The 176,085-nt window shown below is 69.1% G+C and carries 165 protein-coding genes, 1 tRNA gene and 2 pseudogenes; 77 read left to right on the top strand and 91 right to left on the bottom strand.

Annotated elements, in window-relative coordinates; genetic code table 11:
- Positions 1 to 128: 128 nt before the first annotated feature.
- The 6 genes from QMG73_RS04600 to QMG73_RS04575 all read right to left on the bottom strand — a co-directional run bounded on the left by QMG73_RS04600 (position 129) and on the right by QMG73_RS04575 (position 12,957).
- Positions 129 to 3,455: an NACHT domain-containing protein gene (locus QMG73_RS04600; RefSeq protein ID WP_281892635.1), complete on the bottom strand. Its 3,327-nt coding sequence runs from the start codon at positions 3,453 to 3,455 to the stop codon at positions 129 to 131.
- A 576-nt stretch (positions 3,456 to 4,031) separates the two neighbouring features.
- Positions 4,032 to 5,513, bottom strand: a complete 1,482-nt coding sequence (locus tag QMG73_RS04595; protein WP_281892634.1) for a DNA phosphorothioation-associated putative methyltransferase — start codon at positions 5,511 to 5,513, stop codon at positions 4,032 to 4,034.
- 698 nt (positions 5,514 to 6,211) lie between these two features.
- A complete protein-coding gene (locus QMG73_RS04590) occupies positions 6,212 to 7,051 on the bottom strand; it encodes a phosphoadenosine phosphosulfate reductase family protein (protein WP_281892633.1) in 840 nt (279 codons plus the stop codon).
- Complete coding sequence (locus QMG73_RS04585) at positions 7,048 to 10,635, bottom strand: P-loop NTPase family protein (protein ID WP_281892632.1); 3,588 nt, start codon at positions 10,633 to 10,635, stop codon at positions 7,048 to 7,050. Before QMG73_RS04585 ends, QMG73_RS04590 begins: the two co-directional genes overlap by 4 nt.
- Positions 10,632 to 11,744 carry a DUF4007 family protein gene (locus QMG73_RS04580; protein ID WP_281892630.1) on the bottom strand — a complete coding sequence of 371 codons (1,113 nt, stop codon included), beginning with the start codon at positions 11,742 to 11,744 and terminating at the stop codon, positions 10,632 to 10,634. The genes QMG73_RS04585 and QMG73_RS04580 overlap by 4 nt, the downstream gene beginning before the upstream one ends.
- On the bottom strand, positions 11,737 to 12,957 hold the full coding sequence (locus QMG73_RS04575; RefSeq protein WP_281892628.1) for a cysteine desulfurase family protein: 1,221 nt from the start codon (positions 12,955 to 12,957) through the stop codon (positions 11,737 to 11,739). Before QMG73_RS04575 ends, QMG73_RS04580 begins: the two co-directional genes overlap by 8 nt.
- 445 nt (positions 12,958 to 13,402) lie before the next feature.
- On the opposite strand from QMG73_RS04575, the gene QMG73_RS04570 reads away from it, so the two are divergent.
- Genes QMG73_RS04570 through QMG73_RS04560 form a run of 3 tightly spaced genes read left to right on the top strand, consistent with a single transcriptional unit; the run spans position 13,403 to position 17,834 of the window.
- Complete coding sequence (locus QMG73_RS04570; RefSeq protein WP_281892626.1) at positions 13,403 to 14,965, top strand: DEAD/DEAH box helicase; 1,563 nt, start codon at positions 13,403 to 13,405, stop codon at positions 14,963 to 14,965.
- Positions 14,959 to 16,944 carry an ATP-binding protein gene (locus tag QMG73_RS04565; protein WP_281892625.1) on the top strand — a complete coding sequence of 662 codons (1,986 nt, stop codon included), beginning with the start codon at positions 14,959 to 14,961 and terminating at the stop codon, positions 16,942 to 16,944. The genes QMG73_RS04570 and QMG73_RS04565 overlap by 7 nt, the downstream gene beginning before the upstream one ends.
- On the top strand, positions 16,941 to 17,834 hold the full coding sequence (locus QMG73_RS04560; RefSeq protein WP_281892623.1) for a phospholipase D-like domain-containing protein: 894 nt from the start codon (positions 16,941 to 16,943) through the stop codon (positions 17,832 to 17,834). The genes QMG73_RS04565 and QMG73_RS04560 overlap by 4 nt, the downstream gene beginning before the upstream one ends.
- 803 nt (positions 17,835 to 18,637) lie before the next feature.
- Here the strand turns inward: QMG73_RS04560 and QMG73_RS04555 are convergent.
- The 3 genes from QMG73_RS04555 to QMG73_RS04545 all read right to left on the bottom strand — a co-directional run bounded on the left by QMG73_RS04555 (position 18,638) and on the right by QMG73_RS04545 (position 23,199).
- Entirely contained in the window at positions 18,638 to 19,300 is a 663-nt protein-coding gene (locus tag QMG73_RS04555) for a response regulator transcription factor (RefSeq protein ID WP_281892622.1), read from the bottom strand.
- 147 nt (positions 19,301 to 19,447) lie between these two features.
- The gene (locus QMG73_RS04550) at positions 19,448 to 21,280 is read right to left on the bottom strand and encodes a histidine kinase (RefSeq protein ID WP_281892621.1); all 1,833 of its coding nucleotides are present in this window, start codon (positions 21,278 to 21,280) and stop codon (positions 19,448 to 19,450) included.
- The gene (locus tag QMG73_RS04545; protein ID WP_281892619.1) at positions 21,277 to 23,199 is read right to left on the bottom strand and encodes a sensor histidine kinase; all 1,923 of its coding nucleotides are present in this window, start codon (positions 23,197 to 23,199) and stop codon (positions 21,277 to 21,279) included. Before QMG73_RS04545 ends, QMG73_RS04550 begins: the two co-directional genes overlap by 4 nt.
- Positions 23,200 to 23,529: 330 nt before the next feature.
- On the opposite strand from QMG73_RS04545, the gene QMG73_RS04540 reads away from it, so the two are divergent.
- Entirely contained in the window at positions 23,530 to 23,901 is a 372-nt protein-coding gene (locus QMG73_RS04540) for a hypothetical protein (RefSeq protein ID WP_281892618.1), read from the top strand.
- A gap of 197 nt (positions 23,902 to 24,098) precedes the next feature.
- Here QMG73_RS04540 and QMG73_RS04535 read toward each other — a convergent pair whose 3' ends face one another.
- A complete protein-coding gene (locus tag QMG73_RS04535) occupies positions 24,099 to 24,656 on the bottom strand; it encodes a reverse transcriptase family protein (RefSeq protein ID WP_281892616.1) in 558 nt (185 codons plus the stop codon).
- An 898-nt stretch (positions 24,657 to 25,554) separates the two neighbouring features.
- On the opposite strand from QMG73_RS04535, the gene QMG73_RS04530 reads away from it, so the two are divergent.
- The 5 genes from QMG73_RS04530 to QMG73_RS04510 are packed head-to-tail and all read left to right on the top strand — an operon-like array spanning position 25,555 to position 31,270.
- A complete protein-coding gene (locus tag QMG73_RS04530; RefSeq protein ID WP_281892615.1) occupies positions 25,555 to 26,781 on the top strand; it encodes a hypothetical protein in 1,227 nt (408 codons plus the stop codon).
- Positions 26,782 to 28,077: an HD domain-containing protein gene (locus QMG73_RS04525; protein ID WP_281892614.1), complete on the top strand. Its 1,296-nt coding sequence runs from the start codon at positions 26,782 to 26,784 to the stop codon at positions 28,075 to 28,077.
- A 10-nt stretch (positions 28,078 to 28,087) separates the two neighbouring features.
- A complete protein-coding gene (locus QMG73_RS04520; RefSeq protein WP_281892613.1) occupies positions 28,088 to 29,176 on the top strand; it encodes a DNA methyltransferase in 1,089 nt (362 codons plus the stop codon).
- Positions 29,177 to 30,262 carry a thiamine-phosphate kinase gene (gene thiL, locus QMG73_RS04515; RefSeq protein WP_281892612.1) on the top strand — a complete coding sequence of 362 codons (1,086 nt, stop codon included), beginning with the start codon at positions 29,177 to 29,179 and terminating at the stop codon, positions 30,260 to 30,262. It begins immediately after the preceding gene.
- A gap of 9 nt (positions 30,263 to 30,271) precedes the next feature.
- A complete protein-coding gene (locus tag QMG73_RS04510; protein WP_281892651.1) occupies positions 30,272 to 31,270 on the top strand; it encodes a pyruvate kinase in 999 nt (332 codons plus the stop codon).
- A gap of 1,083 nt (positions 31,271 to 32,353) precedes the next feature.
- Here QMG73_RS04510 and QMG73_RS04505 read toward each other — a convergent pair.
- The 3 genes from QMG73_RS04505 to QMG73_RS04495 all read right to left on the bottom strand — a co-directional run bounded on the left by QMG73_RS04505 (position 32,354) and on the right by QMG73_RS04495 (position 34,977).
- Positions 32,354 to 32,866 (bottom strand): tyrosine-type recombinase/integrase, encoded by a 513-nt coding sequence (locus QMG73_RS04505; protein WP_281892649.1) that lies wholly within the window; start codon positions 32,864 to 32,866, stop codon positions 32,354 to 32,356.
- Entirely contained in the window at positions 32,866 to 33,678 is an 813-nt protein-coding gene (locus tag QMG73_RS04500) for a hypothetical protein (RefSeq protein ID WP_281892610.1), read from the bottom strand. The genes QMG73_RS04505 and QMG73_RS04500 overlap by 1 nt, the downstream gene beginning before the upstream one ends.
- A gap of 774 nt (positions 33,679 to 34,452) precedes the next feature.
- Positions 34,453 to 34,977: a DEAD/DEAH box helicase gene (locus QMG73_RS04495; protein WP_281892609.1), complete on the bottom strand. Its 525-nt coding sequence runs from the start codon at positions 34,975 to 34,977 to the stop codon at positions 34,453 to 34,455.
- Between the two features lie 385 nt (positions 34,978 to 35,362).
- Between QMG73_RS04495 and QMG73_RS04490 the strand changes: the two genes are divergently transcribed.
- On the top strand, positions 35,363 to 36,454 hold the full coding sequence (locus tag QMG73_RS04490) for a hypothetical protein (RefSeq protein WP_281892608.1): 1,092 nt from the start codon (positions 35,363 to 35,365) through the stop codon (positions 36,452 to 36,454).
- Between the two features lie 49 nt (positions 36,455 to 36,503).
- Here QMG73_RS04490 and QMG73_RS04485 read toward each other — a convergent pair whose 3' ends face one another.
- Positions 36,504 to 39,191, bottom strand: coding sequence for a proprotein convertase P-domain-containing protein (locus tag QMG73_RS04485; RefSeq protein WP_407676747.1), 2,688 nt, complete (start codon positions 39,189 to 39,191; stop codon positions 36,504 to 36,506).
- A 234-nt stretch (positions 39,192 to 39,425) separates the two neighbouring features.
- On the opposite strand from QMG73_RS04485, the gene QMG73_RS04480 reads away from it, so the two are divergent.
- From QMG73_RS04480 to QMG73_RS04470, 3 genes are all read left to right on the top strand, one after another.
- Positions 39,426 to 40,109: a lytic polysaccharide monooxygenase auxiliary activity family 9 protein gene (locus tag QMG73_RS04480; RefSeq protein WP_281892607.1), complete on the top strand. Its 684-nt coding sequence runs from the start codon at positions 39,426 to 39,428 to the stop codon at positions 40,107 to 40,109.
- A gap of 91 nt (positions 40,110 to 40,200) precedes the next feature.
- Positions 40,201 to 40,779 (top strand): hypothetical protein, encoded by a 579-nt coding sequence (locus QMG73_RS04475; protein WP_281892605.1) that lies wholly within the window; start codon positions 40,201 to 40,203, stop codon positions 40,777 to 40,779.
- A 202-nt stretch (positions 40,780 to 40,981) separates the two neighbouring features.
- Complete coding sequence (locus QMG73_RS04470) at positions 40,982 to 41,644, top strand: DUF4097 family beta strand repeat-containing protein (RefSeq protein WP_281892604.1); 663 nt, start codon at positions 40,982 to 40,984, stop codon at positions 41,642 to 41,644.
- Between the two features lie 68 nt (positions 41,645 to 41,712).
- Here the strand turns inward: QMG73_RS04470 and QMG73_RS04465 are convergent, their stop codons facing one another.
- From QMG73_RS04465 to QMG73_RS04455, 3 genes are all read right to left on the bottom strand, one after another.
- A complete protein-coding gene (locus QMG73_RS04465) occupies positions 41,713 to 42,909 on the bottom strand; it encodes an ABC transporter permease (protein ID WP_281892603.1) in 1,197 nt (398 codons plus the stop codon).
- Positions 42,906 to 43,880, bottom strand: a complete 975-nt coding sequence (locus tag QMG73_RS04460; RefSeq protein WP_281892647.1) for an efflux RND transporter periplasmic adaptor subunit — start codon at positions 43,878 to 43,880, stop codon at positions 42,906 to 42,908. The genes QMG73_RS04465 and QMG73_RS04460 overlap by 4 nt, the downstream gene beginning before the upstream one ends.
- Positions 43,881 to 43,981: 101 nt before the next feature.
- On the bottom strand, positions 43,982 to 44,560 hold the full coding sequence (locus tag QMG73_RS04455) for a hypothetical protein (protein WP_281892602.1): 579 nt from the start codon (positions 44,558 to 44,560) through the stop codon (positions 43,982 to 43,984).
- Between the two features lie 126 nt (positions 44,561 to 44,686).
- Here QMG73_RS04455 and QMG73_RS04450 point away from each other — a divergent pair, with 126 nt between their 5' ends.
- Both QMG73_RS04450 and QMG73_RS04445 read left to right on the top strand, forming a co-directional pair.
- Entirely contained in the window at positions 44,687 to 45,343 is a 657-nt protein-coding gene (locus QMG73_RS04450) for a response regulator transcription factor (protein ID WP_281892600.1), read from the top strand.
- Positions 45,344 to 45,357: 14 nt separating this feature from the next.
- Positions 45,358 to 46,515, top strand: a complete 1,158-nt coding sequence (locus QMG73_RS04445) for a sensor histidine kinase (protein WP_281892599.1) — start codon at positions 45,358 to 45,360, stop codon at positions 46,513 to 46,515.
- Here QMG73_RS04445 and QMG73_RS04440 read toward each other — a convergent pair.
- Positions 46,484 to 46,909, bottom strand: a complete 426-nt coding sequence (locus QMG73_RS04440) for a hypothetical protein (RefSeq protein ID WP_281892598.1) — start codon at positions 46,907 to 46,909, stop codon at positions 46,484 to 46,486. The two genes, QMG73_RS04445 and QMG73_RS04440, sit on opposite strands and share 32 nt — an antisense overlap.
- 27 nt (positions 46,910 to 46,936) lie before the next feature.
- The gene (locus QMG73_RS04435; protein WP_281892597.1) at positions 46,937 to 48,358 is read right to left on the bottom strand and encodes a glycoside hydrolase family 15 protein; all 1,422 of its coding nucleotides are present in this window, start codon (positions 48,356 to 48,358) and stop codon (positions 46,937 to 46,939) included.
- Between the two features lie 102 nt (positions 48,359 to 48,460).
- Here QMG73_RS04435 and QMG73_RS04430 point away from each other — a divergent pair, with 102 nt between their 5' ends.
- The 4 genes from QMG73_RS04430 to QMG73_RS04415 all read left to right on the top strand — a co-directional run bounded on the left by QMG73_RS04430 (position 48,461) and on the right by QMG73_RS04415 (position 52,361).
- Complete coding sequence (locus tag QMG73_RS04430) at positions 48,461 to 50,125, top strand: discoidin domain-containing protein (RefSeq protein WP_281892596.1); 1,665 nt, start codon at positions 48,461 to 48,463, stop codon at positions 50,123 to 50,125.
- 33 nt (positions 50,126 to 50,158) lie between these two features.
- The gene (locus tag QMG73_RS04425) at positions 50,159 to 50,548 is read left to right on the top strand and encodes a VOC family protein (protein WP_281892594.1); all 390 of its coding nucleotides are present in this window, start codon (positions 50,159 to 50,161) and stop codon (positions 50,546 to 50,548) included.
- A gap of 68 nt (positions 50,549 to 50,616) precedes the next feature.
- Positions 50,617 to 51,681: an endonuclease/exonuclease/phosphatase family protein gene (locus QMG73_RS04420; protein WP_281892592.1), complete on the top strand. Its 1,065-nt coding sequence runs from the start codon at positions 50,617 to 50,619 to the stop codon at positions 51,679 to 51,681.
- A 53-nt stretch (positions 51,682 to 51,734) separates the two neighbouring features.
- Entirely contained in the window at positions 51,735 to 52,361 is a 627-nt protein-coding gene (locus QMG73_RS04415) for an NADPH-dependent F420 reductase (RefSeq protein ID WP_281892591.1), read from the top strand.
- Here the strand turns inward: QMG73_RS04415 and QMG73_RS04410 are convergent.
- The 9 genes from QMG73_RS04410 to QMG73_RS04370 form a co-directional block, all read right to left on the bottom strand.
- The gene (locus tag QMG73_RS04410; RefSeq protein WP_281892590.1) at positions 52,351 to 53,349 is read right to left on the bottom strand and encodes a glutathione S-transferase family protein; all 999 of its coding nucleotides are present in this window, start codon (positions 53,347 to 53,349) and stop codon (positions 52,351 to 52,353) included. The two genes, QMG73_RS04415 and QMG73_RS04410, sit on opposite strands and share 11 nt — an antisense overlap.
- 21 nt (positions 53,350 to 53,370) lie before the next feature.
- Positions 53,371 to 53,862, bottom strand: a complete 492-nt coding sequence (locus QMG73_RS04405; RefSeq protein WP_281892589.1) for a GbsR/MarR family transcriptional regulator — start codon at positions 53,860 to 53,862, stop codon at positions 53,371 to 53,373.
- Between the two features lie 48 nt (positions 53,863 to 53,910).
- Positions 53,911 to 54,378: a hypothetical protein gene (locus QMG73_RS04400; RefSeq protein WP_281892588.1), complete on the bottom strand. Its 468-nt coding sequence runs from the start codon at positions 54,376 to 54,378 to the stop codon at positions 53,911 to 53,913.
- Between the two features lie 77 nt (positions 54,379 to 54,455).
- Positions 54,456 to 54,532 (bottom strand) — tRNA-Ala (locus QMG73_RS04395).
- A 156-nt stretch (positions 54,533 to 54,688) separates the two neighbouring features.
- Positions 54,689 to 55,495 (bottom strand): divisome protein SepX/GlpR, encoded by an 807-nt coding sequence (sepX, locus tag QMG73_RS04390; RefSeq protein ID WP_281892646.1) that lies wholly within the window; start codon positions 55,493 to 55,495, stop codon positions 54,689 to 54,691.
- A 112-nt stretch (positions 55,496 to 55,607) separates the two neighbouring features.
- A complete protein-coding gene (locus QMG73_RS04385) occupies positions 55,608 to 56,234 on the bottom strand; it encodes a GNAT family N-acetyltransferase (protein WP_281892587.1) in 627 nt (208 codons plus the stop codon).
- Positions 56,231 to 57,511 carry a molybdopterin molybdotransferase MoeA gene (locus tag QMG73_RS04380; RefSeq protein ID WP_265250830.1) on the bottom strand — a complete coding sequence of 427 codons (1,281 nt, stop codon included), beginning with the start codon at positions 57,509 to 57,511 and terminating at the stop codon, positions 56,231 to 56,233. Before QMG73_RS04380 ends, QMG73_RS04385 begins: the two co-directional genes overlap by 4 nt.
- Positions 57,508 to 58,440, bottom strand: coding sequence for a UTP--glucose-1-phosphate uridylyltransferase (locus tag QMG73_RS04375; protein WP_281892586.1), 933 nt, complete (start codon positions 58,438 to 58,440; stop codon positions 57,508 to 57,510). Before QMG73_RS04375 ends, QMG73_RS04380 begins: the two co-directional genes overlap by 4 nt.
- Positions 58,441 to 58,449: 9 nt before the next feature.
- On the bottom strand, positions 58,450 to 60,498 hold the full coding sequence (locus tag QMG73_RS04370) for a diguanylate cyclase (RefSeq protein ID WP_281892585.1): 2,049 nt from the start codon (positions 60,496 to 60,498) through the stop codon (positions 58,450 to 58,452).
- Between the two features lie 93 nt (positions 60,499 to 60,591).
- Between QMG73_RS04370 and QMG73_RS04365 the strand changes: the two genes are divergently transcribed.
- The 3 genes from QMG73_RS04365 (at position 60,592) to QMG73_RS04355 (ending at position 62,491) form a co-directional block, all read left to right on the top strand.
- Positions 60,592 to 61,152, top strand: a complete 561-nt coding sequence (locus QMG73_RS04365; RefSeq protein WP_281892584.1) for a 5-formyltetrahydrofolate cyclo-ligase — start codon at positions 60,592 to 60,594, stop codon at positions 61,150 to 61,152.
- Positions 61,153 to 61,225: 73 nt separating this feature from the next.
- Positions 61,226 to 61,558: an FmdB family zinc ribbon protein gene (locus tag QMG73_RS04360; protein WP_281892583.1), complete on the top strand. Its 333-nt coding sequence runs from the start codon at positions 61,226 to 61,228 to the stop codon at positions 61,556 to 61,558.
- 357 nt (positions 61,559 to 61,915) lie between these two features.
- Positions 61,916 to 62,491: a hypothetical protein gene (locus tag QMG73_RS04355; RefSeq protein WP_281892582.1), complete on the top strand. Its 576-nt coding sequence runs from the start codon at positions 61,916 to 61,918 to the stop codon at positions 62,489 to 62,491.
- Between the two features lie 465 nt (positions 62,492 to 62,956).
- On the opposite strand, the gene QMG73_RS04350 is transcribed toward QMG73_RS04355, so the two are convergent.
- On the bottom strand, positions 62,957 to 63,130 hold the full coding sequence (locus QMG73_RS04350; protein ID WP_281892581.1) for a hypothetical protein: 174 nt from the start codon (positions 63,128 to 63,130) through the stop codon (positions 62,957 to 62,959).
- 67 nt (positions 63,131 to 63,197) lie between these two features.
- Between QMG73_RS04350 and QMG73_RS04345 the strand changes: the two genes are divergently transcribed.
- Positions 63,198 to 63,587: a translation initiation factor 2 gene (locus tag QMG73_RS04345; protein WP_281892579.1), complete on the top strand. Its 390-nt coding sequence runs from the start codon at positions 63,198 to 63,200 to the stop codon at positions 63,585 to 63,587.
- Between the two features lie 21 nt (positions 63,588 to 63,608).
- Here QMG73_RS04345 and QMG73_RS04340 read toward each other — a convergent pair whose 3' ends face one another.
- Positions 63,609 to 64,082 (bottom strand): DUF2231 domain-containing protein, encoded by a 474-nt coding sequence (locus tag QMG73_RS04340; protein ID WP_281892578.1) that lies wholly within the window; start codon positions 64,080 to 64,082, stop codon positions 63,609 to 63,611.
- Positions 64,083 to 64,243: 161 nt separating this feature from the next.
- Between QMG73_RS04340 and QMG73_RS04335 the strand changes: the two genes are divergently transcribed.
- Together QMG73_RS04335 and QMG73_RS04330 are read left to right on the top strand one after the other, a co-directional pair.
- Positions 64,244 to 64,669, top strand: a complete 426-nt coding sequence (locus QMG73_RS04335) for a Fur family transcriptional regulator (protein ID WP_281892577.1) — start codon at positions 64,244 to 64,246, stop codon at positions 64,667 to 64,669.
- Positions 64,669 to 65,487 (top strand): oxygenase MpaB family protein, encoded by an 819-nt coding sequence (locus QMG73_RS04330; RefSeq protein WP_281892576.1) that lies wholly within the window; start codon positions 64,669 to 64,671, stop codon positions 65,485 to 65,487. The genes QMG73_RS04335 and QMG73_RS04330 overlap by 1 nt, the downstream gene beginning before the upstream one ends.
- Here QMG73_RS04330 and QMG73_RS04325 read toward each other — a convergent pair.
- From QMG73_RS04325 to QMG73_RS04275, 11 genes are all read right to left on the bottom strand, one after another.
- A complete protein-coding gene (locus QMG73_RS04325; protein ID WP_281892575.1) occupies positions 65,459 to 66,289 on the bottom strand; it encodes a RecB family exonuclease in 831 nt (276 codons plus the stop codon). The genes QMG73_RS04330 and QMG73_RS04325 overlap by 29 nt on opposite strands.
- 78 nt (positions 66,290 to 66,367) lie before the next feature.
- The gene (locus QMG73_RS04320) at positions 66,368 to 66,979 is read right to left on the bottom strand and encodes a MarC family protein (RefSeq protein ID WP_281892574.1); all 612 of its coding nucleotides are present in this window, start codon (positions 66,977 to 66,979) and stop codon (positions 66,368 to 66,370) included.
- A gap of 9 nt (positions 66,980 to 66,988) precedes the next feature.
- Positions 66,989 to 67,837: a PHP domain-containing protein gene (locus QMG73_RS04315; RefSeq protein WP_281892573.1), complete on the bottom strand. Its 849-nt coding sequence runs from the start codon at positions 67,835 to 67,837 to the stop codon at positions 66,989 to 66,991.
- A 141-nt stretch (positions 67,838 to 67,978) separates the two neighbouring features.
- Positions 67,979 to 69,289, bottom strand: coding sequence for a hypothetical protein (locus QMG73_RS04310; RefSeq protein WP_281892572.1), 1,311 nt, complete (start codon positions 69,287 to 69,289; stop codon positions 67,979 to 67,981).
- 2 nt (positions 69,290 to 69,291) lie between these two features.
- Entirely contained in the window at positions 69,292 to 69,924 is a 633-nt protein-coding gene (locus QMG73_RS04305; protein ID WP_281892571.1) for a SigE family RNA polymerase sigma factor, read from the bottom strand.
- A gap of 83 nt (positions 69,925 to 70,007) precedes the next feature.
- The gene (locus tag QMG73_RS04300; protein WP_281892570.1) at positions 70,008 to 70,859 is read right to left on the bottom strand and encodes a PH domain-containing protein; all 852 of its coding nucleotides are present in this window, start codon (positions 70,857 to 70,859) and stop codon (positions 70,008 to 70,010) included.
- 6 nt (positions 70,860 to 70,865) lie between these two features.
- Positions 70,866 to 71,024 carry a hypothetical protein gene (locus QMG73_RS04295; protein WP_281892568.1) on the bottom strand — a complete coding sequence of 53 codons (159 nt, stop codon included), beginning with the start codon at positions 71,022 to 71,024 and terminating at the stop codon, positions 70,866 to 70,868.
- A 112-nt stretch (positions 71,025 to 71,136) separates the two neighbouring features.
- On the bottom strand, positions 71,137 to 71,832 hold the full coding sequence (locus QMG73_RS04290) for a DUF6758 family protein (protein WP_309299431.1): 696 nt from the start codon (positions 71,830 to 71,832) through the stop codon (positions 71,137 to 71,139).
- A gap of 84 nt (positions 71,833 to 71,916) precedes the next feature.
- The gene (locus tag QMG73_RS04285; protein ID WP_281892567.1) at positions 71,917 to 72,543 is read right to left on the bottom strand and encodes a TrmH family RNA methyltransferase; all 627 of its coding nucleotides are present in this window, start codon (positions 72,541 to 72,543) and stop codon (positions 71,917 to 71,919) included.
- 24 nt (positions 72,544 to 72,567) lie between these two features.
- A complete protein-coding gene (locus tag QMG73_RS04280; protein ID WP_281892566.1) occupies positions 72,568 to 73,074 on the bottom strand; it encodes a hypothetical protein in 507 nt (168 codons plus the stop codon).
- Between the two features lie 28 nt (positions 73,075 to 73,102).
- The gene (locus QMG73_RS04275) at positions 73,103 to 73,621 is read right to left on the bottom strand and encodes a MaoC family dehydratase (protein WP_281892565.1); all 519 of its coding nucleotides are present in this window, start codon (positions 73,619 to 73,621) and stop codon (positions 73,103 to 73,105) included.
- A gap of 403 nt (positions 73,622 to 74,024) precedes the next feature.
- Between QMG73_RS04275 and QMG73_RS04270 the strand changes: the two genes are divergently transcribed.
- On the top strand, positions 74,025 to 75,164 hold the full coding sequence (locus QMG73_RS04270; RefSeq protein ID WP_281892564.1) for an ABC transporter substrate-binding protein: 1,140 nt from the start codon (positions 74,025 to 74,027) through the stop codon (positions 75,162 to 75,164).
- Between the two features lie 601 nt (positions 75,165 to 75,765).
- Positions 75,766 to 76,128 (top strand): thioredoxin, encoded by a 363-nt coding sequence (gene trxA / locus QMG73_RS04265; protein ID WP_281892563.1) that lies wholly within the window; start codon positions 75,766 to 75,768, stop codon positions 76,126 to 76,128.
- Positions 76,129 to 76,183: 55 nt separating this feature from the next.
- Here the strand turns inward: trxA and QMG73_RS04260 are convergent, their stop codons facing one another.
- A complete protein-coding gene (locus tag QMG73_RS04260) occupies positions 76,184 to 76,987 on the bottom strand; it encodes a sugar phosphate isomerase/epimerase family protein (RefSeq protein ID WP_281892562.1) in 804 nt (267 codons plus the stop codon).
- Positions 76,984 to 78,129, bottom strand: coding sequence for a Gfo/Idh/MocA family protein (locus QMG73_RS04255; RefSeq protein WP_281892561.1), 1,146 nt, complete (start codon positions 78,127 to 78,129; stop codon positions 76,984 to 76,986). Before QMG73_RS04255 ends, QMG73_RS04260 begins: the two co-directional genes overlap by 4 nt.
- 193 nt (positions 78,130 to 78,322) lie before the next feature.
- Here QMG73_RS04255 and QMG73_RS04250 point away from each other — a divergent pair, with 193 nt between their 5' ends.
- The 6 genes from QMG73_RS04250 (at position 78,323) to QMG73_RS04225 (ending at position 84,002) form a co-directional block, all read left to right on the top strand.
- Positions 78,323 to 79,342 (top strand): LacI family DNA-binding transcriptional regulator, encoded by a 1,020-nt coding sequence (locus QMG73_RS04250; protein WP_281892560.1) that lies wholly within the window; start codon positions 78,323 to 78,325, stop codon positions 79,340 to 79,342.
- Positions 79,269 to 81,371 carry an intein-containing Rv2578c family radical SAM protein gene (locus QMG73_RS04245; protein WP_309299429.1) on the top strand — a complete coding sequence of 701 codons (2,103 nt, stop codon included), beginning with the start codon at positions 79,269 to 79,271 and terminating at the stop codon, positions 81,369 to 81,371. Before QMG73_RS04250 ends, QMG73_RS04245 begins: the two co-directional genes overlap by 74 nt.
- 19 nt (positions 81,372 to 81,390) lie before the next feature.
- On the top strand, positions 81,391 to 81,804 hold the full coding sequence (locus QMG73_RS04240) for a CoA-binding protein (protein ID WP_281892559.1): 414 nt from the start codon (positions 81,391 to 81,393) through the stop codon (positions 81,802 to 81,804).
- Between the two features lie 63 nt (positions 81,805 to 81,867).
- Positions 81,868 to 82,635: a hypothetical protein gene (locus tag QMG73_RS04235; protein WP_281892558.1), complete on the top strand. Its 768-nt coding sequence runs from the start codon at positions 81,868 to 81,870 to the stop codon at positions 82,633 to 82,635.
- On the top strand, positions 82,635 to 83,345 hold the full coding sequence (locus QMG73_RS04230; protein WP_281892557.1) for a hypothetical protein: 711 nt from the start codon (positions 82,635 to 82,637) through the stop codon (positions 83,343 to 83,345). Before QMG73_RS04235 ends, QMG73_RS04230 begins: the two co-directional genes overlap by 1 nt.
- A 165-nt stretch (positions 83,346 to 83,510) precedes the next feature.
- Positions 83,511 to 84,002: an excalibur calcium-binding domain-containing protein gene (locus tag QMG73_RS04225; RefSeq protein WP_281892555.1), complete on the top strand. Its 492-nt coding sequence runs from the start codon at positions 83,511 to 83,513 to the stop codon at positions 84,000 to 84,002.
- Here the strand turns inward: QMG73_RS04225 and QMG73_RS04220 are convergent.
- Positions 83,999 to 85,198, bottom strand: a complete 1,200-nt coding sequence (locus tag QMG73_RS04220) for an acyl-CoA dehydrogenase family protein (RefSeq protein ID WP_281892554.1) — start codon at positions 85,196 to 85,198, stop codon at positions 83,999 to 84,001. The two genes, QMG73_RS04225 and QMG73_RS04220, sit on opposite strands and share 4 nt — an antisense overlap.
- A gap of 107 nt (positions 85,199 to 85,305) precedes the next feature.
- On the opposite strand from QMG73_RS04220, the gene QMG73_RS04215 reads away from it, so the two are divergent.
- Positions 85,306 to 85,827: a DUF4190 domain-containing protein gene (locus tag QMG73_RS04215; protein WP_281892553.1), complete on the top strand. Its 522-nt coding sequence runs from the start codon at positions 85,306 to 85,308 to the stop codon at positions 85,825 to 85,827.
- A 32-nt stretch (positions 85,828 to 85,859) separates the two neighbouring features.
- Here QMG73_RS04215 and QMG73_RS04210 read toward each other — a convergent pair whose 3' ends face one another.
- The gene (locus QMG73_RS04210) at positions 85,860 to 86,654 is read right to left on the bottom strand and encodes an SDR family NAD(P)-dependent oxidoreductase (protein WP_407676746.1); all 795 of its coding nucleotides are present in this window, start codon (positions 86,652 to 86,654) and stop codon (positions 85,860 to 85,862) included.
- Here QMG73_RS04210 and QMG73_RS04205 point away from each other — a divergent pair.
- The 3 genes from QMG73_RS04205 to QMG73_RS04195 are packed head-to-tail and all read left to right on the top strand — an operon-like array spanning position 86,653 to position 87,547.
- Positions 86,653 to 86,787, top strand: a complete 135-nt coding sequence (locus QMG73_RS04205) for a hypothetical protein (RefSeq protein ID WP_281892552.1) — start codon at positions 86,653 to 86,655, stop codon at positions 86,785 to 86,787. The two genes, QMG73_RS04210 and QMG73_RS04205, sit on opposite strands and share 2 nt — an antisense overlap.
- Positions 86,784 to 87,197 (top strand): DUF4190 domain-containing protein, encoded by a 414-nt coding sequence (locus QMG73_RS04200; protein WP_281892551.1) that lies wholly within the window; start codon positions 86,784 to 86,786, stop codon positions 87,195 to 87,197. Before QMG73_RS04205 ends, QMG73_RS04200 begins: the two co-directional genes overlap by 4 nt.
- A 2-nt stretch (positions 87,198 to 87,199) precedes the next feature.
- Positions 87,200 to 87,547 carry a DUF4190 domain-containing protein gene (locus QMG73_RS04195; protein ID WP_281892550.1) on the top strand — a complete coding sequence of 116 codons (348 nt, stop codon included), beginning with the start codon at positions 87,200 to 87,202 and terminating at the stop codon, positions 87,545 to 87,547.
- 597 nt (positions 87,548 to 88,144) lie between these two features.
- Here the strand turns inward: QMG73_RS04195 and QMG73_RS04190 are convergent.
- Together QMG73_RS04190 and QMG73_RS04185 are read right to left on the bottom strand one after the other, a co-directional pair.
- The gene (locus tag QMG73_RS04190) at positions 88,145 to 89,098 is read right to left on the bottom strand and encodes an HpcH/HpaI aldolase/citrate lyase family protein (RefSeq protein WP_281892549.1); all 954 of its coding nucleotides are present in this window, start codon (positions 89,096 to 89,098) and stop codon (positions 88,145 to 88,147) included.
- A gap of 590 nt (positions 89,099 to 89,688) precedes the next feature.
- Entirely contained in the window at positions 89,689 to 90,606 is a 918-nt protein-coding gene (locus QMG73_RS04185) for a DMT family transporter (protein ID WP_281892643.1), read from the bottom strand.
- A gap of 132 nt (positions 90,607 to 90,738) precedes the next feature.
- Between QMG73_RS04185 and QMG73_RS04180 the strand changes: the two genes are divergently transcribed.
- From QMG73_RS04180 to QMG73_RS04160, 5 genes are all read left to right on the top strand, one after another.
- Positions 90,739 to 91,443 carry an HAD family hydrolase gene (locus QMG73_RS04180; protein WP_281892548.1) on the top strand — a complete coding sequence of 235 codons (705 nt, stop codon included), beginning with the start codon at positions 90,739 to 90,741 and terminating at the stop codon, positions 91,441 to 91,443.
- A gap of 21 nt (positions 91,444 to 91,464) precedes the next feature.
- A complete protein-coding gene (locus tag QMG73_RS04175) occupies positions 91,465 to 91,959 on the top strand; it encodes a hypothetical protein (RefSeq protein ID WP_281892547.1) in 495 nt (164 codons plus the stop codon).
- 28 nt (positions 91,960 to 91,987) lie between these two features.
- Positions 91,988 to 93,238 carry a magnesium transporter MgtE N-terminal domain-containing protein gene (locus QMG73_RS04170; protein ID WP_281892545.1) on the top strand — a complete coding sequence of 417 codons (1,251 nt, stop codon included), beginning with the start codon at positions 91,988 to 91,990 and terminating at the stop codon, positions 93,236 to 93,238.
- Complete coding sequence (locus tag QMG73_RS04165) at positions 93,231 to 93,803, top strand: DUF1003 domain-containing protein (RefSeq protein WP_281892544.1); 573 nt, start codon at positions 93,231 to 93,233, stop codon at positions 93,801 to 93,803. The genes QMG73_RS04170 and QMG73_RS04165 overlap by 8 nt, the downstream gene beginning before the upstream one ends.
- 200 nt (positions 93,804 to 94,003) lie before the next feature.
- Positions 94,004 to 95,152 carry an Mrp/NBP35 family ATP-binding protein gene (locus QMG73_RS04160; protein WP_281892543.1) on the top strand — a complete coding sequence of 383 codons (1,149 nt, stop codon included), beginning with the start codon at positions 94,004 to 94,006 and terminating at the stop codon, positions 95,150 to 95,152.
- Between the two features lie 43 nt (positions 95,153 to 95,195).
- Here the strand turns inward: QMG73_RS04160 and QMG73_RS04155 are convergent, their stop codons facing one another.
- On the bottom strand, positions 95,196 to 95,621 hold the full coding sequence (locus QMG73_RS04155) for a Sec-independent protein translocase family protein (protein WP_281892541.1): 426 nt from the start codon (positions 95,619 to 95,621) through the stop codon (positions 95,196 to 95,198).
- A gap of 38 nt (positions 95,622 to 95,659) precedes the next feature.
- Positions 95,660 to 96,952 carry a S1C family serine protease gene (locus QMG73_RS04150; protein ID WP_281892540.1) on the bottom strand — a complete coding sequence of 431 codons (1,293 nt, stop codon included), beginning with the start codon at positions 96,950 to 96,952 and terminating at the stop codon, positions 95,660 to 95,662.
- A 183-nt stretch (positions 96,953 to 97,135) separates the two neighbouring features.
- Between QMG73_RS04150 and QMG73_RS04145 the strand changes: the two genes are divergently transcribed.
- Positions 97,136 to 97,759 carry an O-methyltransferase gene (locus tag QMG73_RS04145; protein WP_281892539.1) on the top strand — a complete coding sequence of 208 codons (624 nt, stop codon included), beginning with the start codon at positions 97,136 to 97,138 and terminating at the stop codon, positions 97,757 to 97,759.
- A 10-nt stretch (positions 97,760 to 97,769) separates the two neighbouring features.
- Here QMG73_RS04145 and QMG73_RS04140 read toward each other — a convergent pair whose 3' ends face one another.
- Positions 97,770 to 99,215: a leucyl aminopeptidase family protein gene (locus QMG73_RS04140; RefSeq protein WP_407676745.1), complete on the bottom strand. Its 1,446-nt coding sequence runs from the start codon at positions 99,213 to 99,215 to the stop codon at positions 97,770 to 97,772.
- 82 nt (positions 99,216 to 99,297) lie between these two features.
- Complete coding sequence (locus QMG73_RS04135) at positions 99,298 to 99,465, bottom strand: DUF3117 domain-containing protein (protein ID WP_007455245.1); 168 nt, start codon at positions 99,463 to 99,465, stop codon at positions 99,298 to 99,300.
- A gap of 192 nt (positions 99,466 to 99,657) precedes the next feature.
- On the opposite strand from QMG73_RS04135, the gene QMG73_RS04130 reads away from it, so the two are divergent.
- Together QMG73_RS04130 and QMG73_RS04125 are read left to right on the top strand one after the other, a co-directional pair.
- Positions 99,658 to 100,455 (top strand): PaaX family transcriptional regulator, encoded by a 798-nt coding sequence (locus tag QMG73_RS04130; RefSeq protein ID WP_281892538.1) that lies wholly within the window; start codon positions 99,658 to 99,660, stop codon positions 100,453 to 100,455.
- Between the two features lie 4 nt (positions 100,456 to 100,459).
- On the top strand, positions 100,460 to 101,251 hold the full coding sequence (locus QMG73_RS04125) for an enoyl-CoA hydratase-related protein (protein WP_281892537.1): 792 nt from the start codon (positions 100,460 to 100,462) through the stop codon (positions 101,249 to 101,251).
- Positions 101,252 to 101,255: 4 nt separating this feature from the next.
- On the opposite strand, the gene QMG73_RS04120 is transcribed toward QMG73_RS04125, so the two are convergent.
- From QMG73_RS04120 to QMG73_RS04105, 4 genes are all read right to left on the bottom strand, one after another.
- A complete protein-coding gene (locus QMG73_RS04120) occupies positions 101,256 to 101,840 on the bottom strand; it encodes a hypothetical protein (protein ID WP_281892536.1) in 585 nt (194 codons plus the stop codon).
- A 13-nt stretch (positions 101,841 to 101,853) separates the two neighbouring features.
- The gene (locus QMG73_RS04115) at positions 101,854 to 102,426 is read right to left on the bottom strand and encodes a DNA-3-methyladenine glycosylase I (RefSeq protein ID WP_281892535.1); all 573 of its coding nucleotides are present in this window, start codon (positions 102,424 to 102,426) and stop codon (positions 101,854 to 101,856) included.
- Entirely contained in the window at positions 102,426 to 102,920 is a 495-nt protein-coding gene (locus QMG73_RS04110) for an SRPBCC family protein (protein ID WP_281892534.1), read from the bottom strand. Before QMG73_RS04110 ends, QMG73_RS04115 begins: the two co-directional genes overlap by 1 nt.
- 121 nt (positions 102,921 to 103,041) lie before the next feature.
- The gene (locus QMG73_RS04105) at positions 103,042 to 103,701 is read right to left on the bottom strand and encodes a DivIVA domain-containing protein (RefSeq protein WP_281892532.1); all 660 of its coding nucleotides are present in this window, start codon (positions 103,699 to 103,701) and stop codon (positions 103,042 to 103,044) included.
- A gap of 282 nt (positions 103,702 to 103,983) precedes the next feature.
- On the opposite strand from QMG73_RS04105, the gene folP reads away from it, so the two are divergent.
- Positions 103,984 to 104,796 (top strand): dihydropteroate synthase, encoded by an 813-nt coding sequence (gene folP, locus QMG73_RS04100; RefSeq protein WP_281892641.1) that lies wholly within the window; start codon positions 103,984 to 103,986, stop codon positions 104,794 to 104,796.
- A gap of 9 nt (positions 104,797 to 104,805) precedes the next feature.
- Here folP and ndhC read toward each other — a convergent pair whose 3' ends face one another.
- The gene (gene ndhC, locus QMG73_RS04095; RefSeq protein WP_265249816.1) at positions 104,806 to 105,183 is read right to left on the bottom strand and encodes an NADH-quinone oxidoreductase subunit A; all 378 of its coding nucleotides are present in this window, start codon (positions 105,181 to 105,183) and stop codon (positions 104,806 to 104,808) included.
- 144 nt (positions 105,184 to 105,327) lie between these two features.
- Between ndhC and QMG73_RS04090 the strand changes: the two genes are divergently transcribed.
- Both QMG73_RS04090 and QMG73_RS04085 read left to right on the top strand, forming a co-directional pair.
- Entirely contained in the window at positions 105,328 to 107,175 is a 1,848-nt protein-coding gene (locus QMG73_RS04090; protein ID WP_281892531.1) for a 2-oxoacid:acceptor oxidoreductase subunit alpha, read from the top strand.
- A complete protein-coding gene (locus tag QMG73_RS04085) occupies positions 107,168 to 108,202 on the top strand; it encodes a 2-oxoacid:ferredoxin oxidoreductase subunit beta (protein ID WP_281892529.1) in 1,035 nt (344 codons plus the stop codon). The genes QMG73_RS04090 and QMG73_RS04085 overlap by 8 nt, the downstream gene beginning before the upstream one ends.
- 10 nt (positions 108,203 to 108,212) lie before the next feature.
- Here the strand turns inward: QMG73_RS04085 and QMG73_RS04080 are convergent, their stop codons facing one another.
- The gene (locus QMG73_RS04080; protein ID WP_265249814.1) at positions 108,213 to 108,452 is read right to left on the bottom strand and encodes a hypothetical protein; all 240 of its coding nucleotides are present in this window, start codon (positions 108,450 to 108,452) and stop codon (positions 108,213 to 108,215) included.
- A 137-nt stretch (positions 108,453 to 108,589) separates the two neighbouring features.
- Between QMG73_RS04080 and QMG73_RS04075 the strand changes: the two genes are divergently transcribed.
- Positions 108,590 to 110,188 carry a glycoside hydrolase family 10 protein gene (locus tag QMG73_RS04075; protein WP_281892527.1) on the top strand — a complete coding sequence of 533 codons (1,599 nt, stop codon included), beginning with the start codon at positions 108,590 to 108,592 and terminating at the stop codon, positions 110,186 to 110,188.
- A 158-nt stretch (positions 110,189 to 110,346) separates the two neighbouring features.
- Positions 110,347 to 110,847 carry a phospholipase gene (locus QMG73_RS04070; RefSeq protein WP_281892525.1) on the top strand — a complete coding sequence of 167 codons (501 nt, stop codon included), beginning with the start codon at positions 110,347 to 110,349 and terminating at the stop codon, positions 110,845 to 110,847.
- A 16-nt stretch (positions 110,848 to 110,863) separates the two neighbouring features.
- Here the strand turns inward: QMG73_RS04070 and QMG73_RS04065 are convergent, their stop codons facing one another.
- Both QMG73_RS04065 and QMG73_RS04060 read right to left on the bottom strand, forming a co-directional pair.
- Positions 110,864 to 113,608 (bottom strand): adenylate/guanylate cyclase domain-containing protein, encoded by a 2,745-nt coding sequence (locus QMG73_RS04065; protein ID WP_281892524.1) that lies wholly within the window; start codon positions 113,606 to 113,608, stop codon positions 110,864 to 110,866.
- 227 nt (positions 113,609 to 113,835) lie between these two features.
- Positions 113,836 to 114,060 (bottom strand): FmdB family zinc ribbon protein, encoded by a 225-nt coding sequence (locus tag QMG73_RS04060; RefSeq protein ID WP_281892523.1) that lies wholly within the window; start codon positions 114,058 to 114,060, stop codon positions 113,836 to 113,838.
- 63 nt (positions 114,061 to 114,123) lie between these two features.
- Here QMG73_RS04060 and QMG73_RS04055 point away from each other — a divergent pair, with 63 nt between their 5' ends.
- From QMG73_RS04055 to QMG73_RS04035, 5 genes and pseudogenes are all read left to right on the top strand, one after another.
- A complete protein-coding gene (locus tag QMG73_RS04055) occupies positions 114,124 to 115,257 on the top strand; it encodes a lytic transglycosylase domain-containing protein (RefSeq protein WP_407676744.1) in 1,134 nt (377 codons plus the stop codon).
- Between the two features lie 72 nt (positions 115,258 to 115,329).
- Positions 115,330 to 116,349: a GNAT family N-acetyltransferase gene (locus tag QMG73_RS04050; RefSeq protein ID WP_281892640.1), complete on the top strand. Its 1,020-nt coding sequence runs from the start codon at positions 115,330 to 115,332 to the stop codon at positions 116,347 to 116,349.
- Between the two features lie 63 nt (positions 116,350 to 116,412).
- Positions 116,413 to 119,277, top strand: a pseudogene (locus QMG73_RS04045) (lamin tail domain-containing protein); the annotation flags it as partial.
- A gap of 69 nt (positions 119,278 to 119,346) precedes the next feature.
- Positions 119,347 to 119,862, top strand: a complete 516-nt coding sequence (locus QMG73_RS04040) for an RNA polymerase sigma factor (protein WP_281892521.1) — start codon at positions 119,347 to 119,349, stop codon at positions 119,860 to 119,862.
- Between the two features lie 26 nt (positions 119,863 to 119,888).
- Positions 119,889 to 120,944 carry a hypothetical protein gene (locus QMG73_RS04035; RefSeq protein ID WP_281892520.1) on the top strand — a complete coding sequence of 352 codons (1,056 nt, stop codon included), beginning with the start codon at positions 119,889 to 119,891 and terminating at the stop codon, positions 120,942 to 120,944.
- A gap of 49 nt (positions 120,945 to 120,993) precedes the next feature.
- Here the strand turns inward: QMG73_RS04035 and hemB are convergent, their stop codons facing one another.
- From hemB to QMG73_RS04010, 5 genes are read right to left on the bottom strand one after another with little or no spacing between them, the layout of a single operon-like run.
- Positions 120,994 to 121,977: a porphobilinogen synthase gene (hemB, locus tag QMG73_RS04030; RefSeq protein ID WP_281892519.1), complete on the bottom strand. Its 984-nt coding sequence runs from the start codon at positions 121,975 to 121,977 to the stop codon at positions 120,994 to 120,996.
- Entirely contained in the window at positions 121,977 to 123,557 is a 1,581-nt protein-coding gene (locus tag QMG73_RS04025; RefSeq protein WP_281892518.1) for a bifunctional uroporphyrinogen-III C-methyltransferase/uroporphyrinogen-III synthase, read from the bottom strand. The genes hemB and QMG73_RS04025 overlap by 1 nt, the downstream gene beginning before the upstream one ends.
- Complete coding sequence (gene hemC, locus QMG73_RS04020) at positions 123,541 to 124,470, bottom strand: hydroxymethylbilane synthase (RefSeq protein WP_281892516.1); 930 nt, start codon at positions 124,468 to 124,470, stop codon at positions 123,541 to 123,543. The genes QMG73_RS04025 and hemC overlap by 17 nt, the downstream gene beginning before the upstream one ends.
- Entirely contained in the window at positions 124,467 to 125,822 is a 1,356-nt protein-coding gene (locus tag QMG73_RS04015; RefSeq protein ID WP_281892515.1) for a glutamyl-tRNA reductase, read from the bottom strand. The genes hemC and QMG73_RS04015 overlap by 4 nt, the downstream gene beginning before the upstream one ends.
- The gene (locus tag QMG73_RS04010) at positions 125,819 to 126,577 is read right to left on the bottom strand and encodes a redox-sensing transcriptional repressor Rex (protein ID WP_281892513.1); all 759 of its coding nucleotides are present in this window, start codon (positions 126,575 to 126,577) and stop codon (positions 125,819 to 125,821) included. The genes QMG73_RS04015 and QMG73_RS04010 overlap by 4 nt, the downstream gene beginning before the upstream one ends.
- A 192-nt stretch (positions 126,578 to 126,769) precedes the next feature.
- Between QMG73_RS04010 and QMG73_RS04005 the strand changes: the two genes are divergently transcribed.
- Both QMG73_RS04005 and QMG73_RS04000 read left to right on the top strand, forming a co-directional pair.
- Complete coding sequence (locus QMG73_RS04005; RefSeq protein WP_281892512.1) at positions 126,770 to 128,077, top strand: sensor histidine kinase; 1,308 nt, start codon at positions 126,770 to 126,772, stop codon at positions 128,075 to 128,077.
- Between the two features lie 8 nt (positions 128,078 to 128,085).
- Positions 128,086 to 128,730, top strand: a complete 645-nt coding sequence (locus QMG73_RS04000) for a response regulator transcription factor (RefSeq protein WP_281892639.1) — start codon at positions 128,086 to 128,088, stop codon at positions 128,728 to 128,730.
- Here QMG73_RS04000 and QMG73_RS03995 read toward each other — a convergent pair.
- The 3 genes from QMG73_RS03995 to QMG73_RS03985 are packed head-to-tail and all read right to left on the bottom strand — an operon-like array spanning position 128,719 to position 131,169.
- Positions 128,719 to 129,360, bottom strand: a complete 642-nt coding sequence (locus QMG73_RS03995) for an HAD family hydrolase (RefSeq protein ID WP_281892511.1) — start codon at positions 129,358 to 129,360, stop codon at positions 128,719 to 128,721. The two genes, QMG73_RS04000 and QMG73_RS03995, sit on opposite strands and share 12 nt — an antisense overlap.
- A complete protein-coding gene (locus tag QMG73_RS03990; RefSeq protein WP_281892510.1) occupies positions 129,357 to 129,626 on the bottom strand; it encodes a glutaredoxin family protein in 270 nt (89 codons plus the stop codon). Before QMG73_RS03990 ends, QMG73_RS03995 begins: the two co-directional genes overlap by 4 nt.
- Positions 129,613 to 131,169 carry an AMP-binding protein gene (locus QMG73_RS03985; RefSeq protein WP_281892509.1) on the bottom strand — a complete coding sequence of 519 codons (1,557 nt, stop codon included), beginning with the start codon at positions 131,167 to 131,169 and terminating at the stop codon, positions 129,613 to 129,615. The genes QMG73_RS03990 and QMG73_RS03985 overlap by 14 nt, the downstream gene beginning before the upstream one ends.
- 479 nt (positions 131,170 to 131,648) lie before the next feature.
- On the opposite strand from QMG73_RS03985, the gene QMG73_RS03980 reads away from it, so the two are divergent.
- The 4 genes from QMG73_RS03980 (at position 131,649) to QMG73_RS03965 (ending at position 135,915) form a co-directional block, all read left to right on the top strand.
- On the top strand, positions 131,649 to 132,503 hold the full coding sequence (locus QMG73_RS03980; RefSeq protein ID WP_281892638.1) for an ECF subfamily RNA polymerase sigma factor, BldN family: 855 nt from the start codon (positions 131,649 to 131,651) through the stop codon (positions 132,501 to 132,503).
- Positions 132,504 to 132,711: 208 nt separating this feature from the next.
- Positions 132,712 to 133,779, top strand: coding sequence for a DUF5667 domain-containing protein (locus QMG73_RS03975; RefSeq protein WP_281892508.1), 1,068 nt, complete (start codon positions 132,712 to 132,714; stop codon positions 133,777 to 133,779).
- Positions 133,780 to 133,891: 112 nt separating this feature from the next.
- A complete protein-coding gene (locus tag QMG73_RS03970; RefSeq protein WP_281892507.1) occupies positions 133,892 to 134,785 on the top strand; it encodes an HAD family hydrolase in 894 nt (297 codons plus the stop codon).
- Positions 134,786 to 134,853: 68 nt separating this feature from the next.
- The gene (locus QMG73_RS03965; protein WP_281892506.1) at positions 134,854 to 135,915 is read left to right on the top strand and encodes a hypothetical protein; all 1,062 of its coding nucleotides are present in this window, start codon (positions 134,854 to 134,856) and stop codon (positions 135,913 to 135,915) included.
- Positions 135,916 to 135,920: 5 nt separating this feature from the next.
- Here QMG73_RS03965 and QMG73_RS03960 read toward each other — a convergent pair whose 3' ends face one another.
- The 9 genes and pseudogenes from QMG73_RS03960 to QMG73_RS03920 form a co-directional block, all read right to left on the bottom strand.
- A complete protein-coding gene (locus QMG73_RS03960) occupies positions 135,921 to 136,733 on the bottom strand; it encodes a lysophospholipid acyltransferase family protein (protein WP_281892637.1) in 813 nt (270 codons plus the stop codon).
- Between the two features lie 137 nt (positions 136,734 to 136,870).
- The gene (locus QMG73_RS03955; RefSeq protein ID WP_281892505.1) at positions 136,871 to 137,926 is read right to left on the bottom strand and encodes an NAD-dependent epimerase/dehydratase family protein; all 1,056 of its coding nucleotides are present in this window, start codon (positions 137,924 to 137,926) and stop codon (positions 136,871 to 136,873) included.
- 47 nt (positions 137,927 to 137,973) lie between these two features.
- Complete coding sequence (locus QMG73_RS03950; RefSeq protein ID WP_007465623.1) at positions 137,974 to 138,075, bottom strand: 30S ribosomal protein bS22; 102 nt, start codon at positions 138,073 to 138,075, stop codon at positions 137,974 to 137,976.
- A 65-nt stretch (positions 138,076 to 138,140) separates the two neighbouring features.
- Positions 138,141 to 138,353 (bottom strand): helix-turn-helix domain-containing protein, encoded by a 213-nt coding sequence (locus tag QMG73_RS03945; RefSeq protein WP_265249796.1) that lies wholly within the window; start codon positions 138,351 to 138,353, stop codon positions 138,141 to 138,143.
- A 200-nt stretch (positions 138,354 to 138,553) separates the two neighbouring features.
- Positions 138,554 to 139,738: an ABC transporter permease gene (locus QMG73_RS03940; RefSeq protein ID WP_281892504.1), complete on the bottom strand. Its 1,185-nt coding sequence runs from the start codon at positions 139,736 to 139,738 to the stop codon at positions 138,554 to 138,556.
- Positions 139,738 to 140,400, bottom strand: a pseudogene (locus QMG73_RS03935) (ABC transporter ATP-binding protein); the annotation flags it as partial. The gene QMG73_RS03940 and the pseudogene QMG73_RS03935, both read right to left, overlap by 1 nt.
- On the bottom strand, positions 140,397 to 141,743 hold the full coding sequence (locus tag QMG73_RS03930; RefSeq protein WP_281892636.1) for an efflux RND transporter periplasmic adaptor subunit: 1,347 nt from the start codon (positions 141,741 to 141,743) through the stop codon (positions 140,397 to 140,399). The pseudogene QMG73_RS03935 and the gene QMG73_RS03930, both read right to left, overlap by 4 nt.
- Positions 141,744 to 141,762: 19 nt before the next feature.
- Positions 141,763 to 143,046 carry a hypothetical protein gene (locus QMG73_RS03925; RefSeq protein WP_281892503.1) on the bottom strand — a complete coding sequence of 428 codons (1,284 nt, stop codon included), beginning with the start codon at positions 143,044 to 143,046 and terminating at the stop codon, positions 141,763 to 141,765.
- Positions 143,047 to 143,091: 45 nt separating this feature from the next.
- Entirely contained in the window at positions 143,092 to 144,012 is a 921-nt protein-coding gene (locus tag QMG73_RS03920) for a proline dehydrogenase family protein (RefSeq protein ID WP_281892502.1), read from the bottom strand.
- A 131-nt stretch (positions 144,013 to 144,143) separates the two neighbouring features.
- Between QMG73_RS03920 and QMG73_RS03915 the strand changes: the two genes are divergently transcribed.
- Positions 144,144 to 144,683 carry a CGNR zinc finger domain-containing protein gene (locus tag QMG73_RS03915; protein ID WP_281892500.1) on the top strand — a complete coding sequence of 180 codons (540 nt, stop codon included), beginning with the start codon at positions 144,144 to 144,146 and terminating at the stop codon, positions 144,681 to 144,683.
- A 3-nt stretch (positions 144,684 to 144,686) separates the two neighbouring features.
- On the opposite strand, the gene QMG73_RS03910 is transcribed toward QMG73_RS03915, so the two are convergent.
- A complete protein-coding gene (locus QMG73_RS03910; RefSeq protein WP_281892499.1) occupies positions 144,687 to 145,493 on the bottom strand; it encodes a sugar phosphate isomerase/epimerase family protein in 807 nt (268 codons plus the stop codon).
- Between the two features lie 46 nt (positions 145,494 to 145,539).
- Positions 145,540 to 146,484, bottom strand: a complete 945-nt coding sequence (locus tag QMG73_RS03905) for a Ppx/GppA phosphatase family protein (RefSeq protein ID WP_281892498.1) — start codon at positions 146,482 to 146,484, stop codon at positions 145,540 to 145,542.
- 39 nt (positions 146,485 to 146,523) lie between these two features.
- Between QMG73_RS03905 and QMG73_RS03900 the strand changes: the two genes are divergently transcribed.
- A complete protein-coding gene (locus QMG73_RS03900) occupies positions 146,524 to 147,342 on the top strand; it encodes a hypothetical protein (protein WP_281892497.1) in 819 nt (272 codons plus the stop codon).
- Here the strand turns inward: QMG73_RS03900 and QMG73_RS03895 are convergent.
- Both QMG73_RS03895 and QMG73_RS03890 read right to left on the bottom strand, forming a co-directional pair.
- Positions 147,339 to 148,022 (bottom strand): response regulator transcription factor, encoded by a 684-nt coding sequence (locus QMG73_RS03895; RefSeq protein WP_281892496.1) that lies wholly within the window; start codon positions 148,020 to 148,022, stop codon positions 147,339 to 147,341. The genes QMG73_RS03900 and QMG73_RS03895 overlap by 4 nt on opposite strands.
- Before the next feature lie 42 nt (positions 148,023 to 148,064).
- Positions 148,065 to 149,360, bottom strand: a complete 1,296-nt coding sequence (locus QMG73_RS03890; protein ID WP_281892495.1) for a sensor histidine kinase — start codon at positions 149,358 to 149,360, stop codon at positions 148,065 to 148,067.
- A 134-nt stretch (positions 149,361 to 149,494) separates the two neighbouring features.
- Between QMG73_RS03890 and phoU the strand changes: the two genes are divergently transcribed.
- Entirely contained in the window at positions 149,495 to 150,142 is a 648-nt protein-coding gene (gene phoU / locus QMG73_RS03885) for a phosphate signaling complex protein PhoU (protein WP_281892494.1), read from the top strand.
- 7 nt (positions 150,143 to 150,149) lie between these two features.
- Here the strand turns inward: phoU and QMG73_RS03880 are convergent, their stop codons facing one another.
- Positions 150,150 to 150,899: a phosphoglyceromutase gene (locus QMG73_RS03880; protein ID WP_281892493.1), complete on the bottom strand. Its 750-nt coding sequence runs from the start codon at positions 150,897 to 150,899 to the stop codon at positions 150,150 to 150,152.
- 117 nt (positions 150,900 to 151,016) lie between these two features.
- On the opposite strand from QMG73_RS03880, the gene QMG73_RS03875 reads away from it, so the two are divergent.
- Positions 151,017 to 152,264: an MDR family MFS transporter gene (locus QMG73_RS03875; protein WP_281892492.1), complete on the top strand. Its 1,248-nt coding sequence runs from the start codon at positions 151,017 to 151,019 to the stop codon at positions 152,262 to 152,264.
- Positions 152,265 to 152,279: 15 nt separating this feature from the next.
- On the opposite strand, the gene QMG73_RS03870 is transcribed toward QMG73_RS03875, so the two are convergent.
- The 3 genes from QMG73_RS03870 to mshA form a co-directional block, all read right to left on the bottom strand.
- Positions 152,280 to 153,419, bottom strand: a complete 1,140-nt coding sequence (locus QMG73_RS03870) for a CaiB/BaiF CoA transferase family protein (protein WP_407676743.1) — start codon at positions 153,417 to 153,419, stop codon at positions 152,280 to 152,282.
- A 340-nt stretch (positions 153,420 to 153,759) separates the two neighbouring features.
- Entirely contained in the window at positions 153,760 to 154,293 is a 534-nt protein-coding gene (locus tag QMG73_RS03865) for a type III secretion system chaperone family protein (RefSeq protein ID WP_281892489.1), read from the bottom strand.
- The gene (gene mshA, locus QMG73_RS03860) at positions 154,290 to 155,645 is read right to left on the bottom strand and encodes a D-inositol-3-phosphate glycosyltransferase (RefSeq protein WP_281892488.1); all 1,356 of its coding nucleotides are present in this window, start codon (positions 155,643 to 155,645) and stop codon (positions 154,290 to 154,292) included. Before mshA ends, QMG73_RS03865 begins: the two co-directional genes overlap by 4 nt.
- A gap of 188 nt (positions 155,646 to 155,833) precedes the next feature.
- Between mshA and QMG73_RS03855 the strand changes: the two genes are divergently transcribed.
- Both QMG73_RS03855 and QMG73_RS03850 read left to right on the top strand, forming a co-directional pair.
- Complete coding sequence (locus QMG73_RS03855; RefSeq protein WP_281892487.1) at positions 155,834 to 156,598, top strand: SDR family oxidoreductase; 765 nt, start codon at positions 155,834 to 155,836, stop codon at positions 156,596 to 156,598.
- Positions 156,598 to 157,383 (top strand): class I SAM-dependent methyltransferase, encoded by a 786-nt coding sequence (locus QMG73_RS03850; protein ID WP_281892486.1) that lies wholly within the window; start codon positions 156,598 to 156,600, stop codon positions 157,381 to 157,383. Before QMG73_RS03855 ends, QMG73_RS03850 begins: the two co-directional genes overlap by 1 nt.
- A gap of 3 nt (positions 157,384 to 157,386) precedes the next feature.
- Here the strand turns inward: QMG73_RS03850 and QMG73_RS46295 are convergent, their stop codons facing one another.
- Positions 157,387 to 157,503 (bottom strand): LPXTG cell wall anchor domain-containing protein, encoded by a 117-nt coding sequence (locus QMG73_RS46295; RefSeq protein WP_407676742.1) that lies wholly within the window; start codon positions 157,501 to 157,503, stop codon positions 157,387 to 157,389.
- A gap of 61 nt (positions 157,504 to 157,564) precedes the next feature.
- On the opposite strand from QMG73_RS46295, the gene QMG73_RS46290 reads away from it, so the two are divergent.
- A complete protein-coding gene (locus QMG73_RS46290) occupies positions 157,565 to 157,759 on the top strand; it encodes a hypothetical protein (RefSeq protein WP_407676741.1) in 195 nt (64 codons plus the stop codon).
- Positions 157,760 to 158,009: 250 nt separating this feature from the next.
- Positions 158,010 to 158,450 carry a CAP domain-containing protein gene (locus tag QMG73_RS03840; RefSeq protein ID WP_281892484.1) on the top strand — a complete coding sequence of 147 codons (441 nt, stop codon included), beginning with the start codon at positions 158,010 to 158,012 and terminating at the stop codon, positions 158,448 to 158,450.
- Between the two features lie 6 nt (positions 158,451 to 158,456).
- On the opposite strand, the gene QMG73_RS03835 is transcribed toward QMG73_RS03840, so the two are convergent.
- On the bottom strand, positions 158,457 to 159,545 hold the full coding sequence (locus QMG73_RS03835) for a UDP-N-acetylmuramate dehydrogenase (RefSeq protein WP_281892483.1): 1,089 nt from the start codon (positions 159,543 to 159,545) through the stop codon (positions 158,457 to 158,459).
- Between the two features lie 83 nt (positions 159,546 to 159,628).
- Between QMG73_RS03835 and QMG73_RS03830 the strand changes: the two genes are divergently transcribed.
- The 4 genes from QMG73_RS03830 to QMG73_RS03815 all read left to right on the top strand — a co-directional run bounded on the left by QMG73_RS03830 (position 159,629) and on the right by QMG73_RS03815 (position 164,581).
- Positions 159,629 to 160,396 carry a maleylpyruvate isomerase family mycothiol-dependent enzyme gene (locus tag QMG73_RS03830; protein WP_281892482.1) on the top strand — a complete coding sequence of 256 codons (768 nt, stop codon included), beginning with the start codon at positions 159,629 to 159,631 and terminating at the stop codon, positions 160,394 to 160,396.
- A gap of 16 nt (positions 160,397 to 160,412) precedes the next feature.
- A complete protein-coding gene (locus QMG73_RS03825; RefSeq protein ID WP_281892481.1) occupies positions 160,413 to 161,768 on the top strand; it encodes a GH1 family beta-glucosidase in 1,356 nt (451 codons plus the stop codon).
- Positions 161,765 to 162,781, top strand: a complete 1,017-nt coding sequence (locus QMG73_RS03820) for a LacI family DNA-binding transcriptional regulator (protein WP_281892480.1) — start codon at positions 161,765 to 161,767, stop codon at positions 162,779 to 162,781. Before QMG73_RS03825 ends, QMG73_RS03820 begins: the two co-directional genes overlap by 4 nt.
- Before the next feature lie 99 nt (positions 162,782 to 162,880).
- The gene (locus tag QMG73_RS03815; RefSeq protein ID WP_281892479.1) at positions 162,881 to 164,581 is read left to right on the top strand and encodes a cellulose-binding domain-containing protein; all 1,701 of its coding nucleotides are present in this window, start codon (positions 162,881 to 162,883) and stop codon (positions 164,579 to 164,581) included.
- Positions 164,582 to 164,647: 66 nt separating this feature from the next.
- Here QMG73_RS03815 and QMG73_RS03810 read toward each other — a convergent pair whose 3' ends face one another.
- Positions 164,648 to 166,000, bottom strand: a complete 1,353-nt coding sequence (locus QMG73_RS03810; RefSeq protein WP_281892478.1) for a DUF2786 domain-containing protein — start codon at positions 165,998 to 166,000, stop codon at positions 164,648 to 164,650.
- 110 nt (positions 166,001 to 166,110) lie between these two features.
- Positions 166,111 to 166,569, bottom strand: coding sequence for a hypothetical protein (locus QMG73_RS03805; protein ID WP_281892476.1), 459 nt, complete (start codon positions 166,567 to 166,569; stop codon positions 166,111 to 166,113).
- A gap of 224 nt (positions 166,570 to 166,793) precedes the next feature.
- On the opposite strand from QMG73_RS03805, the gene QMG73_RS03800 reads away from it, so the two are divergent.
- Complete coding sequence (locus QMG73_RS03800; protein WP_281892474.1) at positions 166,794 to 168,029, top strand: S8 family peptidase; 1,236 nt, start codon at positions 166,794 to 166,796, stop codon at positions 168,027 to 168,029.
- Positions 168,030 to 168,127: 98 nt separating this feature from the next.
- Positions 168,128 to 168,352: a hypothetical protein gene (locus QMG73_RS03795; protein WP_281892473.1), complete on the top strand. Its 225-nt coding sequence runs from the start codon at positions 168,128 to 168,130 to the stop codon at positions 168,350 to 168,352.
- Positions 168,353 to 168,418: 66 nt separating this feature from the next.
- Here QMG73_RS03795 and QMG73_RS03790 read toward each other — a convergent pair whose 3' ends face one another.
- Complete coding sequence (locus tag QMG73_RS03790; protein WP_281892472.1) at positions 168,419 to 168,721, bottom strand: WYL domain-containing protein; 303 nt, start codon at positions 168,719 to 168,721, stop codon at positions 168,419 to 168,421.
- Positions 168,685 to 170,643, bottom strand: coding sequence for a helicase-associated domain-containing protein (locus QMG73_RS03785; RefSeq protein ID WP_281892471.1), 1,959 nt, complete (start codon positions 170,641 to 170,643; stop codon positions 168,685 to 168,687). Before QMG73_RS03785 ends, QMG73_RS03790 begins: the two co-directional genes overlap by 37 nt.
- Positions 170,644 to 170,975: 332 nt before the next feature.
- Between QMG73_RS03785 and QMG73_RS03780 the strand changes: the two genes are divergently transcribed.
- Complete coding sequence (locus QMG73_RS03780; protein WP_281892470.1) at positions 170,976 to 171,278, top strand: trypco2 family protein; 303 nt, start codon at positions 170,976 to 170,978, stop codon at positions 171,276 to 171,278.
- A 12-nt stretch (positions 171,279 to 171,290) separates the two neighbouring features.
- Positions 171,291 to 175,421, top strand: a complete 4,131-nt coding sequence (locus tag QMG73_RS03775; protein WP_281892469.1) for a tetratricopeptide repeat-containing serine protease family protein — start codon at positions 171,291 to 171,293, stop codon at positions 175,419 to 175,421.
- On the opposite strand, the gene QMG73_RS03770 is transcribed toward QMG73_RS03775, so the two are convergent.
- Complete coding sequence (locus QMG73_RS03770; protein WP_281892468.1) at positions 175,418 to 175,591, bottom strand: hypothetical protein; 174 nt, start codon at positions 175,589 to 175,591, stop codon at positions 175,418 to 175,420. The genes QMG73_RS03775 and QMG73_RS03770 overlap by 4 nt on opposite strands.
- Between the last annotated feature and the right edge of the window lie 494 nt (positions 175,592 to 176,085).

Below are 176,085 nucleotides of genomic sequence, written 5' to 3'. Positions count from 1 at the left end.
GGACGCCTCACCGACTTTCCCGAAGTCCTACGCACCGTCACCGGACTGGAGATCTACCGAACCTGGGGATAACCACGTTCTGAATAACGCTCCGAGACTACGACCCTCACGTCATGAGGCCAACGCCCTCAAGGCCGACGTCGACTAACAGTCGCTCGTCGGGCCGCTGTCCGTGCCCGTTGGCGGGCGCGCCGGGTGGCGCGGACCAGACGCTCGGTCAGCTCAGGCCACGCTGGCCAGCCGTCGACATGATGATCTTCGATAAAGAAGCCGAGTTCCGCCAGCCGTATCCACGCCTGCGCGACCGGCAAAGAGTCCTGTTCGGAGGGCCACGAGAGCAGGGCAAGCAGTACGTAGGAAACCTGCTCGTCGTCCGACGTGCCTTCGGACGGGGGTTGGTCCAGAACTGTCAGGCCGCAGCGGGCGGCGGCTGCCTTTACCTCCTCGTTTATCTCAAGGGTCGGGGAATTCCTGATTAGCGTTAGCACGCTGACAACCAAAGACGAATCTGCGCCGGGATCCGTGGCAAGGCGGTCGAGCAGAAATTGGACGTAACGAGTCTGCTCGTCGACAGACGCTAGCATTGCCGCAATCCCAATGCACCGCAGGTACGCCCTGCGTCGTTCCTCGTTAGTCGCCGTGTGGAGCGGAAGTAGCCAGGCGTTCAACAGTGCATGCGCGGCCGAGACGTATCCTTCATCACCCGACTCGACGTATGTGTTCACCGTTGTGCCGAGGTGACTGAGCAGCGGCGCCAACGCATGCAGAGCAACGTCATCAAGATTCCCGCATTGCAGGTATCCCTTACGGTTCAGTACGTCCGGGCTGTGCTGCGCATACACATCGATCCGGTCCCGCGCATCCCGCAGGTCGTACGTCCACGCCGGGTCGATTGGGGGCGGCTTGATGTCGCCGGTGGCTAGTTCAAGCCGCACGTCGCGCTGGCTGCCGTCCCATACTCGGTGGAGCCCTAGCACATGCCCGATCCCGGACCAGTCCTCACTGCCAAGTTGTGAGCGCCAGAGCAGTGCCTCACGGTGCCATGCGCCCACCCGATCGGTATGAGGACCGAACAGTTCGGCACCGGTTAGCGACTCTGCTATGCAGACGGCCAGCAGCACAAGGTTGACGCTGTACACCGCATGCCGAGTAGTGACGGGCAAGCGGCGGGGCTCGTACCCAGCATGGGCACGCAGTGGCCGAGGCTGGTGGGCGGCGCGAAACAACCGAACGGCTAGGTCGACCATTTTGCCTCGCTCGGCGAGCGGTAGACCCTCAGCATGTTCCGCAATAAAGGCCAGAATTGGTGCGCTGTTTGACAGCGGCGCGAACGAGAGCAGCGCGTGAAGCCTGTCGTCATCGGCTGCCGCAGGGCTCAGTGCGAACGTCGATGCGGCCTCCCGAGCCGCGATCTCCCGTAGCGCCAGCCATGCCAGCCGGGCCACTAGAAACTCACCGAACGTCGCGTGAAGGAACTCATATGTCCGTAGCTCAACGTCGTCTCGGAACGCCTGCGAGCGGTGGACGAAGAAGAATCGGCCTAGCATGGTCTCCGCCGCGCCTAGCGGCGCGCGCAGACCGGGACGGTCCGGTGTCGGCGTCGAGCCGAAGAAGGCTGTGAAGTCGCCCTCCAGATCCGCCTCAGTGATCCACTGAGTGCCCCGATTGAACATTGCCAGGCCTACGACCGATAGCCTGTGCAGTTCTTCCTCAACCGCCTGGTCCAGATCCTGCTCGTCCAGCCCAGGCCGATGCTTGGTTACCTCCCGCGCGGCAAAGTTTCGGAGCAGCCGCGTGTACAACTCGCCACGCCCTATCTCGCCCGCGATCCGCTGCAACGCGTTGCCGTCCGCGTCGTACAGGGCGAGCATCATCAGCAGCAGCGGCTGCCTGGCCAGATCCCGGTGGCGCAGCACTGCAGCCGCGGGCAGCGGGGCGAGCCCGAGAGAGGCGAAGCCTTGCGCGTTGGCGGCGTTCCAGGTAGCCAGCCACGCCGCAACACGATCATCATCGAATGGCTCCAGGCGCAGCGCGACCGTGTCCTCAGGTGACCGAGCCCTATCTGCGACGCTAGTGCGACTGGTTACTACGACCGCCAACGGTCGACCCTGAACAGCTTCCCTGCGCTGAAATTGAGCGATCTTCATTAGGTAGTCGGTCTGGCTAACCCCGGTCGCCTGGAGTAGCTCGTCGAACCCGTCCAGCAGCACAACCGGCAGGGCATCCACGGCGGAGCGGACCAAAGCAGGCCACTCCAGCCGCTCGCCAGTAGCCGCCCGGACCGCGTGCTCGATTTGATCCTGGAGGTCCGCGTCCGCCGGTACCTCGCGCAGGACGACCCGGATCGGGAGGAAGTCGGCCTCCGGTAGTTGGGCGGCCAACACCGTGGTGAGCACCGACTTTCCCGATCCCGGCTGGCCGAGCGCTAGGAGCGGTGCGACCATCGCCTGTGGCGAGGTCAGGTACCCGGTAATGAACTCCTCAAGATCGGCCCGGATCGGCTGCTCGGCCCACCACTGCTCGTCGCTCGGCCGGACGCCGGTTCCGACCTCTGCGACCCGGAACAGAGGCTCCACGTAAGCCTGTGCCAGCGTTGGGATCCGCAGCCCGGGCGGAGCGTCGGTGGACTCAACGATGGGGCGACCCAACGCAGACCGGTAGGCTGTGGCCAATCCCGCCCGTCGCTCGTCGGGAACCCGGCCGGTTGAGATGTCGGTAAGCAAGCGATGTACCCCCGCCAGTGCCTCTCCGACGTCCCGCACCTCCGCCCGCGTGGCTGCCTGACCCCGGCGTGCCGACCACAGCGCCACCTCGGGGAAATCGACAGCAAGCCGGTCGGACAGTTCGACGTATCGCTCGATTGCCCGCTCGCTCAGACCATCGAACACTGCCACAGTCCGCTGCTGGGCGGTCTCGGTCAGCCGGTCGCCGATTGTCAGGCCCCGAATGAACGAGATCACAGCCGCCGACAGGTCCCCGTAGTAGGCCACCAGTCGCTGACGGAACCGCTCGTCGGACTCATAGGGCCGCGGCAACGGCACTGGGTAGGCCAGGCCAGCCGCAGCTACGTCTCCAGCAGCGTCGCGATCCGCGGCTGACGCGAGTGCCTGCTGCTCTCTACGGGTCAGTTCGAGGTCTGCGAAGCGGAACGGCAAGTCCGTCGCAGCCAACTCTTCGAAGTACGCGGTCACTACCAGCACGGACAGCGCAGCCTCGATTCGCTGCGTTCGGCCGTACCGGGACAGGCCCGCATGCCGCTCTGTGAACGCGCGCACCAGCTCGTGGCCGAGCCGGACGAACTCGGCCTTTGCGTCGAACCAGCCGAGCACCGCAGGGAAAGCCGGCACCGCCGCCAGCATTAGCCCTCCGGTGATCTGGTCGAGCGCAGTAACGACGGAGCTGTTCTGCCCACCGAGCAGTCGCGCGGCGTCGGTGTAGCTCAGCGTCTTGGCCATGCGCGGCCTCCTCAAGAGTTTGGTTCGGGTGCCGACCACCGTCGTGCACCGTCACTGAACGGACGCTGCCGCCGCACATGCCCCCACACATCCATCATGCCGACCGCGATAACGGTAGTTAACTATCACGCGGCCCATGTGGACTCGGCACACATGAAGGCGCGGTCCCAGCGGCTCAGCCGAGTAGCTCACGTCGGCGCACTCGGCTGATCACAACGCCAATTGGTTAACGCCGGCGCCAGGAGCCGCTATCCCAGCCGGCTCCGCTACGAACCGCACGACACGTTCATGACAGGCATGTCCGACCCGACGAATCCCAGCTCGGGGCTGCAACGGACACCTCCAGTCATGGCGTCAATGGCATGAGCAAATTCCTCAGCGTCGCCGAGGCCTAGCCAGCGAGCACGTGTCGTGTGCGGTCAGCTGCCGCGAGGACTGCGGGGCACCTCGCCACCGTCATCGAGGATCAGGTTGGGGCCCTCGCCGTCGGGCCACAGCGGCAGCTGCTCGATGCAGGCTAGCGGACAAGCTCGGAGGCCGGGACGACCGCCCCTGTCACGCGACACCACCCAATTGTCAGCCTGGTACGGGCGGCTTACGTACGAGCCTGTGGCCTTGTACCTGGTAGTCGCAGCTGTCGAGCCGCGTTCGCCAGCCTTCCCGAGTGCCAATGGAGCTGCTTGCGTCAAGTAAGCCTGCTCGCTCTTCCTGCCGGGTCAGACGGGCGAACTTCTCTCGCTGCGGGTAGTCGTCGGGGACGAAGGTTTCCTTGCGATGCAGTACGGGCGGGTTGGTTGACTCGCGGAAGTCCGTGTACTTGACGTCGAGGCGACGCAGGTCGACGCGTAGCGACGTGGCGAGCACGGGATGCGGATCCCGGTCGAAGGTCGGATATGAAAGGTAGGAAACCTTTGGAGCGGTGCGCGACAACTTGATGATGTTGGAGTCGGGGACGTTGCCAGTCAGCACTCGGGCGCATCCTTCGTAAACGCGCAGGATCGGGCTTAGCTGTTGCGATGCGGCCTGGTGGATGTAGAGCGCTTCGGGCGTCAATTTGCCGATTATGGATTTGGCGCAAGCGGCGTTCACCGCGCTCTGGTCTGCGACGCTGTGCAGCAGCAGGTCGGCGCGATCACACGCCGCGCTGTAGGAGCCGAGCAGGGTCTTGATGTCGAGTGCGACGTCTCGGGGCAGCTGTGAGGCTCTTGGCCGCTTGGTGAAGGCAGAAAGGGCCAGATAGACGAGGAGGTCCTGTCGGGCACGGTCGCGGGCGACCTCTAGATCCCTGTCCCAGTCCTCTGCGCCAACAATCTGGCGAAGGATAGCGGCTGCTCGCTTGATCGAGAGCGATGCGGCAGCAAGCCGATCGGCGCTGCCGTTGAGTTCCCACAGGTCGGGCAGTCGACCTCGATCGGTAACGAAGCCGTGGATCTCCTCCATGATCTCGCGGTGCGCGTCGTAGAGGACTTGGCGCAGCTTCGGCCTCCGCAGAGGTGCCGAGCGGCGCCGGGTGCGGGAGGCAAGTAGTGACTGCGCATAGATCTCGTCGCGGAACACGTAGAAGATGCCGGGGGCTGCAGCGATGCACTCCGTGTGGAGTTCATTTTTGATCCAAGCCTGGAGTTCTTCTTGTGTGAAGAACTTTTGGAATGTTCCGCGAGTAGTCAGGATGCCGTCGCCATGCCGTTTTCCCGCCACGGTGCGCGCTTCCCAGTCTGGCCGGGCCGCTACGATCAGAACTTTTCGCGCGAGTTGCCAAGCGGTACGCAGCGTGTGCGCCCTCTCCGCCGGGTTCTCGATGACATTTACGACGTAGCCGAGGTTGATGACGTCGGCGGGGCGAATCTGCGCGGCGGGGCGGTGTGAGGGGTCCCAGCCGTCGGCTTCGTAGCCGAGGGCACGTAGTCGCACTACGTCGAGGCCCCGGCCGCATCCGTAGTCGAAGAGGCTGGAGTTCGTCGTGATGACGCCGTCCGCGAGTGCCCGCGCGATGGGTTTGCTTAAGTCAGGCCGGGCAATCGCGGTGCGGTGTCGGGGGATCTCCTGCTCGGTGTCCATACGTCATCGACCTGCCGCGAAAGTGTCCGGCCGATGCCAGGGGGTACGGCTGAGCCGGCCTGTGGCGCATCCTGGCTGCCGGCTGCGCGGTGCCACCTGAGTGCTGTCCATGGCTGGGATTGTGCATCCTCGTCGCCGGGATCCGAAGCCTACGCGCGGAGTGCGACGAATGCTATGCACCCAATCGGCTCTAAAATGCAATCGCCAGCCTCAATTGTCCAGGAATTTATCGCCATTTCTACGTTGACGACGCTCGTTCGACTTGACTGTCCGGGTTGACGCACGGGTCACTGTCCAGCGGTAGAACTAGCCCCTGGAGAATAGATGTCCTTGAGAGCACATTTACTTGGCAATGGGGAATTGTCACTCGTACTCCGAACGTCGCTCGGAGATGATTTGCGCTTCGGCGCGACCTTGATCGGTCCCGCCGGGGTTCATCGGTCGACAGGAACCTTCCGTGAGCCTGAGGCATTGGTCGAGTTGTCGAGGGATGTCGTCCTGGTCCTGTCTGAGGCAGACGAGCCGGCTGCTGGCGTGAGCGTGATTGCGTTGATCGTGCATACGGCGAGTCGGCACGCCGCCGCAATCGGTGTCTTCGCGAGTGCGGCAGCGTGCCGGTCATGGTGGTATCAGCCGTTCAATAGACTGCTGCGGGATCCGGATGTGCTGTTGGTGCTGGCGCAGATATGCCCGGACAGTTAGAGGTGGCAGACGGCGCAGCCTGCCTCGTCGCTGTCCTCGTCGAGGGCATCGGTGAGGACTTCGATCAGGGGCAGATTAGGCCGGGGTTTGTCCGCCGCGCGGGCAAGCGCGGCGACATGTCGCTCTTCGATGGCTTCGCGCCGGTCGAGAAGTTCGCGCAGAGATTCGCCTTGTGACCAGGTGTACTGGCGGCCTTGCATGGCGGTCGCCTGGTAGTTGACCTTATCTTCGTAGTCGACGGCACGTTCGAATAGTTCGGGGTGACGATCGGCGAGGCCGACCCATTCGTGCTTGCGTTGAAAGAAGCAGAAGTAGCACCCAGACCGGGTGCGCCATTCGTAGTAGGCCGGCAGGCCGATACCCGATTCGTCGAGGATGCGGTTGACGCCATCGCGGTCGATGCCGTCTTCCCGGAAGGGAAACACGGCCTTGATGTTGGGCTTGGTGCTGACGTAGCCGAGGCGGTTCTCGTCGGAGCGGATGGCGACGTAGGAGATGGCGGGGCTGTCACCGAGCCATTCCTCGAGCGGCTTGATCTTGAGGTTCTTGGTGCACCACCGCATGGATGCGCTCGGCAGCGTGCCCTGGTAGACCTGCAGCCAGTGGTCGAAGTCGCGGGTGGCGTTGAGCCGGACGATCTGCTTGCCGAGGGCGGCTTCGAGGCGGTTGAGATAGTCGTACGTCTCGGGCAGTTCGGCGCCGGTGTCACAGAAGAAGTACTCCATCTGCGGCACCTTGCCGCGCATGTAGATCGCGAGGGCGGAAGAGTCCTTGCCTCCGGAGATGCCGAGGACGTGGCGGGTCTCGTTGGAAGTACGTTGCCGTGGTGCGGTCATCGGATGGGCTTCCTTCGCGTGCGTGATGCGCCGTCGTTGCCAGTGTCCCTCTCGGCCATGACATTCTCGGCGAGTAGAACAAGCAGGGCCCGTTCACCATTCTCGCCGATCCTCTTACGGGCCAGGGCGATCAGTTCCGGCAGCAACGCCTGGGCGTTTGTGCGCTCGTCGTCGGAGAGGTGGACGACGGTGTGGAGCTCCTGGCCGTCGGGGTGGGTGAGCGTGATCGTCTGGGAGACGAAGGTGGAGCCGGCGGGTTGTGGGCTGCTCGGCTGGTGCAGGTTGGCCAGCCGCTCGATGGAGCGGGCGACGGCGCGGACCTCTACGGCGAACATGGTGATGTCACCGTCGCGCCAGTCGGACAGGCCGCGGCCGACGACCCGGACGACGAACGGGTCGAGCCACTCGTCGTCGGTTAGCGCCGTGTCCTGGGCCAGCGTGATGACGCCGCGCAGCTTCGCTTCCACCAGGGTCACATCGGCGAGCGGCTGCGTATAGGCGGCGAGGCGCTCGCGTACTTTGCTGAGGTTCGTGGGCATGTGGAACGCGGCAGCGATGGTTTTGACGACCTGGTCACGTAGGCGGGCGTCGGCGCGGCTGATCTCGGTGAGGGCCTTGCTCAAGGATGCGGCGTACCGCCGTGCGGTCTGCTCGTCAGTGGGCCCATCGGCTGGGATCGGCTTGAGTCCGAGTGCGGAGGGAAGGTCGGTGAACAGCAGGGTGTCGGGTTCGCGGGCGGTCTTGAGTGCCTGGCGTACTGCTTGGGCTTGCTTAGGGATCTGCTGGGTGCGGTCGGCGTACGAGGACAGCGTTCGAGCGCGGTCGAGCAGCTCGCGGGTAATCGCCAGGGGCGCCACGTTGCGGGCGTTCGCCGGGGGCGCTGCGGGCATCCGTGCGCCGATCTCCTGCGCGATCTCGTCGACCGCAAGCTTGCGGGGGCCGGTCTGTACACCCATGGCCTTAATCGCGAACCGTTCCGGCGCTTTGAGCATCCGCTCGGCGAGTGCGTCGGTGAGCCTCGTCTGGTAGGTCCCTTCCTCGAAGAGCGCGAGGTCCTGCCTGCCGATGATGAGCGCGGTCAGCACGATGATCGGGATGACGCCGGGGCGCATCCCAAACGGTGGTGCTTCCAGCAGGTTGTAGACGGCATCGAGGCGCAGCGGCTGCTCGGTGGCGGCGTACAGCTGTTGTCGCATCGCCGTCCAGGCGGGGTACAGCGAATTCTTCTTGGTCGGCGTGGGTGGCTCGGGTTCGCAGAAGCCGAACGTCAGCTGCCCAGCCTCGTCGGGCCGTGCCGTGGTGGGGCGGTGTAGGCGCAGGTACTCCAGTACGCCGCCGTACATGGCGCGTTCCGGCCCGTAGCCCTCGATGCCAAGGTACGGAAGGCCCGGCGAATTGATCATGGCGGTGATGAGTTCCCGCCGGGCTTTGGCTGCCTGGCTGGTCAGTTTGTGCCGGCCGAGCATCTCGTTACGGATGTGCGGCGCGTCGGGGAACACGCTGTCGCACGCCTTGGAGACGAGTTCGGCGAGGCTGCGGCCCCTGATTCGTTCGCAGGAAGCAGACCAGGTCGCGGCTCCGGTGGTTGCCGGCACGAGGTACCACTTGGGAGCCATCTGGCTCGGCAGGAAAGCTTCTGCGACGCGGGTAGCGAGTTCGGCACTGGCCTGCGCGATACGTTCCTTCACCTCGGCGCTGGCAACGCCGTCGAGCTCAACGTGGGCCGGGAGCTCGTTCAGGGCGTGAAGGTAGCGGGCAGTGTTGAGAACCTTGTCGGCGTGTTCGGTGGTGCCGGCGACGACAGGGCGTTCCGTCCGGACCGCGGGGATGGTGTCCCGCGCGCCGAAGTGGAACAGCAGCATGCCGTCCTCGGCGTTGTCGGCCGACGGCCCTTCGACGTTGGGCGTCTCCGCGTCGGTGGCTTTCGTAATGAAATAGCGCAACATGCCGGTGCGCTGGCTGTGCTTGCCGGCCACCACCGCGGGAGGCAGGTAGTCAGAGATGAGTTTGACGGCGGCGTGGTCGTCGCAGCTGCTGATCAGCTGCTCGATATGTGCGGTGAGGTCGACATCGCTGCCTTGCCAGACCCGGTATTCATCGCTGAACTGCCGGTACACCAGGAAGCCGCGTTCGACGAGGCTGGTGACCTGGTCGGCGAGACGTTGCCGGGTGGCGGTGTCGTTGAGCGCGGTGGGGTCGGTCAGCGCGAACAGGATGGTGTCCATGCTGGCTCGCAGAGCGCCGGAGGCGTCTACGAGGTTGAGCATGCCGACGGTCTTGAGGATAACCTGATCGTGTTCGGGAAGGCCGTGTGCCTCCGCGATGCGGTTGTCGATCTCCATCCATCGGCTGGCGTTGGCCGAGGCCAGGACGGTGGTGCGGCCGGCGGTAAAGAAGAAGTCGAAGGCGTCCGCGATGCGGATGGTGGAGGCCGTGGTCGGCTTGTCGGTGGCGAAGCTGGCCAGGAATCGGCGTGCGGTGTGCGGTTCGTCGTTGGCGATGAAACCCGTCATACTGCGGTCGTGTTGCCCGATCTGGGCGGCCAGCAGCGGCGCGACGACGGTGGTCAGCGGGTGCAGAGGGTAAACCTGTGCGAAGAATTCCTGGTCCGCAGCGAGGATGCCTTCGAGGCCGCGGTCGGTCCAGGCGCGGGCCGAGGCGGCAGCGTGTTCGGTGATGAGCTTGCGACCCTTGGCGGTGACGCCGCTGTGGTCGATGGTTCGGCGGACCAGCTCGACGGTGTCGCCAAGGTGGACCGTCATGAGGATGTCCTCGAACCGGCCCTGGATCTTGGCCCATTCGCGGGTGAGCAGCGTATTCGAGCGGGACGCGTAGTCACCAAAGGACAGGTGCTGCATCGTGATCAGGTAGAGCCGCACGCCGCGCGCGCCGGCGCCGAGTTCCGCGAGTTCCTGCAGCAGGAAGACGTCGCTGCTGGCGTCGCTGAAGTCGCCGTGTGCGGCGAGGTGTTCCAGGGACTTGCCAAACTCGTCGATAACTAGCAGGACTGGGGCCTGTTCACACAGTGTCCGCACCGCGCTCAGAAGCTGCTGGTGGCCGAACCCGGTGGAGGTGAGGGACGCGAGCGTGTGTCGCACCGGAGCCGGCATGGCGTCGTCGGACCACGTGCGGGAGGCGCCTTCGAGCAGTGCGCGGGCGACGCTGGCGAGCAGGGGTTCGCGTCGTGCGGTGGTGACGCAGGTGATGAACCCATCCGGTGCGATCTGATCACGAGCGGCAATTAGCCGTCGGGCAAGGATGGGGCTGGCCTCGGTAAGCAACTTCTCGGCTTCGGAACGGCGGCCGCCGGCGTGGCCGAGCAGCGATGTCGTGACGAGCGCCAGCGTGGATTTGCCTGATCCGTAGGGGCCGGTGAGTGACCAGGCGCGGGTGCGTCCCTGGTCTTCCAGTGCGGCGGTGACTCTGTCCAGCACATCCTGTGCGCGGATACCGACGTGTAGGGGGCCGAGGTGCTCGGCGCGGACGTCGCGTTCAATATTCGTTGATCGCAGCCGGCTGCTGACGATGCTGATCCCGGTGGGCGCCTGCGGACTGGCGGTCGGCGAGGTGCCGGGTGCGGTCATAGCAGCGCTCCTGCGAGTTGGTCGATTGTTGGCTGGTCGAGCAGATCGGTACGGCCACGGCGGCGCATCTCGCGCAGCATGCCGGGCGGCTGCATGCGGTACCACGTCTCCCGGTCGGGGAAGCCGTCGCGGGCGCGGACCCCACCGTAGTAGTTGTCCAGCACGTCCCACGCGAGATCCTTGGGGTGGGCGTTGAAGCCCAGGCTGCGCTGCCCGATGCCCTCGATCAGCTCAAGCTGGGGGTGCGCCCCGGCGGTGTCCTGCAGAGCGTTGACGATCTCTGGTTCCCTGAGACGGAATGCCTTTCCTGGCCCGCCGGGCTCGTTCGCCAGGCGGGCTACGGCTATCGAGCCGCCCTGCTGGGCCCCGCTGCGCGCCGCGTAGTCCAGGCAGGCGTAGGTGACGAGGGCGGGCGGCAGCGACGTACGGGCGTTGCTGGTGAACTTCCAGGAATCGACGGAATTCGCGCGTCCGAAGGTTATCGGTTCCAGCAGGCCGAGTTCTCGAAACGTGGAGTCCAGCATGTCCTCGAATCCCATCCGGGAGCCCTTGGCGGGTTGTTCGTCCCGGCGGCCGTACATCTTTGTAAGGCAGTCGGCATCCTTGGCCACGGATGCTTCGACGGGGGGTTCCCAGCCGGCCAGCCGGACGTGCCGCAAGGTGGTCTCGGTCAGATCGGCCGTCTTGAACCGGGAGGTGGACTGGGCGTGGAAGGCGACCCACCAGGTCGGGGTGTAGCAAGGCTTCGCCAGCAGCCACCAGTGCAGCAGCCACAGGCTCGCGGTGTCCTCCAGGTAGGGGTCGGCGCCGTTCTCATCGAGTAGCCAGTGCGCCTCCCAAGTCGGTGACGCGACGTTTGCCCGCGAAGTCGGGTCCTTGGGGTACTCCACGGTCAGCTTGAACGCGTAGGACCAGAACCGAATGGCGTTGACCATGTTCTTGCCAACACCCAGCGTCACGGTCGCGTTGTCGCGCAGGAACACGTCGTTGCCGATGTCCGGGTTGGTCAGCGCGGTGTAGGCCTTGAGGAGCCACCCAAACCGGGGGTGGAAGGTCTCGTGGCGGGAGAACGACGGCTCAGCGACGTCCTTGAGCTTGGTTTCAAGCATCGTGTCTCCGCGTTCCTTCCTGTCCCCCGGAGTGGGCGGGGGCAGTCGTGGTGGTGTTCGGGTGCAGGGCGGCGCGAACTAGGTGCGTGGCGTAGGTCACGCAGCGAACGGCACGGTCAATGTCATCGGCGGTGGTGGCGTGGCCGAGAGAAAACCGGATCGTGCAGTCGGCCTCGTCACGGCTCAGACCCATGGCGAGCAGGACGTGGCTCGGTTCCAGCGCCCCCGACGAGCAGGCGCTGCCTTCGGATGCGGCGAGGCCGGGCATGGCGGCCAGGAGCGCGTCGGCCGGCAGACCGTCGAAGGTGAGGCTCGAAACGCCGGGCAGACGTTGGTCGGGGTGACCGTTGCGACGCGTGCCGGGCACCGCGGTCATCACCTCGGTCTCGAACCGGTCGCGCAGTACCTTGATCCGGGCCGCTTCCTGTTCGAGGTCACGTCGGGCGGCTTGCGCTGCGGCGCCGAGACCGGCGATCCCTGGCACGTTGAGCGTCCCCGGCCGGCGTCCGCGTTCATGACCGCCACCGTAGGCCAGTGGCCGGATGGCCGGCACCGTGCCTCGCCGCGCGAACAGCGCTCCCACCCCTTGCGGAGCACCGAACTTGTGGCCGGACAGCGACAGCAGGTCGAGCCGCAGCTTGCTGAGATCGATCGGGAGCCGACCCACGAGTTGCGTCGCGTCCGAGTGCACCAGCGCTCCGGCTTCGTGCGCGAGTCGCACCACGAGATCGAGATTGTTGAGGACTCCAGTCTCATTGTTCGCCGCCATGACCGAAACCAGGACGGGTGAGGCTGCGAGAGCTTCCTCTAGCTCGTCGAGTCGCAGGGTGCCGTCGCGGTGCACCCCGATCGTGTACACCTTGCCGGCGACGCTGTTGGCTACCGCGGCTGCCGCTTCGCTCACCGCCGGATGTTCCACTGCGCTGACCACCAGGCTTCGCCCGTGCGTCGCGGCCGACCGGATGGCAAGGTTGTTTGCTTCCGTCGCCCCCGACGTGAAGATCAACTCGTTCGGCAAGCAGCCCAACAAGGCCGCCACTCGCTCGCGCGCCTGATCGACCGTGGACGCGGCGTCCCTGCCCGCGGTGTGGACGCTCGATGCGTTTCCGACAGCGGCGAGCGACGCGGTGGTCGCGGCCACCGCTTCAGGACGCACGGGGGCCGTGGCGTTGTAATCGAGGTAGATGAAAGGATCGGTACATTTTTGCCCCATCCTTCTCCCTCCGTCGTCGGCCCATCCTATAGCTGGTGGCTCGTTTCGGAGCCGCGACGCAAGCCACCAGCCGTGATCTAGGGCCGTAACGTTACCGTACGGGTGTTCTGGTGTGATGCCCCGATGACCGATTTGAGCCGCCTCGTCGCGTCGGGGTTCAACGACGTCCGGAGCGGCTGAGGAACGGCACGGAATGCCCGGCGCCCCGATGGGTCGCGGTCCCGTTCGGTGCGCCGTCGCGATAGAGTGAGTGCTTGGGTCGATGTCGTTGGCATCCGTTCCATGACCACGTGACCAGCGAACTCAACGCGATGCGCGCGGAGGATGCCACCTAGATGATCTACACCGCCGTGCCGTCGACAGGTGCCCGGCGCCGCGGACCTGTCGCTCTCGGCCGCCGCTCGCCCGCCGGCGTTGCCCTGATTGATGGTGCGGGACCGCGGCGATGACGTACACAATCTTCGACTTGCTACGCGCTTCCGACCGGACCGCGAGCTTCATCGACGATCGTGTACAGCGTGCGATTGGGCGTCTCGTCGACAGTGGGCTCGTCCGGCAGGCGCCCATCAACGCGGTGGTGGCAGCGGCGTGCCTAGGTGATCCAAGCAGCGCTGTCCGCCGCCTCGCTGAGGCTGGCGTGCTTCCCGGCGAGCTTCCGGATGAACAACGCCGCGACCTGGCCGCCCGATTCTCGCTGGCCCCCGATCAGCTGGACAGCAAGGCGATTGCGGCGAACGCGGGCGCCGTTGCGGTATTTCTCGGGCTTCCCGAAGTCCGCAGCGACAGCACGGCGCAGGCGCCGGCCGGCGCGACGCCGGCGTACGGGCTGTTTCCGCATCAACGCCGTGCCGTGGTCCGGACTCGCGAGCTTCTGCGGCTGGGCCGTACCCGGCTGTTGCTGCACATGCCGACCGGGTCCGGCAAGACCCGCACCACGATGAGCATGGTCTGCGACTATCTGCGCGAGAACGAGGGCCGCGTCGTGCTCTGGTTCGCTTCCACCCGGGAGCTGCTGGACCAAGCGGCGCGCGAGTTCCACAAGGCATGGTCGCTGCTGGGTGATCGACCCGTGCCGATCGTCTCGGCCTGGGGTGGTCAGGACGCCGACTTCACCAACATCACTGACGGTCTCATCGTGGCCAGTCTGCAGACCGTTCACGCGCGTCGCAGCGACCCCGGCTTCATTCCGGGCCTCGGCCGCCGTGTCGGGCTCATCGTGTTCGACGAAGCGCATCAAGCGGTCGCCCGCACCTACCGGCATGTGGTGGAGCAGCTTTCCGCCGCCGGGCAGCCGGTCACTCCCATCATCGGTCTCAGCGCGACCCCGGGGCGAACGTTCCTCGGAGGACGGTCGGACGAAAATCTTGCCGAGTTCTTCGAGCACACGAAGGTGGAACTCGATACCGCTGCCGAAGGCGCGGACAACCCGGTCGCCTACTTGATCCGTCAGGGTTACCTCGCCGAACCCGAGTTCCGGCTCCTCGGAGACCTGCCGGAGGACGACGACTCGGACGGTAGCGACGACGAACCGGACGACATCGGCCTCAACCAGGATGACTACATGCAGGAGGTGCTCGGCGCCACCCTGCAGCTGGTCGGGGAGTCGCACCGCCGGATCATCGTGTTCGCCGCCTCGGTGGAACTGGCGCATGCGCTGGCGGCGGCACTGCGGTCGGTCGGTGTCCTCGCGGATGCGGTGGACGGTACGACGGTGCCCGAATTTCGGGACACCGCGATCCGGATGTACAAGAGCCCGGCGCCGATTCCTCGCGTGCTGGTCAACTACGGCGTGCTGACCACAGGTTTCGACGCCCCGCAGACCAGCGCCGTCGTGATCGCACGTCCGACGCGGTCCCTCGTGCTGTACAGCCAGATGGTCGGCCGGGGTATCCGCGGCCCCAAAGCCGGCGGCAACAGGAAAGCCGTCGTCGTCACCGTGGTCGACCCCGCCGTCCCCGCCTTCGGTTCCATCGCCGCCGCCTTCACCCACTGGGAGGACTTGTGGTAACACCCGACACCCATCAAGAAGCTCCGCTCCTCTCCGGTGAGCAGACCGTCAAGTCCATACGGGACACCGGCTACAAGGGCACCGACTACGCCCTCGCGGAACTAATCGACAACTCTTTCCAGTGGGGTCAGGCACGCACCGTCCTGTTGGTCATTGTGCAGCGCCTGGTGCAGGGCAAGCTGCGTGCCACCAAACGCGCCGACGAGATCTGGGTCATCGACGACGGCACCGGAATGACGGATCAAGCCGTCAATCTCGCCCTGTCGTTCGGCGGGTCCGGCAAGTACGACGACCGATCGGGCATCGGCCGCTTCGGCATGGGTCTGCCGCAGGCCAGCGTCTCGCAGTGCGAGAAGACTGATGTCTGGACCTGGCAGAAGTCACAGCCCGAGAACGCCTCGCACACATATCTCGACCTGAAGAAACTCTCGCGCTCCGGCAAGGGATCCACACTCACCGTCCCGTGGCCTACCCATCCCGGCGAGTCCGGCTACGAGGCCATGCCCGACTGGGTCCTCGACGTGTTCAAACAGCATGCCACTGCGGACACCTCGATGGGGCAGCCGCTCTACGGTGGCACCGCGATCCGCTGGTCCGCGCTCGACAGGGTCCGCTGGACCACGGCCGGCACCATCCTCAAGCACGCGGAATACCTGCTCGGACGGGTCTACCGCAACTTCTTGACCGCCGACTCCGAACGCCGGCAAATCAAAATCGCAATTGTCGACGCCGACATGATCGGCGGGCTCATCGAGTTCCACGACGTCCGCCCCAACGACCCGCTGTACCTGCTGCCGGCAGACCAGACCACGCTCGAGTTCTGGGAACAGGCCGGGCCGGACGGTGAGGAGGAGAAGTACATTCCTGTCACTGACAGTGCGCCCTTCACCGAACACCACAACTCTCGTGAGTTCGAGATCGCGCGTCCGGACGGCAAAGGCAACTCCACGGTGTACGCGCGCCTGTCTCTGGCCCGGCCCGAGGCACGGCCGGGCAGAAACCCCGGTAAGGGCACCCACCAGGGCCGCCACGCCCGCGACAACGCCGGGATCTCGGTCGTGCGCGCCGGCCGCGAACTCGTCCTGGAACAGACCCTGAACGAGGAAGCCACCGACCGGTGGTGGGGTGTGGAGCTCTCGTTCAGCCCTGATCTCGACGAGATCTTCGGCGTGACGAACAACAAGCAGGACGTTCCCAACCTCACCCAGGCGCTGCAACTCGCGCGCACCTACGATCTGCCGAAGCAAGAAGCCCTACAGGAGGCTCTCTTCGACGAAGAGCACCCGATCGCCGAGCTGTACGGGATGGCCCACCAACTGTTGCTGCTCGTGCGTGCCCTACGGCAAGAAGGCCGGGAAGGCCGTGACGCGGCATCGCGAGGCCGCTCGGCACCGCCGAACATCGCCGGCGTCGCCTCCAACATCAAGAAGACGCGCTCTACCGTCATCCCCACGCCCGGAGAGAAGAAGTTCGCGGATGACCCGGACCCGGAGAAGGCCGCCGGCGCCATCGAGAACAAGCTCAAGGCGGACGACGTCCCCGACCAAACCCGCAAGATCATCATTGAGAACTACAAGCGTGGCGTGACCGTTCAGATCGTGACGCAGCCCGAGAAGCACGTACCCGCGTTCTTCCGGCCCGACGAGGCCATGAACCTGGAGCTGCTGTGCCTGAACAACGCCCACCCCGCCTACCAGGCCATCATCGATCCGCTGCGGGCCTCCGGCGAGGACATCGCTGCGATGAGCGAGGAGGAAGCCAAGCGGCTGCTCACCAAGAGCGCTGACGCCATCACCTGGCTCCTGCTGGCCTACGCCCGATGCGAGAACGAGTACCAAGGTCACCCGCTCGCGGGTACCTGGAAGCAGATCCGCGACCAGTGGGGTCAGCGCCTAGCCGAAACGGTGCAAGACGCTGCATTCAAGGCTGCCGAACTCTTCGGCGACAACGCCGAAGACGACCACGAGGGCGGTGCATGACGCCATCGAACGTCGATCCTCGGCGCTGCGGACTCCGGGTCCTCGAACTCGTTGCTGCGGCCACCGAGCTGACGATCGTCTCGCCGTTCATCACCACAGCCGGCATCAGACCGATCCTCACGGCGCTGCCGCAGAACGCCGAACTCAAGGTGTACACCCGGTGGCGACCGGACGAGGTCGTCGCCGGGGTCAGCGACCCGCACATCTTCGACCTGGTGGGCGCACGCGGTGGAACCGTCTCGCTGCATCCGGTCATGCACGCCAAGGCCTACATGACCGGCTCATCCGCCTTGGTGGGCTCCGCCAATGTCACCGGGAATGGCCTCGGATGGGACCATCCCGGCGCCGTCGAAATCCTGGTCGGAACCTCACCGAGCGACCCAGCCCTGGTCGCGCTGATATCCGTGCTGCGGGCAACATCGTCGACCGCCACGGAAGCCGATCGCGACGCTGTTCTGGCCGCCGCCGCTGCACTCCCCACAGCACCACTGCAGGCCGCTGCCGAACCGATGGACCGAACAGATTGGCTGCCCTCTTACCGGATGCCGGAGGTGCTCTGGCTCGTCTACTCTGGGCAACGCGAAAAGGACCTCACCGACTACCTGCGGCCCGAACTGCAAGCACTGGGGATTCCCAGCGGCATCGAAAACGAATCGGCGTTCAACGCCTACGTTGGAGCGATCCTGCGGCAAGGCTTCACCGGTCGCATCGCGCAGGAGTGCAGCAACCTGACCACCGTCAAAGCGGTCCAACGCCTGACCGAACTGTGCGCGGCCAGAGGTACCGTCGTCGAGGACCCAGGGCTGCTGTGGGAGACCCTGGCGGCATGGATCGCACGATTCATGCCGGGCTTTCAGCGGATTCCCGGTGGAACGCGGCTGATCCGCTAACTAGCGCCACAGACCGATCGGCCGTCCGGTATCCGGGTCCAGAACCCGCACCGGCTGTGGGAACTCCGGTTGCGCGGACGGCTGCGACGACTGCTGCGGAATCGCCGCGCATCGGCCGAGAGCGGAATGCAGCAACTCGGCCGCTCCGGTCATCCCGGCTGCCTCTGCGGCAGCGAGAAGCGCTCGTGCAACCCTGCTCGCCTCCGCCTCGACGATTCCGCCGACCCGGCCCGTTCCATTCGAATACGTCTCATCGAGGCGAGCACGCAGTTGGGTCAACTCGGCGGCCAGACAAGCGTCGAACTCCGCCGACGACGCCTCATCGTCACATCTCGGTTCCTGGACAACGGCTAGCAGACGAGCTACCGAGTCCGGCAAGAGGTTTCGACGGACGCGTTCAAGATTCTCTGCACGCTGCTCCTCGAAACGCCTGCTAGTCACGCCACCCCTCTATCCTGCTCCGCGTCAACACCACTCGTGGTCCCAAGCGTCGAGGCGGCGAGGCCGGTTGAACGCCGTTGGAGAACGAGAGCCGAGTGACGTCCCTCAGCGTAGCGGAAACCACACTCGACATGAGGACGCCGAAAATGCCAGATGGGCCTCCGAAGGGCCGCCGCGTGACTCGCCGTCGGCAACCCGGCAGCGACATGGGCCTACGAGGTTGCGTGATCGCGCCCCAGCCTGGCCCCGCGCCACCAGGAACACAAAGCTCGGCCTAGCGTTGATCAGCAGTGCCGCGGGCTGAGCCTGGGTTTGTTTGTGCCGTTATCTGATGCACTACCACGGCGACGCAGCCGGGACGGTCATGAAGGGTTGCCGAGGCCAGCGTCACGCGCTTTGGCGACGGCCGCGGCACGGTCTCGCACCTGGAGTTTGGTCCGGATGGCGGAGACGTGGTTACGGACGGTCTTCTCGGAGAGGAACAATCGGCGGGCGATGTCCTGGTTGCGGGATCCTGCGGCTAGGAGGTCGAGGACTTCGCGTTCTCGGACGGTAAGTTCGGGAAACGCCTGGGCTACGTACTCCCGTTGGGTACGGGTGAAGAAGTCAGCGATCCGACGAGCCACGGCGGGGCCATAGACGGCTTCACCCCGGGCGACGGCCACGATGGCGCGGACGATGTCGGCGCGGTCGGCTCCTTTGAGTAGGTAGCCGCGGGCGCCGGCGCGCATCGCGTCCAACAGGGACTCGTCGTCCTCGTGCATGGTGACTACCAGGACGCCGAGCTGGGGATAACGGGCGAGGAGCTGTTTGGTGGCTGCTGCTCCGCTCATGCCTGGCATGGTTAGGTCGGTCAGGACGACGTCCGGGCGGGTTTGGTCAACGACGGCGAGTAGTTCCTGCCCGTCGGCCGCCTCCCCGACGATCTCCACTTCTGCGGCGCTAGCGAGCGCTGCTGTCAACCCGTACCGGAACATGGGGTGGTCATCGGCGAGGACGACGCGGACCGGCGGTGTGTCGGTCATGGCTGCTCCAACGGCAAGGTCGCGGTGATGATGGTGCCGGCGATGCCGGTGTTGATGGTTAGTCGTCCGCCGAGAGTCTCGGCCCGGTGACGCATGGAGGTGAGCGCGACGCCTGGTCAGTCGCTGTTCGCGCCGCACTCGCCGTCATCAGCAACGGTGAGGTGTAGTGCTTGATTGTCGGTGGTGATGCTGACGTCGGCATTCCGGACGTGAGCATGCCGAGCGGCGTTGGTAAATGCTTCGGTCACGATGCGGTAGGTGGCATTCTCGACGCCCGGTGGTAGACGGCGAGGGCTGCCGGCTGTCACGGTAATGTTCATCGGGCCTGAGAGCGACGCGGCTTTTCTGCTGACGGGCGTCGGCCAGGCTGAGCTGGTCGAGGGCGGCAGGACGTAGGTCGTCGATGATTCGGCGGATGTCGTGCACGGCGGTAACGGCTTCGGCGCGGAGTCGTTGCAGCAGGGCAGCGCAGGCGGTCATGTTGTCAGCGTCGACGGTATCGGTGAGAGCTTGCAGACCGAGCCCGACACCGGACTGGGACGGTCCGAGTCCGTCGTGGAGGTCGCGGCGAAGCCGGTCGCGTTCGGCTTGGGTGGCGGACACGACTCGGCCGCCTTCGGCCTTCAGCTCGTCGGTGAGGTTGAGCGCCAGCACCACCACAGCCACCTGTGCGGTCAGTGCGGCATGCAGGTGGCGTTCCGACACGCTGAGCGACCGCGGTGGACGGTACCGAGTCGCTAGCCGCAATGCGCCGAGGTCACGCCCGCCGGCACGCAGCGTCCCGATCGTGTGGTTCGTCGGCTGGCCTCCGACGATGCAGACGACGTGGCCGTCCAAGGCGACAACCGCAGCGCCGACGGCACCGACCGACTCGGCGACGCTCTCGAGCGCGGTGTGTAGCTCGGTTTGTGCTGTGTCGGCGACCCGGCCGCCGAGGTGACTGACTGCCTGAACGGGGTCGGCCCGAGGACCGTCGACGAATCGGTCCACCACCTGTTGCAGCTGGTCACGCGCCGGCGTGAGGCCGACCGCGACGACTGCGGCGGCCACCACACCAGGAATCGGAGGGCCGCCTAGCGCCTGGGCGGTCAGAGCGCTGACCAGTAGGTAGACGCCGACCACAGTCGTGGACAGCGCTCCGTACACGAGGCCACGCCGAAGGACTATCGCAATACCCAGGAGTCTGTATCGCAGCACCCCTACCGCGATCGCTACCGGAATCAAGGACCCGATGATCGTTAGCACTACGGGCGGCCAGTCGGGCAGCAGTGCGCCGATCAGGAATGCTCCGACTACGCATGCCAGTAACGTGAGCTGGTCGCGGTGCAGCGAACGCGCTCGCAGGAAACGCACGACCGTGCCGACCCAGATGGCCACTATGGAGACCACCACCAACGGCAGGCAGACGCCCATGATCAACAGATGCCGTACGGGGTCGGGGAGGACCACTGGGACTGACGCTGGCCCGCCGCTGCCGAGTCCGCCCTCAGGATCGAAGGACGCAACGACGGTGAGCAGCAGAATCCCGGCTGCTGCCCCGCCGACGGGCCACCGCAGCCACCGCGCAGGCAGCCGTCCGGCTGGGTAGAAGGCGATCAGCAGAGTCGGCAAGAGGAGCCAGTCCGGTATGGAAAGCCCTCCGCCGGCAGTCAACGCCCACCGTGCCGTCGGCCATGAGGGATCGGCGATCACCAGGCCGTACCACCCGTAGACCATGAGCCCGACGAACAAGGCGTTACATGTACCGCCCGTGAGGAGTAGCCAGCCTATGATGTTCCGCGGACGGTACGTAACCAGGACAGCACCGGGCACGGTCCACAGCACACCGGCGATGATCTGACCCACCAGCTGATCGCCGTCGCTGGAGGAAACCAGGTCGCCATGTCGCGAGGCAACCCACACGACAAGCCCTGCTAGCACCGTACAAATCAACACCACAGCCCAGGCGGCAGCGATGCGGACTCGCGAATCGCGGCTCATGATGGCTCCAGCGGCAGGGTGGCAGTGACTGTGGTCCCACCACCGGCTCCAGTCTCGACGTGGAAGCGCCCGCCGACGCCCTCAGCGCGGGTGCGCATGGACGCCAGGCCGATGCCGTCGGGCGCCTCGCCGAGGCCGAGTCCGTCGTCGGTGATGGTGACGGTGAGGCTGTGGTCGGCGGTGGTCAGGTCGATCCAGGCGTGGTGCGCCTTGGCGTGCCGGGCAGCGTTGGTCAGCGCCTCTTGAGCGATGCGGTACGCGGCAGTCTCCACCTGCGGCGGCAGTACCGGCAAGGCCGCTGCCGTGACCTCCACCGGTAGCGACGCTGTCACGGTCGCGGCGTGGCGGCGCACTGCTGCCACCAACCCCATCTCGTCCAGGGTGGCCGGGCGTAGCTCGTCGAGTATCCGGCGTACCTCTCCAACCGCGGTGCTGACCTCCGAGCGGAGGCGGTCCAGCAGATGGAGGGCCGCGCTGGTGTCGCGGGCGCGCGTCGCGTCGTCGAGGGCCTGCAACCCGAGCCCGACACCCGACAACGATGGTCCCAAGCCGTCGTGCAGATCCCGGCGCAACCGATCACGCTCCACCGTCGTCGCCGCCACGACACGGTCTCGTTCCACCTCCAGTGCCTCGGTCAAGTCCAGTGCGCGCACCACAACCGCGACGGATGGCGCCAAAGCGGCGAGCAGGTGGCGGTCGGCGTCGCTGTAGCTGTCACGCGGCCCACGGGCCGCTACCCGCAGCACGCCGATATGGCTGCCGCCAACCCGCAGTGGCAGCGACTCGCCGTTGCGCACCCCGGCCCCAACAGTGCCAAGTTCCCGTCCATCGGGTGCGAGCACGTTCACACCGGAGGCGTGCACGGCCCACTTCACGCTGGTTAGGACAGCGGTCAGTAGGTTTGGCTCGTCTGTTTCGGCAAGGCAATCACCGAGGTGGCTGACCGCACGCAGCGGATCGCGTCGTTCCCCGTGGAGCCGCCGATCCACTGCCCGCTGCAGCCGGTCCCTCGCCGGGGTCAGACCAATGGCTACCACCGCAGCCGCCAGGACGGCCGGCAGCGTTGTGGTGCCGTCCAGAGCCGCGCCACCCAACCCTGTCATCAGCAGGTATATGCCGACCACCGCGGCAGTCAGCGTCCCGTAGACGACCGAGCGGCTGACCAGTATGTCAATGTCGTATAGCCGGTACTTGAGGACCGCGATCCCAACCGCACCGGCGAATACAACCACTACGAGGCTGTCAAGGACCGAGTGAACGGGTGTCGGCAGGAAGGCGGGTCCGACTACCAGTTCGACTCCAAAGAGAAGTGCGGCAGCGGTCACCCACTTCAACTGTTGCCGCTCATCGCCGTCCGCTCGGCGAAGACGGATTACCAGAGATGCCGTACATGCGAACAAGAGCACGAAATACGGGGGCGCCGCGTAGCGCACGAAGTCAGGCGGGATCGCGCTGACGCCGACGGGATTCACGATGTCAGGGAAGTACTCCAAGGGGCCGCTGCGGAACGGTGCGAGCAGTAGGATCATCACACCGGTCGTCCCGGCTGCCCAGGCGAGCAGGCGCCATCGCCGTGACGGCAGCCGACCGTTGGGGAACAGCAGAAAGACAAACGGCATCAGCGGGAAGGCGACCGCGTAGTTCCAGCAGGCGACCCAGCCGACTACCAGCCCGCCCGGCACCGACCCTGGCGAATACGTGAGGGCGTACCCGGCGTAAATGCGCATGAACTCGTTCAGGCTCCACGCCAGCCCGATACCCAACAACAACCAGCCGAGTGGGTTGGCAGACCGGCGAGCGGCAAGTACGACGCCGACCGTCGGAAGCACAAGCGATCCAGGCGTCAGGATCAGCGGCTGCAACCAGTCGTCCATTCCCTCGGCGTCCGGCACCGATCGGGTGAGAACCAGCAACGCCATCGACCCGGCGATTGAGGCAACCGCCAGGCTCCATTGAGCCCAGGCGATCCGGGAAGCGGTGCGGCCTCTCATGGACCACCCCTATCGCGAGCATCGCCCCAGGAGCGGTATAGGGCGGCCCGGACGCGTCGAGCGAGGGCGACCGCCTCTGAGTGCCCATTCAGTCTGAACTCCGCGACGTCCCGGTTACAACCTGCAATGTCCCGAAGTTTCCCGGCAACGTGCCCGGACTACTCAGGACCACAGCATCACGCGGACCAATAACCGGGTGGCGCACGCTCCACGTAGACGCCTCACCTGAGGCGACGGGACACACAGGAAGGCATCACAATGACCAAGAACATCGTCCTCCGTGCCGCCGCGACCACCGCACTCGCTGCCGGCTTCGTCGCCGCGCTCGCCGGGACCGCACACGCCAGCCCGGACTCCTCGACCACCGCCAACCTCAGCGGCACGACAGTCTTGGCGCCGGGCGGCCAGCAGCTCCACTCCACCTGGTTCTGGGGGAGCACCCAGCTGTGCGCGACCAACCTGGGCAACGGCAGCGGCGAACTCACCGTGCAGTCATCGAGCCCCGCCGCCGGCCCGGAATACCTCTATATCGGCGGCGGTAGCACCCTGTGCATCTACCGCTGGTGGTGGGGAGTGCCCGTGTGGACCATCAACGGCGGCTACACCACCCTGGCCGTCTCCACCTCCTGATCGACACGGCTGGGGTGCCCTGAGGGGCACCCCAGCCACCGGCCTCACCGTTCGTAGCACGCCACGGAAGCGGCCGGAGTCCGTTACGAGGCAAGCGATCCCGCTCGCACGAAACGAGGCTGCCCGGCTCTGGTGGTCTACGCCGATGACATGGTCGCCCTGTGCCGCAGCCGGCAGCCGGCAGCAGGCCGAACAGGTCAAGGCGCGCATGGCCGCGTGGCTGGCCCCTCGGGTCTTTGCCGCTGAGCCTCGCGGAGCTGGTCCTGCTGGGAGACGATCGCCTCGGCCACCTGCCTAGCCTGGTGATTCACGGTGATCGTCAGGTTCGGCTTTTGGTCGGCGTGTAGATATGCGGAAGTGCCTCTGCTGCAAGGGAAACTTGTGATTGCGATATCTACAGGAATCGACAACGGCCGCTGTTCATTGGTGCCCGGCTTCGGGATGAACACCCGACGCGCCGGCAACGGCCGCCACCTGCCGTCCCGCAGTTCGCTGGCCAACTCGTCCAGCAGCCGGGCCACCCCGTACTGCTCAACCTCCGCCAAAGTGGTCATGTCGATGCCCGGCGCGCCGTTGTTACGGCGCACCGCGACCCGCGCCCGCCACAAGACGTCTCTGCGGAAGACCTTGTCTCGCAACGCGTGGAACCGACGTCCGGGATCGGCCTTGGCCGCCCGGTAGAGCGCATGCTGCAGGGCACGGACCGGATCCAGGATCGATCCACCAGCGGCGGGAATAGCCAAAACGGCACTCACCGGGCCCCTCCACAACCTCACACGCGTCGACGAAGTAGCGGCCCTTCCCTCACCGACGGTTCTGTTGTCCGCTCGGCTCGATCGGTACTACGGCCGCGTACGACACCCACCCGGCAGGCCATCCACTTCCCGAGGTCATCGGTTATAGGACGCCACGCTCCGGCAACACCCAACTCCGCAGGTCACTGGGCCGGGAAGGGTCTCCCCAGTTCCCGCCGTCACTATCTGAACGTTCCGCACCCTCATACGCCGGGGAGTTCCTCACGGCTGCAATCCAGGAGCTACACCGCTTCCATGGCCTTCACCCCGATCCGGAAGGGCTCGGCTCCCCCCTGTGCCACCCCTCACGGGCGGCTGAGTAACGACGCCGCAGGTTTCGCATTAACGCTACGGACCGCTCAGTCGCTCCCCCTTACAGGGCCTTCGACACTGGGCTTCGACCCCGCCCGTTTCCAGACGAAGCCGCCAGTCTGCCACCGGGCCTCCTGGCAGCTACCCGGACCGGACTTCCACCGGCAAGCGACGACGAGCTTACGAACGACGATCAACCACCTACATGGTCAACCTCCACTCTGCTGGGCGCACCGAATGGCTCAGTGCGCATGCCGCAGCGCTCACCCTCCCTCGACCTCTGCCTGGCGTACCCAATCTGGGCCGGCGGTCATGTGGGGGCTTGATCACCGTTCGACGAGGCGACCGACCGTAACGTCGTGGGCTGGACCTGTGGACAGGCGCGCAGCGTACGACATGCTGCAAAGAGAAATCGATGTCAGTACAAACGTTGTACACTGTGCGGGTACTTGCTGGGACCCGCACCCCATCAAGATCGATAGTGACGAAGAACCCCAATCGCCCGTCCCAATTATGCTCTAGCCGAATTTCGATCCGGAGCGAAAAGTTGGCTGTTACGATCAAGGGCCTCGACCGACTGGCGAAGCGAGCGATCGAGGCGGAGACCGTCCTTGTCCGTCGCGTCCAGCGAAGCGCCATTCACAATGGTGACATAGTCGCATGGGGCCAATTTTTAGACGATCCGCGAAGAGTGCGTCAGTTTGGCATCTATGGCACCTCAGCCGCGGTCAGGATATTGGCAGGGGCGGGCCACACCGAGAACAGTCCGCTGATAAGCAGGGCGTTGCGCGCCTTGCCAGAAGTGGAGCCGCGGGATACGACCGAAGACCTCTATGACGCAACCGATCTGTCCATCACATTCAAGGTAGCCAGCCTTGTTGAAGCAGCGCAGCCACAGAGGGAGCGGTTCGAAAAGGTCGAGCCGATCGAGACGCGCCTTATCAGCCAAGTAATAGACAACCGCGGCTGGGGCAACTACTCCGACCATACCGATCAAGACGACGCGCCCCGGCTCCTCCCGACGGCACATGCAATGTTGGCACTTCGGCGCAGCCGAAGCTTTCGCGCCTCACCGATGTGCGAGAAAATTCTCGCCTGGTTTTGTCAAGAGGCGATTAGAGGTCACCCGCTCCCCGTCCACGAGGCGGCGCTCGCTCTCCAAGTACTTATTGAGTACGAGGGTGAGGGCACCCACGTTGATGTTTACAGGACGGCACGTCAAGATCTACTGAGTCAGCTGACGAAGTGGGCTACCACCAATCGCGGACAAATGCTTACAGAAACCACCGCAAATCACTATTGGTCCGTTAATGACGGAATTCAGCATAACCAGTACGTATTCTACGTAACTGATATCCTCGGCGCCCTCACACTGCTACGAGCCGGCAATCCGGCTCCGGCCAGACGTCGAGTACTCGGTATCGTCGACAAGCTGAGCAAGATGATCATCACCAACGACGGCTTTCGCTCTACTACGAGTCGAAGAGTGTCGTCGGTCGACCAACTCTGGGCCTGGCTGCTACTCCAGGAGTTCGGTCGTAGGCACCAGGCGAGGCCCAAGATCCTCCTTCCACCGGCTGCGTACTACATCAGCGCCACGCCTGTGCGAAGAGTCGTGGCTACTCTCTCGATGGTGACTGCTGGTGCGGTCGGTACGCTCGTGACGTTCGGGCCGGAGGTGCACGTCGCGCTCCGGGTCATGGGCGGCGTCATAGCAGCGGTGATCCTGGGGCTGTTGGCGTCGCTGCTGGTGGTGTGGCTAAGGGGCGACTAGATGTTCGTGGCAGATCCATTGTTTGGACCCATCACGACGCCGTCACGCCTCGATCAGATCTTGCGAACCCCCGAGGTGCAACGCCTGCGCGAGATCCGCCTGATCAACACCACGACCCCCAGCTTGAGCGGGTTGAGCGACACCCGCCGCTTCACCCACACCGTTGGCGTGCTGCATCTAGCGCTCGGAGTGGCAAAGCGCCTCCACGCGCGTTGGCCGGCGAAGCAGCTCGAAACGCTGCTTCTGGCGGCCATCCTCCATGACGTCGGCACGCCCGCATACGGTCACCTGTTCGAGTACCTACTCAAAGTCCAGTTTGGGTTCGCTCACGAAGCAATGCTGAAGAGCATCATCGCAGGTGATTACCACAGGACCGGGCTCTTCCACCAAATCTACTTCGGTGCCCCCCTTCGACTTCGTGAGTGCATCGAACGACTCGACGTGGATCCGGACGAGGTCGTGAGCTTCGTGCTTGGCCAGTCGCCATTGGGACGTTTGGTCGCAGGCACTCTTGATCTAGACAATGTCGACAACGTTCACCGCATGGCCGCCGGCCTCGGACTGCCCTACGATCGTGCAGGGATCGATAATCTGGCTCGGGCAATCGACGTGCACCCCGAGACCGGCACATTGACCCTTCCCCATGCCGCGCTACCGTTAGTCGAGCATTGGGTCAAGCTGCGCCGGAAGTGTTACGAGGTGCTGGCCTTCGACGAACAGGCCCTAGCCAGTCAGGCTATGCTTACCGAGTGTCTCACGGTGGCACTACAAAGTGGCCTTCTAACCGAGGCCGAATGGTTCCTTACCGATGAGCAGCTGTTGCGAAGACTGCTCGATCTCGATGTGGAAGCTCCACGGCCGATGCGGGAAACCGTTCTCCGATTCGCCACCGGTGACTACTTTTCAACCATCTTTATCGGCTGGTACAGGGATCTGGCTACGTCGGTCGATCTTCGGCATACGGACCACCGCGCCGTCCTTCGTAATCGACTTGAGGAGGCGCTCGGGATTCCCGTGTTCCCTTACGTCTTCCACGACAGAGGAACCTTCGTGAAACAACTGAAGCTGAACACCGTGGGTACGGACGGTGCCCTTTCTCCGGCAACGGTCGGAGAAAACTCTCAGTCAACAATCGTTGGCCTGTTTACCAGTCGACGTATTGATCGGCCGGCCAGGTCAGTCGTTACCGGAGCGAAAGAGGTCCTTGCCGAGTTCGGCCTGACGAGTGATGCTCTTCACCCATTACCCGACAAGCGGGACGTATATGAGATCCCAGGTGCCCTCAAGCTTATCTGAATTGTCGCAGGTGGACTTCGAGCTTCTGCAGACGAGTGAAACGAGAAAATTTGGCGCCCACTGGTACCCGACAGCCAGTGGTCCTTCAGTTGCGGGCGTGCTCATAAGTTGCTTGAGCAACACCGATGATTCGGTGCTAGATCCATTTTGTGGTACAGGCACCGTGCTGATCGAGGCGCGTCGTCAGAATCGCCGACCCCTAGGCGGTGACCTCAACCCTGTCGCTGGCCTTGTAACTCGCGCCCGCCTTGCCTCGCTTGACCCGGACCTGTGGAAAACGTATAGAACAGCACTGGGAACCCGCATTGTCGAAATAGAACTCGGCGCGATAGCGACGGACGGCGATCTTGAAGCGTTGGTGCCCGCATACTCGCAGAATTGCGGCTGGTATCACAAATCTACACTCCGCGAGCTGGCAGTTGTCTGGCAGGCGATTCGCACTATCGATCATAAGTACCAGCATGTTGCAGAAATGGCCTTTTCCGGTATTCTACGCGGCGTCAGCAGCAGTCGAGGTTCCGCTGACCGCATCGCAGACAACGTCAGGCCGAACACGCTGTTCTACCGCCCCGTGATTAGCCGGTTCTTGTCAAATCTTGCCGCTTACCTGGAGCCATACAATCGCGCAGACACACCTGCTTGCGTGGACGACTCTCCGATCTGGGTCGGGACTTCCGAACGACACCTCACCAATTTGGCGACCGCTTCTGTCGATCTCTTTGTAACCCAATTGCCCGAGCTCGGCGTGGCCGATTACCTTCGATCACAGAGATTAACGGCGATGTGGTTCGGTTGGGATATCGCAGACTACGAAACGGATGAACTCGGCGCGCGCTTCAAGCGGCGCCGTCGAGGAGCCGCAGCTGAGTACCTCGACCCGTTGGAACGCTTGTTCAGTCAAGTTGCTCGCGTAGTCAAAGACGACGGTTGGGGCGCGATCATTCTGGGCCAGCGAACGGATCGAATCGGTCTCAGGCAAAAGATCTGCGATGCGTTAGAGACAGGTGGCTTTACTGTATGCGCGACTCTGGATGGTGCGCGGACGAGGCGAGCCGAAAGACCGGGTAGGCAAACCATCGTAATTGTCCGGAGGCAGTAGATGCGATTGGCGGCGACGCTGGGCGACCTCGGCGAACAGAAGATAATAGAGTTGATCTTGCGGCCCCGCTACACGACCGCCGAGTTTCGTTTTGGCGATGACTGCGCCTCCGTTCGGGTGCCCAATGGAGCGGCATGGCTGGTAACGACGACTGACCCGTGTCCAGAACCGGTGGCTGCCCTTATAGGATATCTCGACCCGTACTTCCGAGGCTGGCTCCTGGCGACCATCAACCTTAGTGATCTCGCCGCAGCGGGCGCGGAGCCTTTGGGCCTGTTGACGTCGCTGGTGCTTCCGGCGGACACAGCAGTCGACAGCTTCAGCAGGCTACTCGACGGCATCGACGATTGCTGCGCGACCGCTGGTACAAGGGTGATCGGCGGTAATATTAAAGAAGGACAGAAGTGGGAATTGACGGCGACCGCAATCGGCACGTGCGATACCTCGCCGTTGTCGCGCTCCGGCGCGGAACCTGGCGACGCCGTCCTCGTTATCGGAGACATGGGGTCCTTCTGGGCAGGCTACTTCGCCAAGACCCGTGGTCTAGTCCTACCGTCCGAGCATGATGACTTCGTCATGGCGAACGTACTTCGACCGCAGCCGAAGGTTGCGGTCGGCCTGGCAATGCGCCGAGCGAACCTTGTCAGTGCCTGCATCGACAATTCAGATGGCTTGTACACGTCGTTGTCCTCGCTAGCCAGAGCAAATGGGATGGGCGTCCGTGTGGACCTCTCCAGTATTTCGGTTCCTCCGCCTGTGGCAGCGGTCGCCGAACTGTTAGACGTCTCCCCCGAGCGATTCGCTCTCGGCTGGGGAGACTGGCAGCTTATCTGCACGACACGTTCTTCCAATGTCGAGGCGGTACGCGCCACATGCAACGAAATAGGGGTACCCGTAACGACGATCGGGGAGATGGTCTCGGGCGACTCCGTGCAAGTTACCCATCTCGGGAGAGCCGGGCAACTGATTACCCTTGACTCACAACGATTCACACCGGACTCGTGGTTCACGACAGGCCTAGACGCATACGCCGATCGGCTGTTGACGGGCACAATCGTTAATAGTCCCAAGACTCCGAAGGAGTAAGCCGTGGCGATGCTCTGGTATACACCCGGACCCGAATCCATCGGTTACGAGGAAGAAATCATCAAGGCGGGCGCCACCGGCGTTCGACTAACGTTCTCCTATTCCACAACCAGCTACCAAGCCGAGCGTGCACTCTTACATCGAAAGATTGCGCGAGACTGCGGTCGAGATTTCGCCGTAGTGGCCGACATCGCCGGAGAAAAATATCGACTCGGCCGATTTGTTGGGGTGCCAAGCATTCGGGTGGCTGCTGGCGAAGAATTTCGACTAATAACTGGAGAGGTAAGCGATCCGAAGGCCGACCGAACTCTCACCGTGACCACCCCAACCTTCTTTTCAGGGCTCGAATCAGGCGACCTAATAACTGTCGGTGATGGCAACACGGTCCTCGAGGTCAGCCTGGTATCGGCCGGGGCGGCTAGCGTCGTTGTCACGGTGAACGGTACCGTCAATCAGTCGCGAGGTCTGACGGTTCAAGGCGACCACTTCCGCCCGCGCTGCCTGACTGACAAAGATCTCTCCGACCTTCGATTCGTTGCCAAGAGCGACTTGTTTGACAATGTAGCCCTGTCTTTCGTGGCGGACGCTTCCGATTTGCGTCGCGCACGAGAGATCCTTTCGTCCAGCGCATTGCCAGTTGAACTAACAGCCAAGATCGAGACCTCGGCCGGTGTGGAAAACGCAGCCGAGATCTCCAAGGAGGCCGACATGGTGATGGCCGCCCGCGGTGACCTTGCGCTGGCCGTACCGTGGGTCGAATTGCCCGCGGCCGTCACCCGTATTGAAACCGCCGCTAACGAAACCGGCACTCCGTGGATTTTGGCAACGCAACTGGTTGAAGGACTGGAGCGATTTATCATTCCTACTCGTGCGGAGATTTGCGACCTGGCGAATTGGGCGCATCGCGGATGCGCCGGTGTGCTTCTGTCCTATGAGACCGCATTCGGGGCTAGGCCAATTGACGCCGTTGCCACGGTACGGTCTTTGCTGGATCGGTGGTCGGTTTGACGTTGCTTACGCCTTTCACCTACCGGTAGAGTGGTTACTTCATCAGAGCTGTCCTAACATAGCTGGCGGATCGGTGGGGGGCAACGTCGTGACGAATGCAGAGTGCGATTTCTGCCTCCGCCTGGCCGAGGACATGAGAGACCGTCCGTGGTACGACTTCTATGTTATCGACCGGTCCGACTGGTTCACCATAATTGTGGCACTGGGAGCACTAGTTCCGGGCCACCTAATCATCGTCAGCAACCAACATGTCGAACGTATGGCGGACTTGCCGCAATGGCGGATACTGGATCTAGAGGCTCTCCTCTTGAGATGGGCTAGGACGCTTACAGAGCAATGGGGCAGCCCATGCTTTATATTCGAGCATGGCGGTCGCACATCGGCGGCCGGTAAAGGTGGTTGCATCTCCCATGCGCATGTGCAGATTCTGCCACTGTCCTCGCACTCTATAGGAGATATAGGCCCATACCGCGAAGAAACCAAGCTCAATAGCGCCCTTGAAGGTGTCGATAGCCACGACTATTTGGTGATATCGCGAAACGATCACTGGCATGTTACAACGGAGTACGGCATTTCCGGCCAATTCTTGAGGCGCCAAATTTCCGCCGCACTTGGCTTTCCTGCCGAATGGGACTACCTTGTCTTCCCGCGGCTCGAAGTGATGCGAGAGACAATCAACCGGCTAAAGGGACGTCCTACGCCTCCGAAGAATTCGGCGGGGTCCTGAGGTGCCGTTAGTGCCTGTTAAGGAACCCGTCGCTCGTCCGAGTCGTGCCGCCGGACGCTTTGTCAGGCGCGACTGGGCACGGAATGTCCATGAGGCGAGTGGTTGATGGATCGTGGACGGTTCTCAGGTGGTCGGACGCCATCGACCCTGAACGGAATCATGCCAGGAATCTGGAAAATGGTCCTGAGAGCTCTGCGGGCGGACTACAGGGGGTAACGACCGGGTTGGTCCGGTGACCTGGCCAACGGCGAGTTCACGGTGGACGGACCGGTGCGAACGTCGGGGGACGACCGCAGCGGCGGCCTCGGCCGCTGCCCGCGCGAGTTGTGGTAGCACGCTCATGTAGGTGTCCGCGGTCAGGGCCAAGGTCGAGTGGCCCAGGGTGGCCTGGATGACCTTGAGGTCGCGCCGGCGGCCAGGGCGAGGGTGGCGGCGCCGTGCTGAAGGTCGTGTAGCCGCACCGGCGGCAGGCTGGCGTCGTCGATGAGGCGGCGGAACCGGCGGCTGACCGTGTCCGGGTGCCAGGGCTGCCCGTCGGGGCGGACGAAGAACAGTCCGCTGTCGTCGGTGGCCGGCCTGTGGGCGCGGTAGGCGCGCAGCGCGGCGACGGTGCCGCTGTCAAGGGCGATGACGCGGTGGCCGGCGTCGCTCTTCGGCGGCTTGCGCTGGACGCTACGGCCGGCGGTGGTGAGCTGCTGGGTGATGGTTATCTCCGCGTGGTCGAGGTGGGTGTCGGCGTCGCCCAAGCCGACGGCCTCGCCGCGGCGCAGCCCGCGGTGGGCGACCAGATGGAACAGCGGATACAGGGCTGGGTCGTACCGGGCGGCGTGGTCCAGGAAGGCGCCGGTCTGTGCGGGGGTCCAGACCATCACCGGTCCCGGCACCTCGCCGGTGTCCCGCCAGCGGTCCACCCGTGGGTCGGTCCACACCAGCGGCCGGCCCGCCGGGCCGGCCGCAGTCGGACCAGGGTGGCGGGGTTGGTGGGGATCAGGCCATCGGCGACCGCGTCGTTCAGAGCGACGCGAAGCACCGCCGGGATCCGCTGGCAGGTGGCCGGGCCGGTGACCTGCCGGCCTTTGACCGACGCCCGCGTCACCGGGCTGGTGGACCGGCGGGCGGCCCGGATCCGCTCGTTCGCGGCCTCGATGGCGGTGAACATGTGACGGATGTCGTCGGGGCGCAGGCGGTTCAGGGCGAACCCGCCGAGGCGCGGGACCAGGTGGGCGTGGATGTGGCCGGCGTAGGTGCGGCGGGTGTTCGCGTCCACCGGCCGGTGCCCGAGCCACCGGTCCAGGTAGACGCCGAGCGTGGTGGTGCCGGCCAGCGCACGGCGGCCCTTCAGCCGGGTGCGGACCGCGTCCACCGGCGGCAGCGGCCGGCCGCGGCGGGTGGCCAGGATCAGCCCGGTGACGTCGGCGGTCGCGGTCGGGTCGCCGGCGGCCAGGGCGAGCAGGGCCCGGGCGTGGTCGCGGGCGGCAAGCGCGGCGCGGTGGCTGGGGTAGCCGCCGCGGCGGATCTGCCGGCGGCAGCCGGCCTCGCCGGGCGGCAACTCGAGCAGGTAGTGCCAGCTGCCGTGCCCGGGGTTCCAGGTCCCGTTGGGCCGGCGCAGCCGTGGGCACGCGCTGGCGGCGGGGCAGCCGGAGCGTTTGAAGAAGTACTGCGAGCCTGAGCTGGAACGCATCGCTTACCTCCGTGCGGACGCCGGGCCGGTACCGCGGCGGCGGCCGCGGTCCCGGGGTCCGGTTGGGCCGATCGTCGCACTCCGGCCGGGCCGACGCGGCGGCATCCGGGGAATCATCGACGGCGCCGCGGTCGCCGACCGGCGGGCACATTCCGAACACGCCGGGCCGACCAACCGGCCGGGGTGGGGCCGCCTGATGGGGGCCGGCGACGGTGCGTGTGGCCGCCCTGCCCGCTACGCGGATCCGGCGGCAGGGGTCCGCTCCGGTCATCACGCGGGGCCGCCGTCCATGGCACCGAGCCGGTGGGCGCAGCGGTCGAAAACGCCGTGGGGAGCGGTGTTGCGTGGCGATCCAACGCATCAAATCGATGTTCGTCGACCTGTTGATGATCTTGGCCGACGGCTTGCCGGCACCGGAGCCCAGCACGCCTGCACCAGCGCCGATATTCCCGGACGAATCCAACGGAAATCGCAGGTCGGGGCCGCCCCACCAGGGTCGGGTCAGCGGTTTAGGAACCCGTTGCTCTATCCCGTGAGCTACGAGGGCGCGGTTTGCCAGGCGTTGCCGACGGGCACCGCGGGAGCACCGATAATCGCCAACCACCCCAACGCCAACCGGCGGAGCACGCACCGATCACACCACCACCGACGACCGGTGCCGATCTCCATTGCGGCCGCATCGAGCTCACAACCTCACGTCGCGGACCGCAACCCTACCTCCCACCTACACCGCCATGACGCCGGCACGCACGGTGCGGCCCCGACGACTGCGCTCTACGCCCTGGTGAAGCCGAGCGCCCGGTAGCCCGGCATGCGTCGTTTCAGCGACGAGGCGAGGATCGGGGTGGCTTCGTCGTGGTAGTCGTGGACTTCAGCAACGTCTTTGCCGGGCGCGGCACGGATCACACGCCCGGCACATTGGATGAGCAGCCCGTCGAAGGAGACCGGAGCAGCGAGAAACAGTGTGTCGAGCACTGGCGCATCGAAGCCCTCGCCGATGAAGGGCGTCGTTCCGATGACCACTACACCTTCGCCAGCTTTGGCATCGGCAAGGCGGTTCACAGCCGCTCGTCGTTCACCCGTAGGCATGCCACCTTGCATGACGAGGGCGTCGTACCCGCGCGAACCCAGCAGAGACGCAAGGACGCTGACGTGGGCGACCCGTCGGGTCAGCACGAGGCAGTTGCGCCCGCGCCTTAGCGCGGCCACGAGGTCATCGACGATCAGGGCGTTGCGTGCCTCGTCCTCGACGAGAGCGCGGTGCACAGCGGCGAGCGCGCCGGGATCAGACAGGTCCACATTGTCGTAGCGATGTAGAGTGCCAGCTTTTCCTGGACTGGCGACGACAATGCGACCGCCCCTGGCGGAGTGGTGGCCGCGGCGAGTTGTTCCGGCGGCGGGGTGGTGTCTTGACCACGGAGCTCAAGCAGTCGCGACAGTCGGATGTTCTCCGTCCGCAAGCGCTCCAACTCATGACGAAGACGAGCAACATCGTCGTCAGATACCGCATCACCGGTCCCCACGGGCGAATCGTCGCATAGCCTGCCCCTGGCTATGCTCGCGAGCTGAGCCGCATATGACTCGACGCGTTGGTCGAGGCAGCACCGTCTATTGAGGATCGTCTGTGAGTGAGTACCAATACTACGAGTTCCTGGCTATCGACTCGGCGCTTGACTCCGCTCAGATGCAGGAGCTGCGGAGGTTGTCTTCCAGGGCGCACATCACCCCGACCAGCTTCGTCAACACTTACGAGTGGGGTGACTTCCGTGGCAATCCGCGCCGGTTGATGGAGCAGTATTTCGACGCGTTCCTCTACCTCGCGAACTGGGGAACCCGCCGGCTCATGCTCCGACTCCCAGAGCGGCTGCTCGATCTTCCCACCGTCCAGCGGTACTGCCCCACCGACATCGCCGCCACCGCCTGGGCCAAGAACGGCCACGTCATCATCGAACTCACCGACGAAAGCGACGACGACGTCTGGGACGACGAGGATGGCCACGGCATACTCGCCTCGATCATCAGCGCACGCGCCGACCTCGCCGCCGGCGACCTGCGCCTGCTCTATCTTGCCTGGCTGCACACGGTCAGCACCGGCGAACTCGACGACGAGGTCGAGCCGCCCGTCCCGGCGGGCCTAGCCGCGCTCAACGCACCGCTGCGCAGCCTGGTCGACTTCATCCACATCGATCAGGACCTGCTCGCAGTGGCAGCACAGGCTAGCCCGCGCCAGAGGCAGGTCAAGCCGACCCGGGCGCAGCTAGCCTCTTGGATCCAGAACCTGCCTATCAAAGACAAGGACACCGCGATCCTGCGGGTCATGCGCGGCGAGGACGCGCATCTTCGTGCGGAACTGCTACGCCGCTACGACGGCGAAGCCGCACCCAACCCACAGGCGGGAAGCGGCCGCACGGTGGCCGAACTGCTCGACGCGGCACAGGCCCGGCGCGAACACCGTGAACACCATGAAGCGCAGGAACGCGAGCGGGTCCGCGTCCGCGCCGAACGTGACGCCGCCGCCGAGCGCGACCGCCGACTCGACGCACTCGCCGCCGAAGGCGAAAACGCCTGGGTACGGGTAATCCAGCTGATCGAAACCAAAAAGACCAGCGAGTACGACGCCGCCGTCAGCCTGCTCCGCGAACTACACGAACTCGCTTGGCGTGAAGGCGAACCCGACACCTTCGACAAACGCCTCCACGACCTCCGCCAGCGGTACGCCAACCGCCCCGCCCTGCTCCACCGCATCAGCCAAGCCGGACTTCCCGCGGGGAAATAGCGCGCCGGCTGGTCCCGCCCTGGTTGGAGCGGGACCAGCCGTCAGGCGGTTACAGGGCCAGTGTCCAGGAGTTGATGCGTCCCGCGTCTGGTGCCTCCGCGTCCCGTGCTTGCAGTTTCCAGGTGCCGTCGCGCGCTTCCGACGAAAGGTTCACCGTGTAGGTCTTGTCGATGTTGTCTTGCCCGCTGCCGCTTCGGTTGTGGAGCACATAGGTGCTTCCGTCCGGCGCGACCAGCGTCACCACGAGGTCACCGACGTACGGGTGAACAATGTGGACCTCCACGGTCGAGGTGGTGGAGGCGTAGCCCGGGCAGCCGGAGACAGCGATGGTGGAGGTGACGGTCGACAGGTCGGGAATCGTCACGTCGGTGCCGTTGGTGCGCACGCAGTCCGCCGGGCCGTCGGTGGCGGTGCTGTGGCCGTTGCCCAGGTTCAGTTTCCACGTGTCGATGTAACCGGTGAACCCGAAGCCGATGTCCTCCACGCGCAGCTTCCAGATGCCGGTGCGCGGTTCCGCGGACAGGTCCAGCGTGTAGGTCTCGTGAATGTCGTGCATGGCGCCGCCGGTCTTGTCGCGCAACACATAGGGGCTGCCGTCCGGTGCCACCAGTGTCACCACCAGGTCACCGCTGTAGGCGTGGACGATGTCCACCTTGACCTGCGAGGTTTTCGAGGCGTAGCCCGAGCAGCCGCCCGATACCGCGACACTCGAATTTACCGTCGTCACGTCGGAGATCGGTACGTCGGCGTTGTTGGTGCCGGTGCAGTCTGGCGTGCCACCGCTCACGTTCAACGCCCAGCTGTCGATGGCGCCTGTGTAGGCCGCGTAAAGGTCCTGCACCCTCAGCTTCCACGTGCCTTCGGCGACCTCCGAGGACAGGTTCACCACGTACGTCTGGTGAATGCCGGAGCCGAGTTCGCGGTTGTGCAGCACGTAGGTGCTGCCGTCCGGCGCTACGAGCGTTACGACGAGGTCGGTGATCGCCGCGTGGAGGATGTGGACCTCCACCGTCGCCTGTGCGGAGCCCATGCCCGGGCAGCCGGAGATCGCGAGAGCGGAGTCTACTGTGGACGCGTCTGGAATCGCCACGTCGCCGCCGACGACACCGGAGCAGCCCGGTACTGGTGAGGGGCTCACCGTCCAGGAATAGAAGGCGCGCCCGGTCCTGGTGGGCGACGAGGCGTCTGTCACCGTCACGGTCACGCTGTATGTCCCAGCGGCCGTCGGGCTACCCGAAACCGAACCCGTCGAGGAGTCGATCTGCAGACCCGGGGGCAGGTTCGTAGCCGACCACGAGTAGGGCTGGGTGCCGCCGGAGGCGGTGTGATTGACGGGCGAGATCGGGGTGCCGAACGCGCTGGTCTGGCTGCCGGGGTTGCTGACGGTCAGGCCGGGCATGACCGTCCACAGGTACGCGGTGCGTCCCGTCCTGGCCGGCGTGCTGTTCGTCGCTGTCACGGACACGCTGTAGGTCCCGGCGGCCGTCGGCGTACCGGAAATGACACCCGTCGAAGAGTTGACCGACAGGCCCGGGGGCAAGCCGGAAGCCGACCAGGAGTAGGGCTCGGTCCCGCCGGAGGCGGTGTGGCTCACCGGCGAAATCGCCGTGCCGACCGCGCTGGTCTGGTTGCCAGGGTTGCTGACGGCCAGGGCGACGGACCACGAGTAGAACGTGATCCCCGTCTTGGCTGGCGACGAACTGTCTGTCGCCGTCACGGTCACGCGATGGGTCCCGGCCGCCGTGGGTGTACCGGTGATGGAACCGGTCGACGAGTTGATCGACAGACCGGCGGGCAGCCCCTTCGCAGACCACGAGTACGGCGCTGTGCCACCGGAGGCGCTGTGGCTCACCGGCAAAATCGCCGTGCCGACCGCGCTGTTCTGGCCGCCGGGGTAACTGACCGCCACTCCGCCGCCGGTCTGGCATCCGCCCAACGAGGTCGCCGCGGCGCAGATGTCGTTGGCGAAGAAGCTCACCTCGGTGTAGACGCCGGGTTTCTGGGGCTGGGCACAACCCACGCCCCAGCTGGTGATCCCGACCTGAACCCACTCGTTGTTGGCGTCCCGCTTGACCATCGGACCGCCGGAGTCACCCTGGCACGTGTCCACCCCGCCACTGGTCCAGTTACCGGCGCAGATCTCCTGGTTGGGGATCAGCTTCGCGTAGCCGCCGGCGGTGGCGCATTGCGTGTCGCTGATGAAGGGCACAGCCGCCTTCAGCTGGTACTGCTGCTGCGGCCCGTTCTCATACGTCGCGCCCCAGCCCGCGACGGTGAATGTTCCGTTGTGCAGCGAGGTATCGGTGGCGAGTTTGAGCAGCGGGCTGTCGATCGGCCGGGAGATGCGGATCAGTGCCCAGTCCTTGCCCTGGCCGCTGTAGCCGTCCGCCATGTGGATGTAGTCGGAGGTGCGGGTGATGCGGTTGGCTTGGTCCTGCAGGTCGGTGACGCCCCAGGTCACCGTGACCGACGTGTTGGGTCCGGTGCCCAAATCGCTCACGCAGTGCGCCGCAGTCAGGATGAGCGTGGGGGTATACATCGCGCCCCCGCAGCCCATGGACAGACGCACCATCCACGGGAACTCGCCCTCTTGCGCCGGTCCACCGCCGACGACTTGAGGCCCGATATCACTGGCAGGCTCTGCGGCGTGAGCCGGCGTGGCGACGGTGCCGCCTAGCGCCAGGCTTGCGAGAGCGGCGATCCCGATCCGGGATGCTGCTCGCAGTGCTCGTCTCATGTATCCCCTCCCATTGCCGGCTGACGATGGTGCCCGCCCGTCGCGCGGATGTCAAAATCTGCCAGCCTTTGCGCGAGTTCAGTAGACTTCCTTCACCCATCGCGCAGCCGCACCCCACGGCAAAGCACATGACGCGGGCATTAATAGACGTTCTTGATATTTAAGTCCATAGATGTAACACTCACTGGAAGCGCTCCCAGACTGATCTTTACCCCCGCAGAACGGAGGAGCTCAGTGCGTTCACACAAGCCCGATCTATCCAACGGGCGATCCCGGTCAGCCATCCGCAAGACCGTTCAAGCGCTCGTCCTGCTGGTCGCCCTGATGGTCGGCACGTTGCCCTGGACCGGCGCCGCCCAGGCCCACGGCACCATCATCAACCCGATGACTCGTGCCTACCAGTGCTGGAAGACCTGGGGAAGCCAACACATGAACCCCGCCATGCAAACACAGGACCCCATGTGCTGGCAGGCGTTCCAGGCCAACCCCGACACCATGTGGAACTGGATGAGCGCGCTGCGCGACGGCCTCGGTGGAGCCTTCCAGGCTCGGACCCCCGACGGGCAGCTGTGTAGCAACGGCCTTGCCCGGAACAACAGCCTGAACCAGGTGGGCGCGTGGAAGACGACCGCGACGCTCAGCCGAAACTTCACGGTCCAGCTGTACGACCAGGCCAGTCACGGCGCCGACTACTTCCGGGTCTACGTCAGCAAGAACGGGTTCAACCCCACCACACAGCGCCTCGGCTGGGGAAACCTCGACTTCATCACGCAGACGGGCCGCTACGCGCCGGCGCAGAACATCTCGTTCAACGTCTCGACCTCCGGATACACCGGACAGCACATCCTCTTCATCATTTGGCAGGCCTCGCACCTTGACCAGGCCTACATGTGGTGCAGCGATGTGAACTTCGCCTGATTGGCAAGACCGGCAGCCGGGGCACCACTCCGGCCCAGGACGTTGGCTGACGTCCTGGGCCGGAAATCCCGCCAGAACGAGGTGAGAAGCGATGACGATTACCCGGGAAAGGCTCGCGGGGTGGCACCGAAACCGCTTCGTGTGGGTGGCGGTGATCCTGCTGGCGGTATCGGCCAGCGCGGTCGTACTGACCAACTCGGCCGACTCGTCGGCGGAGCCGGCGGATCTGCAAACCCAGATCATGACCCGGATGCGCGCCACGCTCGAACAGGCAGATCCGGCACAGCACAACCACGGCCACAACCTCCAGCAGGCGGCCACCGAGGCGAAGCCGCCGGTGGTCTGCGGGGTCCACGTCTACGGCTACGAGCCGGCCGAGGTTACCGTGCTCGCCGACGTGCAGACGGTCTACGGCTTCCACTTCTGCGGGGTCGCCGAGAAGCAGCGCCCTTGGGACGTCGCGGTCAAGCTGGCCGGCCCGGTGATCATGAATATGTCCACCGACCCTCCCGGCATCCAGGTGGTCGAAGCCACCGCCGACGTCAAGTTCATTGACCGGCTGCGGCAGATGTTCCCGGCCAAGTACGCGGAACTGGCGCAAAAGGAGGCGCTAGCCGACTCGGAGATGGCCGATCTGCGCCGCCGGTACGACGCCGCGGCCGGGCTCTGACCGACCAGGCTTAGCGTTTCACCCTCAGCCATTGCAACAGTTGAGCTCGCCTTCGTTGCGTTAGATAGTCATCCGTTGCAACGATTTTAGGCCTTCTACCTGCTAAAACAGGAGTACAGCGCAACGAGCTTGTTGCCGAGACTTGGAAAGCAACGTAGCGTTTCCGGTGTCAGAAACAACGACTCAGACACTGGAGAACACGATGCAGAAGTTCGACACCCCGGCCCCCATCTCCGCCGTCCTGAACATCCCGGCCGGGCGCATCCAGCTCATCGCCGCCAACCGGACCGACACCACCGTCGACGTCCGGCCCACCGACGCCACCAAGAGCCGCGACGTGAAAGTCGCCGAACAGACCACGGTCGAATACGCCGACGGCGTCCTGCGGGTCCACACCGAGGCCAAGAACCAGCTCTTCGGCCCCTCCGGCTCCATCGAGGTCACGATCCAGCTGCCCGCCGACTCCCGCGTCGAGGCCAAGACCGCCAGCACCGAGCTGCGCGGCGTCGGCCGCCTCGGTGACGTCAGCTACGAAGGCGCCTACCGCCACATCAAGCTCGACGAAGCCGCCAACGTCCACCTCACCGCCATCGACGGCGACGTCGAGGTCGGTCGCCTCAACGGCCCCGCCCAGATCAGCACCGCGCGAGGCGACATCCGCATCGCCGAGGCCACCCGCGGCACCGTCGTACTCGACACGCAGTCCGGCGACATCACCGTCGGCGCCGCCGCCGGTACCTCGGCCACCCTGGACGCCGGCACCGGCTACGGCCGCGTCAGCAACGCCCTCAAGAACGACGGCGCCGCTGAACTCGACATCCGCGCCACCACCTCGCACGGCGACATCACCGCCCGCAGCCTCTGACCAGAATCACCGCCACCCCCGAGAAAAAACCAGGCCACGCCGAGCTCAGTGAGCTCGGCGTGGCCGGTTTACGGTGTCGCCAGGGCCTCCGTCGGGGCCAGCCTTGCCGCTCGGATGGCCGGATACAACCCGGCGAACCCTCCAATCACGAGCGTGGCTCCGAGCCCGCCGGCCGTCGCCCAGGCCGGCACAACGGCCATCCACGACCGGGTGGCTGCGTACACGGTGGTCACCGCAATGCCCAGGATCGCGCCGCCGAGACCCCCGAGCGCCGACAGCAGCAGGGACTCCGCCAGAAACTGCAGCCGTATCTGGCCGCGCGTCGCGCCGAGCGACCGCCGCAGTCCGATCTCGGCGCGGCGTTCCAGTACCGAAATCACCATCGTGTTCGCGACGCCGACACCTCCGACGAGCAGCGCGACCGCCCCGAGTCCCAACAGCAAGCCGGTGAAGGCGCGGTCGGTGGCACGCTGGGCCACGAGCGCGTCGGACGGGCGGGACACCTTGACCTCGTTGGGCGCCTTCGGATTCGCGGTGGCGGCCAGCACGCCTCGTACCGCCTCCACCGCAGCCTCGACGGATCGCGTGTAGACGGTGGTCGGGTACCCGTCGAAGTCCAGATAGGACTCGGCGGCCGGCCATCCGATGAGGACAGCCGAGTCCAGTTCGGACGCCAGCGGTACCTGATCCAGGATGCCCACGACGGTGAACCACCGGCCGCCGGCGTAGATCTGCACGTCCTGCCCGGCGGCGGTGATGCCGAGCCGCCGCGCGGCGGCCGCGCCGAGGACGGCCGCCGGGTAGCGGGCGGTGGCGGCGTTGAGCCACGCGCCGTCGGCGACGGTGGCACCCACGGTTTCGGGCAGGTCAAGGTTGGCCGCCAGTAAGGACATGCCGCCGGTCTGGCCATCGGGTATGTGGTCGGTCCGGTACACCTTGGCGTTGGGCACCTTGCCGGTGGCGGCTACCTGGGTCACGGGGCCGATTCGGGAGATCATCGCGACCGACTCGGTGGGCAGGTTGGCGGTCTCGCCGCGAAACGTGTCGCCCGGCGCGACGGTGAGCAGGTTCGTGCCGAGGGCGGCGAGTTGGCGGTCGAGGTCGGCCCGGCTGGACGACGAGATGCCGACCACGGCGATCATCGCCGCGATGCCGATGGCGATTCCCAGAGCGGACAGGAACGCCCGCAACGGTCGGGTGCGAAGGCCGGCACCGCCGACCCGGAACACATCACGCAGACTCAGCCGCGCCGGAGTCAGCGTCACGACGGCATCCCCACGGTCATGCCTTCGGTAAGGCCGGTGCCGGTCACCTCGACCTGGCCGTTCGCGAACAGGCCGGTCTCGACCGCCACGATCCGGGTACCGCCACCCTCGACGACCTGTACCCCGTACCCGCCCTCGGCCAGGGCGAGCAGCGCGGCGACCGGCACGGTCAGCACGTTTTCGCGCTGCGAGGCGGTGAACGCCACATCGAGCGTGGCTTCGTCCAACGAGGCCGCCGACGACGCCGGGAGGGTGATGGTGACTTCGAGCTTGGTCTCGTCGGGGTTCATACCCTCCCCCGGCGACACCACGGTTTGCGAGCTGACGATTTTGCCTGCCACGGCCTTACCGTCGGGCAGCGTCACCGTGACCGCGCCGCCCTTCTTCACGAGGCGCTGGTCGGACGGGTCCAGCTCGACGGTGACCAGGCGGGCCGTCCCGGTGTATCCGAGCACGTCGGCGCCCGGCTGGAGCGGATCGCCCACCGTGGCCTGGTGGGAGTCGACGCGCACCTGGCCGGCGGCGTAGACCACCCGGCCCAGCTCGACGGTGCCGGTCTCCGGCAGGCCGAGATCCTCCTGCCATTCCCGGACCGCCGACGCGGTGGAAGACGAGTACGCGCCATCCACTGTGAACCCGTTGTAGCCGAGCGCCCGCAGGTTCCGCTCGAACTGCTCGACGTCGGCGCCCTCGGCACCGGGCGACAGTGTCCGGTACGCCGGCAGCGACCCGTAGAGCAGCAGCACCGGCTCGTTGTCGACGTGGTACAGCGGCTGCCCGCGCTTGACGGTGGCCCCGGTGGCGGGCAGCCACGTGAGCGTCCCGCTGAGTCGCCCGGGCACCGTGGTCGCCGTGCCGTACCCGAGCGTGCCGCTCTCGGTCTGCCTGTCGACGAGCGTCTGCCGGCTCACCTGTGCGGTGGCCGGTGGGAGATCGCTCCGCGGCTCGCCGCTCGCCTCCTCGCGCACCAACCCGAACCCGTTGGCAGCGACCGCCGCACCGCCGACCGCCAGCACGACCGCGGTCACGGCGACGACCCGACCAGTCCGGCGGCGCCGGCGCGTCGCGCCGCTCACCCGTCTCTCCGGTTCGTCGTGCCGCCGCTGTCTCCGTTCGGCCCCTTCGGCTGGTACTGGCGGCACTTCTCCTGGGCGGCCATCATCTTCGGGTTGTCCGGGCCCATGTCCGAGCTGCTGCCCGAGATCTTGAGGCCCTCGTCGGTCGGATCCGGAAAGTCCGGGATCCCGTTCTCCCGCATGCACTGGGCGAACTTGCGCAGTTGCTCGACCATCTCCGGGTCCATCTTCTGCGGCTCGCCGCCGTTGGGCAGGTACTGCTTGCACTTGGCCTCGGCGGCCTTGAGCTTCGTCTGGTCGACTCCATCGGGCAACGCGATGGCGACCCCGCCGCCGTCCTGGAACTCCGGGTCGGGGAAGTTCGGTACGCCGTTCTCGCGCATGCACCGGGCGTGCTTCAGCATCTGCTCCTTCTCGTCGGCACTGCCGCGCGCGGGCGCGCTGCCGCTGGGGCTCGGTGTCGCGCCGCCCGCGGTCGCGATCTTGTCGTTGGCGTTCGGGTCCTTCCCGCAGGCGGCCGTCGCCGTGGCGAGCGCCAACAGCAGGCCGAGCGCGAACGCTCTGCTGATACGCATGTCGCTTCCCCTCCAGCCGGCCGGTCGGTCGCCGGCCATTACCGCGACTAAACCGAGCGGAGGGTTTCCTGGCCGTCAGCGAACCGTTGACGCCCACGTGACGTCACGGTCGGTCACCATTGGGGTATGCGCATCCTGGTGGTGGAAGACGAGGTGCTGCTCGCGGAGGCCGTAGCCGAGTGGTTGCGGGGCGACGCGCACGCCGTGGACGTGGTGTTCGACGGTGGTGCCGCCCTGGAGCGGGTTGGCGTCAACGACTACGACGTCGTGGTCCTCGACCGCGATCTGCCGGTGGTGCACGGCGACCGGGTGTGCCGCGAGATCGTCGACACCGGCTCGGCGGCCCGGGTGCTGATGCTGACGGCGGCGGCCGAGATCGACGACCGGGTCGCTGGGCTGTCGCTGGGCGCCGACGACTACCTGCCGAAGCCGTTCGCCTTCAAGGAACTGGCCGCCCGGGTCGTGGCGCTCGGGCGGCGCTCGCGGCCCGCCGCCCCGCCCGTTCTCGACCGCGCCGGCATCCGCCTCGACCTGCACCGCCGCGAGGTGTACCGGGACGGGCGGTACGTGCCGCTGTCGCGCAAGGAGTTCGCGGTGCTGGCCGAGCTGCTGCGGGCCGACGGCGCGGCCGTCTCGGCCGAACAGCTGCTGGAGAAGGCGTGGGACGAGCACGCCGACCCGTTCACGCACGCCGTGCGGATGACGATTCTCAAGCTACGCCGCAAGCTTGGCAACCCGCCGATCGTGCTCACCGAACCCGGAGTGGGGTACCGAATTCCATGAAAAGCCGGATCCCCATGAAGCGACTGACGATTCGCGCCCGCCTCACGCTGGTCTTCGGCGGGCTCTTCCTCCTGTCCGGCCTGCTGCTGCTCGCCGTGACGTACGTGCTGGTCTCCTATCAGCTCCGGCGCGGTGGCCTGTCGGGCACGATCACCGCGGCCAGCGAGGCGGTGCCGCCACCGAAGGACGGAAGCGAGAGAGGACCGATGGTTGGCCAGAAGATGGTCACCGATGTCGCGGACGACGCACTGTGGACACTGCTGACTCAGGGCGGCATCGCGCTCGCGGTCATCAGCGCGGCATCGATAGCGCTCGGGTGGCTCATCGCTGGCCGGATGTTGCAGCCGCTCCAGCGGGTCACCGAGACCGCGCGCCGGATCGCCAACGCACCGGCTGCCGACCGGGGGCTGCACGAGCGGATCGCCCTGGACGGCCCGCGAGACGAGGTGAAGGAGCTGGCCGACACGTTCGATGTGATGCTGGAACGGCTGGACCACTCGTTCGACGGGCAACGGCGGTTCATCGCGAACGCCTCGCACGAGCTGCGCACGCCGCTCACCCTCAACCGGGCCCTGCTGGAGGTGGCCGTACACCGCCGCGCCGCCTCCACCGATACCCGCCAGCTCGGCGAGACCCTGCTGGAGATCAACAGCCGGCACGAACGACTGATCGACGGGTTGTTGCTGCTCTCCCGCTCGGAGCAGGAGCCGGCGGAGCGGTCGTTCGTCGACCTGGCCGACGTTGCCGAGCACGTCGCTTCGCAGCTGCCACCCGGCAGGGTGACCGTGCGCACCGAGACCGCGGAGGCGCCCACGATCGGCAACCCGGTACTGCTGGAGAGGCTGGTGCAGAACCTCGTCGAAAACGGCGTCAAGCACAACCTCGACAGCGGCGGATGGGTGGGCGTGCGCACGAGTACCGCACCGGACGGTACGGCCGAGCTCGTCGTGACCAACACCGGCCCGCAGGTTCCCCGATACGAGATACCGGCCATCTTCGAGCCGTTCCGCCGCCTGAACGGAGAACGCATGGCCACCAGCGGCGCCGGGCTCGGACTGTCCATTGTGCAGGCGGTCGCCCGCGCGCACGGCGGCGACGTACGCGCCGAACCGCGCGAGGGCGGCGGCTTGACCGTGACCGTCACCCTGCCAGCGCCGCCTCAGGAGACGTGAGCGGCGTCGCCGAGAACGTCGGCGTGCCCGGCTCAAAGCCCCGCGACCCAGACGGCGGCTGGTCGTCCCACACCTGCTCGGGCAGCATGTATCCCGGTCCGGCGGTACGCGCCATCGCGGTGAGCTGCCGCCGGGCGCCCGCCAGGTCGCCGGCCGCGATCTGGTACTCGCCGTGCTCGCCAGAAAGCAGTGGCCACGCCCGGCCGAGCGTGATCCGGGAGTCGTCCGGCAGGCCGAACTCCCACGGGCTCCCGTCCCGCTTCTCCCCGTACCCGTCGAACGAGGCGCGGTGCCAGTAGAAGCCGCGCGCGGTGGGCACACCGAGCTGGGCGTCGACCACGCCGAGGGTGTTGACCACGGCGGGATCGTCGGCCGGAAGTACACCGAGCCGCACCAGGTCGAGGTAGCTCGGGTCGACGACTCACCGCTGATCCACGTTGGACGGTCCACTGTCGCCGATCGTGTACGCGGTGCCGGCGTTCGGGTTGCCGTCCTTGGTGAGCCGCAGGAAGTACGGATCCGGGGAGTACGGGCCGGTGGTGGTGACGGTCCACTCCTTGACCCGTGCCTGCCACTGGTCCGCTGTGGACAGATAGCGGTCGGCCGAGACACTGTCGCCGTTGGCCCGGGCGATGTGCGCGGCGCACACGATACCCGCGATCTCGCTCGCGATCGTGGCTGGTGAGTACCCGGACTGGTTCTCCCAACGCTCCTGCGGCGTGACGGGGCCCGCACCGAGCAGGAAGTCCGCCGCCCGCTTGACGTGCGACCAGGTCGTCTGGTCGGCGCGGCCGAGCTGGTACGCCAGGACGATCGGGAAAGCCACCTCGTCGAGCTGGAGCCCGTCCCAGACCGGGGTGCCGTCGACGCGCGAGTTCTGCGGGAACGAGCCGTCCGGCTTCTGCTGGACGGTGAAGAGGTAGTCGAGCGCCCGGTTCGCGCCGGCCTTGTCGCCGGCCGCGATGAGCGCGGTGGCGATCTGGTACAGGTCGCGCGACCAGACCAGATGGTACGGGCCGGACGGGTCGTCGCGGCCCCAGATCCAGGGCATCGACGGCGAAGCGACGTATGCGCCGCGGTGCGTCTTGTCTTCGCTGGCCGCCAGCACCATCACCGAGACCCGATAGAGCTGGCGCTGGTGGTCGCCCGCGAGAGACACGGGTGGCGCGGTCAAACCATCGAGATAGCGGTGCCAACTGTCCGCGTACCCCTTGAAGATGGCGGGAAAGCCGGCCGTGAGCGAGCCGCGGGCGGTGCGCAGCGCGGACCCGGCTTCTGGTCCGAAGCCGAGCGCGAGCGTGGTTCTGCCCTGGCTCGTGAAGCGCAATCGCGCTGTCTGCACCAGGTTTCCGGCCGCGGTCGTGCGGTATCTGTGGTCGAGCCGGCCGTCGCGCAGGTCGGTCCAGCCGTCGCTGGTGCCGCGAAAGCCGTTGGAGGTGGCGTCGAACGCTGGCGATCCCACCAATGCGCTCGCCGCGCTCGCGTCGCTCGCGACCAGCGCGTCGCCGATGGTCCTTCCGGCGTCGTCGTTGCGGGAGTTGGACAGTGCGGGGTCGTAGATCGCGTATACGTCGTGGTGCCGGCGATCGAGCGCGGCGAAACGCACATCGGCAAGCACGGTCGCGCGGCTCGGATCGGTGGTGTATGTGGCGGTGAGCCGCCATCGGCCGGCGCGGTCGGTGAAGGTCTGCCGGTAGCTGAGGCTGCGGCCGTCGACGAGGTCGGTGCGCACGTGCGCGTCGTTGGCGGGCATCGCGCGGCGGCCGTCGGCGACCACGAAACGCACCAAGCGGGCGCTCGGCGTGCCCAGGTCCGGGTAGAAGATCTCGCCGAGCGCGCGCATATCCGTCTATTCCCGGGGTTGAAACGGATCAAACAAACGTGCCACGATGCGATTGCTGTCGATGTGACGTCTTTGGATGTCCGTTGCCCAGGGGGCAGAAGCATGAAGCGCATCGGATCGCTCGCACTTGTCGTCCTTACCTCGACCTCGATCGCGGCGGCCCCGGCGGCTCCGGCGGCCGCCGCGCCGGCACCATCCGTCGAGCCGGTGCTCATCACGAGCGTCGACACCAGCGCGGGCGGCACGGGAGCACGCCTGCTGCTCGGCGACGTCACCGGCGACGGCCGCCTCGACGTCGTCACCATGCAGCCGACCTACTCCGCGGACGACCGGTTCATCGGGCGCCAGGTGCAGGCGCTGACCGCGTACGACTTCGGCACCGGCGGGCAGCTCTGGCAGATCGGCACACCCGATCCCCGGGTCACCAACAACGGCACCGACATCCCGGCCGAGATCTACGACCTCGACGGCGACGGCGACAACGAGGTGCTGGCCGTCATGGAGGGCGAGTTCCGGGTGTTCGATGGGCTGACCGGCGCATTGGTCCGGGCGTTTCCGGTGCCGGGGCCGAACGCGTGGGACACGTTCGTCATCGCCAACTTCCGCGGGCTCGACCGTCCGCGCGACATCGTCTTCAAGGACCGGTACGACCAGGTCTGGGCGGTCGACGACCAGGGCAATCTACTGTGGACCCACACCGGCACGGTCGGCCACCGGCCGTACCCGCACGACTTCGACGACGACGGCCGGCAGGAGTTGCTGGCCGGATACGACTTCGTGACGCCCGACGGCGAGCTGGTGTGGACCGCCGACATGGCCGACCATCCCGATTCCATCGGTGTCGGCGACATCGACGGCGACGGGCGCGAAGACGTGGTATTCGGCGGTGCCGGCCTGGGTGGCGACAGCACCAACGCGTACCGGTCGGACGGCGCCGTGCTGTGGAAGAACCTCGACGCGGTCGAGGCGCAGCAGGTGGGGCTCGGCGACTTCCGCCCAGATCTGCCGGGCCTGGAGCTGGCCGGGCTGGACCGCGTCGACCGCACCGCCACGACCGGCAAGGACTCGCTGTACCTCGTGTCGTCGACCGGCGAGACGCTGTGGAAGGAGCAGCGCACGACGCTCGGCTGCTGGGGCACCGTGCTGGAGCCACTGCACAACTGGGACGGCACGTATCGCGACCTGCTGCTCGGCTGGAACCGTGGCTGCGGTGAGGTGGCCGGCATCTGGGACGGCACCGGCCAGCGGATCGCCACATTTCCGGTCGACGGGCGCATGGTGCGCGGCGACGTCTGCGGCGACGACCGCGTCGAGGTCGTCGACTACGTGATGGGCAGCCGGGCCCACCTGTACGCCAACGGGCCGTGTGACCTGGCGGCGAAGGTGACCGGTCGACCGCTGCCACAGGCCAAGAAGCTCTACAACTACACCCGGTACACGGCTGAGGAGATCCCGCTCGACCACGCGGACGGGCGGCGGTGGGCACCGGTACGCGGGGCGCGGCAGCCCGCCTGGCGGGTCGACCTGGGGCGGTTGCGCGAGCTGACCGGCGTCGAACTCGACTTCGCCACCCGCCACGCCGTCTCGTACCGCGTGGAGGCTTCGGCCGACGGCCGCCACTGGACTCCCGTTGCCACGGATGCGACCGACCGCACTGGCGCCGGCAGGGTCGAGTTCACGGCCTTGGGCCGCCATGTCCGGGTGACCGTCGACAGGTGCGCCGGACCGGCCCGACTGACCAGTGGAGTGGTGCTCGGCACACGTTAAGGACACTTACTTTATACAGTGTATAATGAAGGCGTGAAGATCACCTCCTCCGCGGTGTCGCTCAACGTCGAGGACGTCGCCGCGTCCAGCAGTTTCCTCATCAACCACTTCGGATTTAGCGAGGCGATGGCCGCCGACGGGTTCGCGTCACTCACGCGGGACGACGCGGGGATGAACGTCATCTTCCTGCGCCGCGGGCTGCCGACCCTGCCGGACGACCAGCGCGACGACCACGCCAAAGGGCTGATCCTCGCCTTCGAGGTCGACGATCTCGAAGGCGAGCTGGCCCGGCTTCAGGCCGAAGGTGTCACCATCACGATGCCGCTGACCGCCGAGGAGTGGGGTGAGCGCGCCTTCCAGGTACGCGACCCGAACGGTGTGATCGTCCAATTGGTGGACTGGAACGGTCCGACCTCCCGGTGATACGTCGCTGATTTGACACCAGTCGCGCCCACCACCCTTTACCGTGATCGGAAAGGGGGGTGGGCGCGATGGCCATTAGAATCGCGACGTTCAACGCAAATAATCTCTTCTCCCGCTGGTCATTCCAGACGGAGCTGCCACGTACCGTCGATCAGAAGAAGCTCACCACGCTGAAAGCGACCAACGGCGCCGCCGAAACCGTCGCCGACCACGCGGCGACCACCGACGAGCCGGCCTCGGCACCCGACGTCGTCGAGGTGACCCTGCCCGACGGCACCGAGCTGTCCGGCGTACTGCGCACGTTCCGCGGCAAGCTCGTGCGCGGCAAGGACCCGAAGGCCCGCGACTGGATCGCCCGTCGCATCCGCGCCCTCGACGCCGACGTCCTGTGCCTGCAGGAGGTGGAGGATCAGAACGCGCTCGACGTCTTCCACCGCGACGCCCTGGTCCCGCTGGGCATCCGGTACCCGTTCCGCATGGTCGTCGAAGGCAACGACCCGCGCCGCATCGACGTGGCGATCTGCTCCAAGCTGCCGATCACACGCGTCAGCTCATGGCGGTTCTGGCCCGACCCGACGGGCGACGCGGTGTTCGGCCGTGACCTGCTGCAGGCCGAGATCACGGCGCCGGACGGAAAGCCGCTGCGTGTCTTCGTCAACCACCTGAAGAGCAACTTCATCGCCGACGAGTTCCGGCTCACGCCGGCGCAGGTCGAGAAGGAGCGGGGCGAGATCGCGGAACGCCGCACTCTCCAGGCCAAGGCGATCCGCACCATCCTGCGCCGCCAACGCCTGGAGACCCGCATCGTGCTCACCGGCGACATGAACGACGCCCCCGACGCGCCGACCTTGTCACCGCTGGCCGACCTCGGCCTCACCGAACAGATCAGCGGCGGCACCACCATGGCCGGCCCCAACCGCAAGGGCGTACTGGTCGACGACGCGTTCGGCAACCTCAGCGATCACATGTGGACCAACCGGCACCGGGCCAAGGGGCAGGTGAGCTTCAACCTGTACGACCAGATCTGGACCAGCCCCGATCTGACCGTGGCGGCAGCACACGTGATGCGCCGCACGCTGATCGGCGGAGACGGGTCCGACCACGATCCCGCCTGCGTCGACGTGGAGTTGTAGTCACAAGCCTCACATCCGGTATTCCACGCCCCGCGTGGGTAGTTGTACCGGCTATGAAGATCGGAATTATTGGCTCCGGCCACATCGGCGGCACGCTCACCCGCCGCTTCCAGGACCTCGGACACGACGTCACGATCGCCAACTCGCGCGGCCCCGAGACGCTCGGCGACATCGTGCGGGAAACCGGGGCGACCGCCGGCACCGTCGAGGAAGCCGCCGCGGCGGGCGAGGTCGTGGTGATCGCGGTACCGGTACGGGCCGTGCCGGACCTGCCCTCCGCGGCGTTCCGCGACAAGGTGGTCGTCGACGCGAACAACTACTATCCGCAGCGCGACGGCGACATCGAACAGCTCGACGACAAGTCGCTGACCTCCAGCCGCTGGACGGCCGAGAGCCTGCCCGGCGCCAAGGTCGTCAAGGTGTTCAACAACATCCAGTCCGGCCATCTGCTCTCGTACGGCCGCCCGGCGGGCGACGCGGAACGCATCGCGCTGCCGGTGGCCGGCGACGACAAGGCCGCGAAGCAGACCGTGATGGCGCTCGTCGACGAACTCGGCTTCGACCCGGTCGACGCGGGCACGCTCGACGAGAGCTGGCGACAGCAGCCCGGCACTCCCGTGTACGGCACCAACCTCGACGCGGCCGGCGTACGCGAAGGGATCGCGTCGGCTAAGCCGTAGCGGGCACCGTTTCTTCTGGGCTGGGCGGACCCGGTGGGCTCCCGTTGCCAAAGGGCCGCCCGCCCAGTGCCTCCCGACCGTGCGGGGTCAACCAGCCGGACAGGTCGGGACCGGCCGGCACGATGCCAGTCGGGTTGATGTCGCGGTGCACCACGTAGTAGTGCCGCTTGATGTGGTCGAAGTCGACGGTGTCCCCGAATCCGGGCGTCTGAAAGAGATCCCGCGCGTACGCCCACAGCACCGGCATCTCGGTCAGCTTCTGCCGGTTGCACTTGAAGTGGCCGTGGTAGACCGGGTCGAAGCGCACGAGCGTCGTGAAGAGCCGCACGTCGGCTTCGGTGATCGTGTCGCCGACGAGGTACCGCTGGCTTTCCAGCCGGTCAGAAAGCCAGTCGAGCCGGGTGAAGAGCCGCCGGTACGCCTTCTCGTACGCCTCCTGGCTGCCGGCGAACCCGCTCCGGTACACGCCGTTGTTGACGTCGGCGAAGACCACGCGGTTGACGTCGTCGATCTCCGCCCGCAGTTCTTCCGGATACAGGTCCGGGGCGCCGGGCCGGTGGTACTCCCGCCACTCGGTCGACAGGTCGAGGGTGATCTGGGCGTAGTCGTTCGTCACCACCTGGCCGGTACGCGTGTCGACCATCGCCGGCACCGTGATGCCACGCTCGTAATCCGGGTACCGCGCGAAGTACGCCTCCTGGAGCCGTTCGATCCCGAGCACCGGGTCGCGGTGGCCGGGGTCCAGGTCGAAGGTCCAGCTCCGGGAGTCGTGGGTCGGTCCGGCGATGCCCATCGACAGCACGTGCTCCAACCCCAGCAACCGGCGTACGACCACCGCACGACTCGCCCACGGGCACGCTCGGCTGACAATGAGGCGGTACCGGCCCGGCTCGACCGGATAGCCGTCCCGCCCGTCCGCGGTGATCCTCGTCGCGATGTACCGCTGGTCGCGGGTGAACTCGCCGCTGCTGACATATTGGGCCGTCATGCGGCAATGGTTCCCCGTCGGTCAGGCCCGGACACCACGCTGGCGCTGTTCTTCCCATCTCTCCAGGAGTTGGGCCATCTCGTCCTGCATAAAGTGGAAGAAGTCGCGCATCTCACCGACGCGACGCCCCGGGACGCTGGTCTCGTCGCCGACGACCTTCACGCCTTCGGAGACGACGTCCGCGATCTTCTGGTAGGCGCCGCTCTTGACCATGCTGGCCACGTACCAGGTGTCGTCGGGCATCCGGTAGATGTCGCGGCGGGACCCCGGCACCGGCTCGCGCACGATCAGGCCGATCTGCGCCAGGTAGCGCACGGCGCCGGAGATGGCGGCCGCGCTCACGCCGAGCCGATCACCGATCTCGCCAGCGGTGAGGCCGGGCTCGTCGGCTGCCATCAGGGTGCCGAGCACGCGGGCGGGCATGCGAGGAAAGCCGAGGTCGGCGAAGGTCATGGCGAAGTGCTCGACGAAGCGGCGAACGGCTTCCTCGTCGCGGCCACCTTCGGTTCGCATGCTTTCCATCCTTCACCAGGTTGTGAAGATCACGATACCCGCCGTCAGCTATCGAGTGGGTATCCAGTTGGGCCACCACGGTGGCTGGTTGAAGGGGCAACGGTCAGCCGCGGTACCGGGCACGCCGGTGTACTCGGCGTAAGACTCGATGCCGTTGAAGAAGGCGAAGTCGACGACGAACAGCACGCCAGCAAGCACGCTCACGAAGATCGCGACGGCGATCGCCTGTCGCCCGATCGTCCACGGCCGGGTAAGCACCAGCGCCGTCGCGGCGAGGAAGGGCAGCGCCCCTCCGTAGAAGGCGACCCGAGTTATCCAGACCATCAGAGCCGCGAACCGTGGCCCCGCGTCCTGGTAGATGTCCTCGGTGCCGAGGCAGTACACCCGGCTCTCGTAGATGTGAACCTGTTGGAGCCAGCCGAGAGCCAGGCCACCGACGAAGGCCACCAACAGCACGATCGTGATCAGATTGGCGCGACTGCGACCTGTCGCCGCAGCGCCCGTCTCGGTTGGCACGCGAACATCATCGGCCAACACCGGCGATCACGGCCACCAGAAGCGTCCAAGGAGCGATAGCTCCGGATTGAGAGCACTGGTGGAGCTGAGGGGATTTGAACCCCTGACCCCCTCGATGCGAACGAGGTGCGCTACCGGTCTGCGCCACAGCCCCGCCGCTGGGCTGCGCCCAGCGAACCGCGCCAAGGCTAACAGGTCGGCGGCCCGGTCCGCGAATCAGATCCCGGCGCGGCGGGATGACACCCACCCCGCCGTGATCAGGGCGTCCCTCAAGTCGCCCTAACGACTTGAGGGACGCCCTGATCACGGGTTAGGCGGAGTGGGCGGCGCCGGGGCGGCCGGCCTCGTAGGCGCGGCCTCGTAGGCCGCCCGCCCGGCGGTACGACACTGAGGCGGCCGGCAGCGAGCTGTCGACGCCCATCGCGGCCCGGCGTACCGCCTCGCGCTGTGCCGCCAGGCGGCGCTGCTGCTCCCGCCGCGCCGCGGCCCGCCGAGCCTGCTCGCGCCGCACTTCGGCCTGGCGTGCGGCCAGCCAGGCGGCTTCGCGGGCCTCCAGGCGCCGGCGGCGGCGCTCCTGGATGGCTCGGTTGCGCAGGTGTACCACGTACACGCCGAGCAGGGTCGCGCTGACCGAGACGCTGATCCAGAATCCGGGGCCGACCACGATCACGCCGACGAGCTCGACCAGGTTGAGCAACAGTAGGGCGGCGAGCACTCGCCGGCGGCGGTACACGGCCGGGGTGTGGCGGCGGACCGGTGGACGGCGGCGCGGGCGGCGTCCTTCGCGGGGCACCGACCGGAGCCGGGACGGACGCCGGCCGGGAACACCCGAGACCGGGGCGCCAGACACGGGAGCATCCGACACAGGGGCGCCCGAGACGGGGGCGCCGGAGACCGGTGCGCTCGCCCGGAGGGTGACGACGAGGGAACGGCCGGCGCGGATGGGCCGTGGGCCGGGCACGGTGCGGCGTCGACGGCGGCGCTCCAGCACCCGAGCCGTCGACTGCGCCCGCTCCGCCACCAGCCGCTCGGTAGCGTCGTACCGGCGGACGAGTGCCGGAGCGAGTGCGAGCAAACCGGCGGCGGCGAGGACGGCGAGGAGCACCGAGGTCGGCACCCTCACCCCTCCCGTCACACCGCTGTCCCAGTTAACTGAGGTTACGAGTGGTTCAGTGAGAAAATTGCGCGCCGCGCCGTCCCGGACCGATAAAGATCATCGAATGACGAGGTCAGGACGTTGCGCGTACCCGATGCCAGCGTGCCAGGAGGCCGCCGTCGGCCGCGACATCTTCGGATGTCAACGCGTATCCGATGTGATCGCGCCAGCCGCCGTCGATGTGCATGTATCGCGGATGATAGGCCTCTTCGCGGAATCCGAGCTTTTCCACCACACGACGGGATGGCTTGTTTTCCGGCCGGATGTTGACCTCGACGCGGTGCAGCCCGCCGGGGCCGAACGCATGGTCGACGGCCAGCGCCATCGCGGTCGGGATGACGCCCTTGCCCGCGACGCGGGAGTCGACCCAGTACCCGACGAACGCCGAGCAGAACGCCCTCCGCACGATCGTGCCGAGGTTGATGTGCCCGACAAGCCGGCCGTCGAGGCACACCGCGAACGGCATGCTCTCGCCGCGCCGGGCGGAGCGCTGCTGGTCGCGGAAGACGTACCGGAACGCGCTCGGCGAGTTGACCTCGGCCCACGGCCCGGGCGGCGACGACTCCCACGGTGCGAGCCACGCCTCGTTGGCGCGGCGCACCTCGGCCCAGCCGGCGGCGTCGGAACGCCGGTACGGCCGCAGCAGCACCGGCCCGTCGCTGAGGGCCACGGGCCACCCGGGCGCGGACCAGAAGCTCATCGGCGCCGGTCCAGCAGGAGCACGTCGACTGTGGACCCGGCCGCCGCGCTGGTGACCCGCTCACCGAGCACCAGCAGGCCGTTCGCCTCGGCGAGGCCGGACATCGTGTATGGCCCGCCAGGCAGCGGCTGGACCGTGTAGCCACCGCCACGACGCTCGGCGACGTGGGCGGGCCGGAACTCGCGCAGTCCCGCGGGAGACGACACGGTCTCCAGCAGGTGCGCCCGGACGCTGGGCCGGAACACCGGGTCGGCCCCGGCGAGCAACTGGATGGCGGGTCGGGCGAGCATCTCGAAGCCGATCAGCGCGGCGGCTGGGTTACCAGGCAGACACACGATCGGCACCTCCTCACCACCGACCGTACCGAATCCCAGCGTCGTACCGGGATACAGCGCCACCTCGTGGAACATGACGGCACCGTCGCGCCTGGACAGGATGCGCCGGACCATGTCGCCGGGACCGGTGCCGGTGCCGCCGGTGGTGACGATGAGGTCGGCGCGCAGCGTCTGATCCTCGAGGAGCCCCCGCAGCCCCTCGGGGTCGTCGTCGCAGATGCCCACCCGGTACGCGAGCGCGCCCGCCTCGACCGCGGCGGCCGTGAGGGCGTGCGAGTTGGCGTCGACCACCTGACCCGGCTGGCTGGCCCGGCCCACGTCGACCAGCTCGTCGCCGGTCGCCACGACCACGACGCGCGGGCTGGAGCGCACGACGACGTGACCGACACCGGTCGCCGCGAACACCGCGACCAGCGCGGGCGAGACGGTGGTGCCGGCGCGCGCCAGTACCGTGCCGGCGGCCAGCTCCTCGCCGGCGCGACGCAGACCGTATCCGCGCTTGGGCGCCCGGAAGATCTCGACCGCGGCCATGCCCTGGTCGGTCCACTCCACCGGCACCACGACGTCAGCGGCGGCGGGCAGTGGTGCCCCGGCCGCCACCGAGAAGCAGGTGCCGGGGTTGATGCGTACCGGGCGCCAGCTCGCGGCACCCAGGTCACCGACCACGTTGAGGCGGACCGCGCCGCCCCGGCCGCCGTCAAGTGAGGCCGAGGCGGCGGCCACGTCTTCCCAGCGCGCCGCGTACCCGTCGACGGCCGCGTGGTCGAACGCCGGGTACGCGTGCGCGGCGATAACGTCCTGCGCGAGGACGTTGCCGTACGCCTGGGTGATGTCGAGGTCGAGCGGGGGCAGCGCTCGCAACCTGCGCAGCACGCTGCCCAGGTAGTCGGCGAGTGGCGTCAGCTCGTTTGCGGCCGCCTCGGCATCGGCCGTTGATGTCATGTAAAAGTCCCCACAAAGTCAGTCAGCCACTCGCGAAACGCGGGGCCCAGATCGTCGCGCTTGGAGGCGATCTCCACCACCGCCTGCAGGTAGCCGAGCGGCATCCCGGTGTCGTAGCGCGTCCCCCGGTACACGATGCCGTGCACCGGCGTGCCCTCGTCGAGCAGCAGCGCCATCGCGTCGGTCAGCTGGATCTCGTTTCCGCTGCCGGGCTTGGTGCGCTTGATCGCGTCGAAGATGTGCCCCGGCAGCACGTACCGCCCGAGGACGGCCAGGTTGCTCGGCGCGTCGGCCGGCGCGGGCTTTTCGACCAGCCCGGTGACCCGGACGACCTCGCCGATCTCGCTGAGCCCCTCTTCGGCGGGCGCGACGGACGCGATGCCGTATCGCTTGGTCTCTTCGGGCTGGACCTCCATGAAGGCAAGCACGATGCCACCGGTGCGAGCCTGCAGATCGAGCATCGCCGGCAGCAGCGGCTCGGCCAGGTCGACGAACTCGTCGCCGAGCAGTACGGCGAACGGCGCGTCGCCGACGTGGGACTCGGCGCACCCCACGGCGTGACCGAGGCCGAGGGGCTCGCCCTGGCGGCAGGTGTAGATCTCGGCGAGTTCGTTGGGCTGGCGCACGGCGGCGAGCCGTTCGGCGTCGCCCTTCTCTTCGAGGCGCGACTCCAGATAGGGCTGCCGGTCGAAGTGGTCGACCATCGACGTCTTGCCCCTGCCGGTGATCAGCAGGACATCACCGATTCCCGCGGCGGCGGCCTCCTCCACGATGAACTGGAGGACCGGCCGGTCGACGACCGGCAGCAGTTCTTTGGGCACGGCCTTGGTGGCGGGGAGGAACCGGGTCGCCAGGCCGGCGGCGGGAATAACGGCCTTGACCGCACGCCGTCCTGCGGGGATGACTGGGGTGGCTGCGTGCTCCGACATGCGCCGAGACTATCGGCCACGGCCCTGTCGCGGCGGTTGAGTCCCAGGTGACGCGCCGCCGGCTCGGGGAAGATCGTCATCGGGTGGGGCCGCTCCGGCCGGTACCGGGATCTCCAGGATAGGCGCCCGCTTACCGCCGGTCGCCGCCCGGTAACCGTCGCGACCTGCGGCCTTTGCGGCGTAGAGGGCGTCGTCCGCCGCGTCCAGCACCTGGGCGCCGGTGACGCCGTGGTCGGGATAGACCGCGATACCGATGGAGACGGTGACGTCGATGGATGCCTCGGGACCGATGGGCATCGGAGTGTCCCGGACGGAGGCGCCCAGCCGTTCGGCGACGATCGCGCCGCCGCGGGCGTCGGTCTCGGGGAGCAGCACCACGAACTCCTCACCACCCTGCCGAAACGCCAGGTCCACCTCGCGCACCTCGGACCGCACCCGCCGCGCGAACTCGGCCAGCACCGCGTCGCCGGCCGCGTGCCCGTACGTGTCGTTGACCTCCTTGAAGCGGTCGAGGTCGAGGGCGAGCACGGTCAGCATCCGCCCGAACCGGCTGGCCCGTTCCACCTCGCGCCGGATCGACTCTTTCAGATACCGGTAATTCCAGAGTCCGGTCAGCGGGTCGGTCAGCGAGAGCCGCTGCGCCTCCTCGTGCACCCGGACGTTCTCGACGGCGACGGCCGCCTGCCCGGCGAACGTGCGCAGCGTCACAAGGTCCGCGTCGTCGAACTCGTCGGAACCGAGCCGGTCGTAGAGGGCCAGCACGCCGAGCGCGGGCGGTTCCACGTCGCCGACGGGCGCCGGCCGGGCGAACGGGACCGCTATGTAGGTGCGGCAGCGCGGCTCGTGTTCGGCGAGCGGCGGCCCGTCCCGGTCGACCCGGCCGCGCCGCGGTTCCCCAGTGGCGGCGACCGTGCCGAGCAGGCCGCTGCCGGGCAGCACCCGCAGCTCGGCCCAGTCGTCGTCGAGGCCTTCGGCACACTGCGCGGCCAGTACGCCGGTGGCCTGGTCGAGCAGCAGCACCACACCCGAGTGCGCGCCGGTGGCGGCCTGCGCGGTCTGGAGCAGTACCCGCAGGATCCGCTGCAGGTCGTGGGTGCTCGACATGGTGTCGCCGAGCACCGCCAGGTGCCCGCGCAACTGGTCCCTGCTGGCGGTGAGCGCCTGCACGTACGCCTGCGTCTCGCGGGTCATCCGGTTGAACGTCGCCGCCAGCCGCCCCACCTCGTCGTGCGCCCGCACGGGCACCCGGGCGGCCAGATCACCACCCGCCACCCGGTCGGCGGCGGCGGCAAGCTCGGCGAGCGGCCGGGTCGTCGTGCGGGCCAGCCACCAGGCGGCGAGCACGGCGACCAGGCCGGCGAGGATCACGGCGGCGACCAGCACCGCGTACAGCCCCTGCGGTTCGCTGCGCGGAACGGAGAGGACGAGCGGCAGCGGCTGCCCCGGGGCTCCGTCGAGCCGCCGGATATACCGGTCGCCAGCGGTGCCGGTCGAGGCGTCTCCGCGTACACGATCAGCAGCCTGAAGCACGGCGGCGCGCGCGTCGGGCGACTCGGTGGTGTGGGCACTCCCGCCGCGCAGTGTGATCGCCGCGCCGGAGGCGCCGGCGAGCCGCACGATGAACGCCGCGTCCACCGTCTCCGCTACCTCGACCGCACCCACCGCGGCGCCGGTCGTGTCGCGGATCTCCACGCGGGCGCTGACCGCCTGGTAGCCGGGCGTGGCGTCGGCGCAGCGCGCCCAGGGCTGTCCGGGCGCGCCCGGCGTGGTGAACGCGTCGAAGCGAACGGCTGCCGCGAGGCCGCGCGCGACGACCTGGTTGGCGACCGCGACGCGCTGCTCGGGCGCGGCGAGGGCGACCGCGTCGGCCGCCGCGTGCAGCCGCTGGCACAGGGCGCCCATCGAGGTACGCACGGCGGTGGCGGCGAGGTCGAGACGCTCGACCGATCGGTCCCGGCTCGTCGCCGCGAAGGTGGCGCCCACGAAGAACGCCCCCAGCAGCACCGGACCGAGCACCACCGCGAGGAACGCCGTGGTCAACCGGCCGCGCAGCGTCATCTCGCCTCCTCAATGGGATGCTGACACAGCAGTGCGTCAGTGGGCCGTTTGTGGCGGGAGTGTGGCGTGTCGGATTTTTCATCAAAAGCAGCCATGCGCACCGCGCTGCTCGCGCGCCGCCGGGCCCTGCCCGCCTCGTCGCTGGCCGAAGCCGCGGCGTCCGTGCTGGCTGAATTGACTTTTCTTGTACGCGGACACGCGCCGGCCGTCGTTGCCGGATACGTGCCGATCGGGGCGGAACCGGGCGGACCCGGGCTCCCCGACGCGCTCGCCGGCGCCCTCGGGCCGGGCGGGCGACTGCTGCTGCCGGTGCTCCTGCCAGACCTGGATCTGGATTGGGCCGACTACGCCGGACACGCCTCACTGACGCCCGGCACGCGCGGGCTGCGCGAGCCGAGCGGCCGCCGGCACGGCGTCGAGGCGGTGGCGTCAGCGGGGCTGGTCGTGGTGCCGGCGGTCGCCGTCGACCGGCGCGGCGTGCGGCTCGGCCGGGGCGGCGGCTCGTACGACCGGGCGCTCGCCCGGGCCACCGGGCTGACCGTGGCACTCTTGCACGACGGCGAGTTGGTCGACGAGGTCCCCGCCGAGGCACACGACCAGCGGGTGCGGGCAGTGATCACTCCGGGTGACGGATTGGTGATGTTGGCCGCCTGAACTGGACGCTGGCCGGGGTCATGCCGCACTATTAGCACTCGGATAGGTGGAGTGCCAGGGTTCAGGAGGAGCCGTGCCCACGTACCAGTACGCCTGCACCGCATGCGGACACCAGCTTGAGGCGGTGCAGTCCTTCGCCGACGAGCCGTTGACCGAGTGCCCGGCGTGCGAGGGTCGACTGCGCAAGCTGTTCGGCTCCGTCGGAGTGGTGTTCAAGGGCTCGGGCTTCTACCGCACCGACTCCCGCTCCGCTGAGAAGTCGAAGTCGTCGAGTTCCTCGTCGTCGACGACGCCGTCCTCTTCGTCGTCGAGCTCGACTTCGTCCGACTCGTCAAGCTCGTCCTCGACGACTTCGTCGTCTCCGTCCTCGGCCTCAAAGCCCTCCGCACCCGCTCCCGCGGCCTAGCGCTCCGCGCTCTTCCGCTGCGCGCGGCCCGCGCTCTGCGCGCAGCGCGCCCTCTCCGCCGCGCGTGGCTCGCGCTCCGCGCGCAGCGCACTCTCTCCGCCGCGCGGGCCGCGCTCCGCGCGCAGCGCACTCTCTCCGCCGATCAAGGGCGAATGCACGTGGTTTGATCTCTTTTCCGCGTGTATTTGCCCTTGATCCATTCGGATCTCCTTGATCGGCGCGCTCCGCGCCGGCGTTTGCGCCGCTACCGCGGGCGCGGCCGCCGATCCGGACCTGGGTTATCCACAGGCACGCGAGTTATCCACAGGCTGGCACTCGGCGAGTGCCGGACCGTCGGAAGCGTCCTAGCCTGCCGGCATGCGGGAGCCCAGACTCGACCCGGTCCGGCGACCACGACTGCCTCGCGCCCGCACGACCCTGCGCCTGATGCTCGTCGCGGCGCTGCTCCTGACCGCGGCCGCCGCGCTGTACGCCGGCGAACCCGCCTGTCCCTCACCCACGTCCGTCGAGCGGACGCCCGGCACGCCCGCACCGGCCAGCGGCGACCGTCCTTCGACGGACCGGACGCCGGAGGCGCGCAACTCTGGCGGATCGACGCCGGCCCATTCGGGATCGCACCAGCAGGGCTCGGAACGCTCGGGGCCGGAGCGTCCCACGCCTGGTGCGTTGGACGCGCGGCTCGCGGCGCCGCCAGGCACGGTCGGCGTACCGGTAAGGCTCGCCGACCCCGCGGCGCTCGCGCTCGTTCGCCCAGGTGATCGCGTCGATCTGCTGGTCGCCGGGCGTCAGCCCGGCGTGCATGCGACGGACGCGCTGGTGCTCGCTGTCGCTCTCGACGAGGGCGCGCTGCTTCTCGCCCTTGGCCCGGCTCAAGCGCGCAAAACCGCGACCGCGCCACCGACCACCGCCTTCACCATCATCGTCCGCGCCTAGACCACCCGTTCCCGCGCGGTCGCCGGCGGGCGTTGCAGCATGTTCGGGGAACTTGCTGCCTCAACACGGCCCGGATGCCGCGTTTTCCCTGATATCGCGGCATCCGATGCCCGCTCGGGACCGCACGCGTGAGAGCGCCCGGCGGAGTGCGGTCGGCGCGCCTCCCGCGCCCGGCCCCGCATCCACGTCGCGGGGCGCGCGTCGCGCGTCGCGCGTCGATCAAGGAGATTCGCATGGATCAAGGGCAAATACACGCGGAAAAGAGATCCAACCACGTGCATTCGCCCTTGATCGGCGGAGAGAGCGCGCTGCGCGCGGAGCGCGAGCCGCGCGGAGCGGCGCGGAGAGCGCGCGGCGCGCGGAGAACGGGCTGCGCGGAGCGGCGCGGAGAGAGTGCGCTGCGCGAGAGCACGGCCCGCGCGGAGGGGCGGAAAGACCCGCGCGGCGCGGGCGGTGGGGGGTGGGCTAGGACCAGTGTGGGGGGCGGTCTTCGATGAGGCGGTCGTCGTTTGAGTACGAGCGTTCGCCCCAGCCGCGGTCGGTGTCGTCCCGGGTCTGGTCTGGCAGTACCGGCAGGCCGTCGTCTTCAAGGTCGACGACACGATCGGAGTCGTCGCGCGTGTATTCCACCCCGTTCACGCCCTGAAGCGTACCCAGTGGAGGTGAACGGCAAAGGTCCCGCAGGCCGTTGGTAGCGTCATTCGCCGTGACGACGAGCGATGGCGACCCCGGGGCCGGCGGCGACTCGACCGCTCACCCGCCTTCCCAGCCGCAGCGCCAGCCGGCCCCCGACCCGGATGCGTTCTGGCGGCGGCCCGAAGGCGGCGAGCCCACCCCGCCGAAATCGGCAGAACCGGGGAAGACGGCTCAGCAGCCCAGCTACCCGGGTCCCCCGGCCAGCCCCACGCCGCCGAAGGGGTGGCGGCCCCCCATGGTGGTGCAGCCGCCTTCCCCTCGTCAGTTGCCAGCGCAGGACGCCAACGGCATCGAGGCTGAGGAGCGGAGCGCCCGCACGGTGACGTACGGGGTCGGGATGATCGCCGGAGCCGTGCTCCTCATCGTGATCTGCCTGCTCTGCTCCCGCGCTCTCTTCTAGCCGTCAGCCAAAGAGCCGCTATCAGACACCGCTCCAGACCGCGTTGGCTCCCGTGTCGCCGGTTTTGTAGACGTAGTACCCGGTGAAGCCCGCCAGCACGATGACGGCCGCGCTCAGTACCCAGGCCAGCCATGACGGCGCCCGACGGGCCCGGCTGCTGGTCGCGAAAACCAGCAACAGCGCGGCGGCCCCCAAGCCCAGGCTGAACCAGAGTGTCAGGTCGCCGTACCCCTGGTGGTCGTCGACCTGCGCCAGGATCTCCTGGCTGTAGTTGGCGGCGACCAGCCGCTCCTCCAGGTTCTGGCCCGACTCCCGTGCCACGTACGCGGCCAGTGGGGCGCCCACCGCGAGCAGCACGACGGCCCAGCCGATCCGCGCTCTCACCTTCGGCACCAGGGCGTACACCACGCCAGCTACGGCCAGTAGTGGAATGAACACCACCGCCGCGTGTACCAGCAGCGGGTGGGCCGGAAGTCCAGATATCTCCTCGAACATCGAGGCCTCCTCTTCTCGCGCGAGATCGTCCCGCCAGCCTACGGGTTTGGTTGAACTCGCAACTTGCCCTTGTCACAGAGAGCTACGCCGATAGAGCCCACAGGGTTCAGCGGGGTTCCCTACACCTTGCTGGTGACGTATTCGCGTGCTGTTATTGCAGGGTGCACGGCGAAGACCTGTTGAGGTCGCGTGGCCTACGGGTGACCCGACCTCGTCTTGCTGTGCTCGAAGTTCTTTCGGCCGGCGGCCACCTCGAAGTCGATGAGATCGCCCAGCAGGTGCGCACGCGGCTCGATTCGGTGTCGACTCAGGCGGTCTACGACGTGCTCGGCGCGCTTTCCCGTGCCGGGCTGGCGCGGCGCCTGGAGCCGGCGGGTAGTCCCGCGCGATACGAGCGGCGTGCCGGTGACAACCATCACCACGTGGTTTGCCGTGGTTGTGGCGAGGTGGCCGACGTTGACTGTGTCGTCGGCGAGGCGCCCTGCCTCGATCCCAACGTCGCGCACGGGTTCGAGATCGACGAGGCAGAGGTGACGTTCTGGGGGCTGTGCCCCAACTGCCGGGCTCGCCGCGCGACAGACGACTGATGACCGACCTCGGCCTGTTTGGTCCGGACTCGGTGACGTGGCGCGTGCACTCCGAGCCCATCCTGTTCCTTGCCGGGCTGCGCTCGCTGTACCTGCAGGCCCTGCATCCGCGTGCCGTCGCCGCGGTGGTGCAGAACTCGGACTACAAGACCGACCCGTGGGGCCGGTTGGTGCGCACGTCGACATACGTGGCGACCACGATCTTCGGCAGCACCGAGCAGGCGGAGGCCGCGGGCAGGCGCGTACGGGCCATCCACGCCCGGCTGCGCGGCACCGACCCGCGCACCGGCGCGGAGTTCCGCGTCGACGATCCCGACCTGCTGCGCTGGGTGCACGTGGCGGAGGTCGAGTCGTTCGTCACGACCGCGCGGCGGGCGGGCGTGCGGTTGAGCGCCGGCGACGTCGACCGGTACTACGACGAGCAGCGGCGGGTCGCGGCGCTCGTCGGGCTCGACCCGTCGAGCGTGCCGGGCAGCGCTGCCGAGGTCGAGGAGTACTACCGGCAGATCCAGCCGGACCTGCGCATGACCAAGGAGGCAGCGGAGACGTTTTTCTTCCTGAGCGCGCCTCCGCTGCCCTGGCGGCTCGGCCTGACGCCGGTGCGGCTCGTCTACCTCGGCGTCGCGGCTACCGCGTTTGCCCTGCTGCCGGCCTGGGCGCGGCGCAAGTATGGCGCGTTCGGGCTGCGCACCGCCGATCTGCCCGCCGACCTGTCGACGCGCGGCATCCGCTTGGTGCTCAACGCCCTGCCCCGGAAGTACTTCTACAGCCCGGTGCACCAGGAAGCGCTCAAGCGCGCTGCTCAGACGGTGTCGTGACCTGGGTCAGACCGTCCCACGGGTCCTTGACCGCCGCGCTGGCACCGGCGGGACACGTCTTGCGGTAGTCGCACCAGGAGCAGATCGGGCCGGGCTGGGTCGGGAACGCCTCGTCGGGGCTGGCGCCGCCGGCCACCGCCTTTTCGGCGGCCACGATGTCGCGCGCGGTGTCTTCGGCACGGGTGAGCTGGCGGGCCAGCGACTCCGCCGTGTGGTCGTGGGCGGCCACGGTGCCGCTGGGCAGGTGGTGCAGCTCGACCCGGCGGCAGGGGCGGCGGAACACCCGCTCGGCCGCGTACGCGTACAGAGCGAGCGCCTGCGAACCGCGCGCGTCGTCGCTGTCGAGCCCCGTGCGCCCGGTCTTGTAGTCGACGATCGCGAGCTCGGCGCCGCGCGCGTCAATGCGGTCGGCGCGCCCGTTGAAGGCCAGCACGGCCGTCTTGACCGCGACCACCCGCTCGACGCCGACCGGCTCGTTGCCCGGGTCCAACGTCTCTACATAGGACTCGAGCCACTCCAGCGCCCGGCGGTAGGCGGAACGCTCCTGCTCGTCGTCGCGGTAGCCCTCGCGGACCCACGTGCTCTTGAGAAGCGACGGCAGTGCCTCGGGCTGGCGGCGGTCATGCGGCAACGCGAACCAGTTGCGCAGTGCGGTGTGGACACTCGCGCCGAGGGAGTTGTGCGCCCACGGCGGGCCTTTGGGCGGTGCGGGCCGGTCGACGTAGGTGTAGCGGTATCTGCGGGGACAGTCCAGGTAGCTGCCGAGCTTGCTGGGCGTGCACACGAAAAGCCGCTCCGGCATACCCTCGAAGCTCAGCTGCCCACTAACACCCAACTGCTCGCCCTTCACGCCGACATCTTCTCACCCGCCTACGACAGATCACCGCGCTGCGTAGTCAGCGACGAACGCGGCGACCGCGTCCGCGATCAACTGCACGGCGATCGCCGCCAGCAGGAGTCCGGCGATCCTGGTCAGTACCTCGATGCCGCCCGGCCGCAGGATCTTCACGATGACGCCGGAGAAGCGCAGCGTGAGCCATACGGCCACCATGACCGCGACGATGCCGACGGCGATCGCCATGTACTCGGCCACGCCGTCGGCCTGCTGCACGAAGAGCATGGTCGCCACGATGGCGCCCGGCCCGGCGAGGAGCGGCGTACCCAGCGGCACCAGTGCGATGTTCGACGTGACCTGCTGGTTGGGGTCGTCCTGCTTGCCGGTGAGCAGTTCCAGGGAGATCAGGATCAGCAGCAGGCCACCGGCGCCCTGCAGCGCGGGCAGGTCCACGTGCAGGTAGTCGAGCAGTGTCTGGCCGGCGACCGCGAACACCACGATCACGCCGAGCGCCAGCGCGACGGCCTGGGTGCCCGCGCGGATGCGATCGCGCGCCGGCAACGTACCGGTCAGCGCGAGGAAGATCGGCACCATGCCCGGCGGGTCGGTGATGACCAGCAGCGTGACGAACACCTCGCCGAACAGCTTGAGATCCACGTGATCACGCTAGTGGAGCAGCGGCACTCCGGTGGCTTCCGCGACGATCCGCTCGTACGCGTCGGGGGCGGTGGTGTGAGCGCCCAGCCGCACGGACTTGTGCGTGCCGTGGAAGTCGGACGACCCGGTCACCACCAGGCCCAACTCCCCGGCCAGCCGCCGTACGTGTGCCCGCTCGTCCGGCGAGTGGTCGTCGTGGTCGGCCTCCAGCCCGAACAGGCCGGCCGCCGCCAACTCGACGATCAACGAGTCGGGCACGATCGTGCCGCGCCGGGTCGCCCGGGGGTGCGCGAAGACGGGTACGCCGCCGGCGCCGCGGACCAGCCGCACCGCCGTGAACACGTCGGTGTCCTCTTTGGGCAGCCGGTACCGCTCCCCCAGCCACTCCGGCGCGAACGCCGCGCTCGTGGTGCCGACCAGCCCGGCCCGGATCAGCGCCTGCGCGATGTGCGGCCGGCCCACGGTGCCGCCGCGGGCGTACCCGAGCACCTCGTCCCATGTGATGCCCACACCGTCGGCTCGCAACAGGTCGACGATCTGCTCGCCGCGCTGTTCACGCGCGCGGCGTACCCGGGCAAGCTCGGCGACCAGCGCCGGCTCGGTCGGGTCGAAGAGGTACGCGAGCAGGTGCAGCGGGATCGACGGGGTCACGCCGTACCAGCGGCAGGAAAGCTCGGCTCCACGTACGAGCGCCAGCCCGGCGGGGCGGGCCGCCGCTGCGGGCTCCCAACCGGCCGTGGTGTCGTGGTCGGTGATCGCCAAGGCGTCCAGCCCGGCATCGCCGCCAGCCGTCACCAGCTCCGCGGGGGTCAGGGTGCCGTCGCTGGCCGTGGAGTGCGTGTGCAGGTCGATGCGCATCGCGCCCGAGCTTAGTGAGCGCGCCGCCGTCCGCAGACCGCACCAAGCGTCGGGAGCGCAGCGACCAGAGCGACTGCGGTCTACAGGACGGCCACAAGGCACGCGAACGCCCCGAGCGAAGCGAGGGCATCAGACGCAGCGCTACACGAGCTGCTTGCTCGCCACCACGACGCGGTCGCCGGCCTTCATGCTCGGCACGGCCAGGTGCTCCACGCCCTTGGCCTGGTCGACGGCCAGCTCGTCGGCCTCCACCCGTACCAGGCCGTCGTGGTCGGCGCGGACGACCGTGTTGGCGTCGGTCCAGACCGGCCTGCCGGTCAGCAGTGGCCCGGCATAGCGCGTGGCGGTGGCCGTGCGCTGCTTGAACGCGCCGCTGAGATCGACCAGCGCCGCGAGGTTGGCGGTCTCCGCGTCGGCGACCAACCAGCGTCCGTCGGGCGAGACGCTGCCGGAACCGTCGCGCTTGAGACGCGTCGCACAAGCGGTTTTGAGTACTGTCAGCGCGTTGCGCGCGTCGAGCAGCGCCAGACACGCCCGGTTGTTCTGTCCCTGCGTCACCTGGCCGACCACCGTATGACCGTCTGGCAGTGGACCGTAGATGCCGACGGTCGTGCCGTTCCAGGTCGGTTTGAAGGCTTCGCCGCCGTCGGGCCACCACACCGCGTACTCGTCGTCGCCGCCGTCGCGGGTGCGCGCCATCAGCACGGCTCGGCCGAGGAAGCTGACCGGCTGCCCCTGGGTCAGCGCCGCGGACTGCTGTGCGCCGGACACCTGGCCACGGATGACGGACGCCGAGAAGAGCCGGGCGCCATCGAGCCACGCCACGCGGAGACCGTCGCTGGCCAGTACCACCGCCTCGACCGGCGGCAGCAGCTCGCGGGCGCTCCCGTCGGGGTTGACCCACCACAGGGCGGACCGGCCCGTCTCCTGCGCGGCGACGATCAGCCAGCCACTGTCGGCGCGGTGTGCCTGTGTGACCGTGCCCAGCGCGGCCAGGTCGACCACCTTGCCGGACGCCGTCTGGAGATGGGTGTTCAAGACCACGTCGACCGGCATTACGTCGCCCACGGCGAGATCTTGGCGGCGCAGGTCGTCAGAGCCGTCCGGGGGGTCGAGCTGCGTTGGCGTGGGATCGCCGCTGCGCAGGATCGACGGATACGGGTCGCCGACCCAGACCGGACCGGCGTTCCGCTCGGGGGCCGGACGGAGCTGGACGACGCCCATGGCTGCGGCGACCGTGGCGACCGCGACGAGTGCCGTACCGGCGATGGAGCGACGGCGGTTGATCCGCTTGGCTCGACGGATCGCGGTGCCCGCAGGGTCGGCATGCCGGACCGGGGCCACGTCGGCGCTGGCGCTGGCGAGCGACTCTCGCAGCGCGCGTTCCAGGTCGTCCGGCGTCACGCCCAATGGACGCGCTGGGCCTGGCTGGAGGTTGTCGGGCTGCTGCATGATCACCGACGCTTCACACCAACGGTCGGAATGGCGGGCTCCGGTGCCGGTACCCGAGGCATCGCCGGCAGGACCGGGACGGGCCGTGCGGGACGGACGGGTTGGGGCGCCGGTGGCGGCGCCAGCGCCGGCTCCGCGCCGACGCCCTCGGCCGCGAGACGTTGTCGCAGCGTGTTCAGTGCCCGAGAGGTCTGGCTCTTGACCGTACCCGGGGAGATGTTGAGCAGGGCGGCGGTCTGCGCCTCGGACAGGTCTTCGTAGAACCTGAGCACCAGCACCGCACGCTGCCGGGCGGGCAGCTCCTTGACGTGCCGCCACAGCGCGTCGCGCTCCAGGTGCTCGCTGATCTGGTCTGGAGCGGCGACCTCGGGCAGCGTCTCGGTGGGGCGTTCGCCGTGCCAGCGCCGCCGCCACCAGCTGGTCGCCGTGTTGACCAGGACGCGCCGGGCGTACGGCTCGACGGCTTCGATCTCGCCGAGCCGCTTCCACGCCAGGTAGGTCTTGGTCAACGCGGTCTGGAGCAGGTCTTCGGCCGTGGCCCAGTCACCGGCCAGGAGGTAGGCGGTGCGCAGGAGGGCAGCGGAGCGCGCCGCGACGAACTCGCGGAACTCCTCCTCCATGTCGTACCTGGCCACCGATAAAGCCTCCCCCGGGACCCGTGTGCCACCGAAAAGGCTTTCACAACGCGCCCGGGAGGGCCATGGGCCTGATGGACCGTTTAAGCTCCGTCGTCAGCCTTGGCGTCTTCGGCGTCCTTGCCCAGCCGTGCCTCGACCGCCTGCGGCTCGTACATCTCTTCGACCACGCGCAGGTAGAGCTCGTTGGGATTGGGCAGATGCTTGATCTCGCGTAGTGCCTGGTCTTGACCGGCGGATTCCAGGACAAACGTGCCGTAGTTGAGCGCCCGCCCCAAGGGTGACTGCTCGTACTTCATGTCTGTGACCCGGAGCAACGGCATCATGCCGACCTTGCGGGTGATGATCCCGTTGACCACCATGACCCGCTTGTTGGTCAGGATGAAACGGTCGAAATACCAGTCACCGACCTGCCAGGCGACCCAACCCATGATCGCAAGCCAGACGATCACCGCGACCGTGGTGAGCCCGCTGACCTGCTGCCGCGCCAGGAAGCCGGACAGGTATCCGAGCGCGAAGGTCGCAGCGGTGCCGATCAGCAGCGGCGTGGTCAGGTGGATCCAGTGCCGCTTCCACTCGCCGCGGTAGCGCTCCGTGGGGAAGAGGTATCGGGCGACCAGCGTGCTGGGCTCGTCTTCGAGCGGCAGGACGCGTCGAGGCCCAATGGGCATGCCGGCCGCGTCGGTGCGCAGGCCGGCAAGGTCCTCTTCGGAGATATCGGGCGGCACGTATGCGGTCTCGTCGCGGCCGTAGCCAGCGCTTTCCGCGTACGCCGGACCGTCACCGAACGCTGGACCATCCCCGAAAGCGGGGCCGTCGCCGAAGCCAGGCCCTTCGTCGGGTCGAGGGGTACGCGGGATCGGTTCGGTGTCGCGCTGCCACTCCGACCGATCCGGCTCGTCAGGGTCTGGCGGTTCGCCAGATGGTCTACCCATTGGCGGCTACGCGATGAGGTCCGTGAAGAACTCGCCAAAGCCCGTCGCCACGTCAGCGACCGTGCTTCCCAGAGACTGGAAGACGTCGGCCGCGGAGCTGGGGTTATACGCGATGAAGAAGATCAGAAAGGCGATGCCGCCCCAGGTGAGCACCTTCTTGACCATTGCGGGCCGTCCCTCCGCACTGCGCCGAGCCGTTGTCTCGGCACCACTTAGCGTATCAGTGATGCGTCTCTACGTGTGCCTGTCAATCGCTGCGTTCCAAGTAGGAACGCGGTCATGCTCTGCCGTGCAGGTACGGCGATGGAGCGCCATACACGAGTTCGGGCGGCAGCCACTCGGACAGGTCGTGCAGCACGACATGTTCCGCGAGGAGGTAACCCGCACTTGCCGGCCAGGTTATCGCATAGAGCCACATTCCCCGGGCTTCTCCGGCATACGCGCTCCGATCCGTTGGAGACTTCACCGACCACAGTGGAGTTGGGTGGCCACCGACCTTGATCTTCGCGTGCGCCCCGCCGAGCTCACCGGCGTGCCCGGCCGTGTCGCTGATCGCGTCGGCGATCAGCGCGCCGGGGTCTGGCCCGGGGATGCCGCCGAACCGGTTGCCGAGCCCGACACCGGGCTCCTCGGCCACCAGCACGACATCTGCCGGCCCACCGCGCAGCGGCGCCGGCCCGCTGCAGGCCACGGCGGTCGCGCGGACGCCGGTGCGGTCGTCACCCGCCCACGCCACCCCCGTCATGGTCCAGCCGGGCGGCAGCGGCCACGGGCACCACACGGGCACCGGGGGACGGCCCTGGGCGGTCTGGGCGTGCGCGATGGTCGCCAGGGCGCTGGCCACGATCTCGGGGCCGACGTGCTCGGCCACGTGTAACGGCGGCACAGGTCCACAGTCGTCACAGCGCCACTCGCTGTGCATGAGGTCGGGCGGTCGCACCGGACCGCCGCACCGCGGGCAACTCACCGCCATACCCACACCCAATACGGTGCTTTGCGTGGCGCCCTCCGTCAAGCCAACCGGCTTTTTCGGTCAACCCGGACGTGCGTGATCACCTCACGTGTTCGGGGCCGCGGCATGGTCGCGTATCCAGGCGTGCATGGCGATGCCACTGGCTACGCCGGCGTTGATCGACCTCGTCGAGCCGTACTGAGCGATCGAGAAGAGCGCGTCGCACGCCGCCCGGGCGGCGTCGGACAGGCCGGGGCCCTCCTGCCCGAACAGCAGCACGCACCGCTTCGGCAGCGTGACGCTCTCCAGTGGATGCGAGCCGGGCAGGTTGTCGATGCCGACCACCGGCAGCCCGCCGGCCCGTGCCCACGCCACGAACTCCTCGATCGTTTCGTGGTGCCGCACGTGCTGGTAGCGGTCGGTGACCATGGCGCCGCGCCTGTTCCAGCGGCGGCGGCCGACGATGTGTACCTCGGCGGCCAGGAACGCGTTGGCGTTGCGCACCACCGTGCCGATGTTCAGGTCGTGCTGCCAGTTCTCGATGGCCACGTGGAAGCCGTGCCGGCGCCCGTCCAGATCGGCCACCACCGCTTCGCGCCGCCAGTACCGGTACCGGTCGACGACGTTGCGCCGGTCACCGTTGGCGAGCAGCTCAGGGTCGTACCGAGGGTCGGTCGGCCACTCGCCCGGCCAGGGCCCGACCCCAACCTCATCGACGTACTCAGCGGTCACGCCGCCGAGCCTATGGTGCTGCCGTCAGGCCAGGTCGAGGGCGGTCGCCAGGTCGTTGAGGAAGCCTCGTTCCGCCGGGCTGACCTGGTCACCGCCGAAGCCGAGAACGCCACCGGAGCGGGCGGCGCCGCAGACGCGTACGGCCACGGACTGGACCCACTGGCGGTAGGCGGCCGAGTCGGCGGGGTCGGCTCGCGCGGCGAGCACCTCGGTGGCGCGCCGGCACGCGGCCAGGACCTCAGCGACACCGGCCCGGCGATCGGTGAACTCCTCGGCGACCGGACCATCGCCACCGGACTCGGCGTAGATGGCGGCGGCGACCGCGCGCACGAGGTCGCTGTCGAATGCCCGGCCGGCGGCGATGGCCTCCAGCCCGGCGAGTCCTTCGGCGACGGTGCGGCGTGGGCTGTCTGGCTCGGCGGAGGTGGCCGCTACGACCACGCGCGCGGGCAGCTTCGTGAGCAGCCGCCACTCCGCGGCCGGGTACCCGGGGGCGATCAAGCTGCCTCCCGCGGTGGGGTCAGTCGCCATGACGCCAGCATATGCCCCCTTTAGGACACTAAGGGCGCTTTTCCGGGAAGCTCGGCCGCTCCGGATCCACACCCGCCGGCAACGCCGACTCGGCGTACTCCTTCTTCGGCACCATGACCCGCCGCCGGAACACGCAGACCATCGTGCCGTCCTGCTTGTAGCCCCGGGTCTCCACCGAAACCACGCCACGGTCGGGCTTGGAGTTGGACTCGCGCTTGTCGAGCACGGTCGTCTCGCCGTAGATCGTGTCGCCGTGAAACGTCGGCGCCACGTGCCGCAGCGACTCGACTTCCAGGTTGGCGATGGCCTTGCCGCTGACGTCCGGCACGGACATGCCCAGCAACAGCGAGTAGATGTAGTTGCCGACCACGACATTGCGCTTGAACCCGGTGGACGTCTCGGCGTAGTGGGCGTCCATGTGCAGTGGGTGGTGGTTCATCGTGAGCAGGCAGAAGAGGTGATCGTCGTACTCCGTGACGGTCTTGCCCGGCCAGTGCCGGTAGACGGCGCCGACCTCGAACTCCTCGTAGTACCGACCGAACTGCATCCAGGCTCCCTCGGAAGCTACCAACGGGTGTCGTAGGCGGCATCTGGTCAAGTCAGCATGCCTTACCGAAGGTTAAGCCAGCACCAGCGGCGGGATCTCAGAGATCGAAGCCCCGTACAGCGCGGCTATCACGATAGAGCTGGCCACCCGCCCACCCACCCGACCGATCGATTGCTGGTGAACACGCCCTGAAGGCAAGTGTCGCGAATCATATTGAGCTCTCAATCTCTGACTAATCAGTTATTGTCTCCTAACAGCATTCGGAGGCGATGTGACGCGATTTGCACGTCTTGTCGACATCTTGTGGGCCTGTCGGGCGTAGCCGCCGCCCGCGGCTTGACCGGCTTCGTGCCGTCACCGCCGCCCCCTGAACAGCACCACCCCAACCACAACGAGGAGCATGATGAGCGGATCCATCAGCAGGCGCCGGGCTCTGGCCACCGGAGGCGCCGCACTCGGCGCAGCCGTGCTGGCGCCGTCCCTTACGGGCGCGGCCGGCGCGGCCGCTGCGCCGCGCCGAGGCCCGCGCGAGGAGACCAGGACGCTGGACGAGCTGTACCGGGACGCCGTAGCCGAGGGCGGCAAGCTGGTCATCTACGCCGGCGGCGACGTCACGACGCAGGCGGACGGGGTGCGCGCCGGGTTCCGGGCCCAGTTCCCCGAGATCGACCTGACCGTCGTGATCGACTACAGCAAGTTCCACGACGTCCGGATCGACAACCAGTTGGCCACCAACACGCTGATTCCCGACCTGGTGCAACTGCAGACGTTGCAGGACTTCACCCGATGGAAGAGCGAGGGCCGGCTGCTGCCCTACAAGCCGGCCGGATTCAGCAAGATCCACCCTGCTTTCAAGGACGAGGACGGTGCCTGGGTCGCGATCATGGTGGTCGCGTTCAGCTACATGTACAACACCGCCCTGGTCGGTGACCACGCCCCGAAGACGCCGTACGAGGCCGTGGACCCGCGGTGGAAGGGGCAGATCGCCTCGACCTATCCACACGACGATGACGCCGCGTTGTACCTCTACTCGTTGTACGCGCGGACCTACGGGTGGGACTGGATCGCCCGGCTCGCCGCCCAGGGCGTCCAGTCCAACCGGGGGAGCCACACCGCACGCCTGGCGCTGAACAGCGGACAGAAGGCCGTCGGCCTAGGTGGATCCGGCTCGTTGATCGCGCCAGCCACCGACCTGGTCCGGTGGTCGGTCGCGGACGGTCATCCGTTCATGAGCTGGGGCCAGCGTGCCGCGATCCTGGCCGGCGCGAAACATCCCACGGCCGCGAAGCTCTACCTGAACTGGCAACTCTCGGTCGCGCGCCAGCAGGCAGCCGCCAACGGGTGGTCGGTTCGCACCGATGTCACCCCGGCCGGTGGTCTGCGGCCGATCTGGGAGTATTCGAACGGCAACCTTGACGGATTCCCGAAATTCATGGCTGACCGCGCGGCGGTCGAACGCTGGAAGCAGACCTTCGCCCTCTACTTCGGCGAGGTCAAGGGCGACCCCAGCCCCGGCTGGCTCGGCCTGCACCCCGACCGGTAGAGCTGATCCGGCCAGGCGGGCGGCCCGTACCGCCCGCCTGGCCGGCCGCGAACGCCTCGGCCCCGTAGTTGTTCCCGTCTCTCCTCGGTTCTCGCGGCCACGAACCGTGCAAGGACATTCCCATAGTCCTGGCGATCGGCACGAACCCGCGAACCCCCGGACCTCTCACGGGATGCACGTTGCAGATTAAGGGGGGTGCGTTGCACCTGACCCCGGACGCAATGAGCGGCGGGGCCCTCCCCGGCACCCGCCGCCCACGCTTTGTTGCAAGCGATTTTGCCTGGGAAACCAGTTAAGAAAAAGACTCAGAGCGGAGACGCAGGTCACAGTTACACATTTGTTACATTACTTTCCGTAGGAGTTGATCCTGCTGTGACGGACCGTCACCGCTTTTAAACGGCCTGACAGATGGCGACACCTTCCGATGACAGCGCTTTCCCCGATCATGACGATGGAATCGCTCCCATCACCGCAGGTAACGGGGCATCCATTGCAGTTGGTCACTGCCAGAAACACCGTGTGTCACATCACCGCGGGGAATTCCGACCGGCGCCGGTAGGTTGACCCAGACGTAAGCCAATCCCGGTGATCGGAGTGATCCATGGCGACCGTTGAGCTGACGACGGCGAACTTTGACGAGGTGACCGGCAAGGACGGCATCGTGCTGGTCGACTTCTGGGCGAGCTGGTGCGGTCCCTGTGTCCGGTTCGCGCCCGTCTATGACCGCTCTTCGGCCAAGCACGGCGAGATCGTGTTCGGCAAGGTCGACACCGAGGCGCAGCCCGAGCTGGCAGCGAAGTTCGACATCCGCTCGATCCCGACCATCATGGCGATCCGCGACGGCGTGATCGTCTTCTCGCAGGCGGGTGCCCTGCCCGAGTCGGCCCTCGAGTCGCTGATCGAGCAGGTCGAGGCGCTCGACATGGAAGACGTCCGCAAGCAGCTCGCCGCGCACAACCACTGACCTTCAGACAAACGTCCCCGGCACGCCAAGCGCGCCGGGGACGTGCGTGTCTGGGCTAGGCGACGTGGGCGTCGTAGGCCGCCACGGTGGCGGCCAGGATCTCCGCACCGGGTCGCGCCCACAGGTCGGCGTGGAAGACCTCGACCTCTACCGGCCCCGTGTACCCCGCTGCGTCCACCGCCTCGCGGAACCGGCGCAGCTCGACGCAGCCCTCACCGGGTAGGCCCCGGCCGAGCAGTACGCCCTCGGGCAGCGGGGTGATCCAGTCGGCGGCCTGGAAGCAGGCGATGCGCCCTTCCAGGCCGGCGCGCTCGATCTGAGCCCACACCTGGTCGTCCCACCACACGTGGTACGTGTCGACGACCGCGCCGACCGCCACGGGCGGAAACGGGGCGGCGATGTCGAGCGCCTGACCGAGGCTCGACACCACGCACCGGTCCGACGCGAACATCGGGTGCAGCGGCTCGATGGCGAGCTGCACGCCGGCCTCGAGCGCGTGCGGCACCAGCTCGCCGATCGCGTCGCCGACGTGGGCACGCGCGCCGTCGATGTCACGGCTGCCGGCCGGCAGGCCGCCGGAGACCAGTACCAGGACGGGCGCGCCAAGGGCGGCGGCCTCGTCGATGGCGCGGCGGTTCTCGTCGTACCAATCGTCGCGGTTGAAGAAACCACCGCGGCACAGCGAGGTGACCGCGAGCCCGGCGTCTTCGACGAGCATGGCGGTCTTCTCCAGGCCGTACTCGGTGACCTGCTCGCGCCACAGCCCGACCTGGCCCACCCCGGCCGCGACGCAGCCGGCGACCAGATCCGCCATCGGCCAGTAATTGGCCGTGGCCTGGTTGAACGAAAACCGACTCATAGTGCGGGTACCTCGATGCGGCGGCCCTCGCGCGCCGATTGGAGACCAAGCTCGGCGAGCTGCACGCCGCGCGCCCCGGCCCAGAGGTCCCAGGTGTACGGCTCGTCCTCGACCACGTGCCGCAGGAACAGCTCCCACTGCGACTTGAAGCCGTTGTCGAACTCCTCGTTGTCCGGAACGACCTGCCACTGCGAGCGGAAGTCTTCGGTGGCGGGCAGGTCGGGGTTCCAGACCGGCTTGGGGGTGGTGGCACGGTGCTGGATGCGGCAGTTGCGCAGCCCGGCGACCGCGCTGCCCTCGGTGCCGTCGACCTGGAACTCCACGAGCTCGTCGCGGTACACCCGGACCGCCCACGAGGAGTTGATCTGGGCGACGACACCACCCTCGATCTCGAAGATGCCGTACGCCGCGTCGTCAGCGGTCGCCTCGTAGGCGTCGCCATTTTCGTCCCAGCGGGTCGGGACGTGCGTGGTCACGTGCGCGGTGACCGCGTTGACCCGGCCGAAGATCTGCTCCAGCACGTAGTGCCAGTGCGGGAACATGTCGACCACGATGCCGCCGCCGTCGGCCGCGCGGTAGTTCCACGACGGGCGCTGGGCGGGCTGCCAGTCGCCCTCGAAGACCCAGTATCCGAACTCGCCCCGGATCGACAGGATGCGGCCGAAGAAGCCGCCCTTGACCAGCCGGTCGAGCTTGCGCAGGCCGGGCAGGAAGAGCTTGTCCTGCACGACGCCGTGCTTGAGGCCGGCGCCGTCGGCCAGGCGGGCGAGGTCGACGGCCGCCGCGAGGTCTTCGGCGATCGGCTTCTCGGTGTAGATGTGCTTACCCGCGTCGATCGCCATCCGAAGCGCCTTCTCGCGCTGCGAGGTCACCTGGGCGTCGAAGTAGATCTGGATGTCGGGGCGGGCCAGCGTCGCCGTGAGGTCGGTGGACCAGTCGGTCAGGCCGTGGCGCTCGGCGATCTCGCGCAGCTTGGCCTCGCTGCGGCCGACAAGCACCAGCTCGGGCCACAGCCGGCTGCCGTCGCGCAGCGGCAGGCCGCCCTCTTCCCGTATCGCGAGCAGCGACCGAACCAGGTGCTGCCGATAGCCCATCCGGCCGGTCACGCCGCCGAGCGCGATTCCGATCGTCCTGCGGTCCATGCCGCGGCCTCCTCAGGCTGTTACGTAGGTAAGCGCTTTCCTAGGCACCGTACTGGCAGTTTGACTGCCCCGGCAAGGGCTTTCCTTCATGTGGACCGCCACACGGTATCCTCATCGACAGCCGGCCCTCTGAGGCGGGCGTTCGCGGCCGGGGGCGCGGTCGCATCCACGATGCCCGGAAAGGACGGGGCGGATGGCCACGCTCGCCGATGTCGCGCGGCGTGCCGGTGTATCGCCGGCCACAGCCTCCAGGATCATCAACGGCAGTTCCAAACCGGTCACCGACGCCCTGCGCGAGCGGGTGCTGGCGGCGGTCGAGGAGCTGCAGTACGTGCCGAACGCGCACGCCCAACTGCTAGCCCGCTCCCACCGCAGCGCCATAGGCGTCATTGTCCACGACGTCTCCGACCCGTACTTCGCGGAGATCACCAGAGGACTCCAGCGGGTGGCGACCGACAACGGGCGGCTGGTCATCATCTGCAACAGCTACCGCGACCCGATCAAGGAGCTGGAGTACGTCGAGCTGCTCCGCGCCCACCAGGTGGCCGCCATCGTGCTAGCCGGTTCCGGGTACCACGACGAGGAGTTCACCAAGGCGCTCGACACCAAGCTGCACGTGTACGAGCGCACGGGCGGCCGGGTCGCGGTGATCGGCCGCCACGAACACGCTGGTGACGCCGTGGTGCCCGACAACGAGATGGGCGGCTACCTGATCGCCTCGGAGCTGTACGCCCTCGGCCACGACCGGATCGGCGTGATCGCCGGGCCGAAGCTGCTCACCACGACGACCGACCGGTTGGCCGGGATGCGCCGGGCGGCTCGCGAGCACGGCCACAAGCTGCCGGCGCGCCGGATCGAGTACGCCGACTTCGACCGGGGCAGCGGTGCGGCAGCCGCGGCGGCACTGCTCGACGCCGAGCCAGACCTGACCGCGATCGCGGCTCTCAACGACTCGATGGCGATCGGCGCGCTGGCCCTGCTGCGCTCCCGGGGCATCACCGTGCCCGACCAGATGTCCGTGGTCGGGTTCGACGACATGCCGGTGGCCAGAGACGTGACGCCGGCGCTGACGACGGTACGGCTGCCGCTGGCAGACATGGGCGAGCGCGCGATGACGCTCGCGCTCGACGAGCATCGCGATGGGCAGGGTCCGCGCATCGAAGAGGTCGGTGCGGAGCTCGTGCGGCGCGCCAGCGCTGGACCACCGCGCTAGATGCTTGCATTCTCTTCGTACGCATGTTCGAATGAAGGACATGCGCTGGGACAACCTGTCGGCTCCCCCCGACGAAGTAGTCCCTGACGGGCCGGCGCCGGCGGCTCCACCCCTGCCGCTGGCGCTGCCCGGCGCGGTGGCGCGCACGTTCGACACCCCTGGCTTCCGCGGTATGACGTTCTACGAGGTGCGGGCCAAGTCGATCATCAATCGGGTGCCCGGCACGTCCCGGGTCGGGTTCGACTGGACCATCAATCCCTACCGCGGGTGCAGCCACGCGTGCTCCTACTGCCTCGCTGGCGACACGCCGATCCTCATGGCCAACGGCCACACCAAGCCGCTCGCCGACCTGGTCGTCGGCGACGAGATCTACGGCACGGTCCGCGGGCGGACCGACCGCCGATACGCGGTGACCACCGTGTTCGACCACTGGTCCACGACCAAGCCGGCATACCGGATCACCCTCGGCGACGGCACGCAGCTCGTCGCGAGCGGCGACCACCGGTTTCTCAGCGAGCGCGGCTGGCGGCAGGCCAAGCGGCTGGCCGGCGGCCGGCTGGTGGGCACCGGCGGAGCGGCCGAGGCGCCGAAAGACTCGCCGGAGTACCGCCGGGGCTACCTGTGCGGCATCATCCGCGGCGACGGCAAGCTCGGCACCTTCACGTATTCCTACGGCACGGTGCACCGGTTCCGGCTCGCGCTCGCCGATCTGGAGGCGCTCGACCGGTCCCGGGCATACCTGGCGGGCTTCGGCGTGGCGACGACGGCGTTCGAGTTCTCGGTGGCGACCACCGCGCGCCGGGTCATCCGCGCGCTGCGGGCCACCAGCCGGGCCGACGTCACCGCGATCACCGATCTGATCGCCTGGCCGGAGTGGCCCACCGACGAGTGGCGCAAGGGCTTCCTGGCGGGCGTCTTCGACGCGGTGGGCAGCTGCTCCGGCGGCATCCTGCGGCTGCGCACGGCCGACGGGCAGATCCTGCGCCGGGCCACCTCGGCGCTCGCCCGCTTCGGCTTCGACGTGGAGCTGGGCGCGCAGATGCGGCTCACCGACATGGTGCGCTTCTTCCACCTGGTAGACCCGGCCATCACCCGCAAGCGGTCGATCGCGGGTCTCCCGGTCACGACGGCGCCGGGGCTCGATGTCGTATCGGTCGAGCCGCTCGGGATCGAGATGCCGCTGTACGACATCACTACGGGCACCGGTGACTTCGTGGCGGCCGGCGTGGTGAGCCACAACTGCTTCGCCCGCAACACCCACACGTACCTCGATCTCGACGCCGGCCAGGACTTCGACAGCAAGGTGGTCGTGAAGGTCAACGCGGGTGAGCTGGTGCGGCGCGAGCTGGCGGCGCCCAAGTGGCGGGGCGAGCACATCGCGATGGGCACCAACGTCGACTGCTACCAGCGCGCCGAAGGGCGATACCAGTTGATGCCGCGGATCCTGGCGGCGCTGCGCGACTTCGCCAACCCGTTCTCGATCCTCACCAAGGGCACGCTGATCCTGCGCGATCTGGAGCTGCTGCGGCAGGCCGCGTCGGTGACCGAGGTGGGCCTGGCGATGTCGGTCGGCTTCCTCGACGAGGCGACGTGGCGGTCGGTCGAGCGGGGCACGCCCAGCCCGCGCCGCCGGCTCGACGCGGTGCGCACCCTCACCGACGCGGGCTTCCGGGTATCGGTACTGATGGCGCCGATCCTGCCGGGGCTCACCGACACCGAGGAGTCGATCGACGCCACCGTGGCGGCCATCGCGGCGGCGGGCGCGGCGAGTGTGACTCCCATCCCACTGCACCTGCGGCCGGGCGCCCGGGAGTGGTATGCGGGCTGGCTCACCAGGGAGCATCCGGCATTGGCACCGCTGTACCGGAAGCTCTACCAGCGCGGCTCATATCTGCCGAAGGAGTACCAGCGGGAGCTGACCGCAAGAGTGCGGATGGCGGCGCGCCGGCACGGCCTTCACAAGCCCAGCGAGCCTCGCCAAGTAGCGGCACCATCACAGCCAGTCATCGAACAATTGACATTGCTGTAAGTGAGCTACCGTCGAGTACGTGCGTAGTGCTCAGCAGATTCTGGCGGACTCGGCGGTCATCGCCGTGGTCGGCGCCTCCCGCGACCCCGACAAGCCCGCACACACGGTGCCGCTACAAATGCAGCGGCACGGCTGGCGGATCATCCCGGTCAACCCGCACGCCGACGAGCTGTTCGGCGAGAAGGTGTACCGGTCGCTGGCCGACATTCCGGAGCCGGTCGATCTCGTCAACGTCTTCCGCCCGGCCGACGACGCCGTCGACGTCGTACGCGAAGCCGTGGCGATCGGCGCACCGGCGGTGTGGCTGCAGCTCGACATCGTCTCGGCGGAGGCCCGGCGGATCGCCACCGAGGCGGGGCTCGAGTATGTCGAAGACCGTTGCCTGGCCGTGGAAAGGGCGGTTGGCCAGCTCACCCGCCTTCCTACCACGTAGTTCCACTATGGACGCCGTACCCCGGGGCTCGCGTACCCGTACGCCTTTTCCTAATCTGCTGATGTGACCCGCGTCAGGGACGACCTCCAGCCCCGCCTCGCGCAGGTGCAGGCCGTGGCATTGCTGTGTGGCCTGGCCGGGTTCGTGCTGCGCGTGGCCGTGGAGTTCTGGATCGAGCCGCTGTCGTGGCGACTCAGCTTCCTGCCGGCGTTCGCGGTGTACGCGGCCGCGGCCGCCACCGCCCTCGCGCTGCCACTTCTGGGGTTCACGCGGCTGTGCCCGCGGCCTCGACCGACGCCGCGCGAGTTCGTGTACGGCGCTGAGCGGTCGCGGCCAGCCTTCGTGGCCGCCACCTCGCCGTGGACCGTCGGCCCGTTCGTGATCATGTTGATGTTCCTGGCCGGCAACGGTCTGGCAACCGAGCGTGCGCCGGACGGCACGGTGTCGATCTCCGGCTGGTTCCGCACCGTCGTGACGGTTGGCGCCATCTTCGCCATCGCGGCGTGGGCGTTGTGGCGCGGACCGCGCGTGGAGTTGCGCCCCGGCGGGCTCCTCGTGCGCACCCTGCGCACCCACAACGTGCGGTGGGAGGCGCTGCTCGCCAGCGGCCCACCGGCACCCGTGGAGAAGCCCCGACAGATCTCGCTCCTGGTGCGGCGGCAGCCACCCGAGTACGGGGCGTACGTGGTGCGCATCCTGCACCGCTGGCTCGCGGTCGACGCCGGCTTCCTCGCGGGCGCGATCCGGTACTACGTCGACCATCCCGAAGACCGAGCCGACATCGGCACGCCCGCCGAGTTCGATCGGCTCTACGACGCCCTGGACGCGTAATGGTCATTTCCGAGGCCAGTAGCGAGCGACTGCGTCTCCGGCGGTTGGCGCTCGCCGTGGGCGCGGGTGCGGGCGTACTGTGCGCGGCGGGCGCCGCTTGGTGGCTCGGCTGGTGGCACGGCGAGTACGAGGACTTGAACGGCCTGGTCCCGGTCGCCGGGTTCACCATTGCGGTGAAGGACTGGGTCCAACGGAATCGCGCCCGGCGGGGAGACCTCGTCTGGCGGCCAGCCATCGTGCTGCCCGGCGGCGTCGGTCCCGGTTACGTGGCTCGGTGGTCGTGGCAGGCACTCGCGATGGAGTGTGCCGCGTCCGGTGCCCTCATCGCTTTCCTGGCACCGAGCGGGGCGTGGCTCGCCTCCGATGGCTTGAGAATGACCATCGGCGGGATCATGACCGCGCTCGGCGCCTACGGCGCGGTGGACCGCGCGCGGGCCCTCTTCCGGCGGGTGCGGCACCCGGTGCACACGGCGATCACCGCGGCGGGAGTGACCGTGAAGGACACCACGGTGCCGTGGGACGGGATCAAGTACGGGAAGCCGGGCAAGGACGGTGTCTCGCTGTACCGGCCGGGTGCCGGGAAGGTTCTCGCCGGCGGGCCGCAGTGCGAGGTGCCCGACGAGCGGCTCAATCAGGTGATTGAGCACTTCAGGACCAGTCCGCACCGCCGATCGGCCCTCGACGGACCCGCCGCGTTGTCGGGTTTCTGACAGGCGGGTCACCACAGTCCGCGTTCTGAATCGGACTCCCCGTGTAAAACTGCCCCGGTGAGCCAACCGCCACTTGATGAATCGTGGCAAGAGCCGCAAGCGATCAGGTACGGACGGACCAACCAGGCCAAATCTCACTATCGGCCGAGGCAGACCCCCGGCCGGGTGACGCCCAGCCGATCGCAAGCCACGTCGCGACCCACCGCACCGGTACGCAGTGCGGTCAACCACCGTCGCGTCTGGTTCTTCACGATCGCGCTGCTGCTGGCGCTCGCGTTCGGCGCGGCACTGTTCAAGGCGGTAATGGCTGGCCCGCCGCCGACGGCCCACGGGCCCGCACGCCCGCTACCGACGACGACCGCGCCCTCGACACCTGCGCCTTCGGAGCCGTGGTCACTCCCGGACCCGTCGCCGGAGCCGATGCGAGACGGCGGGGCGGCCGCGGACGTGGAGAAGACGGAGGCGCCGCACACCCGAAAGCCGCGACCGGCTCCGACGACTCCGAAGGCCACACCGAGCACGGTTGCGGTGCACTACAAGAACTGCGGGCAGGCGCGGAAGGCCGGCGCCGCGCCGATACAGCGTGAAGATCCTGGGTACTCGACCACACTGGACAACGACGGCAACGGCGTAGCCTGCGAGAACGGCAAAGACTAGCTGCGGTACTCCTTCAGGAGGCCGCGGGAGATGATGGTCTTCTGGATCTCGCTCGTGCCCTCGCCGATCAGCAGGAACGGCGCCTCGCGCATGAGCCGCTCGATCTCGTACTCCTTGGAGTACCCGTAGCCGCCGTGGATGCGGAACGACTCCTGCACGACCTCGGCGCAGTACTCGGACGCGAGCAGTTTCGCCATGCCCGCCTCGACATCGTTGCGGGCGCCGGAGTCCTTGAGCCGCGCGGCGTTCACCATCAGCGCGTGCGCCGCCTCGATCTTCGTACCCATCTCGGCGAGCTTGAACGCGATCGCCTGGTGCTTGGCGAGCGGCGCGCCGAAGGTCTGCCGTTGTTGGGCGTACGCGACGGCCAGCTCGAACGCTCGGATCGAGATGCCGCACGCGCGGGCGGCCACGTTGACGCGGCCTACCTCGATGCCGTCCATCATCTGGTAGAAGCCGCGCCCGACGCCGGTTTCGGCACCGCCGAGGGCCGCGGACGCGGGCACCCGTACACCATCGAGGATCATCTCGGTGGTCTCGACGCCCTTGTACCCCATCTTTTCGATCTTGCCTGGGATGGTGAGGCCCGGCGCCGTCTCGCCGAAGCCCGGCTCCTTCTCCAGAAGGAACGTCGTCATGTTGCCGTACACCGATTCGGCGCCCGTCTCGGTCTTTACGAGGGTGGCGACCACGGACGAGTACGCGCCGTTGGTCAGCCACATCTTCTGTCCATTGAGGACGAAGTCGTCACCGTCGCGCTCGGCGCGGGAACGGATGGCCGCCACGTCTGACCCGCAGCCCGGTTCCGACATGGAGAACGCGCCCCGCACCTCGCCGGCCGCCATCCGCGGCAGGAGGCTCGCCTTCTGCTCCGGCGAGCCGTGCTGGGACACCAGATACGCCACGATGAAATGGGTGTTGACGATGCCGGAGATCGACATCCAGCCGCGCGACAGCTCCTCGACGACCAGCGCGTACGTCAGCAGCGACTCGCCGAGCCCGCCGTACTCCTCGGCGATCGTCAGGCCGAAAAGGCCCATCTCGCGCATGCCGTCGACGATGTCCGCCGGGTACTCGTCCGCGTGCTCCAGGTGCTGCGCGTGCGGGATGATTTCCTTGTCGGCGAACTCGCGGACGGTTTCCAGGATCGCGCGCTGTTCGTCGGTCAGACCCGGGGTCTGGGCAAGGCGGGCCATGTCAACCTCCCGTACCCGCAGGTAACTAAACGTTCGCTCAGTATCGTCTCACGGTCCGACTCCTCACAACGTGTGTGAAAAGGTTCACCGGGCCGAGTACCGTCCCGGTGGACAAGGAGGAAGTGCAGATGACGTACCCGCCGCCTAGCGGTCAGCCGGACCCGTACCAGCAGCAGCCATACGGGCAACAGCCGAGCGATCCGAACGCGCAGCAGCCCTACCCATACTCCGACCCCTACGGCGCTCAGCCGGGCTCACCGGCCGCGCCATACGGCGGGCAGCCGGGCTCGCCCGCACAGCCGTCCAGTGGCCAGCCGTACAGTGGTCAGCCCTACGGAGGCCAGCAGTACGGTCAGCCGCAGTACCCGGCGGGTGGCTACGCCCAGACGCCGGGCACCAACATCATGGCGATCCTGTCGCTGGTCTTCGCCTTCGTCTTCGCGCCGGCCGCCATCGTGCTCGGCCACATCGCGAAGAAGCAGATCAAGGAGCGCGGCGAGCAGGGCAGTGGCCTGGCCACCGCCGGCCTCGTGCTCGGCTACATCTTCACCGGTCTGACGGTGCTTGCCTGCTGCGGTGGCGTCATCCTCGCCATCGCCTCTGACGGCTCAAGCAGCAGCACCTACTGACGCGGCCCGCGAGGCGCAGAGCTCCGGGCGCACTACCGGAACTGCGCCTCGCGCACGCTGTTGCCGCCGTCGACCACGAGCATCTGCCCAGTGATGTACGACGCGGCGGGCGAGCAGAGGAACGTGATCGCCGCGGCGACCTCGTCTGGCGTGCCGGGGCGCCCGATCGGCGTACCCAGACCCTGTTTGAGCTCGGCCACCGTGGAAGCCGCGGTGTAGATCGTGCCCGGCGCCACCGAGTTGACCGTCACGCCGTCGGCGACCATCTCCATGGCCAGCGCCCGGGTAAGACCCACGACTCCGGCTTTCGCCGCGGCGTAGGCGGCCTCGGTCGGCAGCGCGTTGACCGGACCAGCGGTCGCGGCGAGGTTGACGATGCGGCCCCAGCCGCGCTCGGCCATCCCGCCGATGAAGGCGCGGCTGCACAGGAACGCCGTGGTCAGGTTGCGGTCGATCTCCGCACGCCACTCGTCGAACGAGAGCTGCGCCACCGGCCGCAGGACCTCCGGGCTGGCCCGGCTCGCGAGGCCGGCGTTGTTGACCAGTACCTCGACGTCGCCGAGTTGCTCAGCTACGGCGTCGGCGAGCGCGCCGACCTCGGACTCGTCAGTCAGATCCGCGACGAAACCGGTGGCGCCCAGCTCGCTGGCGCGTTCGTGGATGCGGCGGGTGGTGGAGACGATCGCCACCCGGGCGCCCAGGCTGGTGAGCCGCCGCGCGGTGGCGTATCCAATCCCGTCCGGACTACCGGCACCCGTGACCAGCGCGACCCGCCCGTCCAGTCGCAGAGTGACCATGTCGGGTTCGGTGGCGCTCATCATGTCCATGACCGCGATCCTGCCCGGTCCGGGCAATCCGAGCAACGATGCGATTCCGGGCGCGCCCAATACGGGGATCACCGAGCTGGCCTGGTACCGCTACCCTGTCGGGCACCTGCCAACGACGGAGAGCGTGAGATGAGCTACCCCCAGCAGCCCGGTAACTGGAGCGACCCCTCCTGGCCGCAGCAGCAACAGCAGCAGCCCGGTTACCAAGATCCGGCGTACGCGGTCAGCGGCCATCCGGCAGCGGCGTACCCGGGCTACGGCTACCAGCCGGTCGCCGTGCAGCCCACCAACGGGCTCGCGATCGCGGCGCTGGTGTGCGCGCTGGCAGGGATCGCCACGTGTATCAGCGCACCGGTCGGCGCGATCCTCGGCCACATCGCCCGCCGGCAGATCCGGGAGCGCGGCGAGGCCGGCGACGGCATGGCACTGGCGGGCATCATCGTCGGCTGGATCATCACCGCGCTGATGGTGCTGCTGATCGCGTTCTACGTCGTGATCATCATCCTGGCGATCAACTCGGACACGACGAGCAGCAGCTACTAAGGATGACCGACCCGCAGGTACCCGACTACGGGTACGCCCCTCCGCCGCACCCCGGTCCGCCTCAGTACGGTCCGCCCCAGTACGGTCCACCGCCGCCCGCACAGCGCACGAACGCGCTGGCCATCGCGTCGCTGGTGCTGTCGCTCGCGTCGATCAGCGTGTGCGTGAGTGCCCCGATCGGCGCGATCCTCGGCCATGTCGCACGCCGGCAGATCGCGGAACGCGGCGAGAGCGGCGACGGCATGGCCCGAGCCGGCATCATCATCGGCTGGATCGTGACCGGCCTACTGGCCGCGGTCGTGGTACTGGGCTGCATAGGCGCCCTAACCGACGACTCCTCTTCGTACTAGCACGCTCCCCGGCGTGTGGCGCGTAGTCCGCGCGCAGCCCGCGTGTGGCGCGTAGTCCGCGCGTCGCGCCCGCCCCACGGGTCGCGCCGACCTCGCGCACCTCGCCCACCTCGCTGGCAGCGCGGGCCGCGGGCAACGCGAGCCGCGGCAACGCGCGCCCCGCGTAGCGCGTAGCGCGCCCCGCGCTGTCCGCGGCCCGCGCTGTCCGCGCCGGGCCGGCTGCGCGCCGCGCGGCCCCTCTCCCGCCGATCAAGGGCAAACACACGTGCTTGGATCTCTTTTTCGCGTGCGTTCGCCCTTGATCCATGCGAATGGCCTTGATCGGCGGCGTTGAGTCGAGTGGTCCGGCGCCCCGGTCAAGACTACGGTCCGTCGGGCGCCGCTGGCGCTCGACCAACGACCGGATTGCACCATTCCGCGCTGCCGCCGCTCGGGCTGTGAACGTTTATGGCTGCTCCAGCAGCCATAAACGTTCACAGCTCGCCGCGGAACGGCGACCTTGACCTCCGCCCGCGCCTTAACTCGACGGCGCGTGCTCTTGATTGGCGGCCGCGGTCGGGACCGGCGCTGGCGCCGGCACCTTCCGCGCGGTCCGTCCTAGCTTTCGGGTGGGGTGAAGGTACTGGTGCGGCCCATGCCCGCTGCCCGGCCCTTCGCAGCCACGACGAGCGCCATCTTGCGCGACGCCTCGTCGATCATCTCGTCGCCGAGCATCACCGCGCCGAGCCTGCCGCCCGCTTCCGAGGTGTAGAACTCGTACGCGTCGAGGATGAGCTCGGCGCGGTCATAGTCCTCTTGAGACGGTGAATACACCTCGTTGGCGACGTCGATCTGGCCCGGGTGCAGCACCCACTTCCCGTCGAAGCCCAGCGCCGCCGACCGCTTGGCCACCTCGCGGAACCCGTCGACGTCGCGGATTTGCAGGAAGGGCCCGTCGATCGCCTGCTTGTCGTGCATCCGCGCGGCCATGAGAATCCGCATGAGAATGTAGTGGTACGGGTCGCCCGGGTAGTCGGGGTGCAGAGCGCCCACCACGAGCGACTTCATGTTGATACTGGCCATGAAGTCGGCGGGGCCGAAAATGATGGTCTCGACCCGAGGCGATGCGGCGGCGATAGCGTCCACATTGACCAGTCCGGCAGCGTTTTCGATCTGCGCCTCGATACCGATACGGCCGACCGGCAGGCCGAGCGTCTTCTCGATCTGGGTGAGCGTGAGGTCGAGCCACTCCACGTGGGCGGCGGTCTGCACCTTGGGCAGCATCACACAGTCGAGGTTGGCGCCGGCGCCTTCGACGACCTCGACGACGTCCCGGTACGTCCACGGGGTGGTGAGATCGTTGACGCGAACGACGCGGATCTTGTCGCCCCAGCCGCCCTCGTTCAGCGCCGCCACGATGTTCTTTCGGGCGTCCGGCTTGGCGAGGGGTGCCACCGCGTCCTCAAGGTCGAGAAAGACCTGGTCAGCGGGGAGTCCCTGGGCCTTGCCGAGCATCTTCACGCTCGAACCCGGCACCGCCAGGCAGGACCTGCGGGGGCGTCCAACGGCCATCGAGCGCTCCTTAATGGTCGCTAAGGGTCCAAGTGACCCAACAGTAACCTCGGGCGCCGACGCACGAGAACCAAGCTGTGGAGGATCTCACTGCCGCCTGCGGCCGTCACGACAAAATCCCCGAACATGCTGCCTCCGGGCCGCCCTGATGCCGCGAAAACAGGGAAAATGCGCGCTCGCGGCGGGTCGGTCCGAGTGGCACGCCCGCTACGCCCGCCCACGTACCGTTCGCGGACCGTGCCGCTGCGCGTTCGCCGCCGGACGCGAGCCGCGAGCGCCCGTCGATCAAGGCCATTTCCATCGATCAAGGGCGAATGCACGCGGAAAGCGATCGAACCACGTGCGTTTGCCCTTGATCGGCGGACAGGGCGTGGCGACACGCCGTGCCGGGCTGGCCTGGGGGCGGACGGGCGGGGAGAAGAGATCCAAGCACGTGCGTTTGCCCTTGATCGGCGGCAAGGGGGCCGCCGCGTGGCGGCAAGGGGGCCGCCGCCCGGAGCACGGCCGGGGCGACGGCAAGAAGCCGCCCGCGCCGCGGCGAGCAAAGCCGCGGCGAGAGGGGCGGTGCGGGGAGCGGGGCCGGCGGTGGGTTAGAGGGTGGGGTGGGGGGTCGGGGTGGGGCGGGTTCGGGCTAGGAGGACTACGGCTACGCCGGCTAGCAGGAGAGAAAGGCCGGGGAGCGAGGACAGGGGCGGGAGCTGGTCCAGCCAGGCCCAGGCGATCAGGGCGGCTCCCGGTACCTCCAAGAGGGCCAGGATGCTGACCGTGGTCGCTGAGATCTTGTGCAGGGCGTAGTTGAGCATCGAGTGGCCGAGCAGCTGCGGGCCGATCACGAGTCCCAGTACCACCAGCCACGTCGTGGTGTCGAAGCCGGACAGCCGCACCTGGCCGATCAGGCACACGGCCAGCAGGCCGGCGGCGCATGTCGTGTAGCAGACCAGCGTGTACGTCGTCGTGCTGAGCTGGGTACGAGCCTGCTCGCCGAGAGCCGTGTACACCGCGCCAGCCACCGCGCCCGCGAGCGCGAGCAGGTCGCCGAGGATCGCCTCGCCGGAGACGCCGATGTCGGCACCGGTGGCGAGGGCCGCGCCGCCGACCGCCATTCCGATGCCGATCCAGGTGGCCTGGGGCAGCCGCTTGCCCTGCCGGCTGGCGATCAGCCCCTGCCAGACCGGCTGGGTGCAGACCAGGGCGGTCGCGGTCGCCACCGAGGTGAGCTTGGTGCTCGGCATCCACGCGCCAAAGTGGACCGCCAGCGCGGCGCCGGCCAGCAGGCTGTACCCGCCCTCACGGCGCTTGCCGCCACGCACCAGCTGGCGGAGTTCTGGACCCCGTCGTGCCACCGCCGCCGGGGCGAGCACGCCGGCCGCGAGCAGGTTTCGCCAGAAGGCGAGGGCCAGGGCGGGCGCGGCCGCGTACGCGATCATCGGCGCGGAGGCCGAGATCGAGACCACCGCGATGGTGAGCGCGGTGACGGTTAAGGGATCTGGGCGGTGATGCACGGTGATTTATCCTCACAGGTCGCTTCTTGCAATTGCGTGACTACGCTGCGTTGGTGACTGTGCTCGAATAGTCACGCCGTTAGGCTCGCCCGGTCCGTCCCTCGGAACCCCCTTCCTACTCCGGAGGCTGATTTCGTCATGCCCGCGTACAGTGCGGTGCTTTTCGACTTTTTCGGCACCTTGACAACTTCGGTCCGGCGCGGACCGCTGCACGCCGCCGTCGCGCAGGCCCTCGGTTGCGACCTGAGCAACCTTTTCGCGGTACTCGACCAGTCGTTTTACGCCCGTGCGCGCGGCACCTACGGTTCCGCCGAGGCGACCCTCCGATGGGTTTGCGAGCAGGCCGGCGCGAGCCCGGCGGCGGGGCGCGCGCTGCGCGTCGCCGCCGACTTCCGGCTCGCGGCGATCAGCGCCGACACTCAGCTGCGCGCGGACGCCGTCGACACGCTCCGCGCACTGCGCCAGCGAGGATTGCGTACCGCCGTCGTCAGCGACTGCACACATGAACTGCCAGCGCTCATGCCCCTTCTGCCGGTGGCACCCCTCCTCGACGCACATGCGTACTCGGTGGAGATCGGGCATTGCAAGCCGGCTCCGGAGATCTACCTTGCCGCCTGCGCCCGCCTGGACGTGGCGCCCGAGCGGTGCCTGTACGTGGGCGACGGTGGGAGCCACGAGCTGACCGGCGCGGCGAGGTTGGGCATGACCGCGGTGCGCCTCGACGCTCCCGACCTCGCGAGCCACCTGGTGTTCAACGCCGACCGCCAGTGGTCCGGGCCGAGCGTGACCGCGCTGAGCGAACTGATCGGTCTGGTCGACCGCGCGCCGATGTCCATCGGATAGATCAGCGGGTACGGCGGGCGAATGCGGCAAGATGGTCGCATGGTCGACGCGGTGGTCACCGAGGCGATGAAGAAGGCGGCCGTGGCCTGGGTCGCGGTCGGCGACGGGCCAGCGCTCGCGCTGTGGTGCCTGCCGATCGACGACGCGCTGTACGTGGTCAGCGGGCCAGGCGAGCAAGCCGCGCCTGGCCTCGCCACAGCGGATCGCGCCACCGTGTCCCTGCGCGGCGACCACGGCGGCCGCATCGTCACCTTCCCGGCGGCGGTCGATCGCGTGGCGCCCGGGTCCGAGGAGTGGGAGACCATCGCGCCGCAGCTGGCCACCAAGCGGCTCAACGCGCCGGGCAGCGCGGCGGATCTCGCGGCTCGCTGGGCGGCTGAGTGCACGGTCAGCCGGCTCAGCCCGGCGGGCGAACTGATCGAGCGCGGCGACGCGTCAGAGGCCGCCCCGCCACGCGAGACACCGGCGACCCGCAGGCCGCGCAAGCCCTTCCGGCTGCACCGCGTCCGGCGCTGACACCCGCTTGTCCCACTACGCTGATCTCGTGACGACGCCGACACGGGTCTACATCGCGCGGCTCGCCGGGTTGGCCGTGTTCGACCCCAACGGAGACCAGGTTGGCCGGGTACGGGACGCGGTGGCGCGACTGCGCACCACCAACCGGCCACCCCAGATCGTCGGCCTGGTCGCCGAGATGCCGATGCGGCGCCGGATCTTCCTGCCGATCAACCGCATCACCTCGATCGACGCGGACTCGGTGGTGCTCGGCACCGGCACGCTCAATCTGCGCCGCTTCGAGAAGCGCCCCAACGAGCTGCTCGTACTCGAAGACCTGCTCGACCGGCGCGTCACGATCGAACCCGACGGCCGGCCCGGCATCGTGGTCGACATGGCGATGGAGTGCAGCCGGACCGGCGAGTGGTCGCTGGCCAAGGTCGCCGTGCGCGCGCACTCCGGCCGGCTCACCCGCCGCGGCCAGCTCCAGCAGCTCGACTGGGACCGGGTGCGCGGCGTCATCGGGGTACCGGACACGCAGGGCACCGCGAGCCTGCTCGCCCTGCTGGAGGGCATGCGCCCGGCCGACCTCGCCAACGCGCTCCAGGAGATGCCAGACGCCCGCCGCAACGAGGTGGCGGCCGCCCTCGACGACGAGCGGCTGGCCGATGTACTGGAAGAGCTCCCCGAGCACGACCAGGTGGAGATCATCGCGGCGCTCGATCGGGAGCGCGCCGCGGACGTACTCGAGGAGATGGACCCGGACGACGCGGCCGACCTGCTCGCGGAGCTGCCCCGCGCCGAGCAGGAGGTGCTCTTCGAGCTCATGGAGCCTGAGGAGGCCGACCCCGTCCGGCAGCTCATGAAGTACCAGAAGGGCACGGCCGGCAGCGTGATGACGTCTGAGCCGGTCATTCTGACCCCCGACGCGACGGTGGCCGAGGCGCTGGCCCGCATCCGCGAGCCGCAGTTGCCGCCCGCCATCGCGGCGCAGATCTTCGTGGCCCGGGCACCCATGGCCACCCCGACCGGGCGCTTTCTCGGCATCGTGCACTTCCAGCGGTTGCTGCGGGAGGCGCCGTCCGAGATCCTCGGCGGCGTGCTCGACAGCGGCATCGACCCCCTGCAGCCCGACACCCCGCTCTTGGAGATCACGCGGCGGATGGCGACGTACGACCTCGTGGCGCTGCCGGTCGTCGACACCGCCAACCGTCTGGTCGGCGCGGTGACGGTCGACGACGTGCTCGACCATTCGCTGCCGCCGGATTGGCGCGACCGCTCCGGAGACGCCGATGCCTGAGTCGCGCAGCACTGGCCGTACCCGCAGGCTCGACCAGCCACGCGACCCTGCCCGCGTGCGCCTGCCGCGCTTCGACCCGGAGTCGTTCGGGCAGTGGTCTGAGGGCATCGCGCGTTACATGGGCACGGCGAAGTTCCTGGTCTACATGACGGTGGTGATCCTGCTATGGGTCGGGTGGAACACGTTCGCCCCCGCTGACCTGCGCTTCGACCCGTACACGTTCACGTTCCTGACGCTCATGCTCTCCCTCCAGGCGTCGTACGCGGCGCCGCTGATCCTGCTCGCGCAGAACCGGCAGACCGACCGCGACCGGTTGGGGCTGGAGGAGGACCGGCGGCGGGCCGCGATGCAGAAGGCGGACACCGAGTACCTGGCGCGGGAGATCGCGGCGCTGCGGATCGCGCTCGGCGAAGTGGCGACCCGCGACTTCCTCCGCTCCGAGCTGGCCCGGCTGGCAGATGAGCTGAACGAGGCACAGCGCCGCTCGTCGCGCTCCGGTGGCCGCACGCGCCACGCGCTGCACGAACCGCTGGACGAGGTCGACGGCGACCGGCCCCAGACGTAGACCGGCCCAGACGTAGAAAGGCCGCGCGCCCCAAGGGGCTGGGCGCGCGGCGTTCTTCAACGATCGTCGCACTTCAGGGGGTACGGCGTCCAGCCGGAAACCGACAATATTCAAAAACACCACACACGGCCGGGTAGCGGTGTAAAGTGCACCACCCGCCCGCGCGGGACGCCAGTACCGTCCGACGTAGCATGGCTTACATGTCAGCGCCTGCCAGCACCATCGAGGACGCCATTCAGGCTGCCCTCGCCACCGTCGACGACCCGGAGATCCGCCGCCCCATCACCGATCTGGGCATGGTGCGCTCCTTCGAGGTGGGCTCGGACGGCTTGGTGCGGGTCGCGTTGCTCCTGACGGTCGCGGGCTGCCCGCTGCGCGACAAGCTGCGCAACGACATCACCGCGGCCGTGGGCGGAGTTCCCGGCGTGACCGGTGTCGAGATCGACTTCGGCGTGATGAGCCCGGAGCAGCGCCAGGCCCTCCAGGCGAAGCTGCGCGGCGGCACCGCCACCGCCGAGCCGGTGATCCCGTTCGCCCAGCCCGGCTCGCGCACCCGCGTGTACGCGGTCGCCAGCGGTAAGGGCGGCGTCGGCAAGTCGAGCGTCACCGTCAACCTGGCCGCCGCGCTCGCCGCTCGCGGGCTGTCGGTGGGCGTGGTCGACGCCGACATCTACGGCCACTCGGTGCCCCGGATGCTCGGTGCGGACGGCAGCCCCACCCGCGTCGAAGACATGATCATGCCGCCGGAGGCCCACGGCGTGAAGGTCATCTCGATCGGCATGTTCACCGCCGGCAACGCGGCCGTCGTCTGGCGCGGGCCGATGCTGCACCGGGCGCTTCAGCAGTTCCTCGCCGACGTGTACTGGGGCGACCTGGACGTTCTCCTGCTCGACCTGCCGCCGGGCACCGGCGATGTGGCGATCTCCCTGGCCCAGCTCCTGCCCAACGCCGAGATCCTCGTGGTCACCACGCCGCAGACCGCCGCCGCCGAGGTGGCCGAGCGGGCCGGCGCGATCGCGCTCCAGACGCACCAGCGGCTCGTGGGTGTGGTGGAGAACATGTCGTGGCTGGAGCTGCCGACCGGCGAGCGCATGGAGATCTTCGGCTCGGGCGGCGGCGCGACCGTTGCCGAGTCGCTGACCCGGACGGTGGGTGCCACGGTGCCGCTGCTCGGCCAGGTGCCGCTCGACACCCGGGTGCGCGAGGCGGGCGACGCCGGTACGCCGATCGTGCTCGCCGACCCCACGGCGCCCGCCTCGGTGGCGCTCGCCGCGGTCGCGGACCGGTTGGCTGTGCGCCGGGAGTCGCTGGTCGGCAAGCCGCTAGGCCTCAAGCCCGCAGGGCGCTGAGGTTTAGAGCCAGCGGGGCGCTGAGGTTACGTCGCGGCTGAGATTACGTCGCGTCGGCGTCGAAGCTCTTCGCGATCTGGCGCGGCGCCGGCGCGGGGTCGACCTTGCGGAAGTCGGCGGAGGACGCGACGTCGTTCAACTGGTCCTTCACCCCGTTGAGGTCGGACTTGACGCCGTTGAGGTCTGACTTGACCGAGTCGTAGACGCCCTGCAGCGGGCGGCGGAGCGCCGCTTCGTCTTCCTCGCTCAGCAGGTGCTTGCGGATGAAGGCCTTCGGATGCAGGTCTTCGAGCTGGATGTCGGTGCCCAGCTCACGGCTCAGGTCGGTGGTCGCGTTGCGAGCCATCCCGCGCAGGTTACGGATCATCCGCATGCCGTCGGAGATCACGTTGGGCAGTTTGTCACCGAAGATCAGCAATGCGAGCAACAGCAGCGCACCGATCTCCCACCAGTTCAGGTTTTCGAACACCTGGTGGCCCTCCTTTCCCGCCGTGGGGCAAGAGAACCCTACTTCGCGTCGGCGGCCAGCGTCACTGAGGCGGTCTGCTTGGCGCTGCCGCGACGGTACTCCACCGTGACCACGGAGCCCGGCGCGTACTTGCGGACCAGCGCGATCAGGTCGGTGCCCTGCTCCAGCGGACGCCCGTCGAGCCTGGTCAGCACGTCTCCGATCTTGAGACCGGCGGCGGCCGCCGGACCACCCGCGTCGACGGCGGCGAGGCGTACGCCACCGCCCGGGGAGCGCTCCGCGACCGTGGCGCCGATCACGGTACGGCGTGCCTTGCCGGTGTCGATGATGTCCTGCGCGACCCGTTTCGCCTGGTTGATCGGGATGGCGAACGCGAGACCGATGTTTCCGGCCTGCTCCTCGTCGGCCGCCAACGACTTGATCACCGAGTTGACGCCGATCACCCGGCCGGCACCGTCGACCAGCGGACCACCGGAGTTGCCTTGGTTGACCGCCGCGTCGGTCTGGATCGCCGCGTAGTACCGCATCTGGCCGCCCGGCTCGCCGGACTGGATGGTGCGGTCGAGCGCGCTGACGATGCCGGCGGTGACGGTGTTGGCCAGGGCGAGCGGCGAGCCGAACGCCAGCACCGGGTCGCCCACCGCGATCGCGTCGGAGTCGCCGAACTGCACCGGTACGAGGTTGGGGCGGGACACCTTGATCACCGCGATGTCGGACTCGGGGTCGTGCCCGACCACTGAGCCGGACGCCGTCGAGCCATCATTGAAGACGATGGTGGCTGGCCCGCTCGTGCCCTCGACGACGTGGTCGTTCGTGATCACGTAACCGTCTTCGGTCGCCACGAAGCCGGAGCCGACGCTGAGCCCACCAGCGCTGGGTGCCCGTACGGTCACCACGCTCGGCGCGACCTTTTCGGCTACCCCCGCCAGCGAGTCCGGTGGACGCTGGGCGACGGCCGGGGCCTCGTTGTCCGTCGAGCCGAGCACAGTGCCCCCACCGACGCCGCTGCGTACCGCGAACGCGTATCCCAGCGCGCCACCGAGCGAACCGGCGAGCAACGCGGCGAAGACGGAGATCATGACGATCGGCAGCATGCCCCGCGACGACGACGCGTCTGGATCCGTGACCGGCTCGGGTGCGGTGGCGGGGGCCTCCGGTGGGCGTACCACCACGGCTGCCGGGGCGTAGGGATCGCGCCACGGGTCGGCGAGGGCGTCGGACCACCAGGGCGAACCGGCGTCGCGCCCGGTCTCCGCGTGCGGAGCCGGTGACGGCGGGCCTGCCGGTGCCGGCGCGCCGCCGGGCTGGCGCCAGTTCCAGCCGTCGGTCACGTTGGGGCCTCCCAGTCCACTCCCGGCGCCGACCGAAGACGGCGCTTGCCTCCAGGATTGCACGGATAGCCGAGAAGCATTCAGTGGATGCGTCGGAGGGCTCGGTCGCCGCTAGGCTGATACCTCGACGGTACCCGCCGCAGGAGGTTCGCCATCACAACTGTCGCTCGCTTTGGCGGTCAGTTGACCGCGCAGGCGCTCCAATTCGCGGAGGGCTACGTCGCGGAAGACATCGTCGTTCAGACCGCGCGAACTCTGGCGCGCGAGGTGGGACTGATCGCCGTCGCGCCCGGTGCGGGGGCCGCGCTCCGGCTGCTCGCGGCCGCCGGCAGCGCCCGCGCGGTGGTCGAGATCGGCACCGGCACCGGCGTCAGCGGCGTGTGGTTGCTGCGCGGTATGCGGCCCGATGGGGTACTGACGACGATCGACGTGGAAAACGAGCACCAGCGGATCGCCAAACGGATCTTCACGGAGGCCGGGTTCGCCCCGTCGCGTACCCGGATCATCACCGGCCGGGCGCTCGACGTGCTGCCACGGCTGGCCGACGGCGTGTACGACATGGTGTTCGTCGACGCCGACGCCGCCGAGTACGGCGCCTGTGTCGACGCGGCGGGCCGGCTGCTGCGGCCGGGCGGCATCCTGGCGCTCAACGGCGCGCTGGCCGGTGGGCGGATCGGCGACCCAGCCGCCCGCGACCTGGAGACCGTGACGATCCGCGAGGTCGTCAAGGCGGTCCGGGAGTCCGACGACTGGATCTCCGCGCTGCTGCCGACCGGCGAGGGCCTGCTGACCGCGATCAGGCGTTAGAGGATCAGGGCTAGAGGCTGGCCAGCCAGCGCAGGAGGGTGCGGACGCCCCAGCCGGTGGCGCCCTTGGAGAGGTCGCCGTCGGCCGCGTCTGCCCACGATGGAGCCGACATGTCGACGTGCAGCCAGCGGTCGCGCAGGTCGCCGGTGAACTCGCGCAGGTACAGCGCGGCGGTCACCGACGAGGCGCCCCGGTCGGCGTAGCTCAGCAGGTCAGCGATGTCGCTGCCCAGGTACTCGACGTAGTCGGCGGTCAGCGGCATCCGCCACGCCTGCTCGCCGGCTTCGCCAGCGGCGGAGATGACGGCATCGGCCAGGGCGTCGTTGTCGCTGTAGACGGCCGCCGTGCGCCTGCCCAGGGCGATGGCGTTCGCGCCGGTCAGCGTCGCGAGATCGATCAGCAGATCGGGCGCTAGGCGCCGCACCGCGTACACGAGGGCGTCGGCGACCACCAGCCGTCCCTCGGCGTCGGAGTTGGTCGACTCGCTGGTCAGGCCGCCGTAATGGCGTACGACGTCGCCCGGGCGGAACGCCGACCCGCTCACCATGTTCTCCGCGAGCGGCGCTAGCGCGGTGACGCGTACCGGCAACTGGAGCTCGGCGGCGGCCAGCGTCGCGGCGACGATCGCCGCGGCACCGCCCATGTCTTTGCGCATGAGCTTCATGCCGTCGACCGGCTTGATGGAGATGCCGCCGGTGTCGAAGGTGATGCCCTTGCCGACGAGCACCACGTGGGTGCGCGACGTGGGTGGCTGCCAGCTCAGCTCGACCAGGCGCGGACCGCGCACCGAGCCGCCGCCAACGGCGAGGATGCCGCCGAAGCCTTCGGCGGCAAGCTGATCGGGTTCCCGGACCGAGACCGTGACGCCGGGGCGCCCGGTGGCGGCCGCGCTGATCTCGTTCGCGAGCCAGTCAGGGCCTTTGATTGACGACGGCATGTTGGTCAGGTCGCGGGCGAAGAGGGTGGCCTCCACGGTGACGCGGGCGGTCTCCAGGATCGCCGCGTACCGGTCCGGATCATCGACCGCGATCGTCACCTCGGGACCGGCGGTCGCCGAGTCGTCGCCGGGCATCCGGAACGTGTACCCCGCCAGCCACAGCCCCTCGGCCAGCCCGCGGACGGCCTCCTGGCCGGCATCGGCCGGCATCGCTACCGTGATCGACGTCTCAGCGGTGACGGCCCTGCTGACGGCGGCTCCGGCGGCCCGCCAGCCCGCCTCGTCGCCGCTTCCCACACCGGCCAGCACGAGAGACACGGGGGTGCGCAGTGGCCGGGCGAGCACCTGGACAGTGCCCGCCGCGCCGGCGTCGGTGGCCTCCGCGAGGAGGGCGGCCGCCTCGGCACGCACGTCGTCGGAGATGGACAGAGCGGTCTCCGACAGGATGGCACCGGGGAGCACCGGCAGGACGAGGGTCCGCTCGGCGCTGGGCTGCGCCGCGACGCGAATGGGCTGCACGCCGGGAGTACCTCCAGGATCTTGACACAGAGGTCCGCCGGCGCGGCCACGCTGCCGCGCCGGCGGGCTTGTTGCGTATCGGCTAGCCGGCGGCGGCCTTCAGCGCGTCACCGAGCGCGTTCGCCTCGTCGGGAGTCATCTCGACGACGAGCCGGCCACCACCCTCCAGCGGAACCCGCATGACGATGCCCCGGCCCTCCTTGGTGACCTCCAGCGGACCGTCGCCCGTCCGCGGCTTCATCGCCGCCATGTTGTCTCCCCTCAGACCTCTAAACCAGGGTCGGTGGGTTTCCCCACAGCCACTTCGTCGGCGCCACCGCGCTCACGGCCCGCGGTGCCGACCAACGATTTTCCCTGATGAACACCGCTGGACCCAAACTGAAGCGGGATTGATGTGACAGCATCTAGCTTATCCTGTATTTCGCTGTCACAATGTCCCGTCATGCAGGCACGGTCCGCCCTCTTCGATCTCTATGGCGACTACTTGCGCCAGCGGGGTGGGCGCGCGCCGGTTGCCGCCCTGGTCAGGCTGCTCTCACCGCTCGGGATCGCGGCTCCGGCGGTACGGACCGCAGTGTCCCGTATGGTGCGTCAAGGGTGGCTTCATCCGCTACGGCTTTCCACGGGCCCGGGGTACGGATTGACCGCCAAAGCGGCTCGCCGGCTGGACGAAGCGGCTACCCGGATTTACCGGACTGGAAAGATCAACTGGGACGGTCGGTTCGATCTCATCGTCCTGGAGCCACCTTCGGCGCGCCGCGACCGGCAGCGGCTGGCCGCCAACCTCTCGTATCTCGGGTACGGGATGCTCGGCGAGCACACCTGGGTGGCGCCCCGGCCCGGCGAAGACGTCGACGGGCTGCTGAATGAGGCCGGGCTGCGGTACGAGCGGTTCACCGCCAGCCACGCGATGGGCGGCGCGGGTGCCATGGGGGTGGTGCGGCGCGCCTGGGACCTGGGTGAGATCGGTGCGGCGTACGAGCGCTTCGTCGGCGATCACCGCGACCTCCTCGCGCAGGTCACCGCGCGCAGCAGCGACGAGGAGGCGTACGCGGCGCGGTTCCGGCTGGTGCACGCGTGGCGTAACTTCCTGTTCCGGGACCCGCAACTGCCGCCAGCCCTGCTGCCCGAGCGGTGGGCCGGCGCCACGGCGGCGTCGTTCTTCGACCGGCACGCGGCCCGGCTGCGCCCCGCCGCCGACCGGTACGTGGATCTCTGCCTGGACCACAAGAAAGGCTGACACCGTGAGTGAGCCGCTGCTCGTCGAGCGCACCGACGCCGTCGTGACCGTGACGCTCAACCGCCCCGAGTCGATGAACTCGCTCGACACGGCGCTCAAGGAGGCCCTCCGGGACGCGCTCGCCGACCTGGAGCGCGATCGCACCTGCCGCGCCGTGGTGCTGACAGGTGCCGGACGGGCGTTCTGCGTCGGGCAGGACCTGCGCGAGCACGTGGCCACCCTGGAATCCGGCACGATCGACCCGCTGCACACGGTCCGCGCGCACTACAACCCGATCGCGTCGACGCTCGCCAACATGCCCAAACCCGTGGTCGCCGCGGTTCGCGGGATGGCCGCTGGCGCCGGTGCGTCGCTGGCCTTCCTCGCCGACTTCCGGATCGGCGGACCCAAGACCGCGTTCCTCATGGCGTTCGCCAACGTCGGGCTGGCCGCCGACACCGGCGCGTCCTGGTCGCTGCCGCGGCTCGTCGGGCACGCCAAGGCGATCGAGCTGCTGATGCTCGCCCAGCCCGTACCGGCCGACGAGGCGCAGCGGCTGGGCCTGCTCACCACGCTGCTGGACGACGACGAGCAAGTGCTGCCCGCCGCTCAGGAACTGGCCGCCCGGCTGGCGAGCGGGCCGACCGTGGCGTACGGGGCGATCAAGCGGCAGCTCTCGGTGGGCGATGCCGGCACGCTGTCCGAGGCGCTGGCGGCGGAGGCTCAGGCGCAGGCGATCTGCGGCGCGACGGCCGACCACCGCCAGGCGACGGCGGCCTTCGTGGCCAAGCAGAAGCCCACGTTCACCGGCGCGTAAGTCGCTACTCGTCCTCGTCGTCTTCTTCGGGGTCGAGGTTGGCCTCTTCGCCCAGTACGAACGCCTGCATCGCCAGCTCGTCGCCGGACGGTGACACGAACGTGGGCAGTTCCCGGGGGCCCAGCTCCATGACGTACGACCAGAAGAGGCGCACCGCCTCGGCCGGGGTGGACGCCTCGATCGGCAGGTCGAGGCTCACCATCCAGGTGTGGCGGTCGGCCGGGGGCGGTACCTGGCCGGCGAGCTCGCGGTAGGTCTCGTCGTCGAGGCGGGTCACCGGGCCGGTGATCGCGAGCCTTCCGGCGGGCACCGGCTCGTCGAAGCTGCGCCGCAGGTACCGGACGACCAGCGGCCCCGGTCCGTCACCGGCCGGCTCGGGGTCGTCGGGGTCGTACTCGTCGGCGGCGCTCGGCACGACCCGGCCCATCGCCACCACGCCGGGATGCTCGCGGCCGGCCACCACCAGCACGTCGTCGCCGGTGGCCGGGCGCTCGGGCCCTTCCAGGCCGGTCAGCTCCAGTGTGTCGTGGTGGAACAGCCGCTCCGCCTGGTGCCTTTCATCGGAGATCACCACCGCCCACTGCGCCATGCCCGCAATCTCATCACGGGGTGGACACGTGGCAGCCGGCGAGGTGGTCGTCGACCATCCCGGTCGCCTGCATCAGCGCGTACGCCGTGGTGGGGCCCACGAACCGGAACCCGGCCTTCTTCAGGGCCTTGGCCATCGCCGTGGACTCCGGGGTGATCGCGGGCACCTCGGCGAACGAGCGCGGGCGCTTCGTGCGGGGCGGCGGCGCGAACGACCACAGCAGCGCCGCCAGCCCGTCGGGCAGGTCGAGTGCCGCTCGCGCGTTGTGTATCGCCGCCTCGATCTTGGCGCGGTTACGCACGATGCCCGCATCGCCCAGCAGCCGGTCGACGTCGGACTCGCCGTACTTGGCCACGGTCTCGATGTGGAACCGGTCGAAAGCCGCGCGGAACGCCTCGCGCTTGCGCAGGATCGTCAGCCACGACAGGCCAGACTGGAACGCTTCCAGACTGATCTTCTCGAAGAGCGGGTCGTCGCCACGGACCGGCTTGCCCCACTCGTCGTCGTGATAGCGCGCGTACTCCGGGGTGCTCGCGCCCCAGCCGCAGCGGGCCAGCCCGTCGGCCCCCGTGATCAGGTCGCTCACTAGATCTCGCCCGCCTCGACCAGCCGAGCGAACTTCTTCAACGCCTGCGTCAGGCTGACCTTGGAGCCGGGCCACAGCACGGGCCACGCCACCCGGCCAGCGATGCCGCCGGGCAGGTGGAACCACTCGTGCCACACCACCTGGGTGCGGTCGCGGTCCATCTGGGTACAGCGCAGCACGCCCGGGCCGCGCAGGAGCTTGCCGCAGTGCACGACGCGTACCTCGTACGGCCGATCGAGCCGCACCACCCGCATCTCGTCGCGCAGCACCGCCGGGCCGACCGTGGTGACCGCCTCGACCAGGCTGCCCTCACCACCATCGCCCTCGACCACGCGGACCCGGGTGAACGGGATCCAGTCGGACTGCCGCTCCCATGCCGTGAACGCGTCGAACACCCGGTGCGCCGGCGCATTGACGATCACGGTTGCGGTGACCTCGCCCGCGCCCGGCTGCGCGGCGGCGCGCAACTCGTCGGCCGAATCGGCCCCGGTCATGCGCCGCCGCCCGCAGCCGGCCCGGAGTCGAGGGAGCGCAGCGACCGAGCGCAGGGTCGGCTACAGGGCGGCTCAAAGGGCGCATGACCCGCGCGAGCGGAGGGAGCGCCAGTTGGCGGGGTCACGGGCGGGCCGGCGGCTCGTCGCCGGCAGGCGTGTCGTCGGCGGGTGCGCTACCCGCGTCGCCGTCCCGGTCGTCGTCGGTCTCGGCCTTGGCGGCCGGCTCGTGCTCCGGCTCGGCCTGCTCGGCCGGCGCTGTCTCAACTGGCGCTGTCTCAACACGCGCTGTGTCGGTGGGCTCCTCCTTCGGCGGCACCTCGTCACGCGGCGCCAGCCCGCCAGGCGTACCCAGATTGACCTCGCCGAGGTCGACGAAGCCCTCGCCGCGGGGTCGCTCGCCGCCGGCGCCGACCGCGGCCGGCACCAGCGCGGCCTCGCGGGCCCGGCGCAGCACGTCGGCGTCGGTGGTGCGGCCCTCGCGCAGCGCGACGACCTCCGCCTCCAGCACGCCGATCAGCTCGTCCTTGTATCCGATGTCATATGCCGCGCGCCGCAGCGCCTGGTCGACCTGAGCCATCCGGTAGCCCCGGACGGTCGTGTCGAACCGCACCGCCGACACATCGGACTCGAGCAGCGGCCTGCTGCCCGGCAGCGGCACGGACCTGCCGTCTGGCTCGACCGCGCCGAGCGCGGGATCGCCCCCCGTGACGAGCACGGTGACGCCGAAGACCACCGCGGCGACGGTCAGCGCCACGACCACGAGGAGGAGTACCTGACCCATAGACCGATCGTGGCATGACGCGGCGGGCAGGGCGACCCCGCCACCCCGGGTTAAGAGCCTGTTGGTAAATCTGCGATCGGCCGCGCCGGGCCCAGACGACGACCGGCCGCGCCGGACGGAAGGTCACATACAACACCGGTATGCGACCTTCCGTCCGACTTGCCGGACGCCGCCTGGACCTCGCCGCAGCTCGACCGCAGACTCACCAACAGGCTCTAACGTGATCGCGTGACTGATCTGCGCCTCGGGGCACGAACGTTCGGGCCCGGCGAGTTGGCCGTGATGGCGATCGTGAACCGCACGCCCGACTCGTTCTACGACCGTGGCGCCACGTTCGCGGCCGACGCGGCGCTGCGCGCGGTCGCTCATGCTGTCGCCGAGGGCGCGGACATCATCGACATCGGCGGGGTCAAGGCCGGTCCCGGACCGGACGTCGACATCACCGAGGAGATCCGCCGCACCGTCGACACGATCGCGGCGGTCCGCGCCGAGTTCCCGGAGATCGTCATCTCCATCGACACGTGGCGGTCGGAGGTCGCGGTCGAGGCGGTCGCGGCCGGCGCCGACCTGCTCAACGACACGTGGGCGGGGCCGGACCCGCGGCTCGCGGAGGTCGCCGCCGCCACCGGGGTCGGGTTGGTCTGCGCGCACGCGGGCGGGCTCAGACCACGGACGCGGTTGCACCGGGCCGCGTACACGGACGTCGTGGCCGATGTGATCGGGACGGTCACCGGCCTCGCCGAGCGCGCGGTGGCCCTGGGGGTACGCCGGGACGGCATCCTGATCGACCCGGCGCACGACTTCGGCAAGAACACCCGGCACTCGCTGGAGGTGACCCGGCGGCTCGGCGAGCTGGTGGCGACGGGCTGGCCGGTACTGGTGGCGCTCTCGAACAAGGACTTCATCGGGGAGACCCTCGACGTGCCGGTCGACGAGCGGGTCTCGGGCACGCTCGCCGCGACCGCGGTCTCCGCCTGGCAGGGCGCCCGGGTCTTCCGGGCCCACCAGGTGCGGCAGACCCGTCAGGTGCTCGACATGGTGGCCGCGATCAGGGGCGACCGCCAGCCGGCAGTCTCCCGCCGAGGGCTCGCCTAGGAAGAGGCTCTAGGTCCAGGTCAGGATGCGCTTGCGCCAGGCGTACAGGATGCCGAGCGCGAGGACGGCCACGAAGATCGCCATCTCGACCACGGTGGTCGCCCCGAAACCGGGTCGGTCGAAGATCACAGCCCACGGGAAGAGGAACACCGCCTCGACCGCGAAAAGCACATAAAGGTACGCGTAGACGTAATAGCGGATCTGCGCCTGTGCCCAATCGCCGCCCACCGGGTCGACGCCGCACTCGTACGTCTCGCGCTTGCCGATCGGCTCGGCGGGGCTGGCCGGGCGCAACAGCCTGTTGGCCGAGAAGGCGCCCACGAAGACCACGACGCTGGCGAGCAGCAGCAGCCCGAGCGTCGCGTACGACCCGAGATAACCGGCCACCAACGGAGCGTACCCGTGATCTAGCTAACGGGGGGACGATAGGGGTGCCCATCAGGCGGACCGGGGGTCAGGATCACCTAAGTCTTCGACGTACGCTCTTTGGTGGACAACAGGACGCGGGGCACGCAAGGAGGTCAGAGGTCAGTGACCAAGCAGGTTCGCCAGCTCGATCGGGTGGTCATCCGCTTCGCTGGCGACTCAGGCGACGGCATGCAGCTCACCGGAGACCGGTTCACCTCGGAGACCGCCCAGCTCGGCAACGATATCTCCACGCTGCCCAACTTCCCCGCCGAGATCCGCGCGCCCGCCGGCACCTTGCCCGGTGTGTCCAGCTTCCAGGTGCACTTCGCCGATTACGACATTCTGACCCCGGGTGACGCGCCGAACGTACTTGTCGCGATGAACCCGGCGGCCCTCAAGGCCAACGTGGGCGACCTGCCGCGCGGCGCCGCCATCATCGTCAACACAGACGAGTTCACCAAGCGCAACCTGGCCAAGGTCGGCTACACGGTGAGCCCGCTCGAAGACGGATCGCTCGAGGGATACTCCGTGCACCCGGTGGGCCTGACGAGCATGACCGTGGGCGCCCTCGCCGACCACGACGTATCGAAGAAGGACGCCGAGCGCGCGAAGAACATGTTCGCCCTCGGGCTGCTCTCGTGGATGTACTCGCGGCCGTACGAGTCGACGATCACCTTCCTGGAGCGCAAGTTCGCCGCGCGGCCCGAGCTGGTCAGCGCCAACATCGCCGCGTTCAAGGCCGGCTGGAACTTCGGCGAGACCACGGAAGACTTCGCCGTGCGGTACGAGGTCAAGCCAGCCAAGATGCCACCCGGCACCTACCGCAACATCACCGGCAATGCGGCCCTCGCGCTCGGCATCGTCGCGAGCGCGGTGCGGTCGAAGCTGCCGGTCTTCCTCGGCGCCTACCCGATCACCCCGGCGTCCGACATCCTGCACGAGCTGAGCAAGCACAAGCGGTTCGGCATCACGACCATGCAGGCCGAAGACGAGATCGCCGCGATCGGGGCGACGCTCGGTGCGGCGTACGGCGGCGCGCTGGGCATCACCACGACGAGCGGCCCGGGCGTGGCGCTCAAGGGCGAGACGATCTCGCTGGCGGTGGCGCTGGAGCTGCCGCTCGTCATCGTCGACGTGCAGCGGGCCGGCCCGTCCACGGGCATGCCGACCAAGACCGAGCAGGCCGACCTCAACATGGCGCTCTTCGGGCGCCACGGCGAGGCACCGGTCGCGGTGATCGCCCCGAAGTCGCCCTCCGACTGCTTCCACGCGATCATCGAGGCGTCCCGGATCGCGCTGACCCACCGCACGCCGGTGATCCTGCTGTCCGACAACTACGTCGCCAACGGCTCCGAGCCGTGGCTGCTGCCCGACGTCGAGTCGCTGCCCGACCTGACCGTCGAGTTCGCGACCGCGCCGAACGGGGAGGACGGCACCACCTTCCTGCCGTACCTGCGTGACCCGGAGACGCTGGCCCGGCCGTGGGCGATTCCCGGCACCGCGGGGCTGGAGCACCGCATCGGCGGCCTGGAAAAGGCAGACAAGACCGGCGACATTTCGTACGACCCGGGCAACCACGACTTCATGGTGCGCACCCGGGCCGCCCGCATCGAGGCGATCCAGGTGCCTGACGTCGAGGTGGAGGACCCCGACGGCGAGGCCCGCGTGCTCGTACTCGGATGGGGCTCGACCTACGGGCCCATCGGCGCCGCCTGCCGGGCGCTGCGCCAGCGCGGGCACTCCGTCGCCCAGGCTCACCTGCGCCACCTCGCGCCGATGCCGGGCAACCTCGGCGAGGTGCTGGGGAGCTACGACCGCGTGGTCATCCCGGAGATGAACCTCGGGCAGCTCGCCCACGTCATCCGGGCCCGCTACCTGGTCGACGCCATCCCCTACAACAAGGTTCGCGGTCTCCCGTTCACCGCCGCTGAGCTGGAGTCCATGCTGGAGGACGTGGTCAAGAATGGCTGAGCCGGTCGCCGTCAAGTTGACGATTAAGGACTTCAAGTCCGACCAGGAGGTGCGCTGGTGCCCGGGCTGCGGTGACTACGCGATCCTCGCCGCCGTCCAGTCGTTCATGCCGGAGCTGGGCATCCCGCGCGAGCGGATCGTGTTCGTCTCCGGGATCGGCTGCTCCTCGCGCTTCCCGTACTACATGAACACGTACGGCCTGCACTCGATCCATGGGCGGGCGCCGGCGATCGCCACCGGCCTCTCGGTGAGCCGGCCCGACCTGTCGGTCTGGGTGGTCACGGGTGACGGCGACGCGCTGTCGATCGGCGGCAACCACCTCATCCACGCGCTGCGCCGCAACGTCAACCTCAAGATCCTGCTCTTCAACAACCGGATCTACGGCCTGACCAAGGGGCAGTACTCGCCGACCTCTGAGCTAGGAAAGATCACCAAGTCGACGCCGGTGGGCTCGGCGGACTCGCCGTTCAACCCGCTGTCGCTGGCGCTCGGTGCCGAGGCGACGTTCGTGGCCCGCACGATCGACTCCGACCGCAAGCACCTCCAGTCGGTGCTGCGGGCGGCCGCCGAGCACGAGGGCTCCGCGTTCGTGGAGATCTACCAGAACTGCAACATCTTCAACGACGGCGCGTTCGACGAGCTCAAGGACGCGGGCACGCGCGATGACTACCTGATCCGCCTGGAGCACGGCCAGCCGATCACCTTCGGCAAGGACGGGCAGTTCTGCGTCGTGCACCCGCCGGGTGGTTTCGGGCTGGAGGTACGCGAGACGGCCTCGGTGTCGCCCGCCGACATCGTGGTGCACGACGCGGGTGTAGCCGAGCCGGCTTACGCGTTCGCCCTCTCCCGGCTGCCGGGAGAGGACCTGCGCAACACGCCGATCGGCGTCTTCCGCCAAGTGCCGCGCCCGTCCTACGACAACCTGGTGCACTCCCAGGTCGAGGCGGCCAAGGCGAAGGCAACAGGCACCCCGGAGGAGCAGCTCGCCGGGCTGCTCACCTCCGGCGATACCTGGACGATCATCTAGGCGAAGCGGGTCAGCGGGTGCGCTGGCGATAGGTTGTCGCGGCCGCCTCGATGCGGCGGCGGGTCCTCGTGTCACGGGAAAGGGCACGCTTGCCCTTCTGGTACAGGTAGACACCGCCGCCGATGACGGCCGCGCCGACGATCACGTAAACGGCGACCCCGATCAGCGCCTTGAGCAGCGCGATCGCGATCCACCCCACCGCCACCGTCGCGACGATGGCGGCTGCGGTCCAGGCCAGGAAACGTCCCATGGATCCAGAGTGCGCCTGCTTCGCAACCCGCGACATCGGGGGAAAACCCTAGACCCTCTTGCGCACGGCGGCCGGTTGTGAAAATTTCCTTCTGAATAGGTACGTCTAGGTGGCGGATGTTGACGGAAGGAGTCCCGATGGGTCGACTGCGAGCCGCGCTCGTCGCGGCGGCGCTGGTGAGCGGCGGCCTCGTGGTGGCCGCGCCGGCCAGCGCCGCGCCGATCGCGCAGGTTGAGGCGTCGCAGGCGTGCGCGCCGAACCTCGCCACGCCGAAGCGGCAGCTGCGAGCGATGTGGATCGCCAGCGTCGCCAACATCGACTGGCCCAGCGCGCCGGGCCAGACCGAGGAGAAGCTCAAGGCCGAGTACCTGGGCTGGCTCGACCTGGCGCAGCGGCTCAACCACAACGCGGTGATCGTGCAGATCCGGCCGACGGCGGACGCGTTCTGGCCGTCGCCGTACGAGCCGTGGTCGGAGTGGCTCACCGGCGCGCGGGACGGTGTCTCGCCCGGCTGGGATCCGCTGGCGTTCCTGGTAGAGGAGTCACACAAGCGGAACCTCGAGTTCCACGCCTGGTTCAACCCGTACCGGATCTCCATGCCGCAGGGCGCCGCCGCCGATATCAACAAGCTCGCGCCCAACCACCCGGTGCGCCAGCACCCGGACTGGGCGGTCGCCTACCCGGTCAACGCGGCCGGCTCCCGCCTGTACTACAACCCGGGCATTCCCGAGGTCCGGCAGTTCGTGCAGAAGGCGATGATGGACGCGGTGCTCAGGTACGACATCGACGCCGTCCACTTCGACGACTACTTCTACCCGTACCCGGTCGCCGGCCAGGATTATGCCGACGCCGCGACGTTCGAGCAGTACGGTGCCGGCTTCACGAACAAGGCGGACTGGCGGCGGAACAACATCGACCTGCTGGTCCAGGAGTTCGGCGCGAAGGTCAAGGCGGCCAAGCCGTGGGTGAAGTTCGGCGTCAGCCCGTTCGGCATCTGGCGGAACAAGGCCGCTGACCCGCTCGGCTCCGACACCAACGGCACGCAGTCGTACGAGGCGAACTTCGCGGACACCCGAAAGTGGGTCAAGGAGGAGTGGATCGACTACATCCTCCCCCAGATCTACTGGAACATCGGGCTGGCCGTCGCCGACTACGCCAAGCTGGTGCCCTGGTGGGCCGACGTGGTCAAGGGCACGCGGGTGCAGCTCTACATCGGGCAGGCCGACTACAAGATCGGTGAGGTGGGCCAGCCGGCCGCGTGGCAGGACCCGGCGGAGATGTCCAAGCACCTGACCTTCAACCATGACTATCCGGAGGTCGCCGGCAACGTGCACTTCAGCGCGGTGCAGGTACGCCGGAACAAGCTCGGCGCCACCGACATCTACGCGGCCGAGCACTACTCCCGGCCGGCGCTGGTGCCGACGATGGCGCACCTGCCCAGCAAGCCACTGCTGTTCCCGGTGGTGACGCGGGCGTCCCGTACCGGCGACGGCGTCAAACTCAACTGGTTCCTGCCGCTCGGGCGCGCCACGTCGTACGCGGTCTACCGCTTCGACGGCATCAGCCTGCCGGGCAAATGCGGGCTCGCCGACGCCACCCACCTTCTCGGCACCGTGCGGGGCACGTCCTTCGTGGACCCGACCGCCGAGCGGGGCAAGCGGTACACGTACTACGTGACCGCACTGGACCGCACCTGGAACGAAGGCCCACCGTCGCCACCAGCGATAGTCGGCTGACCTCACCGCGGATGCCCCGGACCGATCGTCCGGGGCATCCGTCTATTTTCGCAGGTGACGCCAAAGATCAATCTTGCGTACAGATCGGCACGGGCCTATCCCTCGACACTGAAGGGCACCTGACCCACACAATGGGTCACCTTCGGGAGGGAAACGACATGTCCCGTCGGATCGCGATCACCCTCGCCGCCGCTCTCGTCACCGTCCTCGGCCTGGCCCAACCCGCCCTCGCCGCACCGGCAGACAAGATGACCGTCCTCGCCAGCTGGACGCAGACCAGTACCGCCAGCTACAACACCTGGAACTCCGCCCGCTCCAACCAGGGCGCCTGGACCGCGTACGGGTTCAACTGGTCGACGGACTACTGCTCGTCCAGCCCCGACAACCCGCTCGGGTTCGACTTCAAGCTGTCGTGCCACCGCCACGACTTCGGGTACCGCAACTACAAGGCCGTTGGGCAGTTCGACGCGAACAAGGCCCGGGTCGACAGCGCCTTCTACTCAGACCTCAAGCGCAAGTGCGCCGGGTACAACGCCGTCGTGCGCCCCGCGTGCCTCTCGCTCGCCTGGACGTACTACCAGGCCGTCAAGGCGTTTGGCAGCGTGGTGACCACCCAGTCCGACCTCGACCGGGCCGAGCGGCTCCTCCCGCAGGGCTGAGCCGCTTCACCGACGCCTAGGCCGCGAAGCGCGGTGAGCCGACCGCCATGTCGGGGTGGTCGACGGCCAGGGCCTCCTCGGCGGCTTCCTCCAGCGTGAGGGTGCCGCCTTCGGCGTACGCCTCGTCGAACGTGGCGTCTCCGAGGATCACGCGCACGGCGGCCTGGCGCTCGGCCCAGTACGGGCTGTAGATGCCGGGCGCGCTGCGCAGCTGCGACCGGGTCGCCTGCGCCGCACCGAACAGCCGAGCCGCCGTGCGGTGGTCGCCACCCAGCGCGCACCGCACGGCGATCGCGCTGATCGCGTCGCAGGCCCGGCTGTGGTACCCGTACGACATCCGCGAGCGCAGGGCCACCACCAGGTGGTCGTGCGCGGCCACCAGGTCACCGCGGCCCAGGGCCACCATGCCGAGCAGGAAGTCGACGCTGCGCCGGCCCCGCTCGGCCGCCCGGGACGCCTCGACCAGCCGGGCCGCGCCCAGCACGTCGGCCGCGTCGTCGAGCGCGCCGCGCTGCCACAGCAGCTCCGCGAGCGTGTACACGGCCAGCAGGGCGTCACCGGACGCGCCGCTGGTGCCCGCCCAGTCGATCACCTCACGGCAGGCCCGCTCGGCCTCGGTGTACTGGCCCATGTCGACCAAGGGTGCACCCCGCCCGGCCAGGACCCGGGCCAGCAGACCGGCATCGCCGGCCCGCCGGGCCGCACCCTCGGCACGCTGCGAGAACCGCAGCTCCTCGGCGAACTCGCCGTCGGCGCCGGCGTGCAGCGAGTGCATGTGGTACGCCGCCGCCAGCTCCGCCTCCGGGATCGACTCCCCGGTCTCCGCGATCCGGCCGTACAGGCGGAACAGCCACAGCCGGCCCTCCCGAGCCAGCCCGCGCTCGCGCCACCACTGGTCCAGGCCGCCCGCGATCTGCAGGCCGGCCCGCGCGCTGCCACCGGTGGCCGTCCACCGCAGCGCCGCCCGCAACTCGTCAGCGAGCGGGTCGAGGGCGTACAGCGACAGCGTCACCGGTCGCCCGTCGGTGCCCAGGTGTGCCTTCTGCAAGGCGTGCAAAGACCAGGCCACGTGCCGGTCGCGCGCCGCCTGCTCCTCACCGGCGTCGACCAGCCGGCGGGCCGCGTACGCCCGGATCGGGTCGAGCATCCGGTACGTGGTACCCGACGCGTGCGGCTCGGCCTGGATCATCGACTTGTCGACCAGTACCGCCAGCGGGTCCAGCGGATCGTCGTCAAGCAGCCACTCCACCGTCGGCAGGTCGACCGGCCCGGAGAACACCGCCAGCCACCGCAGCAGTCGCGCCGCCCGCGGTCCCAGCGTCCGGTACGACCACGTCACCGTCGCCTGCATCGTGGCGTGCCGCTGAGTCGTGGTACGCCTAGCCGCCGGCGCCGCCGGGCTCTTCGTCAGGTCGACGGTCGCCAACTGGCTGGCCACCCACCGGCCGTTACCGGCGTACGTCTGCTCCGGATCGTCACGCCCGGCGTCCAGCGTGCCCAGCACGTCGTCCAGCCGCTCGGCCAACTGCCCGGCCGACAGCACCCGCAACCGGGCCGCGGCCAGCTCGATCGCCAGCGGCAACCCGTCCAGCCGGGACACCACCCGCTGCATGTCGCTGGACTCCGCCAGCGCCACCGCCCGGCCACCACGGGCCTCGCGCGTGCGGTCGAGCAGCAACGCCACGGCGTCGCTGGGCCCGCCACCGGGCGAAGGGTCGACCGACAACGGCGGAATGCGCCACACCGTCTCACCCGGCACGCTGAACGGCTCGCGGCTGGTCGCCAGCACGCCCACGCCACGCCCACCGGTCAGCAACCGCGAAATGATCTCGGCCGAGGCGTTCAGCTGCGCGTCGCACGTGTCGAGCACCAGCAGCATCCGCCGGGACGCCGCGTACTCCACCAGCGTGTCGCTCATCGGCCGGCCCGGCTCCGGACGCAGGCCCAACACCGCGGCGATCGCGAACGCGACCAGCCCCGGGTCGGTCACCGTCGCCACGTCGACGAACCAGACCCCGTCCGGGTACTCGTCGACGAGCCCGCCCGCCACCTCCATGGCCAGCCGGGTCTTGCCCGCCCCACCGGCGCCGACCACCGTCACCAGCCGGTGCGTGGCCGTCAGGCTGGTCAGCTCGGACCGCTCGGCGAACCGCCCCACGAACGAGGTCACGTGATTGGGCAGGTTGTGGGAGCTGGCGTCGGTACGCGGGCGCGGGAACTGGCTCTCCAGCCCCGGCGCGACCAGCTGGAACAGCCGCTCCCGGTCGTCGAAGCCGCGCAGCCGGTGCAGGCCCAGGTCGAGCAGCGACGCCTGCGGTGGCAGTGGCGCCGCGTACCGGGCGGTGGCCGCCGAGCACAGCACCTGGCCACCGTGTGCCGCGGCGGCGATCCGCGCGGCGCGGTGCACCTCCGGGCTGGCGTACTCGCCGTTGACCGCCTCGGCCAGGCCCGTGTGCAGGCCCATCCGGACCTTCGGCACCGACTCCGGCGACGGCCAGTCGTGCGCTGACAGCGCCAACTGCGCCGTCATGCAGGCGTCGACCGCCGAGGCGGCGTCCGAAAAAGCGATGAAGAAGGAGTCACCCTCGGTGAACAGCTCCGTACCGTTGCTTTCGGACAAGGTACGGCGCAGCAACCGGCGGTGCTCACTCAAGACCGGCCGGTAGCCGGGACCGAGCATCTGGGCCATTCTCGTTGAGCCCTCGATGTCGGTGAACATGAAAGTCACCAGCCCACTCGGCAGGTGTGTCCGTGCCGACACGCGTGGAACCTCCGCCCCCCTGGAAGTGGGTTCATGCTGTCGTACCCCCGCAACCTGGCACATCGTAGAAACGGTCGACGCAGACCCACCCCAAGGTCGTATCACGGGGCGAGCGGGGCGTGGCGGGGGTGTTACGGCTGGGCTAACGACTACCGGCGGGCTGGGACGTGGTACGTAGGGTCAGAAATAGACATCCTTCTGGCCCTTTACTCCACGGTAGTGGGGCATTAGCCGCAGCCACAGCCGCCACCGCAGCAGCCGCCACCAGCCGAAACGGGGCCGGCGGCCGGAGCGCTGCCGCCGCCGCGACCCGTGAACGCGACGGTGGAGAGGAGCTTGACCGTGTCGCCGTGGCCCTGCGGGCACGTCGCCGGGTCGGCCGAAGCGGTCATCGGCCGATTGACCTCGAAGGTGTCGCCGCAGGCGCGACACCGGAACTCATACCGGGGCATGAGGAAAGGGTACGGCTTGGACGCGGGGGTGGAACCCGCCGTGTTATGCGCAATACTCGACGGGTGGTGGACGGGGAGGCGACACCTGAGCGCCGGCTTCGGTCGGCGTCACCGGAATGGGATGGACCGCTCGGTAGCTCCGGAGCGGCACCCGAGTCTGCCCCGAAGGCACCCGAGGTAAAGCCCGAGCCCGCACCCGCCAAGCCCGAGGCTGAAAAGCCGGCCGAGCCGGTTGCGAAGCCGGTCACCACGGAGACAAAACCGGATGTGCTGGAGGTCGGGCCTCGGCCGTCGCGGATCCGCATCCCGTACGCGCACGCCCTGCGCCGCCTCCCCCGGCCGCGCCAGGTAGCGGGCGCCACCCGCGCGTGGGCCGGCCGCCCGAGCGGCCAGATCACCCTGCCCGGCCTGCTCCTCGCCGCCCTCGTCGGCATCGGCGCCGCGTCCGGGGCGGTACTGATCCCGGCGACCGCGACCGACCGCGCCGCTGGCACCGCCACGCCGACGCCGGAGGCCACCGAATCGCTCGCACCCGACGCCGGTGGACCCGGCGCGACAGGTGGGCCGATCACCCAGTACCCGACCGGCTCCACCTCACCGACCACCGGCACCGGCACGACGAGCGGGCGCCCGGCGGACGTCCTCGCCAACTGGGCCTCGCAGGCCGCGAGCAAGGTCGACGTGCCGTTGGTCGCCATGCAGGCGTACGGGTACGCGGAGCTCGTGGTCGCGCAGACCAACCCGTCCTGCAACCTGAAATGGACCACCTTGGCGGCGATCGGCAAGGTGGAGTCGAACCACGGGCGCTTCAACGCCACGCTGTCGACTAACGGACAGTCCCTGCCGCCGATTCTCGGCCCACCGCTCAACGGCCAGGGCGGCACGCAACGCATTCTCGACACCGACCAGGGCCAACTCGACGGCGATCCGACGTATGACAAGGCGGTCGGCCCGATGCAGTTCATCCCCACGACCTGGCGCCAGCACGCCGTCGATGCCGACAATGACCAGGCCAAAGATCCGAACGACATCGACGACGCCGCACTCGCCGCCGGCAACTACCTCTGCCAGGGAGGGCGCAACCTCTCCGATGGGCAATCCTGGTGGAACGCCATTCTTTCGTACAACGACGTGCGGCCGTACGCGCAATCGGTATTTGACGCGGCAAATGATTACGGGGCCAAGAGTCGCACTTAGCGTCACCTCGTGGGCACTTTGACGGACAAGACCCTTCCGCTCACCTGCGCCCCAAGGCAAGCTAGACGGGTGATGGTACGCGAGTGGGACTCCCGGACTGCGCCGTCCGCGGAGATTGAGTCCTTGCTGGACACTCTCAACGCGGTACTCGCGGCCGATCTCCCGGAAGACCCGTTGTGGCAAAACGGTTCGCTGCGCGAGTACCAGTCCGAGACGATGCCCGGTGAACGGCGTATCTCGTGGGTCGCCGAGGAGCCGAGCACCGACGGCACGCCCGGCCCACTCGTCGGCCACGTCAACGTGCTGCTGCTGGGTGACATCGGGGTCGTCGAGCTTTTCGTCCACCCCAAGGTTCGGGGCAGCGGCCTGGCGCATCAGATGCTGGCCAAGGCCGTCCGGCGCACATACGACGAAGGCTTCTCGGCTATCGGCGTCGAGGTCGTGGGCGGCACACCGGCGGTCAAGTTCTACGAGTCTCTCGGCTTCGACCGGGAGTACGTCGAGACCCGCAGCGTGCTGAAGCTGTCCACGGTGGACTGGCTGGCGGTCGGCGAGATGGCGCGCGGCATCGGCAGCGGCTACCGGGTCGAGTTCTTCCCGGGCGGCCCGCCAGACGACCTCATCGAGGAGTACGCGATCGCGAAGGCGGCGGTGCGCGAGGCCGAAAACGGCGACCTCGACCTGCGCCCCAGCTCATACGACCCGCAGCGGCTCCGCGACAGCCTGGCGTGCCTGCACAACCGCGGCATGAAGCCGTACATCGTGCTGGCGATCCACGAGAAGACCGGCGCGGTCGCCGGGCTCACCGAGGTCGTCGTGCCGGCCCAGCACCCCACGCGGGCCGACCAGTACGACACGATCGTCGTGCCAGATCACCGCGGCTACGGCATCGATCGGGCCATCAAGTCCAGGATGCTCTTCGAGCTGCGCTCGGCCGAGCCCAAGCTCACCGACGTGCAGACCTGGAACGCGCTCGACAACGAACCGATGCTGAAGGTTAACGCCGAACTGGGGTTCCAGCCCGATCGCGAGTGGTACGAATACGGCGCCGACGTGCCCGCGCTCCTGCATCGGCTCGACCCGAAAACCTGATGCCGATCTGAGGCTGGCACGCCTTAACGTGCGTTCTACTGTGTCCCGCCTTGTGGAGGCTCCATGCGCCCGCGCCGCTTGTGCGCTCTCATACTGACCGCCGTCGCCATACCCGCCGTGGTGGCGGTCGCGCCCACCGCGGCGATCGCCGCCCCGACAGATCTCTTCATATCCGAATATGTCGAAGGTTCGTCGAACAACAAGGCGATCGAGCTTTACAACGGCACCGGCGCCGCCGTCGACCTCGCGGCCGGCGGTTACCAGCTCCAGCTGTACTTCAACGGCGGCACCACCCCGACGAGCTTCGCGCTGACCGGCACGGTCGCCACCGGTGACGTGTTCGTGTTCGCGCACGCGTCGTCAGCCGCCGCGATCCTGGCGCAGGCCGACCAGACCACCGGCTCCGGCCTCTTCAACGGCGACGACGCCGTGGTGCTCGCCAAGGGCGGCACTGTTGTCGACGCGATCGGCCAGGTGGGCGTCGACCCGGGCACCGAGTGGGGCACCGGCCTGAACAGTACCGCCGACAACACGCTGCGGCGCCTGCCCACGATCAGCGCGGGCGACACCGAGCCGGGCGACGCGTTCGACCCAGCGACACAGTGGACAGGGCTGGCCGCCGACACGTTCGACGGTCTCGGCTCGCACACGATCGAGGGTGGCGACCAGCCGGCCGTCCTGGCCTGTGGTGGCACGCTCACCACCGAGGCGGGCAGCGCGGCCACGCGTACCGTCACCGCGACCGACCCCGACGACACCGTCGTCGACCTCGCGGTCAGCGCGACGACGGCCTCGATCTCCCGCACCTCCTTCACACCCGCGACCGCGACCGGCGGCACCGCCACCGCGGTCGTCACCGCGGCGGCCGACCTGCCGGCCGGGTCCTACCCGGTCACCATTACCTCGACCGACACCGACGGCACGACCGCGACCTGCGGGTTCACCGTCGAGGTGACCACCGTGCGCACGGTCGGCGAGATCCAGGGCCAGACCCTCGACAGCGAGCAGGGCAGGGCCGACCGGTCACCGTTCGCTCCCGCGTCCGGCACCGGCACCAGCGGCTCACTGTTCGACGTACGCGGTGTCATCACGCAGCGCACGCTGGCTCGCAGCTCGGCCGGCGCCAACCAGTACGGCTTCTTCCTGCAGAGCCGGGCCGGCACCGACGACGGCGATCCGACCACATCGGACGGCATCTTCGTGTTCATGGGCTCGTTCACGTCGCTGATCGGCGGGTACGTGCCGGTCGTCGGCGACGAGGTCGTGCTGCGGGCACGGGTCTCCGAGTTCTTCAACCTGACCCAGCTCTCCAGCGCCTCCCTGGTGCGCACGCTCGACACCGGCGTCACCGACGTCGCGGTCACCGACGCGAAGCCGCCGGTCGACCTCACCGCCGCCGACCGGTTCTGGGAGCGGCACGAGGGCATGCAGATCCGGGTTCGTTCGGGCAGCGGCGCGGTGAGCGGGCGGGACGTCTTCGCGTCCACCGCCGACTCCGAGATCTGGTTGGTCGACCGCGACAGTGGCCTGCTGGACCGGCCGAACGAGTACGGCCGCCGGGTGTTCCGCGACGCGCACCCGCGCGACAACAACGTCAACGAGCTCTTCGACGACGGCAACGGCATGCGGATCATGCTGGGCAGCATGGGTGTCAAGTGGACAGCCCAGGACAACACCACGCTCCTGCCGCCCGCGCACACCTTCGACACGCTGACCGCTGACGCCGTGGGTGGCCTGTACTTCTCGTTCGAGAAGTACGGCGTACAGGCCGCGACCGCTGCCTTTGCCAGCGGCGCCGACCCGTCGGCCAACCACCCGCCGCAGCCCGCCCGGCGCGACCGGCAGTTCGCGGTGGCGACCTACAACGTGGAGAACCTGTACGACTACCGTGACGACCCGTTCGACGGATGCGACTTCACCGGCAACGCCGGCTGCACCGGGGTCAGCCCGCCGTTCGACTACGTACCGGCGAGCGAGGCGGAGTACCAGGCGCAGCTCGGTGACCTGGCCGACCAGATCACGAACGACCTGCACGCGCCCGACCTGATCCTCGTGCAGGAGGCGGAAGACCAGGACATCTGCTCGGTGTCCGGCGGTTCGCTGGTCTGCGGCGCTGTCGACAACGCCGACGGCGCGCCCGACACGCTGCAGGAGCTGGCGCTGCGGATCGCCGCTGACGGTGGGCCGGCGTACACGGCGGCCTATGACCGCGACGGCGCCGACGACCGGGGCATCACGGCCGCGTTCCTCTTCCGCCCGGACCGGGTCGCGCTCGCGGCTCCCACCGCCGACGACCCGGTGCTCGGCTCCGCGCCGACCGTGTCGTACCGGGCCGCCGGCCTCGCCCACAACGCCGACGTGCAGAACCCCAAGGCGCTCAACGCCGACCTGCCGTCGGATGTGGACACCTCGACCGGTGTCGACGGCTCCGACGTCTACACGCGGGCTCCGCAGGTCGGCAAGTTCATCCTGGACGGACAGACGACGCTGTGGGCGGTGAGCAACCACTACTCGTCCACGCCGCAGGCGCGCGTGGGCCAGCGGCGGGAGCAGGCCGCGTACGGTGCCGCGATCGTGTCGGCCATCGGTTACGGGGCGCGCGTCGTGTACGGCGGCGACCTGAACGTCTTCCCGCGCCCCGACGACCCGGTGTTGCCGGTCTCCGACCAGCTCGCGCCGCTGTACGACGCCGGCCTGCACAACCTGTGGGAAGACCTGGCGCGGGAGGTGCCCAACTCGGCGTACTCGTACGTCTTCCAGGGGCAGGCGCAGACGCTCGACCACCTCTTCGTGACCGGGACGCTCTACGACCAGCTCGTGCAGATGCGGGCCGCGCACGTCAACGCCGACTGGGCCGCCGACCACGACGGAGACGGCTCGCGCGGCTCCAGCGACCACGACCCACAAGTAGCCCGCTTCCGCAACCGCCCCTGACGGCTCCATGAGGTTTGATGCCCCCGCCGGGAACGCCCGGCGGGGGCATTGCGTGTACGGGGTATGGGACTGACCACGACGGAGCCAGCCGCACTCGCCGATGAAGGGGTGCCGGCTTCGTTCGAGCAGTTCTACCGGGCATACCTCGACCGGGTGTACCGGGCGCTCGCGATCACTCTGGGCAGTGACGATCTCGCGCGGGAGGCCACGGACGAGGCGATGGCCCGCGCGTACGCCCGATGGCGCAGGGTCGCTGACCTCGACAATCCGGGTGGCTGGGTGTACAGGGTTGGGCTGAACTGGGCCACGTCCCGCTGGCGCAAGCTGCGCCGGGAATTCCGAAGCCCACCGTCCGACGGGGACCGGCTCACGGCGGCTCCCGACCCGGCCGCTATCGCCGCCCGTACCGCTCTGGAGCGGCTGCCCGTGGCGCAGCGCGCCGTCGTCGTCTGCCGGGTGCTGCTCGACCTGTCCACCATCGAGACCGCCAGCGTGCTCGGGATCGCCGAAGGCACGGTCAAGAGCCGGCTGTCACGTGCCCTCGACGGGCTGCGCGCGGAACTCACCGAGGAGGAGTGAACATGTCCTCAGTACCCGATGAGCTTGTGGAAACCGTGCGCCGGGCCGCAACGGCGCCGAACGCGCACGGCGGTGATCTCGCGTCCGTGCGGCGGCGTGCCCAGCGCCGCCGGCGCCGTCGCCATGTGGCCGCGCTGGCCTGTGCCGCTGCCGTCGCCGGAGCAGCGGCCCTCGCCGTGCCCATATTGGACCAGGAGGCAGTGCCGCCTGCTGCCGTCAAGTCTGCGCAGCGCCTGATGCTGAACGACATCAGCGGCCGCGGCATAGGCCTGATAGCGAAGGATCCCGCGACCGGACACGTCGGGCGGATTGGCGCCGCCGAGGTCCTGGACGACGGCTCCATCGCGTTGATCGGGGCGCGGCAGCTCAACAGCGTGCAGTCGGTCATGGCGATACCCGGCGGGCCCGTGGTGATCGTCGGCGAAATACTGGAACGCGGCGGCGTCTCCCGGGGAGGCCTCGTAGTAGCTCCGGACGGCGGTCCCGCGACGCGTTACGACGTCGCGTCCGACTGGAGCATGGTCCAGCTCGTGGGGGTTGGCGACGGCGATGTCTACCTCCTGCGTTCGGATGGTCTGACGGCCCGCGACCTCGCCACCGGCAAAGAGCACTTCCTGCTTAGCCGTGACGACTTGGGCTACAGCGTGAATCCCGCTCCCGTCGGGCTCGGCAAGCGGTTGGCGATCGACGTTGCCGCCGGTGTCGCCGCGCTGGCGAGCAGGTGCGAGCTGCGCATCGTCGATCTGTCGAGCAGGCGGCAACGGGCCAAGGCCGACCTGCCGTGCAACGTTGCCTACACGTGGGTCCGGATATCACCGGACGGGCGACTCGCAGCGGTCCACTACACCGAGGGCGCCAAGCGCCGGCTGGCCGTCGTCGAAACCCTCACGGGTGCGCTCCGCCTCGACCAGGTCCTCGAAACCATCACGTCCCGAGACGTGCTCCATGACTTCCAGACACCATTCGGCATGGCCTGGACCGACGCGCAGACCCTGCGCGTGGCTTGGCTGGGGCCAAACACAGCGTCCAAGAATCTGGCGGACACACTACAAGTCCGGACGGTGCCGGTCCCTAAGCAGTAGTCGAGGCCGCCGGCGCGTGCTGGCGGGAGCGAAAGCGATGGTCGAAAGGTCAGTAGCGGGCGCGCAACAGGCGGGCGGCCTCGACGGCCCAGTACGTCAGGATCATCTGGGCGCCGGCGCGGCGGATCGACGTGAGGGTCTCGAGGATCGCGGTGTCGCGGTTGAGCCAGCCGTTGGCGGCGGCCGCCTCGACCATCGCGTACTCGCCGGAGATCTGGTACGCCGCCACCGGGACGTCTACGGCCTCGCGGACCGCGGAGATGACGTCGAGGTACGGCAGGGCCGGCTTGACCATCACCATGTCGGCGCCCTCAGCGACGTCGAGCGCCACCTCACGCAGCGCCTCGCGCAGGTTGGGCGGGTCCTGCTGGTAGGTGCGGCGGTCGCCGACCAGCGACGACTCCACGGCCTCGCGGAAGGGACCGTAGAAGGCAGACGCGTACTTGACCGCGTACGCCAGGATCGCCACGTCGGCGTACCCGGCAGCGTCGAGCGCCCGGCGCACCACGCCGACCTGGCCGTCCATCATCCCGGAGGGTCCGACGACGCCGGCGCCAGCCGCCGCCTGCGCCACGGCCATCTCCGCGTACGCGGCGAGCGTGGCGTCGTTGTCGACCGTGCCGTCGGGCGCGAGCAGCCCGCAGTGCCCGTGCGAGGTGAACTCGTCGAGGCACAGGTCGCTCATCACGACCGTCGCGTCGCCGATCTCGGACACCACATCACGGATCGCGACGTTCAGGATGCCATTCGGGTCGATGCCGCCCGAGCCGGCGGGATCCTTCGACACCGGAACGCCGAACAGCATGATGCCGCCGACACCCGCCTGGACGGCCTCGACCACCGCCTTGCGCAGCGAGTCACGGGAGTGCTGCACCACGCCCGGCATCGTGCCGATCGGCCGCGGCTCCGCCAGCCCTTCCTTGACGAACATCGGAAGGATCAACTCGGACGGCGCGACCCTGGTTTCTTCGACCAGCCGCCGCATCGCCGGCGTACGGCGAAGGCGGCGGGGTCGCACATCCGGATAGGACATCAGCGGAACCTCAAAGCCGTGGGCCCTTGGACCTTCGAGCCGCGGCGCTGCTTGGCAGGCATGGCGGCCAGCTTCTCGCGCAGCTCGACGGCGTACGTGGCCAGCGCCTCGACCAGATCGGGCACCGAGGAGTGACCGGGCTGAACGTCGACACGCAGCCCGAACTCGTTGGCCGTCTCGGCCGTCTTCGGGCCGATCACGGCGACCACGGTGCGGGCGTGCGGCTTGCCTGCGATACCGACCAGGTTACGCACGGTCGAGGACGACGTGAAGAGCACCGCATCGAAGCCGCCCGATTTGATCGCGTCGCGAATCTCGGCGGGCGGCGGGGCGGCGCGCACGGTTCGGTACGCCGTGACGTCGTCGACCTCCCAGCCACGCTCGATGAGCCCGGCGGCGAGTGTCTCGGTGGCGATGTCGGCGCGCGGCAGCAGTACCCGACCCACCGGGTCGAGCACCTCGTCGTGCGGCGAGAACTCGGCCAGCAGGCCCTCGCTGGACTGCTCGCCGGCGGGGATCAGCTCCGGCTGGATGCCGAACGCGCGCACCGCGTCGGCGGTCGCCTCGCCGATACAGGCGATCTTGACGCCGCCGAAGTGGCGCGCGTCGAGCCCGTGCTCGCCGAACTTCTCCCACACCGCGCGGACCGCGTTGACCGAGGTGAAGACCACCCAAGCGTACCGGCCGTCGACCAGGCCCTTGACCGCGCGCTCCATCTGGGCCGGCGTGCGGGGCGGCTCGACCGCGATGGTCGGCACCTCGCAGGGGATCGCGCCGTACGCCCGGAGCTGCTCGCTCATCACCCCGGCCTGCTCCTTGGTGCGCGGTACGAGCACCTTCCACCCGTACAGCGGACGGTTCTCCCACCAGCTCAGCTTGTCGCGCTGGGTGACGCCCACGCCGAGGGTGAGCACGACCCGGCCGGTGAAGCCGAGCGCCGCCGCGACGAAGCTGTCGACGGTCGACGTGGTCGTGTACTGCGTCTCGCCGGTGCCGTCGCCGGTCACGGCGACGGCGGTGGTGCCGTCGACGCCGGCCGCGAGCAGCCCGTCACGGACGGCGGCCAGGTCACCGGCGTCGATCGCGAGCGCCACCGAACCGCGGGAGATGGCGCCGCCGAGCGCCTCGAAGTCGAGCGCGGACACGTCGTCGACGTCGGCGGCGGTGCGCAGCCCCGGCAGCGGCACGCCGGCGTACGTGGACACGCCCTCGGCCTGACCCACCCCCGGCACGACCTCGAAGTGCACGGCCGTACGCGCGACCGCCTGCACCTCTTTGATCACCGCGTCGTGCCCGAACGGGTCACCCGCGACGAGGTGTACCGCGTGCTGGCCGGAGCGGGCCGCGGAGATCAGCACCTTGGCGACGTCGCCGGGTGCCCCCTCCGCGGGAGTGAACTGGGTGTCGTCCTTGGCCTCGGCACGGATCGCGTCGAGCAGCGCCTCGGCGACGCTACGGTCGTAGATGACCTGGTCGGCGTCGACCAGTGCGTCGTGCGCCCGGCGGGTCAGCAGGCCGGGATCGCCGGGACCGGCCCCGACGAACGCGATGCGGCCTGCGGGCTTACGGGTGCGGGTCATTCTGTGCTCCCAATAGGGTGTCGGCGCCGGCGTCGAGAAGATCGGCGGCCAGCTTCCTGCCGATCTCCACCGCGTCGGCGGGCGTACCGGTGCGCGACAGCCGGATGTCACGAGCGCCATCCGTGCTGATCACCGCACCGCGCAGGTAAATCTCCTCGCCGTCATCGCCCTCGGCGACCTCGGCGAAGGCGGCCACCGGGGCACTGCACCCAGCCTCGAGGGTGGCCAGCATCGATCGTTCCGCGATGACCGCGGCGCGGGTCGATGCGTGGTCGAGCCTCCCCAGCAGCTCGACCAGGTCTTGGTCGTCAGCCCGGCACTCCACCGCCAGCGCGCCCTGTGCGGGGGCGGGCAGCATCAGCATCGGGTCGAGGGTCTCGGTGATCTCGTCGGTGCGACCGAGGCGGGCGATGCCGGCGCGCGCCAGCACCACGGCGTCGAGCTCGCCGTCGTACACCTTGCGCAGCCGGGTGTCGACGTTGCCCCGGATCGGCACCACCTCGAGCTGCAGTCCGAGCGCGTGAAGCTGGGCGATCCGGCGCAGCGCGCCGGTGCCCACCCGGGCTCCGGGCGGCAGCTCCGCGAGCGTGCGGCCACCGCTGGCCACGAGCGCGTCGCGCGGGTCTTCCCGAGGTGGTACCGCGGCCACCTGAAGCCCGTCCTGTGGCGCGGTGGGCAGGTCCTTGTACGAGTGGACGGCGAAGTCGATCTCCTTGGCGGCCAGCGCGTCGCGCAGGGCGGAGACGAACACGCCAACGCCGAGCCGCTGTACCGGCGCCGAGGAACGGTCACCCGCCGTCACGATCTCGACGAGCTGCACGTCTTGACCGGTCGCGGCACGCACCGCGTCGGCGACGTGCTGGGACTGGGCCAGGGCAAGCGCGCTGCCGCGCGTGCCGAGCCGGAGTGTCACCTGTCGCCCCCGATCTCGGGCACGGCGTCGGCCTGCGCGGTGTGCGGCACGTCGAGGTCGAAGAGCTCCCGCAGCAGGGCCGCGTACTGGTCACCGCCCGGCTCGGCGGCGAGCTGGCGCACCCGTACGGTCGGCGAGTGCAGCAGCCGCTGGACCACCCGGTGGACGGTGTGCGCGACGTCGGCGCGCTGCTCATCCGTGAGGTCCGGCCGGCGCTGTGCGAGCCGGCGCAGCTCGGCGGTCACCACGTCGTCGGCCCGGCTACGCAGGGCGGCGACGGTGGGCGCGACCTCGGAGCCGCGCAGCCAGGTGAGGAACGCCTCGACCTCGGTGGCCACGATCTCCTCGACGGCGGCCTGGTCGACGGCGGCTGGACCGGAACGCAGCGTGTGGGCCAGGCGGTCGATGTCGACGACCACGACACCGGGCAGCTCTGCGGCGGCGGGCTCGACGTCGCGCGGCACCGCCAGGTCGAGGATGACCAGCGGCCGGTCTCGCCCTTCGATGGCGCGAGCGATCACGTCGCGGCTCAGCACGTGCTCGGTGGAGGCGGTGGCGCTGGCCACGAGATCGGCGCTGGCCAGTGCGGCGGGCAGGTCGCCGAACGGCACCGCGAGCGCGCCGTACGCGGCGGCGAGCCGCTCGGCCCGATCGGCGCCCCGGTTGGTGACGGACAGCGGCCCGGCACCCGCCCGGGAGAGCGTGGCCAGCGACAGCGCGCCCATCGCGCCGGCGCCCACCACGAGGGCGGGCCGCCCCGCCAGGCTGGCCGGGTGGTCGTGCTGGCAGTCGGCGTCGAGCAGGCAGTCGTGGCTGCCGTCGAGGACGGAACCGGCCACGGCGAGGGCGGCGGTGACGACGCTCTGGCCGGCCTTGTCGATACCCGTCTCGGTGTGCGCGCGCTTGCCGACCCGCAGTGCCTGCTGCATCAGCTCGTGCAGCAGCCGCCCGGTCGTGTCGCGCTCGGTGGCGGCGTGGTACGCGTCGCGGAGCTGGCCCAGGATCTGCGCCTCGCCGACGACCATCGACTCCAGCCCGGCGGCGACCCGGAAGGTGTGCTCGACCGCGGCGGCGTCGTAGTGCACGTACAGGTGGCTGGCCAGCTCGTTTGGCGTGCAGCCGGCCCGGGCGGCGAGGACGCCACAGATCTCGGCGAGCCCGCCGTGGAAGGCGCCGACCGCCGCGTACACCTCGACGCGGTTGCAGGTGGAGAGGACGACCGCCTCGCTGACGTACTGCTGGGCGACCAGCCGGTCGAGCGCGTCGCCAAGATCGGCAGGCGCCACCGCCAGCCGCTCCAGCACAGCGACCGGGGCGGTGCGGTGGGACGCGCCAACGACGATCAACGTCATGAACCGACCGCCTCCTCGGTGCCTGTCGCCGCGAGCCCGCCCGGCAGCGCGGTGAGGCCGCCTGCCGCCGGCAGCGCGATCAGCGATGCCTTGCGGTGCTCGTGGAACGAGAGTATTTGCAGCTCGATGGCGAGGTCGACCTTGCGCACGTCGACACCGTCCGGTACCGAGAGTACGCACGGAGCGAAGTTGAGGATGCTCGTCACGCCGGCAGCGACCAGGCGATCCGCGACACTTTGCGCGGCGGTGGCCGGTGTGGCGATCACCCCGATCGCGATCGACTCGGCCTCGGCGATCTCCGGCAGCTCGTCGATGTGCCGCACGACCAGGCCATTGATGTGCTCGCCGACGCGACCGGGGTCGGCGTCGAAGAGGGCGGCGATGCGGAACCCGCGGGAGCCGAAGCCGGCGTACCCCGCTAGAGCGTGACCAAGGTTACCCACGCCGACGAGGGCGACCGCCCTGCGTTGGGTGAGCCCCAGCACGTACTCGATCTGGTCGATCAGGAGCGCGACGTCGTAGCCAACCCCGCGCGTGCCGTAGGAACCGAGGTGCGACAGGTCCTTCCGGAGCTTGGCCGAGTTGACTCCAGCGGCACCCGCAAGGGCCTCGCTGGACACCGTGTCGTTGCCGGACTCCGCGAGATGATGCAGTGCACGCAGGTACTCGGGGAGCCGGGCGACCGTCGCCTCCGGAAGATCCGGGAGGGCAGGGACCTGCTGACTCATGTGTCTCCGTGCTCGTGGGGGCCCCACTGTCGACAACCAGGGCCGGTTGTGCTAGCGGGGCGCTACGGGTAAACAGAGTAGGCGCTTGTGAAGTCGTGCACAAATCGCGATCTTGATCTATCGCCCGTCAGTGATCGACTCTCAGTAGGGCCAGCCCTACCGTGAAGATGCCAGCGGACGGGATGGGAGCGAACCAAGCCGATGCCTAGCGTCGATGACATGACCACGACCACCGCCTCTGCGAACGCCGGCGCCGAGCCGTATCCGCACCCTGGCATGTTTCGGCAGCTCATGACCGACTCCGGCTACGTCATCACCAATTTTCCTCTCGCAGTGGCCGGTTTCATAGTGGTGGTGGTCGGCTTCGCACTGGGTGTCGGCCTCGGCATCACGCTCATCGGCCTTCCCATCCTGGCTGGCGCCCTGCTCATCGCCCGCGCGTTCGCTGACATCGAGCGGCTCCGGATGCCAGCCGTCCTCCGCCACCCTCGGGTCCGCCCGCAGTACAAGGTCGCCAACCCGGACGCGAACATCTGGCGCCGGGTCGTGACGCCAATCACCGATACGCAGTCCTGGCTCGACCTCGCGCACGCGGTCATCCGCCTTCCGATCGGCGTCTTCGCGTTCGTGGTCACCGTGACCTGGTGGGCGGCCGCGGTGGGCGGCTCGATGTACTGGGCGTACGACTGGGCGCTTCCGAGTCCCGGCGGCGAGGAGGACCTGCCCCAACTGCTCGGCCTCGGCGACTCGACCGGCGCCCGGATCGGCCTGCACACCGCGATAGGTGTGTTCTTCCTGATCACCCTGCCCGTCGTGGTCCGCGGCTGCGCGGCTCTGGAGGCATCGCTCGGGCGTGCGCTGCTCACCGGCATGGCCGAGATGCGCAACCGGATCACGGTGCTGGAGGAGCAGAAGCGCGCTGCCGTGTCCGCTGAGGCGACCGCCCTGCGCCGGCTGGAGCGCGACATCCACGACGGCCCCCAGCAGCGTCTCGTGCGGCTGGCGATGGACCTGGGCCGCGCCCAGCAGCAGCTCGACACCGATCCGGACGCGGTCCGGCGCACGCTCGACGAGGCACTGACACAGACTCGCGACACGCTCAACGAGCTGCGGGCTCTCTCGCGCGGCATCGCACCGCCGATCCTGGTCGACCGCGGCCTGCCCAGCGCGCTGGCGGCGCTCGCCGGCCGCGGCGTCGTACCGATCGACCTGAGCGTCGACAACACGCTCGGTACCCCGGCCGGCCGCCTCGATCCGGCCCTGGAGAACGCGGCGTACTTCGTGGTGGCCGAGGCGCTGACCAACGTCGCCAAGCACAGCCGGGCGACCGAGTGCTGGGTCAGCGTCAAGCGCACCGGCGACCGGCTGACCATCGCGGTGATCGACGACGGCGAGGGCGGTGCCCACGTCTCCAAGGGTCACGGCCTGGCCGGTATCGCCGACCGGATCCGCGCCGCCGGCGGTGCGCTCGAAGTGGTCAGCCCGGTAGGCGGCCCGACGGAGATCAAGGCCGAGCTTCCGTGCTAGACAACAGCATGCGCGTGGTGATCGCCGACGACGCGGTACTCCTCCGGGAGGGCCTCGTCCGGCTCCTGACCGAGCAGGGACACGATGTGGTCGCGGCTGTCGGCGACGGCGACAGCCTTGTCACCGCCATCGAGGAGCACCGGCCCGACATCTCGATTGTCGACGTGCGGATGCCCCCGTCGCACACCGACGAAGGGCTGCGCGCCGCGGTGACCGCCCGCGAACGGGTGCCGCGCACACCGATCCTCGTGCTCTCCCAGTACGTCGAGGTGTCGTACGCCGACGACCTGCTCGCGGACCGGGCGGGCGCGGTCGGTTACCTGCTCAAGGACCGGGTTGCCGCGATCGCGGAGTTTCTCGACGCGGTGGACCGGGTGGCGAGCGGCGGCACCGTGCTGGACCCGGAGGTCGTCAGCCAGCTTCTGGTACGCCGCCGCCGCGACGACCCGCTGCGCGAGCTGACCCCGCGCGAGCGCGAGGTGCTGTCGCTGATGGCGGAGGGCCGCTCGAACACCGCGATCGCCCGGACGCTGGTGGTGAGCGACGGCGCCGTCGAGAAGCACGTGCGCAACATCTTCACCAAGCTCCAGCTCCCGCCGGACGAGGAGCAGCACCGCCGGGTTCTGGCGGTGCTCACCTACCTACGCGGCTGACGCGAGCGTGACCGCCTCGACCAGCGTCTCGGCGACCGGTACGCCGACCGCGCGCAGCCGCTCGGGGTCGGTGAAGCCGCCGGTGTAGAGCACGCACGCGGCACCGACGGACGCGGCGGCGTGCGCGTCGTCGACCGAGTCGCCGATCAGCACCACCGACTCGCCCGCGATGCCCAGCTCGCCCAGGTGACGCTGGAGATGGCCGGCCTTGAGGTCACCGCCGACGGTGCTCCGCAACCCGTCGACCCGGCTGAACATCGGGGTCAGGCCGTACGTCTCGATCGTCGGCACCAGCTCTTCGTGGAACCACATGGACAGCAGCGACTGAGTACCCGCCCAGGAGCGCATCGCGGTCCACGCGTCGGCGGTCAGCCCGCAGGTGGCGAGGCCCACCCGGTAGCTGTCGTGAAAGATCCGGTCGAGCCGCGCGAACTCGACCTCGTCGACCGGCCGCCCCAGCACCCCGACGTAGTAGTCGACCACCGGTCGCCGGAAGTCGCGGCGGTGCTCGTCGGGCGTCACCACCGGCCCTTCGACGCTCGCGAACGCTACGTTGGTCGCGGAGACGACCAGCGCCAGATCGTCGAGCAGCGTGCCGTTCCAGTCCCAGACGAGATGCTTACGAGTCACTTGCTCAGGTCCCTGATCAGTCGCTGCTCCTCGACCCGCCAGAAGCCGTGCTCCTTGCCGTCGAGCAGCGTCACCGGCACCCGGTCGCCGTACTCCGCCTCCAGCTCACGGTCCCCCGTCAAGTCGACCTCCACCCATCGCGTGCCGGTCTGCGCGGCCACCCGCTCGATCGCCTCTTTGGCGACGTCGCACAGGTGGCACCCCGGTCGGGTGATCAAGGTGAGACGGGTGGGCAAGGGAGAGGGTGGTGGTTCAGACACGACCATGCTCCGATCTCAGCAGTGTCTTGCGAACCTTACCCGTGGGCGAATGCGGCAGTTCCTCGACGAACTCCACCGCGGTCGGGCACTTGAACCTGGCCAGGTTGCGCTCGCAGTGCCGCAGCAGGTCGTCGACCGTCGGATCGGCGCCGGGCGCCCGCACGACGTACGCCCGGACCGTCTCGCCGGTGTACGGATGCGGCGCGCCGATCACCGCGGCCTCGGCGACCGCCGGGTGTGCGGCGAGCACCTGCTCGACCTCGTGCGGGTACACGTTGAAGCCGCTGACCAGGATCAGCTCGCCGAGCCGGTCGACCAGGAAGAGGTCGCCGTCGGCATCGGCGTACGCGACGTCGCCGGTGGCCCACCAGCCGTCGGCGTCCGGCCCGTCCCGCCCGTCCGGCCAGTACCCGGAGAAGAGGTTGGCACCGCGTACCACGATCTCGCCCGGGTCGGTGCCCGGCGACTCCAGCTCCAACTCCAGCTCGTCTTCGGCTTCGGGGTCCACCGCGCCGTCGTGCCACAGGTTTTCCCCGCCCGCGCCGACCAGCCTCAGCTCGACACCGGGGATCGGCTGCCCGATCGAACCGACCTTCGGCACCGGGCTCACCAGCGTCGACGTCAGCACCGGCGCGGTCTCGGTCAGCCCGTAGCCGACGAACACGGGGTGCCGGGTCGCCTCGGTGAACCGGGATGCCGTGGACGCCTCCAGTGGCGCCGCCCCGCATGCCGCGAAGCGCACCGACTCCATCGACTCGCCCAGGTCGGGCAGCAGCGACCAGCCGACGTACATCGACGGCACACCGATCACGGCCGTGACCTGCGTGCGGGCGATGGTCTCCAGGGCGGCCGCCGGGTCGAAGCGCTCCATCAGCACGCCACACGCGCCGTGGAAAGCCACCGCTCCCAGGCCGGAGTTCAACCCGTACGCGTGGAAAAGCGGCACCGCGAGCAGCAACACGTCGTCGGGGCCGACGACGGTCGGCGCCACGCGCGCGACCTGCTCATGGTTCGCGATCAGCGCGCGGTGCGACAGCATGGCGCCCTTCGGGCGCCCCTCGGTGCCAGACGTATAGAGCAGCACGGCCAGATCGTCACCGCCGGCTTCGCGGGCGGGTGCGGCATCGCGCCAGTCCGACACGCTTGTTTGTACCGTCGACAACGCCGGCAGTTCCCCATGGATACCGCCAACGGTCTCCGCGACCTGCTCACCACACAGCAAGATCGCGGCCGCCGAGTCGGCGAGCACATGTCGCAGTTCTCGTGAAGTGAATTCGGGATTGATCGGCACGGCCACCAGTCCGGCGCGCAAGGCACCGAAGAACGCGACCGCGAAATCGGGGGTATTCGGCAACGCGATCGCCACCCGGGCGGGGTACCCGGCGGTGGGCGCCGGCGCGAGCGCGGCCAGCCCACGGGCCGCCGCGTCGATCCGCGCGTCGAGATCGCCCCAGGTCACGGCCTGGTCGTGCCAGATCAACGCCGGGCGGTCGGGGCCCGCCTCGGCGGCCCGGCGGACGTAGCCGGACAAGTTCGGGGGTGCTTGCACCGTCACAGGGTAATGTGACGCAGCCCATTCGGGCGTGTCGCGGTGCGGCCCGTGTTGTTCCCCCGAACGGGGGTCCGCCTAGGCGAAACCGCCTGTCAGGAACGCGACGACGCACAGTCTGTGCGACTTATCCCGCCACGATCCGCAAATAATTCCGCTCTGTGTAACGGACTCCGCACACGTGGGTGATGTTGGCCCTATTATCTCTGGGTCGGCTCACCCCTTTTGCCGTGAGTCGACACCCCTCACCCCGAGGAGGCCGCTGTGCCCGATAACGCACCGCAACAGCACCTCATGGGTGTGTGTCGCCTAATGGCGTGCCCCGTGGGGGCAGCAGACACACACCCGTCGATAACGCTGTGCGCGGCTACGGAGGAGGGGCAGTGACGGCATACGTGTACGACGGCGGACTGGTGAGCCGCGAGGAGCGCGCCGCGCAAATTGCACTCGCCGATGGCCTGCGCGTCCTGCGCCACGTCATGAAGAACGACATGGACACCCGGCGTACGCGCAACCGCCCGCCTCTCAACGAGGTTCCGGGCCGGCACACGCCCTCGGGCACCAATGCCAAGCCGCTGCGCGGTGGCGTCACCACGCCCGGCCGGCCCACCATGCCAGCGCAGCCGGCACCGGGGCACAACCCGGCCGACCCCGGCACGCGCACCACCGACTCCGACACGGCCGTACTACCAGCCGTGCGCCCCGGCGACTCCGCCGGCACCGGCAACGGGGCGCCCACGCGGTACCCGGATCGTCCGGACCCCACCGACGCGGCGGCCGAGGTGTGGGCGCTGGTCGAGCGCGCCCAGGCCGGCGAGGCCGAGGCGTTCGGGCTGATCTACGACCGGTACGTCGACACCGTCTTCCGGTTCGTCTACTTCCGGGTCGGCAACCGGCAGCTCGCCGAAGACCTGACCTCCGACACGTTCCTGCGCGCCCTCAAGCGCATTGGCTCCTTCACCTGGCAGGGCCGTGACCTCGGCGCCTGGCTGGTGACGATCGCGCGCAACCTGGTCGCCGACCACTTCAAGTCCGGCCGGTACCGCCTGGAGGTCACGACGGGTGACGTGCTGGACGCGGATCGCGAAGATCGCGGTCCCGAAGGCAGCCCCGAGGCCGCCGTCGTCGACCACATCACCAACGTCGCCCTGCTCACCGCCGTCAAGCAGCTCAACCCCGAGCAGCAGGAGTGCATCGTGCTCCGCTTCCTGCAGGGCTTCTCGGTCGCCGAGACCGCCCGGGCGATGGGCAAGAACGAGGGCGCCATCAAGGCACTCCAATACCGTGCGGTGCGCGCCCTTGCCCGGCTGCTGCCGGACGGGTTTCAGCCGTGACGCCAATCACGGCTGGTACGCCAATCACGGTTGGTAATTGTCAGACGGCCAAGCCCGTAACCCCTCGTCCCGGAATCGCGTTTGTCAGGATGCGACCGGCGACGGCCCTGGCCTCCCCCCTGGCTCGATCCGAGGATTCCGCTGCCGTCGCCCCGGCCGGCGATCACGCCGGCCGCGCAGTCGTGACCAGCGAAGGGAGGTGCCCGCGGTGACCGCGAACGTCTTCAACCGCCGGCGCGCCGAGCGCTTCGCGCAGCTCCTCGACGAGACCAATGGCATCGAGAACGCCGACGGCGAGCTCGCCCGGTCCGTCGCGGTGCGCGATCGGCTAACCGCGCTCCAGCCGTCCGTCGAGATCGATCCGGAGTTCCGCACCGGCCTGCGCGCCATGCTGGTCGCCACGGCCGAGCGCGACGGCATCGGCAGCACCGCGGTCGAGCCCGAAGAGCACGAGTCCCGGCAGCAGCGTCGCGCCGTCTGGCGCCGGCGCGCGCCGCGACTGGTGATCGTCGGAGTGGCAGTCGGCATCGTGACCGTCTCCGGCGCCTCCGCGGCCAGCGAGCGGGCGATGCCCGGCGACGCGCTGTACGGCGTCAAGCGGTCGGCGGAGCGCACGCAGCTCGCGCTCGCCCGCTCCGACGTGACGCGTGGCCAGCTGCTGCTCAGCTTCGCCCGCACCCGCGTCGCGGAGGCCGAGGCCGTACGGGGTGAAGCGTCCAGCTTCGCCGGCGCGCTCGGCGACATGGACTCCGACACCCGCGAGGGCGTCAAGCTGCTCACCACCTCGGCTGTGCAACGCGGCGACGAGGTGGCGCTCGACGCGATCGACACGTTCGTCAGCCAGCAGCGCGGCGACCTCTCCGGGATGCTCTCGTCCGCCTCGGGCGCCGAGCGCGAGCGGGTCCTGTCGTCGCTCGGCCTGCTCGGCGACGTGAGCCAGCGCTCCAAGGGCCTGCGCACCACGCTCTCCTGCGGCGCGACGGCCAGCGGGGATGCCGACGTGCTCGGCCCGAAGCCGGCGTCCTGCGTGTCCGCGTCCGGTTCCGGCAACGGCGAGACCGGTCAGGGCTCCAAGACCGGCGAGCGGGACAACGGGCAGACGAGCCCCGGCCGCACCGAGAACGACCCGTCCAAGGCACCGGGCGCCGGACCGTCGGAGCCCGGTGCGACGCCGTCCGGCTCCGCGCCGGCGCAGCCCGACCCCAGCCCGTCCGCGTCCGACGAGGGCGGCATCATCGACGGGCTCGGCCGGATCCTCGACGACCTTCTCGGCTGACCGAACACGCACTCTTCAGGGGCCGTCCAGATGGACGGCCCCTGATCAATATCGAACTGACACAGCCTTGCCCGCTACCCTCGCATAAAGCGACGCAGAGGGAGGTTCGCGCGTGCCCCGCATCCGCAGGGCTGCCGGTAACCACAAGGTCACCGTCAGCACCGACGCGCACGGACACACCGCCGGCTGGGCCTCGACCGACCTGGAAGCGGCCCTCGCCGTGCCGCCCGATCTGTCCGCCGCCGCGTTCTTCGACGTCGACAACACGATGATGCAGGGCGCCTCGATCTACTGGTTCGCGCGCGGGCTGGCCGCTCGCAAGTACCTGACCACGGGTGACCTCGTCCGGTACGGGTGGCAGCAGGCCAAGTTCCGCCTGATGGCCCGGGAAAACCACGGCCAGATGTCGCAGGCCAAGAACGCGGCGCTCGCGTTCGTCGAGGGCTGGCGGGTCGACGACATGGAACGGCTCAGCGAGGAGATCTTCGACGAGCTGATGGCCGAACGCATCTGGACCGGCACGCGGGCCCTCGCACAGTTGCACCTCGACGCCGGCCAGCGGGTCTGGCTCGTCACCGCCGCCCCGGTCGAGCTCGGCCGGGTGATCGCCCAACGGCTCGGCCTCACCGGGGCGATCGGCACCGTCGCCGAGGTGCGCGACGGCGCGTACACCGGCCGCCTCGTCGGCGACCTGATGCACGGCCCGGCGAAGGCCGACGCGATCGCTCAGCTCGCCACGGTGGAAGGGCTCGACCTGACCCGCTGCACGGCGTACAGCGACTCCTCCAACGACATCCCGATGCTCTCGGCGGTCGGGCACGCGGTCGCCGTCAACCCCGACACCGCGCTGCGCGCCGAGGCCCGCACGCGTGGCTGGGACGTGCGTGACTTCCGCACCGGTCGCAAGGCCGCCAAGATCGCGGTACCCGCGACGCTGGCGACCGGCGTGCTCGCCGGCGCGATCACCGCTGGCCTGGCGATGCGCCGGCGGAAGTCCCGCCCGTGACGCTGGTCTCCGGACCACAGGTGGTTACCCCTCCGGCTCCCAGGCGATCGCGCGCGCCCCTCGGTGGCGTGATCGCCCTGGCTGCCGCGCTCGCCGCCGCTGGCACCCTGCTCGCGCTCTCGCCGGGCGGCTCCGAGCCGGCTGGGCCGCCGCAGCCGCGCACGGTCGAGCAGGTCTGGCCGGACGCGAAGCGCGCCAGCATCCCCGGCGTACTGCCCGACGGCACGCCCTACAGCCCGGCGTACCTGCTGGACGAGAGCACCTCCATCGGCACCGCCACCGACCCGCGCGGCACGGTGCTCCGGCTGGTACTGCGCGACGCCGCCGGGGCGGTACGCGAGCTGCGCCGGCTGCCGGTTGGCGGGAGCCCGCAGTACAGCGGCTTCACCCGCGCCGGCGACGAGGTGGCGTGGGCCGAGTCGGTCACCACGGACTTTGGCGCGGCTCGCACCGAGATGTGGATTGCCAGCGTGGCGGGTGGCACTCCCCGCAAGATCACAGGTGACACGGGCGACGTGGTCTTCTTCAACTCCCAGTACGACATGGTGATCGACGCCAACCGCCTGTACTGGGTAGCCGTCGCGCCCGGCCAGGACCAGGTCACCGAGGTCCGCTCCGTACCGCTGGCCGGCGGCGAGGTCACGGTGCGCACCGAGCCCGGCGCGTGGGCACTGTCGGCGTGGCCGTGGCTGGTCAGCGCGGGCAGCGGGCAGAGCGGCCCGGTCGAGCTGCGCGACCTCGGCACCGGCAAGGTCACCACGGTCCCGGCCGCTGCCACGGAACTTGTCACGTGCAGCCCTACCTGGTGCAGAGTGCTGGTACTCGCCGGCGACGGCCCGTCCCGCATCGACCTCATGCGCCCCGACGGCACCGACCGCCGACCGATCGCGGACGGCGCGGCAACGGCGTCGGTGATCGACGTGGCGCTGCTCGACCGCTTCGAGGTCCTGTCGCAGGGCACCGACCTGACCACCCAGCGGCTGCTCCTCTACGACCTGCGCTCGAAGCAGAGCGCGATCGTGGCCGGCAGCGCGGGGATGGTCCTATGCCGCGGCGGCCTCCTGTGGTGGTCGACCGGCGCCGCCCAAGCGCCCGAATGGCACACCCTGGATCTCCGCTCCCTGACCTAAAGGCGCTATGGGCCGAAGGGGTCGGGGCGGCGCTCGAGGAGCTGGTGCAACGTCTGCTGGATGGTCTCGCGCACCTGGTCGGCCAGGTTGAAGATGACCATCGGGTCGTCGGCGTGCTCGGTCAGGTGCGCCGTCGGTATCGGCGGGCAGAACCCGATCAGCCACTTGCTCGGCAGCGGCACCATCCCCAGCGGCCCCAGCCACGGAAATGTCGGCGTGACGGGAAAGTATGGCAGCTTGAGCAGGCGCGCGAGCGGCTTGATGTCGGCCAGGATCGGATAGATCTCCTCGGCGCCGACGATCGCGACCGGAATGATCGGCGTGCCGGTGCGCAGGGCCGCCGACACGAAGCCGCCCCGGCCGAAGCGCTGCAGCTTGTACCGGTCGCGGTAGTGCTTGCCGACCCCCTTGAAGCCCTCGGGGAAGACACCGACCAGCTCACCGCTGCGCAGCAGCCGCTCGGCGTCGGGATTGCACGCCACGGTGCCGCCCGACTTGCGCGCCAACTCGGACAGCACCGGCACGCGAAACACCAGGTCGGCGCCCAGCAGCCGCAGGTGCCGGTGGCTTGGGTGCTTGTCGTGGAGGGCGACAGAAAGCATGAGCGCGTCGACCGCCACGGTGCCGGAGTGGTTGCCGACGACAAGACCGGCACCCTCTTCGGGCAGGTTCTCGACGCCGAAAACCTCGGTGCGGAACCACTCGCGGTACAGCAGCCTCAGTACCGGATGAAAGAGCCCCTCGGTCAGCTCGCGGTCGAAGCCGAACTCATCCACCTCGTACTGGCCGGACAGGCGGCGCCGCGCGAACGCCAGCATGCCGGCGACACGCCGATCCCAGACGTCACCGGGTTTGTCCTCAACGGCAGGCTTGGGCGCGTGGCCGTTGCGGCGCGCCGGCCCGTCCAGGTCGTCGGCTGGTGCGGGATCGGGTACTGCGAACCGCTTCTGGTCTTTCACGAACTCTCCTGAGCCGCGGCGCGCACCCGCCGGATGCCGTCGAGGATCGCCTGCTCGGCGGCGGCAAGGTGATCGGGGGTGACCACCCTACGCCCAGCGTGGCCCCGGATGAAGTCGTCGAACGCCGCTTCCGTCGTGCGCGGCTCGAAGCCGTACTCCTGGATCAAGCGTGTCGTGTCGACCACCCGGCCGTGCACGAAGAGATCGAGCTGGTCGAGCCCGTACCGCCCGAACCGCAACCCGCCCGCCAGCATGGCGGCCGCCGACAGCCCCGGCTCCAGTACCGGCACGGCGACCCGGCCCGCGCGGCGGATCGCCTGCGACAGCGTGAGTACGCCGGCACCGGCAACATTGAACGTGCCCGGGTGGTCTTCCACGACCGACCGGTGCAGCACCTCGAGCGCGTCGTCGACGTGCAGGAACTGCAACCGCGGGTCGCGGCCGAACACCGTCGGGACGACCGGCTGCGCGAAGTACCGCGTGATCGTGGTGTTGGCGGTCGAGCCGATGAACGGCGCGAACCGCAGCACCGTCGCGCTGACGTCGGGCCGGCGCCGCCGGAACCCGCGCAGGTATCCCTCGACGTCGAGGATGTCGCGCGCGAACCCGCCACGCGGCACCTGCCGCGGCTCGGTGTCTTCGGTGAAGACGGCCGGATCGCGGAACGACGCGCCGTACGCGGCCGTCGAGGATCGCATCACCAGCTTGCGCAGCCGCGGTGCCTGTTGGCAGGCAGCGAGCAGCTGCATGGTGCCGATGACGTTTTGCTCCTTCATCGCCCCCCGACCGCCCTGCTGCTCCGGGGCGGTGACGAGCGCCAGGTGCACGACGCATTCGGCATCGAGCTCAGCCAGCACAGAACCGGCCGACGCGGCGTCGACCGGGATGTGCTCTACGTCGCCCAACAGCTCGGCCAGCTCGGCCGAGGGCAAGTTAGGGTCGAGCCCCACCACGCGACCGACCCGTTTGTCGGCCGCGAGGCGGGCAGCAACCTGTGCGCCGAGGTACCGGCTGATGCCGGTCACCACGACGACACTCACGGCGGCGGTCACCGCCACCTCACGTTTCGGTCCACGTCCGGCCGAAGGACCGGACGCCGCTACTTGCCGAGACGGCGACGCTGGACGCGGGTCTTGCGCAGCAGCTTGCGGTGCTTCTTCTTGGCCATGCGCTTGCGGCGCTTCTTGACCACCGAGCCCATACGAACGCCCTTCCGTTTCCTTGCGATTCTCGCCTGGTGACGACAGCCAACCAGGGTAGCCCGTGCTAGGCGGACTCCTGGAACGCCCCCCGGAGATATTCGTGTACCGCGTGCTCGGGCACGCGGAACGACCGGCCAACGCGGACCGCGGTCAGCTCACCGGAGTGCACCAGTCGGTAAACGGTCATCTTCGAAACTCGCATGAGCGTCGCCACCTCTGCGACGGTCAGGAATTTGACCTCCGACAGCCTGCCCTCGGACTGTGGTGATCCTGCCATGGCTCACCAACCCATCCCATCCCCGGCGCGTGCCACCCGGCGGGTCGGTCCCCGTCGCAGCGGGCAACGCGCGTGTAACTAGTACGGTACCGGGACGCCTGTGACCGACGCGATCCCTTCAGCCAAGTGATCATGATCAGTCAAGCCAACACGCCGCACTCCCACCAATTTCCCCCCAAAGAGCACCACACTCCCCGACCCTATTCGGTGCGGAGGGCTACTACGGGGTCCAGGCGGCCGGCCCTTTGGGCGGGGACTACGCCGAAGACGATGCCGACGGCCGCTGAGACGCCGAAGGCCAGCGTCAACGACCACCACGTGATCGCGGCCGGCACCGGCGAGACGGCGCCGACGAGCAGTGCCGCCCCGATTCCCAGCGCCATCCCCAGTACGCCGCCGAGCGTGGTCAGCAGTACCGCCTCCAGGAGGAACTGCACCCCGATGTCGCGGGGCCGGGCACCCACCGCCTTGCGAAGGCCGATCTCCCGGGTCCGTTCGCGCACCGACACGAGCATGATGTTGGAGACGCCCACGCCGCCCACGAGCAACGATATGCCGGCGATCGCGGCCAGTACGCCGGTCAGCACGCCCAGGATGTCGCCGAGTACGCCGAGGATCTGCTCCTGGGTGACCGCGCTGAACTCGGTGTCGGGGTGCCGCTCGGACAGCTCTGCCACGATCCGGTTGCCGAGTTCGTCGATGCGCTCCCGGTCGGGCGCCTTGACGGCGATGCCGTCGATCCGGTTGGTGCCGTACAGCCGGTGGGCGGTGGTGACCGGGATGTGTACCTCGTCGTCGCGGTCGACACCCAGGCTCTGCCCGAGTGGTGCGAACACTCCCACGACCCGGAACCGTACGCCGGCCACCGACACCTGCCGCCCGATCGGGTCGCGGTCCCCGAAGAGCGTGCGGGCGACCGTGGAGCCCAGTACCGCCACCCGCCGCGCGGTGTCCACATCGGACGAGGTGAGGTAGCTGCCCCGCCCGACGGAGCGTACGAACACCTGGGGCGTGGTTTCCAGTACGCCCTGGACGGTGGTGAACGTCGACTGGGTGCCGGCCCGCACGGTCTCGCCGGACGTCACGGTCACCGCCACCCGCGAGGGGTCGCCGACGACGCGGGTAACCGCCTCCACATCGGACAGCGAGAGCCGCGACACCGAGGGCGCCGAGTTGAAGTCGAGCCGTCCGGGCACCACGATCAGCAGGTTGGAGCCGAGCCCTTCGACCTGCTGCTCGACCTCGCGCTTGGCGCCGGTGCCGATGGCGACCAGCACCACGACGGCGGCGACGCCGATCACGACGCCGAGCATGGTGAGCGCGCTCCGGAGCCGGTTGGCCCGCAGCGCGTCGAGCGCAACGCGCCAAGCCTCAGCGAGTCTCACACGATCACTCCGTCGCGCATCACGATCTGGCGGTGGGCGCGCGCGGCCACGTCGCGGTCGTGGGTGACCAGTACCAGGGCCACCTGGGACTCGGCGTTGAGCTCCTCCAGGAGCGCGAGCACGGCGGCGCCGGTGACCGTGTCGAGGTTGCCGGTCGGCTCGTCGGCGAGCAGCACCTCCGGGTCTGTCACCAGCGCCCGCGCGATCGCGACCCGCTGCTGCTCGCCACCGGAGAGCTGGTTGGGGCGGTGCTGGAGCCGGTGGCCCAGCCCGACCCGTTCGAGCATCGCGGCGGCTCGGGCCCGCCGCTGGCGCGCGCCGAGCCCCCGGTACACCAGCGGCAGCGCCACGTTGTCGACGGCGGACGTGCGCGGCAGCAGGTGGAACGACTGGAAGACGAACCCGATGGTCTCGTTGCGCAGCCGGGCCATCTCCGGTGGGGAGAGCGAGGCCACGTCGCGCCCGCCGATCACGAGCTGGCCGCTGGTGGGCCGGTCGAGGGCGCCGAGCAGGTGCATCAGGGTCGACTTGCCGGAGCCGGACGGCCCGACGATCGCGACGTAGTCGCCGGCGTCGATGGTGAGCGAGACGCCCCGTAGGGCCGGCACCGACACGCCGTCCAGCTCGTAGGTGCGGGCGATGGCGGACGCGCTGATCGTCACGGGAACTCTTGACCGGAGGTCACGAGGTCGGTGCCGCGTACGACGACCCGCTGGCCCGCCTCGACGCCGGAGACGATCTGGACGAGGTCCGCACCCTGCACGCCCACGGTCACGTCGACCCGCTCGGCGCGCCCGTCGCGGACGACCCAGACGGCGTCGCGCCCGTCGGCGGAGAAGACGGCGGCGGCCGGTACCGCCACCGCGTCGTCGGCCTGGCGGACCTGGAGGTGCACGACCGCGCTCATGCCGGGGCGGGGTGCTGGCGCGTCGCGCCCGTCGGCGTACTCGCCGGTGCCGAGGGCGAGCCGGACCCGGTACGCCACGCCGCCGCGCGCCGACGAGGTGGGCAGCACGTCGACGGAGCGCACCCCAGCCGTGTACGTGGCGCCGGTGGCCGCGTCCAGCTCGACGGTGGCGTTCTGGCCCGGCTGTACGAGCAGGACGTCGGTCTCGTCGACCTCGGCGACCAGACCCAGGGCTGACGTGTCGACGACGGTCAGCACGGCGGTGCCCGCCCTCACCTGCCCACCCACGGGTATCGCGACGTCTACGCCCGGTTGGGAGTCGGCGGGCGCACCACCCAGAGACGGTGCCGCCGCGCCACCCAGAGCCGATAGAGCCCCAAGGGCGGAAGCGGCCGACGACGAGGTCGACGCCCCGCCGTACTGCACGATCCCCGGGATCGGTGCCCGCAGGGTGAGCGCGTCGACGGTCGACTTCGCCAGGTCGTACGCCTGCTGTGCCTGGAGGCGTTGAGCGGCGGAGAGCGCGCTCATCGCTGAGCTGATTCCCGCGACGCCGCGCTGGACCGCCCGGACCGCCTGCCCGGCGGCGCGGGCGGCGACCTCGTACTGCCGCTCCGCCGAGTCGACGTGGGTGAGGAGCGCGGCGCGCGCGGTCGGGTCGGTGATCTTGCCGGCGGCCTTGCGCGCCGCCGCGAAGGCCGCGGCCGCCGCCTTGTCGGTCTCCTTCTGTACGCCCGAGAGGTTGACCCCACCGCCGAAGCCGCCACCGGCCCGCCGTGCCGCGTCCAGCGCCTGCTTGGCCTGCCGGAGGCGGGACTCGGAGCCGGGCGAGTCGATGATCGCGAGTACCTGTCCCTTGCGCACCTGGTCGCCGGGCGCGACCCGCATCTCGGCGAGGGTGCCGTCGGCGGGGGCGCTGAGCGTGGCTGCCGACTTCGCCGTCACGGCTGCCGGTGCGTCGACCACCTCGGCGACGGTGGTGCGTGACACGGAGCCGAGCGCGACGTCTGGATCGTCGTCGCCGCACGAAGCGGCGGTCGCCCCGAGCAGGATGACCAGGGCGGCGGCGAGCGAGGCTGGCCGGGACACGCTGCCCATGCTACGAGGCGGCACCATGCTACGAGCCGGCACTACGGATGTACGAAGCGCAGTCGTCGTGCAGCGCCTGCCACTGCTCGCCGAAGACGTCGGTGGACGCCTGCTCCAGCGAGTGCCGCTCGTGCACGACCGCCTTGAAGAACGCCAGCACGTCGGCCAGCCCGTACCGGTCGACGAGGTGCCGCACGGCGAGGTACCCGACCCCGTAGGCGGCGCTGACCTGCCAGTCGGCGGCGCCCTCGCCCGGCTCGGCGCTGGCGAGCTGACCGTCCCAGCCGCCAGCGACCAGCCTGCGCACGTCGGCCAGGCTCTCGTACCGGCTGACCGGCCGCCCGCCAGCCGCCGCGTGATCGGCGACGCCCTCGACGAGCCACCAGTTGGCACCGGTGCGGTACCCCTCGTCGGGCAGCGAGGAGGCGTGCGTCATCTCGTGCCGCAGCAGGTCGTCGAGGACCGTGCTGTGCAGGTCACGGGCGCCCAGCACCACGTCGAAGTGGCCGCTTCCCACCGGTACCGCGTAGCCGGCCGTCCAATCCGGACGCCCGCCGCCGTACCACCGCTTCCACTCCGCGTCGCCGGCGTAAAAGATCAGGTACCGGTCGGGCGGGGTGCCGTCGACCGCGTACCGGTCGGCCACCGCGGCCGCCTGTTCGGCCTCGTTGAGCAGCGTGCCGAGCCGGGGTTTCTGGGCGGCCGTCGTGGCGACCACGGTGCGGCGGCCGGCCGCCACGAGCAGGTCACTCACCTCCCACGGTCGCGGACCGTCCTGTGCCGACGGTGAGGGCTCGACGGCGACCAGCCTGGGCACTCCCGCGGTCTCGACCCAGCGGGTCGGCACGGCCACCCGGGCCGCCCGGCAGCCGGGCAACGCGAAGCAGTGTCCGAATGAGACGGCCACCGTCCACTCGGCACCGGCGCGGGCCGGCAGGTCGGAGATCCGCGGCTGCCACACCGTCACTCGGAGGGCGCGCAGTGACCGGTACTGCCGGCGCAGCACGCTCACGGCCGGCGACTTCGCGGCGGCGGCCGCGAGGAATCCCCGCTCGTCGCCCCGGAGCAGCGCGGCGGCCTGCTGGTTGAGCACGTCGGTCATCCGCTCGCGCAACCAGAGCTGCGTGACCGACTCGGCGTCACCCGCCAGCGGGCTGCTGACCGGGCGCGGGCTGGTGCTGGCCTCGGCGCCCGGACCTCGATCCAGAAAGGCCACCGCCACCACGACCGGCACCGAACACACGACCAGCGCCCCGGCGAGTCCGAGACCCAGCCACAGCAACCATCGACGCGTGTCCTCCCCCTGAGTCACAATCGCGCAGATTACGCATAATCGGCGCGGGGCTGGATCGGCCGTTCAGCCCTTAGAACGCAGGGCTCGTGCGAAGAAGGCCACATTGGCCGGACGTTCGGCCAGGCGGCGCATCAGATATGCGTACCACTGGTCGCCGAACGGCGTGTAGACGCGCACCGTGTATCCCTCGGCGGCGAGCCGGGCCTGCTCCTCGGGGCGCACGCCGTACAGGAGCTGGAACTCGAACTCGTCCGGTGACCGGTCGAACCAGCGCGCGCGGTCCTCACCGATCGCGATCAGCCGCGGGTCGTGGGTGGCCATCATCGGGTACCCGTCGCCGGACATGAGGATGTTGAGGCACCGCACGAACGACTTGTCGACGTCCAGGTTGGACTGGAACGCGACCGACTCGGGCTCCTTGTAGGCGCCCTTGCACAGCCGTACCCGCGACCCGGCCGTCGCCAGCTCCCGGCAGTCCGCCTCGGTGCGCCGCAGGTACGCCTGGAGCACCGCGCCGGTCGTCGGGAAGTCGGCCCGCAGCTTGGTCAGGATGTCCAGCGTGGAGTCTGTGGTCGTGTGATCCTCGGCGTCGAGGGTCACGGTGGTGCCCGCTTCGGTCGCGGCGGTGCAGATCGCCCGCGCGTGCTCGTAGGCGAGCTTCTCGTCGAACCGCTGCCCCAGCGCGGACAGCTTGACGCTCACCTCGGCGGCGGGCGTCAGCTCGCCGGCCCGCAGCGCCGACAGCAATCGCAGGTACTCGTCGCGGGTCGCGGCGGCCTGCTCGGGTGTCTCGGTGTCTTCTCCGAGGTAGTCCAGCGACACGGCCAACCCGTTGGTGACCAGCTCGCTCGTGACCAGCAGCGCGTCGTCGACCGTGCTGCCGGCGACGAACCGCCGCACCACGTCGCGAGTCAGCGGAGCCGTCTCGACAAGCCGTTCGATCCGGGACGACCGGGACGCGGCGAGGATGACCGATCGCAGCATGAGGCGAGCGTAACGCCCGCACTGTCAGAAGGCCGGCTGGAGACCATCCAAGCAGCGCCAAGTGTTTCGCCCCATTTATCCCTCGACGGCGGGACGCGCCATGCGGGGCGCCAGTCGTCTACGGTTGTCACGTGAACTTCGACGCCTACGCCAGGACCGCAGTTGACCTTGTCAACGCGTCACTGGACGAGCTCGACGGATTGAGGAGCCTTTTCGGCGAGGAGAACTCCTGGATGCGTGACGAGGTCGTCGAGCGGGATCTGGCCATCTTCCGCAGGGCGCAGAAGCGCCTGCGAGACGTCTTCGAGTTCGGCACCACCGGCCGCGACATCCAAGCGGTCGCCGAGCTCAACGCGCTGCTGGAGAACTTCCCCGTCCAGCCGCGGATCTCCGGCCACGACGCGAACGACTGGCACATGCACGTGACCAGCCGCGGCGCCTCGGTCAGCGCCGAATACATCGCGGGTGCGGTCTGGGGCCTGTCCGTCTGGCTCTGCGAATTCGGCAGCGCCCGGTTCGGGGTGTGCGCAGACGAGCGCTGCGGCAACGTCTACCTCGACACCTCGTCGAATTGCTGCCGGCGGTTCTGCTCGGAGCGCTGCGCCACGCGTTCCCACGTGGCGGCACACCGCGCTAGAAAGAAAGAAAAGCTGCTCGCCTCAGTAATGTGAAAATCAGTGGGTTGACAGGCTGGGCGCCGCCAAGTGGTGGCGCGCGAAGCGCAGCGACTCGCGCAGGTCGGCCTCGCGCACTGCCCGGCTGCTCGCCTTGCGGGTCGCCACCTCGACGGCCACCGAGCCGGTGAAGCCGCGCCCGGCCAGGGACGCCAACAGCTCGCCACAGGGCTGGGTGCCCCGGCCGGGCACCAGGTGCTCGTCGCGCCCTTCGCCGGTGCCGTCGCCGAGGTGCACGTGCGCGAGCCGTGAACCCATGGTGTCGGCCATGGCCAGCGCGTCGCTGCGAGACGCCGCGCAGTGCGACAGGTCAAGCGTGTACGCGTCGTATCCGGTGTCGGTCGGGTCCCAGCCCGGCATGTATGGCACGAACTGGCGGCCGGCCATCCGCACCGGGTACATGTTCTCCACCGCGAACCGCACGTCGGGGTGCTTGGCGGCGAGCCGCGCCAGCCCGGTCGGGAAGGTCCGGGCGTAGTCGCGCTGCCACGTGAACGGCGGGTGCACCACCACGGTCGGGGCGCCGAGCGTCTCGGCCAGTACGGCGGCGCGCCGCAGCCGCTCCCACGGGTCGGAGCTCCAGACCCGCTGGGTCACGAGCAGGCAGGGCGCGTGGATGGAGAGCACGGGGACGCCGTAGTGGGACGCCAGCCCACGCAGGGCGCCGGCGTCCTGGCTGACCGCGTCGGTCCACACCATGACTTCGACGCCGTCGTAACCGAGGGTTGCGGCCATCTCGAAAGCCGCCGCGGTGGGCTCGGGGAAGACCGAGGAGCTGGACAGCAGTACTGGGACGCGCGAACTCACGTCCTCAGCGTATCGCACGGCGCCGAGTCGTCCCTTTTATCCCCGATCATGCTGGTTCTAGTTGGTCCAGGCGGCGCAGGATCACACCCTCCCGGAGCGCCCACGGGCAGACGTCGACCGCGTCGATGTCGAGCCGCCGCATGGTCGCCTCGGCCACCACCGCGCCGGCGAGCAGTTGGTGTGCGCGGCTCGCGCTGACACCTTCCAGGCTCTGCAGCTCGCTCGGGGAGATGTGCCGGATGAAGCCAAGCACCTGCCGCAACCCGTCGCGGTGCAATCGGCGGGGAGCCCACAGGCCGGCCGCCGAGGGCGCCGCACCCGTCAGCCGGGCCAGCGTCCGGAACGTCTTCGACGTGGCCACCGGCCGGTCCCAGCCGAACTCGGACAGCTTCGCCACCGCCGGGTCGAGCGACTCCTCGACGTACTCGCGCAGTTCCTCCACGTGGTGCGCGGGTGGCGGCGCCGACATGTTGCCGTCCAAGCGCAGCCGCTCGCGGGTCAGCCGGCCGGCGCCGAGGGGCAGCGACATCGCGAGAGCCGGGTCCTCGTCGATGCCGGCCGCGAGTTCGAGCGAGCCGCCACCGATGTCCATCACCAGCAGGCGCCCGGCCGACCAGCCGAACCAGCGGCGTACCGCGAGGAACGTCATCCGCGCCTCGTCCGCACCGGAGAGCACCTGCAGGCGTACCCCGGTCTCGTTGCGGACGCGCGCCAGCACCGCCGCGGAGTTGGTGGCGTCGCGGACCGCGGAGGTGGCGAAGGCCAGCAGATCGTCGGTGACGAGCCGGGCCGCGGACGCCATCGCGTCGGCCGCCGTCTTGACGAGCGCGTCGGCGCCGGCCTTGGTGAGCGCGCCGTCCTTGCCGATCTGCTCGGCCAGGCGCAGCACCGCCTTCTCCGAATGGGCGGGCCACGGATGGGCGCCATGGTGAGCGTCCACGACCAGGAGGTGCACAGTGTTTGAACCAACGTCGAGAACACCCAGCCTCATACGCAAACCATATGCGCACCACGCGCGTAAGCTGGCCGGGTGGCAAGCCTGCATGTCCTCGTCGACGACCCGGGGGACCCCCGCAGCCGGGAGGTCGTTCTCGATTTTCCCCGGGAGTGGATCGAGTTTCCCGATCCCGACGACCCGAAGCACGTCATCCGCGCCGACCTGACGTGGCTGCTGTCCCGGTGGACGTGCGTGTTCGGCAAGGGGTGTCACGGCATCATCGCCGGCCGCGCGGCCGACGGATGCTGCTCGCACGGCGCGTTCTTCACCGATGACGACGACGAGCAGCGCGTCAAGGCGGCCGTCAAGCGGCTGACGCCGGCCACGTGGCAGCACTACCGGCGCGGGTTCAAGAACTACACCGAGGTCGACTCCATCGACGGTAAGAACCCGGCCCGCCGCACGGCAACCCAGTCGGAAGAGGGGCCGTGCGTCTTCCTCAACGACGCGGACTTCCCCGGTGGCGGCGGCTGCGCGCTGCACGGGCAGGCGCTGCGCGACGGGGTCCATCCGCTGGAGTACAAGCCAGACGTGTGCTGGCAGCTGCCGGTACGCCGCGACCAGGAGTGGACCAAGCGGCCCGACGGCACCAAGGTGCTGGTGACCACGCTGGCCGAGTTCGATCGGCGCGGCTGGGGCTCCGGCGGTCACGACCTCGACTGGTGGTGCACGTCCTCCCCCGAGGCGCACGTGGGCACCGAGCCGATGTACCTGTCGTACGAGCCGGAGCTGATCGCGTTGGTCGGCAAGAAGGCATACGCCAAGCTGGCCGAGCTGTGCGCCGCCCGCATCGAGAAGGGCCTGGTGGCCGAGCACCCGGCCACCACCGAGGCGGCGGCGCAGGAGGTCTAGGGCTCGAACTTGTAGCCCAGTCCGCGCACGGTCACGATGTACCGCGGCGTGCTGGGTTCCGGCTCGACCTTCGACCGCAGCCGCTTGACGTGCACGTCGAGCGTCTTGGTATCGCCCACGTAGTCGGCGCCCCAGACCCGGTCGATGAGCTGCCCCCGGGTGAGCACCCGGCCGGCGTTGCGCAGCAGCAACTCCAGCAGCTCGAACTCCTTGAGGGGCAACTGCACGGCGGACCCGCTGACGGTGACGACGTGCCGTTCGACGTCCATGCGTACCGGCCCGGCGGCCAGCGTCGGCGCCGACAGCTCGACCGCCTCGGTGCCCTGCCGGCGCAGCACCGCCCTTATCCGGGCGACGAGCTCGCGCGGCGAGTACGGCTTGGTCACGTAGTCGTCGGCGCCGATCTCCAGGCCGACGACCTTGTCGATCTCGCTGTCGCGGGCGGTCACCATGATGATCGGCACGTGCGAGCGCTGCCTCAAGTGGCGGCACACCTCGGTGCCCGACATCTCCGGCAACATGAGGTCGAGCAGGACGATGTCCGCACCGGTCCGGTCGAACTCGGTCAGGGCGGAGGTGCCGGTCGCGGCGACCGATACCTCGAACCCCTCCTTGCGGAGCATGTAGGACAGTGCGTCGGAGAACGATTCCTCGTCTTCGACCACGAGCACGCGGGCCAACTGAGTTTCCTTCCTTTTCTTGCCGGTCCAGTCCAGAAACCGTCAGGTCCGCCGAAGCGGGACCGGACCGGCCTCGATCTCAACCGACTCTGGTAGCGGCAGCACGGCGTCTGGCGGACGGGCCGGCAGCCGAAGGGTGAACGTCGACCCACCGCCCAGCTTGCTCGCGACGCCCACCCGGCCACCGTGGTTGGTCGCGATGTGCTTGACGATCGCCAGCCCGAGCCCGGTGCCGCCGGTCGCCCGCGAACGCGCCTGGTCGGCGCGGTAGAAGCGTTCGAAGATCCGGTCCAGGTCGCTCGGCCCGATGCCGATGCCCTGGTCGGTGACCGCGATCTCGACCCAGTCGTCGTCGGCGCTCATCGCGACGCTGACCTTTGTCTCCTCGGCGGAGTACGCGATCGCGTTCTCCACCAGGTTGGCCACGGCGGTCGCGATCTGGCTGTCGCTGCCGTACACGGTCAACCCGCGCAGCCCGGTGACAGCCACCTCGATCCTTCGGGCGGATGCCGCCGTGCGGGTACGGTCGACGACCTCGGCCAGCAGCCAGTCGACCGATACCGGGTGGGGCGCGGGCAGCGGCTCGGCGCCCTGGAGCCGGGTCAGCTCCAGCAACTCGTTGACGAGCCGCCCGAGCCGGGTCGACTCGGTCTGGATGCGCTCGGCGAAGCGCCGCGCCGCCGCGACGTCTTCGGAGGGGTCGGTGGCCACCGCGTGCGGGTCGGTGGCGTCGAGCAGCGCCTCGGCGAGCAGCTGGAGCGCGCCGATCGGCGTCTTCAGCTCGTGGCTGACGTTGGCCACGAAGTCACGCCGCACCCGGTCGACCCGATGGGACTCGGTCACGTCGGCGGCCTCGACCGAGACGTAGCTGCCGCCCAGCGCCACCGCGCGCAGGTGTATGCCCAGCGGGGACTGCGGACCACCCTCCCGCCCGCGCGGCAGGTCGAGCTCGACCTCACGCCGGACCCCGGTGCGCCGGACCTGGCCCGCCAGCGTGCGGATCAGCGGATGGGCCGCGATGGTGCCCGGCTCGGCGCCCGCCCGCAGCAGGCCCATCGCCCGTGCCGCCGGGTTCACCAGCACCGGTACGTCATCCGGGTCCAGCACTACGACCCCGACGCGTAGCGCGTCGAGACTCTTGCGGCCCAACCCCGAGAGTGAGCCGTGCTGCTCTTTGCCGATCGCCGGCCTCCCGTTGTCGAGGGCACTCCCTCGCGGGCGCCCCTTGCTCGCCGCTCGGGGCCAGCGGCCACGTACGGCGATCACTCCGACGGTAGCGCCGGCCAGCAGGCCAAGCGCTAATCCGCCGGCCACGCCGACACTGACCGCCAAATCCACGACGCGATCGTAGGGTCATTGTTAACCTGTACGATTCGCACAATAGGACAAATCGCACCCAGTTCGAGGAAAGTTCACCATCCGGCTGAGCGTCGTTCACTCGGGCGCACGGCATCGCCATAGCATCAAGGGTGATGCGTGAGGAACTGCGATCCGACCTGCTCGAAGTGGGCCGCCTGCTGGTGTCGATGGCGGAGGCCGCGCGCACCGCTATGAGCCGCGCCACCAGCGGCCTGCTGACCGCCGACCGCGAGGCGTGCGAGACGGTCATCGCGCGCGATGCGGAGATAAACGACCTGCGTAACCAGGTCGAGGAGCGGGTCTACGACACCCTGGCGCGGCAGTCGCCGGTGGCGGTCGACCTGCGGCTGCTGGTCACCGGCCTGCAGATCGCGATCGACCTGGAGCGCATGGGTGATCTCGCCGAGCACGTGGCGAAGACCGCGCTGCGCCGGCATCCGTCTCCGGCGGTGCCGGCCGAGCTGCGTCCGGTGTTCATCCGCATGGCGGAGGTCGCCGACCGGATCGCCGGAAAGATCAACCTCGTGCTCACCACGCAAAACCTTCAGCTCGCCGCCCAGCTCGAAGGCGACGACGACGCCATGGACGACCTGGAGCGGGAGCTCTTCCGCATCCTGCTCGGCAAAGACTGGCCGTACGGCGCGGAGACGGCGATCGACGGGGCGCTGCTGGGCCGCTTCTACGAGCGATACGCCGACCACGCGGTAAACGCCGGCCAGCAGGTGGTCTACCTGGTGACCGGCGAATCCACACCGTCGTGATCGACGCTTAGCGGCCCTGGTTCGCGACCGCGGCGGCCGCCTCGGCGGCGGCATCCGGGTCCAGGTACGTCCCGCCCGCCTTCACCGGGCGAAGCTCGGCGTCCAGGTCGTACCGCAGCGGGATGCCCGTCGGGATGTTGAGCGCCGCGATCGCCTCGTCGGAGATGCCGTCGAGGTGCTTGACCAGGGCGCGCAGCGAGTTGCCGTGCGCCGCCACCAGCGTGGTGCGGCCGGCGAGCAGGTCGGGCACGATCGCGTCGTACCAGTACGGCAGCATCCGCGCCACGACGTCCTTGAGGCACTCGGTGCGCGGCATCAGCTCCGGCGGCAGCGTCGCGTACCGGGGGTCTCCCACCTGCGACCACTCGTCGTCGTCGGCGATCGGGGGCGGCGGGGTGTCGTACGACCGGCGCCACAGCATGAACTGCTCCTCACCGTACGTCTCCAGGGTCTGCTTCTTGTTCTTGCCCTGGAGAGCGCCGTAGTGCCGCTCGTTGAGCCGCCACGACCGGCGCACTCCGATCCAGTGCCGGTCGGCCGCGTGCAGCGCCAGCTCGCCGGTGCGGATCGCGCGCCGCATCACGCTCGTGTGCATGACATCGGGCAGCAGGTCGTGCTCGCGCAGCAGCTCGCCGCCGCGCCGGGCCTCGGCCTCGCCCTTGGCGGTCAGGTCCACGTCGACCCAGCCGGTGAAGAGGTTCTTCGCGTTCCACTCGCTCTCGCCGTGCCGTAGCAGCACCAACGTCCCCACACTCATGGCCGCAATCCTGCCACCGTGACGACCACCACGTGGAAATCGGTATGCCCCACATGACCCGTCCCACTAGGTTGGTAAGGGTTGTTTTGTGCACTGGTCATTACACGGGGGATAGGGATGCGGAGCTGGTTCCGGGATACGACCGGTGGTCTACCCGCCACCTTCTGGTACCTGTGGACCGGCACCCTGATCAACCGCCTCGGCTCGTTCGTGCTGATCTTCATGGCCATCTACCTGACCACCGAGCGCGGCTTCTCGGAGACCCAGGCGGGCTTGGTCATCGGCCTCTTCGGGGTGGGCAGCGCGGCGGGCGTGACCGTCGGCGGCGTGCTCGCCGACCGCTGGGGGCGCCGGCCGACCCTGATCACCGCGCACATCGGCACGGCCGCCCTGCTGCTCACCATCGGCTTCGCGCGCGACCGGTGGGCGATCATGGCCACCGCGGTGGCGCTGGGCTTCTTCATGGACGCGGTCCGCCCGCCATTCCAGGCGATGATGGTCGACGTCGTGCCCGAGCGCGACCGGCTGCGCGCGTTCACGCTCAACTACTGGGCGATCAACCTGGGCTTCTCGTTTGCCGCCGTGCTCGCCGGTCTCGCCGCCCGGGCCGACTTCCTGCTGCTCTTCGTCGTCGACGCGGCCACCACGCTGATCACCGCCGCGATCATCTTCCTGCGGGTGCGTGACGTGCGGCGTCCGCAGGGCTTCGCGAGGCGACGGGACGCCGCCGCACCGGCCGCCGGCCTGCGCGCGGTCTTCTCCGACAAGGTCTTTCTGGTCTTCGTACTGCTCAACGTGCTCGGCGCGATGGTGTTCCTCCAGCACATCTCGATGCTGCCGATCGCGATGGGCAAGGACGGGCTGGCTCCCTCCACGTACGGCACCGTGATCGCGCTCAACGGCGTGCTGATCGTCTTCGGGCAGCTCTTCATCCCGCGCCTGCTCAAGGGGCGCAGCCGTTCCCACACGCTCGCGCTGGCTTCGGTGATCATGGGGCTGGGCTTCGGGCTCACGGCGGTCGCCGGCACCGCGATCCTGTACGCGGTGACCGTGCTGATCTGGACGCTCGGCGAGATGCTGAACTCGCCCTCCAACGCGACGCTCATCGGCGAGCTCTCCCCCGCCGACATCCGCGGGCGTTACCAGGGTGTCTTCTCGCTCTCCTGGTCCGTGGCGGGCTTCCTGGCCCCGGTCCTGGGCGGCTTCGTCATGCAGCACGCCGGAAACGCCGCGTTGTGGCTGGGCTGCGCCGCGGTCGCCGCGGTGGTCGGGCTGGGCCACCTGCTCTCCGGGCCGGCACGGGAACGCCGCGCGGAGGCCCTCCGCGAGCCCACCGCCACGCCCGAACCGGCCCTCGCGGCGTAGCTCAGCCCACCAGCGTCAGCCCACCACCGCGTCAGCCAGGAGGGCGTCGGCGTCCTCGATCCCGTACTCAGCCAGGAGTTCGCGGGTGTGCTCGCCCGGGTACGGCGGCGGGAGCGTGGGCGTGGGTGCCGGGGTATCGGTGAAACGCGGTGCCGGAGCGGGCTGCGTGACGCCGTCCACCTCGACGAAGACTCCCCGAGCCTGGTTGTGCGGGTCGGTGGGCGCCTCGGCCAGCGTCAGCACCGGCGCCACGCAGGCGTCGGAGCCCTCGAAGACCTCGATCCACTCGTCGCGGGTACGGGTCGCGACGCGCGCGCCGATCAGAGCCCGCAGTCGCGGCCAGGAAGCGACGTCGAGCTGGGCCGGCGCGGTGTGCGGATCGAGCCCGAGCAGCTCGGCGAACTCCGCGTAGAACCGGCGTTCCAGCGGTCCCACGGCGAGGAATGTGCCGTCGGCGGTCTCGTAGACGCCGTAGAAGGGCGCCCCGCCGTCGAGCAGGTTGGCGGCGCGCCGGTCCTGCCAGGCTCCACTGTGGAGCATGCCGAACAGCTGGGTCGCCAGGAGCGCGGCGCCGTCGACGATGGCCGCGTCGACCACCTGGCCGGTACCGGTGCGCTCGGCGTGCCACAGCGCCGCCAGTACCCCGGCCGCCAGCAGCATCCCACCGCCGCCGTAGTCGCCCAGCAGGTTGATCGGTGGTACCGGGGCGTCGGCGGGGCCGATCGCGTGCAGGATGCCGGTGCGGGCCAGGTAGGTCAGGTCGTGGCCGGCAGTCGGTGCGAGCGGGCCGTCCTGTCCCCACCCGGTCATGCGGCCGTACACGAGCTTGGGGTTGACCGCGTGCACGTCGGCGGGACCGATGCCGAGGCGTTCGGCGACACCGGGCCGGAAGCCTTCGATGAGCACGTCGGCGCGCGCGGCAAGGGTGCGTACGAGTGTGGTGCCGCGCGGCTGCTTGAGGTCGACGCCGATGGAGCGCTTGCCCCGGCCCAGCAGGTCGTGCCGCGCCGAAATGGGCAGTGGCAGCGTGGACGTGCCGATCCGGTCGACGCGTACGACGGTGGCGCCCAGGTCGGCGAGCACCATCCCCGTGAAGGGGGCAGGGCCGATTCCGGCGATCTCGACAACCGTAAGCCCGTTGAGAGGTCCGCTCATGCTCATTATGAAAGCGGCCCGGCGGCCTCATTGCGAATACTGCGCGACACTCACCCCCGCCGGGCTTACGGCCCGGCGGCCTCATTGCGAATACTGCGCGACACTCACCCCCGCCGGGCTTACGGCCCGGCGGCGGCGGGCGACACTCACCCCCGTAAGCGTCGCCCGCACTCGCCGCCGGTCTTCAGGTGGCCGTGCCGTCCCCCAACGGCTCAGCTGCCACCCATCCCCCGGCACCCGCTCGGTACACGGTCCGAATCGGACCGGTGTTCCCCCGAACCAACCAAGCGCGGCGCGTGCTGATCACGTTACGACTCAAGGGCTTCGGCGCACAAGCTGGTTAGGATGTCTCGCCCATCACATCACCTGCGCGTTTACCAGATGGCAACGTCGGGTTCAGGTGCGCGAAGGCTTGAAGATTCGCCACGGACTCTCCGCGCTTGATCCGCCACTCCCATTCGCGGCGGATCGCCGTGCCGAAGCCAATCTCCAGCATCGTGTCGAACGATTCGTCGGCGTAGGTCAGCACCGAACCCAGCAACCGGTCGAGCTCGTCCTCGTCGACTCCGCGGAGCCCCACGCGCCCGGTCAGGTAGACGTCGCCGACCTTGTCGATGGAGAACGCGACACCATACATGCGCGCGTTGCGCTGCAGCAGCCATGCCCACAGCTCTTCGCGCCGCTCGTCGGGCTGGCGCATCACGAACGCCTCGACGCGCAGGGCGTGCTCGCCCACGATGAGGTTGCAGACGGTCTTCAGCTTGTGGGTGCCGGGCAGGGTCACCGCGTACGACAGCTCGCCGGTGGGCTCGCAGGGCAGTTCGCGCTCCGCGCACACCCGCTCGATGAGCGCCCCGAGCTCGGCACGGTTCACAGGCAGTCCACCAGTGCCAGCTCGGCCGCGATCCGCTCACGGTGCTCGGTCATCACGTCACGGTAGACGGCGAGCAGGCCGGACGCGGTGCGCTCCCAGGAGAACCGGTGCGCGTGTCCGACCGCGCCGCGCGCCAGCGCCTCCCGCCGTGCGGGCGCGTGCAGAAGCGCTCCCAGCACCTGCGCCCAGTCGTCTGGCGCGTGCCCGTCGACAAGTACACCGCTCACGCCGTCGCGGACCGCGGTGACGAGCCCGCCGACGGCGGCGGCGACCACCGGCGTGCCGCACGCCTGTGCCTCCAGGGCGACGAGGCCGAACGACTCGTTGTAGGACGGCACCGCGACGAGGTCGGCGGCCCGGTACAGGTCGGGCAGCGCGTCGCCGGTGAGTGGCGGCAGGAACCGCACCGCGTCGGTGACGCCGAGCGACGCGGCCAGCTCGATCAGGGCGGTTGGCCGCTCGAGCCCGCTGCCGCTGGGCCCGCCGCAGACGACGACCGTCACCTGGCTGGCCAGAGCCGGGTCGCGCTCGCGGAGGGCGGCGACGGCGCGCAGCAGTACATCTGGGGCTTTGAGCGGCTGGATGCGCCCGACGAACGCCACGATGTTTCCCTGCTCGGGCAGGCCCAGGTGGCGGCGGGCCGCGAGCCGCGCCGCGGTCTCGCGCCCGGCGGCCGCGGGCCGGAAGCGCTCCAGGTCGACGCCGGGCTCGACCACCGCGACCCGCTGAGGGTCGGCCTCGTACCGGTCGATCAGCTCCCGCGCCTCGACCTGGGTGTTGGCGACCAGGCGGTCGGCGACGCCGATGACCTGCTCCTCGCCGACGACCCGGCCCAGGGGTTCCGGGCGGTCTCCGGTGGCGAGCTGGCAGTTCTTGACCTTGGCGAGGGTGTGGGCGGTGTGCACGAGCGGCACGCCCCAGCGGTCCTTCGCGAGCAGTCCCACCTGGCCGGAGAGCCAGTAGTGAGAGTGGATCATGTCGTAGTACCCGGGCGCGTGCGCCGCTTCGGCGCGCAGGACGCCGGTCGTGAAGCCGCACATCTGGCCCGGGAGGTCTTCCTTGGCCAGCCCCTCGAAGGGGCCCGATGTGATGTGCCGCACGAGCACACCGGGCGCCATCTCGACCCGGGACGGCAGCCCGCTCGACGTGGCGCGGGTGAAGATCTCGACCTCGACGCCAGCGTCGGCGAGGCGGCGGGCGACCTCGACGATGTAGACGTTCATGCCGCCGGCGTCGCCGGTGCCCGGCTGGTCCAGCGGCGAGGTGTGCACCGAGAGGGTGGCTATACGACGCGGCGTGGGCCACAGCTGTGGCCGTCGCTGCCGGACCACGCCTGAATGCGTGTGTGCCACGCCTTTGCTCCTTCCGCCACGGTGAGTGACCGCCCGGCTGCACTCGGGCAACCTCAGACATCAACCCCCGTGCCGTGCCCCATCTTCCCGTTCTGGTCCGATACCCGCATACTCCGAGGTCCAGTACGTGGGGGCGGTCACATGTGGGGCTGCGAAGGAACATGTGGGGTTACGGAAGAATCGGTGTCATGAGACCCATAGCGATCGTGACCGGGGCGTCCAGCGGCATAGGCGCAGCCACCGCACGCCGGCTGGCGACCGAGGGATTCCACGTCGTCGCCGCGGCGCGGCGGGTCGAACGCCTGGACGAGCTCGTCAAGGGCATCACGGAGGCCGGCGGGGTCGCCACAGCGGTGCCGTGCGACGTGACGTCCGACGAGTCGGTGGCGGCGCTGGCCACCGCCGTGGCCGGGCTGGGCGATCCGGTCACCCTGCTGGTCAACAACGCGGGCGGCGCCCGTGGCCTGGACACGGTCGCGGCGGGGCGGATCGACGACTGGCAGTGGATGTACGACGTGAACGTGCTCGGCACGCTGCGGGTGACGCAGGCGCTGCTGCCCGCGCTGGAAGCGTCGGGCGCGGGCACCGTCGTCGTGCTCAGCTCCACCGCCGGTTTGATCGTGTACGAAGGCGGGGGCGGCTACGCGGCCGCGAAGCACGCGCAGACCGCGCTCGCCGAGACGCTCCGGCTGGAGCTGTGCGGGCACCCCGTCCGGGTGATCGAGATCGATCCGGGCATGGTGAAGACCGACGAGTTCGGGCTGACCCGCTTCGGGGGCGACGAGGCGCGGGCGGCGGCGGTGTACGACGGCGTCGCCGAGCCGCTTGTGGCCGACGACATCGCCGACTGCATCGCGTGGACCGCCACCCGGCCGCACCACGTCAACGTGGACCGGCTCGTGGTCCGGCCGCTCGCTCAGGCGGCGCAGCACAAGGTGCACCGGGTGAAGTAGTGCCGCGTCCGGTCGGGGCCATCACCCGCGGTACGACGAACCCCAACCGGCTGCGCCGGGTGGACAACTGGATCGCGGTCCACTGTGGCGAGCTGCTCCGGGACGCGCCGGACCCGCTGGTGGTCGACCTCGGGTACGGCGCGACGCCGGTGACCACAGTGGAGCTTCGCGCCCGGCTTGTCACCGCGGTCCGGCCGGACGTACGGGTCATCGGGCTGGAGATCGATCCGGACCGGGTGGCCGCCGCCGCACCGGCCGCCGATCCACCGGGGCTCGACTTCGTCCGGGGCGGGTTCGAGCTGGCCGGCCTGCGGCCTGTCGTGGTGCGGGCGTTCAACGTGCTCCGTCAGTACGACGAGCCGGCGGTCGGCCCCGCGTGGCGCGCCATGACCGAAGCGCTCGCGCCCGACGGGGTTCTCGTCGAAGGTACCTGTGACGAGCTGGGCCGCCTCGCGTCGTGGGTACTGCTCGACCGCGCCGGCCCGCGCTCGCTGACCCTGGCCGCGAGGCTATCCACACTGGACACCCCGGCCACGCTCGCGGAGCGGCTGCCGAAGGCGCTCATCCACCACAACGTGCCGGGCGAACCGGTACACGAGTTCGTCGAGGCGCTGTCCGGCGGCTGGCGGGACGCCGCTCCGTACGCCACGTTCGGCCCGCGCCAGCGCTGGCTGCGGGCGGTGTCGGCGGTACGCGAAGCGGGCTGGCCGGTGCTCGACCGGCCAGCCCGCTGGCGATTGGGTGAAGTGACGGTGGCGTGGCCGGCGGTCGCGCCGGCCACGTGACGCTTACGGCGTGATCTGGTTCCGGCGCCGGCGGGCCAGCAGCAGGATGCTCGCGCCGCAGAACAGCAGGGCCGCGCCGGCCCCCGCGGTCAGCGCGACGTCGCTGCCCGTCTTCGGCATCTCCGGCCCGGGCGTCCTGCTCGGGCTCGCCGAGGCGGTCACCGACGTGGTGGCCGAGGGCGTGACGGACGCCGTGGCCGACGGGCTCGTGGTGGGGCTGGTCGTGATGCTCACGCTCGGGCTCGGGCTCGACGTGGTGCTCACGCTCGGGCTCGGGCTCGACGTCGTGCTCACGCTCGGGCTGGGGCTCGGCGTCTTCGAGTGGCTGGGGCTCGGGCTCGTCGTGGAGCTCACGCTCGCCGACGGCGATCCGTAGCCGTACCCGTGGGACCGCTCTACCAGAGGTTCGGCGCCATGGCCGGCGAGCACGGCGGATGCCGACGCGACGACGGCCGTCGTGATTCCGGCGACCAGCAAACCTGCTATCGAAACGCGCCGAATGACGCTCGTATTAGTCGAGATCAACACACTCCGGACAACGAGGAAAAAAGGAAATGGCAACGGGGTTTACTGGCGAGTAATCGCGGTGATCCCGTACGAACACGCAGCTCATGGGGGTGACAGCAATGTTCGGATCAGCTGCCGCAGCGCTCATCGCCGGTCTGACGTTTGGATTCGCGGTACCGGCATCGGCCGAATCCGAGGTGGTGCGCCTGACGAACGACGCGCGCGCCAAGCACGGCTGCTCGGCCGTACGCCAGGAAAACCGGCTCATGACCTCCACCCGCCGCCACAGCGCCGACATGGCGCGAAACAACTTCTTCAGCCACACGGGCAGCGACGGAAGCGACTTCAGCACCCGCGCCAAGCGGTTGGGCTACGTCCACGCGATGAGCGAGAACATCGCGAAGGGCCACCCGAGCGCCCGTGCCGTCGTCGACGGCTGGCTCCGCAGCGAGCCACACCGCCGCGCGATCCTCGACTGCGGTGCCAAGGCGGTCGGTGTCGGTATGGCTCGCGCACGGGACGGCGCACTGCTCTGGACCCAGGACTTCGGCCGCGCCTGACCGTAGTCAGGGGGCGGGGAGCTCGCAGTTCACCAGCACCGGCTCGGGGTGCAGGGTCACGCCGAACCGGTCGTGCACGCCGTCACGGATCTCCGCCGCGAGCGCGAGCAGCGCCGATGTCGTGCCGCCGCCCCGGTGGGTCAGCGCCAGGGTGTGCTTGGACGAGATCGCCACGCCGTCCGGCCCCGGGCGCCCCTTCTGGAAGCCCGCCTTGTCGATCAGCCAGGCGGCGCTGACCTTGACCACGCCGTCCGGGCTCGGCCAGGAGGGCGGCTCGCCGATGTCGGCGGCCCGCTTCCGCAGCGCCTCGTATGCCGCCGGGTCCAGGATCGGGTTGGTGAAGAACGACCCTACCGACCGGGTATCCGGGTCAGCCGGATCGAGCACCATGCCCTTGCCGGCGCGCAGGGCCAGTACGGCGGCGCGCGCGTCGGCGAGCGGCACCCGGTCGCCGATCTCGACGCCGAGCGCCCGAGCCAGTTCGGCGTACCGCACCGGGCCGGACAGCGGCGACCTGACCAGGCGGAAGTCGACCGATACCACGAGCCAGCGGCTGCTGTGCTTGAAGACGCTCGCCCGGTACGCGAAGCCGCACTCGTCACTGGTCATCGTGCACAGCTCGCCCCGCACCCGGTCGTACGCCCGCACCGCCGTGATCGTCTCCGCGACCTCCTGGCCGTACGCGCCGACGTTCTGGATCGGGGTGGCGCCGGCGGAACCCGGGATGCCGGACAGGCACTCCAACCCCGACCACCCGGCGTCGACCGCCGCCGCCACGGCGTCGTCCCAGGGCTCGCCCGCCTCGACGGTCACGTCGACCGTGTCGCCGTCTTCGGCCCGTACCGCCACTCCGCGTGACCTGATCAGCACGACCGTGCCGGGGAAGCCCGCGTCGCCGACCACGACATTGCTGCCGCCGGCCAGGAAGAACACCGGTTCCTCGGCTTCTCGACCGATTTGCACTAGTTCATCCGCGTTACTCGCGGTGATCAAGTGACCGGCGGGGCCACCGAGGCCCAGTGTGGTGTAGCCGGACAGCGAACGGGGAACCGTTTGATCGGGAGCGGCTGACACTTTCGCCCTAACGTCTCGCACGCCACTCACCCTAGGCTGGAGGCAGACTGGGCAACCTGACGGCGGCAACCTAACGGCGGCCCGGTCGCGTCGGGAGGATCGTGATGAGCAGACTGCACGGCTCGAGAGACTTCTGGATCGCCGGCCTGCGCGCCGAGGGTCCTGCGTTCCGCAGCGCGGTCGCGGAAGCGCCACCTGACGCCGAGATCCCGCCCTGCCCCGGCTGGACCGTCACCGACCTCGTCCACCATCTGGGCTCGGTCTACCGATGGGTCCGCGGTCACGCCGCTCGTGGCGTCACCACCCCGCCCGAGTCGCGCCGGGCCCCCCTTCTGGAAGACCTGCCGACCGGTCCAGCCGCCGTCGAGTGGTGGCAGGAGGAGTACAGGCTGCTGATCGAGGCTCTCGACGCGCTCGACCCGGAGCTCCCCGCGTGGAACTGGGCGCCCCAGGCGAAGAAGGCCAGCTTCTGGCACCGGCGGATGGCACACGAGACGGCGGTGCACCGGTGGGATGCGCAGATGGCGATCGGCGCGGGTGAGCCGGTCGAGACCAAGCTCGCGGTCGACGGGGTCGGCGAGGTGCTCGACACCTGGCTCCCTGCCGGCCGGCGCCAGCTGCCCAGCCCCCGCCACGGCGTGGTGCAGCTCGTGGCCACCGACGCGGGGCAGGAGTGGTTCCTGCGGCTGCGCGGCGAGGGGGTGGCCCTGCTCGACACCAGCACGCTTCTCGACAGCGACGAGCACCACGCCCGGGTCTACGCGGCCGGCACGGCGAGTGACCTGCTGCTCGCCCTGTTCGGGCGGGTGCCCTTCGACGTACTCGAGGTGACCGGCGACGCGACGCTCCTGGACTGCCTGCGCACCGGTTGATCCCTAGTATGAGGGAATGACGTTGGGCCTGCGGTTTCCGGACGAGTTCGTATGGGGTGCGGCGACCGCGGCGTACCAGATCGAGGGCGCCACCCGCGACGACGGTCGCGGCCCGTCGATCTGGGACACCTTTTCGCGTACGCCGGGAAAGGTGTTCGCCGGACACACCGGTGACGTGGCGTGCGACCACTACTACCGGTACGCCGACGACGTCGGGCTGATGGCAGACATCGGGCTGCGGTCGTACCGGTTCTCGATCTCGTGGCCGCGCGTCAAGCCCGACGGCACCGGTCCGGTCAACCCGCGCGGGCTCGACTTCTACGACCGGCTCGTCGACACGCTCCACGAGCGCGGCATCGACCCGGTGGTGACCCTCTACCACTGGGACCTGCCCCAGCCGCTGGAAGACCGCGGTGGCTGGACCGCGCGCGAGACCGCCTCCTGGTTCGCCGAGTACGCCGCCGCGGTGCACCAGCGGCTGGGCGACCGGGTACGGGTGTGGACCACGCTCAACGAGCCGTGGTGCTCGGCCTTCCTCGGGTACGCCTCGGGCATCCACGCCCCCGGGCGCCAGGATCCGGCGGCCGCGCTCAAGGCTCTACACCATCTGCTTCTGGCGCATGGCCTCGCGGCGGGTGAGCTGCGCGCGGCGGGTGCGGAGACGCTCGGGATCACGCTGAATCCTTCAGCGGTGCGTCCCGCGGACCCCGACAGCGCCGCGGACGTCGAGGCCGCGCGCGTGGTGCACACCCTGAGCAACCGGATCTTCTTCGACCCGCTCCTGGCCGGCGGCTACCCGCCGGAGGCGCTGGAACTGATCGAGTCGCTGGCCGGTCTCGGCCACATCCACGACCACGACGCCAAGACCATCGCCGCGCCGATCGACGTGCTCGGCGTCAACTACTACGCACCCACCTACGTGGCGGGACGCAAGGGCTCCCCCGGCGGCGGTCCGAACAACCCGGGCACCGAGGGCATCGAGTTCCTCCCGCCCAGCGGCCCGCTGACCGACATGGGTTGGCAGATCGAGCCGGCGGGCCTCCTCGGCCTCCTGGAGCAGATCCACGCCGACTACCCGGGTACCTCGATCATGATCACGGAGAACGGTGCCGCGTTCCCCCACACCGGCCCCGACCACGACCGCATCTCCTATGTAGACGGTCATCTGCGCGCGGTGCACGAGGCGATCACGCGCGGCGTCGACGTGCGCGGGTACTTCCTCTGGTCGTTCCTGGACAACTTCGAGTGGGCCGAGGGATACGCGAAGCGCTTCGGCATCGTCCACGTCGACTACCAGACGCAGGTCCGCACGCTCAAGGAGAGCGCCCACTGGTACCGGTCGGTCATCGCGCGCAACGGACTAGACGCATGACCAGGGCGCGGGAACGGCCGACGCTGGAGGCGGTGGCGCGGCGCGCCGGCGTCTCCCGCGCGACGGTTTCCCGCGTCGTGAACGGGTCGACCAGCGTCGCCGAATCCATCCGCGACGCCGTGCGCCAGGCCGTCGAGGAGATGGGGTACGTCCCCAACCTGGCCGCCCGCAGCCTGGTCACCCAGCGCACCGACTCGATCGCCCTGATCCTGCCGGAGTCGGCCACCCGGGTGTTCTCCGACGACCAGTTCTTCCCGCGCATCGTGCGGGGCGTCAGCCAGGAGCTCGAAGCCGCCGACAAGCAGCTCGTACTCATCATGGCCGGCTCGACGGCCAGCTACGACCGGGTCGAGCGGTACACCACGGGCCGGCACGTCGACGGCGTCATGTTCGCCTCGATGCACGGCGTCGACCCGCTCCCAAGCACGCTCGCCCGCCTCGGCATCCCCGTGGTGTGCAGCGGCCGCCCCTTGGGACGCACCAACCCCTCCGTGCCGTACGTCGACGTCGACTCCGTACAGGGCGCCGCCGACGCGGTTCGCCACCTGATCAACACCGGTCGGCAGCGCATCGCCACCATCGCCGGCCCGCAGGACATGGTCGCCGGCGTCGACCGGCTCACCGGGTACCGCAACGAGCTGCGCGACTCCTCCCGCCGCTCCATCGTCGCGGTCGGCGACTTCACCCGCGAGTCCGGCGCTCAGGCCATGCGCCAGCTCCTCCTGGACGACCCGCATCTCGACGCCGTGTTCGCCGCGTCCGACCTGATGGCACACGGTGCCCTGCGCACCCTGCGCGAAGCGGGCCGGCGGGTGCCCGACGACGTGGCCGTGGTCGGCTTCGACGACGTCGAGATCGCCCAGTACACCGACCCGCCGCTCACCACGGTCCGCCAGCCGATCGTCCAGATCGGACGCGAAATGGCGAGGCAGCTGCTGCGCCAGGCCTCCGGCGAAGACGTAGAAGACGCGCTGATCCTCCCCACCGAGCTGATCCTCCGCGACTCCGCCTGACGTCCTTTAAGGCTTCATTAAGGCGTTTTGTTTCTATCGATCCGGGTCCATAGGATCGGGCGGCTGCTCGACCCATGTTCACGACGGGAGACCCGGATCATGCCCAAACGACGACTCCGCACGGCGCTGCTCGCAGCCGCCGGTGCGGTGGCGGTGGCCGCAGGCGCGACCACAGCCGTGGTCGCATACGCCGCCTCGACCGGATGCACGGTCAGCTACACGGTGCGTTCACAGTGGAGCACGGGCTTCTCCGCCAATGTGGCGGTCACCAACGTCGGCGACCCTGTTCGGGGCTGGACCGTGCGCTGGACCTATGCCGCCGGACAGACCGTGACCCAGGCCTGGGGCTCGACGGTCAGCCAGAACGGCAACGCCGTGACGGCCACCAGCGCGTCGTGGAACGGGACGCTCCGCACGAACCGCACCGCCTCGTTCGGGTTCAACGGCACGTGGAACGGTTCGGGCAACCCGACGCCGACCGACGTCTCGCTCAACGGTGTGCTCTGCTCCGGTCAGGTGGCCGCGACGACCTCGCCCGCGGTGACGCCGCCGGCTTCAACGCCACCGGCTTCGACGCCACCGGTCTCGACTCCGCCCACCTCGGCCCCACCCACATCTGCCGCACCGACGACACCCCCGCCCACTGAGGGTTGTGGGCGGCAGGCCGCCGCGGGGCCGGTCGTGAAGGTCACCGACGTCAACGTGGGCGTGCCGGTGACCGGGTACGGGCAGGAGGGTGACACCGAGCCGCTGCCCATGGCGATCGCCTCCACGCCATCGGGCGACTCCTGGCTGGCGTGGCGGGGCACGGACAACCGGGTCTACCTGGGCAAGCTCGACTGCGACGACAAGCTGGTCGGCACGCCCACGAGCTTCGAGGGAATCGACCTGCAGGACGTCCAGGCCGACGCCAACGGCGGGGTTCTGCTGCTCACCCGGCGCGGTGAGTGCGGCGACGGTCCGCTGTGCGGCGGCTCGTCCAGCCCGTGCAACACCATGCACATGATCCGCTTCGACAATTCCGGCCAGCAGGTGTGGGAGCGGCAGGTCACGAACCTCAGCGAGAGCCTTTCCGGGTACGACAACGGCGCCCGGTTCATCTGGTGGTATCAGCACCACGGCCGCCTCGCGTCGGACGGTAAGACCTTCGCCGCGTACTTCGGGGTCGCCATCACCGTGCAGAACGGCAACTGCGTCGACATCCACGAGGGCGACCGCATGCAGGTCGTCAACGCCGACGGCACACTGGCGTCCGGGCACCGTGACAGCTTCCAGGTGGGCTGCAGTCACAGTTGGACGTCACGCATCGCGTGGGATCCGCGCACCAGCCGATACGCGATGGTCTGCGCCACCGACAACGCCTGCCGCATCGCTCAGCCGAACCCGTACCGGACGGTGGCCGCCGGTGCCTGCGACGGCACCCTGTTCGGCGGCGACCTCGTCCTCGCCAGCAAGCCCGGCTACTGGACCGCGTGGAGCCAGGGCGGCCAGGTCCGCCTCGAACACTTCACCACCGGCGCGTCCGACACCACCATCACGACAGCGGCGAGATCAAGCCACCCGCACCTGGTCAGCTATGGCGCGAGCCGGATGCTGCTGACCTGGGAATCCGGCACGTCGATGGCCGCTCAGGTGTATGATGCGGGTACGGGCGCGGCGGTGGGCAGCCAGTTCGCGATCGGCGTCCGCGACCACAGCTACCAGGCATTCAAGCCGTACGCCGACGGCAGCACCGCGTATCCAGCGGCCGGCGCGACCAACACGTCGATCCGCATCGCCCGGGTCATGCCCCTCGCCTGACCGTCGTACGTGGACAGTGGGGCACGGCGACTGCCGCGCCCCACTGCTCATCGCCTGCCAAGGCCCCTAAGTGAGGGCTTGTCGCCCATGTAGCGAAGCCTGGTCGGCCGCGGCTCGACCCGATGCCCAGCCCTCGGGATTGTTGACGGTTGTCGCATGCTTTCCCGACTCGGGAAACTGCTTCTCGAAAGCGTCGCGCACCGCGTCTTCGCGGGCGGCGAGCACGGGTAGCAGGTCGACTGTGCCCGCTGATGCGGCCATCTCCCGGTCGACAGTCTCCGTGGTGGTGCTCAGCCGTTCACCGATTCTCGACGCGTACGCGGTCAGGAACGACTGCCGGAATGAGCGGGTGGTGTTACGCCCGTACCGGTCGGGAGCCGGCTTGGCCCGCGTCATCGCCCTCGTCGCCTGCGTGAGCAGCGAGGTGAACAGCAGCTCGGTCGTGTCCAGGTCGCCGGGGAAGCCGACGATGGTGGTGAAGCCGAACCTCTTCGCCCAGATTGCCCGGCAACTGTTGGCCTCCGCGACCACCTGCAACAGCAGCGTCTTCGGCGCCTCGTACGGATTGTCGATGCATATCCGTCGCGTGAGCGGCTGGTCGCGCTTGCCGGCCGCCGCGACGAGCAGGACATGGTCGATGCGGTGGCGGGCCATCAACTCCTGCGCCTTCGCCGTGAACGCGTCGGCCTCCTCGGGGAAGTCGGTGGACTCCGCCTTGGCCAGCAGCGCCCGGACCCGGTCGAGCATCCGCTGGTCGACGTGAGGAGGGGGCGCTGCCGCCGCGGGCCTGACGGTGCCTGGCATCGGGCCTACCGGCTCGATCGGCGGCAGGGTCGCGAGAAGGTGAAGTACCTCGACCACCAGCGTGATCACGCCAGCACGGTCGAGGCCCTGCCGTTCGCCCCAGGCGGTTACGTAACGGTCGTCGTGCTCCCACCACACATGCGCGTCAAGAGCGGCCAGCTGCGACTGCCACCGTTCATCGACGGTTGCCGCCGCGTAGGAGCGCATCTGAGCCGCGATCGCGTCGACCAGGAGCCGACCCTGAGGCGCGGCGTACTCCCGGCGAGCCACACGCACCATCTCAGCTGGCTGCCAGCCGCGCCGCCACGCACGCTCGACCTCGCGGAGCACGACCGTAAACAGGACCCGGTCGACGATCTGGAGGCCAGCCGCGCCCCCAGGGCCGGTTGTCAGCAGCTCATGGCAGCGGTCAAGCTCGGCCGTATCTCCTTCGTGCCGAGCGTGGATCGCCTGCTCGACGATCTGTTCCGCTTGCTGGCGCTGGGAAGATACCCGTGCCGCCTCGAACGGGCTGAGCGGATCTCCCAGGCCAGGCATGGCGGCGGCTCTTCGCCGCTGCGCCGCGCCGGCCGCCTTCCGCTTGGCCTTGTGCCGTTCCCGGCTGTTCTTACCCATGAGCCTCCGTCCCGACGCGAGCGGTCAATCCGGCGGACGACGAGGGCGGACGTTACCAAGAACAGTGGGGGGCGCGGCAACCGCCGCGCCCCCCACATCGCATGGCTTTCTCAGCCGCAGTTGCCCCAGGTGTACCGCCCGGCGCTCTGCCACGACGTGCCGTACAGGACATCGCCGGCGTACATGACGCACCGGTCCACCGCGGAGCGCTTCTTCGCGGCGTAGTACTTGTAGCTGCCCGACTGCTCCACCCAGGACTCACCCTCCACGCGCACGCTGGCGGCCACCCCGGTGTACGAGCCGACGGCCACCCTCTTGAGGGTGACGACGCAGTTGTCGCCGGTCGCGCCGTTGTACATCAGGTACACGTCGCCCACCTTGGTGCCGTCGGGTGCAGTGATCGACCGGTGGCCGTCGCTGACCGAGGCCCACGAGCCTTGGAAGTCGTTGTTGCAGGCTTGCGCCGCGGTGAACGGGTTCGTCGCGGCACTGGCCGGCGAAGCGAACGTCGTTACCGCGACAGCCACCGCGATGGCCGAGGTCGCCAGTCGTCGCGCTAGTACGCGCACACAGTCCTCCTAAGCTCAGGCGTCAAGATCACGCACATTCGGCGGCGAGGTTACACAGCAGTAGGTGTAGACATTTCCGAAACGCCCCGCACCAGCGACCAAGATCACTAAATCGCGACCCGACCGAATGATCGATAGGACCTGGTTTATGGGCCAATCCATCCGCTAGCCTGATGATGATCGATGTCCCAATGAGACACAGATCGATCGGAAGGACGGGGGAAATGGCTCTTTCACATGTCATCGTGCGCGCCCTACGCACCACCATCGCAACGGCCGCCGCGGGGGCGGCCGTCATCGTCTGTACCGCCACCTCGGCGGCCGCAGGACCCGATGCCGCCGCGAAGGCCGAGATCCGCAACGCCGGCGGGCCGACCGCCATCCGGGACAGCTACCTCGTGATACTCAAGGACAGCGAGGTGACTCAGGTCAGCAAGACGGTGACGCGCCTGGCGATCCGGTACGGCGGGACGGTGAATCACCGCTACACGACGGCGTTGCGCGGATTCTCGGTACAGGCCAGCGAGTCGACCGCGCGGCAGATGGCAACCGACCCGGCGGTGGCGTACGTCGAGCAGGACCATCGCGTGCGAGCGCTGGACGGCACTCAACCGAACCCGCCGTCGTGGGGCCTGGACCGCGTCGACCAGCGCAACCGTCCGGTGGACAGTTCCTACACCTACCCGTCGTCCGCCGGCTCCGGCGTCCGCGCATACGTGATCGACAGCGGCATCCGCACGACCCACGTCGACATCGCCGGCCGGGCGGTCTCCGGCGTCGATCTCGTCGACGGCGGCACCGCCGACGACTGCTACGGGCACGGCAGCCACGTCGCCGGCACGGTCGGCGGCACCGCGCACGGGGTGGCGAAGAGCGTCACGCTTGTCGCGGTGCGGGTGTTCGACTGCCAGGGCTTCGGTGCCATGTCGACAACGGTGGCCGCGATCGACTGGGTGGCCGCGAACGCGGTCCGGCCGGCGGTGGCCAACATGAGCCTCGGCTACGTCCGCACGTCCGACACCGCCGACACGGTTGGCACGGCGACCAGAGGACTGATCGCGACGGGCGTTTCAGTCGTGGTGTCGGCCGGCAACAACGGCAGCAACGCCTGTGACAAGACACCGGCGTACGTCGCGGCGGCGCTCACGGTCGGCAACACGTGGAGCGACGACGGCGCCGCCGCTCTCAGCAACGAGGGCTCGTGCGTCGACCTGTTCGCCCCTGGGCAGGGCATCGTGTCGCTGCACCACACATCGGACACGGCGATCGGTGTACGCGATGGCACCTCGATGTCGGCGCCGCACGTCGCCGGTGCTGCCGCGCTGCTGCTGGGCGCGAACCCGACCTGGACCCCGGCCCAGGTGCACAGCGCGATCATCGCCAACGCCACCACCGGCGTAGTCACCTCGCTCGACGACCCCGCCACGCCGAACCGGCTGCTGTACGTGCCGCCGACCTGAGTTCCCATGGGGCGGCTCTGATCATGGGTGCAAGCGGCGCGGGTTACGCTGTGGTGGGCGTCGTCCGCGCCGCTGCACCGACTATCCGGGAGGCTTCGATGCCTGACACCGCGACGCCGGCGAACGGCGAGCCCGACGAGGCTTCAGACGACCAGTCCGCGGCGCCCGAAGACGCTCCCACCTTCGCCAACCGGGCCGAACGCCGTGCCAAGGGCAAGGGCAAATCGACACAGCCGCACACGCACGGCAAGGGCCCGTACCCGGGCGGCGGCCGCGGCTCGGTCCAGGCGCCGCGCCAGTACGGCAACCGCCGCACCGGCTAAAGCCTCGACTTTGCAGCAGCCACGCTAAGGGCATGCTCGCCTTCTCCTCGTAGACGCAGTGGTTGATCATGCGGGGTCGGCGGGTTCGACGGCGATGATTCGATTGAGGTTGAACCAGCGTTCGCCTTCGCGGAGCCGGCACCATGCCAGTAGGGAGCGGCCGGTGAGTTCGATGTTGTCGATGGTGCGGTTGCTGGGGTTGCCGTCCCGATTGACGTAGCTGATCGTCACTGGTTGGCCGTGGTCGATCGCGTGGGCCAGGATCCGCGCCTCGCTCGTCGTGAGATTAGTCGATGACAGGCGTATCTCCTCCAGCGACGGTGTGAGCGGTATCAGGGTCTCGTCGGGAGCAGCGAGCAGCTTCCGCACAAGGTCGGCAGCCTCGGGACGGTTGGCTCCCTGACCCGACTTGGCTGTCTGGCGCGGCTTGGCTGTCTGGCGTTTTGCGGGGCTCTTGGCGCGTGCCAGGTTGGGTGAGCCAGTGGACGCACGGTGGTCGGTCGCCCGTTCCAGGATCGGCGTGCCGTCGGCGGCTTCGGCAACCGGTGCGTAGCCGGCGTTGCGGAGTACGGGCAGGACATCCTGTAGCGGAGCGGTTGCGGTAGCTCGCCGGCCGCGACATCGGCGAGTGCGTCGAGCAGGCTGGTGGCTGTGTGTCCGGCGTCGAGTGCCCGCCGCACGGTGGCGGGGCTGAACCGCCATGTGCGTGCGACCCCGCGGGTTTCGGGATCGGCGGCCAGGTCGAGCAGTGCGCTCAACGCGCTGTCAGGGCTGCCGGTGACGACGGCGGTGAGATCGGCCTGTAACCGGGCGTGGTGTTGGGTGGTGCCGATGTCGCCGAGCACAGCGGTCAGGTCGTCGGCACCGCCGAGCAGTGCCTGGCCAGCCGCAGTGACCGCACCCGCGCCGGTCACGCCCAGCAGAGCCGCTTCCTGCCAGCAGGCTACCGCCCGCTCCGGTGCTGCGTCGGGATCGCCGAACGCGAGCGGCTGCCGCCAGATGACCAGGTCCGCCAGGGCTCGAGGGTCGTCGATGGTGGCGGCTTCCGACTCCGATGCGGCGGCGATGACGGCGGCACGTAGTTCAACCATGCCGCCATGAACCTCGTCAGGCGTGACCGCTCCAGAGGAAGTCAGCGTCGCGGACGGCGATCGCCACCACGCACTCAGCAGTGTGGAAAGCTGACTGGCCGGCTCGCGCCCTCGCCATCCGTCGTATCCGTCCGTCGGCGCTGCCTGCCCGTCCGCAAGCGACAGCAACCCGGCGTGCGCGGCGACCGACAAGGCCAGCCGCAGGTCCGGCTCGGCGCAGCCGAACACTTTCGCCAACCGCTTCAGCTCGCGCAAGCCGATCCCGCCGGTGCGAAGCGTCGGCACGGGCTTCTTGCCCGCCGCCTCCAGAAGATCGGCGACCAGCCGGACCATCGCGGCGCCAGCGGCGGCGGCCGCGCGGGCCGTCGCCGCCGGATCAGCCGCCGATCGTCGGACGGCTGGCGGCACGGAGTCGAACGGTGCCGCGTACCCAGAGCCGCGTAGCGCCAGCGCGACCTCGGCCGGCATGGTCAGCTCCCCGCCCCACTCAGAGGTCCCCGCCAGCAGGCCGCGCTCGATCGCCCACGCTTGCGGTGTTTGCGACCGGCTGCCGCGCGGGCTGTAGTAGAAGGGTTCCGGCTCGATCTCATCGCCGGCTGCGGCTTTCTCCAGCAGGTCGCGAACGCCGGCCGGAGCACCAGCCACGAGGGCGAGTATCCGCTCACCGTCACGGAGGCATGTGAGCACCTGATCGAGGATGTCGGCCTTGCGCCCGGCCGGCCTGATGCCAAGATGCCGGGCTATGGTGCGGAGCTGATCGGCGGTCCGGTACGCCAGGCTGACCGCGACCGGGTCGCCTAGCCCGAGCGGACGCGGCCAACCCGCCGCGGCAGCGGGCACGAGTTGCGGTGCGGCCTCATCGAGTACGAGCGCGTAGCCCCGGAGCGTGTCCAGAGCCCGGGTCACGTCCGCCCGCCCACGGTCCGACCCGGCGCCGAGCAACTGATCCAAAACCGGCCGCTCAGCCCTGCCGCCGAGCGCCGCCAACGCCTCAGCGACCTGCAACGTCGGACGATCCAACCGGCGCAACGCAGCGACCGTCATCGCCGGCGTTGCCAATCGCTCAGCCAGCTCACCCAACGACACCGGCGACGGTCCCGCCAACACCTCCGGCCGCCGCAACAGCAGGTCCGTCAACCCGTCCTCGCCGAGACGCCTCAACCAAGCCGCAGTGACCACGCCACCGTGGAACTCGGTCATGACCCCTCCCGCCGTTTCCTTTCGAAGGCCAGCCAGCCCTCGTACGCGACCTCGTCCGGACGCTGCGCGGCTTTGTCGACGGATTTGTGAGCGTCCTGCTCGCCCACCATCTTTTGGCGATCGGATTCACGCCGCTGCAAGTCCGACGATCTGGACCTTAGACAAGTCAGATCTTCCCAGATCAGAAGGCACACCTTCACGTTCACGACCCGCAGTCGCGGCGGTCGTTACCGAAGGCCCGAGGCTAGCAGCGATCCCCCGTTGGATGGACAGACCCCGCTTCGCGCCCTCGGCTACCTTGATGCTCATCATCGATGTGGGCGAGGTGTGGCGTGCACGCGGACAACGAATTGACCCTGGCCGAGGCGCTGGGCAGTCTGCGGGAACAGTTGATGGACGCGGTGGATCAGGCGCAGGGCGAGGATCTTGCGCTGGTTTGCCAGGGCATCGAGGTGGAGTTGCAGGTCACCGTCGCAACGACGGTGAAGGGCGAGATCAGGGGCGGCTTTTGGAACGTGGTCACGGCTGGCGGTGGCGTGGACCGGAGCAACGCCGCGGTGCACACGGTGAAGCTGAGCCTCGTACCGGAGCGCGGTGGTAGCGCCGAGAAGCTACGCCTGGCCGATCCCGACTGAAGGTGGCGAGGGATGCGGGTACTGGCGCGTGTCGTCGAGGTGATCGGTGTGGGTCGGGGCTCCGGGTATGCCGTTGGTGCGGATCTGATCCTCACCGCCGCGCATGTCGTCGCGGGCCGTGACGACTGTCAGGTACGGCCGGCGGACGCGGTGGACCCGCTGCCGGCCACGGTGGTGTGGCGGGACGAGCGGGTCGATGCGGCGTTGCTGCGTCTGGGATCAGCTCGGTGGCCTGGCTTGACCACATCGTGGGGCAGGGTGTCCGGCGTCCGGCTGGTCGGCTGCGTGGCGACCGGCTTTCCGTGGGCGCAGCGGCAGGCCGACGGGTCAGTTGCCGAGGAGATGATCCACGCGACGGTGGTGCCGGGTACGGCGCACCGGCTGGGGCGGTACGCGATCAACGTCATGACGGCACAGCCGTACGATCCGCCGGATGGTCGGTCGCCGTGGCGGGGCATGTCCGGCGCCGGGCTGCTGGCGCAGGACGGGCATCACCTGCTGGGCGTGCTGGTGGACGATCCGCAACGGTTTCAGCCTTCCCGGCTGGAAGCGGTGCCGGTCGAGTACCTGCTAGCCGACGCCGGATTCGCGGCGCTGGTCGGGATTTCGCCGCGGCGGCTGGTCCAGCTGCCGCCGCATCCGTTTCTGCGACCGGCGTACCAGCCACTTCCTCGACGGCCGTCCGATCCGCAACTGTTGATGCCGCAGTTCGGGGTGGTGCCGTTCCTGGGCCGCGAGACGCTCGTCGACGAGTTGGTCCGTTGGGCCAGCGACGACGATCCACTCGCGGTGGCACTGGTCTCGGGTGCGGGCGGGAGCGGCAAGACCCGGCTGGCCGCCGAGGTGTGCGAGCGGGTGCTGGCCATGGGGTGGGATGCCGGCCGGGTCGTCGACCTCGGTTCGATCGAGGTCGACGCGTTGGAGTGGCCGAGCCTGATCGTTGTCGACTACGCCGAGCAGGCGGACTCGCAAGCCCTGCGCCGTCTGCTTGCGGAGGTCGCGAATCGACCGGACGGGCCGGCCGTGCGGGTCCTGCTGCTGGCCCGGGACGTCGGCCACTGGTGGGACACGGTCAGTCCAGCCGTCGGCACATACACCGGAACGGGCGAGGCCGTCCGGTTCCACCTCGGAGACCACGCGCTCTCCGGCAACGAGCGGAGTGCCCACGCGGCCGTCGCGGCCGCGGAGTTCGCCGCGTGGCTGGATCTGGCGGTACCGGTGGCACCGGACGTGACCTCACCCGAGTTGGACAGCCCACTGCTGATCCATATGGCGGCGTTGTTGGCGGTGCGGGGTGAGTACGTCGACGCGGCGAGCGGTGCGGTACGCCGCCGGATCCTCGTCGCGCTCCTGGACCGCGAGCGGCAGCGGTGGTCGGCGTTATTGCCGGCACATCGGCTCGGTGGACCGGAGGGATTGCATCCGGCGACGGTCCAGCGGGTGGTGCTGTGCGTGACACTGGCGCGTCCACATCGGACCACCGTGGCGAGCCTGCTGGCCGTCCTGCCGGAGTTGGCAGGCGAAGCACAGGTCGAGCGGCGTGACAAGGCGGCGCGATGGCTCGACGCGCTGTTCTCGGACGGCGTTTGGGGCCCGGATCTACTCGTCGGGCAACTGCTCGGCGAGACCGGTCAGCAGGGCACCGACAGCGATCTTGGGAGCATCGCGACACGGCTGCTCGCGTATGCGGAGTTCGGCGACGCCAGCGTGGCACACCTGCTCAACACGGTCCGGCTGGCGGCGGAGCATCACCTGGGACCACGCATGGTGCTCACCGACCTGATGATCGGGCACCTGACCGGGCTGGTTGGTCAGATCCACGAAGGCCGCGACACGTCACTGATCGGTGCCCTGACTGCCGCGGCGATCCTGTGCGACGCCTACGGCGACCGGGCGGACGAGCTCGCGGACGCCGCCGCTGAAGCGGGCGGAATGATCGGCGATGCCGACCCGCGGTCGACCCCGCTCCTTCTCGCGCTGGCGATGATCCTGACGCGCGAGTACCGCCGACAGTGCGACAGTGAGCAGAATCCCGACGCGGATCCCGACCTCTTCCGGCCATACCTCGCCGAGGGTCTGAGCAGGGTCGCACGCTACTGGTCGGATCTGGGCCGACCGGATGAGGCGTTGCCACAGATCCGGGAGGCGGTGGCCGTCTTCCGGGCGCTGACCGAGACTGACCCTGATCAGTACCGATCGAGGCTTGCCCGGAGTCTTGATCACCTCGGCGCCACGCTGACGGAGCTCGGCCGATCGGACGAGGCGCTGCCGGTCGCGGACGAGGCGGTGACGATCTACCGAATGCTGGCGGAGGCCGAGCCGGACCGCCATCTCGACGGCTTGGCCGTCGCTCTGAACAGCCTGGGCATCCACTGGTCCATGCGCGGCGACCCGGATCGCGCGCTCCCCGCGGGCGTGGAGGCGGTGGCGATCGCCCGGACATTGACCGAGACCGGCACGGCCGGCTACCGCGACATGCTGGCACTCTTCCTGAGTCACCTCGGCGTCCGGCTGGCGGAGGTGGGCCGGTCGGAAGAGGCGCTCGGGCCGACGCGGGAGGCTGTGGCGATCTTCCGGGAGCTGGCCGAGGCTGACCCGGACCGGCACCGCGAGCACCTCGCTGGCTCCCTCACCAATCTTGGCGCACGGCTGTCCGAAGTAGGCCGGCTGGAGGAGGCCGTACCGCTGGTCGAGGAGGCCGTGGCACACCTGCGGTCGCTGGCCCGGGAGACCCCCGACCGGTACCAGCGTCGTCTCGCGCATGCGTTGAACAATCTCGCCAAGGACCGGGCCGACCTGGGCGAAGGGGAAACGGCATTGCCGCTGGCCGAGGAGGCGGCAGCCATCCTTACGGCACTGGCGGCGGCCGACCCGGACCGGTACGGGCCGGATCTTGCCCGCTGCCTGAAGGACCTGAGCGATTGCCTCCTGGGGCTGGGCCGGCACAACGAGGCGCTGCTGCCGATGCAGGACGCGGTCACCATCCTCGGTCCGCTCGCGGAGACCGACCCGGACCGGTACCGGCCGGACCTTGCCAGCTGCCTGAGCGACCTGGGCGCCTGCCTCTGGGGGCTGGGCTGGTACGACGAGGCGCTGGCGCCAATGCAGGAAGCCGTGGCTCTCTACCGTCTGCTGGCCGAGGCCGACCCGACGCGTTACCGACCGAAGTTGGCCCGAAGTCTGGACCGCCTTGGCCTCGGACTGTCCCGTTTCGACGCCGGTCGGGCCTTGCCGCCGGCCCAGGAAGCCGTCGCCATCTATCGCGCGTCAGCCGCGGACGACCCGCACCTCCACTCGGACGGCCTGGCCGCCAGCCTCACCAACCTCGGCGCCCGGCTGTCCGGTCTGGGCCGGTGGGACGAGGGCGTGCCGCTGGCCGAAGAGGCGGTGGCGATTTACCGGGTACTGGTCGACGCCGATCCACACCTGCTACCCAACCTGGCCGGTAGCCTCGGAAACCTCGGTTCCCTCCTGTCCGACCGGGATCATCCCGAGCGCGTGCTGGCCTTGTCGGAGGAGGCCGTCGCGACCTTTCGGGTACTCGATCGGGACAACCCCCACCGCTTCCGCAACGACCTGGCGATCGGCCTGACCAACCTCAGCCAGACTCTGCGGAGCCTGGGCCGCATCGACCAGGCGCTAGCGACGGCGGAGGAGGCGGTGGAACTCTATGCGTGGCTCACGGAGGCACAACCGGACCACTACCTTCCCGACCTGGCGAGGGCCACCGGTTATCTGAGTCACTGCAGGGCCGAAGCCGGGCAGCCGGACACCGCGCTCGATGCCGCGTACCGGGCGTTCGAGTACACGAGCCAGATGGCCGAGCCAGATCAAAGAATGCTGATTCAATGCATGGAACTCCTATCACTTCGCCTCTCCGCGATGGGCGAGGCGAGTCAGGCGATGAGCTGGCAGCGACAGGCCGTCTCGGCGGCCACCGACCTTGACGGCTCGCTCGGCGACACGCGGCCGGACCTGGTCAGGACGCTCGATCGTCTTGCCGAACTGCTCGCCCAAGCCGAGCGTCCCGGACCCGCACGGCTCGCACGCGAGATCGCCACCAAGCATCAGGCACAGCTCGCCCTCGAAGCGGCCGGCAACCCAGGTTGGTTGGAGAGACGACCGGTAAGAGTTACGGGCTAGCACGGGTCACCGGAGTCGTCGAGCCACACTCTCCTCGAGGATTCCGACAGCCGCTGGCGTTTGCCGTGGACGTCGGTCCACTCGGCGACAACCTCGGAGTAGTGCTGGAAGCAGCCTCCTTCTGGCGCCACGACCCAGGCATCGATGGATCCCGACTTGATCGTGTCCACCTCGGACCACCGGCGCTGCGTGAAAACGCCGTCCCGGACCCAGACGCTTTAGTAGTTCGTCCACAGGTAGACCGTGACGCTCAGGTTGTACATCATCGCGGTACAGCTGTAACTCGCGCGTGGCACCCAGATGCGTATCCATCCAGGTGGTGAGCCGGCCGGGGGGAGGGCGGCGAGCCAACAGCTTCCGACGGCGGCGACGGCGTCGCGGTGGCCACATCGGACGCCGGAGAGTCACCGGCGACGTTGGTCGCCTTCACCCTGAACTGGTAGCTGACGAAGTTGTCCAGCGGTCGGACCTCGAACGCGCAGCACCCGGTGAAGGGGTATGCCAGCCGCTGCCAGGGTCCGTTGGCCCGCTTGTATTCGATCCAGTAGTACACCGGTCCCGGGGTGGGATTGTCGACGCCGCGTGAAAACTGAGCCGTAGTCGGCGGGTGAAACCTGAGCACCCTGTGTACGGCTTGGGGTGTGATCAGCGTGGAGGACTGGGC

Source organism: Phytohabitans aurantiacus, from assembly GCF_027923225.1.
Lineage (GTDB): Bacteria > Actinomycetota > Actinomycetes > Mycobacteriales > Micromonosporaceae > Phytohabitans > Phytohabitans aurantiacus.
Note: the sequence above shows the minus strand (reverse complement) of the source record. Positions and strands in the feature narration are given on the sequence as shown.

What these genes read in the sequence shown, in the direction of transcription:
- QMG73_RS04600 (WP_281892635.1), bottom strand. Translation starts at nt 3,455, where the DNA reads ATGGCCAAGACGCTGAGCTACACCGACGCCGCGCGACTGCTCGGTGGG.
- QMG73_RS04595 (WP_281892634.1), bottom strand. Translation starts at nt 5,513, where the DNA reads ATGGACACCGAGCAGGAGATCCCCCGACACCGCACCGCGATTGCCCGG.
- QMG73_RS04590 (WP_281892633.1), bottom strand. Translation starts at nt 7,051, where the DNA reads ATGACCGCACCACGGCAACGTACTTCCAACGAGACCCGCCACGTCCTC.
- QMG73_RS04585 (WP_281892632.1), bottom strand. Translation starts at nt 10,635, where the DNA reads ATGACCGCACCCGGCACCTCGCCGACCGCCAGTCCGCAGGCGCCCACC.
- QMG73_RS04580 (WP_281892630.1), bottom strand. Translation starts at nt 11,744, where the DNA reads ATGCTTGAAACCAAGCTCAAGGACGTCGCTGAGCCGTCGTTCTCCCGC.
- QMG73_RS04575 (WP_281892628.1), bottom strand. Translation starts at nt 12,957, where the DNA reads ATGGGGCAAAAATGTACCGATCCTTTCATCTACCTCGATTACAACGCC.
- QMG73_RS04570 (WP_281892626.1), top strand. Translation starts at nt 13,403, where the DNA reads ATGACGTACACAATCTTCGACTTGCTACGCGCTTCCGACCGGACCGCG.
- QMG73_RS04560 (WP_281892623.1), top strand. Translation starts at nt 16,941, where the DNA reads ATGACGCCATCGAACGTCGATCCTCGGCGCTGCGGACTCCGGGTCCTC.
- QMG73_RS04555 (WP_281892622.1), bottom strand. Translation starts at nt 19,300, where the DNA reads ATGACCGACACACCGCCGGTCCGCGTCGTCCTCGCCGATGACCACCCC.
- QMG73_RS04550 (WP_281892621.1), bottom strand. Translation starts at nt 21,280, where the DNA reads ATGAGCCGCGATTCGCGAGTCCGCATCGCTGCCGCCTGGGCTGTGGTG.
- QMG73_RS04545 (WP_281892619.1), bottom strand. Translation starts at nt 23,199, where the DNA reads ATGGCGTTGCTGGTTCTCACCCGATCGGTGCCGGACGCCGAGGGAATG.
- QMG73_RS04540 (WP_281892618.1), top strand. Translation starts at nt 23,530, where the DNA reads ATGACCAAGAACATCGTCCTCCGTGCCGCCGCGACCACCGCACTCGCT.
- QMG73_RS04525 (WP_281892614.1), top strand. Translation starts at nt 26,782, where the DNA reads ATGTTCGTGGCAGATCCATTGTTTGGACCCATCACGACGCCGTCACGC.
- thiL (WP_281892612.1), top strand. Translation starts at nt 29,177, where the DNA reads ATGCGATTGGCGGCGACGCTGGGCGACCTCGGCGAACAGAAGATAATA.
- QMG73_RS04510 (WP_281892651.1), top strand. Translation starts at nt 30,272, where the DNA reads ATGCTCTGGTATACACCCGGACCCGAATCCATCGGTTACGAGGAAGAA.
- QMG73_RS04505 (WP_281892649.1), bottom strand. Translation starts at nt 32,866, where the DNA reads ATGGTCTGGACCCCCGCACAGACCGGCGCCTTCCTGGACCACGCCGCC.
- QMG73_RS04500 (WP_281892610.1), bottom strand. Translation starts at nt 33,678, where the DNA reads ATGCGTTCCAGCTCAGGCTCGCAGTACTTCTTCAAACGCTCCGGCTGC.
- QMG73_RS04490 (WP_281892608.1), top strand. Translation starts at nt 35,363, where the DNA reads ATGCAGGAGCTGCGGAGGTTGTCTTCCAGGGCGCACATCACCCCGACC.
- QMG73_RS04485 (WP_407676747.1), bottom strand. Translation starts at nt 39,191, where the DNA reads ATGAGACGAGCACTGCGAGCAGCATCCCGGATCGGGATCGCCGCTCTC.
- QMG73_RS04475 (WP_281892605.1), top strand. Translation starts at nt 40,201, where the DNA reads ATGACGATTACCCGGGAAAGGCTCGCGGGGTGGCACCGAAACCGCTTC.
- QMG73_RS04470 (WP_281892604.1), top strand. Translation starts at nt 40,982, where the DNA reads ATGCAGAAGTTCGACACCCCGGCCCCCATCTCCGCCGTCCTGAACATC.
- QMG73_RS04455 (WP_281892602.1), bottom strand. Translation starts at nt 44,560, where the DNA reads ATGCGTATCAGCAGAGCGTTCGCGCTCGGCCTGCTGTTGGCGCTCGCC.
- QMG73_RS04450 (WP_281892600.1), top strand. Translation starts at nt 44,687, where the DNA reads ATGCGCATCCTGGTGGTGGAAGACGAGGTGCTGCTCGCGGAGGCCGTA.
- QMG73_RS04445 (WP_281892599.1), top strand. Translation starts at nt 45,358, where the DNA reads ATGAAGCGACTGACGATTCGCGCCCGCCTCACGCTGGTCTTCGGCGGG.
- QMG73_RS04435 (WP_281892597.1), bottom strand. Translation starts at nt 48,358, where the DNA reads ATGCGCGCGCTCGGCGAGATCTTCTACCCGGACCTGGGCACGCCGAGC.
- QMG73_RS04430 (WP_281892596.1), top strand. Translation starts at nt 48,461, where the DNA reads ATGAAGCGCATCGGATCGCTCGCACTTGTCGTCCTTACCTCGACCTCG.
- QMG73_RS04420 (WP_281892592.1), top strand. Translation starts at nt 50,617, where the DNA reads ATGGCCATTAGAATCGCGACGTTCAACGCAAATAATCTCTTCTCCCGC.
- QMG73_RS04415 (WP_281892591.1), top strand. Translation starts at nt 51,735, where the DNA reads ATGAAGATCGGAATTATTGGCTCCGGCCACATCGGCGGCACGCTCACC.
- QMG73_RS04410 (WP_281892590.1), bottom strand. Translation starts at nt 53,349, where the DNA reads ATGACGGCCCAATATGTCAGCAGCGGCGAGTTCACCCGCGACCAGCGG.
- QMG73_RS04405 (WP_281892589.1), bottom strand. Translation starts at nt 53,862, where the DNA reads ATGCGAACCGAAGGTGGCCGCGACGAGGAAGCCGTTCGCCGCTTCGTC.
- QMG73_RS04385 (WP_281892587.1), bottom strand. Translation starts at nt 56,234, where the DNA reads ATGAGCTTCTGGTCCGCGCCCGGGTGGCCCGTGGCCCTCAGCGACGGG.
- QMG73_RS04380 (WP_265250830.1), bottom strand. Translation starts at nt 57,511, where the DNA reads ATGACATCAACGGCCGATGCCGAGGCGGCCGCAAACGAGCTGACGCCA.
- QMG73_RS04375 (WP_281892586.1), bottom strand. Translation starts at nt 58,440, where the DNA reads ATGTCGGAGCACGCAGCCACCCCAGTCATCCCCGCAGGACGGCGTGCG.
- QMG73_RS04370 (WP_281892585.1), bottom strand. Translation starts at nt 60,498, where the DNA reads ATGACGCTGCGCGGCCGGTTGACCACGGCGTTCCTCGCGGTGGTGCTC.
- QMG73_RS04365 (WP_281892584.1), top strand. Translation starts at nt 60,592, where the DNA reads ATGCGCACCGCGCTGCTCGCGCGCCGCCGGGCCCTGCCCGCCTCGTCG.
- QMG73_RS04355 (WP_281892582.1), top strand. Translation starts at nt 61,916, where the DNA reads ATGCGGGAGCCCAGACTCGACCCGGTCCGGCGACCACGACTGCCTCGC.
- QMG73_RS04340 (WP_281892578.1), bottom strand. Translation starts at nt 64,082, where the DNA reads ATGTTCGAGGAGATATCTGGACTTCCGGCCCACCCGCTGCTGGTACAC.
- QMG73_RS04330 (WP_281892576.1), top strand. Translation starts at nt 64,669, where the DNA reads ATGACCGACCTCGGCCTGTTTGGTCCGGACTCGGTGACGTGGCGCGTG.
- QMG73_RS04325 (WP_281892575.1), bottom strand. Translation starts at nt 66,289, where the DNA reads ATGCCGGAGCGGCTTTTCGTGTGCACGCCCAGCAAGCTCGGCAGCTAC.
- QMG73_RS04315 (WP_281892573.1), bottom strand. Translation starts at nt 67,837, where the DNA reads ATGCGCATCGACCTGCACACGCACTCCACGGCCAGCGACGGCACCCTG.
- QMG73_RS04310 (WP_281892572.1), bottom strand. Translation starts at nt 69,289, where the DNA reads ATGCAGCAGCCCGACAACCTCCAGCCAGGCCCAGCGCGTCCATTGGGC.
- QMG73_RS04300 (WP_281892570.1), bottom strand. Translation starts at nt 70,859, where the DNA reads ATGGGTAGACCATCTGGCGAACCGCCAGACCCTGACGAGCCGGATCGG.
- QMG73_RS04295 (WP_281892568.1), bottom strand. Translation starts at nt 71,024, where the DNA reads ATGGTCAAGAAGGTGCTCACCTGGGGCGGCATCGCCTTTCTGATCTTC.
- QMG73_RS04290 (WP_309299431.1), bottom strand. Translation starts at nt 71,832, where the DNA reads ATGGCGGTGAGTTGCCCGCGGTGCGGCGGTCCGGTGCGACCGCCCGAC.
- QMG73_RS04280 (WP_281892566.1), bottom strand. Translation starts at nt 73,074, where the DNA reads ATGGCGACTGACCCCACCGCGGGAGGCAGCTTGATCGCCCCCGGGTAC.
- QMG73_RS04275 (WP_281892565.1), bottom strand. Translation starts at nt 73,621, where the DNA reads ATGCAGTTCGGTCGGTACTACGAGGAGTTCGAGGTCGGCGCCGTCTAC.
- QMG73_RS04270 (WP_281892564.1), top strand. Translation starts at nt 74,025, where the DNA reads ATGAGCGGATCCATCAGCAGGCGCCGGGCTCTGGCCACCGGAGGCGCC.
- trxA (WP_281892563.1), top strand. Translation starts at nt 75,766, where the DNA reads ATGGCGACCGTTGAGCTGACGACGGCGAACTTTGACGAGGTGACCGGC.
- QMG73_RS04260 (WP_281892562.1), bottom strand. Translation starts at nt 76,987, where the DNA reads ATGAGTCGGTTTTCGTTCAACCAGGCCACGGCCAATTACTGGCCGATG.
- QMG73_RS04255 (WP_281892561.1), bottom strand. Translation starts at nt 78,129, where the DNA reads ATGGACCGCAGGACGATCGGAATCGCGCTCGGCGGCGTGACCGGCCGG.
- QMG73_RS04250 (WP_281892560.1), top strand. Translation starts at nt 78,323, where the DNA reads ATGGCCACGCTCGCCGATGTCGCGCGGCGTGCCGGTGTATCGCCGGCC.
- QMG73_RS04245 (WP_309299429.1), top strand. Translation starts at nt 79,269, where the DNA reads ATGGGCAGGGTCCGCGCATCGAAGAGGTCGGTGCGGAGCTCGTGCGGC.
- QMG73_RS04230 (WP_281892557.1), top strand. Translation starts at nt 82,635, where the DNA reads ATGGTCATTTCCGAGGCCAGTAGCGAGCGACTGCGTCTCCGGCGGTTG.
- QMG73_RS04220 (WP_281892554.1), bottom strand. Translation starts at nt 85,198, where the DNA reads ATGGCCCGCCTTGCCCAGACCCCGGGTCTGACCGACGAACAGCGCGCG.
- QMG73_RS04205 (WP_281892552.1), top strand. Translation starts at nt 86,653, where the DNA reads ATGACCGCGATCCTGCCCGGTCCGGGCAATCCGAGCAACGATGCGATT.
- QMG73_RS04210 (WP_407676746.1), bottom strand. Translation starts at nt 86,654, where the DNA reads ATGGACATGATGAGCGCCACCGAACCCGACATGGTCACTCTGCGACTG.
- QMG73_RS04200 (WP_281892551.1), top strand. Translation starts at nt 86,784, where the DNA reads ATGAGCTACCCCCAGCAGCCCGGTAACTGGAGCGACCCCTCCTGGCCG.
- QMG73_RS04195 (WP_281892550.1), top strand. Translation starts at nt 87,200, where the DNA reads ATGACCGACCCGCAGGTACCCGACTACGGGTACGCCCCTCCGCCGCAC.
- QMG73_RS04190 (WP_281892549.1), bottom strand. Translation starts at nt 89,098, where the DNA reads ATGGCCGTTGGACGCCCCCGCAGGTCCTGCCTGGCGGTGCCGGGTTCG.
- QMG73_RS04180 (WP_281892548.1), top strand. Translation starts at nt 90,739, where the DNA reads ATGCCCGCGTACAGTGCGGTGCTTTTCGACTTTTTCGGCACCTTGACA.
- QMG73_RS04175 (WP_281892547.1), top strand. Translation starts at nt 91,465, where the DNA reads ATGCGGCAAGATGGTCGCATGGTCGACGCGGTGGTCACCGAGGCGATG.
- QMG73_RS04165 (WP_281892544.1), top strand. Translation starts at nt 93,231, where the DNA reads ATGCCTGAGTCGCGCAGCACTGGCCGTACCCGCAGGCTCGACCAGCCA.
- QMG73_RS04160 (WP_281892543.1), top strand. Translation starts at nt 94,004, where the DNA reads ATGTCAGCGCCTGCCAGCACCATCGAGGACGCCATTCAGGCTGCCCTC.
- QMG73_RS04135 (WP_007455245.1), bottom strand. Translation starts at nt 99,465, where the DNA reads ATGGCGGCGATGAAGCCGCGGACGGGCGACGGTCCGCTGGAGGTCACC.
- QMG73_RS04130 (WP_281892538.1), top strand. Translation starts at nt 99,658, where the DNA reads ATGCAGGCACGGTCCGCCCTCTTCGATCTCTATGGCGACTACTTGCGC.
- QMG73_RS04120 (WP_281892536.1), bottom strand. Translation starts at nt 101,840, where the DNA reads ATGGCGCAGTGGGCGGTGGTGATCTCCGATGAAAGGCACCAGGCGGAG.
- QMG73_RS04110 (WP_281892534.1), bottom strand. Translation starts at nt 102,920, where the DNA reads ATGACCGGGGCCGATTCGGCCGACGAGTTGCGCGCCGCCGCGCAGCCG.
- QMG73_RS04105 (WP_281892532.1), bottom strand. Translation starts at nt 103,701, where the DNA reads ATGGGTCAGGTACTCCTCCTCGTGGTCGTGGCGCTGACCGTCGCCGCG.
- folP (WP_281892641.1), top strand. Translation starts at nt 103,984, where the DNA reads ATGGCGATCGTGAACCGCACGCCCGACTCGTTCTACGACCGTGGCGCC.
- QMG73_RS04085 (WP_281892529.1), top strand. Translation starts at nt 107,168, where the DNA reads ATGGCTGAGCCGGTCGCCGTCAAGTTGACGATTAAGGACTTCAAGTCC.
- QMG73_RS04080 (WP_265249814.1), bottom strand. Translation starts at nt 108,452, where the DNA reads ATGGGACGTTTCCTGGCCTGGACCGCAGCCGCCATCGTCGCGACGGTG.
- QMG73_RS04075 (WP_281892527.1), top strand. Translation starts at nt 108,590, where the DNA reads ATGGGTCGACTGCGAGCCGCGCTCGTCGCGGCGGCGCTGGTGAGCGGC.
- QMG73_RS04070 (WP_281892525.1), top strand. Translation starts at nt 110,347, where the DNA reads ATGTCCCGTCGGATCGCGATCACCCTCGCCGCCGCTCTCGTCACCGTC.
- QMG73_RS04060 (WP_281892523.1), bottom strand. Translation starts at nt 114,060, where the DNA reads ATGCCCCGGTATGAGTTCCGGTGTCGCGCCTGCGGCGACACCTTCGAG.
- QMG73_RS04050 (WP_281892640.1), top strand. Translation starts at nt 115,330, where the DNA reads ATGGTACGCGAGTGGGACTCCCGGACTGCGCCGTCCGCGGAGATTGAG.
- QMG73_RS04040 (WP_281892521.1), top strand. Translation starts at nt 119,347, where the DNA reads ATGGGACTGACCACGACGGAGCCAGCCGCACTCGCCGATGAAGGGGTG.
- hemB (WP_281892519.1), bottom strand. Translation starts at nt 121,977, where the DNA reads ATGTCCTATCCGGATGTGCGACCCCGCCGCCTTCGCCGTACGCCGGCG.
- QMG73_RS04025 (WP_281892518.1), bottom strand. Translation starts at nt 123,557, where the DNA reads ATGACCCGCACCCGTAAGCCCGCAGGCCGCATCGCGTTCGTCGGGGCC.
- QMG73_RS04015 (WP_281892515.1), bottom strand. Translation starts at nt 125,822, where the DNA reads ATGACGTTGATCGTCGTTGGCGCGTCCCACCGCACCGCCCCGGTCGCT.
- QMG73_RS04005 (WP_281892512.1), top strand. Translation starts at nt 126,770, where the DNA reads ATGACCACGACCACCGCCTCTGCGAACGCCGGCGCCGAGCCGTATCCG.
- QMG73_RS04000 (WP_281892639.1), top strand. Translation starts at nt 128,086, where the DNA reads ATGCGCGTGGTGATCGCCGACGACGCGGTACTCCTCCGGGAGGGCCTC.
- QMG73_RS03990 (WP_281892510.1), bottom strand. Translation starts at nt 129,626, where the DNA reads ATGGTCGTGTCTGAACCACCACCCTCTCCCTTGCCCACCCGTCTCACC.
- QMG73_RS03980 (WP_281892638.1), top strand. Translation starts at nt 131,649, where the DNA reads ATGAAGAACGACATGGACACCCGGCGTACGCGCAACCGCCCGCCTCTC.
- QMG73_RS03960 (WP_281892637.1), bottom strand. Translation starts at nt 136,733, where the DNA reads ATGCTGGCGTTCGCGCGGCGCCGCCTGTCCGGCCAGTACGAGGTGGAT.
- QMG73_RS03950 (WP_007465623.1), bottom strand. Translation starts at nt 138,075, where the DNA reads ATGGGCTCGGTGGTCAAGAAGCGCCGCAAGCGCATGGCCAAGAAGAAG.
- QMG73_RS03945 (WP_265249796.1), bottom strand. Translation starts at nt 138,353, where the DNA reads ATGGCAGGATCACCACAGTCCGAGGGCAGGCTGTCGGAGGTCAAATTC.
- QMG73_RS03930 (WP_281892636.1), bottom strand. Translation starts at nt 141,743, where the DNA reads ATGGGCAGCGTGTCCCGGCCAGCCTCGCTCGCCGCCGCCCTGGTCATC.
- QMG73_RS03920 (WP_281892502.1), bottom strand. Translation starts at nt 144,012, where the DNA reads ATGCTGCGATCGGTCATCCTCGCCGCGTCCCGGTCGTCCCGGATCGAA.
- QMG73_RS03905 (WP_281892498.1), bottom strand. Translation starts at nt 146,484, where the DNA reads ATGAGGCTGGGTGTTCTCGACGTTGGTTCAAACACTGTGCACCTCCTG.
- phoU (WP_281892494.1), top strand. Translation starts at nt 149,495, where the DNA reads ATGCGTGAGGAACTGCGATCCGACCTGCTCGAAGTGGGCCGCCTGCTG.
- QMG73_RS03880 (WP_281892493.1), bottom strand. Translation starts at nt 150,899, where the DNA reads ATGAGTGTGGGGACGTTGGTGCTGCTACGGCACGGCGAGAGCGAGTGG.
- QMG73_RS03875 (WP_281892492.1), top strand. Translation starts at nt 151,017, where the DNA reads ATGCGGAGCTGGTTCCGGGATACGACCGGTGGTCTACCCGCCACCTTC.
- QMG73_RS03870 (WP_407676743.1), bottom strand. Translation starts at nt 153,419, where the DNA reads ATGAGCGGACCTCTCAACGGGCTTACGGTTGTCGAGATCGCCGGAATC.
- QMG73_RS03855 (WP_281892487.1), top strand. Translation starts at nt 155,834, where the DNA reads ATGAGACCCATAGCGATCGTGACCGGGGCGTCCAGCGGCATAGGCGCA.
- QMG73_RS46295 (WP_407676742.1), bottom strand. Translation starts at nt 157,503, where the DNA reads ATGCCGAAGACGGGCAGCGACGTCGCGCTGACCGCGGGGGCCGGCGCG.
- QMG73_RS03840 (WP_281892484.1), top strand. Translation starts at nt 158,010, where the DNA reads ATGTTCGGATCAGCTGCCGCAGCGCTCATCGCCGGTCTGACGTTTGGA.
- QMG73_RS03830 (WP_281892482.1), top strand. Translation starts at nt 159,629, where the DNA reads ATGAGCAGACTGCACGGCTCGAGAGACTTCTGGATCGCCGGCCTGCGC.
- QMG73_RS03825 (WP_281892481.1), top strand. Translation starts at nt 160,413, where the DNA reads ATGACGTTGGGCCTGCGGTTTCCGGACGAGTTCGTATGGGGTGCGGCG.
- QMG73_RS03820 (WP_281892480.1), top strand. Translation starts at nt 161,765, where the DNA reads ATGACCAGGGCGCGGGAACGGCCGACGCTGGAGGCGGTGGCGCGGCGC.
- QMG73_RS03815 (WP_281892479.1), top strand. Translation starts at nt 162,881, where the DNA reads ATGCCCAAACGACGACTCCGCACGGCGCTGCTCGCAGCCGCCGGTGCG.
- QMG73_RS03810 (WP_281892478.1), bottom strand. Translation starts at nt 166,000, where the DNA reads ATGGGTAAGAACAGCCGGGAACGGCACAAGGCCAAGCGGAAGGCGGCC.
- QMG73_RS03800 (WP_281892474.1), top strand. Translation starts at nt 166,794, where the DNA reads ATGGCTCTTTCACATGTCATCGTGCGCGCCCTACGCACCACCATCGCA.
- QMG73_RS03795 (WP_281892473.1), top strand. Translation starts at nt 168,128, where the DNA reads ATGCCTGACACCGCGACGCCGGCGAACGGCGAGCCCGACGAGGCTTCA.
- QMG73_RS03785 (WP_281892471.1), bottom strand. Translation starts at nt 170,643, where the DNA reads ATGACCGAGTTCCACGGTGGCGTGGTCACTGCGGCTTGGTTGAGGCGT.
- QMG73_RS03775 (WP_281892469.1), top strand. Translation starts at nt 171,291, where the DNA reads ATGCGGGTACTGGCGCGTGTCGTCGAGGTGATCGGTGTGGGTCGGGGC.